General features: G+C 72.5%; 194 protein-coding genes, 3 pseudogenes and 1 riboswitch (2 of these 198 running past the window's edge). Of the genes and pseudogenes, 100 read left to right on the top strand and 97 right to left on the bottom strand.

Annotated features, from left to right (window positions below):
• Positions 1-1516, bottom strand: the 5' portion of a protein-coding gene (locus tag AB8735_RS02780) for a glycoside hydrolase family 15 protein (RefSeq protein ID WP_372405033.1). 350 nt of this gene lie to the left of the window's left edge; only the first 1516 of its 1866 coding nucleotides appear in the window; it begins with the start codon at positions 1514-1516; the stop codon falls past the left edge of the window.
• A gap of 215 nt (positions 1517-1731) precedes the next feature.
• On the opposite strand from AB8735_RS02780, the gene AB8735_RS02785 reads away from it, so the two are divergent.
• Genes AB8735_RS02785 through AB8735_RS02800 form a run of 4 tightly spaced genes read left to right on the top strand, consistent with a single transcriptional unit; the run spans position 1732 to position 5327 of the window.
• Positions 1732-2601: a MetQ/NlpA family ABC transporter substrate-binding protein gene (locus AB8735_RS02785; protein WP_372405035.1), complete on the top strand. Its 870-nt coding sequence runs from the start codon at positions 1732-1734 to the stop codon at positions 2599-2601.
• 5 nt (positions 2602-2606) lie between these two features.
• Positions 2607-3629, top strand: a complete 1023-nt coding sequence (locus tag AB8735_RS02790) for an ATP-binding cassette domain-containing protein (RefSeq protein WP_344026716.1) — start codon at positions 2607-2609, stop codon at positions 3627-3629.
• Positions 3629-4291 carry a methionine ABC transporter permease gene (locus tag AB8735_RS02795; protein WP_344027333.1) on the top strand — a complete coding sequence of 221 codons (663 nt, stop codon included), beginning with the start codon at positions 3629-3631 and terminating at the stop codon, positions 4289-4291. Before AB8735_RS02790 ends, AB8735_RS02795 begins: the two co-directional genes overlap by 1 nt.
• 55 nt (positions 4292-4346) lie before the next feature.
• On the top strand, positions 4347-5327 hold the full coding sequence (locus tag AB8735_RS02800; RefSeq protein WP_372405037.1) for a CapA family protein: 981 nt from the start codon (positions 4347-4349) through the stop codon (positions 5325-5327).
• Between the two features lie 3 nt (positions 5328-5330).
• Here AB8735_RS02800 and AB8735_RS02805 read toward each other — a convergent pair whose 3' ends face one another.
• Positions 5331-5891, bottom strand: coding sequence for a GNAT family N-acetyltransferase (locus AB8735_RS02805; protein ID WP_372405039.1), 561 nt, complete (start codon positions 5889-5891; stop codon positions 5331-5333).
• 127 nt (positions 5892-6018) lie between these two features.
• On the opposite strand from AB8735_RS02805, the gene AB8735_RS02810 reads away from it, so the two are divergent.
• Positions 6019-6615, top strand: a complete 597-nt coding sequence (locus tag AB8735_RS02810; protein WP_372405042.1) for a TetR/AcrR family transcriptional regulator — start codon at positions 6019-6021, stop codon at positions 6613-6615.
• A gap of 7 nt (positions 6616-6622) precedes the next feature.
• Here AB8735_RS02810 and AB8735_RS02815 read toward each other — a convergent pair whose 3' ends face one another.
• The 4 genes from AB8735_RS02815 to AB8735_RS02830 all read right to left on the bottom strand — a co-directional run bounded on the left by AB8735_RS02815 (position 6623) and on the right by AB8735_RS02830 (position 11952).
• Positions 6623-7435, bottom strand: a complete 813-nt coding sequence (locus tag AB8735_RS02815) for an alpha/beta fold hydrolase (RefSeq protein ID WP_372405045.1) — start codon at positions 7433-7435, stop codon at positions 6623-6625.
• 43 nt (positions 7436-7478) lie between these two features.
• Positions 7479-9053, bottom strand: coding sequence for an adenosine deaminase (locus AB8735_RS02820; RefSeq protein WP_372405047.1), 1575 nt, complete (start codon positions 9051-9053; stop codon positions 7479-7481).
• Between the two features lie 165 nt (positions 9054-9218).
• Entirely contained in the window at positions 9219-11696 is a 2478-nt protein-coding gene (locus AB8735_RS02825; RefSeq protein WP_372405050.1) for a SpoIIE family protein phosphatase, read from the bottom strand.
• Between the two features lie 79 nt (positions 11697-11775).
• The gene (locus tag AB8735_RS02830) at positions 11776-11952 is read right to left on the bottom strand and encodes a hypothetical protein (protein ID WP_344026731.1); all 177 of its coding nucleotides are present in this window, start codon (positions 11950-11952) and stop codon (positions 11776-11778) included.
• 183 nt (positions 11953-12135) lie between these two features.
• Between AB8735_RS02830 and AB8735_RS02835 the strand changes: the two genes are divergently transcribed.
• Both AB8735_RS02835 and AB8735_RS02840 read left to right on the top strand, forming a co-directional pair.
• A complete protein-coding gene (locus AB8735_RS02835; protein ID WP_344026733.1) occupies positions 12136-12423 on the top strand; it encodes a dsRBD fold-containing protein in 288 nt (95 codons plus the stop codon).
• A gap of 65 nt (positions 12424-12488) precedes the next feature.
• Entirely contained in the window at positions 12489-12797 is a 309-nt protein-coding gene (locus AB8735_RS02840) for a hypothetical protein (protein ID WP_372405053.1), read from the top strand.
• A gap of 4 nt (positions 12798-12801) precedes the next feature.
• On the opposite strand, the gene AB8735_RS02845 is transcribed toward AB8735_RS02840, so the two are convergent.
• The 8 genes from AB8735_RS02845 to ftsH form a co-directional block, all read right to left on the bottom strand.
• Entirely contained in the window at positions 12802-13623 is an 822-nt protein-coding gene (locus AB8735_RS02845) for an ABC transporter permease (protein WP_344026737.1), read from the bottom strand.
• Complete coding sequence (locus tag AB8735_RS02850; protein ID WP_372405056.1) at positions 13620-14657, bottom strand: ATP-binding cassette domain-containing protein; 1038 nt, start codon at positions 14655-14657, stop codon at positions 13620-13622. Before AB8735_RS02850 ends, AB8735_RS02845 begins: the two co-directional genes overlap by 4 nt.
• A 56-nt stretch (positions 14658-14713) precedes the next feature.
• Positions 14714-14851, bottom strand: coding sequence for a lasso RiPP family leader peptide-containing protein (locus AB8735_RS02855; protein WP_372405059.1), 138 nt, complete (start codon positions 14849-14851; stop codon positions 14714-14716).
• Between the two features lie 29 nt (positions 14852-14880).
• Positions 14881-15300, bottom strand: a complete 420-nt coding sequence (locus AB8735_RS02860; protein WP_372411762.1) for a lasso peptide biosynthesis B2 protein — start codon at positions 15298-15300, stop codon at positions 14881-14883.
• A gap of 8 nt (positions 15301-15308) precedes the next feature.
• Positions 15309-15572 carry a lasso peptide biosynthesis PqqD family chaperone gene (locus AB8735_RS02865; RefSeq protein WP_372405061.1) on the bottom strand — a complete coding sequence of 88 codons (264 nt, stop codon included), beginning with the start codon at positions 15570-15572 and terminating at the stop codon, positions 15309-15311.
• Complete coding sequence (locus tag AB8735_RS02870; RefSeq protein WP_372405063.1) at positions 15572-17401, bottom strand: asparagine synthase-related protein; 1830 nt, start codon at positions 17399-17401, stop codon at positions 15572-15574. Before AB8735_RS02870 ends, AB8735_RS02865 begins: the two co-directional genes overlap by 1 nt.
• 6 nt (positions 17402-17407) lie before the next feature.
• Entirely contained in the window at positions 17408-17539 is a 132-nt protein-coding gene (locus AB8735_RS02875) for a lasso RiPP family leader peptide-containing protein (protein WP_372405066.1), read from the bottom strand.
• 206 nt (positions 17540-17745) lie between these two features.
• Positions 17746-19647 (bottom strand): ATP-dependent zinc metalloprotease FtsH, encoded by a 1902-nt coding sequence (ftsH, locus tag AB8735_RS02880; protein WP_344026751.1) that lies wholly within the window; start codon positions 19645-19647, stop codon positions 17746-17748.
• Positions 19648-19901: 254 nt separating this feature from the next.
• Between ftsH and AB8735_RS02885 the strand changes: the two genes are divergently transcribed.
• From AB8735_RS02885 to AB8735_RS02900, 4 genes are all read left to right on the top strand, one after another.
• A complete protein-coding gene (locus AB8735_RS02885; RefSeq protein WP_344026753.1) occupies positions 19902-20306 on the top strand; it encodes a hypothetical protein in 405 nt (134 codons plus the stop codon).
• A gap of 511 nt (positions 20307-20817) precedes the next feature.
• Positions 20818-24843, top strand: coding sequence for a Pls/PosA family non-ribosomal peptide synthetase (locus AB8735_RS02890; RefSeq protein WP_372405069.1), 4026 nt, complete (start codon positions 20818-20820; stop codon positions 24841-24843).
• 55 nt (positions 24844-24898) lie between these two features.
• Positions 24899-26245 (top strand): diaminobutyrate--2-oxoglutarate transaminase family protein, encoded by a 1347-nt coding sequence (locus AB8735_RS02895; protein WP_344026757.1) that lies wholly within the window; start codon positions 24899-24901, stop codon positions 26243-26245.
• A gap of 29 nt (positions 26246-26274) precedes the next feature.
• Entirely contained in the window at positions 26275-27534 is a 1260-nt protein-coding gene (locus tag AB8735_RS02900; protein WP_344026759.1) for an aspartate kinase, read from the top strand.
• A 9-nt stretch (positions 27535-27543) separates the two neighbouring features.
• Here the strand turns inward: AB8735_RS02900 and AB8735_RS02905 are convergent, their stop codons facing one another.
• Entirely contained in the window at positions 27544-28740 is a 1197-nt protein-coding gene (locus AB8735_RS02905) for a hypothetical protein (RefSeq protein ID WP_372405072.1), read from the bottom strand.
• 186 nt (positions 28741-28926) lie between these two features.
• On the opposite strand from AB8735_RS02905, the gene htpG reads away from it, so the two are divergent.
• The 3 genes from htpG to AB8735_RS02920 all read left to right on the top strand — a co-directional run bounded on the left by htpG (position 28927) and on the right by AB8735_RS02920 (position 32208).
• Complete coding sequence (htpG, locus tag AB8735_RS02910; RefSeq protein WP_372405075.1) at positions 28927-30843, top strand: molecular chaperone HtpG; 1917 nt, start codon at positions 28927-28929, stop codon at positions 30841-30843.
• 94 nt (positions 30844-30937) lie between these two features.
• Positions 30938-31408 carry a hypothetical protein gene (locus AB8735_RS02915; protein WP_372405078.1) on the top strand — a complete coding sequence of 157 codons (471 nt, stop codon included), beginning with the start codon at positions 30938-30940 and terminating at the stop codon, positions 31406-31408.
• A gap of 230 nt (positions 31409-31638) precedes the next feature.
• Positions 31639-32208, top strand: coding sequence for a hypothetical protein (locus AB8735_RS02920; RefSeq protein WP_372405080.1), 570 nt, complete (start codon positions 31639-31641; stop codon positions 32206-32208).
• A 143-nt stretch (positions 32209-32351) separates the two neighbouring features.
• Here the strand turns inward: AB8735_RS02920 and AB8735_RS02925 are convergent, their stop codons facing one another.
• Both AB8735_RS02925 and AB8735_RS02930 read right to left on the bottom strand, forming a co-directional pair.
• A complete protein-coding gene (locus tag AB8735_RS02925) occupies positions 32352-32768 on the bottom strand; it encodes a hypothetical protein (RefSeq protein WP_372405082.1) in 417 nt (138 codons plus the stop codon).
• A 400-nt stretch (positions 32769-33168) separates the two neighbouring features.
• Complete coding sequence (locus AB8735_RS02930) at positions 33169-33933, bottom strand: alpha/beta hydrolase (RefSeq protein ID WP_372405084.1); 765 nt, start codon at positions 33931-33933, stop codon at positions 33169-33171.
• 472 nt (positions 33934-34405) lie between these two features.
• On the opposite strand from AB8735_RS02930, the gene AB8735_RS02935 reads away from it, so the two are divergent.
• On the top strand, positions 34406-34792 hold the full coding sequence (locus tag AB8735_RS02935) for a VOC family protein (protein ID WP_372405087.1): 387 nt from the start codon (positions 34406-34408) through the stop codon (positions 34790-34792).
• A 106-nt stretch (positions 34793-34898) separates the two neighbouring features.
• Positions 34899-35327, top strand: a complete 429-nt coding sequence (locus tag AB8735_RS02940; protein WP_372405090.1) for a hypothetical protein — start codon at positions 34899-34901, stop codon at positions 35325-35327.
• Between the two features lie 70 nt (positions 35328-35397).
• Here the strand turns inward: AB8735_RS02940 and AB8735_RS02945 are convergent, their stop codons facing one another.
• Positions 35398-36090: a hypothetical protein gene (locus AB8735_RS02945; RefSeq protein ID WP_344026778.1), complete on the bottom strand. Its 693-nt coding sequence runs from the start codon at positions 36088-36090 to the stop codon at positions 35398-35400.
• Between the two features lie 159 nt (positions 36091-36249).
• Between AB8735_RS02945 and AB8735_RS02950 the strand changes: the two genes are divergently transcribed.
• From AB8735_RS02950 to AB8735_RS02960, 3 genes are read left to right on the top strand one after another with little or no spacing between them, the layout of a single operon-like run.
• Positions 36250-43641, top strand: a complete 7392-nt coding sequence (locus tag AB8735_RS02950; RefSeq protein WP_372405093.1) for an SDR family NAD(P)-dependent oxidoreductase — start codon at positions 36250-36252, stop codon at positions 43639-43641.
• Positions 43638-44714 (top strand): SDR family oxidoreductase, encoded by a 1077-nt coding sequence (locus AB8735_RS02955; protein WP_344026782.1) that lies wholly within the window; start codon positions 43638-43640, stop codon positions 44712-44714. The genes AB8735_RS02950 and AB8735_RS02955 overlap by 4 nt, the downstream gene beginning before the upstream one ends.
• 12 nt (positions 44715-44726) lie before the next feature.
• Positions 44727-45230, top strand: coding sequence for a hypothetical protein (locus AB8735_RS02960; protein ID WP_372405095.1), 504 nt, complete (start codon positions 44727-44729; stop codon positions 45228-45230).
• A gap of 40 nt (positions 45231-45270) precedes the next feature.
• On the opposite strand, the gene AB8735_RS02965 is transcribed toward AB8735_RS02960, so the two are convergent.
• Together AB8735_RS02965 and AB8735_RS02970 are read right to left on the bottom strand one after the other, a co-directional pair.
• Entirely contained in the window at positions 45271-45768 is a 498-nt protein-coding gene (locus tag AB8735_RS02965; protein WP_372405098.1) for an NUDIX domain-containing protein, read from the bottom strand.
• Positions 45765-46091 carry a MazG-like family protein gene (locus AB8735_RS02970; protein WP_372405101.1) on the bottom strand — a complete coding sequence of 109 codons (327 nt, stop codon included), beginning with the start codon at positions 46089-46091 and terminating at the stop codon, positions 45765-45767. Before AB8735_RS02970 ends, AB8735_RS02965 begins: the two co-directional genes overlap by 4 nt.
• A gap of 170 nt (positions 46092-46261) precedes the next feature.
• Here AB8735_RS02970 and AB8735_RS02975 point away from each other — a divergent pair, with 170 nt between their 5' ends.
• Together AB8735_RS02975 and AB8735_RS02980 are read left to right on the top strand one after the other, a co-directional pair.
• Positions 46262-47059: an inositol monophosphatase gene (locus tag AB8735_RS02975; protein WP_372405102.1), complete on the top strand. Its 798-nt coding sequence runs from the start codon at positions 46262-46264 to the stop codon at positions 47057-47059.
• Positions 47060-47116: 57 nt separating this feature from the next.
• Positions 47117-47812: an alpha/beta hydrolase gene (locus AB8735_RS02980; RefSeq protein WP_344026791.1), complete on the top strand. Its 696-nt coding sequence runs from the start codon at positions 47117-47119 to the stop codon at positions 47810-47812.
• Positions 47813-47838: 26 nt separating this feature from the next.
• Here the strand turns inward: AB8735_RS02980 and AB8735_RS02985 are convergent, their stop codons facing one another.
• The gene (locus tag AB8735_RS02985) at positions 47839-48186 is read right to left on the bottom strand and encodes a hypothetical protein (RefSeq protein ID WP_372405105.1); all 348 of its coding nucleotides are present in this window, start codon (positions 48184-48186) and stop codon (positions 47839-47841) included.
• Positions 48187-48362: 176 nt separating this feature from the next.
• The gene (locus AB8735_RS02990) at positions 48363-49322 is read right to left on the bottom strand and encodes an ArsR/SmtB family transcription factor (protein ID WP_372405107.1); all 960 of its coding nucleotides are present in this window, start codon (positions 49320-49322) and stop codon (positions 48363-48365) included.
• Between the two features lie 86 nt (positions 49323-49408).
• On the opposite strand from AB8735_RS02990, the gene AB8735_RS02995 reads away from it, so the two are divergent.
• The 6 genes from AB8735_RS02995 to AB8735_RS03020 all read left to right on the top strand — a co-directional run bounded on the left by AB8735_RS02995 (position 49409) and on the right by AB8735_RS03020 (position 54853).
• Positions 49409-50647, top strand: a complete 1239-nt coding sequence (locus tag AB8735_RS02995) for an alpha/beta hydrolase family protein (protein ID WP_372405109.1) — start codon at positions 49409-49411, stop codon at positions 50645-50647.
• Positions 50648-50682: 35 nt separating this feature from the next.
• A complete protein-coding gene (locus tag AB8735_RS03000; RefSeq protein ID WP_344026799.1) occupies positions 50683-51663 on the top strand; it encodes a glycerophosphodiester phosphodiesterase family protein in 981 nt (326 codons plus the stop codon).
• Positions 51664-51694: 31 nt separating this feature from the next.
• A complete protein-coding gene (gene aac(6'), locus AB8735_RS03005) occupies positions 51695-52168 on the top strand; it encodes an aminoglycoside 6'-N-acetyltransferase (protein ID WP_372405112.1) in 474 nt (157 codons plus the stop codon).
• Positions 52169-52247: 79 nt separating this feature from the next.
• Complete coding sequence (locus AB8735_RS03010) at positions 52248-52841, top strand: hypothetical protein (protein ID WP_372405115.1); 594 nt, start codon at positions 52248-52250, stop codon at positions 52839-52841.
• Between the two features lie 245 nt (positions 52842-53086).
• The gene (locus AB8735_RS03015; protein WP_372405116.1) at positions 53087-54310 is read left to right on the top strand and encodes a multiprotein-bridging factor 1 family protein; all 1224 of its coding nucleotides are present in this window, start codon (positions 53087-53089) and stop codon (positions 54308-54310) included.
• Between the two features lie 243 nt (positions 54311-54553).
• Entirely contained in the window at positions 54554-54853 is a 300-nt protein-coding gene (locus tag AB8735_RS03020) for a hypothetical protein (protein WP_372405118.1), read from the top strand.
• Positions 54854-55334: 481 nt separating this feature from the next.
• Here AB8735_RS03020 and AB8735_RS03025 read toward each other — a convergent pair whose 3' ends face one another.
• The 3 genes from AB8735_RS03025 to AB8735_RS03035 all read right to left on the bottom strand — a co-directional run bounded on the left by AB8735_RS03025 (position 55335) and on the right by AB8735_RS03035 (position 65535).
• Positions 55335-55781: an SUKH-3 domain-containing protein gene (locus AB8735_RS03025; protein WP_372405119.1), complete on the bottom strand. Its 447-nt coding sequence runs from the start codon at positions 55779-55781 to the stop codon at positions 55335-55337.
• Between the two features lie 2 nt (positions 55782-55783).
• Positions 55784-62653 (bottom strand): polymorphic toxin-type HINT domain-containing protein, encoded by a 6870-nt coding sequence (locus AB8735_RS03030; RefSeq protein WP_372405122.1) that lies wholly within the window; start codon positions 62651-62653, stop codon positions 55784-55786.
• Positions 62654-62877: 224 nt separating this feature from the next.
• The gene (locus AB8735_RS03035) at positions 62878-65535 is read right to left on the bottom strand and encodes a LamG-like jellyroll fold domain-containing protein (protein WP_372405124.1); all 2658 of its coding nucleotides are present in this window, start codon (positions 65533-65535) and stop codon (positions 62878-62880) included.
• Positions 65536-65925: 390 nt separating this feature from the next.
• Here AB8735_RS03035 and AB8735_RS03040 point away from each other — a divergent pair, with 390 nt between their 5' ends.
• The 3 genes from AB8735_RS03040 (at position 65926) to AB8735_RS03050 (ending at position 68460) form a co-directional block, all read left to right on the top strand.
• Positions 65926-66468, top strand: a complete 543-nt coding sequence (locus AB8735_RS03040) for an NADPH-dependent FMN reductase (protein ID WP_372405126.1) — start codon at positions 65926-65928, stop codon at positions 66466-66468.
• Positions 66469-66740: 272 nt separating this feature from the next.
• Positions 66741-67268 (top strand): DUF4232 domain-containing protein, encoded by a 528-nt coding sequence (locus AB8735_RS03045; protein WP_372411763.1) that lies wholly within the window; start codon positions 66741-66743, stop codon positions 67266-67268.
• Positions 67269-67584: 316 nt separating this feature from the next.
• Positions 67585-68460, top strand: coding sequence for an oxaloacetate decarboxylase (locus tag AB8735_RS03050; protein WP_372405128.1), 876 nt, complete (start codon positions 67585-67587; stop codon positions 68458-68460).
• Between the two features lie 75 nt (positions 68461-68535).
• On the opposite strand, the gene AB8735_RS03055 is transcribed toward AB8735_RS03050, so the two are convergent.
• A complete protein-coding gene (locus AB8735_RS03055) occupies positions 68536-69762 on the bottom strand; it encodes an aromatic acid exporter family protein (RefSeq protein WP_372405131.1) in 1227 nt (408 codons plus the stop codon).
• 167 nt (positions 69763-69929) lie between these two features.
• Between AB8735_RS03055 and AB8735_RS03060 the strand changes: the two genes are divergently transcribed.
• Positions 69930-70346 carry a cold-shock protein gene (locus AB8735_RS03060; RefSeq protein WP_372411764.1) on the top strand — a complete coding sequence of 139 codons (417 nt, stop codon included), beginning with the start codon at positions 69930-69932 and terminating at the stop codon, positions 70344-70346.
• A 112-nt stretch (positions 70347-70458) separates the two neighbouring features.
• On the opposite strand, the gene AB8735_RS03065 is transcribed toward AB8735_RS03060, so the two are convergent.
• From AB8735_RS03065 to AB8735_RS03075, 3 genes are all read right to left on the bottom strand, one after another.
• On the bottom strand, positions 70459-71709 hold the full coding sequence (locus AB8735_RS03065) for an alpha/beta hydrolase family protein (protein WP_372405133.1): 1251 nt from the start codon (positions 71707-71709) through the stop codon (positions 70459-70461).
• A 146-nt stretch (positions 71710-71855) separates the two neighbouring features.
• On the bottom strand, positions 71856-72101 hold the full coding sequence (locus AB8735_RS03070) for a type II toxin-antitoxin system RelE/ParE family toxin (RefSeq protein WP_344026817.1): 246 nt from the start codon (positions 72099-72101) through the stop codon (positions 71856-71858).
• On the bottom strand, positions 72098-72373 hold the full coding sequence (locus AB8735_RS03075; RefSeq protein WP_344026820.1) for a hypothetical protein: 276 nt from the start codon (positions 72371-72373) through the stop codon (positions 72098-72100). The genes AB8735_RS03070 and AB8735_RS03075 overlap by 4 nt, the downstream gene beginning before the upstream one ends.
• A gap of 80 nt (positions 72374-72453) precedes the next feature.
• Here AB8735_RS03075 and AB8735_RS03080 point away from each other — a divergent pair, with 80 nt between their 5' ends.
• The 4 genes from AB8735_RS03080 (at position 72454) to AB8735_RS03095 (ending at position 76248) form a co-directional block, all read left to right on the top strand.
• Entirely contained in the window at positions 72454-73677 is a 1224-nt protein-coding gene (locus AB8735_RS03080; protein WP_372405138.1) for an MFS transporter, read from the top strand.
• A gap of 130 nt (positions 73678-73807) precedes the next feature.
• Positions 73808-74893, top strand: a complete 1086-nt coding sequence (locus AB8735_RS03085; protein WP_372405140.1) for an S-(hydroxymethyl)mycothiol dehydrogenase — start codon at positions 73808-73810, stop codon at positions 74891-74893.
• Complete coding sequence (locus AB8735_RS03090) at positions 74893-75522, top strand: MBL fold metallo-hydrolase (RefSeq protein ID WP_344026826.1); 630 nt, start codon at positions 74893-74895, stop codon at positions 75520-75522. Before AB8735_RS03085 ends, AB8735_RS03090 begins: the two co-directional genes overlap by 1 nt.
• A gap of 66 nt (positions 75523-75588) precedes the next feature.
• The gene (locus tag AB8735_RS03095) at positions 75589-76248 is read left to right on the top strand and encodes an MSMEG_1061 family FMN-dependent PPOX-type flavoprotein (RefSeq protein ID WP_372405143.1); all 660 of its coding nucleotides are present in this window, start codon (positions 75589-75591) and stop codon (positions 76246-76248) included.
• Here the strand turns inward: AB8735_RS03095 and AB8735_RS03100 are convergent.
• Together AB8735_RS03100 and AB8735_RS03105 are read right to left on the bottom strand one after the other, a co-directional pair.
• Positions 76236-77867, bottom strand: coding sequence for a long-chain-fatty-acid--CoA ligase (locus AB8735_RS03100; RefSeq protein ID WP_372405145.1), 1632 nt, complete (start codon positions 77865-77867; stop codon positions 76236-76238). The genes AB8735_RS03095 and AB8735_RS03100 overlap by 13 nt on opposite strands.
• A gap of 107 nt (positions 77868-77974) precedes the next feature.
• Positions 77975-78439 (bottom strand): annotated as a pseudogene (locus tag AB8735_RS03105) (L,D-transpeptidase); the annotation flags it as partial.
• Between the two features lie 184 nt (positions 78440-78623).
• On the opposite strand from AB8735_RS03105, the gene AB8735_RS03110 reads away from it, so the two are divergent.
• The 3 genes from AB8735_RS03110 (at position 78624) to AB8735_RS03120 (ending at position 81343) form a co-directional block, all read left to right on the top strand.
• A complete protein-coding gene (locus AB8735_RS03110; RefSeq protein WP_372405148.1) occupies positions 78624-79394 on the top strand; it encodes an NAD-dependent deacetylase in 771 nt (256 codons plus the stop codon).
• A gap of 117 nt (positions 79395-79511) precedes the next feature.
• The gene (locus AB8735_RS03115) at positions 79512-80438 is read left to right on the top strand and encodes a pseudouridine-5'-phosphate glycosidase (protein WP_344026834.1); all 927 of its coding nucleotides are present in this window, start codon (positions 79512-79514) and stop codon (positions 80436-80438) included.
• Positions 80435-81343, top strand: a complete 909-nt coding sequence (locus tag AB8735_RS03120) for a carbohydrate kinase family protein (RefSeq protein ID WP_372405150.1) — start codon at positions 80435-80437, stop codon at positions 81341-81343. The genes AB8735_RS03115 and AB8735_RS03120 overlap by 4 nt, the downstream gene beginning before the upstream one ends.
• A 406-nt stretch (positions 81344-81749) precedes the next feature.
• On the opposite strand, the gene AB8735_RS03125 is transcribed toward AB8735_RS03120, so the two are convergent.
• The 8 genes from AB8735_RS03125 to AB8735_RS03160 form a co-directional block, all read right to left on the bottom strand.
• On the bottom strand, positions 81750-82817 hold the full coding sequence (locus AB8735_RS03125; RefSeq protein WP_372405152.1) for an acyl-CoA dehydrogenase family protein: 1068 nt from the start codon (positions 82815-82817) through the stop codon (positions 81750-81752).
• On the bottom strand, positions 82814-83986 hold the full coding sequence (locus tag AB8735_RS03130) for an acyl-CoA dehydrogenase family protein (protein ID WP_372405155.1): 1173 nt from the start codon (positions 83984-83986) through the stop codon (positions 82814-82816). The genes AB8735_RS03125 and AB8735_RS03130 overlap by 4 nt, the downstream gene beginning before the upstream one ends.
• A 40-nt stretch (positions 83987-84026) precedes the next feature.
• Positions 84027-85220 (bottom strand): CaiB/BaiF CoA transferase family protein, encoded by a 1194-nt coding sequence (locus AB8735_RS03135; protein ID WP_372405158.1) that lies wholly within the window; start codon positions 85218-85220, stop codon positions 84027-84029.
• Positions 85221-85250: 30 nt separating this feature from the next.
• Positions 85251-86696, bottom strand: a complete 1446-nt coding sequence (locus tag AB8735_RS03140) for a CoA transferase (RefSeq protein ID WP_372405161.1) — start codon at positions 86694-86696, stop codon at positions 85251-85253.
• A 69-nt stretch (positions 86697-86765) separates the two neighbouring features.
• Positions 86766-87503 carry a helix-turn-helix domain-containing protein gene (locus tag AB8735_RS03145; RefSeq protein WP_344026846.1) on the bottom strand — a complete coding sequence of 246 codons (738 nt, stop codon included), beginning with the start codon at positions 87501-87503 and terminating at the stop codon, positions 86766-86768.
• Positions 87504-87530: 27 nt separating this feature from the next.
• On the bottom strand, positions 87531-88133 hold the full coding sequence (locus AB8735_RS03150) for a TetR/AcrR family transcriptional regulator (protein ID WP_372405164.1): 603 nt from the start codon (positions 88131-88133) through the stop codon (positions 87531-87533).
• 238 nt (positions 88134-88371) lie between these two features.
• Positions 88372-88923, bottom strand: coding sequence for a LysM peptidoglycan-binding domain-containing protein (locus tag AB8735_RS03155; RefSeq protein WP_372405166.1), 552 nt, complete (start codon positions 88921-88923; stop codon positions 88372-88374).
• 273 nt (positions 88924-89196) lie between these two features.
• The gene (locus AB8735_RS03160) at positions 89197-90222 is read right to left on the bottom strand and encodes an NADP-dependent oxidoreductase (RefSeq protein WP_372405169.1); all 1026 of its coding nucleotides are present in this window, start codon (positions 90220-90222) and stop codon (positions 89197-89199) included.
• A 169-nt stretch (positions 90223-90391) separates the two neighbouring features.
• Here AB8735_RS03160 and AB8735_RS03165 point away from each other — a divergent pair, with 169 nt between their 5' ends.
• Positions 90392-93589 (top strand): BTAD domain-containing putative transcriptional regulator, encoded by a 3198-nt coding sequence (locus tag AB8735_RS03165; protein ID WP_372405171.1) that lies wholly within the window; start codon positions 90392-90394, stop codon positions 93587-93589.
• Between the two features lie 22 nt (positions 93590-93611).
• Here AB8735_RS03165 and AB8735_RS03170 read toward each other — a convergent pair whose 3' ends face one another.
• The 4 genes from AB8735_RS03170 to AB8735_RS03185 form a co-directional block, all read right to left on the bottom strand.
• On the bottom strand, positions 93612-94109 hold the full coding sequence (locus tag AB8735_RS03170; protein WP_372405173.1) for a winged helix-turn-helix domain-containing protein: 498 nt from the start codon (positions 94107-94109) through the stop codon (positions 93612-93614).
• Positions 94110-94150: 41 nt separating this feature from the next.
• Positions 94151-94348: a hypothetical protein gene (locus tag AB8735_RS03175; protein WP_372405175.1), complete on the bottom strand. Its 198-nt coding sequence runs from the start codon at positions 94346-94348 to the stop codon at positions 94151-94153.
• Positions 94349-94404: 56 nt separating this feature from the next.
• Complete coding sequence (locus AB8735_RS03180; protein WP_372405178.1) at positions 94405-94800, bottom strand: hypothetical protein; 396 nt, start codon at positions 94798-94800, stop codon at positions 94405-94407.
• Between the two features lie 302 nt (positions 94801-95102).
• Positions 95103-95276, bottom strand: a riboswitch (M-box (ykoK) riboswitch).
• A gap of 76 nt (positions 95277-95352) precedes the next feature.
• Entirely contained in the window at positions 95353-95718 is a 366-nt protein-coding gene (locus AB8735_RS03185; protein ID WP_344026861.1) for a metalloregulator ArsR/SmtB family transcription factor, read from the bottom strand.
• Positions 95719-95842: 124 nt separating this feature from the next.
• Between AB8735_RS03185 and AB8735_RS03190 the strand changes: the two genes are divergently transcribed.
• The 3 genes from AB8735_RS03190 (at position 95843) to AB8735_RS03200 (ending at position 101262) form a co-directional block, all read left to right on the top strand.
• Positions 95843-97846, top strand: coding sequence for a heavy metal translocating P-type ATPase (locus AB8735_RS03190; protein WP_372405180.1), 2004 nt, complete (start codon positions 95843-95845; stop codon positions 97844-97846).
• A 591-nt stretch (positions 97847-98437) separates the two neighbouring features.
• Entirely contained in the window at positions 98438-98773 is a 336-nt protein-coding gene (locus AB8735_RS03195; protein WP_372405181.1) for a peptidase inhibitor family I36 protein, read from the top strand.
• A gap of 272 nt (positions 98774-99045) precedes the next feature.
• Positions 99046-101262 (top strand): trehalase family glycosidase, encoded by a 2217-nt coding sequence (locus tag AB8735_RS03200; protein ID WP_372405183.1) that lies wholly within the window; start codon positions 99046-99048, stop codon positions 101260-101262.
• A 60-nt stretch (positions 101263-101322) separates the two neighbouring features.
• Here the strand turns inward: AB8735_RS03200 and AB8735_RS03205 are convergent, their stop codons facing one another.
• From AB8735_RS03205 to AB8735_RS03215, 3 genes are all read right to left on the bottom strand, one after another.
• Entirely contained in the window at positions 101323-101823 is a 501-nt protein-coding gene (locus AB8735_RS03205) for an SgcJ/EcaC family oxidoreductase (protein WP_372405185.1), read from the bottom strand.
• 131 nt (positions 101824-101954) lie between these two features.
• Positions 101955-104846: a M91 family zinc metallopeptidase gene (locus tag AB8735_RS03210; protein ID WP_372405188.1), complete on the bottom strand. Its 2892-nt coding sequence runs from the start codon at positions 104844-104846 to the stop codon at positions 101955-101957.
• A gap of 27 nt (positions 104847-104873) precedes the next feature.
• Positions 104874-106616 carry a hypothetical protein gene (locus AB8735_RS03215; RefSeq protein ID WP_372405190.1) on the bottom strand — a complete coding sequence of 581 codons (1743 nt, stop codon included), beginning with the start codon at positions 106614-106616 and terminating at the stop codon, positions 104874-104876.
• Between the two features lie 626 nt (positions 106617-107242).
• Here AB8735_RS03215 and AB8735_RS03220 point away from each other — a divergent pair.
• The 12 genes from AB8735_RS03220 to AB8735_RS03275 all read left to right on the top strand — a co-directional run bounded on the left by AB8735_RS03220 (position 107243) and on the right by AB8735_RS03275 (position 127499).
• The gene (locus AB8735_RS03220) at positions 107243-109273 is read left to right on the top strand and encodes a hypothetical protein (RefSeq protein ID WP_372405193.1); all 2031 of its coding nucleotides are present in this window, start codon (positions 107243-107245) and stop codon (positions 109271-109273) included.
• Positions 109274-109292: 19 nt separating this feature from the next.
• Complete coding sequence (locus AB8735_RS03225) at positions 109293-112058, top strand: hypothetical protein (RefSeq protein ID WP_372405195.1); 2766 nt, start codon at positions 109293-109295, stop codon at positions 112056-112058.
• A gap of 60 nt (positions 112059-112118) precedes the next feature.
• The gene (locus tag AB8735_RS03230) at positions 112119-114668 is read left to right on the top strand and encodes a DUF6603 domain-containing protein (protein WP_372405197.1); all 2550 of its coding nucleotides are present in this window, start codon (positions 112119-112121) and stop codon (positions 114666-114668) included.
• Between the two features lie 7 nt (positions 114669-114675).
• Positions 114676-116904, top strand: a complete 2229-nt coding sequence (locus AB8735_RS03235) for a hypothetical protein (protein WP_372405200.1) — start codon at positions 114676-114678, stop codon at positions 116902-116904.
• The gene (locus tag AB8735_RS03240; RefSeq protein WP_372405203.1) at positions 116901-120353 is read left to right on the top strand and encodes a hypothetical protein; all 3453 of its coding nucleotides are present in this window, start codon (positions 116901-116903) and stop codon (positions 120351-120353) included. The genes AB8735_RS03235 and AB8735_RS03240 overlap by 4 nt, the downstream gene beginning before the upstream one ends.
• Before the next feature lie 30 nt (positions 120354-120383).
• Positions 120384-121520, top strand: coding sequence for a hypothetical protein (locus AB8735_RS03245; protein WP_372405206.1), 1137 nt, complete (start codon positions 120384-120386; stop codon positions 121518-121520).
• The gene (locus AB8735_RS03250; RefSeq protein ID WP_372405207.1) at positions 121517-122644 is read left to right on the top strand and encodes a hypothetical protein; all 1128 of its coding nucleotides are present in this window, start codon (positions 121517-121519) and stop codon (positions 122642-122644) included. The genes AB8735_RS03245 and AB8735_RS03250 overlap by 4 nt, the downstream gene beginning before the upstream one ends.
• A 272-nt stretch (positions 122645-122916) precedes the next feature.
• Positions 122917-123861, top strand: a complete 945-nt coding sequence (locus tag AB8735_RS03255; RefSeq protein WP_372405209.1) for an HEXXH motif-containing putative peptide modification protein — start codon at positions 122917-122919, stop codon at positions 123859-123861.
• Entirely contained in the window at positions 123858-124619 is a 762-nt protein-coding gene (locus AB8735_RS03260; RefSeq protein ID WP_372405212.1) for a class I SAM-dependent methyltransferase, read from the top strand. The genes AB8735_RS03255 and AB8735_RS03260 overlap by 4 nt, the downstream gene beginning before the upstream one ends.
• A gap of 379 nt (positions 124620-124998) precedes the next feature.
• On the top strand, positions 124999-126231 hold the full coding sequence (locus AB8735_RS03265; RefSeq protein ID WP_372405215.1) for a YcaO-like family protein: 1233 nt from the start codon (positions 124999-125001) through the stop codon (positions 126229-126231).
• Positions 126232-126267: 36 nt separating this feature from the next.
• Complete coding sequence (locus AB8735_RS03270; protein ID WP_372405218.1) at positions 126268-126663, top strand: hypothetical protein; 396 nt, start codon at positions 126268-126270, stop codon at positions 126661-126663.
• Complete coding sequence (locus AB8735_RS03275; protein WP_372405220.1) at positions 126660-127499, top strand: hypothetical protein; 840 nt, start codon at positions 126660-126662, stop codon at positions 127497-127499. The genes AB8735_RS03270 and AB8735_RS03275 overlap by 4 nt, the downstream gene beginning before the upstream one ends.
• On the opposite strand, the gene AB8735_RS03280 is transcribed toward AB8735_RS03275, so the two are convergent.
• Both AB8735_RS03280 and AB8735_RS03285 read right to left on the bottom strand, forming a co-directional pair.
• The gene (locus tag AB8735_RS03280; RefSeq protein WP_372405222.1) at positions 127459-128463 is read right to left on the bottom strand and encodes a hypothetical protein; all 1005 of its coding nucleotides are present in this window, start codon (positions 128461-128463) and stop codon (positions 127459-127461) included. The two genes, AB8735_RS03275 and AB8735_RS03280, sit on opposite strands and share 41 nt — an antisense overlap.
• Before the next feature lie 34 nt (positions 128464-128497).
• Positions 128498-129712: a cupin domain-containing protein gene (locus AB8735_RS03285; RefSeq protein WP_372405225.1), complete on the bottom strand. Its 1215-nt coding sequence runs from the start codon at positions 129710-129712 to the stop codon at positions 128498-128500.
• Between the two features lie 133 nt (positions 129713-129845).
• Here AB8735_RS03285 and AB8735_RS03290 point away from each other — a divergent pair, with 133 nt between their 5' ends.
• From AB8735_RS03290 to AB8735_RS03300, 3 genes are all read left to right on the top strand, one after another.
• A complete protein-coding gene (locus AB8735_RS03290) occupies positions 129846-130238 on the top strand; it encodes a helix-turn-helix domain-containing protein (protein WP_372405227.1) in 393 nt (130 codons plus the stop codon).
• A gap of 82 nt (positions 130239-130320) precedes the next feature.
• Positions 130321-130731: a VOC family protein gene (locus tag AB8735_RS03295; protein WP_344026902.1), complete on the top strand. Its 411-nt coding sequence runs from the start codon at positions 130321-130323 to the stop codon at positions 130729-130731.
• A gap of 330 nt (positions 130732-131061) precedes the next feature.
• Positions 131062-131730 carry a TMEM175 family protein gene (locus AB8735_RS03300; RefSeq protein ID WP_344026904.1) on the top strand — a complete coding sequence of 223 codons (669 nt, stop codon included), beginning with the start codon at positions 131062-131064 and terminating at the stop codon, positions 131728-131730.
• A 65-nt stretch (positions 131731-131795) separates the two neighbouring features.
• Here AB8735_RS03300 and AB8735_RS03305 read toward each other — a convergent pair whose 3' ends face one another.
• The 3 genes from AB8735_RS03305 to AB8735_RS03315 all read right to left on the bottom strand — a co-directional run bounded on the left by AB8735_RS03305 (position 131796) and on the right by AB8735_RS03315 (position 134634).
• Positions 131796-132437: a CatB-related O-acetyltransferase gene (locus AB8735_RS03305; RefSeq protein ID WP_372405231.1), complete on the bottom strand. Its 642-nt coding sequence runs from the start codon at positions 132435-132437 to the stop codon at positions 131796-131798.
• Positions 132438-132483: 46 nt separating this feature from the next.
• Positions 132484-133611, bottom strand: a complete 1128-nt coding sequence (locus AB8735_RS03310) for a MerR family transcriptional regulator (protein ID WP_372405234.1) — start codon at positions 133609-133611, stop codon at positions 132484-132486.
• 87 nt (positions 133612-133698) lie between these two features.
• Positions 133699-134634 carry a LysR family transcriptional regulator gene (locus AB8735_RS03315; protein WP_372405236.1) on the bottom strand — a complete coding sequence of 312 codons (936 nt, stop codon included), beginning with the start codon at positions 134632-134634 and terminating at the stop codon, positions 133699-133701.
• Between the two features lie 132 nt (positions 134635-134766).
• Between AB8735_RS03315 and AB8735_RS03320 the strand changes: the two genes are divergently transcribed.
• The 7 genes from AB8735_RS03320 to AB8735_RS03350 all read left to right on the top strand — a co-directional run bounded on the left by AB8735_RS03320 (position 134767) and on the right by AB8735_RS03350 (position 142988).
• Positions 134767-136041: an MFS transporter gene (locus AB8735_RS03320; RefSeq protein ID WP_372405239.1), complete on the top strand. Its 1275-nt coding sequence runs from the start codon at positions 134767-134769 to the stop codon at positions 136039-136041.
• 78 nt (positions 136042-136119) lie between these two features.
• Positions 136120-136695 (top strand): GNAT family N-acetyltransferase, encoded by a 576-nt coding sequence (locus AB8735_RS03325; RefSeq protein WP_372405242.1) that lies wholly within the window; start codon positions 136120-136122, stop codon positions 136693-136695.
• Between the two features lie 122 nt (positions 136696-136817).
• Positions 136818-136964, top strand: coding sequence for a hypothetical protein (locus AB8735_RS03330; RefSeq protein WP_344026916.1), 147 nt, complete (start codon positions 136818-136820; stop codon positions 136962-136964).
• 69 nt (positions 136965-137033) lie between these two features.
• Positions 137034-140147 carry a lantibiotic dehydratase gene (locus AB8735_RS03335; protein WP_372405245.1) on the top strand — a complete coding sequence of 1038 codons (3114 nt, stop codon included), beginning with the start codon at positions 137034-137036 and terminating at the stop codon, positions 140145-140147.
• Complete coding sequence (locus tag AB8735_RS03340; RefSeq protein ID WP_372405248.1) at positions 140144-141439, top strand: lanthionine synthetase C family protein; 1296 nt, start codon at positions 140144-140146, stop codon at positions 141437-141439. Before AB8735_RS03335 ends, AB8735_RS03340 begins: the two co-directional genes overlap by 4 nt.
• 123 nt (positions 141440-141562) lie before the next feature.
• Positions 141563-141706 carry a hypothetical protein gene (locus AB8735_RS03345; RefSeq protein ID WP_372405251.1) on the top strand — a complete coding sequence of 48 codons (144 nt, stop codon included), beginning with the start codon at positions 141563-141565 and terminating at the stop codon, positions 141704-141706.
• Positions 141707-141752: 46 nt separating this feature from the next.
• A complete protein-coding gene (locus AB8735_RS03350; protein ID WP_372405253.1) occupies positions 141753-142988 on the top strand; it encodes a lanthionine synthetase C family protein in 1236 nt (411 codons plus the stop codon).
• A 10-nt stretch (positions 142989-142998) separates the two neighbouring features.
• On the opposite strand, the gene AB8735_RS03355 is transcribed toward AB8735_RS03350, so the two are convergent.
• Complete coding sequence (locus tag AB8735_RS03355; RefSeq protein ID WP_344026926.1) at positions 142999-143232, bottom strand: hypothetical protein; 234 nt, start codon at positions 143230-143232, stop codon at positions 142999-143001.
• 68 nt (positions 143233-143300) lie between these two features.
• A complete protein-coding gene (locus AB8735_RS03360) occupies positions 143301-144059 on the bottom strand; it encodes a DUF72 domain-containing protein (protein WP_372405254.1) in 759 nt (252 codons plus the stop codon).
• A gap of 44 nt (positions 144060-144103) precedes the next feature.
• On the opposite strand from AB8735_RS03360, the gene AB8735_RS03365 reads away from it, so the two are divergent.
• Positions 144104-144541, top strand: coding sequence for an HIT family protein (locus AB8735_RS03365; RefSeq protein WP_344026930.1), 438 nt, complete (start codon positions 144104-144106; stop codon positions 144539-144541).
• A gap of 113 nt (positions 144542-144654) precedes the next feature.
• The gene (locus AB8735_RS03370; RefSeq protein ID WP_372405256.1) at positions 144655-145944 is read left to right on the top strand and encodes a phosphoribosyltransferase family protein; all 1290 of its coding nucleotides are present in this window, start codon (positions 144655-144657) and stop codon (positions 145942-145944) included.
• 32 nt (positions 145945-145976) lie between these two features.
• Here the strand turns inward: AB8735_RS03370 and AB8735_RS03375 are convergent, their stop codons facing one another.
• Positions 145977-146195 (bottom strand): hypothetical protein, encoded by a 219-nt coding sequence (locus AB8735_RS03375; RefSeq protein ID WP_344027337.1) that lies wholly within the window; start codon positions 146193-146195, stop codon positions 145977-145979.
• Positions 146196-146336: 141 nt separating this feature from the next.
• Here AB8735_RS03375 and AB8735_RS03380 point away from each other — a divergent pair, with 141 nt between their 5' ends.
• Complete coding sequence (locus AB8735_RS03380; RefSeq protein ID WP_344026934.1) at positions 146337-146711, top strand: hypothetical protein; 375 nt, start codon at positions 146337-146339, stop codon at positions 146709-146711.
• A 9-nt stretch (positions 146712-146720) separates the two neighbouring features.
• Here AB8735_RS03380 and AB8735_RS03385 read toward each other — a convergent pair whose 3' ends face one another.
• Positions 146721-147692 (bottom strand): NAD-dependent epimerase/dehydratase family protein, encoded by a 972-nt coding sequence (locus AB8735_RS03385; RefSeq protein WP_372405258.1) that lies wholly within the window; start codon positions 147690-147692, stop codon positions 146721-146723.
• A 183-nt stretch (positions 147693-147875) separates the two neighbouring features.
• Here AB8735_RS03385 and AB8735_RS03390 point away from each other — a divergent pair, with 183 nt between their 5' ends.
• The 3 genes from AB8735_RS03390 to AB8735_RS03400 all read left to right on the top strand — a co-directional run bounded on the left by AB8735_RS03390 (position 147876) and on the right by AB8735_RS03400 (position 150338).
• Entirely contained in the window at positions 147876-149225 is a 1350-nt protein-coding gene (locus AB8735_RS03390; RefSeq protein ID WP_344026938.1) for a deoxyribodipyrimidine photo-lyase, read from the top strand.
• Positions 149226-149381: 156 nt separating this feature from the next.
• Positions 149382-149558 (top strand): hypothetical protein, encoded by a 177-nt coding sequence (locus AB8735_RS03395; RefSeq protein ID WP_344026940.1) that lies wholly within the window; start codon positions 149382-149384, stop codon positions 149556-149558.
• A gap of 99 nt (positions 149559-149657) precedes the next feature.
• Positions 149658-150338, top strand: a complete 681-nt coding sequence (locus AB8735_RS03400; protein ID WP_344026942.1) for a response regulator transcription factor — start codon at positions 149658-149660, stop codon at positions 150336-150338.
• A gap of 60 nt (positions 150339-150398) precedes the next feature.
• Here the strand turns inward: AB8735_RS03400 and AB8735_RS03405 are convergent, their stop codons facing one another.
• A complete protein-coding gene (locus AB8735_RS03405; protein WP_372405260.1) occupies positions 150399-152513 on the bottom strand; it encodes a germacradienol/geosmin synthase in 2115 nt (704 codons plus the stop codon).
• A gap of 361 nt (positions 152514-152874) precedes the next feature.
• Positions 152875-155238 carry a phosphoketolase gene (locus AB8735_RS03410; protein ID WP_372405262.1) on the bottom strand — a complete coding sequence of 788 codons (2364 nt, stop codon included), beginning with the start codon at positions 155236-155238 and terminating at the stop codon, positions 152875-152877.
• Between the two features lie 99 nt (positions 155239-155337).
• Between AB8735_RS03410 and AB8735_RS03415 the strand changes: the two genes are divergently transcribed.
• On the top strand, positions 155338-156804 hold the full coding sequence (locus tag AB8735_RS03415; RefSeq protein WP_372405264.1) for a bifunctional phosphatase PAP2/diacylglycerol kinase family protein: 1467 nt from the start codon (positions 155338-155340) through the stop codon (positions 156802-156804).
• A 25-nt stretch (positions 156805-156829) separates the two neighbouring features.
• Here AB8735_RS03415 and AB8735_RS03420 read toward each other — a convergent pair whose 3' ends face one another.
• Positions 156830-157984, bottom strand: a complete 1155-nt coding sequence (locus AB8735_RS03420; protein ID WP_372411765.1) for a sensor histidine kinase — start codon at positions 157982-157984, stop codon at positions 156830-156832.
• A 65-nt stretch (positions 157985-158049) separates the two neighbouring features.
• Complete coding sequence (locus AB8735_RS03425) at positions 158050-158715, bottom strand: response regulator transcription factor (RefSeq protein WP_344027339.1); 666 nt, start codon at positions 158713-158715, stop codon at positions 158050-158052.
• A 125-nt stretch (positions 158716-158840) separates the two neighbouring features.
• Between AB8735_RS03425 and AB8735_RS03430 the strand changes: the two genes are divergently transcribed.
• From AB8735_RS03430 to AB8735_RS03445, 4 genes are read left to right on the top strand one after another with little or no spacing between them, the layout of a single operon-like run.
• Entirely contained in the window at positions 158841-159338 is a 498-nt protein-coding gene (locus AB8735_RS03430) for a hypothetical protein (RefSeq protein WP_372405265.1), read from the top strand.
• 25 nt (positions 159339-159363) lie between these two features.
• Complete coding sequence (locus AB8735_RS03435; RefSeq protein WP_372405266.1) at positions 159364-160431, top strand: peptidoglycan-binding protein; 1068 nt, start codon at positions 159364-159366, stop codon at positions 160429-160431.
• Positions 160428-161195, top strand: coding sequence for an ABC transporter ATP-binding protein (locus AB8735_RS03440; protein WP_344026956.1), 768 nt, complete (start codon positions 160428-160430; stop codon positions 161193-161195). The genes AB8735_RS03435 and AB8735_RS03440 overlap by 4 nt, the downstream gene beginning before the upstream one ends.
• Positions 161177-162376 carry an ABC transporter permease gene (locus tag AB8735_RS03445; protein ID WP_372405268.1) on the top strand — a complete coding sequence of 400 codons (1200 nt, stop codon included), beginning with the start codon at positions 161177-161179 and terminating at the stop codon, positions 162374-162376. The genes AB8735_RS03440 and AB8735_RS03445 overlap by 19 nt, the downstream gene beginning before the upstream one ends.
• 106 nt (positions 162377-162482) lie before the next feature.
• Here AB8735_RS03445 and AB8735_RS03450 read toward each other — a convergent pair whose 3' ends face one another.
• Both AB8735_RS03450 and lanL read right to left on the bottom strand, forming a co-directional pair.
• On the bottom strand, positions 162483-162614 hold the full coding sequence (locus AB8735_RS03450) for a hypothetical protein (protein ID WP_372405270.1): 132 nt from the start codon (positions 162612-162614) through the stop codon (positions 162483-162485).
• Positions 162611-165265 (bottom strand): class IV lanthionine synthetase LanL, encoded by a 2655-nt coding sequence (gene lanL, locus AB8735_RS03455; protein ID WP_372405272.1) that lies wholly within the window; start codon positions 165263-165265, stop codon positions 162611-162613. The genes AB8735_RS03450 and lanL overlap by 4 nt, the downstream gene beginning before the upstream one ends.
• A gap of 250 nt (positions 165266-165515) precedes the next feature.
• On the opposite strand from lanL, the gene AB8735_RS03460 reads away from it, so the two are divergent.
• Complete coding sequence (locus AB8735_RS03460; protein ID WP_344026964.1) at positions 165516-166331, top strand: C1 family peptidase; 816 nt, start codon at positions 165516-165518, stop codon at positions 166329-166331.
• A gap of 166 nt (positions 166332-166497) precedes the next feature.
• Here AB8735_RS03460 and AB8735_RS03465 read toward each other — a convergent pair whose 3' ends face one another.
• Positions 166498-167763 carry an MFS transporter gene (locus tag AB8735_RS03465; RefSeq protein WP_372405274.1) on the bottom strand — a complete coding sequence of 422 codons (1266 nt, stop codon included), beginning with the start codon at positions 167761-167763 and terminating at the stop codon, positions 166498-166500.
• Between the two features lie 187 nt (positions 167764-167950).
• Here AB8735_RS03465 and AB8735_RS03470 point away from each other — a divergent pair, with 187 nt between their 5' ends.
• The 6 genes from AB8735_RS03470 to AB8735_RS03495 all read left to right on the top strand — a co-directional run bounded on the left by AB8735_RS03470 (position 167951) and on the right by AB8735_RS03495 (position 174018).
• Positions 167951-169306 carry a DUF6002 family protein gene (locus AB8735_RS03470; protein WP_372405275.1) on the top strand — a complete coding sequence of 452 codons (1356 nt, stop codon included), beginning with the start codon at positions 167951-167953 and terminating at the stop codon, positions 169304-169306.
• 9 nt (positions 169307-169315) lie between these two features.
• Positions 169316-170254, top strand: coding sequence for an LLM class flavin-dependent oxidoreductase (locus AB8735_RS03475; protein WP_344026970.1), 939 nt, complete (start codon positions 169316-169318; stop codon positions 170252-170254).
• A complete protein-coding gene (locus AB8735_RS03480) occupies positions 170235-171008 on the top strand; it encodes a trans-aconitate 2-methyltransferase (protein ID WP_372405277.1) in 774 nt (257 codons plus the stop codon). The genes AB8735_RS03475 and AB8735_RS03480 overlap by 20 nt, the downstream gene beginning before the upstream one ends.
• Positions 171005-172108: a hypothetical protein gene (locus AB8735_RS03485; protein ID WP_372405279.1), complete on the top strand. Its 1104-nt coding sequence runs from the start codon at positions 171005-171007 to the stop codon at positions 172106-172108. The genes AB8735_RS03480 and AB8735_RS03485 overlap by 4 nt, the downstream gene beginning before the upstream one ends.
• Positions 172105-173439 carry a hypothetical protein gene (locus AB8735_RS03490; protein WP_372405280.1) on the top strand — a complete coding sequence of 445 codons (1335 nt, stop codon included), beginning with the start codon at positions 172105-172107 and terminating at the stop codon, positions 173437-173439. Before AB8735_RS03485 ends, AB8735_RS03490 begins: the two co-directional genes overlap by 4 nt.
• Before the next feature lie 207 nt (positions 173440-173646).
• Positions 173647-174018: a hypothetical protein gene (locus AB8735_RS03495; RefSeq protein WP_372405282.1), complete on the top strand. Its 372-nt coding sequence runs from the start codon at positions 173647-173649 to the stop codon at positions 174016-174018.
• Positions 174019-174050: 32 nt separating this feature from the next.
• On the opposite strand, the gene AB8735_RS03500 is transcribed toward AB8735_RS03495, so the two are convergent.
• On the bottom strand, positions 174051-175136 hold the full coding sequence (locus AB8735_RS03500; RefSeq protein ID WP_372405284.1) for a serine protease: 1086 nt from the start codon (positions 175134-175136) through the stop codon (positions 174051-174053).
• Between the two features lie 269 nt (positions 175137-175405).
• Positions 175406-176551 (bottom strand): FAD-dependent oxidoreductase, encoded by a 1146-nt coding sequence (locus tag AB8735_RS03505; RefSeq protein ID WP_372405285.1) that lies wholly within the window; start codon positions 176549-176551, stop codon positions 175406-175408.
• Between the two features lie 210 nt (positions 176552-176761).
• On the opposite strand from AB8735_RS03505, the gene AB8735_RS03510 reads away from it, so the two are divergent.
• The gene (locus AB8735_RS03510) at positions 176762-177355 is read left to right on the top strand and encodes a TetR/AcrR family transcriptional regulator (protein ID WP_372405286.1); all 594 of its coding nucleotides are present in this window, start codon (positions 176762-176764) and stop codon (positions 177353-177355) included.
• 339 nt (positions 177356-177694) lie between these two features.
• Here AB8735_RS03510 and AB8735_RS03515 read toward each other — a convergent pair whose 3' ends face one another.
• The 9 genes from AB8735_RS03515 to AB8735_RS03555 all read right to left on the bottom strand — a co-directional run bounded on the left by AB8735_RS03515 (position 177695) and on the right by AB8735_RS03555 (position 184830).
• Positions 177695-178798, bottom strand: coding sequence for a hypothetical protein (locus AB8735_RS03515; protein ID WP_372405288.1), 1104 nt, complete (start codon positions 178796-178798; stop codon positions 177695-177697).
• A 247-nt stretch (positions 178799-179045) separates the two neighbouring features.
• Positions 179046-180377, bottom strand: coding sequence for an SMI1/KNR4 family protein (locus AB8735_RS03520; protein WP_372405290.1), 1332 nt, complete (start codon positions 180375-180377; stop codon positions 179046-179048).
• Positions 180374-181330, bottom strand: coding sequence for an ISL3 family transposase (locus AB8735_RS03525; protein WP_372411766.1), 957 nt, complete (start codon positions 181328-181330; stop codon positions 180374-180376). The genes AB8735_RS03520 and AB8735_RS03525 overlap by 4 nt, the downstream gene beginning before the upstream one ends.
• 84 nt (positions 181331-181414) lie before the next feature.
• Entirely contained in the window at positions 181415-181927 is a 513-nt protein-coding gene (locus AB8735_RS03530; RefSeq protein ID WP_372405292.1) for a DUF4158 domain-containing protein, read from the bottom strand.
• Positions 181924-182472 (bottom strand): hypothetical protein, encoded by a 549-nt coding sequence (locus AB8735_RS03535; protein WP_372405293.1) that lies wholly within the window; start codon positions 182470-182472, stop codon positions 181924-181926. The genes AB8735_RS03530 and AB8735_RS03535 overlap by 4 nt, the downstream gene beginning before the upstream one ends.
• A complete protein-coding gene (locus AB8735_RS03540; protein WP_372405294.1) occupies positions 182439-182570 on the bottom strand; it encodes a hypothetical protein in 132 nt (43 codons plus the stop codon). Before AB8735_RS03540 ends, AB8735_RS03535 begins: the two co-directional genes overlap by 34 nt.
• A gap of 132 nt (positions 182571-182702) precedes the next feature.
• Positions 182703-183272 carry a hypothetical protein gene (locus tag AB8735_RS03545; RefSeq protein WP_372405295.1) on the bottom strand — a complete coding sequence of 190 codons (570 nt, stop codon included), beginning with the start codon at positions 183270-183272 and terminating at the stop codon, positions 182703-182705.
• A gap of 147 nt (positions 183273-183419) precedes the next feature.
• A complete protein-coding gene (locus AB8735_RS03550) occupies positions 183420-184469 on the bottom strand; it encodes a hypothetical protein (protein WP_372405296.1) in 1050 nt (349 codons plus the stop codon).
• Positions 184470-184566: 97 nt separating this feature from the next.
• A complete protein-coding gene (locus tag AB8735_RS03555) occupies positions 184567-184830 on the bottom strand; it encodes a hypothetical protein (protein WP_372405297.1) in 264 nt (87 codons plus the stop codon).
• 563 nt (positions 184831-185393) lie between these two features.
• Between AB8735_RS03555 and AB8735_RS03560 the strand changes: the two genes are divergently transcribed.
• Both AB8735_RS03560 and AB8735_RS03565 read left to right on the top strand, forming a co-directional pair.
• Positions 185394-186143 (top strand): hypothetical protein, encoded by a 750-nt coding sequence (locus AB8735_RS03560; protein WP_372405298.1) that lies wholly within the window; start codon positions 185394-185396, stop codon positions 186141-186143.
• Between the two features lie 76 nt (positions 186144-186219).
• A complete protein-coding gene (locus tag AB8735_RS03565; protein WP_372405299.1) occupies positions 186220-186981 on the top strand; it encodes a metallophosphoesterase in 762 nt (253 codons plus the stop codon).
• Between the two features lie 49 nt (positions 186982-187030).
• Here the strand turns inward: AB8735_RS03565 and AB8735_RS03570 are convergent, their stop codons facing one another.
• The 3 genes from AB8735_RS03570 to AB8735_RS03580 form a co-directional block, all read right to left on the bottom strand.
• Entirely contained in the window at positions 187031-187177 is a 147-nt protein-coding gene (locus AB8735_RS03570) for a hypothetical protein (RefSeq protein ID WP_372405301.1), read from the bottom strand.
• 797 nt (positions 187178-187974) lie between these two features.
• Positions 187975-188427, bottom strand: coding sequence for a nuclear transport factor 2 family protein (locus tag AB8735_RS03575; protein WP_372405302.1), 453 nt, complete (start codon positions 188425-188427; stop codon positions 187975-187977).
• A gap of 70 nt (positions 188428-188497) precedes the next feature.
• The gene (locus tag AB8735_RS03580; RefSeq protein WP_372405303.1) at positions 188498-188752 is read right to left on the bottom strand and encodes a hypothetical protein; all 255 of its coding nucleotides are present in this window, start codon (positions 188750-188752) and stop codon (positions 188498-188500) included.
• A gap of 285 nt (positions 188753-189037) precedes the next feature.
• Between AB8735_RS03580 and AB8735_RS03585 the strand changes: the two genes are divergently transcribed.
• Positions 189038-189619 (top strand): DJ-1/PfpI family protein, encoded by a 582-nt coding sequence (locus AB8735_RS03585; RefSeq protein WP_372405305.1) that lies wholly within the window; start codon positions 189038-189040, stop codon positions 189617-189619.
• Between the two features lie 162 nt (positions 189620-189781).
• On the opposite strand, the gene AB8735_RS03590 is transcribed toward AB8735_RS03585, so the two are convergent.
• On the bottom strand, positions 189782-190372 hold the full coding sequence (locus AB8735_RS03590; RefSeq protein ID WP_344027002.1) for a TetR/AcrR family transcriptional regulator: 591 nt from the start codon (positions 190370-190372) through the stop codon (positions 189782-189784).
• A 57-nt stretch (positions 190373-190429) separates the two neighbouring features.
• Here AB8735_RS03590 and AB8735_RS03595 point away from each other — a divergent pair, with 57 nt between their 5' ends.
• Entirely contained in the window at positions 190430-190993 is a 564-nt protein-coding gene (locus tag AB8735_RS03595; RefSeq protein WP_344027004.1) for a GNAT family protein, read from the top strand.
• Here the strand turns inward: AB8735_RS03595 and AB8735_RS03600 are convergent.
• From AB8735_RS03600 to AB8735_RS03630, 7 genes are all read right to left on the bottom strand, one after another.
• On the bottom strand, positions 190969-191538 hold the full coding sequence (locus AB8735_RS03600) for a ferredoxin (protein ID WP_372405307.1): 570 nt from the start codon (positions 191536-191538) through the stop codon (positions 190969-190971). The genes AB8735_RS03595 and AB8735_RS03600 overlap by 25 nt on opposite strands.
• Before the next feature lie 117 nt (positions 191539-191655).
• Positions 191656-193341 carry a GAF domain-containing protein gene (locus AB8735_RS03605; protein WP_372405309.1) on the bottom strand — a complete coding sequence of 562 codons (1686 nt, stop codon included), beginning with the start codon at positions 193339-193341 and terminating at the stop codon, positions 191656-191658.
• Between the two features lie 119 nt (positions 193342-193460).
• Positions 193461-195092, bottom strand: coding sequence for a carboxylesterase/lipase family protein (locus tag AB8735_RS03610; RefSeq protein ID WP_372405310.1), 1632 nt, complete (start codon positions 195090-195092; stop codon positions 193461-193463).
• Positions 195093-195302: 210 nt separating this feature from the next.
• On the bottom strand, positions 195303-196475 hold the full coding sequence (locus tag AB8735_RS03615; protein ID WP_372405312.1) for a type III PLP-dependent enzyme: 1173 nt from the start codon (positions 196473-196475) through the stop codon (positions 195303-195305).
• Positions 196472-196726 carry a hypothetical protein gene (locus AB8735_RS03620; protein ID WP_372405314.1) on the bottom strand — a complete coding sequence of 85 codons (255 nt, stop codon included), beginning with the start codon at positions 196724-196726 and terminating at the stop codon, positions 196472-196474. The genes AB8735_RS03615 and AB8735_RS03620 overlap by 4 nt, the downstream gene beginning before the upstream one ends.
• Positions 196723-198444: an IucA/IucC family protein gene (locus AB8735_RS03625; RefSeq protein WP_372405316.1), complete on the bottom strand. Its 1722-nt coding sequence runs from the start codon at positions 198442-198444 to the stop codon at positions 196723-196725. The genes AB8735_RS03620 and AB8735_RS03625 overlap by 4 nt, the downstream gene beginning before the upstream one ends.
• A complete protein-coding gene (locus AB8735_RS03630) occupies positions 198441-199652 on the bottom strand; it encodes an acetyl-CoA carboxylase biotin carboxylase subunit family protein (protein WP_372411767.1) in 1212 nt (403 codons plus the stop codon). The genes AB8735_RS03625 and AB8735_RS03630 overlap by 4 nt, the downstream gene beginning before the upstream one ends.
• Before the next feature lie 186 nt (positions 199653-199838).
• Between AB8735_RS03630 and AB8735_RS03635 the strand changes: the two genes are divergently transcribed.
• On the top strand, positions 199839-200261 hold the full coding sequence (locus tag AB8735_RS03635) for a hypothetical protein (protein WP_344027016.1): 423 nt from the start codon (positions 199839-199841) through the stop codon (positions 200259-200261).
• Positions 200262-200414: 153 nt separating this feature from the next.
• Positions 200415-200936 carry a hypothetical protein gene (locus AB8735_RS03640; RefSeq protein WP_372405318.1) on the top strand — a complete coding sequence of 174 codons (522 nt, stop codon included), beginning with the start codon at positions 200415-200417 and terminating at the stop codon, positions 200934-200936.
• Here AB8735_RS03640 and AB8735_RS03645 read toward each other — a convergent pair.
• Positions 200890-201336 (bottom strand): peptidase inhibitor family I36 protein, encoded by a 447-nt coding sequence (locus tag AB8735_RS03645; RefSeq protein ID WP_372405319.1) that lies wholly within the window; start codon positions 201334-201336, stop codon positions 200890-200892. The genes AB8735_RS03640 and AB8735_RS03645 overlap by 47 nt on opposite strands.
• A 115-nt stretch (positions 201337-201451) precedes the next feature.
• Here AB8735_RS03645 and AB8735_RS03650 point away from each other — a divergent pair.
• Positions 201452-201598: pseudogene (locus tag AB8735_RS03650) on the top strand (transposase); the annotation flags it as partial.
• A 118-nt stretch (positions 201599-201716) separates the two neighbouring features.
• On the opposite strand, the gene AB8735_RS03655 reads toward AB8735_RS03650, so the two are convergent.
• Positions 201717-202355, bottom strand: a complete 639-nt coding sequence (locus AB8735_RS03655) for a hypothetical protein (RefSeq protein WP_372405320.1) — start codon at positions 202353-202355, stop codon at positions 201717-201719.
• Between the two features lie 238 nt (positions 202356-202593).
• Here AB8735_RS03655 and AB8735_RS03660 point away from each other — a divergent pair, with 238 nt between their 5' ends.
• Positions 202594-203832, top strand: a complete 1239-nt coding sequence (locus tag AB8735_RS03660; RefSeq protein ID WP_372405321.1) for a HEAT repeat domain-containing protein — start codon at positions 202594-202596, stop codon at positions 203830-203832.
• A 224-nt stretch (positions 203833-204056) separates the two neighbouring features.
• Here the strand turns inward: AB8735_RS03660 and AB8735_RS03665 are convergent, their stop codons facing one another.
• On the bottom strand, positions 204057-204704 hold the full coding sequence (locus AB8735_RS03665; protein WP_372405322.1) for a TetR/AcrR family transcriptional regulator: 648 nt from the start codon (positions 204702-204704) through the stop codon (positions 204057-204059).
• 95 nt (positions 204705-204799) lie between these two features.
• On the opposite strand from AB8735_RS03665, the gene AB8735_RS03670 reads away from it, so the two are divergent.
• Genes AB8735_RS03670 through AB8735_RS03680 form a run of 3 tightly spaced genes read left to right on the top strand, consistent with a single transcriptional unit; the run spans position 204800 to position 207785 of the window.
• Positions 204800-206215 carry a flavin-containing monooxygenase gene (locus AB8735_RS03670; RefSeq protein WP_372405324.1) on the top strand — a complete coding sequence of 472 codons (1416 nt, stop codon included), beginning with the start codon at positions 204800-204802 and terminating at the stop codon, positions 206213-206215.
• Positions 206212-207012 (top strand): SDR family NAD(P)-dependent oxidoreductase, encoded by an 801-nt coding sequence (locus AB8735_RS03675; RefSeq protein ID WP_372405325.1) that lies wholly within the window; start codon positions 206212-206214, stop codon positions 207010-207012. Before AB8735_RS03670 ends, AB8735_RS03675 begins: the two co-directional genes overlap by 4 nt.
• The gene (locus AB8735_RS03680) at positions 207009-207785 is read left to right on the top strand and encodes an acetoacetate decarboxylase family protein (RefSeq protein WP_372405327.1); all 777 of its coding nucleotides are present in this window, start codon (positions 207009-207011) and stop codon (positions 207783-207785) included. The genes AB8735_RS03675 and AB8735_RS03680 overlap by 4 nt, the downstream gene beginning before the upstream one ends.
• A 35-nt stretch (positions 207786-207820) precedes the next feature.
• Here the strand turns inward: AB8735_RS03680 and AB8735_RS03685 are convergent.
• A pseudogene (locus tag AB8735_RS03685) lies at positions 207821-209026 on the bottom strand (RNA-guided endonuclease InsQ/TnpB family protein).
• A 141-nt stretch (positions 209027-209167) separates the two neighbouring features.
• Here AB8735_RS03685 and AB8735_RS03690 point away from each other — a divergent pair.
• Positions 209168-210391 (top strand): 2,4-dienoyl-CoA reductase, encoded by a 1224-nt coding sequence (locus AB8735_RS03690; protein WP_372405329.1) that lies wholly within the window; start codon positions 209168-209170, stop codon positions 210389-210391.
• 162 nt (positions 210392-210553) lie between these two features.
• Here AB8735_RS03690 and AB8735_RS03695 read toward each other — a convergent pair whose 3' ends face one another.
• Genes AB8735_RS03695 through AB8735_RS03710 form a run of 4 tightly spaced genes read right to left on the bottom strand, consistent with a single transcriptional unit; the run spans position 210554 to position 214300 of the window.
• Positions 210554-211762, bottom strand: a complete 1209-nt coding sequence (locus AB8735_RS03695) for an ABC transporter permease (RefSeq protein WP_372405330.1) — start codon at positions 211760-211762, stop codon at positions 210554-210556.
• On the bottom strand, positions 211759-212535 hold the full coding sequence (locus AB8735_RS03700; RefSeq protein WP_372405331.1) for an ABC transporter ATP-binding protein: 777 nt from the start codon (positions 212533-212535) through the stop codon (positions 211759-211761). Before AB8735_RS03700 ends, AB8735_RS03695 begins: the two co-directional genes overlap by 4 nt.
• On the bottom strand, positions 212532-213737 hold the full coding sequence (locus AB8735_RS03705) for a peptidoglycan-binding protein (RefSeq protein ID WP_372405332.1): 1206 nt from the start codon (positions 213735-213737) through the stop codon (positions 212532-212534). The genes AB8735_RS03700 and AB8735_RS03705 overlap by 4 nt, the downstream gene beginning before the upstream one ends.
• The gene (locus tag AB8735_RS03710; protein WP_372405334.1) at positions 213734-214300 is read right to left on the bottom strand and encodes a hypothetical protein; all 567 of its coding nucleotides are present in this window, start codon (positions 214298-214300) and stop codon (positions 213734-213736) included. Before AB8735_RS03710 ends, AB8735_RS03705 begins: the two co-directional genes overlap by 4 nt.
• Before the next feature lie 166 nt (positions 214301-214466).
• On the opposite strand from AB8735_RS03710, the gene AB8735_RS03715 reads away from it, so the two are divergent.
• Both AB8735_RS03715 and AB8735_RS03720 read left to right on the top strand, forming a co-directional pair.
• Positions 214467-215120: a response regulator transcription factor gene (locus AB8735_RS03715; protein ID WP_372405335.1), complete on the top strand. Its 654-nt coding sequence runs from the start codon at positions 214467-214469 to the stop codon at positions 215118-215120.
• Positions 215117-216340 carry a sensor histidine kinase gene (locus AB8735_RS03720; protein ID WP_372405336.1) on the top strand — a complete coding sequence of 408 codons (1224 nt, stop codon included), beginning with the start codon at positions 215117-215119 and terminating at the stop codon, positions 216338-216340. Before AB8735_RS03715 ends, AB8735_RS03720 begins: the two co-directional genes overlap by 4 nt.
• A 146-nt stretch (positions 216341-216486) precedes the next feature.
• On the opposite strand, the gene AB8735_RS03725 is transcribed toward AB8735_RS03720, so the two are convergent.
• Together AB8735_RS03725 and AB8735_RS03730 are read right to left on the bottom strand one after the other, a co-directional pair.
• Complete coding sequence (locus tag AB8735_RS03725; protein ID WP_372405337.1) at positions 216487-218466, bottom strand: FUSC family protein; 1980 nt, start codon at positions 218464-218466, stop codon at positions 216487-216489.
• A 735-nt stretch (positions 218467-219201) separates the two neighbouring features.
• Positions 219202-219444: a hypothetical protein gene (locus tag AB8735_RS03730; protein ID WP_372405338.1), complete on the bottom strand. Its 243-nt coding sequence runs from the start codon at positions 219442-219444 to the stop codon at positions 219202-219204.
• 178 nt (positions 219445-219622) lie between these two features.
• Here AB8735_RS03730 and AB8735_RS03735 point away from each other — a divergent pair, with 178 nt between their 5' ends.
• The 3 genes from AB8735_RS03735 to AB8735_RS03745 all read left to right on the top strand — a co-directional run bounded on the left by AB8735_RS03735 (position 219623) and on the right by AB8735_RS03745 (position 222849).
• Positions 219623-220180 (top strand): TetR/AcrR family transcriptional regulator, encoded by a 558-nt coding sequence (locus tag AB8735_RS03735; RefSeq protein WP_372411768.1) that lies wholly within the window; start codon positions 219623-219625, stop codon positions 220178-220180.
• 297 nt (positions 220181-220477) lie between these two features.
• The gene (locus AB8735_RS03740) at positions 220478-221572 is read left to right on the top strand and encodes an agmatine/peptidylarginine deiminase (protein ID WP_372405340.1); all 1095 of its coding nucleotides are present in this window, start codon (positions 220478-220480) and stop codon (positions 221570-221572) included.
• A gap of 131 nt (positions 221573-221703) precedes the next feature.
• Complete coding sequence (locus AB8735_RS03745; protein ID WP_372405341.1) at positions 221704-222849, top strand: agmatine deiminase family protein; 1146 nt, start codon at positions 221704-221706, stop codon at positions 222847-222849.
• A gap of 22 nt (positions 222850-222871) precedes the next feature.
• Here AB8735_RS03745 and AB8735_RS03750 read toward each other — a convergent pair whose 3' ends face one another.
• The 3 genes in view from AB8735_RS03750 to AB8735_RS03760 are tightly spaced (each overlapping or abutting the next) and all read right to left on the bottom strand, a layout consistent with a single transcriptional unit that may run on beyond the window.
• Positions 222872-224434, bottom strand: coding sequence for an MFS transporter (locus AB8735_RS03750; RefSeq protein ID WP_372405343.1), 1563 nt, complete (start codon positions 224432-224434; stop codon positions 222872-222874).
• Entirely contained in the window at positions 224431-225210 is a 780-nt protein-coding gene (locus AB8735_RS03755; RefSeq protein WP_372405345.1) for a thioesterase II family protein, read from the bottom strand. Before AB8735_RS03755 ends, AB8735_RS03750 begins: the two co-directional genes overlap by 4 nt.
• Positions 225207-230686: the 3' portion of an SDR family NAD(P)-dependent oxidoreductase gene (locus AB8735_RS03760; protein ID WP_372405346.1), read on the bottom strand. It continues 1954 nt past the right edge of the window; only the last 5480 of its 7434 coding nucleotides appear in the window; the start codon falls outside the window, past its right edge — the gene reads right to left on this strand; its stop codon occupies positions 225207-225209. The genes AB8735_RS03755 and AB8735_RS03760 overlap by 4 nt, the downstream gene beginning before the upstream one ends.

The raw sequence follows: 230686 nt of genomic DNA on the forward strand, positions 1-230686 counted from the left end.
GGCGCACGGTGGACAGGAAGCGCGGGTCGCGCGGGCCGGAGAACTTCACCAGCGGCATGACCAGCAGCGAGGCGTCCAGGGTCCGGCCGTCGGCGCTCTGGCAGTAGGCGCCGGCCTCCGGCGACCAGCAGCGTTCCTGGACGAAGCGGTACGCCTCGGCGGCGCTGTCGCGCCATCGCTCGACCGGGGCGGGCATGCCGCGGTGGCGGGAGATGCGCAGGGCCCGTTCGAAGGCGACCCAGGTCATCAGGGCGGAGTAGGTGAAGCGTTGGGGGCCGCCGCGGGTCTCCCAGATGCCGTCGTCCGGCTCCTCCCAGTGCTTCTCCAGCCACTCGAGCTGGCGGGCCAGCGCCTCCCACAGTTCGTAGGAGATGGGCTCCCCGTGCTTGTCGTAGAGGTAGACGGAGTCCATCAGCTCGCCGTGGATGTCGAGTTGGGTCTGGCGGGCGGCGGCGTTGCCGATGCGTACGGGCTTGGCGCCGCGGTAGCCGCTGAGGTGGCCGAGGACGGTCTCGGGGAGGTCGGCGCGGCCGTCGATGCCGTAGAGGACGTGCAGTCCGGTACCGGGCGGGGCCTCGACACAGCGCTGGTGGAGCCAGTCGATGAAGGCGGCGGCCTCCTCGGTGAAGCCCAGGCGCATCAGGGCGTAGAGGGTGAACGCGGCGTCGCGGATCCAGGTGTAGCGGTAGTCCCAGTTGCGGCCCCCGCCCGGGGATTCGGGCAGGGAGGTGGTGGGGGCGGCGACGAGGGCGCCGGTGGGCTGGTGGACGAGGAGTTTGAGGGCGAGCGCGGAGCGTTCGACGCCTTCGCGGTAGCGGCCGCGGTACTGGGACTTGCGCACCCAGCCGTCCCAGTAGGCCAGGGTGCTGTCGAGCAGGACGGCCGCCTCGTGCGCGTCGATGGGGGCGGGCGGGGCGGGGACGTCGGTCCATTGGGCGGCGAGTTCCAGGGTGCTGCCGGGGTCCAGGGTGACGGTGGCACGGACCTCCAGGCCGTCGCCGGCGGGCTCCAGGGGGACGGAGGAACGCAGGACCAGGGCGCCGCCGGGGGCGGCGAAGACGGCTCCGTGGTCGGTGACGGTCACGGAGTGCGGGGCGCGGGCGTAGTCGAAGGCCGGGCGGCAGCACACCTCCAGGACGGCGCGGCCGCGCGGCACCCGCACCTGGCGGACGATCTGCCGGACGCCCCGCTCGGGGAAGGAGGGGTGGTCGGGGACCATGAAGTCGTAGAGCTCGGCGACGGAACTTTGGCCCAGGAAGCGGGTCAGGAGCACGTTGGAGTCGGGCATGTACATCTGCCGGGTGCGCTCGGCGTCGCGGGCGGTGACGCGGAAGTGGCCGCCGAGGCGGGCGTCGAGCAGGGCGCCGAAGACGGCGGGGGCGTCGAAGCGGGGCAGGCAGCACCAGTCGATGGTGCCGTCGGCGCCGACGAGGGCGACCGTGTGCAGGTCGCCGATGATCCCGTGGTCCTCGATGGGCAGGTAGTCGCGGTGCCGCGGGCCGCTGTCGTAGGTCATCGGCCCTCCCTCCCGTCACGGGAGTTATCGCTCCCTCCGTTGTACCTCCATCGGCGGAATGTTGCCGCCGCACAAAGAGGGCCTTTGTTTTATTGCGGAGCAGTGAACCGTTCCTTTCATTGCCAGGGAGTCCGGGTTTTCGACCATACGATCACCGGACCGCCGCGGCCTTCGCGGCCCGTACCCGATCCCGTACGACCCGGAATGAGCCCCCGATGAAACTCACCCTGCGCCGCGCCGCGGCGACGTCCGTGGCCGCCGCCCTCGCCGTCCTGCTGTCGGCCTGCGGCCCGTCCGGCTCCGACGCGGACGGGGCGGTGCGCATCGGGGTCAGCGGCGCCGACCCCGAGTGGGACGTCCTGGCCGAGGAGGCGAAGAAGCAGGGCATCGACGTGAAGACGGTGACCTTCGACGACTACCAGCTGCCCAACAAGGCCCTCGCCGACGGGGACATCGAGCTGAACGCCTTCCAGCACCTGGCGTTCCTCAGCAAGTTCAACCAGGCCAACCACACCGACATCGTCCCGATCGCCTCCACCTCCGTCGCCCCGATGGGCCTGTACTCGCTCAAGCACAAGTCCCTGGCGGACCTCCCCGACGGCGCGCGCATCGCCATCCCCAACGACCCCTCCAACCAGGGGCGGGCGCTGCTGGTGCTGCAGGAGGCCGAGCTGATCCGCGTCAAGGAGAAGGCCGGCATCTACGGCACCCCCGACGACATCACCGACAACCCCAGGCACATCAAGATCACCCCGGTCGACGCCCAGCAGACGCCCCGCACCCTCAAGGACACCGCGGCCTCCGTCATCAACGACGGCGTCGCCAAGCAGGCCGGCTACGACATCGGCCAGGCGATCTTCCGCGACGACCCGCGCAGCGCCGCCACCCGCCCCTACGTCAACGTCATCGCGGCCCGGGCCGGTGACCGGGACGACGAGAGGCTCCGGAAGGTCGTCGAGATCTACCGGTCGGCCAAGGTGCAGGAGGCCGTCAAGAAGTCCTCCGGCGGCGCCCGTTACGTCGTCGACCTCCCGCGGGCCGAACTCCAGAAGGAGCTCGACCGGCTCGGCGAGCAGGAAGGCTGACCGCCGTGATCGAACTGCGCAACGTCGGCAAGACCTATCCCGGGACGGGCAGGGGCGCACGGAAGAAGCCCTTCACCGCCGTGGAGGACGTCTCCCTGACCGTGGCCGAGGGCCGTGTGCTGGGCGTCGTCGGACACAGCGGAGCGGGCAAGAGCACCCTGCTGCGCCTGGTCAACCACCTCGAAGTGCCCACCTCGGGGCAGGTGCTCGTGGACGGACAGGACCTCGGGGCCCTGAGCGGGCGGCAGTTGCGGGACGTCCGCCGCTCCATCGGCATGATCTTCCAGCAGTTCAACCTGTTCCGCTCGCGCACCGTCCTCGGCAACGTCGCCTATCCGCTGAAACTGGCGGGCACGCCCCGCGCGCAGGCCCGCGCCCGCGCCGCCGAAGTCCTGCGCTTCGTCGGCCTGGAGGACCAGGCGCGCCGCTACCCCGAGCAGCTCTCCGGCGGCCAGCGCCAGCGGGTCGGCATCGCCCGCGCGCTGGCCACCTCCCCGGGCGTGCTGCTGTGCGACGAGGCGACCTCCGCCCTCGACCCGCACACCACCGGCGAGGTCCTCGACCTGCTCCGGCGCGTCAACTCCGAACTGGGCATCACCATCGTCCTCGTCACGCACGAGATGGACGTGGTCCGGTCGCTGTGCGACGAGGTGGCGGTCATGTCCGGGGGCCGGGTCGTCGAGAGCGGCGACGTCTACGACGTCTTCTCCCGCCCGCGGCACCCGGTCACCGAGGTCTTCGTCCGCTCCGCCCTCCAGGACGTGCCCGGGGAGGCCGCGTGGGAGCGGCTGCGCGCCCGGCATCCGGGGCGGCTGGTGACCGTGCCGGTGGCCCGGGACACGGCGGAGCCGGACCGGCTGTCGCGGCTGCTGCGCGCGCACGGCGTGGACTTCACCGTCGCGCACGCGGGCGTCGGCGAGGTGCGCGACGCCCCGCTGGGCAGCGTCACCCTCGAACTGCACGGCGACGGGGCCGACATCGACGCCTTCCTCGCCGAACTGGCCGTCCCCGAGAAGGCGGGTGTGTGATGCACGCCGACTGGCACACCTTCTGGCCCAAGGTCGTCGACGCCACCGGCGAGACGGTCTACATGGTGCTGATGACCCTGGCCCTGTCCGCCGTCCTCGGCACCGGCGTGGGCCTGGCGCTCTACGCCACCCGCAAGGGCGGCGTCCTGCCCAACCGCGCGGTCCACGCCGTGCTCAACACGCTGATCAACATCATCCGCCCGGTCCCGTTCATCATCGCCATCGTCGCCCTCTCCCCCGTCACCCGCAGCGTGGTCGGCACGATGATCGGCACCGACGCGGCGGTCTTCCCGATGGTCGTCGTCGCCACCTTCGGCGTCGCCCGGATCGTCGAGACGAATCTGCTGACCGTGGAGCCCGGGGTGATCGAGGCCGCGCGGTCGATGGGCACGGGACCGCTGCGCATCGTGGTGACCGTGCTGATCCCCGAGGCCCTGGGGCCGCTGGTGCTCGGCTTCACCTTCGTGCTCGTCGCGCTCATCGACTTCTCGGCGGTCGCCGGGACGGTGGGCGGCGGGGGCGTGGGCAACCTCGCCATGACGTACGGGTATCTGCGCTTCGACACCTCGGTGATGGCCGTGTCGGTGGCCGTCCTGATCGTCCTGGTCCAGATCGCCCAGTTGCTGGGCAACTTCCTGGCGCGCAAGGTGCTCCGCCGCTGACCTTGCCCGGGGCCGTGGGGGCGCCGGAGACTGGAGGGAGGCGGGAGGTGCGGCAGTGACCGTGACCGTGGCCCTGGCCGGGGACACCATGCTGGGCCGCGGCGTCGCCGAGCGGCTGGCGGCGGCGCCGGAGCCCGGGACGCTGCTGTGCCCGGGGCTGCGGGAGACGCTCGCGGCGGCCGACCTGGTCGTCCTCAACCTGGAGTGCTGCGTCTCGGACCGCGGCGAACCCTGGCCCGCCCCCGGCAAGCCGTTCTTCTTCCGGGCGCCGCCGGAGGCCGCCCGTGTCCTGGCGGAGCTGGGCGTGGACTGTGTGACCCTGGCCAACAACCACGCCCTCGACTACGGGTACGACGCACTCGCCGACTCGCTGGAGCTGCTGGCCGGGGCCGGGATCGCGGTGGTCGGCGCGGGACGTGACGAGGGGCGGGCCCGCGCCCCGGCCGTACTGGAGGTCCCCGGCCTGCGCCTGGCGGTGGTGGGCGCCACCGACCATCCCGAGGACTTCGCGGCGGGCCCCGGCCGGCCGGGCGTCGCCCTCGCCGACCTGCGGCACGGGCTGCCCGCCTGGCTGCGCCGAGCCGTCGTGGAGGCGGCGCGCGAGGCGGACGCGGTGCTCGTCACCCCGCACTGGGGCCCCAACATGACCACCCGGCCGCCCTCCTACGTCCGCGAGGCCGCCACCGCCCTGCACGCCGCCGGGGCCTCGCTGGTCGCGGGCCACTCGGCGCACGTCTTCCACGGGGCCGGGCACCGCACCCTCTACGACATGGGCGACTTCGTCGACGACTACGCGGTGGACCCGGTCCTGCGCAACGACCTGGGCCTGCTCTTCCTCGTCGCCTTCGAGGGCGCACGCCCCGTCCGGCTGGAGGCCGTCCCGCTCTATCTGGACCACTGCCACACGGAGACGGCGGGCGAGGGCGCGTGCCGCTGGATCCGCGACCGCTTCACCCGCGCCGGCGCGGCGCTGGGCACGACGGTCACGGAGGGGGACGGAGGGCGGCTGACGGTGGACTGGGCGGCGGACCGGTAACGGTCAGGCGGCCTTCTCCCCGCGCCCGTCCCACTCGTCGGCGAGCAGGGACCACACGGCCATGTCCTGCCGGACCCCGTTCACCACGAACGACCGGCGGAGCACGCCCTCGTGGGTCATGCCCAGGCGCTCGGCCACCGCGGCGCTGCGGTGGTTGTCCACCGAGGCCCGCCACTCGACGCGGGACATGCCGCGCGCCCCGAAGGCCCAGTCGATCATCTTCCGGGCGGCGGCGGTGACCAGCCCCCGGCCCTGGGCGTCGGGGCTGAGCCACACGCCCAGTTCGCAGACGCCGGAGTGGGTGTCGAAGACGCGGAACAGCGTGCCGCCGACGAGGGCCCCGTCGAGGCGTATGGCGAAGAACCGCCCGGTGTCGGCGCGCTGGGCGTCGGCGTACCGCTGGAGGTAGGCGCGGGCCTTCTCGGCGTCGGTGATGGTGGTGGCCCACGGCAGCCAGGGGGCGAGGTGCTCGCGGTGGGCGGCGAGGCAGGCGGCGAACTCCTCGGCCTGCCAGGGCTCCAGGGGGCACAGGTCGGCGCCGGGGGCGAGGGGCGAGCTGAGCACGGGTCCTCCGATGCGGTCGTGGAACGGGCGGAACGCGGGGGCGCGGGCCCGGCGCCGGGATGCGTTCCAAACGTTTGTTACGTACTCTGGTCACCCTAGGGCCTGCCCACGGAGAAGGGAAGCGCAGATGCCTGCACGCGGTGATCACGACGCGAGGCGACGGGACGTGTCCGACGCGGTGTGGCGGGTGCTCGCGGAGCGCGGCTTCGACGGCCTGACGATCCGCGCCGTCGCCGCCGAACTGGGCTCCTCGACGGGCCTGGTGAGCCACTACTTCCCCAGCAAGAAGGCGCTCGTGGCGCACGCCCTCGCCGTCGCCGGGGAGCGCACCGCGCACCGCGCCCTGCACACCCCGCCGGCCGAGGGCCTGGCCGGCCTGCGCGCGGCCCTGCTGAACGTGCTGCCGCTGTCCGGGGAGATGACCGCCATCAACCGCGCCTGGGTCAGCTCCTGGGACGCCGCGCTCGCCGACGACGGCCTGGGCGCGGACGAGGCGGCCCGGCTCGCCGGCTGGCGGGACAAGGTCGCCGGGCACGTCCGGACTGCCCGGGAGCGCGGCGAACTCCCGCCGGGGACGGACCCGGAGGAGACCGCCGCGGGGGCGGCGGCCTTCGCGCACGGGCTCGTCGTCCACGCCCTGTTCGACCCCGGGCGGTATCCGGAGCGGCGTCAGACCGCACTGGTCGACGCCTTCCTCGACGGGCTGGCGGCACCGTCCTCCTGACGGTGCGTCAGGACGCGAACGCCCCGCGCAGGGCGACGGCGAAGTCCGCCGGGTGGGTCAGATAGCCGACGTGCCCGCCCGGGAACTCCACGATCTTGGTGCCCAGTCGCTCCGCGAGGGCCTCCGTCGTGCGGTGCAGCAGCGTCCTCGGCCGCTGCTCGCCGGTCACCAGGACGAACGGCCCCCCGCGCAGCGCCCCGGCGTCCGGCCGGAAGCGGCTGAAGGAGCGCAGCTCGTACGCCAGGACGGTCTCCCCATTGGCCCGGACGCGGGCCAGCATCTCCCGCACCGGCGCGGGCAGCCCCTCGTCCGGCTCCGGCGCGTCGTCCACGCCGACGGCCTCGGCGAACCTCCGCATCGCGGGCCGCAGTCCCTCGCGCCGGTAGAGCCCGTACACCTCCTCGAACAGGGCGTGCCAGCGGTCCGCGTCGGGCAGCAGCTCGATCACGAACGGTTCGTGGGCGACCAGCGCCCGCACCCGGCCGGGGTGGCGGGCGAGGAGGTCCATGCCGGTCATGGCGCCGTAGCTGGTGCCGAAGACATACGCCGGCTCCCCGCCGGCGACGGCGTCCAGCAGCAGGCGGGCGTCGTCGCCGCGGTCCTCGATCCACTGGGTCGCGGGCGGGCCGGTGAGGGGGCTGCGGGAGTTGCCGCGCGGGTCGAAGGTGATGACGGTGTGGTGCTCGGCCAGCAGCCGGGCCAGCGGCCCGAACAGGGCGGCGTCGCCGTCCCCGCCGTTGATCAGCAGGAGGGGCGGGCCCGCCCCGCGCACCTCGTAGTGGATCTCCGCACCGGGAACGGTCAGCGTACCTGTCTCCATAGGTCCCCCAGGGTGCCCTGCGGACCGGGCACCCGGCAACGGGTCACGGCCCCTCCGCGGCCCCGCCGTGCCCGGCCACCTGCTCCTCGAACTCCCGGAAGGCGCCCTCCTGTTTCCACTCGACCGCCGCCTTCGGGCTCCTGGCCAGGACGGCCGCGCACCCGGCCCCCGGGCGGGGGGCGCCCGGGCGTTCACCGGCGCACTCGGGGACCGCGGCGAAGCCGTCGCGGCCGCGCCACAGGCTCCGGCCGGGCAGGAAGCCGTACTCGAGCGAGGTGCGCGCCAGGTTCTTCAGGGCCCGGTAGCCGAGGCGGTGGGAGGTCGCCGCGCGCTGGTACTCGGCGGTGATGTCCGAGCGTTCGACACCGCCGTCGTCGGTGGCCAGGGCGACGGGCACCCGGTGGCGGCGGTAGAGGCCGAAGGGGTGGCGGCGGCCGGAGACGCCCAGGATCTGGGAGTTGCTCGTCAGCGGCGTCTCCACCAGGACGTGCCGCGCGGCCATCGCGGCCAGCAGGGCGGACCGGTCGTCCTCCCACAGCACGTCCACGCCGTGCCCGATCCGCTCGGCGTGCCCGGTGCGCACGGCCTGCCGGATGTGCGAGCGCAGGTCCTCCGGCCCGACCAGCCCCGGGACCAACTCCCCCGCGTGCAGCGTGATATGGACCTCCGGATACCAGCCGTGCAGCCGGTCGAGCATGCGCATGTGCAATCCGTAGTCCCGCAGGGCCACCGCTCCGTCCTCCGGGGTCACCAGGTTCACCGCGACGAACCGCGGGTCCCGGTGGGCGAGTTCGAAGCCCAGCAGCAGCTCGGTGAAGACCTGCTCCGGGGCGGCGGCGCGGTCCACCTGGGTGATGAGGCGGACCGGCAGCCCGCAGCCCGCGTGCGGCCGCGGCGTGTCGCAGCGGGAGGCGGCGCGGAACTCCGCCATCGCCCGGTCGGTCGCGGCGCGGGCCCGCCCGACGAGCCGGCCCAGCCCGTCGCCGGCCAGCAGCCTGCGCCGCAGCCGGTTCAGGTCCCGGTCGTACCCGGCCCGGGCGGCGAGCGCGGCCACCCCCGCGGTGGGATGGCTGACCATGGTCTCCAGATAGAACTGCCGCTGCTCCGCGGCCCGGTCGGCGATCTCGCCCAGCAGCCGGCCCATGTGGCCGGTCTCCACCTCCTCGAACTTCTCGAAGGTGGCGAAGAAATGGTCGTGCCCCGTCTCCCGCCCCGGCACGAAGTCCTGCATGGACCAGGCCCGTACGAGACGCCGGTGGAACGCCGCGTCGCGCCGGGCGTCCGCGGCCGGCCTGCCGCCCGCGCCGCAGGGCGGCGCCACCGCCCGCAGCGAGCCCCGCTCGACGCACAGGCCGTCGCGGGCGGCCAGCTCCACCATCAGCTCCGTGGGGGCCGCGCCGCCCAGGTGGTTGTGCAGGTCGGCCCCCTTCGGGAACGCCCGGAGGAACGCCCGCAGCGCCCGCGGGCGGCCGCGCACCTCCTCCATGTACGCGGCCGTGGCCGCCTCCGCCGCGTCCCCCTCCCGCCGGGCCCGCTCCGGCGCCCCCCAGGCGGGCAGGACGGCCGCGCAGAGGACCGCGGCCAGAGCACTGCGCAGCAGCACACGTCGATGGTTCACCGGACCTCCTGGCGGTGACCGTTGCCTGCGATGACGACACCGGTCTACCGTCTGGCCGACCCGTTCGCCATGGCAACGCTCCAGGGCACGCACAACGGGCCCGTCACCCTTGTCCAGTTGACGCGGGCCTCATGGACCGCACCGCCAAGAGAGCGGATTTCCCGGTCAGTCGCTCCGGCCGCCCGCGCCGCCCGCGCCGTCCGGACCCGTCGGGGGGACGACGGGCCGCCGCGGCAGGTGCACGTCCATCAGACAGATGTCGTCGCGCTGCTCCCTGGGCAGCAGCCGGGCCAGGAGGGCGTCCAGGGAGCCGGGGCGCACTCCCCCGAACTCGCGCCGGGCGGACTCGGCGAGCCGGCCGAGGCCCTCGTCGAGGACCTCCCCGACCCGCTCGACCAGCCCGTCGGTGTACAGGAGCAGATGGTCGCCGGGCTCGATCCGGAACTCGGCCCGGCCGTAGACGGGCCGGGCCTGTGCGCCGAGCAGGATGCCGTCCGGCGGCGTCAGGAACTCCGCCCTGCCGCGGCGCACGAGCAGCGGCGGCGGGTGTCCGGCCTGCGCCCAGGTCAGACGGCGGGCGGCGGGGTCGTAGCGGCCGAGCACCATGGTGGCGGTGGCGTGGTGCCCGTCGGAGGTGTGCAGCAGCAGGGTGTTCAGCCGCTGCAACGCGTCGGCCAGCGACGAGCCGGTGAAGACCATGCCCTTGGCCATGAAGCGCAGTTGGGCCATGGCCGCCACCGCGTCGATGCCGTGTCCGGCGACGTCGCCGACCGCGAAGAGCACGCCGCCGTCGGGCAGTTCCAGTGCGCTGTACCAGTCGCCGCCGACGTTCAGGTCGTCGTGCGAGGGCAGGTAGGCGACGTCCACGCGCAGGTCGGCGAGGTTCAGCGACTGGCCCGGCAGCGGCAGCAGCGCCTGCTGGAGGCGGGCGGCGACGGTCCGTTCGGCCCGGAGCACCGTGCGCTGGGCGAGGACGGCCTGCTGGGTCTCCATCAGGGCCAGTTCGGCGAGCCGCTGGGCGGTGATGTCCTGGACGAAGCCGTGCACCTCGACGGGCGTGTCCCGGGCGTCCAGGACCGCCTCGGCGACGACCCTCAGGTGCCGGACGCCCGAGCGCGTGGTGATCCGGAACGGGTGGTCCACGGAGGTTCCGGCGCCGAGCAGGCCGCGCATCGCCCGCTCGAAGGCGGGGAGGTCCTCGGGCACCAGGTGCCGCGGGAGCTCCTCCAGGGTCAGCGGGCCCCGTTCCGGATCGCGGTCCAGGATGGAATAGACCTGTTGCGACCAGGTGATGGTGTCCGTGACGAGGTTCCAGTCCGCCCAGCCGAGGTTGCCCAGCCGCTGCACGTCGCCCAGCAGTTCCCGCTGCCGGGCCGCGCCGTCGTGACAGGTCCAGGTGACGACGAGCCCGTCCCCCAGCTTCGTGGCGCGCACCGAGAAGGTGGACAGCCGCCGGACCCCGGGGGCGACCTCCTCGTAGGGGCAGGGGTCGCACGCGTACGGCCTCCCGGTCCGCAGGGTCTCCAGATAGCCCTGCCAGGCCGGGGTGCCGGCCACGGTCGGGTAGCACTCCAGGACGCGCAGCCCCACGAGTTGGCCGCCGCGCCGGCCGGCGACGTCGACGGAGCGCGGGGCGGCGGCGGTGATGCGGAAGTCCTCGACCTCTCCCGTCGCGGAGCGGACGGGGGCGAGCAGCACGGCCGCCCCCGGCAGGGCGTCGAGGACCGGCTGGACGAGCCGTACCGTGCGCTCGGCGGAGCGGTCCGCCCGCTCCGGGGGCGTGCCGCACGCCCGCAGGCTTCCGGCGCACAGCCGGGCCGCCTCCTCCAGCAGCTCGCGCACGGCGGGGGCGAAGGGGGCGTCGACCGTGCGCAGCACGCCCAGGGCCGCGGTGACGGCATGGCCGGTGACCACCGGGAGCCAGGCGCGGGTGGGCCACGGTCCGCCGTGCGGTCCGTCCCGTCCGGGGTCCTCCAGCCAGCTCGCTTCACCCGAACGGATGACGTCGTGGGCGGCGGTGCCGGCGACGGGCGGGACGTGGCGCCACCGGGCGGCGAGGGTGGCGCCGACGCCGGCGTGCCCGCCGAGCTCCAGTGCGCCGTCGGCGGTGCGCACGAGGATCATCACGGCGTCGGCCTCCGCGGGCGGTCCCGCGAGGTGGTCGAGCAGGCGGCCGGCCAGCTCCTGCGCGTCGGCGACACCGACGAGCCCCTCGCCGAGCTCGCGGAGGACCGTCGCGGCGGTCGTGTGGGGCCTCCCGGGCCGGGGCACCGTCCGCCGGACGTAGCGGGCCGAGTCGAACACCGAGCCGTCGCGGTGCGCCGGGACCGCCTCCGGGAGGTCCCCGGGCGCCGGGGAGGGGGCCGGACCGGGGCCGCCCGGCTCACCGAGGACCCTCCGGCACTCCTCCAGCAGGGTGCGGCCGCCGGAGGACGCGCGCCGCGTCAGCTCCTGGTACGCCGCCGGTGCCGAGCGGCCGGACCGGGCCATCAGGACGCCCTTGGCCCGCTCCAACACCGCGGCGGTGGAGGCCAGCTGCTCCAGCCGCTCGTTCTCCGCCCTCAACCTGGCGACGACCCTGGCCAGTTGGACCACATCGGGCGCAACACCGGACTCGCCGTCCCACGCAGACTCGCTCGTCACCTCCCGAGCATGACACAAACGGCCCCCGGACTTCCGCAGTTGAGCGGCCTGCCCGCAAGGTCCGGGAGCGACGGCGCGCTCACGGCCCCGTCCCGTCGTGGCACCGGCGCACGGCTTCCAGCCACCGGTCCCGGAGGATCTCGTACTGGCGCCGCTCCGCGGGGGTCAGGGGATGACCCTCGCGGTCGGCGAGGAACGCCCGGATGGCGTCGTTGATCTCCTCGGCGCAGGATCGGTCCGAGGCGGTGGGAGACATGGGGCCAGCCTAGGGAGGGCCTGCGTCCGCGGCAGCGGTTCCGGTGATTCGCCAGGGCCGTCGCGCCACGGTGCGCAACCGTTCATCACCCTCCGTGCGGACGGAGGCCGCCGATGTTCGGGATGTTTTCGATGGCGACACAATGGAATCGGGCTCGGGGACACATCGGCCGAGGAGCCAGCCATGGAACACACGACGGAGTGGCGGATCCGGGTGAACCTCACCGAGGACGGCGAGACCACCAAGGCCCGGGCGACCCTGGACACCGGGGACACCTCCCTCACCGGCCAGGGCGTCGCCCACCGCTCCCCCGCGGACACGGACGTCCGGCTCATCGGCGACGAGTTCGCGGCGGGCCGCGCACTGCGGGAGCTGGGCGACAAGCTGATCGGCACGGCGCAGCGGGACGTGGTGGCGCGCGGCGCCGGGCGGGAGGAGCGGCAGTCGCCGATGTACGGATGGGAGCTGTAAAGGACCGGTTTTGTCGGCTCGGTTACGGTTGTGCCGATCGTTCCGTCCGATGAAGTGTGGTTGTCATGCCGAAGCGCCTCCCCTGGCTGTCGGGTCTCGCGTGGACGGAGTTCCTGGCTCCCTGGTTCTTCCCAGTCCGCCTCGACGGCACCAGGGTGCGGAAGGGGTGGGATCCCCGGCGTCTCCTGCTGCTCGCCGGCAGTCCCGTGGCCGTGCTCTGGGCCCTCGCTCCGGACAACAGCGCTTCGTGGTGGGTCCGGTGCCTGACCGCGCTCGCCGGTCTGGCCGGCGCGGCCGTTCTCGTGCTCGCGTTCGTCGGTTACCGCAGGCTCGCCGGGAGCGCCGGGAAGGACCGGCGGGCGACGGCGCCGTGACCGTTCAGCGCGGCCGCGCGAAACGGTGCGCGGCCACGGCGAGGGCCGCCGCGGCGATCGCGGCGGTGATGCCGAGCTCCGCCGCGACGGGCGGCTGCCAGCCGGGGGCCGGGACCGCGACCGCGGGCGCGTGGGCCGCCACCGCCCGGCGCAGCGGGTCGACCGCGTAGGTCAGCGGGTCGGCCAGGCAGAGCGCCGTCAGCCAGCGCGGCAGACCGGTCAGCGGGAACATCGCGCCGGAGAGGAACAGCATGGGCGTCATGGCGAAGCCCAGCACCGCCTGGAAGGTCTGCATGCGGGTGATGCAGACGGCGGCGACGGCGCCGAGCGCGGTCAGGGCCAGGGCCGCCAGGGCGAGTTCGGCGGCCAGGGTGGCGAACAGGGCCGGGTCGTAGGGGACGTGGGCGGTCCGGGCCAGGGCGAGGACGAGCAGGCCCTGGCAGGTCGCCACGGTCGCGCCGCCCGCGCACTTGCCGAGGAGCAGGGCGTCGCGGCGGACGGGGGCGACGAGCATCTCGCGCAGGAAGCCGGCCTCGCGGTCCCACACGAGGGACGCGCCCGCGCCGATCGCGGGCATCTGCACGGTCATGACGAGGACGCCCGGGAAGAGGTAGGTGCGGTAGTCGCCGGCGCCCGCGGAGGCGGGGACGAGGGCGGACAGGCCCGTGCCGAGGACGAGCAGGAGGAAGACGGGCTGCATCAGGGTGAGCGCCAGCCGGCCGCGGTTGCGCAGGAAGTGCATCATCTCGCGCTGCCAGACCACCCGGACGGCGCGCAGCTCGTGCCGTACGCCCCTGGGCGCCGCCCGCAGGACGGCGGTCGTCATGGCGTGCCGCCGTCCGCGCCGCGGAGGGTGCGGCCGGTGCAGCGGAGGAAGACGTCGTCCAGGCTGGGCCGGGTGATGGCCACCGACAGCACCGGCACGCCGAGCCCGTCGCACAGGCGGGGCACGAACGACGCCCCGTCGGGGACGTGGAGCAGCAGTCCTCCGGGGTCCGCGTGGGCCCGCAGGCCGAAGCGCTCGCGCAGGGCGCCCGTCGCGGCGGTGTCATCGGCGGTGCGGAGGGCGATGCGGTCGGCGCCGACGGCGGCCTTGAGGGCGGCGGGGGTTCCCTCGGCGACGATGCGGCCCCCGTCGATGACGGCGATGCGGTCACAGTGTTCGGCCTCGTCCAGGTAGTGGGTGGTCAGGAAGAGGGTGACGGACCGCCGGTCGCGGACGTGGTGGAGGTGGTCCCAGACCTGGGCGCGGGAGCGCGGGTCGAGGCCGAGGGTGGGCTCGTCCAGGAAGAGCACCTGCGGCGCATGCAGCAGCCCGCGGGCGATCTCCAGCCGGCGTTTCATGCCGCCGGAGAAGGTGCGGACGAGGCTGTCGCGGCGGTCGTGGAGGCCGACGAGGGCGAGCATGTCCGCGACGCGGCGGCGTGCGGTGCGCCGGGGCAGGCCGTAGAGGTCGGCGTGGAAGCGGAGGTTCTCGGCGGCGGTCAGGTCGCCGTCGACGGTGAGGTCCTGGAAGACCAGCCCGATGCGGCGGCGTACGGCGGCGGGGTCGGTGCTCACGTCGGCACCGGCGACGGTCGCCCGGCCCCCTGTGGGCCGGGCGAGGGTGCAGAGCATCGCGATGGTGGTGGACTTGCCGGCGCCGTTGGGCCCGAGGAACCCGAAGGTCGTCCCGGCGGACACGGTGAGGTCGACGCCGCGGACGGCCTCCACTCCGGGGTAGGTCTTGCGCAGGCCCCGGGCGAGGACGACGGGCGCCGTGGCGTCGCGCCGCCCTCTGCCGGGAGCGGTGAGCCCGGAGCCGTGCCGTTCCTCGTGGACCGTCAATCCGGCCTCGGCCGACCGGGCTTCACCGCTCATGGGTCACCTTCCTCTTCTCCCTCCGGGGTCCGGATATCCGGTGCCGGTAAGGGACTTCAGCCGGCGCTGTAGCAGTACCAGGGGCCGGAGCCGGCGTCCTCCAGGTTGTAGCCGTAGGTGCAGCCATGGGTCAGCTCGGTGAAGTCGCCGACTTCCTGCAGTGCAGGGGGCTCGTAGGGCTCGCGTTCTTCCATGTCCGTCTCCTGCTTCCGATGTCCGTCTCCTACTTCCGTCCCGCACCGGGCGGCGCGGGCACGCTCATCAACGGGCGGTAGTAGCCGTCCGGGTGCGGTTCGCCGACCGGGCGGCCCTCGGCCTGGACCCAGGCGTGGGCGCGGAAGGGCTCGGTGCGGACGCCCGTGCACCACTCGGGCCAGACACCGCGCATCCGGCACAACAGGGCGGTGGCGATGGACCGTTGCAGGCATCCCTCCCCGGCGCACCGGGCGCTCGCCGAGACCACCGCGCGGCGGGCGGCCAGGGTCTGCTCCGCCGTGGCGGGCCGGGCGCCGCGCCGGGCGGCCGTCAGGACCCGGCGGATGCGGCGCGGGGCCAGCGCCGCCAGCGGGCGTGCGGCGGCGACCGCGAGGAGGGCCGGCAGGCGGTCGCGCACCGGCACGGTGTGCCGGGCAGCGGGGGTCATGGGGGTGCTCACGCGTCCACCGCCAGACGGGCCTCGGTGAGCGAGCGGATGAAGAACGCCACGTCGGCGGCGGCGCGTCCGGCGGTGAGGGTGGGGTGGCGCTCGCCCAGCAGCCGGGCCGTCTGTCCGGGTGTGGCACCGTCCAGCAGGGTATGGAGGATGAGGGCTCCGGTGCCGTTCAACTGCCAGTAGCGGCCGGTGGATTCGTCGAGGAGCACCATGCCGTGGTCGGTGTCGGTCGCGGAGACGTCGGGGCGCAGGGCGAAGGTCATCACGGGCCTCCTGGGGCGGGTCCCGGGCGGGAACGGAGCCAGACCTCGCAGCCGACGGTGGCGTCCAGGTCGCGCAGCGCGGTGGGGTCCGGGTGGACGCCGAGCAGCCGCTCCCGGAGAACGGTGGCGTCGATCAGTCCGGCGCGGGCGAGCCGCGAGTCCTCGAACAGCTCCAGCAGGGCGGCGCGGTTGCGGCGCAGGCCGTTGTGGAACTCGGCGCTGTACTCGCCCTTGGTGGAGCGCGCCAGTACGTCGCCGGGCACGGCGCCGCGCATCGCGGCCGCCAGGACGGGTTTGTAGCGGCCGGGGGCGAGGCGTTCGGCGACGCGGACGGCGAGGGCCGCCTCGACGACGCCGTCGTCGAGGAAGGGGGCGGCGTACTCCAGCCCGTGGCGGGCCATGACGTGCGCGAGCTGGCGGATGCCGTGCCCTCCGGCGAGGACGGAGAGAACGGCCGTGTGCTGGCCGCGCTGCGGGGCCAGCGGCGGGGTGCCGGCGGAGGCGGCGGTGCGCAGGCGGCGGCGTACGGCGTGGACGGCGGCCGGGGTCGCCCACGAGGGCATGGGCTGCCGCGTGCCCCAGTCGGTGGAGAAGGCGGCGGGCCCGCGCCGGGCGGGCGGCGGGGCGGCGGCGAGGCCGTCGGCCCAGGCGGCCAGCCACCGGTCGTAGGTGCTGCGGTCGGCGAGGCCGCGGATGACCGGCCACAACGGGGTGCGCTGGAAGGCGCGTTGTCTGCGGAGGCGGCCGAGGGCGGCGAGCGGGTCGCTGCGGAGATAGTCGTGCAGGTGGGAGGGGAAGGCGGTGAACAGTTCGTCCCCGCCGACGCCCATCATGTGCAGCCGGGAGCCGTGACCGGTCATCGACCGGGCCAGGGCCTTGAGGCGTACGGCGTCACGGACCCAGGCGCCGGGTTCCTCGGTGGGGACGACGGTGTCGGTGACGCCCTCGTACCAGGGCGGCGCGTCCGCGCGGCCGACGACGACATGCTCGGCGCCCGGGAGCCGCAGGGCCGCGTGGGCGGCCCAGGCGGGGTCGTCGTTGTCCGGGTCCCGGCTGTCCCAGCGGAAGGTGACCAGGTGCGCGGGTTCGCGTGCGGCGAGGAAGCACAGGCTGGTGGAGTCCAGGCCGCCGGAGAGGTCGGAGCTGATCGTCCCGCCGCCGGCGGTGCAGGAGCGGACGGCGGCCTCCAGCGCCCGGCGCACCGCGGCCGCCCCCTCCGCGGCCGGTACGTGCGGCTCGGGGGCCCGCCACCACTGCTGGACGCGGGCCCGTCCGTCGGCCTCGATCAGCAGGCAGTCGTGGGCGCGGAGCGCCCGGACGCCCTGCCAAACGCAGGTGTCGTCCAGCGGGTGGAGCGGCGGCGAGGCCAGCAGGTGCACCGCCAACTGCCCTTCGTCGACGGCGGCTTCGGTCAGTCGCGCGAGCGTGCCGGACCGGTCGGCCGCGATCGTGGCGCCGCCCATCCGCGTATGGAAGACGCGCCGCGTCCCCGCGGCGCTGCCCCGGACGCGGACCCGGTGGCCCACGGACGCGACCACGTGGAAGCTGCCCGCCAGGCCGTGCACGGCCCGCTCGGCCTCCTCGACGCGGCGGACCCGTCCCAGGCCCGCCGCCAGCGCGTCGGCGGTGACCGGGCAGCGCCCGATCACCGCCAGCCGCGCCGTCCCGGCCCGGGCGGTCCTCACCCATCCGTCCGGCCAGCTGCCCAGCAGCCACGGCCGGCCGGAGTCGTGCCCGACCACCCGGGCGGCGAGCGGACGCAGCGCCCGCGCCGCGGCGAGCCCGGCGTCACCGTCCGGGAGGACGGTGAACCATGCCTCGCCGGTCATGGGGTGTCAGCCCTGGGCGCCGTTTTGGTACCACCCCATCGTCTCCGCCCAGTCGCCCGTCGGAGCTCCCCGGGTCAGCTCGGTGAAGTCGCCGATCTCGGCGAGGGCGGGCGGTTCGTAAACGTCGGGTCGTTCCATGGGAGTTCCTCTTTCCGTGCCCTCGCCGCTTCCGGCTCGGGAATGGGTTACCGCAAACGGGAAATGCCCGGCGGTCAACGCGCCACGCCATTCGGCACGCATTTCCACTCGCAGGGGTGGAAAGAGGTATGGAGTTCTTGGCGGACAATCGGCCCGCCCATGGCGGCGTTCCGCAAGGAGTGCGGGAGGGCCGAGGGCCGGAGCGGCTACTCCCCCCGCAGCACCTCCTGTACCACCGCCCCGTCCACCGTTTCCTTCGCCACCAGCAGCTCCGCCAGCCGGTCCAGCGCGCCCCGGTGCTCCCGCAGCATCATCAGCGCCCGCTGCTCCGCGTGCGCGAGCAGCCGCGCCACCTCCTCGTCCACGACCCGCTGCGTCTGCTCGCTGTAGGGGCGGCGCTGGAGGTCCTCCATGCTCTCGCCGAGGAACTGCGGGCTGGTGGAGGCGTATCCGACGGGACCCAGCGCGGCCGAGAGGCCGAACTCGCGGACCATACGGGTGGCGATCATGGTCGCCCCGGCCAGGTCGTTGGCCGCCCCGGTGGACCCCTCGCCGAAGACGACGAGTTCGGCGGCCCGCCCGCCGAGCCGGACGGCGAGCAGGTCGGTCAGATAGGCCTCGCTGTACAAGTGGCGCTCCGCCTCGGGGAGTTGCTCGGTGACGCCGAGCGAGACCCCGGCCGGCAGGATGGTGACCTTGGCGACGGGGTCGGCGTGCTCGCACAGCGCGGCGACGAGCGCGTGGCCGGACTCGTGGACGGCGACGGAGCGCCGCTCCTCCGGCAGCAGCGCGTTGGAGGTCTCGCGGCGGCCGAGCAGGACGCGGTCGCGGGCGGTGTCCAGGTCCTGGGCGGTGATGACGGCGCGGTCGGCGCGGACGGCGTTGATGGCGGCCTCGTTGACGAGGTTGGCGAGGTCCGCGCCGGAGAATCCGGGGGTGCCGCGGGCGACGGTGCCGAGGTCGACGCCGGGGTCGAGGGTCTTGCCGCGGGCGTGGACGGCCAGGATGGCGGCCCGTTCGGCCTGGTTGGGCAGGGGCACGGTGACCTGCCGGTCGAAGCGGCCGGGCCGCAGCAGGGCGGGGTCGAGGGCGTCGGGCCGGTTGGTGGCGGCGAGCACGACGATCCCGCTGTGCGGGTCGAAGCCGTCCATTTCGGCGAGGAGTTGGTTGAGGGTCTGTTCGCGCTCGTCGTTGCCGCCGAGGCGGGTGCCGCCGCCGCGCCGCCCGCCGACGGCGTCGATCTCGTCGATGAAGACGATCGAGGGGGCGCGCTTGCGGGCCTCGTCGAAGAGGTCGCGCACCCGGGAGGCGCCGACGCCGACGAACATCTCGACGAAGGCGGAGCCGGTCACCGAGAGGAAGGGCACGTCGGCCTCCCCGGCGACGGCCCGGGCGAGGAGGGTCTTGCCGGTGCCGGGCGGCCCCACCATGATCACGCCGCGCGGCCCCTTGGCCCCGGCCCGTGCGTACCGCTCGGGGCTGCGCAGGAAGTCGACGACCTCGCCGATCTCCTGTTTGACGCCGTCGTAGCCGGCGACGTCGGCGAAGCCCGTGGTCGGCCGCTCGGCCTCGATGATCTTCGCTCGGGAGCGGCCGATGGCGCTGATGCCTCCGGTCAGCGAGCCGGCGGCGCGACGGGCGCCCCACAGGAAGAAGCCCCCGAGGAGCAGCAGGGGCAGGAAGGCCAGCAGGACGGAGAGCCAGGGGCTGCCGCCGCCGCTGGTCGTGGCGGTGATCTGGACGTCGTGGGACTGGAGTTGCTGCTGGAGCTGGCCGGTCCCCAGGGCGGTGGGGAGCTGGCTGGTGAACCGGGTGCCGTCCTTGAGCTTGCCGTCGACGCTCCCGTTGGAGCCGACGTCGACGCTCTGCACCTGCCCGGCGTTCACCTTGGCGACGAAGTCGGTGTACGAGACCTGCTTGCTCTTCTCCCCGGGCAGGCCGCGGGCGATGAGCAGGACGACCACGAACATCAGCAGGACGAACGCCAGGATCCACCGCCCCCAGGGGGTGGCGGGCGGCGGGGCCGGCCGGCGGGGCGGCTCGGGCGGTGGAGTGGGACGGCCCGGCGGGGCCAGGTGCCGGTGCGGCAGGCGGATGCGAGTGATCACGGGAGCGCTCCCTCTCACGGGCGACGCGGCGCCCTGTCCCCAGGATCGGGGATGCGGGCGCTTCCCGGCAGGGCCGGACGGGGCTCCGCTAGGCCACTCGGGGCATGCGCCCCAGGTCACCGGGTGCCCGGGCCTCCGGTGCGGCACCCTGCCCCGGACGGCCGCGCCCCGGGTGCCGCCCGTGCGGGCCTCCCTTACGGTCGAGCCGAACAGCGGCGCGGCAGCAGCGGCCGACGACGGCAAAGGAGTCCCGGGTGACCAGCGCCCCCGAAAGTGCGGATCACGTCAGCGTCCATCTGACCGGGTGCGACGAGCGGGCCGCGGACGCGGTCATCGCCGCTCTCGACGCCGCGTTCCCCGCCGGTCCTTCCGCCCCGGTCCGGGAGGCGGCGCCGCCGGGCCCGCCGAAGGACCGGGGGAAGCCGGTCATCTGGTGCACGGTGGTCGACACCCGGGCCCGGCGGGCCGGTCAGGAGCCGTCGCCGGTGGCCCTGGGCGGCCCGGTGACCGCCGACCTGTTCGGCGCCGCCGATCCGGTGCACCAGGTCAAGGAGGAACTCGCGGCGGCCTTCGGGGTCGAGGAGCACGGCACGGTGCCGGGCGAGCACGAGCTGGAAGTGCGGCTCGTACTGAAACCGCTCTCCGCAACCCGGGAGTAACCGCGGCGCAATATTGCGCAGTTGACGAATAGACGGCACAAGGCGGCGTGCCCGGAGGGAGAACCGAGAAAAACTCTTTGCTCCGTCAACCGCCTCATCGACGGAATCGAGCCAGGCTCCGCACCCCCCGGACGTCCTGGTTCCACCGTCGGCGGGCGGGCCGGTGGTGACGGTTCGTGACCGGGATGCGGGCATCGCCCCGGGCACTTCGCCTTCTTCCCGGGGCGAGTGCTACGCACGGTGCCCGGGAGCCCATGGAACGGGCCGACTCACCTTGGCGCGGAGAACGCTGGTCGCGTAACCGTCCTCAACCTAGGTTTCACCCCGCTTTAACACGCGACTTTCGAGGAACCGGGCAGGCGCCCACCGGCTGCCGGATCCCCCGCGATTCACCGTGGCGCCACCCCCCGATTTCCTTCCGGACAGCGCCCGGACCGTATACAGCCGAACGTCCGCCCGAACGGACCGATAAACAAAGTCGTTTCATTAACTTCCGCCCAGGGGGAAATCCATGGCCAACACGAGTTCACCCGCCAGGACCCGGCCCTCCGGGGCCGGGGACCCGCCGGACGGTCCGGGCCACGATCCGTCCGGCGTCCGCACCCTGGCGCAGTGCTTCGAGCGCTCCTGCGACCGGCACCCGGACGCCGTGGCCGTCGTCCACGAGGACGGCTTCCTGACCTACCGCGAGCTCGACCGGTGCGCCAACCGGCTGGCGCACCTGCTCGCCGGCCGCGGCGCGGGCCCCGGCCAGGCCGTGGGCATCCTGCTGGAACGATCCCTCGACCTCTACGTGGCCCTGCTGGGCGTGATCAAGTCCGGTGCGGCGTACGTCCCGCTGGACCCCTCGTTCCCCGCCGACCGGCTGGCGTTCATCGCCGAGGACGCCGGCCTGCGCGACCTGGTGACGGCCTCGGGCCTGCGCTCCCGCACCCGGGGCCTGCCCTGCCCGGTCCTGGAGCTGGACGCGGCGGGCGACGAGCGGGCCGGGCGGCCGGACGTACGGCCGCGCCCGGACGTGGAGCCGTCGTCCGTCAGCTATGTCATCTACACCTCGGGGACCACCGGCCGCCCCAAGGGCGTCGCCGTCTCCCACGCCAGCATCGTCAACTTCCTCCAGGTGGTCGCCCCCATCTACGGGGTGACCTCCGAGGACCGCGTCTACCAGGGCCTGTCGATCGCCTTCGACTTCGCGGTCGAGGAGATCTGGCCGGCCTGGACCGGCGGCGCCACCCTGGTGGCGGGCCCCACCGACGGCCGCCGCGCCGGCCACGAACTGACCGCGTTCCTGGTCGAGCAGCGCGTCACCGTGCTGTGCTGCGTCCCCACTCTCCTCGCGACCCTCGACACCGAGGTGCCGCTGCTGCGCACCCTGCTCGTCAGCGGCGAGGCGTGCCCGCCCGACCTGGTGCGCCGCTGGTCGAAGCCCGGCCGCCGGATCCTCAACGCGTACGGGCCGACGGAGGCCACCGTCACCGCCACCTGCGGCGAGCTCGAACCGCACCGACCGGTGACCATCGGCACCCCGCTGCCGACGTACACCGTCTATCTGCTGGACGACGAGCTGCGGCAGGTGGCCGACGGCGAGAGCGGCGAGATCTGCGTCGGCGGTCCGGGGGTGGCCATCGGCTATCTCAACCGCCCCGAGCTGACGGCCGAGCGGTTCCTGCCCAACCCCGTCGAGCGCGACCGCGCCGAGGTGCCGCGGATCTACCGCACCGGCGACCGCGGGCGCCTGACCCCCGCCGGGGAGATCGAGTACCTGGGCCGGGTGGACACCCAGGTCAAGATCCGCGGTTACCGCATCGAGACCGCCGAGATCGAGGCCGTGCTCCGCGAGGACCCGGCCGTCGAGAACGCGGTCGTCGTCCCGCTGGAACGCGACGGCACCATGCAGGACCTCATCGGCTATGTCACCCTCACCGGTCGACTCGATGGCGGCGAGGAGGAGTTGCGCGACCGGCTGCGCTCCCTGCTCCAGCGCCGGCTGCCCTCCTACATGATCCCGGCGTACGTCGAGGTGCTCCCCGCCTTTCCGCTGCTGGCCGCCGACAAGGTGGACAGAGCCGCCCTGCCCGCCCCCGTCTCTCCCCCGCTGGCCCGGCGCTCCCGGCCGCACGTCGCCCCCTCGACCGCGCTGGAACGCCAACTCGCCGCGGAATGGCGGGAGATCCTCGGCGGCGAGGAGATCTCGGTGGAGGACGACTTCTTCTGCGACCTGGGCGGCCACTCGATGACCGCGGCCCGGCTGATGTCCCGGCTGCGGCACCACCCCGAGCTGCGCGGCCTGGCGATGGGCGACCTGTACGCCCACCCCACCGTCCGCTCCCTCGCCGCCCGGGTCGCCGCCGCACCGGAACCCGTCGCCGAGCCCCCCGCCGCGCCGCCGCTGCGCCACTCCACCCCGCGGGTGTGGGCCTGCGGACTGGCGCAGGCCGCCGGCCTGTACGTCTGGATGCTGCTCCTCGGCCTGCCCGCCGTCGTCCTGCTGTACCGGCTCTTCGCCGCCTCCGACGCCGATGTGCGCATGCCCGCGCCCGGCGGCACCCTGGACCGCCTCATCGGCCTGCCGCTCGGCACCTTCCTCCTGCTCGACGTGGCCTGGCTGCTCGTCAGCGCCCTCGTCCTGCCCCTGCTCGGCGGGCGGCTGCTGATGGCCGGGGTGCGGCCGGGCAGCTATCCGCTGTGGGGCGTGACGTATCTGCGGTTCTGGCTGCAGGGCAAGGTGCTCGCCCTCAGCCTGCTCCCGCTGCTGGCCGGTTCACCGCTGCTGCCGCCCTGCCTGCGGCTGCTCGGGGCCCGGGTCGGCCGCCGCTGCCACCTGTCGTCCATGGTCGTCCCGCCGTCCCTGCTGGAGGTGGGCGACGACACGAGCCTCGGCTACGGCGCCCGCCTCCAGCCGTACGCGGTCGAGGGCGGCCGACTGCTCCTGGAACCGGTGCAGTTGGGCGCGCGCTGCCACGTCGGCACCAACAGCGTCCTGCTGCCCGGAGCCCGGCTCGGCGACGACGCCTCGCTGGGCGACCAGTCGCTGCTGCCGGCCGGCGGCACGGTCCCGGCGGGCGAGCACCGGTCGGGTTCCCCGGCCGTACGCCGGGACGCCGCGCCGGCGCTGCTCCGCGACCTGGCCTCCCGCGCCGACGACCGGCCCTGGTCCCCCGCCGTGCTCGCCGGGTACGCCGCGGGCGCCCTGCTGTTCGTCCTCGCCCCGCTGGCCATCGCCGCGGCCGGGTCCTCCGTGGTCGCCTGGGCGGCCTACTGGTACGGCTTCGGCTGGGGCGCCGTCGCGACCGTGGCGGCCGGGCCGCTGATGGTGCTGACGACCTGTCTGCTGGTGGTCGTCGTCAAGAAGTCCGTCATGCCCTCCGCCCGGGCGGGCATCCACCCCGAGCGCGGGTTCTTCGGCGTCCGCAAGTGGATCGCCGACGGCATGCTGACCATGAGCCTGACGGTCACCCACGCCCTGTACTCGACGCTCTACCTGGTGCCGTTCCTGCGCGCGCTGGGCGCCCGCACCGGCCGCTGGTCCGAGGTGGCCACGGTCAGCTTCGTCGACCCGGACATGCTGGTCATCGGCGAGCGCAGCTTCGTCGCCGACGTCAGTGTCGTCGGCCCGGCCGTCTTCCACCGCGGCCGCGTCGCGCTCGCCCCGGCCCAGGTCGGCCGGATGAGCTTCGTCGGCAACGGCGCGCTGGTGCCCGGCTCGTGCCGCATGGCCGACAACAGCCTGCTGGGCGTCCACTCTGTGGCCCCCGAGAAGCCCGTCGAACCCGAGACGACCTGGCTGGGCTCGCCCGCCATCTTCCTGCCCCGCCGCGAGGAAAGTCGGAAGTTCCCCGCGAAGCTCACCTACGACCCCTCCCCCGGTCTGATCACCGCCCGCCTCGCGATCGAGTTCTTCCGGGTGACCCTGCCCGCCACCTTCACCGCGCTCGGCGCCCTGGGCGCCCTGTGGGCCGCGCTGCGCCTGGCCGGCGAGAGCTCTCCGCTCGTGCTGTTCCTGCTGGGCCCGGCGCTGCTGCTGGGCGCCGGGCTCGTCGTCACCCTCGGGGCCGCGGTGCTCAAGTGGCTGGTCATCGGCCGCTACCGGCCGCGCACGGAGGCCCTGTGGAGCGTGTGGGTGCGGCGCACGGAGCTGATCACCGGCCTGTACGAGAACCTCGTCGTCCCGGCCTTCGTCAACCTGCTGACCGGCTCCCCCTGGGCGGCCCCCGTGCTGCGGCTGTTCGGCGCCCGCATCGGCCGCCGGGTGTGGCTGAACACCACGTACCTCACCGAGTTCGACCTGGTCGAGGTCGGGGACGACGCGGCGGTCGGGGAGTTCACCTCCCTGCAGACCCATCTGTTCGAGGACCGGGTGATGAAGATGTCCCGGGTCCGCGTCGGCGCCGGCGCCTCGGTGGGCATGCGCTCGGTCGTCCTCTACGACGCCGAGGTCGGCGCCGGGGCCGGTGTCGACGCCCTCTCCCTGGTCATGAAGGGCGAGCGGCTGCCCGACCGGACCCGCTGGCGCGGCATCCCCTCCCGTCCTTGCTGACCCCCGAACCCGTCCCCCGCCGACCACGAATCCCTCCAACGCCCCGGAGACGCCAATGACATCGCTCGTCCACCCCGAGACCTGGGCCGGCCCCCGCGTCACCGGACCGCTGCCCGGTCCCCTCTCCGCCGAGTACCTCGCCCGCCAGGACCGGTGGGAGTCCAACGCCCGCACCTACCCCCGCCATCTGCCGATCGCGCTGGCCGAGGGGTACGGCAGCTTCGTCCGGGACGTCGACGGCAATGTCTTCATCGACTTCCTGACCGGCGCCGGCGTGCTCTCCCTGGGCCACAACCACCCCGCGCTCGTCCGGGCCGTCACCGAACAGCTCGGGCACCTCACCCATGGCCTGGACTTCCCCACCCCGGCCAAGGAGGCCTTCCTCCAGGCCCAGTTGTCCATGCTGCCGCCGGGCATGCGGGACCGGACGAAGGTGCACTTCTGCGGCCCGACCGGGGCGAACGCCGTGGAGGCCGCGATCAAGCTCTGCAAGGTGGCCACCGGCCGCGGCGACGTGGTCTCCTTCCAGGGCGGTTTCCACGGCAGCACCCACGCCGCCATGGCCCTCAGCGGACTGCTGGGCCCCAAGCAAGCCGTCCGCAACATCATGCCCGGTGTCCACTTCTTCCCCTTCTGCTCCGAAGGCTGCGACAGCGACTGCGCCTCCTACCTCGAACGCTCCCTGCGCGACAGCAACGGCGGCGTCCCGCTGCCTGCGGCCGTGCTCCTGGAACTCGTCCAGGGCGAGGGCGGCGTCGTCCCGGCCACCGTCGACTTCGCCCGCCGCGTCCGCGAGGTGACCCGCTCCCTGGGCATCCCACTGGTCGTCGACGAGGTGCAGACCGGCTGCGGCCGCACCGGCACCTGGTTCGCCTTCGAGCAGTACGGCATCGAACCCGACGTCGTCGTCGCCTCCAAGGCGCTGAGCGGCATCGGCACCCCGGTCGCCGTCATCCTCTACGACGCCGCCCTCGACGTCTGGGACCCCGGCACCCACATCGGCACCTTCCGCGGCAACCAACTCGCCTTCGCCGCGGGCGTGGAGGCCGTCCGGATCGTGCGCGAGGAGGACATCCTCGGCAACGTCCGGCGCCGCGGCGAGCAGATCGGCGAACGCCTCGCCGAGCTGGCCGGCGAGCCCCGGGTGCGCGAGGTCCGCGGCCGCGGCCTGATGTGGGGCGTCGAACTGGCCGATCCCGCGACCGGCCGGCCCGACTCCGCGCTCGCCGCCGCCGTCCAGACCGAGGCGCTGCGCCACGGACTGATCCTCGAACTCGGCGGCCGGGACGACTGCGTCGTACGCCTCCTGCCACCGCTCAATGTGACCGCGGAGGTCGTCGACACGGCCTGCACGATCCTCGTCGCCGCTCTCGCGGCCGCCACCGCGCACCACCAGCCGTAGCACGCCCGCCTCAGGGGGAGGCCCCACCGATGGCACTCATCGTCCAGAAGTACGGCGGTTCCTCGGTGCGCGACACCGAGCGCATCCGGCGCGTCGCCGAACGGGTCGTCTCCGCCCGGCAGGACGGCCACGACGTCGTGGTCGTCGTCTCCGCCATGGGCGACACCACCGACGAACTCCTCGAACTGGCCCGGCACCTGAGCCCCGTCCCCCCGAGCCGCGAGCTCGACATGCTCCTCACGGCCGGGGAACGCATCTCCAACGCCCTCACCGCGATGGCGATCGACGCGCTGGGCACGGCCGCGTACTCCCTCTCCGGCGACCAGGCCGGGGTGTTCACCACCGCCGCCCACGGCCGGGCGCTGATCACCGAGGTGTCGCCGCACCGGGTGCGCCAGGCCCTGGACCGCGGTTCGGTCGTCCTGGTGGCCGGCTTCCAGGGGTTCAACCGCGAGACCGAGGACATCACCACCCTGGGCCGCGGCGGCTCCGACACCACCGCCATCGCGCTCGCGGCGGCGCTCAAGGCGGACGTGTGCGAGATCTACACGGACGTGGACGGGGTGTTCACCGCCGACCCGCGGATCGTCCCCGACGCCCGCCGGCTCGACCGGCTCTCCTACGAGACCATGGAGGAGATGGCGGCCAGCGGCGCCAAGGTGCTGGCACCGCGCAGCGTCGAGTTCGCCCGCCGCTACGGCGTCACCGTGCACGTCCGCCCCGCGCACGGCACGGGTCCCGGGACGGTGGTCTCCGGCGAGGGCCGGGGAGAGGGCCCGAGCGGGGACCAGCCGCCGTCCGCCGAGACCCGGTCCGCGGTCACCGCCGTCGCCCACGACCTGTCCGGCGCCGAACTCACCGTCTCCGGCGTCCCCGACGGGCCGGGCACCACCGCGGCGCTCTTCCGCGTCCTGGCCGACGCCGGCGTGGACGTCGACACGGCCGTCCAGCAGACCGTCCGCCCGCCCGGCCGGTGCGGCGACCTCACCCTCGTCCTGCCGGAGCTCGACGGGGCGGCGGCACTGGCCGCCCTGCGCGAGCACCACGCGGAGCTGGGCTTCGGCGACCTGCGCTACGACGCGTCCATCGGCAAGGTCTCGCTGATCGGCACGGGGATGCGCTCCCGGGCCGGTGTCATCGCCCGCTTCTGCGAGGCCCTGTCGGCCACGGACGTGAACATCACCGCCATCTCGACGGCGGAGAGCCGCATTTCGGTGCTCTGCCGGGCGGACCGGCTGCACGACGCGGTGCGGGCGCTGCACGCGGCGTTCCGGCTGGGGACGGAGTGAGCGCCGTGCTCAGTGCCGGTCCCCGGCCACCCGCCCGGCCAAGGCCCGGACGGACGGCCGGAGTTCGCCCAGCCGCGGCACCAGCAGGGCGACGGCCAGCCCCAGGTACACCCAGCTGAGAGTGATCCGGGCAGCGGTGCCGGGCCACGCGAACTGCACGGCGAACAGCACCAGCAGCAGACCCGCCTTCCACGGCAGGAACCGCAGGTCCAGCAGGAGCACGACGGCCAGCACCGTCTGCGCCGCCGTGAGCAGCACCTCGTCCACCTGCCGCTCCACCAGCGGCAGCGACGCGCCCCCGCCGCCCGCCAGATAGGCGAGCGGAAGGCTGCCGATCAGCAGCGTCCACTGGTTCACCTTGCTCGACAGCAGCGCCCCGAGCCCGTCGTCCCCGCGCAGCCGCCAGGCGAACACGACGGCGACGATGAGCTCGGGCGCCTCGGAGGCGAGCGGCGCGAGCCACTGCACCAGCAGGAAGCGGTCGACGCCGAGGGACGCCCCGGCGTCGACCAGCGCCGTCGCGAACGGCTCGGCACAGGCGAAGACGACCCCGGCGGCGAGGACGAACCCGGTGACGGTCGTCGCCCTGCGCGCCGGGGGCGGCAGTTGCGCGAGCCGGGCCGGGACCCCGACCAGTTCCTCCTCGTCCGTCTCGCTGCACCGCCCGACGCGGAAGAGGTAGTACGCGTACCAGGCGATGAGCACGACCGCGAGCCACCAGGCGATCTCCCGGGTCGCGGGCATGACGAAGGCCACCAGCGCGGCGGCGCCGAGGAAGGCGACGTCGATCCGCCGGTGCTCGCGCAGCGCGATGCCGGGCTCGACGCCCCTGCGCCGCGCGGCGGCCCACCCCGCGAGCGCGACGAGGGGCCACCCGACCCCGACGAGCAGCCGGTTGGCCCCGGTCATGTTGGCGGCGGCGTAGGCCGCGTACTCGGGCCGGCTGCCCGCCGTGTACGCGAAGTACAGGTCGACCGCGTACTCCGGCAGCACCGCGATGAACGCCAGCAGCGCGAGCGCCAGCGGCCCGGAGATGTCCGCCCGCGCGGTCTCGGCGGACCACATCAGCAACAGCGCGGCGGCGAGCACCCCGAGCCCGAACACGGCGATCCCCGCCACGGCCCCGGGCTCGACGCCCGTCACCCGCAGCACGACGGCGGGCAGGGCCCCGGCGAAGGCGGCCCCGACGCGGACCGCGACACTCATTCTCACCCCGTGGATGCCTGCCCGGCGGCACCGGGCGGGTACCGGGACCGGACCGACTATGACCGGCATGGCCGCGCAGTGCGGTTCCGGCCACCGTTCCCGTACCTCCCGCCACCGCCCTGACGTGGTGTTTTACAGTGACTGTCGCTAGTTCCAACGACCGGGACCTGTGAGGTATTCGCGAACATGCCGGCCACAACGTTTGAGTTCCAGGTAGAGGCCCGTCAGCTGTTGCAGCTGATGATCCACTCGATCTACTCGAACAAAGATGTCTTCTTGCGGGAGCTCGTCTCCAACGCATCCGACGCCCTGGACAAGCTGCGCCTCGAGAAGCTGCGGGACGACGCGCTCGACGCCGACGTGTCCGATCTGCACATCGGGATCGACGTCGACAAGGAGGCCCGCACCCTGACCGTGCGGGACAACGGCATCGGGATGTCGTACGACGAGGTCGGTCAGCTCATCGGCACCATCGCCAACTCGGGCACGGCGCAGTTCCTCCAGGAGCTGCGGGAGGCCAAGGACGAGGCCGGGGCGGAGGGGCTCATCGGCCGGTTCGGCGTCGGGTTCTACTCCGGCTTCATGGTGGCGGACGAGGTCACCCTCGTGACCCGGCGCGCGGGCGAGGACCGGGGCACCCGCTGGACCTCGCGCGGCGAGGGCACGTACACGCTGGAGGCGGTCGACGACGCGCCGCAGGGCACCTCGATCACACTGCACCTCAAGCCGGCCGACCCGGAGAACCAGCTCCACGACTACACCGACCCGTGGAAGATCCGGGAAATCGTCAAGCGCTACTCGGACTTCATCACCTGGCCCGTCCGGATGGTGCCCGAGTCCGCCGCCACGGACGGCGACGGCGACGGCGGTGAGGCGCCCGCGCCCGAGACCCTCAACTCCACGAAGGCGCTGTGGGCGCGGCCGCGCGACGAGGTGTCGGACGACGAGTACCACGAGCTGTACAAGCACATCGGCCACGACTGGCAGGACCCGCTGGAGACGATCCGGCTCCAGGCGGAGGGCACCTTCGAGTACCAGGCCCTGCTGTTCCTCCCCGCCCACGCCCCGCACGACCTGTTCACGCGGGACTCCAAGCGCGGCGTGCAGCTGTACGTCAAGCGCGTGTTCATCATGGACGACTGCGAGGCGCTGCTCCCGCCGTACCTGCGCTTCGTCAAGGGCGTCGTCGACGCGGCGGACCTCTCGCTCAACGTCTCCCGCGAGATCCTCCAGCAGGACCGCCACATCGAGATGATGCGGCGCCGGCTGACGAAGAAGGTCCTGTCCACCGTCAAGGACATGAAGGCCAAGGACCAGGACCGCTACGCCACGTTCTGGCGGGAGTTCGGCACGGTCCTGAAGGAGGGGCTGGTCACCGACCCGGAGACCCGCGACGCCATCCTCGCCGTCGCGTCGTTCGCGAGCACGCACGACGAGACCGAGCCGACCACGCTCAAGCAGTACGTGGAGCGGATGAAGGACGGGCAGGACGACATCTACTACCTGACCGGCGAGTCCCGGCAGGCCATCGAGAACTCCCCGCACATGGAGGCGTTCCGCTCCCGGGGCATCGAGGTGCTGCTGCTCACCGACGCGGTCGACGAGGTGTGGGCCGACGCCGTCGGCGAGTACGAGGGCAAGCGGCTGCGGTCCGTCGCCAAGGGGCAGATCGACCTCGGCGCCGAGGACGAGGACTCCTCCGACGGCGGGCGGGAGCAGCAGGCCGAGGAGTACGCCGGGCTGCTCGGCTGGATGCAGGAGCAACTGGACGAGGACATCAAGGAGGTGCGCCTGTCCTCCCGTCTGACCGTCTCCCCGGCCTGCATCGTCTCCGACGCGCACGACCTGACCCCGGCCCTGGAGAACATGTACCGCGCGATGGGCCAGGAGGTGCCCCGCGCCAAGCGGATCCTGGAACTCAACCCGGACCACCACCTGGTGAAGGGCCTCAACCGGACGTACCGGGAGCGCGAGGACCGCACGGAGCTCGCCGAGACCGCCGAACTCCTGCACGGCCTGGCGGTGCTCGCCGAGGGCGGTCAGCCCAAGGAGCCGGCCCGGTTCGTCAAGCTGATGACGGGCCGTCTGGAGCGCACCCTGTAACCCGGCCGCACCAGATGTCGGCGGCCCGCCCCGGAGCGACGGGCGGGCCGCCGGCACCGGCCGACTGTGCACACAGTGATGAGGGGTGTTCGTGATGTCCGTACGGATCGGTGACCAGCTTCCTCCGCCGGTCCTGCAGTTGTTCGGCCCCGCCGAGAGCGAGCGGCCGGAGGGGCAGTGTTTCCTGCTCGTCACCGTGGACGCGGACGGCTGTCCCCGGCCGTGCATGCTGAGCGTCGGGGACCTGTGCCCGCTCGACGACCGGCGGTTGCGCGCGGCCGTGTGGCCCGGGAGCAGGTCGGCCGCCAACCTCGACAGCAGACGGCCCGCGCTGCTGACCCTGGCCGCGCCCCCGGACGTGTTCCACGTCCGGCTCACCCCCGCCCGGCTGCCCGATGCTCCCGGCAGTCCGCTCGCCCGCTTCGAGTTCACGGTCACGGGCGTCGACCGGGACGGCCACGAGGGGATGCCGGTGACCCGGCCGATGTGGTTCGCCGCCCGTCCCGACCGCCGGGAGGACGTACTGGCCCTGTGGCGCGAACAGCGCAGGGTGCTCCTCCACTGACGGCGTCCGCCGCCGGACCCCCTTGCGGGGCGGCCTCGGGCGACCTGGGGTCCTAGTCCATTCTTCCCAGATCGCCCCAGGCCATAGGCCGATCTGGAGGATTAGGTTCCGGATTAACGTGGCGGCCATGAGGGGCGCTGAGCGGCCGGCGGGCGTCCCGCCCGTACGCCGCGGCACGACCGGGCGGGCACCGCAGTGCCCCGTGCACGGCGCCCCGGAGAGGCGAACGCATGAATTTCCAGACCCCTGTGTCGGCGCTCTTCCCCGGCGCCTCCGGCCGCATCATCAGCACGCTCACCGCCCGCCGCCGGGAGAGCTCCGAAGCGCCCCTGGCCCTGGCCGAGTTGGCCCGCGGCGCGTCCGTGGCCGCCACCCAGCTGGAGACCACCCTCTTCCGCCTCGGCCTCCTGGGCCTGATCGAGCCACGTGCGCGCGGCGAGGAGGTGCGGCCGGTTCCGGGCCACATCGTGTGGGAAGCCCTCGACGCCCTCACCGACCTGCGGGGCCGCGTGACGACGGAAGCCCGCAGGTGCGCCGCCCTGGACCTCACGCCCGCCCCCGCCCACCTCGCGCTCCGCGGGCCCGTGGCCGACGGTACGGCCGCCCACCCCGCCGACGTGCTGGAGCTGGTCGTCGTGCCGCCGCACGCGGCCCCCGAGGACTGGACCGAACAGGTCGGCCGCATGGCGGCCCGACTGTCCCGGCACCTCGGTAACGTCGTGACGGTCTGTCACATCCCCACTGTCGCCGAGGCCGTGTCCCTGGTCGGCACCACTCCCGTCATCCACCCATCCACCTGATCACCCATACCGGCGCGGTGAGCGCGCCCGGCTCGCCAACGCCGGCCCGGACCCTCTGGCCCGCACAGGGCCGGCGACGCAGCCGGCCGGTCGGCCAGGACGCCTGAACGCCTCCCGGCCGACCGCGCTGATCCGTCTACCGGTCACGCCCTGTGGGCAGGGGTACCACCGGCGGGCTTGGCGTCCGTGAAGGAAATGTTCCCCTCGCTGTCCGAAACGACGTACCGCCCCTTCGCCCCGGCATCCTGCGCAGGAGCGCCACCCGAAGGCTTCGCATCCGTACGGGATATGTTCCCCTTGCTGTCCGAGACAACGTACCGCCCCTTCGCCCCGGCATCCTGCGCGGGAACACCGCCCGCGGGCTTCGCGTCCGTGAACGACACCTTGCCCTTGCTGTCCGTCTGAACGTACTTCGTCGCGCTGGACGGCGACTTGGCGGCACCGCCGGACTCCGTCCCGGCGGCGAAAGCCGTCCCGCCCGCCGCCACGGTGCCGAGCATCACCGCTGCGCCTGCCACAAGAAGGGACTTCCGACGCGGCATTCGAATGGCCTTCATCACGGTTTTCCTCTCGTATGGGAGAAGGTCTCGTTGCGGACCTCTCCGATGCGTCCCAGTCCACCGCAATGCATGTTTCGCCGATGTCTCCGCAGCACGGCCGGGCGATTGAACGTGCCGATATCCCTGACGACCGCATCAATACCCTTTTCGTAAGCGCCGGACGCTTCCATGAATTCCACGTGATCGTGGTGCGCACCACAGCCTCCGCACAAACCTTTTCGTGCGGCAACACTCCCTGGAATTCGGATACTTGCCACGGGCACCGACGACTCCGCGCGCCCGCGCGAGCTGCAAGAAGTGCGGCAGGGACGACGGCCGACCGCATCCGGATACGCAGCCTCGCCCCGGGCCGCGGCAGCGGCGCCCGATCGGCAGACCGGACGCCGCAACCGCTCACACCTCAGGCCGGTGAAGCGGCCGCCCGGCCAAGATGCCGGGCGAGGAACCGGACCGCGCTGTCGGCCTCGAACCTGGGCATTTCCATGTGCTTGCCCGCGTTGGCGTGCAACGTCTTCTCCTTCGAGGCGAAGGCGTCGAACAGCGCGAGGCCGGCCTCGCGCGGAATGCGCTCGTCGTCCCACTGCATGGCGAACTCGACCGGGACGGTGATCTGCTTCGCCTTCTCGGCCAGGACATCGGGCCAGTGCGGACCGAAGGCCGCAGCCGTGATCCTGGGCTCGACCGCCACCAGCGAGACCCCGATCGCGGTGCCCAGGCCGATGCCGACGTAGCCCACCGGCCCATCGGAGCCGATCTCCGGAAGCTCCTGAAGGGCGTCCAGAGTCGCCTGCCACTCGGGCACGGCGAGCTCCGCCAGGCGGGCGTTGTAGCGGACGACGATCGGGCCTTCCGGCCCGCCCGCCGCCTGTGCCTTGCGCAGCTCGGCGATCTCCTGCTCGTCGTGCGCGGTGCGCGGCCGGTCGCCGTGACCGGGCGCGTCGATGACGGCGGCGTGGAAACCGCAGCCGGTCACGAGAAGGCGGGCGCGGCCCACCATCGCCGGATGCTTCTTGTGGGCGCCACCGCCGTGGCCCATCAGGACCAGGGGCGCGCGATCGGCGCCGGAGGACGGCGACCAGAGAACTCCGGGGACGCCGCCCATGGTGAAGTCGCGCTCGACCATGCCGTCCGACGACGACTCGGCGGTGAATTGCAGAGAGTGCATAGGTGTTGCCTTTCAGGAGTGCCTTGTTGTCGAGGCGCTCCCGGCGACACCTACGTCAATCGCCGGCCGTGACGGGAAGGGGGAGCACCCACGTCGATACAGCGTTCATGGGTCTCACCTCCTCGGGCGGCGTCACGGTCGACTGCAAGTTACAAGCCCGCGCGTCATCCCGTCCAATCCTTTTCCCTGCTGCGTGACGGCTCCGGACGGGCCCTGGCCCATCCGGACCGCCCAGGTCGGCGCTCGAAGGGCCCTCCCAACGGTCCTGCTCGCCCACGACGGCCTCGATCACGTCCGCTACGGACCGACGGGCGAGTCGCCACGACCGACCTGTCGGCGCATCCTGGAAGGAGCCGACCCGGTCCGGCCCCGTCTCCCGGATCGGCCGCTGCACACCCCACGGCCCGAACAGCGAAACCGCCTGCGCCCACCGTGCCCCGGTGGCCGGGCCCAATACGCCCAGGAGCACCGTTTGAGGATCCACCTGTCCAGCGTTTTCGTGGACGATCAAGAGAAGGCCCTGCGCTTCTACACCGACATGCTGGGCTTCGTGACGAAGCACGACGTACCCATGGGTACGGACCGCTGGCTGACCGTGGTCTCGCCGGAGGACCCCGACGGGACCCAGCTCCTGCTCGAGCCCTCCGGCCACCCGGCGGTGCGGCCGTACAAGGAGGCGCTGGTCGCGGACGGCATTCCGGCCACTGCCTTTGCGGTGGACGACGTGCGGGCCGAGTTCGACCGACTGCGCGGGCTCGGCGTGCGGTTCACGCAGGAGCCGGTGGAGATGGGACCGGTCACCACGGCCGTGCTGGACGACACCTGTGGCAATCTGATTCAGATCTCCCAGTACGGGTAGACCCGGAGCAGTGCCTTCCGCGGCCCGTGACCATGACTTTTGTCATCCGAAGCCGGTGGCTGCGGACACTGACGACACCTCCGGCCCCACCCATAACTTTGGGGACATGGAGATCACGAAGAACACCGCGTCCCGCACCCGCCGCACCGAGTGGTGCCTGTCCCTCCTCGGCGGCCTCAAGCACCAGGGCACCTTCACGGCCCGGGAGCGCACGGTGCACGTGGCCGCGGTGGGCGGCGCCAAGCTCGACCACACGGCCGCCGACCTGCCCGACGGCCCGACCCGCCTGGTGAAGGCCGCCCTGGTCGGCGGCGCGGAACTCGCCTACCCCGAGGGCGCGTCCGCCGAGGTCGACGCCTTCTCGCTCCTGGGCGGCGTCGACGTCACCGTCCCGGCCGGCACGGCGGTCGAGGTCCGCGGGTTCTCCCTGATCGGCGGCCGGAGCAAGGACACGGCCGGCGAGGAGGGCGGCCCGGTGGTCAAGGTCCGTTCCTACTCGCTGATCGGCGGCGTCAAGGTGCGCCAGGAGCGGTGAACAACGGGCCGGGCTCCGGAAATTACTCACATCTCGCGAGGTAACGGCGCCGGATCGGCCCGTCCAGGGATCAGGTCACCACGTTCGCCGTGCAGGAACCGAACGGCGCCCCGCTGCTCACCGTGCCCGCGCCGAACGTGGTGTTGAGCGCCTGGGCGAACTCGGGGGTGACGTCGACCTTGGCCTCCGTGACGGCGACGCTGACCTTGGGCGGGAGCAGGGAGGAGACCTGGGGCACCAGCATGGTGGGCGACTCGTAGACGTAGACGGGTATGCGGACGCCGGCCGGCCGGGACGGTGTCCGGACGACATACGAGGCGCCTCCGGTGGGGGCGGTCGCCTGACCGTCGGAGATCTGGAGCGAGCGCCCGGCCGCGTCGGTGAGCGTGAAGCCTCCGCTGAAGGAGCCTCCCATGCTGACGCTCTTGGCCAGGGCGACGGGGTCGGTGGCCTGGGCGAGGTCGATGGTGACCGTTCCGGTGCCGTTGGTCAGGGCGTACGACGATGTGCCGGTTCCCGGGGTGGCGGGGGTGAAGGTCAGCCCCGGTTTCGTCCAGGAGACGTTGCAATTGCCGTTCGACTGCGTCACGTTGAGGGTGACGGGGACCCTGGCGTGCGCGGCCCAGCCGGTCACGGCGGCCGTCGCGACGAGGACTGCCGTCCCGGTGAGTGCCAAGGTCGTGCGGGATGTGTGCATGACGTTCCCCGCCTTCTCGTGAAGCCGGTCGAGGCCGGTGACGGTTCCGCCGTCGGTCGTCTTCACTGTCCGGGGGCTGCCCGGACGCTGCAATCGAGGTCGGCCGGACGGGTGACGTGCTGCGTACCGACGGGCGGTAGCGGCGCCCGAACGCCGTGCCAGCGGATGCATGCCTGGAGCGGGTGCCGGAGGGTGTGTGCCGGGGGACGGACGAAGGGAACACTCGTGCCGGAGCCTGACGCGGTCGCCGTGGTGGGTGTGGGATGCCGGCTGCCCGGCGGCATCCGGTCGCTCGACGCCCTGTGGGAGGTGCTGGCCGCCGGGCGCGACGTGATCGGCGAGGTGCCGCCGGAGCGCTTCGACGCCCGGGAGTTCACCGATGCCCCGGGCCGGGGACGCCCCGGCCGCTCGTACACGGCGGCGGGCGGGTTCCTGGCCGACGACCCGGCCCTCTTCGACGCGGACTTCTTCGGGCTGTCCCCGAAGGAGGCCTCCCGGGTGGACCCGCAGCAGCGGCTGATGCTGGAGTGCTCCGTGGAGGCCCTGGACGATGCGGGCATCGACGCGGCGCTGCTGGCCGGCGGCGACACCGCCGTGGTGGTGGGGACCTCCACGCACGACTACTTCGACCTCCAGCAGCGGCGGCCGGCCACAGCCAACGCGTACAGCATGAGTGGTGGCGCGGCGACGAACACCGCCAATCGCGTCTCCCACTTCCTCGACCTCCGCGGACCGTCCCTGGCGGTGGACACGGCCTGTTCCTCGGCGCTCATGGCGGTGCACGAGGCGTGCGTCATGCTGCGCACCGGCCGCAGCGGCCTCGCACTGGCCGGTGGGGTGAGCCTGCTGTTGGGACCGGGCGGATTCATCGGGTTCTCCCAGGCCTCGATGCTCTCCCCCAGCGGCCGGTGCCGGCCGTTCTCCGCACGGGCGGACGGCTTCGTCCGGGCCGAGGGCGCCGCGGTGGTCGTACTCAAACCGCTGGCCGCCGCGCTCGCCGACGGCGACCGGGTGCACGCGGTCGTCGTCGCCAGCGGCGCCAACGCCGACGGCCGCACCACCGGCCTGTCGCTGCCGAACGCCCGGGCCCAGGCGGACCTGTTGCGGCAGGTGTACGCAGAAGCGGGCATCGCCCCCGACGAGGTGGCCTATGTCGAGGCGCACGGCACGGGCACGCCGACGGGCGACCCGCTGGAGTGCGAGGCCCTGGGCGTCGTGCTGGGGCGCGAGCGCACCGGCCCTGCCCTGCCCATCGGTTCGGTCAAGTCCAACCTGGGGCACCTGGAGGCGGCGGCCGGGCTGGCCGGGCTCCTCAAGGCCGTCCTGGTGCTGCGGGAGGATCGGATCCCGGCGACGCTGCACGCGCTGCCGCCGAACGAGGCCATCGACTTCTGCGGGCTGGGCCTGGCGCCGGTGGCCGAGGAGCGGCCGCTGGCCGGCACCGGACGCCGGGTGGTGGGCGTCAACTCCTTCGGATTCGGCGGGGCCAACGTCCACGCCGTGCTCGCCGCCGCTCCCCCGGCCCGGGAAGGGGACCGGCCCGGCACCAGCACACCGCTCCTGCTGTCCGCACGCACCCCCGCGGCACTGGCGGACGCGGCCCGTCGCTGGGCGGAGCACCTCGACGCCACCGCGCCGGCCGATCTCCACGACCTCGGATTCACCGCCTGCCGCCGCCGTACGCTCTGGGGCGGCCACCGCATGGCCGTGGTCGCCCGAGAACCCGGGGAAGCGGCACGCGCGCTGCGTTCGCTGGCGGACGGCGGCCCGGCCGAGGCAGGCGCCTCGGGAAAGGCGGTGGGCCGGGGCAGGGTGGCGTTCGTGTTCAGCGGCAACGGCTCGCAGTGGTACGGCATGGGGCGCCAACTGCTGGCCGAGGAGCGGCCGTTCGCGGCCGAGGTGGCGGCGGTGGACGACGAACTGACCCCGCTCCTGGGCTGGTCGGTGCTGGAGGAGATGGCCCGGCCGGGCGATCCCGGACAGTGGCGGCGCACCGAGGTGGCCCAGCCACTGCTGTTCGCCCTGCAGGCCGGGCTGGCCGGGGCGCTGGCCGCCCGGGGCGTGCGGCCCTCGGCGGTGACTGGTCACAGTGTGGGGGAAGTGGCGGCGGCCTACTGCGCGGGCGCCCTGGACCGGGCCGCCGCCTGCCGGGTCATCGCCGAGCGCAGCCGGGCCCAGGCCCGTACCGCCGGATCGGGCCGGATGGCCGCGGTCGGCCTGGGGGCCGAGGAGGCCGGGCGCCTCCTGGAGGACCCGCGCTGGTCCGGCAGGCTGGTCGTGGCAGGAATCAACAGCGACCACGACGTGACCGTGGCGGGCGAGGACTCCGCACTGGCCGCGCTCGGCGTCCACCTCACCGGGCAGGAGGTGTTCTTCCGGGACCTGGACCTGGAGTACGCCTTCCACAGCCCCGCCATGGACGGCGTCCGCACGATGCTCAAGGACGGCCTGGCCGGTCTCGTCCCGCGCGAGAACCACCTCACGATGGTGTCCACGGTCACCGGTGCCGAGGTGGCGGGCCGGGACCTGGACGCCGACCACTGGTGGCGCAACCTGCGGGAACCCATCCGGTTCTCCCGGGCCGTCGCCGCGCTGACCGATCCCGGGGGCTGCGACGTCCTCGTGGAAATCGGCCCGCATCCGGTGCTGGGCCCCTATCTGCGCTCTGCGGCGGCCGACGCGCCGGAGCCGGTCGCCGTCGTGCCCACGCTGCGCCGTACATCGGCCGGACCGGTGGCGCTGGACACTGCCCAGGCCCGGCTGCTGGCCGTCGGCGCCGCCGTCGACTGGGGCGAGGTCTTCCCCGTCCCGGGGCGGGTGATGACCGCGCCCGCCCATCCCTGGCAGCGCGAACACCACTGGAACGGCAGCCCCTCCTGGTGGCGCGAGGACACGGCCGACGAGGAGGGCCCGGCCGCCGTGCACCCCTTGCTCGGCACGCGGCAACGGGCACCGCACCCGGCCTGGCAGCGGCCGCTGGAGCCCGGCGGCCCGATCCGGCCGGACGGTCACGGGGCCGGCGCCGCCGTCGTACCGCTCGCGGCACACCTGGCCCTGGCCCTGGCCGCGGGGCGCACGGTCCTCGACGCCCCGGTCGAGGTCACCGGCCTCACCGTCTCCGGGGCGCCCACCGCACCGGCGCAGCTTCCGGTGCCGGAGTCGCTGCTGCACTGCGAGCTGTCGCGCGACGGGCAGTTCACCGTCGCGACACGCCAACGCCCGTCCGGGGAATGGGAGGAGCACGCCCGCTGCCGGATCCGCAGACTGCTGCGCGACCGCCCCCCGGCCCTCGACGCGACGGCGATCGCCGCCCGCCTGACCGGCCTCATCACCGCCGACGACCACTACGCGTCCTGCACCCGCGCGGGCCTCCACCACACCCCTGCCGTCCGCACGCTGACCGGGCTGCGCACCGGTGACGCAGAGGTGCTGGCCCACTATGCCGCACCTGCCGGCGAAGTCACCGACGAACCAGCCCTCCTGGACGGAATCCTCCGGGCGGCGGCACCGCTGGCGCGAAGCATCCCGGGTGACGAAGCGGCCCACTTGCCCGCCGAAGTCGCCGAGGTACGGTGCTGGCAGCCCCTCCCGGCGGCCGGAACCGTGCACGTACGCACCCGGACCACGGCCGACGGCCAGGCCGTCTGGGACATGACGGCGGCCGACGCCCACGGCACGGTGGCCCTGGAACTGCTCGGCGTCCGCGGCCGCACGTCCGAAGCCGGCGGCATCGCCGACGCCCCGCGCCTGACCGAGGTCCTGCGGGCCGCGCCGCTGCCCGGAACGCCCGCGCCCGGCGTACCGCTGCCCGCACCCGCGGCCGTCGTCGACCGCTGCGCCGCCGGGCTGGCCTCGCTCGGGGAACGCCAGGACATCCACCGCTATCGGCGCGTCCTTTCCTGGGCACGGTTGCTGTCCGCTCACTCCACTGTGGCGGCAGTCCGGGAACTGCTGCCCGGATGCGCGGAGTTCACCCTCGACGACCTGCTGCAGGCCGGAGCGCTGCCGCGGCACATCCGGCTGCTGCGCGCCCTGGCCGGGGTCGCCGCGTCCTGCGGGGCGCTCACCGCCACCGGCAGGGGCTGGCGACCGGCCCTGGACCCCGACCCGCGCCGGGTCTTCCAGGAGGCGGTGCGCGACGTGCCCGAGGAGATCGCCACGTTCCACGCCTTCGGAGTGGCCGGCCGGCACCTCGCCGCGGTGCTGCGCGGTACGAAGGATCCACTCGAACTCCTGCTGTCCGGACCGGACTCGGTGGCGGCCCGCTACTACGACGCCAACGGAACCGCCAGTCACAACAACCGGATCGCCCGGCTGCTGGTGCAGTCCCTGGTTTCGGATCTGCCGCCGGGCCGACCGCTGCGCGTGCTGGAGGCCGGTGCCGGCACGGGGAGCACCACCGCTCTGCTGCTCCCCGAACTGCCGCCCGCCTCGGCCCACTACACCTACACCGACGTCTCCACGGCCTTCTTCCCCCGGGCGCGCGACCGGTTCCGCGACTTCCCCTCCCTCGACTTCCGGCGTCTCGACCTGGAGGCCGACCCGGGCGAACAGGGCTTTGCCGAGGGGTCGTTCGACCTGGTGATCGCGTCCAACGTCCTGCACACCACCCGTGACCTGGCCGCGGCCCTGACCCGCGTCGGCGGACTGCTCGCCGACCACGGTCTGCTGCTCGCGCTGGAGAACCACGACAGCTCGCTGCTGACCCCCGTGTTCGGGCTGCTGGACTCCTACTGGCACGCCACCGACACCGATCTGCGCCCCGACGGTCCCCTGCTCGCCCGCGAGGCCTGGCCACCGTTGCTCGAACGCCACGGTTTCACCGGCACTGTCCAGGTGTGCCACCCGGCCGAGCCCGCCCGCAATGCCTACTCTGCGCTCCTCGCGGCCCGCCGGCCCCGGCCGGCACCTACCGCGCACCAGGTGGCGGGCGGTGGCCGGCGGTGCACGGCGCTGGTGGCGCCCCTCGATACGGCCGACCCCGCCTTCCTGCTGTCCGCCCTGCGCACCCGCATCGGCCCGGCGTCGGTCCACGACGTGGCCGACAGCACGGATCCGGAGCAGTGGGCGCGGTGGCTCGGACAGGACTCCCCCTCCCTCGAAGTGGTGCTGCTGTGCGCACCCGACGATGGTGGCCCCGACGACGGCGCCCCTGTGGAGCGCACCGGCCGCGCGGTCCACGGGACGGCCGTGCTGCGTGCCGTCGCGCTCGCCGCCCGAAGCCTGCCGCCGCACTGCCGGGTGACACTCTGGCTGGTGGTCCCGGGCGCCGCGGACGACGGACGCTGTCCGCCCACCGGCACGGGCGCGGGCGCGGCCCTGTGGGGCGCGGCCCGGACACTGGCCAACGAATGCCCCGGGATGCGGGTGCGCAGGGTGGCCATGACCGGCCCCGGCAGCACCGGAGGAGCGGGGGAACGGCTCGTGACGGAGATCCTGGCCGGATCCGACGAGGACGAGATCCTGCTCACCCCGCACGGGCGTTTCGTCCCCCGACTCGTCCCGCCCGCTCCCTCGCGGCAGCCCGCAACCGGTGGGCCCGCCACGCCCCGTACGCTGACGCTCTCCGCTCCCGGCCCGCGCTACCGGCTGGACTGGCGACCCTCCGTACCACCGGTGCCCGGACCGGGTGAAATCGTCGTCGAGGTCGGAGCGGCCGGCCTCAACTACCGCGATGTGCTGGCGGCCACCGCCCTGGTGGCCCTGCCCGCGACGGCCCCCGGTCTGGAGTACGCCGGCACAGTGACCGCCGTGGGCCCCGGGGTGGACACACCGGCCCCCGGCGACCGGGTCCTGGGACTGGCCCCGGGGAGCTTGGGCACCCATGTCCGGGGACGGGCCGACCGGGCCATCGCCGTACCCCCGCACTTGAGCCTCACCGAGGCCGCCACCGTCCCGGCCGCCTTTCTGACCGTCCAGCACGCTCTGGGGCACCTCGCCCGGCTCCGCGCCGGCGAGACCGTTCTGGTGCACGGGGGCGCAGGCGGTGTGGGCCTGGCAGCCGTCCAGTACGCCCAGCGGGTGGGCGCCCGGGTCGTCGCCACGGCCGGCACCCCCGCCAAGCGCGACCTGCTGCGCCTGCTCGGCGTCGAGCACGTCCTTCCGTCCCGCGGCCTGCGCTTCGCCGACCGTGTCCGCGACCTCACCGGGGGCGAGGGGGTCGATGTCGTCCTCAACTCCCTGGCGGGCGAGGCCCTGGTCCGCAGCCTGGAACTGCTCGGGCACGACGGCCGGTTCATCGAACTGGGCAAACGCGACTTCCTCGCCGACACCTCGCTGCCGACCGCGGCCTTCGACCGCGGCCTGTCGTTCTTCGCCTTCGACATCCTCCCCTGGTGCGACCGGGCCGACGAGGTGGCCGACGGCCACCTCGCGGCGATCGGCGAAGCCCTGCGCAACGGCGCGTACCGGCCGCTGCCGCACCGCGTCTTCCCCGCCGGCCAGGTCCACGAGGCCTTCACCTGCCTTCAGCACTCCCGGCACACCGGCAAGCTGGTCGTCTCCCTGGAGGACCCGGCGCCGCCCTCCCCGCCCTCGGCCCCACCGGCCCTGGACCCCCGCGCCACCTATCTCGTCACCGGTGGCCTCGGCGGATTCGGAGCCGCGACGGCGGCGCACCTGGCCGCCCGCGGGGCCCGGCACCTGACCCTGGTCGGCCGCCGGGGCATCCGTACTCCAGAGGCACCGGCCCTGCTGGCGGAGCTGGCCCGGCAGGGGGTGGAGGTGGCCGTGCACGCCGCCGACGCCGCGGACGCGGCGGCCATGCGCACCGTCATGGCCGGCATCGACGCCGCGCAGCGGCGCCTCGCCGGCGTGGTGCACGCCGCGATGGTGCTGGACGACGCCCCGCTGGAGGAGCTGACCGACGACCGCGTCCGGGCGGTGCTCGATGCCAAGATGACCGCCGGACTGGTCCTGGACGACCTCACCCGGCACCGCGATCTCGACTTCTTCGTCGTGCACAGCTCGGTGGCGGGTCTGCTGGGCAATATGCACCAGGCACCCTACGCAGCCGCGAACACCGCGCTGGAGGCCCTGGTCCGCGAACGCCGCCGCGCCGGGCTGCCCGGCCTCGCCGTCCAGTGGGGGACGATCGGCGGAACCGGCCATGTGCACCGCGCCCGGCGAACCGGACGGACCGTGGCACCGCTCTGCGCGGACGACCTCACGGTCGGCGAAGCGCTGTCGGCGCTGGACGCCCTGCTGGCCGACCCCGGCGCGGAGGTGGTGATGGTCGGCCGGATCGACTGGGGCCGGGCCGGGCGACTGCTGTACAGCCTGTCCGCTCCCCGCACCGGCGCCCTGCTGCCCGACGAGGCGCCACCGGACGACGCCGCCACCGCGCCCGACCGCGGAGACCGGGACGGGACGATGGAGGTCCTGACCGGGCTGCTGGCCCGCGTCCTGCAGACCACCGCCGACCGCGTCGACCCGCAACGCCCCCTCGACGACCTGGGCGTCGACTCCCTCATGGCCTCCGAATTCGCCACGCTGGTCCGACAGCGCCTGGGCTGCGCGCTCCCCACCACGGAACTGCTGGGAGGCACCAGCCTCACCACGCTCGCCGACCGGGTCCTCGCCCACCACGACGCCGTCGGCCCGCCGCCCGTCCGATGACCGTCCTGATCACCGGAGGCACCGGCTTCCTGGGCCTGCACCTGGTGCGCGAACTCCTCACCCGGCACCGGTCCTTGATCCTGCTCGTCCGCCCCGGCTCCCCGCCGGCCCTGCCCCGCATCCACCGCTTCCTGGCCCACGGCGGCACACCGGAATCCGAACTGCGCATGCTGGAAAGCCGGTTGGAATTCGTGACGGCCGACGTCACCCTGCCGCGCCTCGGCCTGGACGAAACGGCCTTCCACCGGCTCGCCGACGGCATCGGGATGCTCTGGCACTGTGCGGCCGACATCTCCCTCAACCCCGCCGATCCCGGCGTCCACACCCGCAACACCGGGGGAATGCGCCGGATCCTGGAGCTGCTGGAGGCGGCGGGGCCCGGGGCCCTGCTCGGTCATGCCAGCACCCTGGCCGTCGCGGGAGCACGGCGCGATGGGCGCGTACCCGAGGCGCCATTGGACGGCGCCTCCGGTTTCAACTCCCCCTACGAGGAGTCGAAGTTCCTGTGCGAGCTCCTGATCCAGGACTGGTGTGCCCGCCACGGCCGGGCCGCCGCCGTCTTCCGCCTGCCCGCCCTGATCACCGCCGCCCCCTCCTATCCGGGGCGCCCGGCGCACCCATTGGCCATCGCGGCGGCCCTCGGCCGCACGGTGCCGCCCGCCGCCCCCGGATCACCGGTATCCGTCGCGCGGCTCCGCCTGCCGGACACCCACGAGGACGCGCTCGTCAACTTCCTGCCCGTGGAGCACGTGGCACATGTCATGACCGAGACCCTGGAACGCGAACACCCTTCCCGGGCACGCGTCTATCAGATCGCACACCCGCGCGGCACGCCCGGCACCACGGTCACCCGCGTCCTTGCCCGTCACCTCGGCGGCGGCACGGCCCTCACCCTGGGCCCCGGCCCCGCCACCACCCCCGCCGAACAGTTGCTGCAGCGGGCCTGGGCGGGGTTCCTGCCCCTCCTGGCCACCACCCGCCGCTACGAGATCACCCGGCTGACCGCCCTGGGGCTGGCCTGGCCCGCCGATGACCTCCTCGGCGAGGCCTATCTGACGGCCTCACTGGCCTGACACCCAACGGCCTTGACCCATTGGGGTACCTGTCCGCATGTGTACGACGGGGCGAACCCCGCCGCCCGGCTCCACCGCGACGTGCGGGTGTACCGGATCTTCGAAGGAGCGACCGAGGCCCTCGTCGACTTCCTCGGCGCGCGTACGCTCGCCCGGCCGGAACGCGTTGCCGCGCTGACCGCCGGCACGGAGACGGCGGCCTGCCTCCACGAAGCCGTCGAGACCGCTCCCGCCACCGACCAGGACCGGCAACGGGCCCGGACCGGGCGGGCTTTGATGTGGTCCCTCGCCCTGGCGGCGGTACGGTCCCGCCCCTCATCCGGCAGACCGGATGCGCCACGGCACCGGCCGCCCTCCGGACGGGCGCCGGGCTACCCTGCCGCGTCCCAGCACCCGGACGAACTCGCCGCGACCGTGGCCGCGTACGGCGAGCGGATCGGGGACGTGGAGCCCTCCCTGCCCGGAGGGTGGACGGCTGCGGACCCCCTGCTGCGGAGCGAACTCCCGGCCGGCTGACGGCCGGTGGCACGGCCCACCGGGACGCTCTTCGAACGGGTCATGTCCACTCCCCCGTCTCGATGTAGGACGCGCCCTCGCCCCGCCGCGCGGCCATCACCGCCACCAGGCGGCGGAACGTCGGCGGATCGCACAACCGCTCCCAGTCCTCCACCGTCCGCACCTGCCACTCCGTGTGCTCGTCCGGATCGAGCCGGATCGACGCGAGCTGCTCATCGGTGAGGGCCCCGCCGTCGAAGATAAACCCGGCCCGGCACGCCACCCAGCCCCCGACCGACGGCATGAAGTGGACGGCCAGCAGGCGCGGCGGGCCGGTGAAGTCGAGGCCGGTCTCCTCCCGGCACTCGCGCACCGCCGTCTCCCAGGGGGATTCACCGGCGTCGGTGTTGCCCCCGGGGAACTGCCACACCCCCGTGGCGACGGACGAGAGCAGTTGCAGCGGACGTCCGGCGGTGTCGGTGAAGAGCAACGACCCGTACATCGTGACCTTCTGCAGACGCGCGCTGCACTCCTCCGGCGGCACCCATGCGTTCGTCAACGCCCGTTCCCTTCGGCGAGATCGCACCGGGCAGTGCGGTCCAGGTGCTCGGCGAAGACCGTGCGGGCGTCCGGGGTGAGCCGCTGCAACGCGACCATGGCCGTGATGATCACGTCGCACACCTCCGCCTCGACGTCGGCCCAGGTGTGGGAGAAACCCTTGCGCGGGTTCTGCCCCATGACGCCGATGACGGCCTCGGCGGCCTCACCGGCCTCTTCGCCGATCTTCAGGATCTGCAGGACGCGCCGCATGTCGCCGTCGTGCCGGCTGTGCCGGTCGAGTCTTTCGGTCAGGCCGACGATGCTGTCCCAGACGGAGTCCACGTCTTCCCCTCCTGTCAGTTCCGGCCGAGTTCACACAGTTCATGGAACATCCTGCCGGAATACGCGAGTTGCCGGAACGAACCCTGTTCGTCGCCCTCGACGCCACCTCGGAGGGCGGTGCTGCCGATCCGCCCCACGGGCGTCGACACCGTCCCGATACTGTGCGCGCCGTGATCAACTCATGGACAGGCCTTGACGACACCGAAGTGGCGATAGCCGCGGCACGTGCCGGCGCCGAGGTCGTGCACGCCAAGTACGGACAGCGGCTCACCCGTATCGACAAGGGCGCCGGAGACTTCGCCACCGACGCCGATGTGACGGCCGAGGAGGCGATCCTCGGCGTCATCCGTGCCGCGCGGCCGGATGACGCCGTACTCGGCGAGGAGGGCGGGCAGCGGGGCGCGGCCGGCTCGGCGCGTCAGTGGCTGGTGGACCCGTTGTGCGGCACGCTCAACTACGCCGTCGGCACCATGGTGGTGGCCGTCAATGTGGCCCTGCGCGACGGTCCGGCCGCGGTGGCCGATCCGTTCGCCGACGAGGTCTTCTTCACCGACGGTGCGGCGGCCCGGGTCCGGCGCGACGGGGCCGACGAGCGGCTGACGCCCACGGCGGCCTCCCGGTTGGTGGACGTGAACCTGGACCCGCCCTTTCCGAGTGCGCCCGGGTTCAAGGCGGTTGACCTGCTCGCCCACCCCGGGTTCGTCGAACGCTTCCGGCCCCGGGTCGTGTCCACGACGCTGGCCCTGGCCTGGGTCGCGGCCGGAAAGCGCGCCGCCTATGTCACCGACGGCGGTGACCTGACCGAGAGCGTGCACTTCGCCGCCGGTATTGCCCTGTGCCGGGCCGCCGGCTGCGTCGTCACCGGAATCGACGGCGCTCCGACCGGGCCGACGGGACGGGGGCTTCTCGTGGCCGCGGACGCCGGGACCCACGGGCTGCTGCTGTCGATGATCCGCAGCCGCGGATAGGCTCGTATCGCAAGTATTTCCGGGCCAGTTGTCGGACGGCTCCGCTACGGTGCGGCCATGGCGAATTTCGTACTGGTCGCAGGCGCGCGGCTCGGGGCGTGGGCGTGGGACGAGGTGGTGCCGTATCTGCGTGCGGCCGGCCATGGCGCTCACCCGTTGACGCTGTCCGGCCTCGCCGAGAAGCGGGACGTGCCGGCCGGGCAGCAGACCCACGTCCAGGACATCGTCGCCGAGGTCCAACGCCGGGATCTGCGCGATGTCGTCCTGGTGGGCCACAGTTACGCCGGCATCCCGGTCGGCCAGGCCGCGGAGCGGATCGGCGACCGGCTGGCGCGCGTCGTCTTCGTCGACTCCTGCGTTCCGGCCGACGGCGAGTCGTTCCTCTCCGCCTGGCCGGACGGCGGGGCGGAGGTGAAGGCGGCGATCGCCGAGAACGGCGGATCCTGGCCGCTCGTCCCCGCATCCTATTACGAGGGCCAGGATCTCACCGATGAGCAGATCGCCCGGATCGCGGCCGGCTCGACGCCGCACCCGGGCGCCACGCTCACCGAACCCGCCGTATTGGCGCGGCCACTCGGCGATCTTCCGGCGACCTACGTCATATGCCTGTACGCCGGAGCCGAGCCCGGCGACGACGTGGCCGAACTGCTGGCCGGTGAGCACTGGCGGCTGGTCGAGCTGGACACCGGTCACTGGCCGATGTTCTCCCGGCCGCGCGAACTCGCCGATGTATTCCTCGGCTTGGCCACGTAACGAAGCCACCGCCTGGCCCACCGTTCTCAGGGGCAGGAGTCGATGCGGACCGATCCGATACCGACGGGCGGGTTGAAGTACATGGGGCTTTGCCCCTGCCTGACGACATTGCCGGTGCAATTACGGGACTGGAAGGCCGTCATGCTCCCACTACCGGCTCGGCTGCCGACCGTGACGCTATGGATGTGGGTGGTCAGGGAGGGATTGACGCACTGCCCGACGGCGACCTGCCGGGAGCTGACGGTCGTGCCGTCGTCGATTTGCAGGGAGCAGGCGGCAAGAGGCGCGGCCGAGGCGGAGGTTGCGAGGACGAGGGCGGCCCCGAGCGATCCGATGACGCTGCTGATGCGGGCGAGCCGGGGCAAGGATGGCATGGGTGGGCCTCCAGAGGTGGTCGCTGCCGTGTGCTGCTATCCGGGGTAAATCGTCTGATCGTGGGGGTGGTTGCTGCAATCACTCACAGGGGTGGGACGATCACGAACCCGTCTTCGGACGGGCGCGGGCGGAACGAAGCACCCGACAGACGGCGTTCCGGCCCGTTGGACGGCTCTCAGGCACCTCCCCGTAGCAGCAGGCTGCCGAGCGCGGTGCGCCGGTGCAGGACCGCCTTGCCCGCACGCGAGGTGGAGATCAGCCCGGCGCCGCGCAGGGCCGCGGTGTGGGCCGAGACCGTGGCGGCGCTGACGCGGAGCCGTCGGGCGAGCTCGGTCGTGGTGTGCTCCTCGGCCAGCAGGCGCAGGAGTTCGGCACGGGTGCTCCCGATCACCTTGGCCAGTGCCTGCGGGCCGGCGGAGCCGTCCGGCCGGGGCAGCAGGCCGGTACCCGCCGGGTAGGTGACCGCGACAGGACGGTCCGGGAGATCGGATACCAGCGGCCCGCCGGTCCAGTGGAAGGTGGGCAGGAGGAGCAGACCGCGTCCGCCGAGGCGGACCTCCCGCGGCCTGCCCGGGAGTTCCCAGACGCCTCCGTGCAGACGGGCACCCGGCAGCAGCCCGGACAGCACCGAACCGACGCCGCCTTCGGCGAGTTGAACGGCCCGGCGGAGGAACTCGGCGTGATGCAGATCCTGTACCTGCGCCCAGACCGGGCCGAGCATCGCCTGGAACGCCGCATGCTGCGCACGGTGGACCACGCGCCACGCCCCGGGGTCGTCCCGGTGCAGGTCACGGATCCACGCGGGGGCGGGGGTGCGCACGGCTGCGTAGACGCGTTCCAGTTCGGCACCGGCCAGCCCGGGCGAGGCCGGACGGACGTGGTCCAGGGCGTCCGGGAGGGAATCGGTCAGGACGTCCAGGAAGCTCGGCGCCGGCCCGGCCGGGACGAGGTCGGCGAGCGGGTGGGCCGCCTTCGGCAGGGTGTGCAGCGCCCTGCGCCGCCACGGTCCGTGGAGGAGTTCCCCGTCGCGGCGGCACATCATCGTCAGTGCCACATTGAGCTCTTGGAGCGGCGCCGGTCTGGGGGCGAGGGCGACCCGGGCGAAGTCGTCCGGTGCGAAGTGGATCCGGATCATGGAAGTCCCCCCCCCGGTGGCGCCAGCCTTGAGCCTCCAACCTAAACGATCGTCCGCGACCGTACGGGCGGGCGAGCATGCGCCCCATGACCCACGACTTCTCCATCAGCCGACGTACCGTCACCGGATCCGTACTCGCGGGCTCCGCCGCGCTGTTGCTCGGTGCCGGCGGCCACGCCCATGCCGACTCCCGCACCGGCTCCCGCACCGACTCCCGAGCCGGTGACGTCGTCCTCACCCTGCCCGCGCCCACCGGCCCCCACCCCGTGGGGTGCCGACCGGTCCGTCTCACCGACCGTTCCCGGCGCGACCCGTGGGATCCCCGGATCCCCGTGCGGGAGCTCATGCTGACGGTCCACTACCCGGCCCGCGATGTGACCGGCCTCGTCCCGGCTCCGCAGTTGCCGCCGCAGGCGGCAGACGCGTTCGGAGCGATCGCTCCCCTCACTCCCCTCCATCTCCCCGCCGCGGGCGTGGACTGGGGTGCCACCCTGTCCCACGCGTACGAGGGCGCGGCTCCGTTGCCGGGCCGGTGGCCGGTGCTGGTGCACAGCCCGGGCGGCGGCGACCCGCGCGGGCTGGGTACGTCCCTGGCCGAGGACCTGGCCAGCCACGGCGCCGTCGTCGTCTCGGTCGACCACCCCGGTGACGCGGCCGCCGTCCAGTTCCCGGACGTCCGGCCGTACCGGGACGGCACCGTGCGGACGACCGTCTTCCGCGGCGACCCGCGGGACCGGCCGGCCGTGGCCCGTACGATGGTCGACGCCCGGATCGCCGACCTGCGCCACGTCATCGACCGGCTCGGGCAGGCGGCCGGTCTGCCGCTGCCGCGCGGGCTGGCGGAGACGCTCGACCTGCGCCGCCTCGGCGTGTACGGGCACTCGGCGGGTGGGAGCGCCGTGACCGAGGTGATGTACGAGGACCGCCGGGTGCGCGCCGGGATCAATCTGGAGGGCTACCTCGACTACCCGCCCTCCGCCCCCGGCGGCGCAGCCGAGCCGTTCCCTGTCGCGGCGCACGGAATCGACCGGCCGCTGCTCCTGCTCGGCAGCGAGGGCTTCGACCGGCGGCAGGAAATGGACCGTTCCTGGTCGGCCGTGACCGCGCGCTCGCGCAGCCGGGTCCGCAGCATGCGCATCGCCGACGCCAACCACTGGGTCTTCACCGACTACGCCGCGATGGTCCCCCGGCTCCAGGCCGCCGGGCTGATGACGGCGGCGGAGAGGGCCGCACTGATCGGCACCGTCGACCCGGCCGTAGCGGTCCCGGCGGTCCGCCGCGCGATCCGCGGATTCTTCGCACGGCACTTGGCGGGGGCGCGGTAGCGGCGCGGAGCCGCTGCCTCCCTATGATCACGCCTATGGCATCCCACGATCACGGAGCGGCGGCAGCGGTACGGCGCCGGTCCGTCCCGGCCCTCGCCGCTGTCGCCGTTGCTGTCGCCTGTGCCGTTCCCGCGCTCACGGCAAGCGCCCCCGCCTCCGCGCAGGCCGACCGGTCCCCGGCCGGCCAAGCGCGGACGAAGCCCTTGATCGTCGCCCATCGAGGGGGCACCGGCGACTTTCCCGAGAACACCCTGCTGGCCGTCTCCGAGTCGCTGAAGGCGGGGGCGGACGGGGAATGGCTGAGTGTCCAGGCCAGCAAGGACGGCGTTCCCGTCCTGTACCGCCCCACCGACCTGTCGGCGCTGACGGACGGCTCCGGCCCCGTGGCCGACAAGACGCTGGACGAACTGGACGAACTCAACGCCGGCTATAGCTTCAAGGGCCCTGACGGCTCCTACCCCTACCGCGCCCGCCCCCTCCGCATCCCCACGCTGGAGGCGGCTCTGGCGGCCGTGCCCGCGGGCAAGCAGATCTACCTGGATCTCAAGCAGACGCCCGCCCGGCATGTCGTCGACGCGGTGACCCGCGTCCTCGACGAGCAGCAGGCGTGGGGCCGCGTCAAGCTGTACTCGACCGATGCCGAGGTCACCGGTCTGCTCTCCCGCGTCCCCGGGGCGCAGGTGGCCGAGTCGCGCGACGCCACGCGGCAGCGGCTGGCCGAAGTGGCCCTCGAACACGCCTGCAAGAGCGCGCCTCCGGCCGGCTCGTGGGCGGGGTTCGAGCTCGAGCGCCGGATGACGCTGCAGGAGAAGTTCACGCTGGGCACCGGAGAAGCCGCGGTCACCGCGCAGTTGTGGACCCCTGAATCCGTCGGCTGCTTCCGTTCCCGCTCCGCCCGGACACCGATCGTCATGATCGGCATCAACACGGCGGCCGACCTGCGTACCGCTGCACGTCTCGGCGCCACCGCCGTGCTCGTCGACTCGCCCCGTTCCCTGAAGCAGGCCGCAAGTTGATCGGCGCTGGTCATGGGCGACAATGTCCGCCATGGAGTTGCGTGGGGAGAGGGTCGTCCTGCGGCCCGTGGCGGACGACGAGGCCGCGGTGCTCGACCGGATCGTGCGGGAACCGGCGGTGGCGGCGTGGTGGTCGCCCCCGGAGGACTACGCCGACATGCTCGCCGTCGTCCTGGACGGGGAGGTGATCGGCGCCATCCAGTTCGCGGAGGAGCCGGACCCCGAGTTCCGTCATGCGGGCATCGACGTCTTCCTGGCAACGGCCCACCAGGGGAAGGGCCTCGGCACCGACGCGATCCGTACCCTCGCCCGCTGGCTGATCGGCACCCGGGGGCACCACCGCCTGACGATCGACCCGGCGGCGGCCAACACGGCGGCGATCCGCAGCTACGCGAAGGTCGGCTTCAAGCCGGTGGGGGTGATGCGCGCGTACTCCCTGGACCCGCTGACGGGCAAGTGGCAGGACGGCCTCCTGATGGACCTGTTGGCGGACGAACTGTCCTGATGGGCCCGTTGACGCCCTCCCATCCCTCCCCCAGGCTGTCTCCCGTCCCAGTACGGAACCCGGCCCTCAGGAGGACGTCATGCGAGCACGTGTCACAGCCGCTGCCCTGGCTCTCGCCACCGGCTCGACACTCCTGCTCACCGCCCAGGCCACGGCCGACGAGCCCGCCGCCGCATCATCGTGGTGCACCCGACAGGACGGCCACCCGGCGGCATACCGCGCCTACTACGACAACGGCGCCGAACTGACCCCCCTCGGCACGATCCGCGAACTCTGCCACTTCCAATCGTCCAAGGACCACACCCAACTCGTCCTTCCTACCGATACCTTGGCCGCCGACGCCCCGACCCTCGCCTCCCTCGCCTACACCCGCAAACCCGCCCTCCCCGCCCACCCGGTGGGCAACCCCTCCGCCGCCTATTGCGCCAAGCTCGGTGGCACGACCCAGTTCGGCGAACGCAAGTCGGAGACGGGCGGCTGGATCAAGAAGGGCGACCCGGTCGACCGCGATCACCTGCACAACATGTGCATGTTCGCGGACGGTTCGGCCATCGATGCATGGGGCCTGACGTACCACACGGCAGGCGTCATCCGCGGCGCCGACCTGAAGAACAAGTTCCGGGCACACGTGCCGCCGATAGTGGCTGCGCGTGGGGGGAACCAAGCAGAGTAAACGGCAGTGGCCAGGGCCTCGCCCTCGGCTGCTCCATTACTGGGCCTTCCTCGGGTTATACCCCATGGCCACACACCGCCTTCGGCCCACCCGGTGGTCACCCCTGCATGGGGTGACTGTCGGGGGTCTTCCGCGTTGCCGGATTCATGCATACGAACGTCAACTAGGCGACGAACTCGACTCGTTCGCACAGTCCGCACGGCGTACGCTCGTCAGAAGGGCTTGGCCTCGTACAGGGAGCGGAAATGACAAACCCGGCCGGGATGACCACTGGGGAGCGGATTAGATTCTACAGGGAACGACGCGGAATGACACGACCCGTGCTCGCAGGGCTGGTTGGGCGCGGCCCCGACTGGCTGAAGAAGATCGAAGCCGGTGAGCGTCAGCTTCGTGACCACACCCTCCTTGTCAGGCTCGCAACTGCCCTGAAGATCAGTGACTTGAGCGCCTTGACAGGTGACGCCGCGCCTGCCCCGGTCGCCCCATCCGCGCGGTTGATGCTGCCGGGTATTGCCGAGATCCGTGAGGCCCTACGGGGGCCGCTGTTCGCTGTTCCCGACGAGCCGCCAAGCGTGGACATGCTTCAGGGGCGTGTGGCCGAGGCGTGGCAGTTGTGGCACTCGTCCCGCTTCCAGCGGTCGGAGGTCTCCGCCCTCTTGCCCGCCCTCATTCGCGACGCGTCCGCGCTCCCCCGCCGTCTCGACGGGCCGGAGCGCCGGAAGGCGTACGCCGTCCTCGCCGATGTCTACCACCTCGCCCAGCAGGCAGCCGCGTTCGCAGTCGAGCCAGAGCTGTACTGGTTGATCGCCGACCGGGGCAGGAACGCCGCACAGGAAGCCGACAGCCCCTTGTGCCTCGCCGGGGCATCCTGGACATGGGCCAACGGGCTGCGTGAATCCGGCTACGCGGAAGAGGCAATCCGTGTCGTCACCGAAGCCGCCGACGCCATCAAGCCATACCTTGAGACAGGCCCTGACGACATCCGGGGAGTCTACGGGGCCCTGCACCTCCACGCGGCTATCACACATGCGCGGGAGGGTTCTGAGGGCGTTGCATGGCGGCACTGGGACGAGGCCGACCGCACCGCACGCCGACTCCCCGCTGGCTACGCCCATTCGTGGACGGTGTTCGGCCGGGGTAACGCTGACATCCACGCCGTCAGCGTGGCAACAGACCTGCGGACGCCTGGGACCGCGATGAGCCGGGCCGAAACGGTGGACCTGGACACAGTCCCGAGCGTAGAGCGCCGTTCACGGGTGTTGATCGAGCTTGGGCGCGCGCAGAAGCAGCGCAAGGACCAGGCCGGGGCGCTGCACTGGATGAGGCGCGCCGTGGAGGCGTCACCGGAGACCGTGAGGTTCACCCCGGTTGCTCGGACCCTGGTCTACGACTTGGTGAAGGAGGCCCGTGGGCCGCTGAAGCCAGACGCAGTAGCCCTCGCCGAGGACGTACAGGTACTGGCCGGCTGAGGGGGACATCCTGTCCCTGTTGGTGACCCCGCTTCTGCATAGCGTCCGGCAGATGACAACGACTACGTCAAGGTCGGTGACGCTGGCTATGCCGAATGTGGAGCCCCGCCCTGTGAATGGCTGTGACGTCTGCTCAGCGCTGGCGAAGGAGCGGGATACGGCCCGCAGGCAGGGCGACCACTCGAAGGTGACAGACACGAACGTGGAGATCGCCCGGCACCCGCATGCAAAGGGGCGGTCCAGGTGAGGCGTCTCCAGCGGTTCGCCGACTGGACGACGGCGCAGGACCCGAGCGTGTGTGCCGAGTACGCGGTCGAGTGCCGGGCCGACGGGTGTGGGGCTGCGTTCGACGTCAAGGAGGACTGCAGTGCCGTGCAGTCGTGGCAACACGAGCATATGAAGAAGACGGGGCACCGGGAGTTCTGGGAGCACGCCAGTCACCCGACGATCGTCACAGCCCCTCCGGGGTCGATCGTCGCCAGCCGAGTCGCTGAGTACTCCAGGACTGCTGCAGAGACCGGTCCGAAGCAGGTTCGGGCCTAGAGTCTGCCCCGAGAGCGCCCCGCCTGCGCTTCTCCCCCGAGACGTGCGGTCGGGGCCTTTCTTCGGCCGTCGGTCCGGGTCAGCTCGGGGCACCTGGAGGCACAGGAAGGGGCAAGGGCTACGCGGGATGGGTTGGTGTCAGGCGAAGGACGCCTCCTCCCGTCAATGGCGTTTCTTCTTCCGCTGTCCCGGCACAGGCCCAGCATCGTTAACTCGGCATCACCCGGCAAGGCAATTGATCAGGGGCACGGGACAGCCCGAAGGTGCTCATGTGCCAGGCAGGGCCCAGCACGCTAATAGATTCCGCGACGCCCAAAGCTTGGACCCCACTGGATTTTAGGTCCAGTGGGGTCCAAGTAAACATCACATCTCTACGATTCCCCTGATAGGGAAGCGCACTTGAGTGGCCACGCCGGCCTTGCCCTCACCTAACTCAAGAAAAGCAGGACTTGCACAAAAAGCCAGCAGAGCACCTCGCGAATCAGCCAGTCATGTCAGTTACATTGACCGGCTGCACACCGAGAACCAGATTTTCCATCGCTTCCGGCATGGGACCGAAGGAGGCCACCCAAGTTTCCACCAGGTAGAGCTCGCTACGCTCGTCGACCCCTAGAAAGAAACGGCCCATATCATGCTCACCGACGGGGAAAATCGACCTTCCGATCTCCTCGCTCCATTCCAGGAACCTGTCTCCCTCGCCGATGCACAACATCGGGTCGAGCTCGAATGGCTCACGAGCACGGCTGATTCCGGATCCCGAGATGTTCACCGCAACCCCCCCGAACTCGGCCAGGAAATCGCTGACCGCCTTGTGCCTGCTGAGTCCTTCAGCTTCAAGGGCTGACAGCCACGGTTCTGGGTCCACACACCTTCCAGGCACCCAGCCCGCCTCGCGGAGCACGCGGTCGACTTCGTCAGAGAATCTCACCTTCAGGATCCCTCCAAATTGCGGAAGTGGAGGCTGAAGGCATCCTCCAGCGCCACGCAGCTGTCACAGGGACCAACAGGAAGTCCGTGCTTCGGGTGATCTTTCGATCCTCGCACGATCACCGCGGCGGCTGATCCTCCTGTTGGATTATGGCCATCGGACAGTGCTTGGGAGACACACACGGCCAAACCGCAACTCCCGTGCCCGACGCCACGATCCAGTACTGGAATGTCGTCCAGAATCTCCTGAACGATCGGATGCAGGGCTGGCGGTTCACCTCTCACACTTGGACTCGAGTAGATCTTACCGTTGGGCAGCTGAAGCGCTTCCGCGACAGCCGGGCGCATCTTGCTCGGAGTGGTAGAGGATGCCGCGTCAGCTTCCGCTCGAGCGGCTGCAGTTACTTTACAGTTGTGAACCAGGACCGGCGTCGACCCTGTCCGCACATAGTACGTGTGGATCCCGTCCACCGTGAGGTTGCGGACAGTCGCCTGCTGCGTCCACGCCTGGACCGCCGTGACCTGGACCCACGTCCCGGACGAAGTCCGCAGCCACTGGCCTGGCTTGAGCTCTTCGGCGTTCACCCACTTCTTCAGCTCGGGGAGCCAGAAGGGGTGGTTGGCAGTCGCGGTGATGGTGTCCGTCGCCGTACCGCGGTCGCCGTCCGTGTCGACGGTCAGCTTCACCAACTGCTTGGTGCCATGGCCCTCGATCGTGGCGGACACCGGCTTGGGCTCGGTGATGCCCTTCTCCGGGTCGGTGGCAAGAACCTTGTCGCCGATCTCCAGCTTCTCGATCGGTCTGGCCGTGCCGTCCGCCAGGACGACCTCGGTTCCGGGAACGAAACTGTTGTCGCTACAGGACGACTTACCGCCGCCCTCGCTCTTCCCGCCTCTGTCGGGTGCCTTGCCACTCGAGACGGGATCGGCTTTCTCCGCCGCCGGAGCCGGCTTCGGCTTGGGCTCGGCCGGGGCCTCGGGCTTCGGTTCGGGCTTGGGCTTGGGGGCGGGCGGCGGGGTCGCCTCCTCGGCGGCCTTGGCCACGTCCTTCGAGGCTTCCTCGGTCTTGGCGGCCGTCTTCGCCGTATCCTCGACCGCAGCTTCGGTCTTCTCGACCGCCTTGGCCGCGTCAGCACCTTCCTCGACATACTTCGCGCCCTTGGCCGCCGTCGCGGCATAGCCGGCGATCGGAACCGCCGACGCGAAGGAGAGCGACGCGTTGAGGTAGTCGCCTTCGCCCAAGTACCACAGGCCGTTGACGCCGTCGGCCCACTCGCCGACCACCGGCACCATGCCGATCACGTCGAGTGTCTCGTGGCCATAGTCCTCGACGAAGTCCGTGACGTCGTCCCAGCTGATCCCGAAGAGCTTTCCGGACGGGTCCGGGAATCCCAGCGGGTTGTTGCGGCCGTACGCGTAGGCGTGCAGCTGCTGGGGATCGGAGAGATCTGCGACAGGGTCGACCGAGATGAAACGACCGGAGTTGGGGTCGTACTCCCGGGCCCCCAGATGTGTCAGGCCCGTGGAGGAGTCCATCGTGCCGCCCAAGAAGCCCTTGTCGTTCGGCCACGCGACCGGCTTGGCATCGCGCGGACCGCCGAAGGGCAGCGTCCGCCGCTGGGTGAGCTCCTGTGTCTTGGCGTTCACGGCGAGTTCAGCCGTGCCGTTCTGGCCACCGCCGAGCCAGTGGACGCCCTTGGGCGTACGGACCGCGATCTGCTGACCGCCGTGGGCGTAGTAACGCGTGCCCGTGACGGACTGCTTGGCCGGGTCGGACTCCTTCGTGTCGAGGGCGAGTTCCATCGAACCCAGGTACAGGGTGGTGGTGTTGCTCGTGGGATCCCGGCGCAGCAGCCGGTTGCCGCCGGCGTCGTAGACGAACGACGTCGCTTTGCCGTCCTCCGGGGTCAGCTGGCTCAGACGTCCTTCGACGTCCCAGACCAGGTTCTGCTTCGGGCTGGTGCCCAGCTTCCGTGAGGTCGTGTTGCCGACCGCGTCGTACTCGTAGGTGTCCTTCGTCTGGACGGTCTTGCCGCCGGTGGTCTCCGTGACGTCGACCGACTCGAGGGCGTGCGAGGGCGTATTGCCCTTGCCCCGCGGATGGTAGACCCGGGTGGTCTGTGTACCGTCCGGCGTCGTGGCGTAGTTGACCTCCTTGGTCCGGTTGCCCGCGACGTCGTACTCGAAGGACTGCCGGTAGGGGGCCGGGCTGCCCAGGACTGCTTTCGCCGGGTCCGTCGCGCAGTCGCTCGTGCCCTGGGCCCACGCGTCCGTCAGGCGGCGCAGGTAGTCGTAGCGGAAGCACTGTACGTCGACGGAGCGGTTGGGCGGCGTGTCAGCGATCTTCGTGGTGTTGCCGGCCGGGTCGTAGGTGTAGTTGACGTCGGAGTCGGCGTCCTTGACGGACTCCCGGTCCAGTCGGACGCGTTGAAGCCGCCGGGTGCCCTCCTCGTAGTTGTTGGTCCGCCAGGTGTACTTGTCGCCGCTCGACAGGCCCATCCCCAACTGCAGCGTCTCGCCGTAGTTGGAGTACTTGGTCTCCCGGACGTAGTCACTCAGCCCGAGCATGTGCAGCGGCAGGCCGACCAGGTTGTATCCGATGTTGATCGTCTCGGCGGGCAGGCCGCCACCACCCGGCAGGGCCGCGGACTTGATCGAGCCGTCCGGGTTGTACGTCGTGCTCGTCGTGTAGTCGCCGGCGAGTTTGCCCTCCACCTTGGGGATCTTGATCGTGCTCTTCGTCGGATGGCCCGCGGTGTCGTAGGCATCGACCACCGTGGTGTACGCCTGAGGTTCGGCCGCGCGCGGATCCTTCACGAAACGCGTGGTGGTGGCGGGCCGTCCGATGCCGTTGGGCGCGGTGTCGTACGTCCAGCCCGTCAGCTGCGTCTTGCCGTCGTACACGGCCGTCGGCCGGCCCATCAGGTCGTACTGGTAGTTCAGGGTCTTCTTGCGGGCGTCGGTGGAGGACACGACCTGGTCGAGGTCGTTGTAGGAGAGCTCCGTGCGGCCCTTGTCGGGGTCGTCGGAGGCGACCTTCCGGCCCCGCACGTCGTACTCGAACGACCAGCGGTCGCCGCTCGGGCTCTGGGCGGAGGTCATCTGCCCAGTGCGGTCATAGGTGTAGGAGGTGGTGTCCGCCTCCCCGGTGGGAGTCGACCCCTTGTACTCCAGGAGCTTGGTGGTCAGCCCCTGGGCGTTGGTGTACGTGGTGCGGGGTGTCTCGCCGGACGGCGGGGTGACGTCGGTGTGGTCACCGTGGTATGTCGTGGTGGTGCGCCACTTCTCCTTGTCCTTGACCTTGAGGATCGCGTCGGTCTTGCGCCCTGCGGCGTCGTAAACGGTCTCGTTCTCCGTCGGGGCACCGTCCTCCGAGACCTCCGGGTTCACTACCGAGGTGTCGGGGTTCTTGGCGTTGAAGTACGGGCCGACGGCCTTTACGGCCAGGCCGCGCGAGTCGTACATCGTGTCCGAGATGACCCGGCCGCCGTTCGGGCTGGGGCCCTGGGTCTGTACGGGCCTCAGCAGACCGTCATGCAGCTGATAGCTGATCTTGATGTCACCGTTGGGCAGCAGCGACTTGGTGGTGATGACGTTCGGTGCGTCGTCCCGGATGAGGTAGACATACTCGGAGTTGGGCAGATCGCTGCTCTTGCTGCGGCCCGGCAGCCAGACCTTGAGGCGGCGCCCCAGGCTGTCGTAGACCATGTCGGTGCGCAGCCGGTTGGCGTCGACACTGCCGGTGACCAGGCCCCAAGCGGGGTCGACGGTGGAGGTGACCTTGCGCTTGAGCGCGTCGGTCACCGTCATGCCAGTGACCGGACCGCCCGTCGCGGGGGTGTATTCGGTGGTCGTCGTGCGCTTTCCGACATCCGTCGTGGAGACGACCCGGCCATGGGCGTCGTAGTCGCTCTCGTTGACGGTGATGAACTGCGGGGTGTCGCCGTCGAATCCCTTGAGCTCCTCGGTACGGGTGACGTCGCCCTTCGACGGTGCCACACCGTAGGGGCCGTGGTCGTAGCTCGTGCGGACTTCGGATATCGCGTCGGATGAGCTGGTGGACCGGCCGCACGCCTTCGAGTAGGTCGCGGTCCGTTTGACGAGCGTCAGCAGGTTCGCGTCGGTGTTGCGAGCGTATTCATAGACTGTGCAGGTGTCATCCTTGGCGTCATCACCGTCGTTCTTCCCGTCGGTGCCCATGTCGCCGAGGTCGTGGGAGGCGGCGAGCATGCCGTAGGAGTCGTATGTGTGCTCGATGCCCGTGCGGCGTACGCCCTTGTCCAGCGCCGTCCGGTTGACCGTCCTGGCGGTGCCGGCCAGGGTGGCCTTGTCGTCGCCTTCGACGGCGGTGGGCTCGGAAACCCAGGGGGTGTTGACCTTCCCGGCGACCTCGGCGGAGTCGTCGTACGAGCCGTTGAACTGCCGCTGTTCCAGCACGAAGGTCTGGGTGCGGTCCAGATCCTTGACCTCGGTTCCGTCACTCGCCCGAACCGTGACGGACTGCGTGCCGCCGTCCTTGTTCTTGCGGTCGCCGTCCATGCCCCGCAAGTACGTGGTCTCGGTGCGGAGCTGCTTGGTCCCGGTGTCGCCGACGGTCACGCGGATCTTCTGGAAGCCTCTCCACTGGCTCCAGGTCTTGTTCTTCGCCTTGACGATTTCGCTCTCGTCGTAGTGCCAGGCCGCGCCGCCGAGGTAGTCGTAGCGGGTCTCCTTGTTGGCACGCTTGGTCAGTCGGCCGTCCTCGACGACGTTGTCGACGACGTACTTGTGGAACCAGTCCTCTTTCTCACCGATCGAGCCGGACTTGGACCAGAAGGACGGGAAGCAGCGCTTGGTGTTGTTGGCGGGATCCGGCAGGTTGGACGGAGTGCACTCCGGGGCCTTGTAGTTCACCGAGACGGTGCCGCCGGACTCCGACTGGATGGCCCGTACGCGCCACTTCACCATGGCAGGACGGTCGTCGAACGACTTGTCCACCCGGCCGGTGAGCTGGGTGCCGTAGAAGATGGTCTTCGGCAGGGAGATCGTGGATCCCTGTGCCTTGCCGTTGTGCGCGATGGACTTCAGCCAGAGCCCGCCCGTGAGGCCGTCACCGGGTACGGGGAAGTAGTGGTCGAGCAGCCACTCGTCCACGTCCTGGTAGCTGTTGCCCTTGAGTACCTGAGTGGTGATGGACGACAGGCGCTTGCGGGTGAAGAAGGTGGGCGCCCACTGATCCTTGCAGTGCTTGTCGTCGGTGCAGATCTGGTCGTAGGGGACGTCCGGCCAGCGCTTGGCCGTCTCCTCCTTCAGATCGCCCGGTTCGCAGTCGGCGGCCGCGCCGGTGCACCGCTCGGCCACGTTGAAGACCACCTGCGCCGGGGCCTTGCCGGAGCGCTCGGTGCCCTCACGCGTGCCGTATTCGATGCGCTTGAGGTAGCCGCCGCGGTCGTAAGAGACGGAGGTGTCGTCGCGGTCGACGCCGTACCGGTTCTTCTCCGTATCCCAGTAGTACGTCATGGAGTTGCCGTGCACGTCCACGACGTAGTCGAGGTTCCAGCGCCACGCCTGCTGACACCGGGAGTCCTTGAAGGTGTCGCCGTGGCACGGCTCGCCCTTGTCGTCACCGTAGACCGGCGTGGTCCAGGCGGACTTGGTGTTCTCCTTGTCGTCGGATGTCCGCTTGCCCTTACCGAAGTAGTAACGGGTGCCGTCGGTGGTGGTGACGACCCAGTACTCGCCGTCGTTGTCGTCGTTGGAGCCGCCGGTCTTGCGCTCGATCCTGGTGCCGTCATCGGACTTCAGACGCCAGGTGCCGTCGGACTTCTTGACCAACTCCCCGTTACGGCCTCCGAAGTTCATTGTGGCGTTGTCGGAGTGCCAGCACTGGTCGTACTTCTCCTCGCCCTCCGTGTCGTGCCCGTCCTCCTTGCACGACTGGTAGGAGCGCTCAATGAACCCCACGGAGAGGTCGAAGCCCTCGCCGACCCAGGACGGCTGATTGTTCGTCGAGCCGACGCGTCCGTCGATGCTGCCGGAGTTGTAGTTGATCGCCAGCTTGGGCGACGGACCGGCCACGGCCGGCGGCACCCGCAGCGGGTACTGCCAGGAGAAGCTGCCGGTGTTGCCCGCCATCTGCCAGCTGCCGGACGGCGCGAGGGATGTCGCTCCGTAGCTGCCCGCCGAGCCTGCGGCGCCGGCGGTGACCGCCAGCAGTTGGGGTGCCGCGGCCGCTGCGGCGTTCTTCGGTGCCGCCGGCTGCGCCGCGACATCCGCGGTCAGCGTTCCGCCGCGGACGCTGTTGTGGGTCTTGAGAGCCTTACGGTCGCGGCACGCTGCCGCCGACCCGTCGACGGCACAGCCAGGGAGGGCGGCAAGAGTCAGACGTGATGCCCAGTCGCCGCCGTAGGCCCCGGCGAACTTCGCGTAGTCGACCTCCAGGTTGACCGGCGCGGCGGCCTTGCCGCCGTCCGCCCGGGTCACCTTCAGCAGGATGCCGTCGACTCCCGCCTTGCGGGCGGCCGAGCGGTCCAGGATGTCGACGCGCACCTTGCCGGGTCCGGCCGCCTGCTTGTCGGGCGCGGCGCCGAAGGCCCGTGCCGAGCGCTCCAGTTGGCCCGAGGCGGGCGCGCCTACGCGTACGGGCAGCGATCCGACGCGTACCTTCTTCGCACCCGCCTTCGGGGCCACCGACCGTGCCGCTCCCGAGTCCGCCAACTGCGCCTCGGCAGAGGCGGCGGCCGGCCACTGGACGGTGGGCAGCGGCTTCTTGGCGGCCGCCGCCGTCTCGTCCTCCGGGAGCGGCTTCATGCCGACGTCGGTGACGGGTATGGACGGCGTGGTCTGTGTCTCGGGCCGTCGTTCGTCCCGGGACTGTTCGTCGGCCCAGGCCATCGGTGCTCCTTGCAGGAGCGTGACGATCAGGGCGGCGGCGGTCGTGGCGGACAGGGATGTCCGCAATCTTCGGTTGCGTTGTCTCCGTCGTTCGAATCGGCCTGGCAGGCCGAATGAGCCGTGTTGCACGGCTGATCCCTTCTTGGTCCTGTGTCGGGGCATGCCGGGATGGCGCGCCGGAGGCGGGGTGCCTCCGGCGCGGTCCGGATGTGAGGGGGGTGTGATCAGCGGTTGGCGAGATGGGCGATGTCGCTGCTGTTCAGCAGACCGGCATGCACGCGCACATCGTCGATGTCACCGGCGAAGTAGCCGTCGAAGCGGTTGTCCCAGAGGGAACGGCCCACTTCGAGGCCCTTGGTGGCGTTCCAGTTCGCCGTGGACGTGGCCTCGCCCTCAAGGACACCGTTCACGTACAGGCGGATTTTCTTGGCCAGCGGGTCGTACGTTCCCGTGAGATGCGTCCACTCGCCCACGCGAGGCTGCTGCTCGGTCTTGGGCATGGCCCGCGCCAGATCGTCGGTGCTGGCGGGCGTCTTGTCCTCACCGAGACGGCCGAACACCCAGCGCTTGAAGGTGGACGAGTAGTACAGCGCGTAGTTGTATGCGTGGTCGCCGGACTGGCTCATCACCATGAGGTTGCGGTCGAGGGCCGTGGGACGGACCCAGGCACTGACCGTGAAAGCCTGTCGGGTGTCCACCGGCGAGGCAGCGGACGCGTGGTCGCTGGTGCCGTTGAACCGCAGGGCCTTGTCGGATGCTTGGCCCGGTGCCTTGTGCCCGGCCACGGTGTCGGCTCCGGAGACGGTCAGCGTGCGGTTCTTGCCGCTGCTGTCCGGGCTGGTGCCGGAGGTCACCTGGTCGAGATGGTAGGTGGCGGCCGAGCAGGCGTCGGTGAGGTCATCCGGGCAGGGGCGAACGGCCTTGAAGATGTACTGGGTCATGGGGCCGCGGTTGCCCGCGCGGTCGACACTGCGTGCGTACAGGACGTTGGGACCGAAGGTCGTCGGCGTGATCTTGATGGTCACGTCGCCGCCCAGGTGGTCCGGAGTCGCGCGGTTGCCCGGCGTGTCATCACCAATGGCCCACTCGTAGAAGGCGATGTCGTTGCCGTACACCGAGTCCTTGGCACCGTTGGCCCGGAAGGTGAAACTGCCGGGCTGGCCCGCCGCCTTGCCTTCCTGCTCGGCCGGGAAGTCGGGCGAGGAGACAGCCGGCTTGGCGCCCGGCCCTTCGGTGTCCACGCCGAATTCGCAGTAGTCCGACCACTCCGCGCTGTCGTCGATCCCGTCAGTGGTGCCGGCGTGCCACTTGTATGCCTGGCCGTGCTTGAGCTTCCCGTCCGGGATGGATTCCTTGAAGTCGCCTTGTGCGTGGTAGCCATCGGTGCCCTCGTAAACCATGGGCTTTTCGGGAATGGCGTTCCACACCCGGAAGGTGGCCTTCAGGTTCTGTTGGTCGTCGTCCCTGGCGTTGACCACCATGGTCGGGTTGTCGGTGCGGATCCACGGACGGTCGCCGCCGCGCTTGCAGGACGTTTCCGGGTTGTCCGTGCGCTCGTCGGTGGGCTTCTCCGGCGGGGTGTTGTACTCAATGGACAGCTTGGCATCGCTGCCCCGGAAGCGCTTCCACGAGTACGGGTCACTCTCGTCCTTCGCCGTCAGGGAGAAGGCGATGGGGTTGCCGGAGGCGGCGAACTTCTTGACCGTGGGGGTAAGGTTCTCGTTCTTCTCGTCGGGGTTGTCGTAGAACTCGACCCTGGCCGCCGGGCAGCGGTCGCCCCGGCCATAGGCCACCTTGCGGTCCACCATCAGGTCGCCGTCAACGGGCTTGTTGTTCCAGGTCGTTCCCTTGCCCACCTTGTTCGCGTCGACGAGGGCCAGGTCCACCCAGGTCGGGGTGCAGGAGAAGGCGAAGGTCTCCTGGGCCGAGAACGTGGCCTTCCGGATCTTGCGCTTCTTCCAGCCGCTGGTGTTGAACTTGAAGTACATCCGGTCGGTGTAGGAAGAGCTGCTGCAGACGGCATAGCCCTCACCGGTTTCGGCGTACGAGCAGCGCCCGACGCCCCGGCCGTTCCGGTCGTCCTTGAGGAAGGTGGTGTCCGGGTAACTGCTGCTGGCGTAGAGCCACTCGACCTGCGTCATGTCGTCGGTAGGCGGGTCGATGTACACGGGATAGGTCGTGGCGCTCCCGGTGAGGAGGGCCGGGTCGGGGGTGACGGCCACGGCTCCGTCCTCGACCGTCATGGTCATCCTGGCAAGCTTGTCACCAGGTGAAGGGGTGTCGACGGATTCCTCTCCACCGGCCCCGGGCTCCGGCTTTCCCGAGGAGTCCCACATCTGGGCACCGGGTCCGGAGAAGACCTCGGCGCCCGAGTCGTCCAGGGCACGCAGACCACCGGCGTCGTTCGTCGCCAGGCGCAGCCCTTTGGTCTCCGTCTTCAGCTCGACGCGTCGGAGAGCGGGGTTCTTGGCGGCGTCGGCGTTCTTGACAACCAAGGCGTAGGAATAACCTGTTACGGATGCGTTGACGCGCAGGTCAACATCGGGCAGAACATCGGGGTAGACGGCCGACGAACCGCTCAGGCGGGGCTCCGGCAGCTTCTGCGGCCACTTCAGCGAAAGAGAGCTGTCGCCCTTGGCCATCGTGATCAGAGGCTGGTCCGAACCGCCTCCGGAGAAGGTGAGCCGGACGACTCCGGCGCGAGGGCCGATGGCCCCGTCCGGGCGTTTGACCAGCGTGGCATCCACAGGTAACCACGAGCCGTCGGGCTGTTGGACCCGCTGCGGCTGAGCGGTCTGTTCGGCCGTGAACGTGCCGTCCGGGTTGGCGAAGACCTCCTCGACCTCGGTCCGTTCCTCCACCACCTCCACTCGCTCACCCAAGGCCTTGGCCTGCTCGGAAGCGAGCCTCTGAGGCGTCTGCGCGACAGGAGAGGAATCCCTCTCCGCTGCCGCGCTCGCCTGGGTCGACGGTGTCACGCCGACAGCCAGCGCCATCACGAGGACGGCGCCCGCACTCCGCGCAAACCTTCTGCCATCCAGTGGTCTTCGGCGTCTCAAGTCCCCACCCACTCAGGAAAATTAAGGAAAAACTCAGCGTAGGGATCCTAGAGACGGGAAATAGCGCCAGTCGATGCACACAAAGGTGGCGCTTCTGGGCGCATGCTCCATACAACAAGCCCGGAGCTCATGGTGATCGTCACATCACTGACCGGCATGAAGTGCCTTCGTCGCGGGAAACGGGAACGCCGTTGACCGCTGTAGGTTGACCGGATGCCTACATCACCTGTGATCCTTCTGCTCTCCGGAAGCCTCCGCGGCGGTTCCTCCAACGAGGCCGTACTGCGCACCGCCCACGCCGTGGCCCCCGAGGGCATACGCACCGTCCGCTACGCGGGGCTCGCCGCGCTGCCGCATTTCAATCCCGACGACGACATCGATCCGCTGCCCGCCCCCGTGGCGGAGCTGCGCGCGGCGATCGACGCCGCCTCGGCGCTGCTGATCTGTACGCCGGAGTACGCGGGGACGCTGCCGGGCTCCTTCAAGAACCTGCTCGACTGGACGGTCGGCGGGACCGAGATCTGTGACAAGCCCAGCGCCTGGGTGAGCGCGGCGGCGCCCGGCCGGGGGCAGGGGGCGGAGGCCACCTTGCGGACGGTGCTGGGGTACACCGGCGGGGCCGTCGTGGAGGAGGCCTGCGTCCGTGTTCCGGTGGGCCGGGAACTCATCGGGGCGGACGGCGTCATCGCCGATCCGGGGGTCCAGGACCGGCTGCGCGAGGCGCTCCGGGTGCTGGCCGCGGCGGCGGGCGCCTGACGGGCCGGCGGGACGGGCTCGTCCCGCCGTACGGAAGGGGCACACGCCGCGTCGCGGGCTGAGAGCCTAGCGTTCGGGACGGCGCCCTCGGAAGAGGCATGTCCGTTTCGGGCCGTCCGGCGGGGCGTCCCGGTGACCGGAGAGTCAACTCGGTGTGTCCGCAAGGGAAAACCCGGGGGCGCCCGGCGTGTTCACCGGCGCGTGGAGGCGGGTAGGCGCAACATGCACTGAACGCACGGGAATTCTGGGGAAAGGATGGATTCGTGACACGCATGACCGTCAAGTCCGCCCTGCGGATCGCGGGCGCCGCCGCGGCCGTGGGGATCGCGCTCACCGCCGCCGCGCCGGGGACCGTCCAGGCCGCCGCCGGGCGCGGGACGCCCACCTGCGGCACGGACGATCTGCGGATCTCGTTCGCCGAACGCCTCGGCGGCGGGATGAACCACGCGGGCGGGACGCTGGAGTTGAAGAACGCCACGGGGCACACCTGCGCGCTGCGCGGCTACCCCGGGCTGGGGCTGGAGGACGGGGGGCACCGGGCGCTGTCCACCCGCACGGTACGGGGCAGCACCTGGTACGCGGACGACCCCGGCAACCATCTCGTCCTGCTGGAGCCGGGGCAGGCCGCGCAGGCCAACGTCGCCTGGACGCACACGGGGACGGAGGCGCGGGCGGGGTCGTACCTGCGGGTGACGCCGCCGGCCGCGCGCTCGTACCGGGTGATCCCGCTCAACGACGCCGTCGACTTCGGGGAGTTGCACGTCACGGCGGTGGCGCACCGGGTGCCGGTGCGCGGCTGACGGACGGAGCTCCCGCCAAGCCCCGGGTGGTGCGGCCGCATTCGGCGGAAAAGCATCGCATCACCCGGGGCTTTACCTTTTGGTCATTGCTTCATGACCAAGCCTTGACTAACCTCTCGTTCGCGTAAGCGATTCCGCACCATCCGTCACCACGCACGCTCACCGCACACACAAAGAACCCGGCCGTACAAAGAACCCGGGGCCGCCGTCGCCACGGCGGACACCCGGGTCCTCAACAGATCGGCGCGCCCCGGCCGTTCACGAGCTTGGCGGCAGTGTTGGCCGGCGCGTCATCCAACTCACCCCGGAGGGTACCGTGAACCACCCGAATCGGCTACGTGACGCGATAGCGGCGGACGGCACGACCCCGCTCATCGGCGTCTTCGACATGTTCTCCGCCTCCGTCGCGGCGCAGCACTACGACGGCATGTTCGTCTCCGGCTTCGGCTTCGCCGCGTCGCACTACGGCCTGCCGGACATCGGGTTCATCGCCTGGCCCGACCTCGTCCACTTCGTGCAGCGGCTGCGCCAGGCGTTCCCGCAGCAGCACCTGCTGGTGGACATCGACGACGGGTACGTGGACCCGGAGACCGCCTGCCACGTGGTGCGTTCGCTGGAACAGGTCGGAGCGTCCGGGGTGATCCTGGAGGACCAGAAGCGGCCGCGCCGGTGCGGGCACGTGGACGGCAAGCAGGTGCTGCCGCTGGAGGAGTACCTGGAGAAGCTCACCATGGTGCTGGAGGCGCGGCGCGACATGGTGGTCGTCGCGCGGACCGACGCCACGGAGGAGCCCGAAATCCTGCGCCGCGCCAAGGCGTTGGCGGCCACCGACTGCGATGTGGTCCTGGTGGACGGGGTGCGCAGCGTGGACTGGATCCGCAAGGTGCGCGACGTCATCGGGGACAAGCCGCTGCTGTTCAACCAGATCGCCGGCGGCAAGTCGCCCCGGCTGTCGCTGCCGGAGCTCGGGGAGCTGGGCGTGGACGTGGCGATCTACAGCACGCCGTGCCTGTTCGCGGCGCAGAGCGCGATGGACGAGGCGCTGGCGGTGCTGAAGCGGGACGACGGCCGGCTGCCGGAGTTCACGTCGTCGAGCATCGGGGTGGCACAGTCGCTGGAGCTGCTGGAGAAGAACATCTCGCGGCACCACGACCGTCCCCCCGTGACCGCCCCTGTGACCGCCGGCCGGTAGGCCGGCCCGGGGGTCCCGCCGCGCCGCGGCATCGGCGCGGCGGGACCGCCCCATCCGCGCGCCGCCGTCGGCTCGTCAGCCCCGGCTGCTGCGGCTGCCGAAGCGGCTGCGGATCAGCCGGCGGCGGATGCGGTGGAAGAGCGGGAAGCGCTCGCGGAACTCCCGGGCGGCGCGGTCGAGTTCGTCGGTGAGCCGCTCGGTGCGCTTCTCCACGTCGAGTTCGTCGAGGATCCGGTCGATCTCGGCCAGCAGGGAGCCGTGGAGCTGCCATTGACGGGGGTGTTCACGGACCTTGCCGAGCAGGAGACGGGCGGCGCGGTCGCGGCTGCGCCGGCCGTCGGCGAGGTCCTCGACCAGGCGCGACTCGGCCGCCTCGGCGTTGGCGCTGACCTGGGTGGTGATCAGGACGGCGAAGCTGCGGACGGCACGGGCGAGGTGCTCGAAGACCTCGCCCAGGGCGTCGGCGACCTCCTCGGGGAAGAGCGGTTCGTCGGTGCGCTCGCGGGCGAGGTCGGTCAGCGAGCGGCACATCACGCGCACGACGACGGCGGAGATCTCCAGGGCGTCCAGTCCGGTGCGCAGCACGATCCGGGAGAGCAGGCCCTCCCGGACGCGGGGGTTGAGCCGCAGGCTGTCCTCGGCCTGCCGCAGCGAGGCGTCGACCTCGGCGATGTCGTGGTCGAGCCGACGGGCCTCGTGCAGCCGGGCCGCCGCCTCGGCGACGGCGACGGGGCGGCCGATCTCGGCGCCGACGTGCCGCATCAGGGTGCTCATCCGGCGTGCCAGGTCCTGGATGGCGTTGCCGGCGGGCTCGACCCAGACGGGCGGGACGAACAGCACGTTGAACAGCAGTCCGACCACGGCGCCGATGAGCGTCTCCAGCACCCGGTCCCAGGCGGTGTCGGCCACCCGGGTGACGCCGAGGACGAGCATGGCGCTGATCGCCACCTCGGGGACGAATTCCCCCACGCGGACGAAGCGGCCGATGACCAGGGACGCGAGGATGATCAGTCCGAGGCTCCACCAGGTGAGGCCGACCAGCCAGCTGAAGGCGATGGCGATCAGGACGCCCGCGACGACGGAGTTGACCCGGCGGATGCTGGTGGTCAGCGTGGAGTAGAGGGTCACCTGAACGACGAGCAGGGCCGTCAGCGGCGCGGTCAGCGGGGCGGGTTCGCTGCTCAGCGAGAGGGCCACCACGTACGAGATGACGGCGGCGGCCGTGGAACGGACCGTCTGCGCGACCGCGGGTTCCCGGCCGCGGCGGACCAGGGTCGTCAGGGGTTCGGGGAGATCACGCACCGTAGACCCCTTCCCGGCCCGGTGGGAACTCCCGTTCCGGGGTCCGCCATTAGGGGGAATGGCAGGGGGTTGACAGGGGGATTGTGCCCGCCTGCGGCGCTGGGTATGGTCCGGACGGGCCTGGTCAAAGGGCCGTGATGTCACGTGGTGTAGGTGGGGAATTGTCTGTGGTTACGGGAAAAATAATCCGGTTCGACGAGTTCCGCGGGTACGGTTTCGTCGCCCCGGACACCGGCGGCGAGGATGTCTTCATGCACGTCAACGATGTGCACGCGGACAAACGCCTGATCGTCCCGGGCGCGTTCGTGGAGTTCGTCGTGGAGGAGGGCGACCGGGGGCTGAAAGCCTCCCAGGTGCGTCTGGTCGACCGGGGTGTGCGGGCGGTGGATTCACCGGTGCAGGCTTTCGGCGGGCATGTGTCGGGTGACGACGGCGACTGCGATGTGCTGTCCGGCAAGGAATTCCTGGACGAGGTCACCGAATTGCTGCTCAGTGCGGCGCCGGGGATGACCGGTGAGCAGATCGTCCTCGTGCGCCAGCGCATGGTGCGGCTGGCCGCCAACCACGGCTGGGTCGAGGCGTAGGGATTACGTCCCGCCGGGCGTCAACGGGCCGACAGGGAACGGCAGTACACGGCCATCCCGTCGGCCCTTTCGCCGGCCCTTTCGTCTGCCCTTTTGCCGGCATCGCCGACCGTCAGCCGAACGGTGCGCAGGGGACCGCCGGCCGTCCCCCGTGCTCGCCGAAGAAGGCGAGCACATCGCATACGGACCGGCCGAGCACGTCGTCGTGCCCGCCGCCCGGGTACGTCCGCTCCACCACCGCCGGGGAGCCCAGCGCCCGGAGGTTCCGGGCGACCTGGGCGGTCCACTGGGCCGGTACGTCCTGGTCGTCGCCGCCCTGGACGATCAGGACGGGGGACGGGACGGCGGCCCGGTCCGGGTTGCCGTAGGCGGCCATGGTCCGGCCGAGGACCGCGAGCCGGGCCGCGTCGAGGGGAAGGGCCTGCTCCGTGGTGACGCCGGACAGTGCCGGGTGCCGGTCCTTGAGGCACTCCCCGAAGACCTGGTCGGCGGTCCGGGCCGCGGCCGGGCCGAGGAGGCGGGGCAGGCTCACCGACGGGTCGGTGGTGGCCAGTCCGGCCAGTGAGTAGAGCGCGAAGGCGAGTTGGCCGGGCTGGTGCGCGGCGATCACCCCGGGGAGCATCGTGTCGAGGTGGCTGGCGGGGGCGACGGCCACGGCCCCTCCGAAGCGCAGTCCGGGCGCCCGCTGTGCCGCGCGGGCGGCGAACAGGGCCGCCTGCCCGCCCTGGGAGTGCCCGGCGGCGAACCAGGTCGCCGAGGTCCCGGGCAGGATCCGCCGGGCGGCGAGGACGCTGTCGACCACCGCGTTCCCCTCGTCCGCCCCGACGAGGTAGGTGTGCATGCCCGGGGTCCCCAGCCCCGGGTAGTCCGTCGCCGCGACGGCGTACCCGGCCCGGAGGAAGGCACGGATCTCCTGGACGTAGACGGCGTCCCCCAGGTCCGCTGCGCGCGACGGCGCGCAGGCGTCGGCGACCCCGGTGGTGCCGTGCGCCCATGCCACGACGGGGCGGCCGCCGTCCGGCGGGGGCCCGTCGGGGACGAGCAGGGTGGCGCTGACGGCGATGTCGGCGCCGTGGGCGTCGGCCGAGTGGTACAGCACGGTCCAGCGCCGGGCCGGGCCGAACGCCGCGTCCGTTCCCCGGTCGCTGGCTGCGATCGGCGTCCCGCCGGGCGCGGGGGCGAGCGGCTGCGGTATCCGGTAGGTGGAACCGGTCGTCTCGACCGCGGGAAGCCTCCCGCCGCCTCCCGCTTCCCGGTCGGGGGAACCGCCGTCCCCGGAGCACCCCTGCGCCGCGGCGAGCACCAGTGCGGTGCCGAGGGCTCCGCGAACGGCCTTGGTCCGGCAGGTGCTCGCTATGCCCATGGCAGCTGTCCCTTCCGCGACGTCCCCGGGGCCGGACCCAGCGTCCCAACGGCCCGGGGCGGACGCAGGGCGTGTACCGCCGGACGGGTGACACGGACCGCCGTGACCTGCGGCGGATCCTCGGAGGAGCCGGAGGAGCCGGAGGCTCAGAGGTAGACGACGCGGACGATCGTGAGGGTCAGCACGCTGCGGCTGACGTAGTAGCGGATCAGGACGTCGGCAACAGTGGCCTCGCGCCGGTCGGTCTCCCGGCCGATGGGGGTGGAGCCACAGCCGTAGGGATGGTCGGCCACGAGCCGCATGGCCCGGTCGAAGCGGGCCCGCAGGGCGGTGTCCATACCGGTGCACGCCTGGTCGGCCGGAGGCGCATACTGGATCCGGAACCCGCTCACACCGCCCCCGGGCGGCCGGCCCCGGCGGGGACGGCACCGACGTCCTCGCCCCGCGCCAGGCGGTCGAAGAGCTCCTCGTCCTCCCGGTCCGCGTCCGTGGCCACCAGGGCCCAGCGGACGAGTGCGGCCGGGAGCTCGGCGGTCGGCAGGTGCGGGATCTCCTTGTCGAAGTCGCGCAGTTGTTCCTCGTCGAGTGCCGAACGGATCCCGGCGATGGTGCCGGGGAGCTCCACCAGTTCCCCGCCGATCACGGTCTTCATCGTCACGTCCACGGCATCCTCCTCGGGCCCGCGGGACACCGTAACGGCAGTCGGCCTCCGGGGCCACGCATCCGCGGCGAAGGGAGTGTCCCGTGGCCGATCCGCCCCTCCGTCCCACCGGCCGGCCGCAGGCGTCCGTGCGCGGACGCGGCGGCCGCCCCGCCGCCGTGAGCGTCACCTTCGCCTTCTGGATCACCATGGCCGGCACCACGGCGCCGACACCGCTGTACCCGCTCTACGGCGCGGAGTTCGGCTTCACGCCCTTCACCGTCACCGTGGTCTTCGCCGTCTACGCCCTCGGGGTCGTGCTCGGCCTGCTCGTCCTCGGCCGGCTCTCCGACCAGATCGGACGGCGCCCGGTGCTCGTCCTGTCCACCCTGCTCTCCGCGGCCGCCGCGCTGGTGTTCCTCCTCGCCCACGACCTGGGCGTCATGCTCGTCGGCCGAGTCCTCTCCGGCTTCTCCGCCGCCCTGGTCACCGGCGCGGCGACGGCGGCGCTCACCGAAGTCCTCGGCAACCGCGGCCGGATCAGGCCGGCCACGCTGGCGCTCTTCGCCAACATGAGCGGCCTGGGCTGCGGAACGCTGCTGGCCGGCATCCTCGCCGACACCGCGCCGGACCCGCTGCGCACCCCCTGGGCGGTGCTGCTGGTCCTCGCCGTCACCGCTCTGACGGGCGTCGCCCTCATCCCCGAGAGCTCCGCGCACCGCTCCGGGCTCGTCCTCCGCCTCCAGCCGCTGCACGTCCCCGGCGAGATCCGGCCGGACTTCCTGCGCTCGGCGACGGCGGCCGGGGCGGGCTTCGCCGTGCTCGGCGTCCTCACCGCCGTGACCGGCCTGTTCCTGGGCACGGTGCTGCACGGGACGAGCTGCGCACTCACCGGGCTCGTCGTCTTCACGGCCTTCGCCGGCACCGCCCTGGGCCAGTTCCTGGTGCGCTTCCTGCGGCCCGCCGCCGCCCTGCCCGCCGCGTGCCTCGGGCTCGTCCTGGCGGCGGGGCTCATCGCGACCGCGATGGCCACCCGTACGCTCGCGCCCCTGGTCGTGGGCGCCGTCGTCAACGGCCTGGCCACCGGCGTCTCCATGGGCCACGGCCTGGGCAGCATCACCACCCGCAGCGCCCCCGAGCACCGCGGCGCCTCCGTCTCGACCTTCTTCGCCATCCTCTACACGATGCTGGCGCTGCCGGCCATCGGCGTGGGCGTGCTGATCCGGGAATCGGGCCTGCGTCCGGCGGGCGAGGTCTTCAGTGCGGTGGTCGCCGCGCTGGCTGTGGCGGTCCTGGTGAGCCTGGTGCGCACCGGGCGAGACGCATGAACCAGCCACCGGCCCGTCGTCGAGTGCAGGCAGTGGGTGGGCTGTGCCCACCCGTTCCGCCCTGCGGAACGACTGCCCACAGCAACGTAGAGTGGCCCGTACACGTAGTGATCAAGAGAAGGGCAATGCCGTGGCACAGGAAGTCCGTGGCGTGGTGGCACCGGGAAAGAACCGGCCGGTGCGGGTGGAGACCATCGTCGTGCCGGACCCGGGGCCCGGCGAGGCCGTGGTCAAGGTGCAGGCGTGCGGCGTGTGCCACACGGACCTGCACTACAAGCAGGGCGGCATCAACGACGACTTCCCCTTCCTCCTGGGCCACGAGGCCGCAGGTGTCGTGGAGTCCGTCGGCGAGGGCGTGACCGAGGTCGCGCCCGGCGACTTCGTCGTCCTCAACTGGCGTGCCGTGTGCGGCCAGTGCCGGGCCTGCCGGCGCGGACGTCCGCAGTACTGCTTCGCCACGCACAACGCGAAGCAGAAGATGACGCTCACCGACGGCACCGAGCTCGCCCCGGCCCTGGGCATCGGCGCGTTCGCCGAGAAGACCCTCGTCGCCGCCGGCCAGTGCACCAAGGTGGACCCGGCCGTCTCCCCCGCCGTCGCCGGGCTGCTGGGCTGCGGCGTCATGGCGGGCATCGGCGCCGCCATCAACACCGGCGGCGTGACCCGCGGCGACTCGGTCGCGGTCATCGGCTGCGGCGGCGTCGGCGATGCCGCGATCGCCGGCTCCCGCCTCGCGGGCGCGGGCCGGATCATCGCGGTCGACATCGACGACCGCAAGCTGGCGACGGCCCTGCGCATGGGCGCCACCCACACCGTCAACTCCCGCTCCACGGACCCCGTCGAGGCCATCCGCGAGCTGACCGGCGGCTTCGGCGCGGACGTCGTCATCGAGGCGGTCGGCCGCCCCGAGACGTACGAACAGGCCTTCTACGCCCGCGACTTGGCCGGCACCGTCGTCCTGGTCGGCGTCCCCACCCCCGACATGCGCATCGACCTGCCGCTGCTGGACGTCTTCGGCCGCGGCGGCGCGCTGAAGTCCTCCTGGTACGGCGACTGCCTGCCCTCCCGGGACTTCCCCATGCTGATCGACCTGCACCTCCAGGGGCGCCTGGACCTGGACTCGTTCGTCACCGAGACCATCGGCCTGGACGACATCGAGGCCGCCTTCGACCGCATGCACGGCGGCGACGTGCTGCGCTCGGTGGTGGTCCTCTGATGGCCGCGCGCATCGACCACCTCGTCACGTCCGGCACGTTCTCCCTCGACGGGGGCGTCTGGGACGTCGACAACAACGTCTGGATCGTGGGCGACGACCACGAGGCGATCGTCGTCGACGCGGCGCACGACGCGGACGCGATCGCGGCGGCGGTCGGCGACCGCCGACTGCTCGCCGTGGTGTGCACCCATGCCCATGACGACCACGTCAACGCCGCACCGGCGCTCGCCGACCGCACCGGCGCGCCCGTCCTCCTCCACCCCGCCGACCGCCCCCTGTGGGAGCGCACCCACCCCGACCGGGCGCCGGACGGCGAGTTGACGGACGGTCAGGTCCTTCGGGTGGCGGGGATCGAGCTGACCGTGCTGCACACCCCGGGCCACGCGCCGGGCGCCGTCTGCCTGTACGCGCCCGCCCTGGGCACGGTGTTCAGCGGGGACACCCTCTTCAAGGGCGGCCCGGGGGCCACCGGCCGGTCGTTCTCCGACTTCCCCACGATCGTCGCCTCGATCCGGGACCGGCTGCTGTCCCTGGACCCGGCGACCGTGGTCCGCACCGGGCACGGGGACTCCACGACCGTCGGCGAAGAGGCCCCGCACCTGGAGGAATGGATCGCCCGCGGGCACTGACCGCGGCGCCCCCCGGGGCGTAGGATCGAACGTCCGGACGATCAACGCGAGGGCAGGGGAGGCGCCATGGACACGGCCGAGCTGGTCGAGGTGACCGATGCGGGCGAGCTGAGGGAGCTGCTCGGGGAGCCGCAGCGGCGGGTGCTGGAGAAGGTCCGCCCGCGGCTCCTCGACCTCGACCGGGAGTGGCTGGAGCAGTCGCCGTTCTGTCTGGTGGCCACCTCGGACGCGGACGGCAACTGCGACGTCTCCCCCAAGGGCGACCCGGCCGGCCAACTCGCCCTCGTCCTGGACGACACGACGATCGCCCTCCCCGAACGCCCGGGCAACCGGCGGGCGGACGGGTTCCTCAACATCCTGGCCAACCCGCACGTCGGGCTGGTCTTCCTGATCCCCGGCATCGGGGAGACCCTGCGCATCAACGGCCGGGCCCGGGTGGTGCGCGAAGCGCCGTTCTTCGACCGGATGGTGGTCAAGGGCCACCGTCCGGTCCTCGCGCTCGTCGTCGAGATCGACGAGGTCTTCCACCACTGCCCGAAGGCGTTCCTGCGCTCCAAGCTGTGGAAGCCGGAGACCTGGACCCCCGAGGTGATGACGGCGAAGGCCCGGGCCGCCGAGGGACGTGCGGTCCCGGAGAAGCCGCGGGAGGAGCTGAGGACGGAGCTGCGGACGGAGCTGGAGGAGCGCTACCGCACCGAGTACGCCGACCGCCTCTACCGCGGCTGACGGGGCAGTTGCCGGGGCACCCGCTCCACTGCCCCGTGCGCCGCCCGCAGCGCGTTCTTGTCCACCTTGCCCGCCGCGTTGCGCGGCAGCCCGTCCACCACCGCGACGCCGCGCGGGCACTTGTAGCCCGCGAGGTGCGTACGGCAGAACGCGTCGAGGCCGGACTCCTCGATCCGCGCGCCGTCCCGCACCGCCACGACGGCCAGGACGGATTCGCCCCACTTCTCGTCGGGGACGCCGATGACGGCGGCCTCGGCGACGGCGGGGTGCTCGACCAGGACGCGCTCGACCTCCGCCGAGTAGACGTTCTCGCCGCCGCTGATGATGAGGTCCTTGAGCCGGTCCTCGACGAAGACGAAGCCCCCGTCGTCGACGCGGACCACGTCGCCGGTGCGCAGCCAGCCGTCCTCGGTGACGGTCTCCGCGGTGGCCTCCGGCCGGCCGAGGTAGCCCTTCATGCGCTGGTGGGTGCGCACCCACAGCTCGCCGGTGCGGCCGGGCGGCACGGCCGCGCCCGTGGCGGGATCGGCGACGCGGGTCTCCACGCCGGGCAGGGGGCGGCCGGCGGAGGCCAGCAGGTGGGACCGGCGGGGGTCGCGGTGGGTGGCGTGGTCCAACGCCGTGACGGCGCCGGAGAGTTCGGTCATGCCGTAGACCTGGACGAAGCGGACGTCGGGGAAGCGGCCGAGCGCTTCTCTCAGCAGGGGGAGGGGCATGGGCGAGGCGCCGTACAGGCAGTGGCGCAGGCGCGCGAAGGCCGCCGTGTGCTCCGTACCGGCGCGGAGGACGCCCGGCAGCATGGCGGGGACGAGCAGCAGGTGCGTCGCGCCCTCGTCGACGGCGCGGCAGATCGCCTCGGGGGCCGGGGCGCGCAGCAGTTCCGTCGGCCTGCCGGTGAACAGGCCGCCCAGGGCGTAGCCTATGCCGCCGACGTGGAAGAGCGGGAGGGCCACGAGGTTGCGGTCCTCCGGTCCGAAGGGCACCTGGGACAGCAGTGCGGCGCAGGAGGACAGCAGGCTGCGGTGGGTGAGTTCGGCGCCTTTGGGGAAGCCCGTGGTGCCGGAGGTGTAGAGGACGAGGCAGGTGTCGTCGGGCGCGGTGTCGGGGGCGGGCGGGAGGGGTTCGGCCCGGGCGAGCAACGGCTCGTACGCGGTGCCGGGTTCGTCCGCGGTGCTGTCCGTGTCGTCCGCTCCCCCGGTCACCACCAGGCGCGGCGGGTCGGGCAGGGCGGCGAGCGCCGTGCGTGCGGCGGCGGCCCGGCCGGTGTCGGCGAGGAGCACCCGGGCGCCGGAGTCGGCGACGACGTAGGCGAGTTCGGCGGGTGCCAGGCGCCAGTTGAGGACGGCGGTGGCCGCGCCGGCGCCGGCGGCCGCGAGGAAGGTCTCCAGACAGGCCGGGTCGTTGCGGCCGAGGTAGGCGACGCGGTCGCCGCGGCGGACGCCGAGGGTGCGCAGTGCTCCGCGCAACCGGTCGGTGCGGTCGGTGAGTTGCCGCCAGCTCCACCGGTGCCCCTCGAAGGCGAGGGCCTCGCCGTCGGGCGTGCGGGCGGCCCAGTGGGCGGGCAGCCGGTGGATCAGGCCGGGCTGTGGTTCGGGCTGTCGTGCGGACGGGCTGGGCATCGGTTTCCCTCCCGGTCGTCCCTCCCGGTCATCGCTGCCGCGGCAGCCTAACGCCCGGGACCGGGCGGTGCCATACCGCCCGGCCCTCGGCCATGGGGCGGCGTCCGTCAGGTGCCGGGCTTGCGGCCGTAGACGAAGACCGGGTCGCCCTGGCGCAGCAGCTTCCAGTACGCCTGGGCGTCCTTCATCCGCATGTTGACGCAACCGTGGGAGCCGGGCGGCGAGTAGACGCTGCCGCCGATGGCGTGGAACGCCTGTCCTTTGTCGAAGAACTGGCTGTAGGGCATGCTCACGTCGTAGAGCGAGGAGCGGTGGTTCTTGTCCCGCCAGTAGACGTGCTTGAGGCCGGTGCGGGTCGCGAAGCCCTTCCTGCCGGACCGTATGTGCACCGGGCCGTAGGTGACCTTCTTGCCGTTCTGGATCCAACTGACCTGCCGGGTGAGGTCGACGCAGGCGATCCGGCCCTTGTCCGTCGGGCAGGATGCCTTGGCCGGGGTCTTCGCGGGGGCCTTGGCCGAGGCCGCGTCCGCGGCGCCGCCGGTGGCCACCACGAGGGGGACCGTCACGCCGGCGGCGGCGAGGAGGACGCCGAGGCGCGTCCTCAGGGTGCTGCGTGGGGTTGTCATGAACGGTAAGACCAACGAAATCCGGATCTGGTTGCACATGACATGCCATCTCGTGCGCCCCATGCGGTGCGTTATGCGGTGCGTTCCGAAATGGTTCGCGGCGCGCACGGCCTCCGCATACCCTCCCCGCATGAGCAGCGAGCAGACCGACCGCCCCGGCCGCCCCGGCAGGGCCAAGAGACCCCTCGTGGCCGTCCTCAGCGGTGCCGGGATCTCCACGGACTCCGGCATCCCGGACTACCGCGGACCCAACGGTCTGTGGCGGCGCGACCCCGAGACCCAGAAGCTCGTCACCTACGACGCGTACATGTCCGACCCGGAGGTCCGCCGCCGGTCCTGGCGGATGCGCCGGGACGCGCCCACCCTCCGCGCCCGGCCGAACGCCGCCCACGAGGCCGTGGTGCGGCTCGAACGCTCGGGCACACCGGTCCGGGTGATCACCCAGAACGTGGACGGGCTCCATCAGCTCGCCGGGCTGCCGGAGCGCAAGGTGCTCGAACTGCACGGCACCGCCCGGTCGGTGGTGTGCACCGGGTGCGCGGCGCGTTCGGGCATGGCGGAGGCGCTGGCCCGGGTGGAAGCCGGCGATCCGGATCCGGCGTGCGAGCGCTGCGGCGGGATCCTCAAGTCGGCGACGGTGATGTTCGGCGAGGCGCTGGACCCCGTGGTGCTGGGCGAGGCGGTGGCGGTCACCAAGGCGTGCGAGGTGTTCGTCGCGGTGGGCACCAGCCTCACCGTCCACCCGGCGGCGGCCCTGGCCGGGCTCGCCGCCGACCACGGCGCCCGGCTGGTCGTCGTCAACGCGGAGCCGACCCCGTACGACGACCGCGCCGACGAGGTGATCAGGGAGCCGATCGGCACGGCCCTGCCCGCGCTGCTGGACGGACTGGCCACCGCATGACCGGAAAGGCACCCAGGGGGTGTCCATAGGCTTCCGGCACCACGGGCCGGGGAACGGTTCTCCCCACCGGAAAGCCCGTGGGCAGCACCCCGCGGGGCGCGACGGAAGGGACCCGGGATGCCGAAGGTGTCGGGCGAGCGGCTGCCGGCCGTGTCGGACGAAGTGCGGGAGGCGCTGGACCGCGGCCGTCCGGTCGTCGCCCTGGAGTCGACGATCATCGCGCATGGTCTGCCGCGGCCGCGCAACGCCCGGGTGGCGTGCGAGCTGGAGGAGCTCGTACGGGCCGGAGGCGCCGTCCCCGCGACCGTTGCCGTGCTGGACGGAAGACCCCATGTCGGTCTGGACGCGGAGCAGTTGGCGCGGGTGGCGGAGGAGAAGGACATCCGCAAGCTCGGGCACCGGGACCTGGCACCGGCCGTGGCGGCGGGCGCGACCGGGGCGACGACCGTGTCCGCGACCGCGTTCCTCGCGGCGCGGGCCGGGATCCGGGTCTTCGCCACGGGCGGCCTGGGCGGAGTGCACCGCGAATGGTCCGACACCCAGGACGAGTCGGCGGACCTGCGGCTGCTGGCCCGGGTGCGGATCGCGGTGGTGTGCGCGGGGGTGAAGTCGGTCCTGGACGTCCCGGCGACGCTGCAGCGGCTGGAGACGCTGGGGATCGGCGTCCTGGGCTTCGGGACCACGGAGTTCCCGGGCTTCTACCTCAGCGGTTCCGGCCTGCCCGTCGACTGGACGGCCTCTTCAGCGGCGGAGGTGGCCGATGTGCTCCGCGCCCAGGACGCGCTCGGCGGCCCGCCGTCCGCCCTGATCGTCGCCAACCCCGTACCCGAGGAGGAGCAGTTGGACCCCGCCCTGCACGACCGGGTGCTGGCCGGGGCGCTGGCCGCGTGCGCGCGGGAGGGGGTGACCGGCCAGGCGGTCACCCCGTTCCTCCTGGACCACTTCGTGCGGCACACGGACGGCGCGGCGCTGGAGGCCAACGTGGCCGCGGTGCGCGGCAATGTGCGGCTGGCCGCCGGGATCGCCGGGGCCTACGCCTCATGACGGGCGCCGGGAAAGGGGCGCTGCTCGTCGTCGGCGACGTGGTGACCGACATCATCGCCCGCCACCGCACCCCGCTCGCCGCCGGCACGGACACGGCCGCCCGCATCACCACGCTCCCGGGCGGCGCGGGCGCCAACGTGGCCTGCTGGGCGGCCCGTTCGGGCACCGCGGACGTACGCCTCCTGGGCCGGGTGGGCGCGGACTCGGCGGCCTGGCACGAGCGCGCGCTCCGCGCCGCCGGGGTCCGCCCGCACCTGGTGACCGACCGCCGGGCCGCCACCGGCACGGTCATCTCCCTGGTCGGCGCGGACGGCGAGCGGACGTTCCTCACCGACGGCGGAGCCGTGCTGGGGCTGTCGACCGCCGACTGGAGCGACGGCCTCCTCAACGGGGTCGGCCACATGCACATATCCGGCTACCTCTTCTTCGCCGCGACGAGCCGTGCCCTCGCCCGGGCGGCCATCGTGGCGGCCCGCTCCCGCGCGATACCGGTGAGCGTGGACCCGGCGTCCGCGGGATTCATCCGCCGCTTCGGGGTGGACCGGTCCCTCGCGGCCCTCGCCGGGACGGACGTCCTCCTGCCCAGCCACGACGAGGCGGCGCTCCTCGCCGGACTGCCGGACCCGGCCGACGCGGCGGCCGGACTGAGCCGCCTCTTCCCTCTCGTGGTCGCCAAGCAGGGCGCACGGGGCGCCCTGGTGGCGGCCTCCGGCAGGATCGTGGCCCGCGTTCCGGCCGAGCCCGTCACCGCCGTGGACGCCACGGGCGCGGGCGACGCCTTCACGGGTGCCTTCCTCGCGGCCCGCCTGGCGGGCCGCGATCCGGTCGCGGCCGCCCGGCGGGGCTGCCGCGCGGGGGCCCGGGCGGTCGCCCAGGTCGGCGGCCGTCCCCAGGGGCCCTGGTAGTCCCGGGCAGTCCGGCGGCTTCCCGCCCCCGGCACCGCCCTCCACCCGGACCCCGGACTCGCTCCCCACCTGGCCGCCCCGGGCCGGCAACTCCTGGACGCCGCCCGGGCCGTCGAGGAGCGGGAGCCCCCGGCCCCTCGACCGGCGCCTCTCGGCCAACAGGGCTAAATTGGTCGAAAGCGCATGTGAGAGGAGGGACGACATGTCCTCGAAGCGGCGCCGCAAGAAGAAGAAACTCCGCATGAAGGGCGCCAACCACGGAAGGCGGCCCCAGTCCTGAGCAGTCGCGGCCGGATGAGCCCCGGGCTCCGCCTCCCTGCGTGACCTGCTGGTCACCAGGTGTGGCGGAGCCTGCTGTGTGTCGGTGGCGGACGGTGGCGTTCTCGTGCGGCGCCTCCGGAGCGGGTCAGGGTGTGGCGGTGAGGGTGGGCCAGAGGGTGGCGGCGGTGAGGGGGCGGGCCAGGTGGCGCGCCCAGTGGGTTTCGTCGCCGTCCTCGTCGCGCCAGGACCACAGGCGGGTGGTGGCGAGATGGAGCGGGCTGAGCCGGGTGATGCCGATGGCGCCGTGGAGCTGGTGCGCGATGCGGGCGATCTCGGCGGCGGAGGCGGATGCCTGGGTCTTGGCGGCGGCGACGGCGAACCGGGCGGCCGGGCCGCCGTCGTCCAGCGGCGCGGCGGCGGCCCGGACCGCGGCGCGGACCAGCGCGGCCTCCTCGATCAGCCGCGCTTCCTCCTGCTTGACGGCCTGGAAGCGGCTGAGCGGACGGCCGAACTGGGTGCGGGCGGTGGTGTGGGCGACGGTCAGCTCGACGCAGCGTTCGGCGGCACCGGCGATCAGGGCGGAGCGGGCCAGGGCCGCGCGGAGCCGGGCCTCGTCGAGCAGTTCGGGAGGGATCCGGCGGACCTGCGGGGCGGGGATCTGGAGAGCGGCGAGGTACAGGTCGTCGCGGGGTTCCTCCGCGAGGTTGCCGCCGGGGGCGAGAACGGCCCGGTCGGGGGTGAGGGTGAACAGGACGGGGCCGGAGGGGGCGGTGGCCAGGACGACCACGGCGGTGGCGGCGCGGGCCCAGGGGACACGGCGCAGGGTACCGGTGACCAGGAGGGTGTCGTCGTCACCGGAGCAGCCGGCCGAGCCGACGGCGGAGGCGGCCGGGTGGGCGTGACGGATCGTCAGTTCGGGGGCGATGGCGTAGCTGAGCGGGCCGTCCGGGACGGGGAGGCCGACGCGGCGCAGCAACGGGCGGGCGACCAGGGCGGTTTCGGCGAACGGGGCGGGGACGGCGCGGCGTCCCGCCTCCTGGGCGGCGGTGAGGAGTTCGGCGGTGGAGGCGTCCGGGGACGGGAGGGGAACGGCGTCGGGGGCGGTGGTGTTGGTGACGGTGGCGATGACGTCCGGTTCGCCGAAGAAGGCGGTGGTGTCGTAGTCGTCCGCGGGGATGGCGGGGGTGTCGGTGTCGATCGTGTGGGTGTTCATCGGTTCTGCTCCAGATGACGGGTGATGATGCCGCGGAGGATTTCGTTGGTGCCGCCGCGCAGGGTGTAGCCGGGGCTGTGCAGCAGGGCGAAGGCGAGCAGTTCGGGGTGGCTGCCGGGGGTGGCGTGCGGATCGGCCGGGCCCGGCAGGATGCTGCGGACGGTGTCGACCAGCGTGCCCTCCAGCCGGGTGCCGAGGTCCTTGACCAGGGCGGCCCGGGTGTCGGGGGAGGCTCCGGCGTCCAGGGCCGCGGCCACTCCGAGGGACAGTCGGCGGATGCTGTGCAGACGTGCCGTCAGGATGCCGATTTGGGTGAGCTGTTCGGCCGTGGCCGGGCGCTGCTCCAGTTCGCGGAGCAGGGAGACCAGCAGGGGGAAGGTGGACAGGTAGCGTTCGGGGCCGCTGCGTTCGAAGGCGAGTTCGCCGGTGACCTGCTTCCATCCGTCGCCCTGCTGTCCGAGCAGCATGCCGTCGGGTACGTCGACGCCTTCGAGGTGGAGGGCGTTGAAGCGGTGCTCGCCGCTCATCAGATGGATCGGCTCGACCCGTACGCCCGGGGCGCGCAGGTCGACGAGGAACTGGCTGAGGCCGGCGTGCCGGTCCTCGGTGTCGTCGGTGCGGGCCAGCACGATGGCGTAGTCGTTGGCGTGGGCGCCGCCGGTCCACATCTTGGTGCCGGTCAACCGCCAGCCGTGGGCGGTGCGTTCGGCGCGGGTGGCGACCGAGGCGAGGTCGGAGCCGCTGCCCTTCTCGCTCATGCCGATGGAGAAGAAGCACTGCCCGGCGGCGATCCGGGGCAGGAAGAAACGGCGCTGGGACTCGGTGCCGTGCTGGAGGACGGACGGTCCGGCCTGCCGGTCGGAGACCCAGTGGGCGCTGACCGGGGCGCCGGCGGCGAGCAGTTCCTCGATCACCACATAGCGTTCCAGGAAGCCGCGCCCCGCGCCGCCGTACTCGGTGGGCAGGGCCATGCCGACCCAGCCGCGCTCGGCGAGGCGGCGGCTGAAGCCGGGGTCCCAGCCAGCCAGCCAGGAGTCGGGGCGGCCGAGCACGGTGCCGCGGGCCCGCTCCTCGTCGAGAAAGGCACGGACCTCGGCACGGAGCCGACGGGCCGAGTCGGGCAGGGTGACATCGGAGAAGGCGATCGGTGAGAGTGTCGAAGGAGACATGGCGTGTTCGCTCCCGGGTTGGTGGATCGACTGATGCGTCTCAGTCCGTGGGGTGCAGCAGGGCAGGGTCGAAGCCGGCTTCGCGGAGCACCTCGTCGGTGTGCTGGCCGATGCCCGGGCAGGGCCGCAACTCCGGCTCCGGGTCGGCCGAGTAGCGCACCGGGCGGCCGATGACCCGGTAGCGGCCCTCGGTGGGGTGTTCGGCCTCGCGCAGCAGGCCGCCCTCGCGGGCGTAGGCGGTGGTGGCGGCGGACTCCAGGTCGAGCACGGGGGCGGCGGCGATGCCCGCCCGGTCGCAGAACTCCTGCCATTCGGCGCTGGTGTGACGTGGCGTCAGCTCGGCGAGCAGCGGATAGAACGCGTCGGCGTTGCGGGCCCGGTCGGGGCCGGTGGAGAAGCGCGGGTCGGCGGCCAGGTCCGGGCGGCCCACGAAGGCGGTGAAGTCCCGCCAGTTGCGGTCGCTGTGCGGCAGGATGCACATCCAGCCGTCGGCGGTGCGCAGGGCCCGGCGCCGCGGGCTGAGCGAACGGGCCGAGCCGAACTCCCCGTCGGCCTCCAGGGCTGCCGCTCCCAGGTGCTCGACCAGGTTGAAGGCGAGCATCGTATCGGCCATCGGGACCTCGACGTGCTGCCCGGTGCCACCGTGCTCCCGGTAGTGCAGCGCGGCCAGGACCGACTGGGCGATCTGCATGCCGCAGATCTTGTCGGCCAACACCGTGGGAACGTAGTGCGGTTGGCCGGAGACCTTGTGGTTGAGCCAGACCAGGCCGGTGGCCGCCTGGATGATGTCGTCGTAGGCGGCGTGCGTACCGTGGCGGCTGTCGCTGCGGAAGCCCTGGGCATTGGCATAGATCAGGCCGGGGTTGACGGCCGCGACCTCGTCGTAGCCGAGGCGGAGCTTCTTCAGTGCCTGCGGGCGCAGGTTGGTGATGAAGACGTCGGCGGTGCGCAGCAGGGCGAGCAGGGCGTCGCGGCCGTGCGGGGCCTTGAGGTCGATGGCGGCGCTGCGCTTGTTGCGGTTCAGGTTGAGTGCCGGGCCGCCCATGCCGGGGTGGCGTCGCGGCGGGTAGTGGCGGGTCATGTCGCCCGTGGGCGGCTCGACCTTGATCACGTCCGCGCCCAGGTCGCCGAGTTGCTGGGCGGCGTACGGGGCCATGATCACGCCGGCCAGTTCGATGACGCGGACTCCGGCGAGGAGTCCTCGGCCGGACGGGCCGCTCGGTTTCTCGGACATCTTCCGGTGCCTCCTGGGAGTGGAAATGGTCTAACGCCACTGGAGCGAGGCGGACCCGAGCGGGGAACGCCGGCCGGGCTGGGGGACCGTGCGCCCGCTGTACGCGAACGGTGTCGCCGGTTCGGTGAGCGGGCCGAAGTCGGTCCCGGTGGTCGACAGCGCGGCGAGCGGCGCGCGCCCGGGCCGGGGCAGGCCGATGACGTCCTCCCGTGCCAGCAGCCCGAGTTCCTGCACCCAGTGGCACACCCCGGCCAGGGTCACACGGATCCGCCAGGAGCCGCCCTCCGCCGCGCGCCGACGCAGGACCGTGGCCACGGCAGCGGCCCCGAGATAGGCGGCGAGGTAGTCGTTGAGCAGGTACGTCGGCGGCAGCGACGGCCGGTCGGTCCATTCCTCGACGGCGAATCCGGTTGCCGAGCAGGCGAGTTGGTCGAAGCCGCCGCGTTCGCCCCAGGGGCCCTCGGCGCCCCAGGCATGGAGTTCGAGGGTGATGAGTCCGGGGCGGCGCCGGACGAGTTCCTCGGTCGACGCCCCGTGCCGGGCGAGTCCCCGGTAGGAGTGCACGAAGACGTCCGCGTCCCGGAGCGCGTCGTGGAAGGCCGCACGGTCGTGATCGTCGCGCAGGTCGCAGTAGGCGTTGCGCTTGCCGCCGCCGGTCATCGCGATCATCGGGATCGGGTCGGGGCGGTCGGGACGCGACAGGTGCAGCACGTCGGCGCCGAACTGGGCGAGGAGTCGCGCCGCGACGGGGCCCGCGATGACATGGGTGAGGTCGAGCACCCGTACGCCCGTGAGCGCCTCATCGGCCTCGCCGACCGGCTCCAGGGGCCGGACCGGTCCGTCACCGACGCGTTCGATCTCGACGACCGGGCGCTGCGCGACGTACCGCCCCGCGGGGTGCGCGAGCCACTCGTCCCGGCTGCGCACCGCGCAGGCGACGCCGCCCCGCGCGCAGATGGCCTCCTCCAGCGTGAAGGCGTCCCAGTCGGCCGCGGCCCGCGCGATCCCGGCCTTGTCGGGCCCGCACCCCAGCACGGAGTGGACGGCGTCCCGCAGATGGGGATAGGTGGTGATGATGAAGATCCACCGGCCGTCGCGCGCCCGGTAGAAGTCGTTGTTGCCGAGCAGCGCCGGATCGTCGAGCAGGACGCCGATCGGGCGCCCCGACAGCGTCGTGTGATACGTCGCCATGAGCTGGTCGATCGCGGCCCCGGCCCGCACCTCCACCTTCTGGTGCCGGTGACCGCGCTGTTCGCCGACCGCCGCCGTCTGCCGTCCGAAGACACCGATCGCGGCGGACATGGCATCGGCGAGGCGGTGCACCGAGGGCACCAGGGGATCGGCCCCGACGACGGTGATGTCCTCGGCGCCCCGGGCCGGGTCGGGGTCGCCGAGGGTGTGCAGCAGTTGGGAGACGATCTCGCCGGTGGGCGTCGGCGTCGTCGGCTCGGTGGTGGTCGGCGTGTTCGAAGTCATGCCGGGATGCTCGTTCCCGGTACCGCTCAAGCGCCCACGTTCACGGATATCCGTGAATCGATGCGGACGTCACGTCCGCCTCTCCTGGATGTGCGCGAGGAGCCGGGCCGCCGCCCGGTCCAGGAACAGCCGCTCCGAGCGGCCGCGACGCCGGCGTACCAGGGCGAGGGCTCCCGTGACGACGGGGCCGTCGGTGACAGGGATCGCGAGTGCGCCGGCCTCGGGATCGGCCAGACCCTCGCTGCGGCTGATCCGCGACGCGCGGATCGCCGGGAGAGCGCGGCGGAACTCGGCCACCGCCTCGGGGTCGTGGCGGGCGAGCTCGTCGAGCAGCCCCTGGCGCTCCGCCTCGTCGGTGAAGGCCAGCAGCAGACGGCCCGCGGCGGTGCGCAGCAGCGGCCGGGCCACATGCCGGTCGGCGAGCGGCACGAGGCGGGGGATCTCGTCCTCGCCGCCGCGCGCGAGGTACACGGCGTCGAGCCCGACCCGCACCGTCAGCAGCACCGGGGTGCCCGCGACGCGGCTCAGTCCGTCGAGCTCGTCCTGGCTGATCCGCGGGACGACCCGGCCGGCGATGAGGTTGAGGACGTGCGGGGCGGGCCCGAGCCTGAAGCGCCGGTGCTGTTCCAGCAGAAAGCCGGTCGCGACAAGGCCGTTGACCAGATCCTGCACCGAACTCGCCGGCGCCTCGACCGTCCGTGCCAGCTCGGCCACGGTCACCCCGCCGGGCGCCCGCGCGGCGGCCTCCAGGATCCACGCGACCCGGTCCACCGTACGGTGCCGTCGCCGTTGTCCGTGCTCGCTCATCCCGCCCCACCTTCTCCCATCGAGGGTCTACGGCCGCCGCGCGATCGCCCGGGCCGTGCGCGCCGCCTTCTCCTCCGTGTCCGCGAGGGCCCCGCTTCCCGCTCCGAAAAGGCCCTGACGGAGGAATACGGCGAGGCCGTGCGCGGCGCCGGCGACGCGGAGCAGCAGATCGGACGCGCCGTCCGCGTCCGGGGCCAGCCGGCGGGCGACGGGCAGCAGGAGGCCGGCCACCTCGTCGCCGGCCGAAGCCAGCTCGGCGAAGCGGGATTTGTCGAGGCCCGCGTGAAAGGCGATGTCGAAGAGCGCCGGCTCCTCGGCGGCGAACCGGACGTAGGAGGAGGCGAAGGAGGCCAGTTGCTCCACGGGGTCCTCGCTGCCGCCCACTGCGTCGGCGAAGCGGTTGCGTTGCTCGCGGTATCCCCTTGTGGCGAGTTCGGCCAGCAGGGTCTCGCGGTCGGCGAAGTGCTTGTAGGGCGCCGCGACGCTCACTCCCGCCCGGCGGCTCGCCTCGGCCAGGGTGAAGCCGTACGGCCCCCGCTCGCCGACCAGTTCGAGGGCCGCGCGCAGCAGGGCGTTGCGCAGGTCGCCGTGATGGCGGCCGGTGGGGCGCCGCTCGGCGGGCTGGCTCATGCCGCCGAGGTTAACACCACTTACCAGGTAGGCGGCGTCAACCGTGGGAGCGGCCATGACCTCCGCCCGCCGCGGTGCAGACCCTCACCCACCTCGGTCTTCAAGTCCCGTACCTCGACGCCGCGTCCGCCCGTCCGACCGGCCCCGCCCCGCGGCGGAAGCGGCCCGCCGGGAGCCGGGCGGGGCCGAGCCCCGCGGGGAAGCGGGGCTCGGCCGGGGGCGGACCGGCGGGCCGGGGTCACGGAATCGTCAGCACCTGGCCGACGTCGATCACGTCCGGGTCGTCGATGCCGCTGGCGGCGGCGATGTCGCCGTAGCGGTTGCCGTCGCCGTAGAAGCGCTCGGCGATGTCCCACAGGGTGTCGCCGGGTTCGACGGTGTAGGTGCGCGACTCGGGGGCGGACGGAGCATCGTCCTCCGGTTCATCGACGGCGATCGGGTCATCGACGGCGATCGGGTCGTCGGTGTTGGTGTCCGACGCCCACAGCGGGCCGCCGTCCTTGCCGTACAGCACCACGTTGCGGTCGTTCTGCACGACCAGCCGGTCGACGTCCTCACCGTTGGTGTCGGTGGCCCACACCGCGCCGTCGTCGGCGTAGAGCACGAAGTTGCCGTCGTCCTGGAGCACGGCCCGCTGAACGCCCTGGTCGTGGGTGTCGGTCGCCCACACGACGCCGCCCGGCTCGGAGAGCACCAGGTTGCCGTCGTCCTGCAGCGTCAGTGTGTAGGCACCGCCCTGCAGGGATTGTCCGAGACCGAGTTCATCGCCCACGTACAGCGTGTCACCCATGGATGTTCCTTTCGGAATAAGGGGATTCGCTTCGCCGGATTCGCTTCGCCGTGCAATGTCGCTTCGTGCATCGACGGCGGGGACCGCACCCGCCGTCGCCCTCGAACGCTACCGCCCGCTCCGGGGCGATCCGCAGGCCGTCACACACAGTTCACCGATTAGTGGACTGCAGTCACCACCGGCCGCCACACCCACCACCATGGCCGCACAACGAGGAGATCCGATCTCCCGCCGGACTGAGGGCAGTTGAGGCTGACCGGCTCGTCGGCGCGGTCAGCCCAGCCGGACCAGCATCTTGCCGGTGTTGGCCCCGTCGAGGACGCCGAGCAGTGCCTCCGGGGCGCGCTCGATGCCGTCCAGCACGGTCTCGCGGGTGCGCAGGGTGCCGTCGGCGAGCCATTCGGACGCGCGGTCGAGGTACTCGGGGAAGCGGTGGTAGTGATCGCTGACGAGCACGCCGCGCAGCGACAGCCGCTTGGTCACGATCTCGTAGAGGTTGCGCGGTCCGGGCGCCGGCTCGGTGGCGTTGTAGCCGCTGATCGCCCCGACAGCCGCCACGCGGCCGCCGACGCGCAGCGCGTCGATCGCCGCCTCCAGATGGTCGCCTCCGACGCCATCGATGTAGACGTCAATGCCTTCGGGGGCGGCCTCGGCCAACTGCTCTCCGATCGGGGCGGCCTTGTAGTCGAGGGCGATGTCGAAGCCGAAGTCCTCCGTGAGCGCACGTGCCTTGACGGGGCCGCCCGCCGAACCGATGACGGTCGCGGCGCCGAGCCGCCGGGCGATCTGGCCGGCCACGCTGCCGACCGCTCCGGCGGCGGCGGAGACGTAGACGGTGTCGCCCGGCTTCACCGGGGCGGTGTCCGTGAGCGCGACGTAGGCCGTCAGGCCCGGCGTGCCCAGGACACCGAGGTGGGCCCGGGCGGGCACCCGCCGGGTGTCGACGACCGTGGCCCGGTCGGCGTCCAGCACGGCGTACTCGCGCCACCCCAGGAAGTGCGAGACGGTGGCGCCCACCGGGACGGCGTCGGCCCTCGAGGCCACGACCTCGCCGACGGCGCTGCCCTCCAGCGGGGCGTCCAGCGCGAACGGCGGGATGTACGACGCGGCGTCGTCCATGCGGCCGCGCATGTACGGGTCCACGGTCATCCAGGTGTTGCGCACCAGGATCTGCCCCGGCCCGGGCTCGGGCACCTCGGCCTGTACGAGGCGGAAGTTCCCGGCGGTGGGGGTGCCGGTGGGGCGGGAGGCGAGGTGGATCTCACGAGACGTACGGAGGGCGTGGGACACGGTGGTCATCGGGGCTCCTTGGGGCTCCAGTTGTCGATGGCTCCACTGTGGTGGGCGGGTGTTCGGGGATGGTTCGGATGGTGTTCGGGGACGGTCCGGGCGGGCCGGAACGCCGTCCGGCGGTCCGGGCGAACGGCGCAGCGAAAGCGCGACCTCGCAGGCCAGTTAGGGTTGACGCATGCGATTCGGGGTGCTCGGTCCACTTGAGGTGACATCCGCCCAGGGGGAGCCGGTGCCGGTCCCCGAGGCCAAGGTGCGCACCCTGCTCGCCGTGCTGCTCGCCGACGCGGGCGGCGTCGTCGGCGCCGACCGGCTCGTCGACGCGCTCTGGGACGGTGTGCCGCTCCCCTCCGCCCCGCACCGCGCGCTCCAGGCCAAGGTGTCCCAACTGCGGGCCGCCCTGGACCGGGCGCGGCCCGGCGCCCGGTCGTGGGTCGTCGGCCGACCGCCCGGCTACGCGCTGCGTACCGGGGACGACGAGGCGGTGGACATGCACCGGTTCGCCGCCCTCGTGGGCCGGGCCCGCGCCACACCCGACGCCCGCACCAGGGCCGCCCTCCTGACGGACGCCCTCGCCCTCTGGCGCGGGCCGGCCTTCGCCGGGTTCACCGGGATACCGGCCGTCCGGGCCACGGCCGAACGCCTGGAGGAGGACCGGCTCACCGCCGTCGAGGACCGCGCCGAGGCGCTCCTCGCGGCAGGCGGACACCGTGACCTCCTCGGAGAGCTGGCGGACCTCACCGCCCGCCACCCCCTCCGTGAACGGCTCCGCGCCACGCACATCCGGGCCCTGTACGGCGCCGGGCGCCAGGGCGAGGCGCTCGCCGCGTTCGAGGACCTGCGCACCGCACTGGCCGGGGAACTGGGACTGGACCCCGGTCCCGAGCTCGTCGCGCTCCACCGCGCCGTCCTGCGCCAGGACCCCGGCCTCGTGCCGTCGGCTCCCCCGCCCACCAACCTGCCCGCCCCGCTCGACGAGGTGATCGGCCGCGGCGACGACACCGAGGCCGTCCTGGCCCTGCTCCGCGAGCACCGTCTCGTCACGCTGACCGGCCCCGGCGGCGTGGGCAAGACGCGCCTGGCCCTGGAGGCGGCCGCCCGGCTGGCCGACGCGTACGCCGGGGGCGTCTGGCTCGTCGAACTGGCCGGGCTGCGGCCCCGGTCGGACGCCGCCGCCCTCGCCGAGGAGATAGCGGCCGCCCTGGGCGTGCGGGACGACGGCGCCTGGGGCCCGCGCTCCGCCGTCCCCGACCGGCTGGCCGAGGCGCTGCGCGGCCGGGAGTTGCTGCTCGTCCTCGACAACTGCGAGCACGTCGTGGCCCCGGCGGCCGAGACGGCCGGGCGGCTGCTGCGGGGCGTGCCGGGGCTGCGCATCCTGATGACCGGTCAGGAGCCGCTGGCCCTGCCGGGCGAACGGCTGTGGGAGGTACGGCCGTTGGACGGCGAGGCCGCCGTCCGGCTGTTCGCCGCACGGGCGGCCGCCACGGCCCCCGGGTTCGTCCTGGGCCCGGGCAACGCCCCGGCCGTCGCCGAACTCGTCCGCCGCCTGGACGGCATCCCGCTCGCCCTCGAACTGGCCGCGGGCCGGGTCCGGACGCTGGGTCTGCCCGGCCTGCTCGCCCGGCTCGACGACCGGCTGCGGCTGCTGTCGGGAGCGCGACGGGGCACTCCCGAGCGGCAGCGGACGCTGAAGGCGACGATCGACTGGAGCTGGGATCTGCTGACGGAGGATCAGCGCACGGTGCTGCGCCGCCTGTCGGTGCACGCCGACGGCTGGGACCTGGGGTGGGCCGAGGCCGTGGCGGGCTGGGGCGCCGTCGCGCCGGAGGACGTCTGGGAGGTGCTGGCCCGCCTGGTCGAGCGCTCGCTGGTGTCGGCCGGTGAGGCCCACGGCGAGCCGCGCTACCGGATGCTGGAGTCGGTCGCCGCGTACGGTGCGGACCGGCTGGCCGAGGCGGGCGAGTCGGACGCCGCGCGGGCCCGGCACGCGGCGTACGCCGTCCGGTTCGCGGTCCGCGCCGCCCGGGGACTGCGAGGGCCGGAGCAAGGGACGCTGCTGGCGCGGCTGGACACCGAGTCCGCGAATCTGCGGGAGGCCCTCGACGTACTGGTGGACGCGGGGCGGGGTGCCGAGGCACTGCGTCTGGCGGGCGCCCTCGCCCCGTACTGGGTACTGCGCGGCCGGCTCGGCCAGGCCCGCCGGTCGCTCATGTCCGCCCTGTCCGCGGCCGACGGCACCGAGGGCGCGCCGCGCGCCCGGGCCGAGGCCTGGCACACGGCTGTGACGATCATGGAGGGGGACGGCACGGACCGGGCGGGACGGATCGACCGGGCGCTGCGACGCTTCGACCCCCGGGACACCGCCGGCGTGGCCGAGGCCCAGTACGTCCTCGGCCACGCCCTGTCCCTGATCGGCGACATGCCGGGCGCCCGCGACCTGTCCGACGCGGCCCTCGCCGCCTTCCGTGCCCTGGGCGACCGCTGGGGCGAGGCGGCCGCCCTCGCCGACCGGGCGGTCCAGGCCCTGTCGTTCGGCGAGCTGGAGCGGGTGGCGCACGAGGGCGCGACGAGTGTGGCGATGTTCGCGGAGCTGGGCGACCGGTGGGGGCGGGCGCGGACCGCCGGGGTGCGCGCGGCCCATGCCGAGATCTTCGGCGACTACCCGTCCGCCGCCCGCCTCCTGCGTGAAGGGCTGGAAGCGGCCGAGGAGTTGGGCCTGTCCACCATGGCGTCCGATCTGACGGCGGGCCTGGGCCGGGTCGCCCTTCTGGAGGGCGACCCGGCCGCCGCCCGGCAACTCCACCGGCGTGCCCACGACTTGGCTGGCCTGCAGGGCTTCCGGGCCGGCCAGGTCAACGCGGACCTCGGCCTCGCCCTGACCGCCCGCCGCTCCGGCGACCTCGCCACGGCCGAGGCCCTCCTGCTCGACGTCCTCGCCTGGCACCGCCGTGTCGGCCTGGACAGCGCCAACGCCCTGGTCCTGGCCGAGCTGGGCTTCGTCGCCGAACTCCGCGGCGACGCGGCGGCCGCTCTCGCCCGCCAGGAGGAAGGCCTCGCCGTCGCCCGCACCACCGGCGACCCGCGCGCCGTGGCCCTGGCCCTGGAGGGCCTGGCGGGCGCCCTCGCCCTGCACGGGGACGCACGCCCGGCGGCACTGCTGCTGGGCGCGGCGGACGCGGCCCGGCGGGGCGCGGGGGCACCGCTGCCGACGGCGGAACGCGGTGACGTGGACCGGATCATGTCGGCGCTGCGGACGTCCCTCGGGAACGGCCCCTTCGAGGAACTCCTCGCGTCGGGAGGGACGTTGGGACCGCGGGACGCATACGCGGCGGCGCGGGCCGACGGCGCGGGAGCGCCCCTTCGAGCGGGGTGGTGAAGGCGGTCGGCCACGCCTGCGGCTAGTCGCTTTCCGGCGAGTCGGGCACCGGTGCGGAACAGCGGGTCCACCGTGCCGCCTTCGTCGGGTCGAGGAGGTACCCGGCCTGTCCCGCGCTCGTGATGACGGCGCCGTGGCGGGGGCCGAGTTTGTTCCTGAGCCGTGCGATGTGGACATCGACCGTGTGCTGCACGCCCGTTGCGGACTGCTGCCATACGAGCTCCATCAGGCGGTCGGGGGTGAAGGCACGCCGGGGATGGGCGAGGAAGTGGGCGAGCAGCTCGAGCTCCATGCAGGTCAGCTCGACCGGCCGGCCGAGGACGGAGACGGTGCGGTGTCCGACGTCGGCTACGAGGCCGTGCACGCGGTACACAGGGGCTCGCGGCAGATCCGTACCGCCGGAGTCGGCGCGCGGCTCCTCGGTCACATCGCACAGGACGTGCGCGACGGTGGTGGTGTGCGGGGCGGTGTCGATGAGCCGCTCGACGGTGTCCAGCAGCAGGACGGCCGGGAAGGTCATGCGGAACCTCCTTTCCGTTGCGGGGTGTTCGCGAAGTGTCGTCAGTGGGTCGGGCGCCAGACGGCCTCGAGGCGCCGGCGCCCGTCGGGGCCGGTGACCGTGCGCCAATGGGCGTGGAGGCATACGGCCCTCTCGTTCGCAGCAGGCTGGGGAACCGGTGACGTGCTGTCGAGGGGGCTGTCGGCGGTCCGGCGACGGGTCGGGGTGAAGCGGGTGTGGACTGTGGTGAGGACGGACATGCTCGGTCACCTCTGTTGGGCGGCGCGTCGGGGGGGGAGGGCAGGCGCGACCGCCGTCAGACGTCTGCGGTGGTCAGGGCCGCGGCTTCGGCGATGCGCTGCGCGGCGGGCAGCGGCAGGTCGACGAAGCGGGCGAGCCAGTCGGCGTCGCGTCCCTGCCGGGCGAGGATGTAGGCCAGGTGCACGTACGGGTCGTAGGCGACGTACGGGGCCTCGGGCCGGGGGCAGCCGCCGGGGTCGTCGAGCAGGTAGTCCCGCTCGGTGCCGTCGCGCAGGGTCAGTTGGAGGCGCGGGCAGTCGTGCCCGGCACGATACGACGGGTCGTGCGGCCGGGCGGCGGCGTGGAGGCACCGTCGGGTCGGTGCGGTGAGCTTGGTGAGGTGCGGGAGAAGGCGCATGGTGAGGGCCCTCCCTTCTGCGTGATCCGGGCTGGTGATCGTCGTGTCGGTCATGGCAGCCCTCTCGAACCCCTCACCGGGGGCGGTCCGGAGCGCACGCGGCAGCGATCCCCTTGTGAGCGCGCAGCCTCCAGCGCCCCGGGGCGGCATCGGGCCGCACGGATGCCAGGGCGGTCGGGCGCAGGAGCGCGGGGAAAGGCGGTTACCGCGTGCCGTGCAGGAGCGAGGGCAGACGGAGGCGGGGCCGATGACGGCCCGGGCTACTGTGACTGCGATCCATCTCTCTCGCCTCCTCCCGGCCGGGGCGCTCGCGGGCGCGGTACGGACTCGGTGGAGCGGACCGGCCCGCTGCGGCCGGTTCACCCCCACTCGTCAGAGCTTTGGCACTGCACGGCGTAATCCCCGTTCGGGGGCAGCCACTTGGGGTCACCCCTTAGGCCGGGGAGACCTGTCCTGAACCTGGGCGTCTCTCGACGTCGTGGGGTCAGTGGCCTGTGTCCGTACAGACGCCTCACCGAACGAGGTGCCTTTTCCAAACGCCTAGGAGTCTGCACCTTATTTGCGCATCGACGCAACTAGTTGACTCAATCTTGACGCCGCCGGGCGTCAGGAGCCGGCGGGGGCGTCGGCGAGGCCGAGTTGCAGGTGCTCGACGTGGTAGAGGGCCTGGTCGAGGAGTTCGGCGACGTGGTTGTCGTAGAGGGCGTAGACCACCGAGCGGCCCTTGCGGGTGCCGGTGACCAGGCCGAGGTTGCGCAGGAGGCGGAGCTGATGGGAGCAGGCGGACTGCTCCATGCCGACCTCGGCGGCCAACTCGGTCGCCGGGAGGGGGCCTTCGCGGAGGCGGGCGAGGATCAACAGCCGGGACGGGGTCGCCAGGGCCTGCAGGGTGGTGGCGACCTTCGCGGCAGCGGCCGCGTCCAGGCGCGTGCGCGGGGCGGCGTTGTTCGCGGGAGCTGCTCCATGACCCATGGGCCCATCGTACCGGCCGGAATGAATGGATGAATTGATGTTCATGTATTCCTGTACGGTGGGAGCCGGACCCGCTCCCTCCCCCGCACGCGACCCCGCACGCGAACGAAGGATCACCGCTGCGATGACCTCCGCCCCGCCCCTCCCCCACCCTCCGGCCGGAGGGACCTCCACGTCCCCGGCGGCCGACGCCGTCCGTGACGTGCCGGCACCCCGGCGCCGCACCCGGATCTTCGCCCTGCCCGAAGCGCGGTGGGCCGCCGCCGCCCTGGCGCTGTTCCTGGCCGCCCTGCCGCTGCACCTGCTCGGCGCCCCCGCGTGGGCGTGGGGCCCGTTGTACGCGGCGGCCTACGTCACCGGCGGCTGGGAGCCCGGCTGGGCCGGCTTGCAGGCCCTGCGCGGGAGAACGCTCGACGTGGACCTGCTGATGGTGGTCGCCGCCATCGGCGCCGCCGCGATCGGGCAGGTGCTGGACGGCGCGCTGCTGATCGTCATCTTCGCCACCTCCGGCGCGCTGGAGGCGATCGCCACCGCCCGCACCGCCGACTCCGTACGGGGTCTGCTCGACCTCGCCCCCGCCACGGCGACCCGCATCGCGGACGACGGCGGCGAGGAGACCGTGCCGGGAGCCGCCCTGAAGGCGGGCGACACGATCCTGGTCCGGCCCGGTGAACGCGTCGGCGCCGACGGGCGCGTGCTGGACGGGGCGAGCGAGGTGGACCAGGCCACCATCACCGGCGAGCCCCTGCCCGTGGCCAAGGAGGCCGGGGACGAGGTCTTCGCCGGCACGCTCAACGGCACCGGCGCCCTGCGGGTGAAGGTCGAGCGCGATCCGTCAGACTCGGTGATCGCCCGGATCGTGGCCATGGTCGAGGAGGCCTCCCGGACCAAGGCGCCCACCCAGTTGTTCGTCGAGAAGATCGAGCAGCGGTACTCGATCGGCATGGTCGCCGCCACGATCGCGCTGTTCGCCCTGCCGCTGCTCCTCGGCGCCGCCCTGCAGCCGACCCTGCTACGGGCGATGACCTTCATGATCGTCGCCTCCCCGTGCGCGGTCGTACTCGCGACGATGCCGCCGCTGCTGTCGGCCATCGCCAACGCCGGACGCCACGGCGTCCTGGTCAAGTCCGCCGTCGTCATGGAGCGGCTCGGGCAGGTCGACCGGGCGGCGCTGGACAAGACCGGCACCCTCACCGAGGGCACGCCCCGTGTGACCGACATCCGTCCCCTGCCCGCTTCCGGCATGGACGAGAACGCGCTGCTGACCCTCGCGGCGGCCGCCGAGCACCCCAGCGAGCACCCCCTCGCCCGCGCGATCGTGGACGGCGCCCGCACCCGGGGACTGGCCGTCCCGCCGGTGACCGGCTTCGCCTCCGCGCCCGGCACGGGCGTGACCGCGACCGTCGGCGGCAGGGCCGTCGCGGTGGGCAGCCCCGCACGCCTGCTCGGCGGACGGGACGACCACCCGGCCGCCGCCGCGGCGGAGCTGGAGCGGGAGGGACGTACCGCGGTGCTCGTCGGGGTCGACGGCACCCCGGTCGGGGTGCTCGGCATCGCCGACCGTCTGCGCACCGACGCCGCCGCCACCGTCACCGCGCTCTCCGCGCTGACGGGCAGCGCGCCGGTGCTGGTCACCGGCGACAACCCGCGCGCCGCCGCACGCCTCGCCGAAGAGGTCGGCATCGACGACGTCCGTGCCGGACTCCTGCCCCAGGACAAGGTCGCCGCCGTGCGGGAGATGGAACAGGCGGGCCGGAAGGTGCTGGTGGTCGGCGACGGCGTCAACGACGCCCCCGCCCTGGCCGCCGCCCACACCGGCATCGCCATGGGCCGCGCCGGTTCCGACCTCGCCCTGGAGACCGCCGACGCCGTTGTCGTCCGCGACGAACTGGCCGCCGTCCCCACCGTCGTCGGCCTCTCGCGCCGGGCTCGCCGGCTGGTGGTGCAGAACCTGGTCATCGCCGGAACCTTCATCACCGGCCTGGTGGTCTGGGACCTCGTCGGCACGCTGCCCCTGCCTCTCGGCGTCGCCGGACACGAGGGCTCCACCGTGATCGTCGGCCTCAACGGCCTGCGCCTGCTGGCGGATTCCGCCTGGCGCCGCGCCCGCGACAGGAACGGCCGGTGAGCGCGGCGCGTCGGAGGACGTCACCGCCCGGCTGCCCGCCCGCGGACCCCGGAGGCGTTGTCCGGAGAATCCCCCTTGTTGTCCCGGTCAGTCGGATGGGACCGCGCGTGCCGGGGAATGGCCGCTTCTCATCCACGGGGCACCGGTGCAGAGAGATTCACAGGATGCACGGGAGGTGATAGAGCCGCGCTGCGATGACCGCACGGGGACAACACCCGTGAGAGGACGCCTTCTTCGGGAGGGCTGCTCCTGCCGACTTGCGGGAGGTGCAGGAATTGCCTGGTGGGAACGGGCATGCGGAGTGCGGCCCTGCCGGCTGCCCACGCTCCCCGGACGCGGGCGAGGCGGGCCGAGCGGGCGCACCGGCCCGCAGCGGGTCGGCAGGGGGCGGGGGGACTCGATGCGAGGTCAACCGGACAGCCATATATGCCTCTGGCACCCGCCTCCCGGCCGGTCCACTCTTGGCTCACGGATCAGCTACCGCAGTGATCACCGTTCGGCCGGCGGAACCCGTCCGTCGGCAGGAGACGAATCGAGGTTCGCATGAGGGTGGGTTTCGCTCGGCTCGCGACCTGTGCCGGCGCTGTCGCCTTGCTGGCAGGGCTGTCGGCCACCTCCGCCACGGCGACGGCACGGGTCACCCCGGACTCGGGGGACTGCCGGCAGGGAGAGTTCTGTCTCTGGGACGACGCGGATTACCAGGGGCGCTTCGGCTTCTTCACCTCCCAGGTGGCCAACCTGAGACAGAACGGCCTGAACGACAACGTCAGTTCGGTGATCAACAAGACCGATCACTCCTGGTGCCTCTACAGGGACGCCGACTTCTCGGGCGAGTACCGCGTGATCAGGCCCGGCCAGTGGGTCCCGAACCTGCGGAACTCCACGTGGGGCTTCAACGACATGGCCAGCTCCGCCAGGCCCTGCTGAACAGACGTCCTGAGGTAGCAGGGCATTCCGCTCGACGTCGGCAGACGAGGAGCGGCATGCCCTGCTCCGGCGCTCCGTGGGGATGAACCAGTCCGCAGAGACTCACGGGCGGCCCGGTCCGGCGAGCCGGGCGGCCGTGGAGTGGGCCGCGTGACCGGTCCGCGCACCCGTCGCCGGGGACGAGTTCCGGCCGGAGGCGGCGAATCGCGTGATGCGGATGTCGCGCTTGTCCCATGCTGCCGAACACCCCGTCGAAGACCCGGAGTTCACCGATGCGCCCACACCCACGCACCCTGTTCGCCTTCGCCCTTCTCCTCGCCGTGGCCACCGCCTGCGGACTGCCGGCGGCCGCCGCCCCACCCCTGCGGACGGCCTCCCTCCACCACGACGACAGCCATGGCGGCAACGGCTACGACGGCACCGGCTACGACGACGTACTCGATCTACGGGGCACCCCGACGGCGGCGCTTCCCGGACGCGAGAAGGACACCAACCCGGTCAACGTCTTCGCCGACCGGGGGGCTTGGCACGCCTACGCCCTGCCGAAGGCGGACGCCCCGGGCGGCTACGGCGGATTCACCGGCCCCCTCTACATCGCGCAGGAATACCCCTGGTGGTTGAGCACCTCCTTCAGCCGCATCCGGCTGAGCGAGAACGGCCGCGCACTCGACCTCGCCGGCGGCGGCCCGCCGCGCTTCATCTCCCGGCCCGGGTCCCTGCTCCAGACCTACGACCTCGGCGGCGGCCTCCGGCTCACCCTCGACCTGCGCTACGCCACACACCGCACCGCCCTGGTGAGGACCGTGGTGCGCAACACCGGCCGCACCCCGCGCACCCTCGGCGCCGACTGGACCGGAAGCCTGCTGCGGCCCGCCGAGGCACCCATGAGACAGGCGCCCTCGCTGGCCGTCGCGCCCCGGGGCGTCGCCGTCGACTTCGCCAGGGTGCGTGCGGCGGACGATTTCCTCACCGACGGCACCGAACGGTTCGAGGTCCGGCACGCGGATCCGGTACGTACAACCGTGGCCGGGGACTCCTACCGTACGGAACTGTCCGCACCGTTCACCCTCGCGCCCGGCGCGACGCGTTCCCTGGACCGGACCGAGAGCTACACCTTCACGGAGGCCGAGCGCACCGCGGAAGCCGGTGGGCTGCGGCGGGTGCTCGCCGACCCGGCGCGGACCGTGCGGGCGGCCGACGCCCGCTGGCGCGGATACGTCGACGGCGCGACCGCCGGGGTGCCGGCCGGCCGGCGGCGGCTCGCCGTCAAGGCGCTGGAGACGCTGGTGACCAACTGGCGCAGCGCCGCCGGGAGTCTGGCCCACGACGGGATCACACCGTCCCTCTCGTACAAGTGGTTCGCGGGCGGCTTCTGGGCCTGGGACACCTGGAAGCAGGCGGTCGGCACGGCACGCTTCGACGCGGGGCTCGCCGAGGCGCAGATCCGCTCGGTGCTCGACCACCAGATACGCCCCGGCTCCACGACCCGCCCGCAGGACGCGGGGATGATCCCGGACGCCGTCTTCTACAACGACCCGCGGCGGGGCGGGACCAACTGGAACGAGCGCAACAGCAAGCCGCCGCTGGGCGCCTGGTCGGTGTGGCAGGTCTACGGGCGGAGCGGGGACAGGGACTTCCTGCGGGAGGTGTACCCGAAGCTGGCCGCGTACGAGGAGTGGTGGTACCGCAACCGGGACCACGACCGCGATGGGCTCGCGGAGTACGGCGCGACCGTGGACCCCGCCAACGGCTCGCCCGCGGCGCGGCGGCTGGCCGCGGCCTGGGAGAGCGGCATGGACGACGCGCCCCGGTTCGACGCCGCGTCGGGCACCTCGGTCGTGCCGAACCGGGACGGCTCGGGGCGGGTGACCGGCTACTCGCTGACCCAGGAGTCCGTGGACCTCAACGCCTATCTCGCCGCCGACCAGGAGCATCTGGGCCGGATCGCCGCGGAGTTGGGGATGCGGGCGGCCGCCCGCGGCTGGCGGGCCAGGGCGGCCGCCACCGGCCGGGCCGTACGGGAGAGGATGTACGACCCGGCGACCGGCTGGTTCCACGACACCACGCTCGGCTCCGGCGCCCGGCTGACGGGGCGGGGCAGGGGGATCGAGGGCGTGATCCCGCTGTGGAGCGGCGTCGCGACCCGCCCCCAGGCTGCCGCCGTACGCGAACGCCTCCTGGATCCCGCCGAGTTCGCCACCGCGCTGCCCCTGCCGACGGTCTCCAGGAGCTCGCCGTACTTCGCCGCGCGGCAGTACTGGCGCGGCCCCGTCTGGCTCGACCAGGCGTACTTCGCGATCGGCGGGATGCGCCGTTACGGATTCGGCCGCGACGCGGACGCGCTGACCGCGAGGCTGATCGGGAAAGCGGCCGGTCTGACCGGCAACGGACCGATCATGGAGAACTACGACCCGCTGACCGGGGCCGCCCTCAACTCCCCCAATTTCAGCTGGTCCGCGGCGCTGCTGCTGCCGCTGGTCGCAGGGTGACGGCCGGGGCGGGAGCGGCAGGGCTCCGCCCGGCGTCGTGGACCGTGCGCACGCGGTTCCTCACCCCGCAGGCACCGCCGAGGAATGGTGGTTGACGATGAGCCATGCGCTCCCGCGCCGCTCGTAGACGAACGTGTAGCGGGCGTCGACCTTGGACTTGCTGCCGTCCTTGTTGGTCAGTGTGAACTGGTAGAGGCCGGTGTCGATGGCATCGTCGCGGCTCAGGATCTTGATGTGGCGCTGCTGGATGCGGCCGACCGGTTTGCTTTCCAGGAAATGTTTGAAGTAGTCGACTCTCCCGGCCCGCGTGGTGCGGATCTTGGAGGAGACCGTCGGGAGCAGCACGGCATCACGGGCGTAGAGGTCGGCGACGCGTTGCGCATTGCCCGTGGCCAGAGCCGCGTTCCAGCGGTCGAACAGGGCCTCGATCCGGGCCTTGGAGACGGCCGAACGGCGGCCGCCGGATTCGACGGCTTGCGCCGTTCCGGCGACGGTCCCGGTCCCGGTGACCAGAACGGCCGCCCCGGCGATGGCGACCCCGGCCAAGCGCGTACGCCTCATGGAATACCTCCTGCGGTGTCGGCGACAGGCCGAGTCTCCCTCCGGGGCGGGTGACCCGCATGTCGAAAGGACCGGGCGGAGCGACGCGGGACGGCGCGCCGCAGGGCCCGTGCCGGCCCATCGGACACGCCCTAGCGTGCGAGGCGGCGGTACGCGTCGACATAGCCGCGCAGCAGGGCTTCATGGGTCTGGACGGCGATGGCGCCGATGGCGCGCAGATGTTCCGCCGGGAGGGCTTCGCCGATCTTCTTCTCCTTGACGGCTGCCTTGAAGGCATTCCTTCTGCTCTCGGTGATGTCCTTCTCGAAGGACTCCCGGTCCAGTTCGGAGAGCCTCCGGAGTTCGCCGTCGTCCGGGACCGCGAACACAAGATCCGAGAGGTCCTTCGCCGGCCTGGGCGCGACGTCGTAGAAGTCGAGGGCGCGCTTGCCCCACTCCTCCTTGCGGGCGTGGCTCTGGGTGTAGGACTGGCGGAGCGTCTTGATGTGCGCGCTGATCGACGTGGCCGGCGGCAGGTCCTTGATGCGCTGTACGAGCCTGGTGCCGTCGGTGGCCACGGAGCACTCGGGGTCGAACAGCCTCCTGCTGGCCGCCCGCACGTCCGCGAGGGTTTTTGCCAGGTGCTCCCCTTCCTGGTCGTGGATGCCGAAGGTGACACCGGGCTCCAGTTCGTGGGCGCCCTCCTCCAGCTTGATGAAGGTGTTGGGTTCGGGGAAGTAGACGGTCCTGGGCTCGGTCTTCGCCATCGCGACCCGGACGGCCCGGTCCAGGCCGGTGGCGATGTCCACCCGTGGATCGCCGCCCGCCGGAAGGCGGTAGCCCCCGCTGAACAGGTCGGGCCACGTGCCCTTCTCCCTCAGCGCGGCCGCCTCCAGCAAGGTCGCCGCCGCGTCGAAGAGCGGGGTGTTCCCGGGGGTCTTGAGGGAGAGCACATCGGCGTCGCCGGTGTGGAGGTAGACCCGCTCGCATCCCTTGCCGTCGGCGTACAGCGCCTCGACGAACGCCCGTGTCCGTTCGCTCGCCGCGATGGTCTGCCGTATCGCGCCGTAGGGGATGGTCTTCTGATCGTTGAGCTTCGCGCCTTGGGGTGCGCGCCAGAGGAAGGAGAGGACGGCGACCGGGATGCTGTCCCTCTCCTGCTGCCAGGCTTCGACGAACTTGTCGATGATCTTCTGCTGCCGGGCGGCGCGTGTGGCGCGCTCGGCCTCTTTCTCGCCGTGGTGGTAGCCCTCGTTGAGCCCGATGACCAAGGCGCATCCCTGTCGGGTCCCCGTCGCCTCGTCGCGGTAGCGGCGTGCCAGGGCGAGCAGTTTGTCGTGGTCGTCGACCTTGGCCGGGACCATGGCGACGAAGCCCGGGCGCCCCTGCCCGGGCCGGGGGGTGCCGACCGCCCGTCCCTCGTACACATCGGTGATCATGTCCCGGGACGCCTTGCCCTTGGCGGAGGTGCCGGAGCGGGCCCGGTGGATGATCACCCCTATCTGCTCCCGCAGTTCCGCGGGGACGCTGTCGGGGTTCACCCAGTGGGTCCGGGAGGTTTCGGCCGGCTGGTCGGGGCCGCGTCGGCACCCCCGCTGCTCGAGCACGGATCCGTGCTCGGGGCGGGCGGCCCCGAGTTCGTCCCGGTGCGCCCGCACGCTGTCCGCCGTGGCCGGGTCCGCCGTGCTCAGGGCCGCCGCCAGCGCGTCCAGGGAGGTGGTGTCGTGTGCGTAGACGAAGCTGCTCGCGCCGGCGAAGACGCGGTGGGGGATGCGGTCGCGCGGGACGGCCAGGTGGCACACGTTCTGCACCTTCGTCAGCGCGACGTAGGCGATGCGGTGCCGGAATCCCAGGTCGCGGGCGATGGCGACCTCGCTGACCCCGCGTACCCGCTTGCGCTGGTACCAGGTGGCGGCGGCGTCGCGCAGCGCGGCGAGCGCGTCCTCGTCGCGGCGGCCCGCGCGTACGACCGCGCGGGCGTGGTGGTCGAAGGCCAGCCGCTCGGCCCGTACTTCGGCCGGGGAGGGCGAGATCCGCCGGCCCTCGTGGATCTGTACGATGCCGTCGATCCACTCCAGGGCCACGTCGCTGCCGTGGGTGCGGATCTCCTCCCAGAACACGTCCCGCAGCACGACCAGTCCCTGGGCCGTCTCCGCGACCGGAAGCGGATGGAGACGGCGCAGGAACAGCTCGTCGAACGTCTTGTCGTAGAACGCCATGCGCTCCGCGTGCGTCTCGGTCTTCCCGGTGCGGGGCACCTTCGCGGGGTTCGGGTTCCTCTTACTCTGCTGGTATCCGGTGCCGTACTTCTCGCGGAACAGCCCCACGGCCTCGTTGGTCGCTTCCTGCCGGATCCGCCGGCGCTCGGCGGTGTCCTTGCCCGTCTCGTCCGTGGTGCCGGCCAGGGCGTGGGCGCAGTGCACCAGTTCATGGGCCAGGGTGACTTCGGGAGCCATGGGGACGTCGTCGACGAGGAGCATCACCCGTGGGTGGAAGGCGACGGCGGAGAACGCGCCCCGGCCGTCGTACTGCGGTCCGGTGCCGCCGTGTTGCAGGGACCACTGGGCGGGATCGCCGTCGGTCGCCTGCATGATGATGACGTTGATGCCGGCGAGGTCCCGCTGCGTCAGCGTGCGGTCGTTCTTGCGGGAGCCGCGAGGGCCGCACAGGACCCGTCTGTTGAGGCCCGACACCCAGTCGTCCGGACCGCCGTAGGAGCCGTCGGGGTCGGGCAACGGCCGGGCGTGGCCCAGGAATTCGACGAGGCGTTGTCCGGCTTCGGAGGACTCGATCCGCCGCAGCAGGAAGTCGATCTCGCGTATGTACTCCTCGGCGCGCAGCGCGAGGTCGGGCCGGGGGTTGGCGGTGGGGAGCACCGTGGTGACCGTGGCCGGGTCGGGGCACACGGCGATGCCGGGCCGTATCACGGTGACGGGGAGCGGTTCGCCGTCGATCCAGGTGACGGCAGTGGGGGGCTCCGCGGCGGCGCGGACCGGCCGCGGCGGTGCCAGGCGGGCGGGGTCGATCCCGGTGGGGCGGGGCATGGTGGGGTGTTTCCTTTCCACGGGGAGTCAGTCCGTCACGACCAGGACGGCCCGGGCCTGCTGCCGGGTGTCGGTGGTCAGGACCAGGGAGCCGGAACCGCCGTCCGCCGTCGGCGCGGTGCAGCGCAGTGAGATCTTCTCGACGGTGGGCAGCAGGTTCGGCAGCCCTGCCGTCGGGGAGCCCGTCGCGGGCAGCAGGGGGGCGAGTGCTTCCCCGAGTGCGATGCCTTCCTGGGCGGTCCAGGTCGCGGTCCAGCTCAGTGCGTCGGGGTCCTTGTCGGCCACGAGTTCCAGCTCCATCGGCGATGCCTGCGGGCCGCCGAGGAGGAGGGTGCCGGTGGCCTCGATCTCGGGCGGTCCGTCCCCGGTAGTGATTCGTGCGCCGAGCTGGAGGCCGGCGCACAGCCCGGCCGGCAGGGGGAACTCGGCGGATCCTTCGAGGGCGAACAGCCGCCCGGACGGCGTCGGTACGACCTCGAAGTACAGGTTCTGCAGGGTCAGGTCCGCCAGGGAGGCGGGCAGGCCGCTGCCCAGGGTCCGTTCGGTCCACGCGCCGATCTCGCGGAAGGCGATGCGGTCCGCCTCCACGGTCAGTCCCCACCCCTGGGCGGTCCTGCCGCCCCGTACCCCGATCCGGGTTCCCCCCAGGACGAGCGTGCCCGTCAGGGTGGCCTCCAGTGCCCGGCCGCCGCCCCCGGCCAGCATGACCGCCTGGTCCTCGATCCGTACCCCTGCGATCTCCCAGGGGCTCAGGAGTTCCCCCGCGACGACGAAGGTTCCGTCCCTCAGGTCGCACAGGAAGGAGAGCCGTCCCGTGCCGGTGCGGCCGAGGTCGGGTGCGGCGCTGTCGAAGAGCCCCTTGGCGTCGGCGATTTCGCCGTGGGCCGTCAGGGCGGGCAGTTCGACGGTGACGGCGCTCTCCAGTCCGCCGACGGCCAGGTGCGCGCTCAGCTCGACCGACAGTCCGCCCCGGCCGTCGTGCCGGGCGGCGGAGTCCAGGGCGATCCGCGCGGCGACCCGGCCGAGCGTCAGGCCGTCCAGCAGCGGCCACTCGTGCGCCAGATCGACCTGGACCTCCCCGGTCACGCGCCCGTCCTCGGGGTTGCAGGAGACGGTGACCTCGCGGAGCGCGGGCAGCGCGGACGCGAGGAGCCCCTGCCACTCCCCGGGGAAGTGCTCGGTGACGGCGTCGGCCCCCGTACAGCCCGGCAGGTCCGCCAGGTGCCGCAAGGAGGGCAGGGAGAGCCCGTCGGGGAAGCGGGCGGACAGGGTGTACGTGCCCTCGTGCAGGGAGGCCAGGAACAGTACCGGCTCGTCGAGGCCGGGCAGTTCCCAGCCGGCCCCCGCGAGGGCCGCCGGCTGCTCCCGTCCCGCCTCCTCGTCCGGCCGGGGGGTGGCGTCGAGGACGACGACCGGGGTCCGGGCGCCCAGGGCCTCCAGCGGGCCGAGGTCGTGCGCGGGGAAGGGCTCGGGCAGCCGCCACTGCGGCGCGTCCACGACGAGCACGAATCCCTCGACCTCCCTGCCCAATGCGCCGGACAGGAACTGCGCCGTCACCGGGCAGGGGTCCGGTCCGAGCGAGGGGATGGTGCAGTGTCCTCGCGCCGTCATGCTCCCCGCGTCGAATTCGACGTCCGAGAGGGTCAGTTCGGGGCCGCCGAGAAAGGTGGCGAACACCTTCCGGACTGCGGGGGTGCCGAACTCGTCGGCCCGGAGCGGCAGGGTGCGGCTCCGGGCCCTCTCGGCAAGTTCCTCAACGGACAGTGGCATTGCCGATTCCCGTCCTCGGTAATTCGTCGGTCATTTACAGCCGTCCCTCCCGGGGAACGGAGGATGGTCGTCACGGACATGCGATGCGATGCGATTCGGCACGCCGGCCGGGACGTATTCCCCATTGCGTTCAACGCTCAACAGAATGGTGTTCAACGCTCAACCGACCGGATGGCGGCCTGCTTTGCACACGGAGCGGCAACGGCATGGCGCCCCAACCTACAATGGACTCGAACCGCAGGCCACTTGGCGGTGCGTGGTGTAACTCACAGCAAAACCGGGGAGCTCGGCATGCGATTGACGCGTTGTCACTTGCACCCCGTCCGCGATGTCACGGAAATTCACGTGCAACACGGTTCCTGGGCTATCGTCTTCACGATCCGGGCAGGCCTCCGCAGCGGAGTTCCGCTGCGCCTTCCGAGAGACCCGTGCCCCGACCCACCATCAGGACCATACGAACCATGCACATCACTGCCCATGACCTCAGGGCAACCCTTCAGGAAGCAATTGACGGCAGGAATCCGTTCATACTCCCGTTACGTCGGCTCGGGATTTTCGAACAGCCTGATTCGCGCCATCGCCACCTGTATTCCGACCGTCCCGTCGACCTCTCCTCCGTGGACTCCATGGACTCCGTGGACTCCGTGGACTCCGTCGACCTGGAGGGACTGGAGATCACCGGCCGGGCCGTGCTCTTCGAAGCCTGCGCCCCCATGCCGGTCCATATCCGCTTCACCGAGGACCCCGACGGAAGCATCTCGGCCGTGACACTGGCCGCCGCGTACGACGACGCCGGCTCCCCGCCGGCCGTGCGCCATCCCGCACTGGACGAGGCCCTGCACGCCCTGCCCGGGCTCGGGGAATACCGCACCACGCGGCTGACCGTGTTCTACGACATCCGCCGGCAGACCAACACCGTTTCCTACGGGATCGTCGCGGACCTCGACGGGCCCGCCGCGGGCTGTCGGGCCCGGGCCACCGTCCGGTGCACGGAAGAAACCGGGAGCGCGGAGAGGGTGACCGCGACCGCGGACATCGCGCTTCCCGGGGCCGGGTCCGAACCGGGCCACGGTTTCTCCGAGTTCGCAGGCTGGGCAGGTGCGGATACGGCCCGCTTCGGTGGTTCGCTGGACGCGTTCGCCGTCCGGTCGTTCGCCTTCGGCTATTCCTCGCACCCCGACAGCTTCACGTTCACGCTGTCGGGAGAACTCCTCCTCTTCGGCGTCTCCGGCACGGCGACGGTCGAGATCCGGTCGGCCGCGTCGGACGACGGCACGGAACGCGACATATCCGTCTCCGGTGCACTGAGCGTTCCCGTCCGGGCGGGTGGGGACGCACGGAATCTCGTCCTCGGTCTCACCTACGCGCACGAGGAGACCGACACCCTCACGGTCGCGGGACGATTCGCCGACGCCCCGGCATTCGACGGTCTCGACGGCGTCGCACAGCTGCCTTTCGTACCCTCCGAACCGAAGCTCATGGCCGAGCTCCCGGACGGGCTGGCCGACATCGTCCGGCACATTTCGGTGAACGGGCTGTCGGCCTGCTTCGACCTGTCCACCATGTCCTTGGCCGGCATCGGACTCGACATCGCCGTCAAGGGCGAATGGACCCTGGTTCCCGGTCTGCTCACCCTCGAAGAAATCGACCTGTGGTTCCTGCTCGGATTCGGGAAGGGCGCCCGGCGGGCCCAGGGCGGCCTGACGGCCCGCGGCCGCCTGCCCGGCGGCCTGGAGGCCGTCGCCTCGGCCTCCTTCCCCGACCCCGTGGTCCGCCTCGTGGTGGAACCGCAGGTGCTCCGCGACCGCGAGGTCGGCGAATTCGGGCCGGTCCGCCTCGACGGCGGAGGCGTCCGGCTGCGCGAGGCGCAGGCGGAGTACACGGTGCGCGACGGCTCCTTCCTCGCCGCCTTCGCGCTGGAGTCGGAGATCCACATACCCGACCCACGGCCGGGAGCCGACCGCTCCCCGGTCGTCCTGACCGGGGCGGAACTACGGCTTTCGGGCAGCCCGGGGGAGCCCGTGCAGGCCCTCGTCGCCGCCCGCATGGACATCGGGAGCGCCCACGCGGAGGTAAGCGCCCGCCACGACCGGGACCGCTGGATCCTCGACGCACGGCTCACGCATGCGGACTTCGGCGAGCTCAGCGGCTGGCTGCACGACGAATTCGGCATCACGGCCCCCGAGGCTCTCGCCGGACTCCGTCTCGACCGCGCGGAGTTGTCCTACGAGCCGGGCCCGGAGCGCAGGATCAGTCTCGAATGCGACGGCTCCATGAGCCTCTTCGGCCACGAGGCGGTGTTCTCCACGGCCGTCGATCTCGCGGACCGGGAGGCGTCGTTCGACGGAACCCTGCGCATCGGGATCGTCTCCCCCGAAGGGGAACCGCACCCGATGGAGCTGCGCGCCCACTTCCGCAAGGGAGACAGCACCTGGGAAATCCAGGCGAGTTGGCGCGATCCCGGCGGGATTCCCCTGACCTGGCTCCTGCCCGACGCCCTGGATTCCGGCATTCCCTCGGCGAGCCGCATGCGCGTCGACGAGATCGCGCTCACCTACGACGCCGCCACGGGCTCCTGCGTACTGGGGCTGAACGCGGGCGGCTTCTCGCTCGTGGCGGTCGACCAGCGCGTGCGCGACCGGAACCCCCAGCACTGACCCCCTTTGAGGACGATCCATGCCCCATCAGGAAAAGGACCCCACGGGCGCGCCGCCCCGCCCCGCCGGCTGTTACCAGATACCCGGCTGGCAGGACTGGACCGCCGATTACGAAGCCAAGGTCGGGGCCGCGCTGGCGCGGTCGCCCCAGGCCGTGGGAGCGGCCCGCAAGACCCTCTCGCGGCTTTTCGAAGTTCTCTGGCAGGACTGCTCCCTGAGCAACCCCGAGTCGACCGGGGACGAGATCGCCCGGAAGGTCGTCGGCGCCTTCTATCTCGACGACCTCACATCCGCCGGGCAGACCGGCATAGAGGACTACGAGCAGCGCATGGAGCGGATCACCTTCCTGCGCAGCGAACCGTCACAGCGGGATGTGGAGCGCGGTGACTGGAGCCTGCGCGAGGTGATGACGGCCATCTACAACGCCGCGTACTTCCGCTCCGGAATCCTTGCCAAACGCGGCAAGGGGAATGCCGCGGACGTCTCGTTCAAGGCGCTGGTCCACAGGCTCTGGCTCTCCTCGGAGACGCCCCGCCGTGAGCGCGTGCAAAGAGCCCGTGAACTCGGTCTCAACACCCGCCATCTGGATCCGTACGCGCACTTCCTCGCCACGGACACCCATCTCCTGGTGCAGCGAGCCGCCACCGCGCTGACCCCCGTCGGCTACAACTTCGCCCGGGACGTCTACGCCCTGGGCTGCCTGTCCTTCTACTCCGGTGCGGGCGACACGTACGAGATCGCGCAGAGCCAACGGGCCCGGCAGGCCCGCGTGGACCTCGACTCGGTGGAGCGCAAGCAGAACAGGGCGCACTGGGAGCGGCTGGGGCTGCCGCTCTCCGCCGCGGAACGGGCGTTCCTCGCCACCGACGAGGACTCCTTCCTGACACTCGAAGGCTTCGACGTCGAGGAGTTCCCGGTCGACCAGGTGCTCAAGGACCCCTTCGGCAACCCCGACGAACACGCGACGCGCAAAAAGCTGAAGGAGGAGAAGGGCGTCCTTGACGTCCAGTTCCACCACGGCAGCGTGCGCGACCCGGAGACGGACGAGTTCCCCCTCGTGAAGGTCGTGAAGGTGGTCGCCCGACAGGTCGTCGCACACCGCTACCGGAGGAGCGACCTGGGCAGCACCACCCTCTCCGGTCCCGAGTTCCCACTCCCCTGGATGTCCGGCTGGGCCTACTACGACATCGACCCCGGTAGCCACTGGTACCGGTCCGTGACCGCCAAGGGATTCCCGGTGGCCACGGGCGTGTCCGGCACCACCGCCCGGATGCTGGCCACCTTCGGCTGGCTGGACGTCCCGGGGTGCCGGGCGCGCGACTTCCTGTACGCCCTCATGGGCTGGATGCTGCCCGCCCGGGACCACTCCCTGTACGAGATCCTGCGCGGCGCCGGGATGGCGCTGCTGACCCCGGGACACGAGCGGAACAAGGTGGGGCCGGAGGGATCCACCCTGCGCCAGCGGACGCTGCTGGGGCAGGAACACCGTGCGGAACAGGAGTTCCTCGCGGGCCTGATGGCCACGGACGACGTCCGGCGGACCTACCGCACCTTCCACGATGCATGTCTGAAGGAGGTCCTTCAGCCGGCCGACGCGGCGCGACTGGACCCCGACTCCGTACCGCACGAGTTCTACGCCGACCGTGTGCAGGCGAACGCACTCCAGGAAGCCGATCCGGCGCAGCTGAAAGAAGCGCGGAACATCATCGAGACGTTCCGCAAGGTCGTCGAGGATTACCGGTCCATGGCCGAGGTCGCCCTGCAAGGAGACCGGGAGACCGCCAGGAGCATCAGATGGATCCTTGCCTCCGACGCCCGCATCGGCCAGGAACGGAACCTCGCGGCGCACTGGAAGCTCGTCCAGGACGCGGCACGGCAGTTGGTCGACCGGGTACACCCCGCTCATCTGGTCGCACTGGGCGTCTACACCACCCACAGCCATCAGGCCATGAACTACCTGCTGGAATTCGATCAGCGTATGCCCGGTCCCATCACGAGCTGGGTGGACGCACCCACTCAGATGGCCATGCGCAAATGGTTCAAGGCCCTGGTAAAGGCTTATGCAGATGCCAGGCTGGGTGACGGTGTGATACCGGATCTGCCGTATGTCCTGACCAAGAGCAGCACCTGCCGTACCGCATACGCGGCACTCAACGGCGCGCTCTGGAACTACCATCCGGCCACGACCGACGAGGAAAAGGCCGAGAAACTGCGCGCGGTCCACGAGCGCACGGAGGATTTCCGGCGGGCCATCGATCGCCTCCCCATGGACACCGTGGTCGCCGAGTTGAGGACCCATGTCGACCTGGCGCACGAGGCCCTGGAGAGGCTGCCCGGCTATACCGGGAAGACCCATCGCGGAGACTGGGCGCTGTCCGGCGGGATGGGGTTCCTCGATGCCATCGGCGCCGCCTTCGGAACGTACGGACGTCTGGGGTCGAAGGTCACCTTCACCACGTTGACGAGTTCCACGCTGGACCGCGGGACAGCGGTCAAGTTCGCACAGAAGAACGCGTCATGGAACGCCACGCACGGCAAACCGGTGCTGCTCAACTTCGACCTCACCGAGGGCGAGGGGTGTCTCATCGAGCGGTTCAGTCTGGCCGAGGACGAAAAAGAGGTGCTGATCAAGCCGGGCACCAGACTCCGGGTGGCCGCCCGGGAGATGCGTCTGGCGCATCCGGAGAATCCGGAGAACGACGAGCTCATCGAGGAGATCGATCTCGTCCCGGACGACTCCCGGGCCGGTTCCTGGAGCCTGCTGGATTTCGTGCGCGCGAAGTAACCCCCTCCCCTTGTCGATCCCCTAGGCCAGCGATCCCTGGCCCGGCCCGAAAGGCGCCCTTTGTTCGCCCTCCTCGTCGATGCGCAACTCGCCGCCAGACTCAGCGACCTCCCCCTGGTCGGCGACCGCATCTCCCCCGACCACGACCTCGGCATCACCGGCGTCAGAGCCGTCATCGCCTCCGAGGCCCTCACCGCCGAGCAGGTGAAGGCGCTCAACGAACAGATCTCCCGCCTGGACGGCACCCACCCCAGGTTTCCCGAGAAGACCCGCGGGCGCGCCCTGGTGGCCCTGGACTACGAGTGGGGCGGGGAGAAGCGCACCCCTCTGATGTTCCGCCTCGGCGGCGCGAAGCCCACCGAGGGCCACGAGAACGGCGCCCCCGTTCCGAAGCCACTCAACGCCTCCCCGACCGCTGGGACTTGGGCGCCGCCGACCGCGCCCGACGACCCGTCGGCACCGGCCGTCGCCTGGGTCACCGTCGACCGCTCCTTCGGCCCGCTGCTCCTGCGGCGGCTGGGCGCGAGCTACCAGGACGAGAAGGTCTGGGTCCTCTGCGACGCCGGGATACACGCCGGCCCCCTGGAGATCGGCGTGGACGGGCTGGGGCTCGGAATCCCCCTGAACGGCGGGGACTTCACGCCCTCCGGCCGGCTCGACGGGCTGAGCCTGGCCTTCCGCAAGCCGCCGCTGGAGATATCCGGCGCGTTCGTGAACAAGCCGGTCGCCGAGGACTCGCCCTACGACCGCCTGATCGAGGGCAGCGCCCTGATCAAGACCCCCAGTGCGAGCTTCACGGCGATCGGCGCGTACGAGAGCCTGAAGAACGGCACCCAATCACTCTTCCTCTACGCCGAGTTGGGGACGGAGTTCGGGGGCCCGCCGGCCTTCCGGGTCACCGGCGTCAAGGCCGGCTTCGGCTACAACAGCAGCCTGCGCGTGCCCGCCATCGACCAGGTCGCCGGATTCCCCCTGCTGCGCGGGATCGACGGAGCGGGCCGGGACACGCCGCCCGAGCCGCTGGACGTGCTCAAGGAGCTGACCGAGGGGACCGACGAGGCCCCCGCCTGGGTCACCCCGCGCGAGGGCAGCATCTGGCTGGCCCTCGGAGTGAACGCGGACGTCTTCGAGATCGTCCACTGCAAGGCCCTGGCGTTCGCCGAATTCGGCCCCGACGACCTGGTGGTGGGGCTGCTGGGCTCGGCGAAGGCCCAGTTCCCCGACCCCGGGAAGAAGATGGGCGAGCCGTACGCGAGCGTCGAGCTGGACATCTCCGCGGTCTACCGGCGCTCCGCCGACATGCTCGCCGTCGACGCCCGCCTCGCCCCGGACAGCTTCCTGCTCGACCGGGCCGTCCACCTGACCGGTGGGGCAGCGCTCCGCCTGTGGTTCGGGAACAGCGACCACCCCGGCGACTTCGTCTTCACCATCGGCGGCTACCACCCGCGTTACGCCCCGCCCGCCCACTATCCGCGGGCGGACCCGGTCGGCGTCGACTGGACCTCCGGCTCCGAGCTGACGGTGAAGGGCACCAGTTACTTCGCGCTGACCCCTTCGGCCGTCATGGCCGGCGGCCGGCTGGACCTGCGGTACGACGGCTCGTGGGCCAAGGCCCGGGTCGACGTCGGGTTCGACGCCCTGGTCGAGTGGGCGCCGTTCCACTACGAGGTGGACGTGTGGGCGGAGATCACCGCCCAGGTGTGGCTGCTGTTCGGCTGGAGCGGCGAGGCGTCGCTGGGCGCGCGACTGTCGGTGTGGGGGCCGCCGTTCGGCGGCACCGCTCATGTGAAGGTGCTCGGCATCTCCATCCCGATCGACTTCGGCGAGGCCAGGTCCGGCCCCGCGCCCATCGGTTGGGAGCAGTTCCGCACGCTGCTGCCGCAGCAGCCGCTGACGCTCACTCCCGTCGACGGGCTCCACCCCGACCACGCCGCGCAGGCGGCACCGGGCGGTCGGGACACCTGGACCGCCACCGCCGACGGCTTCGCCTTCACCGTCGGCAGCGCGTTCCCCGCCTCCGCGCTGAAGGTCAACGGCGTGGACGAGACGGGGGACGGTCCCGCCAAGGTCGGTATCCGCCCGATGGCCAGGACCGGTCTCGACGTCACGCTCTCGGTCACGGTCGAGGAGGAGACCGAGGACGGCCACTGGCGGCAACTGCCCGCCGACCACTGGCAGGACTGGAGTGTCGACGTCCACAGCACGCCGCAGCCGGCCGCGCTGTGGGGAGCCGGGAAGGCCGACGACGCGCTCGGCGCGGACCCCTTCGTCCACGGCCTGGTCAGCGGGGCACGGATCGCCGTACCGGCCCCGCGCCTGCCCGAGTCGGCCGCGTCCGGCCGGAGCGGCCGACTCGCCCACGCCCCGCTGCCCGGAGGGACGCTGCCGCTCGACCCGGGCGCCGCCCCCACCGGGGTCCGCGGCGAGCGGGACGAGGCCGCCGGCACCGGCGCGCTGCGGGTCGACGCGCCCGAGCAGACCGCGGCACGGCGGTCCGCGCTCGCCGCCCTGTCCGCCGCCGGATACGCGCTCGACGCCGACGCGGCGCTCGACCGCTACGCCCGCGAAGCGGCCTTCTCCTCCCCGCCCCTGCGACTCGCCCACTCGTGAGGACCTCATGACCACGCAACCGACCGAGCAGTCCGCACCGGCGGACGACACCCCCGTCGCCTTCTACGACCATCTGCTGCCCGGCATCGCGGCGGGCCGCTACCGGATCACCGTCGGCCAGCAGTTGCCCGCCGAGCAGCTGCCGGGAGCCCGGCTCGACCCGGTGGAACAGATCGTCGACGTACGGGCCGCGCAGTTCCGTCTCGACCCCTCATGGGTGCACGCCGTATACCCGGCCGCGCACAGCCAGGGACCCTTCCACGGTCTGCTCCCGCACATCACGCTCGACCCGGCGGCCCTGCCGTGGGAGCGCGAGCCCTTCACCGGCAGCGTCCCGAATCCGGCCCGCGCCCCCTGGCTGGCGCTGCTGCTGTTCGGCGAGGGCGAGCTGCCCGGCGACCCCAACGCCCTCGGCACCACCGTCCCGTTGACCGTCCGCGCGCTCCTCGACGGCGACGCCGCGGTCTCCGGGCCCGCCCTGGACCGGGACGCCGTCGACCCCGCCCTGCTCGACACCCCCTGCCGGGTCGTCGACGTACCGCGGGACCTGCTGGCGCAGCTCCTCCCGGAGCCGTCCGATCTCGCGCTCCTCGCCCACGTCCGCACGGGAGGCCCGGAAGGCGCGGGAGGCTCGGAAGGCGCGGACGCCGCGCCCGCCGACGGCCAGGGCGGCCGCCTGAGCCGGGACGCGCACGCGGTCATCACCACCGCCCGCTTCCCGGACGCCGCCCAGGGGCGGTACGTGGCCCACCTGGTCTCGCTGGAGGGCCACACGCCGCCCGGGCCGGAGGCCGACGGCAGGCCCGTACGCCTGGTGTCCCTGCACAGCTGGACGTTCACCTCCTGCCCCGAATCCGGGGGCGGATTCGGCCCGTTGGCCCGGCGTTTCGCCCCGGGGCACGGCGAGCACAGCGCCGCACCGCTGCGCCCGTCCCCTGCTGCCGGTGCCGGGCTGCCGGACGAGCTGGGAACCCTGCTGGAGCAGGGCATGGTCCCGATGACCCACATCACCGAGTCCGGCGAACGCGCCCTCGCGTGGTACAGCGGCCCGTTCCTCCCCCGCATCGCACCCGAGCTGCCCCGGCCGGCGGACGGCCATTTCCCCGACGCCGACGGGCTGTTGCTCCACGAACCGCACACCGGCACCTTCGCCACCGGCTACGCCTGCGCCTGGAACACGGGCCGCGCCCTGGCCCTGGCCGACCCCGGTTTCGCCACGACCCTGGTCCGGCTGCGCCACCGGGGCCGGCTGCGCCGAGCGACCGAGCGCCAGTACGTGACGTACAGTCAGCAGCTCTTCCACAGTGCCCCGTCGGCCGGACCGGCTCCTCGCGCGGCCGCCCGCACGACCGTCCCGACGCCGCGCGAGCGGTTCGAGGAGCTGCTGCGCGGCGACGCCCTCGGCGCGCTGGCCGCGTCCTTCGCCCACCCCGACGACCCCGGGCCGGACCCCCGGCCCGTACCCACGGCCCCCGCCACATACCGCCTCAACACCCCGCAGCGCTCCTCCGCGCCGCAGCCGCCGTCCTCGGACGCGCGGGAGACGGCGGCGTGGCTGGCCAGGCTGCGCACGCTCAGCGGTGTGCCGTTCGACTGCCTCGTGCCGGACCGGCGGATGCTCCCGCCCGAGAGCCTGCGCCTGTTCCATGTCGACCGCGGCTGGCTCGACGCCCTGCTCGACGGCGCGCGCAGCCTGGACCGGCACCCCGGTGCCGACACCGCGACCGACTCCGAACTGGACCAACTGCTCAACGCCCAGGGCTCCGTACCCACCGCCGGTCTGCTGCTGCGCTCGGCTCTCGTCCCGGGCTGGCCGACGCTGCGCTTCGAGGCCCGCGCCGCGTCCGGGACCGTCCCGGTTGAGGTGATCCGCCGCGAAGTCCTGGGCGGCGACGTCCTGTTGATGCTCTTCGACCGGATGCCCGACCGCCTGACGATCGGCGAGCCGCACCAGGGGCTGCACTTCGGCGTGGACGACCGGGGGGACGTGGCGCTGCGCAGCCTGGCCCCCGGCGAGGTCGGCCGGCCGCTGGGGCGCTCGGTGCCCGTCGGCACGGACCCGGCCCTGACCGTCACCACGCCCGCCGGGGCGCGGGTGCTGGACGTCGGCAGGCTCGCGGCCCGCCTCGCCGAGGACGTCAAGTCCGGATCCCCGCTCTCCCCCGCCGAGTTCGCCGTTCAGCTGGTGCGCGCCCCCGAGCAGCTGACCCTCTCCTTCGAAGGAACCACCCGATGAACACCGACATCCCGGACCTCCTGGTCCCCGTCAGGCTCCGGGCCCTGGTCGTCAACGACCAGGTGCGCGCCCGGGACTCCTTCCTGCGCTGGCTGCCCAACTACCACCTGCTGGGCGTCCACCGCTCCCCGGAGCCGTCGCCCTACGCGAGCACGGACACGAAGTTCTCCCAGGACCCGGACCACGACGGCGTGTACCTGCACTGGGAGCTCCCGGCGGCACTGCGCCGGGCGACCACGCCCGGTGGCGAAGTCACACTGCCGCCCGCGCCGAACCGCTGGCTGGTCGTCCGGCACGCCTACGCGGCCGACGGCGAGTACGCCACCGCCGCGTGGGTCGTCGAGAGCGACTTCCTCGACAAGCGCAAGGGCAGCGTGCCTTATCTGCGCCCCGGCCGGGGCCATGTCACCCCGACCCGCATCGGACGCCACACCGAGGCCGCGAAGTGGGCGGAATCCGCGGCGGACCGGCCCACCTTCCTGACCGCGACCGGCCCGGGGACCCTGTCCTTCGCCGCGTTCCAGCCGCACTGCCAGGACGTCTTCTCCTTCCACGACTCCCTGGCCCAACTGCCCCACCGGTTCGACCGCTTGGGCTACCAGGTCATCGGCTGGCACGCGGCGGGCTCCGACGACCCGCTCGCCGACCCGCGGGTACGCGAAGCCCTGGAGGGCTCCCTGGGGTGGCAGACGGACGGCACCCCGCCCCCGGGCACCCGGACCGTCTACACCGGCCGCGTCCACAGTGTGCTGCCCCACTACGACCCCTCCGGCGAGCGGCGGCCCGAACCGACGGCGGCCGTCGCCGACAGCGCCCGTTCCGCGTTCACCGCCCTGACCGAGCACAGGGCGGCCACCGCCCCGTCCCTCGCCCTCGTGCCCGCGCTGTTCGACCAGCTCCAGTCCAACACCCTCACCCGGGCCGACGATCCGGACAATACGCACCACCTCGCCGACATCCTGCACGGTGCCGGCTTCGGTCAGGGCTCGGTGTCGTACGCCTGGCACGCGGTGCCGCCCAGCACCGCGGAGGAGCCCGCCTCCCCCGAGGACGAACGCCGGGCCCGGTCCGTCGAGGCCGCCCTGAACGCCGCGCAGCACGCCTACGACCGGGCGGACCGCGAACTGGCCGGGCTGCGCCGGCGGCTGTACGGCATGTGGCGCCTCCAGGGCCTGCCCGTACTGCCGCGCGGCTATCACCACCAGCAGCTGACGCAGGAGCTCGACGCCGGGCGCGAGGGCAGCCTCGCCGCGCGCGTCCGCGCCGAACGGGAGGCGGTCGACCGCCTCCGGTCCGCCCTCCCCGACGGGGACACGCCCGCTCAACTGGCGGAAGCGGTGCGCCAGTACACCCGCGCGCATGGCCTGCCCGTCGGCTGGGACCTCAAGCGCGTGGCCCCGGCCCCGTTCCACCGGGCCCTGGACCCCGCCGTCGTTCTGCAGGGCGCCGGCTCCCTGCCCGTATCGGACGACACGACGCTGCGCTGCCGGTTCGGCGACCGGACCGTGACCGCCGTACAACTCCCGGACTCGACGGACGAGTTCACCGCCGAGCGGCCGGGCCTCGCGTGCGACGCACTCGACCTCGGCACCGGCGAACACACGGCCATGCCGGGCTCGACCCGTGCCCTGCTGCGCGAGGCGTTCCTGCTCGATCCCAACAGCCGGGCGGACAGGGGGGCGGCGGCGACGGTGCGCACCGGCACCTCCCCGGCCTTCGGCGGCGACCCCTGGGAACAGCCCTGGCACCCCCTCCACCTGCTCTGGGAGGTCGAGTACCACCCCCTCCCCCACGACCAATGGGAGTTCGACGGCGACCGCCACTCCTGCCCGCAGCCCCGCCCCGAGGCCGCGCGCACCTACACCGGCCGTACGCTGCTGAGCGACCATCTGCCCCGGAGCCTGGCCGACCAGCTCCGGCAGTACGCTCCCGACGACCCCGAACTCTCCGCCCACTGCGACGCGTTGGCCGACCAGGTGGTCCGCGGGGACGTGCTGTCCACCTCGCTGGCGGGGCTGCGCGACATGCTCATCGGGCAGGACCCCGGCCAGGGCGTCCCGCCGCTGGGCGCGCCGCCGGAGCTGGTGGAGCTGATCGGCGACGCCTACCGCACCAGCCCCGACCCGGGCCCCCTGCCCGTGCCCTTCGAAGGCTGGCCGGACTCCGGCTTCCAGCAGCTGCGCGCAGGCCAGTTCCGCTTCCTGCGGCTGACGCTGGTGGACTCCTTCGGGCGCTCCCTGGACGTCATCACCCCGGCGGGCACCGGCGGGGCGAGCGGCCTCCGGCATCCCGTGGTCGCCGGCGAACTGCGCCCGCAGCACGTCCCCGAGACCCTGGGCACGACCCCCGAGCACGTCGTCCAACTGCCGCCGCGCCTGCCGCAGGCCGCGCGCCTGGGTCTGGACCTCATGGACGCCGACCGCGGCACGCACCCGGCCACCCACCTGGACGACGGCAGTCCGCTCGCCGGCTGGATCGTCCCCAACCCGGTCGACGGCACACTCGCGGTGTACGCGCCCGACGGCACCGCCCTCGGCCTGCTGCGCTGGGCGTACCGGATCGGCCGGCCGGCGGGGGAAGCGGTATGGACGCCGCTGCCCGGCGCCGCCCCCGCCGAACTCGCCGCCCTGCACACCGCCTTCCCCCACCTCCACGCCCTCATCACCTGGCTCCAGGGCACCGGTACGAACGGCAGCCCGCTGCCCGCCGCCATGGATCTCCTGGAGACCTCGCTGGTGGACATCGTGCCCACCGCGGGCGCCGCCTCGGCCGCACTCGCCGGGCGGCCGCTGGCCCTCGTCCGCTGCCGCCTCCACCTGGACCTGGACGGACCGCCGCCCACCGACCCGGGCTGGCAGCACATCTTCGACCACGAGCCGCCGCGACCGGAGTTCACGGACTACTCCTGGCCGGTGCGCCTGGGCGAGCACCTGCGCATCGGCGACGGCCTGGTGGGCTACTTCGCCGACACCGACCCCGACGTACTGCGCACCGTGGTCGCGCCGGGCGACGCGCATCCGCGCATCGCCGCCATCGGCGACGGAAACCGTCTGCGCGTCACGGCCGGGACGCCCCAGCACCTGACCCTGCTGGTCGACCCGCACGCCCCCGTGCACGCCACCACCGATCTGCTGCCCACCACGACACTGGAGATCCCCCACCGCTTCACCGACGGACCGCTGAACCGCATGCGCACCGTCCTGCGCACTGGGCCACTGCTCACCCCGGCAACCGTCCTTCCCGAGGACACCGTCGCACTGCCGGTACGCACCGTGGACGACCGGACATGGACCTGGGCGGAGCGCGCCCCCGACGGCACTTGGGCCCACTTCCCCACCTCGGCCGCGAGCACCACCCCGCGCTGGGACGACCGGGCCCCCGTGCTCCGCTCCGGCCTGCTCACCTCCCACGGCCCGCTCCCGCAGGCCGAAGCCACCGCATCCGAGTAACTCCCTCAAGTACCGAAGGAAGAGCCCCACATGAGCGTCAATATCGGCGGCACCAGCCGCCTGACCTACGGCCTGGCCACGGTTCCGGCCCCGCTGGCCACCGGCCGGCCGGCCCACATCGACATCGTCGCGTCGAACTCGGGCACCGAGCCCGTCCTGTGCAAGCAGATCCTCGTCGAGATCCCCACCGGCGACCTCGCCCAGGACCTCGTGCCCGCGGGCCGCCACATCGCCCCCACCGTCGAACCGAGCGACCAGTGGACCGTCGACGAGATCGAGAGCGGCGTCCTCCTCACCCTGCCCCAGGACGAAACCGCGGTCTTCACGCCCGGCAGCACGCCGGTCACGGTCCGCCCTGCCGCCGGCGAGTCCATCTCCCTCACCACGCACGGACTCCTCCTGCGCTTCAAGGACTTGAAGGCCAACGACCTCGCGGGCACCGCCCTGCTGCGCATCCGGGAGACCGTCAGCGTCGACAACGGCGAGACCTGGGAGACCCACCAGGTCACCGTCCGGCTCACCAAGTACCCGCCGGCCGAAGCCCTCACGGCCGATGTGGTCGGCGATCTCGTCCTCCGCGAGGCCGACGCCGACGGCAACCCGGGCTCCACCCCCGTCACTCTGCTCAAGCCGGCCCAGAAGGCCGTCCTCACCTGGACCGCGCCGTCCGACGCGACCTGTGACGTCTACTACGACGGCAAGCACGCCGAACCGCTCCGCAGCCAGGACAAGTGGCAGCTCCCCGTCACCGGCCTCACCCGCGACACCCACTTCCAGGTCCGGGTGACGCTGCAGCGCTCCGGCGACACGGTCACGCACCACCTCTCGACGGCCGTCGCCGTCGCGGAGCCGGCCTTCCCGCGTCTGACGGTCGCCGAGATCACCGCAAGCGGCGGGAAAAACTACCTCGGAACCCCGTTCCTCACCGTCAACGGAGCCCTGAAGGTGGAGAAGGAGAGCCACCTCTTCGGAGCCCTCCACGGGGTGGGGGGCACGCTCACCGTGCAGGACGCCGTGGTCGCGAAGGCGAAGGTCACCGTGGAAGGCGACCTCACCGTCGGCAAGGACATGAACGTCACTGGTGCCGTCGAGGCGACCGGCGACATCACGACCGACGCGCAGTTCCTCGACCCCAAGCGCACGCCGCTGCGGGGGAAGCTGTCATGACGGTCAGAGTCACCGTCGGCGGACGCCTCAAGGCCACGGGAAACATCAGGTCCGACGGTCGTTTGAGGATCCACAACAGCCCTGCAGGCAGCCAGAGCTTCTCCTACGACGACAGCAACGACAGGCGGCCGTTCACCGTCCCCGACCACGTCACCATCCTCTCGCTGCACCTCCAAGGCGCCGCAGGCAAAGACAGCGACGGGGTGAGCGGGGGCAAGGGTGCCAATATCCAAGCCCTTCTCCACGTCACGCCCGGGGACGTCATCGACGTCCGCGTCACCGGCCACGGGATCGCGGCGCCCTCGGCGAAGGTCTACCGCGGCGACATGCTGATCGCGGGCGCGGGCAGCGGAGGGGACGCAGGCAAGGCGGGCGAGCGGGGCAGTGACGGAGCCGAGGGGGACGTCGGCGGCAACAGCTCCGCGTCAGGGGGCCCCAAAGGCTCCGGCGGCACCGGCGGCAGCGGGGGGCGGGGAGGATCCGGAGGCGATGCCGGACTCGTCGAAGCCGTCGGCGGAACGTTCGCGGGCACCCCGGGCGGCAGCCCGTCCGACGGAGGCAGCGGCACCGACGGGAAAAGCGGCGACGGAGGCGATGGCTGGGGTGCCTACAACGGTGGCGGCGGCGGAGGAGGAGGCCGGGGCGGGGCACTGTGGACGGCCGGTTCCGGTGGGAACGGCGGCCGCCAAGGCGGGAAGCGCGGCGGCGACGGCTCCGGACAAGGCGGTGGCTCGCGGGGCGGGACCGTCGACGACGACGGTTCCAACCGCGGCGGCGAGGGCGGCCGGGGTGGCCGGGGCGGCGATGGCGGACAAGGCGGCCGGGGCGGTGGGAACGGCAGCGACGTTTGGGCCGCAGGCGGCGGCGTAAACGGCGCGAATGGCCAAGGTGGCGGAGGAGGCGGAGGAGGCGGCTCCGGGCAAGGGTGGCTTGGCGTGTACGCCGGCGGAGGCGGAGGCGGAGGTGGCGGAGGCGGTGCCGGCGGCCAGGGCGGCCACGGTGGCACCGGCGGCGACAGCTACTTCGACGCCGGCAAGGCCACTCTCGTCTCCGCCGACGTGAGCAACACCGTCGACGCAGCGAAGGTCACCATCGCGTGGGGGAATCACGTGTTCCCCGCGTGAACTCAAAAGAGAGGCCCGGCGTTGCCCCGCGCCGGGCCTCGGGAGCATCAATAGCTTCGACTTCGGCCCCGCCGAGACGGACGACAACCTGCGCCAGGACTTCCAGCCGCTGATCAGCACCTCCGACAGTCTCTGCGTGGCCTGACCGACCGCCTGCCGCGCCGGGCGGCCGTGGTGGCTTTCGGTCAATCGAGTCGGCCGACTGGCGTTGCCACAAGGGGACTTCATAGCGTTTGGCCGCCCAAGTCGGGCCGAGCGAGGAGGTACCCAGCATGCATGGCGATCCCGACCGTGACGAAGCACTGGACGACCAGTCCGCGATCTTCCGCGTCGTCGACGCGCTGCTCGCCCGGCAGGGGGGAGGAATCCTCTGCGAGCAGTCGGGCATGGGTCTGCGGGACCGGGTCCGCTGGACGTATCCGGGCCGGGTGGCGGCGGCCTTCGCCGTGCAGCGGCTGGGGCGGGAAGCAGCCGCCGATGCCGAGGCGTCGGCGCTGGTGCGCACCGCCGAGGCGCAGGCGGCCGGTTGTGCGGCGCGCGGTGCGACCCCGGACTGGCCCGTGGACCTGGCGTCGCCGTACCCGCACCTCGTGGACAGCATCCGCAGGGCCGTGCGGCAGCTTCCTGATCCGGACCGGACGTCACGGCCGGCGCTGTGGGAGGAGAGCGACCGAGCGGTGTTCAGGGCGGCTGCCGGGCTGCTCGGCGCGTACTGGCCCGCCATGCGGGACGAGTTGGCGGTGACGGTGCGTCAGATCGCCTTGTTGTCCGGTCCGGGGATCAACGGCTACACGGATTTCACTGTGCACGGCGCGATTTTCGTCTCCCGCGCCCGCCTCACCGATGCCGACGGCCTGCCCGCGCACGTCCGGCTTGCCGAGTCCCTCGTGCACGAGGGCACGCACACCCGGTGCAACGCCGCGGCCGCGCGCGAGCCGTTCCTCCTCGACGGCGAGGACGTGGCACGGCTGCGCGTCGCCACGCCGCTGCGCGCCGACGCCCGTCCGCTGGCGGGGCTCTTCCAGCAACTGGTCGTTCTCGTGCGCTGCACGCGGCTCTACGACCGGGTGCGGGACGTGCCCGGCCTGGACGACAACGCGGTCCGCCGACGCCGGGAACGGCTGGCCGCCCAGTCGCGGCAGGCGGCCGACGCTCTGGAGTCCCACCGGTCCCTGCTGTCCCCGCATGGCACGGCCGTCCTGGACGCGCTGTCGTGACGGCCGCATCGCCCCGTCCCGAGCCCGGCGGCTATGCCGAGACCTTCGCCGCCTTCTACGACGTCTGGTTCGGCAAGCCCGCCGTCACGGGCCCCACCGTGGACACGCTGGCCGGCCTCGCGAACGGGTGCGGCAGAACGGCCCCCGTACTGGAACTGGGAGTGGGGACCGGCCGCGTCGCCCTCCCGCTGCGCGCACGCGGGATCGATGTGCACGGTGTCGACGGTTCCCCCGGGATGGTGGAACGCCTGCGGGAGAAGCCGGGAGGCGCCGATGTACCGGTCACCATCGGCGACTTCGCGGACGTCCCGGTCGAAGGCGTCTTCTCGGTGATCTATCTTGCCGGCGGAACCTTCGCCGAACTCCCCTCCCAGCGGCGGCAGTCGGACTGCTTCGCCGCGGCCGCCCGGCACCTGCACCCGGGCGGACTCCTCGTCCTCGACGCACACGTCCCCGAGGCGTTGGCCCTCGCGGCGGAGCGCGGCCCGCAGGTGACGCACGGCGCCGGCGGGAGCCTCGTCGTCCGCCACCGGACCGTGGACCCCTCCGCGCAGCGCTGCACCTCGGACTACGTGATCACTTCCGGGGGACGCACCCACCACGTGCACGTGACGTTCCGGTACGCGGGCCCCGGCGAACTCGACCTGATGGCCACCGCGGCCGGATTGAGGCTCCGTCACCGATGGGGAACATGGTCGGGCACGCCTTTCGCCCGGGACAGTGCGTACCACGTGTCGGTCTACGAGCGACCCGCCTGAACCCGCACGGCGCGGTCGTGGCGGGGACGCGGCGCGAACGACTCCCATCTGACCGGAATCCGCTCTGGCACAGCGGAATCCGCGGTCCCAGGCTGGTCGACGGATGCGCGTGCATTCGTGCTTCCGCACCGGAAGCACGCAGTCCTCAACGCGTGGAGGCCGCATGGAAGAGACGTACGACTTCGAGGTCGACGCCCTGGAACCCGTGGAAGACAAGGAACTTCCCGAGTTCGCGCTGATGGTCGACGTACCCGACTGAGCCGGGACCGAAAGCGCCGTGATGCGCGGTGGGCGGGGCCGGGCGATGTCTCCCGGCCCCGCCGCTACGGAGGCGAACGGCACGAGGTTGCGCGACCGGCCGACACGGAAGGGGCGTCCGATGGCCACCGGCGAGGCCGGTCACGGAGTACGGAGAGGCGGGCCCTGGCCCGTACAGCTCTTCACGCCCTATCCGGCCTTCCCACGCCTGGTGTTCGGCCGGACCGCCGTGCGCTCCGCCGCCTTCCCGGCGAACGACGCGGCGGGCGGGCAGTCCGTGCTGATCGGCTCCGCGGCCGGTACGTGCGAGGCCGACGTGGCGGCGCGGGCCCTGGGCGAGCTCACCGAACGCGTGCACAACGTGCTCGCGGGGCGGGCCGCCGCGTCGGACCCCTCCCGCGTCGTCGCGACCCACACCGCGCTGCGCCGCAAAGGCGTACCGGCGCTCGATCCGCTGTCCTGGCCCGAACTCGCCGACCGGGCCGAACCGGTGCGGGAGACCGAGCTCCTCTGGGTCCCGGGCGAATCCCTCACCGACGGCGGGCAGGTGCTCGTACCGGCATGCGCGGTCCATCTCGCGCACCGCCCGCCACCCGGCTGCGCCGCGCCGCTGCGCCCCGGCTCCGTCGGGCTCGCCGCACACCGCACGCGGGACGAGGCGACGACCCACGCGGCGCTGGAGATCCTCGAACGCGACCTGGTGTGGCGGGCCTGGTACGGCGAGGGCCGCCGGGCCGCCGCCGTGGCATCCGGCGGCGGGCACGGCGTCCCGCTGCGCGACGGGCTCGCCGCCCTCGGGCTGTCGGCCGTACCTCTGCTGCTGCCGGGCCCCGGGGGGACGGTGTGTGCGGTCGTCTGCCTGCACGGGGACGAGGGGGCCGGGCAGAGCTTCGGAGCGCGGGCGGCATTCGTGTCCGACGAAGGGACGGCACCGCCGACTGCCGTACGGGCAGCGGTACTTGAGGCGTTGATGGTGCGGTGGAGCCTGGACACGCCGGCCGCCCGCGCGGCCCGGCGCCGCCTGGAGCGGTGCGGATGGCAGGAGGTCGACGGCCCGCTGGAACACGCGCTGTACGCCTTCGGCCGGCAGGACGCGCTCGCCCGCCTCCTCTCCGGTGACCGCGGCCCGGCGCGGGGGTGCTCGACCGGGGAGCCGGCTGTGGGCAGGCTGCTCGCCGAGCACACCGGCGAGGACGTGGTCCTGGTCGACACCGGTGCCCCGGGTGTTCCGGGCGGCGATGCGGCCGTCGTACGCGTCGTCGCTCCCGGCGCGCGCCGCCTGCCCGCCCGCGAACGGCCGCGCCCGCCCTCGCCGGGAAGCACGCACGGTCCCCCACCGCACCCCCTCGGTTAGTCGGCATCCAGGAATCCTCCGTAGCGAAGGACGCCCATGCACCTGGCACTTGTGGGAGTGGCCGTCGCCCTGTTGGCATGCTTCGTGGTGTGGGGCGCCCGGACCGATCCGCACCGGCCGTTCTCCTGGGGGATGTACTCCGGCTCGTCCAAGGGCTTCCTGTGGACGTGGGACGGAGCCGACGGCGGACGGCCGCGCCTCGTGCACCACCGCGAGCTGGGGCTCTCGCCGGAAGCGCACTTCCTGAACATCCCGGAGCTGCGCCGCCTGCTGGCGGCCACTCACCCGCCACTGGCCTTCGAAGGGCTGATCATCGGCTCCCAGGGCGACTGGTGGGTGCGCTACGACGGCAACGGGCGCCTCCGAGTCGCCCGCGTGCCCGAGGGCACCGGAACCGGGCGGCTCGTGAGCGCTCTGCGGCGGCTGGGGTGAGCGGCCGGCCGGTCGAGTTCGGGGTCTGCTGTCTGGCTCTCGCCCTCGTCTGGCGGGCGGGGCTCGTCCTGCTCGACGCGCGGACCATACGCCGCGGCTACCCGCGTGCCGGGGCCTACCGCCCCGGCCGGGGCTGGACGGGCCCCGCCGCGCTCGCCGTCGAGCGCCGTCGTGCGGTACCCGGCCTCGTCCTGGGGGCGCTGCTGCCCTTCGCCGCGCTCCTGCCGACCGTGCGCGGGGCGGCCGCGGCGACCTCGGTGTGCTGTGCGGCGGCCGCATGGCCGGCCCGCGGAGACCGGCGCCTGCGGCAGGCCCGCTACACCACGGTGTGCCTGCTCGTCCTCACCGCCGTCCTGGCTCTCCACGGCGTACTGGTCCTGCTGCGCGTTCCCGCCTCGTCGGCGGTGACGGGCTCGGCCGCGTCCTTCTTCGCGGCACAGTTGTATCTGGTCGCGGGTGTACGCAAGTTGACCTCCCGTCACTTCATGTCGGGGCGGGTGCTCCTCGACAACGCCGCCTACAACACCTGCCAGGCGGCTGCGGGCAGCCACGAATTCCTTCCGCTGCCGAGCGTGCCCCGGCTGGCCGTACTGCTGAGCGGCCCCGTCCTCCCGGCGCTCTGCCGGGCGTCGGCCGTCCTCGCCGTTGCGGGCGAACTCGCCCTGGGAATCGGCGCATTGGGCGTGATACCGGCCTTTCCCACAGTGGCTCTGGCCGGATGCGTACACCTGGCGTTCACCCTGATCAGCCCGCGCCGCATCGTCCCGTTCTCGGCCGTCGCATTCGGGCTGTTGGTCATCGCGGTCTCCCACCCTCTGTTGCAGCCTCTGCGGTGACCAGCGGGGTCCCCGTGCGCACCAGGGCCAGCGCGGGATCGGTGATGCGGCGTACGGCCGCTCGTCCGGCCGGCGTGAGAGCCGGGCGACGATGGGTGCCGGCCGGGTCGAAGGGCTCGCCGTCGGCGGACTTGGCGTAACGGCCGCACGCGGCGGCGAATCCCCCGGGAAGATCGGCGGTCCCGGCGAGGCCGAGCCAGCGTTCGGCGGCGAGCAGGGCTCCTGCGGGGTCGGCGGCCAGCGTCACATAATCCAGGAGCCGTACCGGTGCGTCCCTCACGGCGCCCACGAACGGCTCGACCAGCGCCCGCCACAGACCGGCGTGGAAGGCGATGTCCCCCTCACCACCCGGATCGGCCGCCAGACCCAGCGCGGCCCGGAGTGCCGGGTCGTCCCGCAGTCCGCGCCAGCTCGGCGGGGAGGCCCCGAGCGACGCCACGACCTCGGCCGGTTCCCGCCAGACCAGCAGCCAGCGCGCGGGACCGCCGATGCCGCCGAGCGCGTCGAGCACCACGAGCGACGTCCAGCTGGTCAGCTTGACGACCAGACGGCGGCCGTGGGCCTCGGCCGTCGCGTCGCAGCAGGCGAGGAGCGCGCGCAGCAGACGGTGCGCGGCCCGCCGCTCGGTGGCGTCCCGGGCGCGCAGGGCGTGCAGAGCGGCGTCCAGCAGGAAGACCGGCTCCTTGAGGACGAGCGTGTCCGGCCGCAGGGAAAGGTGGTTGGCCAGCAGGGTCGAGCCGCAGCGCGTGGTGTGGGCGATCAGCCGGAAGAGGCGGGAGGGCTGCCCTTCCGCCCAGTCGAGCAGGTCCTCCAACGGCCTGTGCACAGCAGGTTGTTCGCCCTCGTTCCGGTAGGCGTAGTCGAACCAGGGCTCGTGGAAGTCGCTCCGGGCCAGCGGGCGCAGGGCGATGCGCCGGGCGGGCAGGTCGAGTGCCACAGGCAGGTGGCCGCCGGTCACGTCCATGTCTCCTGTCCCTTCCGATCGACGCGGTGGTGCCTCAGGCGGTCTCCACGGTGAGCAGACCGGCCGCGAGCAGGTCGAGGACTGCGCGACGGACCGCGGCCCGGTCGCCGTCCAGATGTGCGGCCAGGTCGGCCAGCGCGACCGTCCGTCCGGTGAGCAGCGTGGACAGGACGGGGCGCAACGCCGGGTCGAAGCGCCGTGCCGCACCGCCCGCCCGCAGCACGACCCCGTGCGGCGACTCCTCGATCACCGCTCTGGTGGCCGTCAGACGAACGCCCGCGTCCAGGTCCGGTTCCGGGTCCGGCGATGCGACCGGGCCGTCCGCCGCCGCGTACGGGAAGGCGAAGGCGGTACGGGCGGGGTGGGCGGCGTCCCGCTCCGCGAAGAACGTCTCCAACACCGCCGGATCCGCGAGCCGTTCGTCAAGGGCGGCACGCAACCTCGACAGCACGCCGGCCCGCGCCCCGGGCCCTTTGTCGCGTACCGCCGTCACGTCCAGTTCCGGGTCGTCGGGCAGCACCGAGCCGAGCCAGCCCAGCAGATCCGCCGCCGTGGGGCGCCACACCCCGAGCGTCAGATGGAGCGACGGACCCTCCTCGGCGCAGGCACTGTGCCACCAGCCGCGCGGCAGGTACAGCACCTGCCCGGGCTCCAGCACCACGTCCGCCACCGCGGGTCCGGCCGTCCCGTCGGCGGCCAGCGCCGCCCCCGCAGGCCCCGCCGCGCGGCCGTGGAGCCGCCACCGTTTGCGGCCGCCGAGCTGGAGCACGAGGACGTCGTGGTCGTCGCGATGCGTCCCGTACCCCTTCGCTCCCGGCCACGCGGCGTACGCGGTCACCTCGACACGTTCGCGGAGCTCGTGCTCGACGGCCGCGGCCAGGCGCCCGACTCCGGCATGGAAGGCGTCCACTTCGCTCAGTACGAGCGTCGCCCCGGAGCGCGCTTCGGCGGCCAGCGCGCCCGGGTCCAGGCGGTGCCAGGGCACCTGCCGCCGGGTCAGCTCCGGAACCATGTACTCGTCGGAGGCGATCAGCTTGCCGTCGCGCACCACCCGTAGCTGACGAGGAGTCAATCTGTGGTGAGACAAGAGGGAGTTGAGGTCCTGCCAGCCGAAGAGCGCGTCGAACCGGTCCCCCGGCTCGCCGGTGAACAGATGGAACGTCCGGCCGTGAACGTCACGCCGGAACGCCACCGCACCCAGCGGAGCCGTCAGATCGTGAAGGCCGTACGCGCGCACCGGTGAAGACACGCCCACCACCCCGAATCGCGAGCACACGAAGAGCGCCGTTGACCGCAACAGCGTACGGGGTCGGCACCGGCACCGCAGCCACCCGTCCCACGGCGACGGAGAGCCGTACGGAGAGCCGTGATGTGATGGCGCCGTGAGTCGCACTGCAGAAGAGACCAACCGCCGCATGCTCCGGGCCCGGGATGCTATGGACCGCGCCTACGCGCAGCCGCTGGACGTGGCGGCCCTGGCCCGGATCGCCCATGTGTCGGAGGCACATTTCACGCGCACCTTCCGTGCCACGTTCGGCGAGACGCCACATCGTTATCTGCAGCGCCGCCGGGTCGAGCGTGCCATGTTCCTGCTGCGGGAGACCGACCGCAGTGTGACGGACATCTGCTTCCAGGTCGGCTTCGGCAGTCCTGGAACCTTCAGCCGCACGTTCCGCGGCATCGTCGGGCGGTCGCCGAGGACGTACCGCAGGGAAGCAGTGGCCGCGGGCGTGCCGACGTGCTTCACGATGGCGTGGACGCGGCCGAGCGACTGAGTGTCCGCCCTGCCCGGGGGCATCCGTCGACCGAGCAGTTTTGGATAAGTTTTCGTCTCGTTCGCACAGTAAATTGATGCACATGTTCAACGCCATCACGCAATCGCAGATATACGTCCTGGACCAGGACGAGGCCCTCGACTTCTACGTCGGCAAGCTCGGCCTGGAGGTGACCGCCGACGTCGACATGGGATTCATGCGCTGGCTGACCGTCGGCGTTCCCGGTCATCCGGAGCGCCAGATCCTGCTGGAGAAGCCGGGCGCTCCGGCGATGTCCCCGGAGACCGCGGAGCAGGTCCGCGAGTTGGTGACCAAGGGTGCGATGGGTGGGTGGCTCATCTTCACCACGGACGACTGCCGCAAGACGTACGAGACGCTGCTGGGCCGGGGCGTGGAGTTCACCGAGGAACCCACCGACCGCCCGTACGGTACCGACTGCGGACTTCGCGACCCCTTCGGCAACCGGATCCGCTTCACCCAGCCCAGGGCCTGAGGTCCGCTGCCGACGGTGCCCCCGTCGCCGGCGCCCGGACCGTCATCTGCCCACGGCCCGGGCGCCGACGGCAAGCAGGCGTACCGAAGCACGATGACTGCCGCCAAGGCGGGGTTGTTGTCATCACGACCATCGGAAAGAATGGGCTGAATTGGCTGCCGGGCCACGCAGCCTCGGGCACCAACCCACCACGCTTCAGAGAGCTTTGAAAGGCCTTTCCGTCCCCACCCATTGCCGATCCCTTTCACACCAGGATCGGCAATGATCTGCTCCCCCTCGCAACCAGCACTCCCCAAGGCCACAAACACATACTGATGTCCGGGAGTTCGAATGAGCGGGCCTGCTCGGCCGGAGCCAGGGCTCTCGCCCGAGAGGCTGGCCTTTTTCACGGACGCGATCTTCGCGATCGCGATGACATTGCTGGCTGTCGAACTGGGGCGCCCGGACGAGAAGGAACTGGTGTCGGTTCGTGCGCTGGGGAGCTTCCTGGTGGACCGGCGGAACTCCTACCTGGCGTTCGCGCTGGCGTTCGTCCTTCTCTGGTCGGTGTGGCGCCGCCACCATGAACTGATGGACCGGATCGGCGGGTTGTCGAGGGCCTTCACGGCCTGGCACGCGCCGTTCCTGCTGCTGGTCGCGTTCCTTCCGTTCCCGACAGCGGTCATCGGCACATCGATCGGCAATCCGCTGGCGCAGACTCTGTTCGCCGGCACAATGGCGGCCATGGTCTTCTGCGAGGCCGTCATCAAGGACATCGCCGGCAACAGCGGACTGGTCACCGGCGATCCCGCAGAAATCCACCGGCACGCCGGTGCCTCCTGGGGAGTCGGCCTCTGGTTCGTCCTCAGCATCGGCGCCGCCTGGCTGTTCCCCTACGCCTTTGTCCTATGGTTCGTCGCCCCGTTGGCCGCCACGTATGGCGGAGCGCTGATTTCCCGCCTGCGCACCTCCCCCGCGGGCCACCCGGACCTGCGCAACGGGGACAGACCGCGGACCTGAGGCCCTCGGGCCGCCGCTCGAACCGACCGTGGCAAGGAACGTGGCCCGCCCGAGCCGAACACCCCCTACGGCGCCGCCGCTTCCAGCTCCTCGACGCTGCCCGCCATGATCGTGCGGACGTGCCGGGTGATGTGCTCGGCCGGCCAGTCCCACCAGGCGACGGCCAGCAGGCGCGCGATGTCCTCCGCGGGGTACCGGTGACGGATGACGCGGGCGGGGTTGCCGCCGACGATCGCGTAGTCGGGGACGTCGTCCACGACGACGGAGCCGGTGGCGACGACCGCCCCGTGTCCGATGCGGACACCGGGCATCACCGTCACCCCGTTCCCCATCCACACGTCGTTGCCGACCACGGTGTCGCCCCGCCCGGGCAGTCCGGTGATCAGGTCCATGTGGTCGGCCCACGAGCCGCCCATGATGGGGAACGGGAACGTCGAGGGGCCGTCCATGCGGTGGTTGGCGCCGTTCATGATGAAGCGGACGCCGGTGCCCAGCGCACCGTACTTCCCGATGACCAGCCGCTCGGGCCCGTAGTGGTAGAGCACGTTGCGGGTCTCGAAGGCCGTCGGATCGTCGGGGTCGTCGTAGTAGGTGAACTCGCCGACGTCGATCAGCGGCGACGTGACCAGGGGCTTGAGCAGCACCACCCGCTCCTGGCCGGGCACCGGGTGCAGGACGGTCGGGTCGGCGGGAACGGGCTGTTGCACGGCTGGAGGGCTCCCCTGGCGAGGCGGCGGTCGGACCGGACCATGATCACATCCGACGGCCGCGAAGAGCGAGCCGTTTTCCCTTCGCCGGGGGTCGGGCTGCCTCGGGGACGAGGACCGGCATCGCCAGCGTGGTGAAACTGCCCTGGTCCGCGGAGCGGATCACGACCGGCCGGTCCGGCGCCTCGATCTCCATCAGGACGTCCGGGCCGACTCCCGCGTCCAGGGCGGCGATCAACAGCTCGGGGTCGAAGGCGAGACACGGCGGCTCGCCGACGCATACGGCGGGCAGCCCGGTCCCTTCGGCGTCGCGGCGGTCGAGCGCGAGGTGCCGGCCGGCCGTACGCAGGGTGACGGGTCCGGTGCCGCCGGACTCGGCGAGGGCCGTGCGCAGGGCGGACCGGTCCGTGATGACGCGGTGCCGGAGGGCCGGCCGGTCGTCGAGGGCGAGCCGGTAGTCGGGGAACGTTCCCCCGACGGCCGCCACGGCTCGTTCCTCTCCTCCGCCGCGCAGCCGCGCGCCCTGCTCGTCGGCCTCGATGACGACCTCGGGCAGACGGAGGGCCCAGGCGGCGATCTCCCTCATCTCATGGGCGTCCACGACGATCCGGCGGGAAGGGCCGCAGGCCGCGTCGGGCCACAGGGCGCGGACGGCCAGCCGGTAGCGGTCGGTGGCGACCAACCGCACTTCCTGGCCTCCGAGTTCGAGCAGAATACCGCCGAGGACGGGGAACTCCTCGCGCGCGGCCCCGGTCGCCGCCGCGGACGCCACCTGCCGTACGGCGCCTGCCAGTTCGGCACCGTCGACGCGGGCGGTGGTCGTGGTGGCGGCGCCCGGCAGGCCGTCGAGGATCCCGCCGATCACGGAGCGGGCCGCGTCCGCGGTCTCTCCGGCCCGCCGGGCGTGCTCCTCCAGAACGGCGCGGGCCTCCTCGGGAGCTCCGTCGAGGACGACGGCGGCGTCCGTGAGCGGCAGGCCAGCTTCGCGGAGCCGCCGGACCAGGACGGCGCGGGCCTCCTGCGCCGGGGCGTACGAACGGTAGCCGGTCGCGCCGTCGACGGCCGCGGGGCGCAGCACTCCGCAGTCGTCGTAGAAGCGCAGCGCGCTCGGGGTGAGTCCGACGCAGCGCGCGAAGGCGCCGATGCTCATGAGTTCTTGGGCGGTGTCGTTCATGAGCGAGATTGTCGGGTTTCAAGTGGCTTGAAGGTCAACTCGGTGGACGGTGCCGTACGCGATGGACGGGTTCGTACACGGCGGCGTTCAGCGCGGCAGCACCCAGTCCGGCGTCCATGTCCCGACAGCATCGCGGCCGGCCGCCGTGGCGGCGAGGTGGGCGCGGAGGGTGGCCAGCGCCGGGTGGGGGTTGTCGCGGTGCCAGAGGAGCGAGTGCGGGTAGACGGGCGTCGGGTCGGTGACCGGGATGCGGCGCAGGCCGTGGCCGGCGGGCCAGACGAGGCGGGAATCCGCACCCATGAAGGTGGCCAGGGCCGGGGTGTCGGCGATGGTGTCGAGGAGGGCGTCGGAGCCGAAGTTGGGGCCGGTCGCCTCGATGGTGAGGCCGAACTCGGCGACGAGGTCGTCGTAGTAGGCGGTCCACTCGGTACCGGGGACGACGCCGGGCATCCAGATCCGGTGCCCGACGAGCCGGGCGAGGGTCACCGACCGGGCGCCCGCCAGCGCGTGGGCGGGTCCGGTGAGGAGCTGGAGCGGCTCGTCGAGGACCCGGACGGACGCGATGTCCTCGGGAAGGGGCCGGCCGGGCGCGGCGACGGCGCGGAAGGAGGCGTCGATCTCACCGGACCGGATGGCGCCGACGGCCTTCTCGATGTCGAACAGCATCACCACGTCGAGGTCGATCTCGGGGTGCGCGCCGTGGAAGCCGCGCAGCAGGCCCGACTGCGCGCTGCGCGAGGTGAGCACGTCGACGCGCAGCGGGCGGTCGGCAGGGCGTACGGAGGCGACCGCGCGCTCGGCGGCCCGCAGCAGCTCGCGTGCGTGGGGCAGGAACGCCTGCCCGTCGATGGTGAGCCCGGCGCCGCGCGCGGTGCGGGTGAACAGCCGCACGCCGAGCTTGCGCTCCAGTGCGGCGATGCGCTTGGAGACGGCCTGCTGGGTGACCGCCAGCTCGGCGGCGGCTTCCTGGAACTGCCCCGCGTCGGCGGCGGCGACGAAGGTCCGTACGGCGTCGAGGTCCATGCCGACACCCTACGGGCACAACCGTTGGTTGTGGCTGGGCGGCCTGTGGTTGTTTGATCCCCGGGCTTGGCGCCCTCTTTGATGCTTCCGATCACGGATCGGTTGTGCGGGTGAGCGGGGAGGGCGTCGGGGATGCGGAGCGGGCACCGGCTGGGGAGACGGTTCGGGTGGCTGTGGGGGGCGTACGGGACCAGCGCGCTCGGCACCTGGCTCGCCTTCGGCGCGTTCCCACTGATCGCCGTCCGGGTGCTGCACGCCGGACCGGCCGAGGTCGCCGCGCTCTCCTCCGTGGGGGCCGCGGTGGGCGCCGCCGCGGCGGTGCCGCTCGGCCCGTGGGTGGAGTTCCGCCGCAAGCGGCCGGTGCTGATCGCGGCGGACCTGGTGCGGTGCGCGGCGCTGCTGACGATCCCCGCCGCGTTCGCGCTCGGCGTGCTCACCTTCCTCCAGCTCCTGCTCGTCTCGGCCGTCGTCGCGGCGGCCGACATCACCTTCCGCGCCGCCTCCGGCGCGTATCTGAAGACGCTGCTGCCGGCCGAGGACCTGCTCGTCGCCAACGCCCGGTTCGAGTCCACGGCCTGGACGACCACGATCGTCGGACCGCCGCTGGGCGGCGCGGCGATCGGGCTCCTCGGCCCGGTGGCGACGGTGGTGGCCGACGCGGCCAGCTATCTGCTCTCGGCCCTGGGCATCCGCGCGACGGGCGGGCACGAGCCGCCGCCCGGGCGCCGGGAGGCGGTGCGCATGCGGGCCGGGGACCTGCTCGACGGCTGGCGGTACGTCCTCGCCGACGCGAGGCTGCGTCCGCTGTTCTTCAACACCGCTTTGTTCAACGGCCTGGTGATGGCCGCCGAGCCGCTGCTCGCCGTCCTGATGCTCGGGCGGCTCGGCTTCGCGCCCTGGGAATACGGCCTCGCCTTCGCCGCGCCCTCGATCGGCGGGCTGCTCGGTTCCCGCCTGGCCCGGCCGCTCGTCACCCGGTTCGGCCGGCACCGGGTCCTGGTCGCCTCCGGGACGCTGCGCGCGCTCTGGCCCATCGGCCTGGCCTTCCCGGGTCCGGGCACCGGAGGGCTGCTGCTGGTGACGGCCGTCGAACTCGGGCTCATCTTCTGCTGCGGGGTCTTCAACCCCGTCTGCGCCACCTACCGCCTTGAGCGCACCGCCCCCGATCGGGTCACCCGCACGCTGTCCGCCTGGTCGGTGACGACCAAGGCCTCGACCGCCCTTCTGACGGCCGTCTGGGGTGTGCTGGGCACCGTGCTCGGCCCGCGTACGGCCATCGGCCTGGCCGGTGTGCTCCTGCTGGCGACTCCGCTGCTGCTCCCCCGCCGCGCGGCAGCGCGTCCCTCCGGGCCGGGGGCCCGTGCGACAGCGGAACGCTCCGCCGTCCCACCGCAACCCCCTGCGTAAACGACGGAAGCGATCGGCAGGACCTCCCCCGCACCGTCCCGTAGGAGGTGGGCGGACCCGCCCGGATACAGTCGCCCGATGCTGCGCATCGACACCCCCGTCGCCACTGCCCGCCTGCTGCTCCGGCCCTTCACTCCCGAGGACGCCGACGACGTCTGGGCCTACCAGCACCGGCCCGACGTCGCACGCTTCATGCGGTGGGAGCCGCGCGGACCGGAGCGGATACGGACGGTCGTGGGGCAGATGGCCCGGGAGACGGAGCTGGCCGCGGACGGGGACTGTCTCAGTCTGGCGGTGGTCGAGCCGGGTGCGGGGGCGATCATCGGGCAGGTGGAGCTGGTCCTGCTGAGCGCCGAGCACCGGCAGGGCGAGCTCGGCTATGTCTTCCATCCCGCCCACCAGGGCAGGGGTTTCGCCGGCGAGGCCGCGCTCGCCGTCCTGCGGCTGGGCTTCGACGTGCTGGGACTGCACCGGGTGATCGGCCGCTGCCATGCGGACAACGCCGCCTCGGCCCGGCTCCTCGAACGCCTGGGCATGCGCCGCGAGGCCCACCTCCTGGGGACCGAGTTCTTCAAGGGCGCATGGCGGGACGACCTGGTCTACGCGATGCTCCGGCGGGAGTGGCGAGCCCTCGGCCGCCCGGCGGGGGAATGAACGGAGCGATAAATTCCGCCGATTGACGGCGCGTTGATCGACTGTTGATCGAACGTCCCTAGCGTCCCTCCCATGACCGGCCGACACAGCGGACCGGTCCATCGGCAACAGGAGGAATTCCCATGGAAGACCTGTTCGACCTCGACGTGGAAGAGATCGCCGCTCCGTCCTTCGACGAGACCGGCGCGGCCGACGCGCTCGGCTTCTTCACCGCCCACAACCCCGTCACCGGCCGCATCTGCAACCCCGAGACCGGCTGCATCTGCTAGGTGACGGAACGGCCGCCGACGGGGCTGCCCGCCCCGTCGGCGGCACGGGGGAACGAGAGGGGCCAGACGGTGCGACAGGACACGAACGACCGAACAGGCAGCGCATCCACGGTGTTCGCCTGCGCCGAACCCGTACTGCTGCGGGCGGCCGTACGGCCGGCCCCGGCCGCCGACCCGGCGCCCACCGGCCTCGCCGCGCTCGAACAGGCCGTCGCCGACCCCCTCCTGTACGAAGCGGTCACCCTGGCCAGCCCCTCCCTCACGGCCGTCCTCGACGCCGTGGCCGCGGGCCGGACCCCGCGGGACAGGGAAGTCCGGCGCGCCGCCCGGGCGGTGACCCGCTACCGGTTGCGCATGGGAGGACGGGCCACCCCCTTCGGCCTGATGGCGGGCGTGGCCGCGGCCGGCTTCGCCGACGGGCCCTCCGCCCACTGGGGCACCGGCCACACCCCGTACGCCCGGGCGGACATGGGCTGGATGTCCGGCGTCGTCGACCGCCTGGAAGCCGACCCCACCGTCCTGGCCCTGCTCCGCGTCACCGCCGACGACCTGTGCACGGTCCGGGGCGACCGGCTCGTCCTGCCCTTCGTCCCCACGGCGGACGACGGGCAACAGCCGCTGCACGAGGTGTCGGTGCGGCACACCGAGGCCGTGCGCCGCACCCTCGAACTGACCGCGACGCCCCTCCCCTGGACCGAGCTGCAGGACCGGCTGCGCGCCGCCTACCCCGACGCACCCGCGCGGACGGTGGAGCGCATGCCCGCCGAACTCGTCCGTCGCGGACTGCTGCTCACCGAGTTGCGCCCGCCGCTGGACGGAACCGACCCCCTCGACCACGTCCTCGGTCTGCTCTCCGGCCACGAGGCCGCGCTCTCCCCCGGCAGCCGCGCCGTCGTCACCGAACTCGCCGCCGTACGGCGTGATTTGGCTGCCTACGCAAGCCTCCCACCCGGGCAGGGGCGGACCGCGCTCGCCGCCGTCACCGCACGGATGCGCCAACTCCGGCCCGGCGAGCGCACGGTGCAGGTGGACCTCGCGCTGGACGCGCGCATACGCCTGCCCGAGTCCGTACGGGCCGAGGCCGAACGCGCGGCACGGACGCTGACGGCCCTGGCCGCCGGCCGCCCCGGGGCCCCTCATCTGCGCGCCTTCCACGCGGACTTCCTGGAGCGGTACGGGACGGACCGGGCCGTTCCGCTGCTGGAACTCCTCGACCCCGAGCGCGGCTTGGGCCTCCCCTCCGGCTACGGGCCGGGGCCCGCGTCCGCCGCCCCCGCGCACGGAGACGGCCCGGACGCCCGCGACCGGCTGCTGCTCGCCCTGGCCCAGGAGGCGTCCCTCGCCGGCGAGCGCGAACTCGTCCTCGACGAGGAGCTGCTGACCGCCCTGTGCGCCGGCGAAGCACCGGCCGACGCCCCTGGTCCGCCGCCGTCCTTCGACCTCCTCACCGAGCTGCTGGCCGACTCCGTCGAGGCCCTGGCGGCCGGCGAATTCCGTCTGGTCGTCAGCGGGGTGTCGGGCGTCGCGGGGGCGGTCGCCGGGCGCTTCGGTCATCTGCTCGGCGAGGACGCCGAGCGCCTGGGCCGCGTCGTACGCGCCGCCCCCACCCGCAACCCGCGGGCGGTACGCGCCCAGTTGGCCTTCCGTACCCGCACCGGCAGGGCCGCGAACGTCTCCACCACGCCCCGGTGGTTCGACCGCACCATCACCGTCTCGTCCTTCACCGACCGCTCCGCACCGCACAGCCTCGCGCTCACCGACCTGGCCGTCGTCGCCGATCCCCGGCGGCTCGCCCTGGTGTCGGTCTCCCTGGGCCGCGAGGTCGTGCCCACCTTCCCCAGCATGCTGCTGCCGCGCGGCAACGCCCCCGGCCTCGCCCGCTTCCTGGAGGAGATCGCCCGCAGCGGAGAGGGCGCGTGGCCCGGCTGGGACTGGGGGGCCGTGGCCGCCCTGCCCTTCCTCCCCCGTGTACGGCACGGGCGGACCGTCCTCTCCCCCGCCCGCTGGCGCCCGGCCGACCCCGCCCTGCAGGCACCGGCCACCGAACCGGAGCTGTGGAAGCGGAAGTTCGCCCGCTGGCGGACGCGGGCGGGAGTGCCCCGCCACGTCTCCTCCGTGTACGCGGACCACCGCATCCCCCTCGACCTGGACGACCCGGCCCATCTGGAGCTCCTGCGGCACGAGTGGCAGCGGCGCCCGGGCGCGCACCTCCAGGAGCCGCCCGCGGCGAACGGCCACGGCCACGGCTGGGCCGGCGGACGGCCCACCGAGATCGCCTTCCCCCTCGTGCGGACCACCGCCGGCACCGCGGCGGCACCCGTCTTCGGCCCGGCCCGGCCGCGTATCGCGCACGGGCCCGGCTCCTCCTGGCTCCACGCCAAGCTGTACTGCTCCCCGGAGCGCCAGGACGCCCTGCTGGTCCGCGAACTCCCCGGGCTGCTGGGCCGGTTGCCGGAATCCGTCGACCGATGGTTCTTCCTGCGCTACCGCGACCCCGCACCCCACCTGCGGCTGCGCTTCCACGGCACACCGGCCGACCTCGGCGGCACGCTCCTGCCGCGCCTGGGGGCGTGGCACCGCGAGCTCGAACGGCAGGGCCTGTGCGGCCGGTTGGCCATCGACGGCTACGACCCCGAGTGGGAGCGGTACGGCGGGCCGGAGGCCATGGCCGCCGCCGAAGCCGCCTTCGAGGCCGACAGCCGTGCCTGCCTGGAGCAGCTGGCCCTCACCCGCTCCGGCGCCCTCGCCCTGGACCCGCGCCTCCTCGCGGCGGCGAACTACGTCGACCTCCTGCACCGCTTCCACGCCGGCGAGGACGGCGTGCACCGCCTCCTGGACGGCGAAGGCCCCGAGGGCCGCCGCGCCGCGCCGACCGCCCTGCGGCGCGAGGCCCGCCGGCTCGTCGACCCCGGCGGCGACTGGCACGGTCTGGGCCAACTCCCGGGCGGAGCCGAGCTGCTGCGCGTCTGGGAACGGCGCGGGCCGGCCGTCACCGCCTACGGAGCCCTCCTGCGCCGGCTCGGCGACTCCGCGTGGGGCAGCGAGGCCACCGCCACCGCGTCCCTGCTGCACCTGCATCACAACCGTCTGGCGGGCACCGACCGCAAGGCCGAGACGGAGTCGCTCGCGCTGGCGCGTACGGCCGTCCGTTCCCATCTCGACAGGAAGCGGGCCGGGGCATGACCGTACGGCAGAGAGCGGCCGCCCTGTCGGCGGAGCTCGCCCAGCGGCTCGCCGAGCCCTCGCAGGTGGCCGGAGAGCGGGGCCCCGCACTGGACCTGACCCTCAGCGACGGCGCTCCGGGCATCGCCCTGCTCCACCTCGAACGGGGCGCCCTCCGCACCGCCCACCGGTGGCTGGGCGAGGCCGTGGCCCTCGCCCGGACCGCCCCGGCCGAGGCCCCCAGGCTCTACGAGGGTGTCCCGGCGCTGTCCTTCGCCCTGACCCGGGCCGCCCTGGCCGCCGGCCGTCCGCTGCGGGCCGCCGAGCATCTCGCCGGGCAGGTCCGGGACTTCGCCCAGGGGCTGGCACGCTGGGAGCGGCAGCGGCGCCCGCAGGACGGCGCGTGCGTGACGATCGGCACCTACGACGTCATCTCGGGCCTGGCGGGACTCGGCGCCCATCTCCTCGACGCCCATCTCCTCGACTCCCCCGGCCGGTCCGAGGCATTGTCCGAGGTCCTGACCGCGCTCACCGGGCTGACCGTGCCGCTGCGGGTCGACGGCCGGAGTCTGCCGGGCTGGTGGACCGCGCAGCTCCAGGAGGGCCTGGCACCGGCGACGGCGGAGACCGGGCACGCCAACGTCGGTCTGGCGCACGGCGCTCCGGGCCCCTTGGCGCTGCTGGCCCTGGCGCGGGAGGCGGGTGCGACCGTCCCGGGCCAGGACACCGCCGTCCGCGTCCTCGCCGGTTGGCTGATGGACATCCGGCAGCAGGGCGACGACGGACCCTGGTGGCCCCGGACCGTGGTCCTCGGCCCCGATGGCGGGACCGTCGCCAACGAGGCCGCCCCCGGCCGCCCGTCCTGGTGCTACGGGACGCCCGGCATCGCCCGGGCCCTGTACCTGGCGGGCCGCGCCCTGGACGTCCCCGAATGGCGCGACACCGCCGTCGCCGCCTGGCGCGCCGCCCTCGCCGGCGCGCGGCGGGCCCACGCGGAGCAGGCCGCCGGGCGGCTCACGGACGCGGGGCTGTGCCACGGCTGGGGCGGTCTGCTCCAGGCCACCTGGCGCATGGCGCACGACACCGGGGATCCCGTCCTGCGCGCCGGACTTCCCTGGCTGGCCGAGCGCGTCCTCGAACTGGCCGATCCCGGTGCCCCGTTCGGCCTGACCCCGCCCCTCGTCCACGACGGGCTCACCAGCGACCCGGCCGGCTTCCTCACCGGCGCGGCGGGTGCGGCGCTCGCCCTGCACACCTTCGCCACCGACTCCGCCCCGGCGACCGGCTGGGACCGCGCGCTCCTCCTCGCCTGACCGGGCCGCACCTCTGGCACTTGGCTCCGGGGAACCTCTCCCCTACGGCGAACACCCGTGCAATTCTGTGCCCGTGGCATGGTGACGCCTCCATGCCATGCCGACCCGAGAGGTGAGTGAACCATGGAGACCCAGGTCCTCGAACTCCAGGAACTCCCGGAGAGCGACGAGCAGTTGGGGGACCCGTCGATGCACTGCGGCGCCGGGCTCGCCGACTCCGATTTCACGTGCCAGCACTGCACGACGTACCACACGCGCTTCTGCTGACACCGTCGCCCGGCCGACCCTCCATCCGCCCCCGGGAGTCGAAGCGTTGAGCGACGGGAAGTGGACACCGGTCCTGCCGGGGGAGACGGCCGAAGCCGTCCTGCGCCTGGCCGTCGCGCTGGCCGGCCGGCCGCGCGCCACACCCACCCGTGTACGGCCCGGCCTCGCGGACGGCGGCGCCGGAATGGCCCTGGTGTACCACCAGTTGGACAGGTGCGACCCCGACGCGGGCTGGAGGGCGATGGCCGACGGGTATCTCGCCGCGGCGGCCAGGGGTGCCGCGCGCCTCGGTACGGCGGACCCCGGACTCCACAGCGGGTTGTCGGGCCTGGCGTTCGCGGCCCGGTTGCTGCCGGGCCGGCACCCGGAGGTGCCGGCGGCCCTGGACGCACGGGTCGTCGACGCGGCGGTCCGTGAGGCCGGACGGCTCGCCGCCGGCGTCCACGGCGTGGCCTGCCGCGCCTACGACGTGATCTCGGGCCTCGCCGGGACGGGCGCCCACCTGCTGTGCCGTGCCGGGGACGTCCCGGCGGCGGACGCAGCGCTGCGCGCCGTGCTCGCCGCCCTGGTGGAGCTGGGCGAGGAACGTGCGGGAGTGCCGCACTGGTTCACCCCGGCGGGGGCGCTGCACGATCCGCAGCTGCGCGATCGCTTCCCCGACGGCGCACTCAACTGCGGTCTCTCGCACGGCATCGCGGGTCCCCTCGGGCTCATGTCCCTGTCCTTGACGGCCGGTGTGCGGGTGCCGGGCCAGGAAAGGGCCGTCCGCCGGGCGGCGGACTTCCTCCTGGAGCACCGGACCGACGACGCGTGGGGGGCCGACTGGCCGGGGATCACCGCGCTTCCCGGATCGTCCGCCGGTTCCGTCGGCGCCCGGCACGGCTCGTGGTGCTACGGCGCTCCCGGAATCGCGCGCTCCCTGTGGCTGGCGGGTACGGCCCTCGGCGACGCGTCCTTGCGCGAGGTCGCGGTGGAGGCCATGAAGGCCGTCCACCGCCGTCCGGCCGGACTCCTCGGTCTCGACGGCACGCCCGGTCTGTGCCACGGACTGGCCGGTCTGCTGCAGATCACCCTGCGGTTCGCCCATGACACCGGGGATCCGGACTTCGCACGCGCCGCCGCCGGGCTGGCCGTTCGGCTGCTGCGCCTCCCCGACCGGGGCGGCAGTCCCGCACAGGACGGCCCCGGGTTCCTGGAGGGGGCCGCGGGCGTGGTGCTCGCCCTCCTCTCCGCGGCCACCGATGCCGTCCCTTCCTGGGACCGGGTGCTGCTCCTGGCGTGAACGGCGGGCCCTACGGACGCCGCTCGCCCAGCCGCGGGCAGATGCACCGCACCTCCCCGCACAGGTGGTGGCGGAGCGGATCCCTGCGCGGGGCCGTCCCGTTGACGAGCTGGGCGGCGTACGGGGCGGGCGGCTCGGTGTACGGGGAGCTGGTGTTGCACGCGGTGCAGGCCCAGCGTCCGAATATCCCTTTCACCGACTTGCCGCAGTTGGTGCACTCATGCTCGGTGATCTCAGGCAGCACCCTCGTACTGTAGCGGCCGCCCGGGCCCCAACAGCAGCTCCTGGCAGCCTCTTCGGCCCTGGCCCGCCTCAATCCCCGGGCGTGCGGCTCACGTCGCGTCCCGCGCGCCGCGCGGCCCGGGCGAAGACGACGGCGTCGGCCACGGCCGCCCCGCCCGGGTCGTTGTTGAAGTACGCGTACACCGTGGCCGTACCGGGCCAGGTGTCGGCGACCCGCCCGGCCCAGGTGGCGAGCGCCTGCCGCCCGTAGCGGGGCCAGGGCGTGGCCCGGCCGTGGTGGAAGCGGAGGTATCCCCAGTCGGCCGTGCGCCAGAGCGGGGTCACGGGCCGGGACTCCGCGTCCGCCCAGCACAGCGCGGCGCCGCGGCGTTCGAGGACGGTGCGCACCTCGTCGGTCCACCAGGACGGGTGGCGGGGTTCGACGGCCACGCGGGTGCCGGCCGGGAAGCACGCGAGCGCCGCGTCCAGGACGGCGGCGTCGGCGCGCAGGGTGGGCGGCAGTTGCAGGAGGACGGGGCCGAGCCGGTCGCCGAGGCCGGAGGCGTGGCGCATCAGCCGTTCGACGGGTTCGGCGGGGTCGTGGAGACGCTTGATGTGCGTGAGGTAGCGGCTGGCCTTGACGGCCATCACAAAGCCGGCGGGGGTGCGCTCGCGCCAGGCGGCGAAGTTCTCCGGGGAGGGCAGCCGGTAGAAGGCGTTGTTGTTCTCCACGGTGGCGAAGTGGCGGGCGTACTCCTCCAGCCACAGCCGCTGCGGCAGGTCCTGGGAGTACAGGCCGCCGCGCCAGTCGGCGTACTGCCAACCCGAGGTTCCGACGAGCAGGGGCATGGACGATCTGTGCCCCGCCGGGGCGGCTGCCTCACCATGGGGGCGTGGAATGCGTCTTCTGTGCGATCGCGGCGGGCGAGCTGCCCGGCCACCGGGTGCTCGCGGATCCGGTGGCGGTGGCCTTCCTGGACGCCCGGCCGCTCTTCCCGGGGCATGTGCTGGTGGTGCCGCGCCGGCACGTGGAGACCCTGACCGATCTGCCGGAGGCGGACGTGGGGCCGTTCTTCGCCCGGGTGCGGCGGGTGGCCGGGGCCGTGGAGCGGGGGATGGCGGCGGCCGGCTCGTTCGTCGCGGCGAACAACCGCGTCAGCCAGTCCGTGCCCCACTTCCACGTCCACGTCGTGCCGCGCAACCGCAAGGACGGACTCCGGGGCTTCTTCTGGCCGCGCGGTCGCTACCCCTCCGAGGAGGCCGCGGCCGAGGCGGCGGCCCGGATCCGGGCGGCGCTGGAGGACGGCCGGGCCGACGACGGACCCGGCTGAGGACGGACCGGACCGAGGACCGCCCCGGCTGGAGCCGTCCGGCCGGGCTCGGCATAGTGGAAGACGGGGACTTTCCCGTCTTCCGGACCGGGTCCGGGGGCCGGAGGTGGATCATGCGATTCGACGACCGAGTGGATGCCGGCCGGCGCCTGGCCGCGCGGCTGGAGCACCTGCGCAGCGCACACCCCGTCGTGCTCGGCCTCCCTCGCGGCGGCGTCCCCGTCGCCTTCCAGGTCGCCCATGCGCTGGGCGCGCCCCTGGACGTGATCATCGTCCGCAAGCTCGGCGTGCCCTACCACCGCGAGCTGGGCTTCGGCGCCCTCGGCGAGGGCGGGGTGCGGGTGGTGCGCGACGACATCATGCGCATGAGCCGGGTGGACGAGGACGACCTGGCCGAGGTCCAGCGGGACGAGCAGGTCCAGCTGGAGCGGCAGGCCGAACGCTTCCGCGGCGGACGGGAGCGGATCCCGCTGGAGGGCCGGACGGTGATCGTCGTGGACGACGGCATCGCGACGGGCTCCACCGCCTCCGCCGCCTGCAAGGTGGCCCGGGCCCAGGGCGCGGACCGCGTCGTCCTGGCCGTGCCGGTGGCGTCGCCGGACGCGGTCGAAGCACTGCGCGGCGAGGCGGACGAGCTGGTGTACCTCTCGGCCCCGGCGCTCTTCTCCGCCGTGGGCGAGTGGTACCGGGACTTCTCCCAGACCGAGGACGACGAGGTCGTCGCACTGCTGGGCCGCGACACCACGGGGGCGGCGCACCCCGCGCACCACATCCACGCCGCCACCCCGGTCAGCCTGCCGGTGGACGGGCGCCGGGTCACGCTGGACGGCGATCTGACGATGCCGCCCGGCGCCCCCGCCGTCGTGATCTTCGCCCATGGCAGCGGCAGCAGCCGGCACAGCCCGCGCAACCGCGCGGTGGCCGCCACCCTCAACCGCGCCGGGCTCGGCACCCTGCTCTTCGACCTGCTGACGGACGCGGAGGCGGAGGACCGGGCGAAGGTCTTCGCGGTGGAGTTCCTCGCCGGCCGGCTCGGCGAAGTGACGGACTTCCTGCGCCGGGAGTCCGTACCGCTGTGCTACTTCGGTGCGAGCACGGGCGCCGCGGCCGCGCTGTGGGCCGCGGCGGAGGCGGGCGAGGGCGGCATCTCCTCGGTCGTCTCGCGCGGCGGCCGCCCCGACCTGGCCGCGGACCGCCTGGAGCGGGTGACCTCGCCCACGCTCCTGCTCGTCGGCGGGCTCGACCAGACCGTCCTCGACCTCAACCGCCGGGCGGCCGAGCGGCTCGGCTGCGAGAACCGGCTGGTCGTGGTGGACGGCGCCACCCACCTCTTCGAGGAGCCGGGGGCGCTGGAGACGGTGGCGGAGCTGGCCTGCGAGTGGTTCACCGAGCACCTGCCATGACCCCGCCCCCGTACCTCAGGTCTCGAAGTACCTCAGGTCTCGAAGAACTCCCGCACCACCCTCTCCGCCGCCTCGTCCGCGGCGGCCGCGGGCGACAGCTCGCTGAGCGTGTCCAGGTCGGTGTCCTCGCTGAGCTCCGCCTCCCAGGCGGCGGCCAGTTGCTCCTGCCGCTCGCGCGGCTGCGCCTGCACCTTCTCCCGGGCGGCCGGGCCGAGGGCGGCGAGGAAGCGGGTGAGTTCGTCGTCGGGCATGAGAGCCTTCCGGGGGTGGGGGGTCCGGGGTCACCGGTAGGTGTTCCAGCCGGAGGGCCGGGGTGTGCGGGGCGGGCCCGGGCGTCACCCGGACGGAGGCGGCCCGGCGAGCCGGAACGGTCACCGCGTTACCGTGGCCGTGTGGACGAGAACCGGGCGCTCCACGTCGTGGACGCCCTGCGCGAACGCGGCATCGACGCCCATCTGGCCCGCGAGGGCGTCTACCGGATCGGCGTGCGCGTCGTCCTGCACGACGGCCGCGAGGCGGTCTGGGACACCGACGGCACCGCCGGCCTCGAAGCACAGGTCATGCGGGACGGGGTTCTGGTCGGCTACGTCCCGTCCATCGAGGGCTCCGAGGACTTCGGCCACGACCTGACCGTCGACGCGATCGCCCGCGCCGACTACGACCGGCCGGTCGCCGTCGAACGGCCCGTCGCTCCGCCCCCGTCCACCGCGCTCCCCCGGGAGGGCGGCCTCTTCCGCCGTTTCCTCGGCGGCTTCCGCGAGCGCTAGCGGACACCTCTAGCTGCAGGCCCGTACGGTCTCGGCCAGGGCCTGCGTCACGGAGTCGGCGGAGCCGGTGGAGCCGGGCTCTTCGGTCAGCGCCCGGCAGGGGCCGGGGTCGAGGAAGAGTTCGCGGGTCAGCAGGGTCGCCAGGGACCGGGGGTCGAGTCCGGCTTCCCGGCGGCGTGCGGCGTGGAGGACGCCGGTCGCGCGCAGGCCCGCCCGCAGCAGTGACGGCGGCAGCCGGTGGACGGGGCGGGAGTGCCCCGCCGCCTGTGCGAGGCGGCCCAGCAGGGCTGCCCAGGCGAGGTTCTCGTCGACCATCGGGTGCGGGCCCGCCGCCCTCCGTTCGAGCGCTCCCGCAGTCGCCCGGGCCACGGTACGGGCGGTGACCACCGCCGTTCCGCCCGGTGGTGCCACCAGGGGCCGGCGCGAGCGCAGCCACGGGACCAGCGGTGCCCACAGCGGAGTACGGCCCGGCGCGCACCCGAAGACGAAGGGGATTTCGAGGACGGCGGTTGCCACCGCGGCTCCGCCGGCCTCCTGTGCCGCACGGGCCTGCTCGACCCTGCTGCGGATGTAGGGATGTACGGCGGCCAGCCCCAGTCCGGGCCACTGCCGGTGCAGGGCCGTGAAGTAGGAGCCGAGGACGACGGCCCGGGTGCAGCCCGCCCGCGCGGCCGCGGTCACCAGCCGGGTCACCGGTGTGACGTTGCCGGCCTCGAAGTACGGGTACGCGGGGGCGGGCGGGACGGCGCGGTCGTCGGCACCCGCCGCGAAGACCACCCCGTCATGGCCCCGGAGCAGGCCCGGCAGGTCGCCGTGGGTGCGGATGTCCGCGGTGCGGATCGCGACGCGGCCGTCGTGGCCGGCGCCGGAACCGGGCCGGCGGGCGAGTGCGGTCACCTGGTGTCCGCGCGCGAGCAGTTCCGTCACCACGTGGTGGCCCAGCAGTCCCGTTCCGCCGACGACGAGAATCCGTAACGCCATGCTCTCCCTGCCCTTCTCCTGGTGGACAGGTCCAGCGTCCCATCGCCGACGGCCCCGTCGAAGGGCGTCGTCCGGCCATCCACGCCGTCCCCCTCGACGCCGATGCAGACGCCGACGCGGACGCCGACGCACCGGCGCCCCGGCACAGCCCCACCGGGCCCGGCGCGCCCTACCCTCGGCCCCATGCGCACCGCCCTCGCCCTCTTCACCTCCGACCTGCGCCTCCACGACAACCCCGTCCTCCACACCGCCCTCCGCACCTCCGACCGTGTCGTCCCCCTCTTCGTCCTCGACACGGGCATCGCCCGGGCCGGTTTCGCCGCTCCGCGCCGCGCCGCGTTCCTGGCCGGCTGCCTCGCCGATCTGGACGAGGGGCTGCGCGCCCGTGGCGGGCGGCTGGTGCTACGCGAGGGCGACGTGGTCGAGGAGGTCTGCCGGGTCGCCGCCGAGGCCGGTGCCGGGGAGGTGCACGTCGCCGCCGGGGCCAGCGGTTACGCACAACTCCGCGAGGCACGGCTGCGGTCCGCGCTCGGGGCGGGGGGCCGGCGGCTGACCGTGCACGACGCCGTGGTGACCGTGGTCGCCCCGGGCGGCGTCGTCCCCGCGGGGAAGGACCACTTCGCGGTGTTCACCCCGTACTTCCGCCGCTGGTCCGCCCAGCGGCCCCGCTCGATGCCGGCCGCGCCCCGCCGCGTCGACGTGCCCGGGGTGCCCGGCCTGCCGCCGCCGGTCGTGACGGCGCCGCCCGGCCTGCCGAAGGGCGGCGAGCGCGAGGGCCGCCGTCGGCTCGCCGCCTGGCTGCGCGGCGGCCTCGCGCGCTACGCCGAGTTGCACGACGATCTCGCCGCCGACGCCACGTCGCGCCTCTCCCCGTATCTGCACTTCGGCTGCCTGTCCCCCGCCGAGGTCGTCGCCCGGGCCCGGGGCGCGGGCGGCCCCGGGGCGGACGCGTTCGTCCGCCAGCTGGCCTGGCGCGACTTCCACCACCAGGTGCTGGCCGCGGTCCCCGGCGCGGCGGGACGCGACTACCGTGCGCGGGGCGACCGTTGGCGGCGGGACGCGGACGAGGCCGGTGCCTGGCGGGAGGGACGCACGGGCTACCCGGTGATCGACGCGGCCATGCGCCAGCTCGCGCACGAGGGGTGGATGCACAACCGTGCCCGGCTGCTGACCGCCTCGTTCCTCACCAAGACGCTCGGCCACGACTGGCGGGAGGGCGCCCGGCACTTCCTGGACCTGCTGGTGGACGGGGACGTGGCCGACAACCAGCTGAACTGGCAGTGGGTGGCGGGCACCGGCACCGACACCCGCCCCAACCGGATCCTCAACCCCCTCGTCCAGGCCCGCCGCTTCGACCCCGACGGCGCGTACGTCCGCCGCTGGGTGCCCGAGCTCGCCGGTGTGCCCGGCCGGGCGGTCCATGAGCCGTGGCGGCTCGACGGCGCACGGCGCCCCCGCTACCCGGCTCCCGTGGTGGACCTCGCGGAGGCGGCGGCCCGGTTCCGCGCGGCACGCGGCCTCGGCGGCGGCTGACGTACTCCCCTCACACCCGGGTCCGGTTGCCGGTCGTCAAGTCGACTCCCTTTCCCCGGCGTTGACGGCCTGCGTATGATGCGGACGCAGAACGCGAACCCGGCCCCGGTGTCGGCCGGGCGCACCCGAGTGGGGGGGAAGAAAGGTGCGTGCCCGATGAACATCGGGCTGCTGTCCGCCGTCGGTGTCGCCCTGTATTCGGGGACGGTCTCGATCCTCGCGCTGACCGCGACGTTCGCGCGGCGGAGGGTATTGCGGCGGGAGGCGCGGAGCACGCTCGCGGTCCTCGTGCCCTCACGGAGGGTGGGGTCACCGGAAGCCTCTGATCGTTGAACCGCCCCGAGGGGGGCCGTTCGGCCCATGGTGCCGCCCCGTACGATCGATCACGATCGACGCAGCGCCGCAGAGGCGCCGACCGTGACAGGAGGGGCAGTGCAACAGACGAGGGTCTTCTCCCGGGAGGAGCCGGTCAGGGTGTTCCTCCTGGACGACCACGAGGTCGTCCGGCGCGGCATCCAGGACCTCCTGGACGCGGAGGACGACATCTCGGTCGTCGGCGAGGCGGGCACCATCGCGCAGGCCCTCGCCCGGGGTCCGGCCCTGCGCCCCGACGTGGCCGTACTGGACGTGCGGCTGCCCGACGGGGACGGCATCACGGTCTGCCGGGAGCTGCGGTCGTCCATGCCGGGCCTCGCCTGCCTGATGCTCACCTCGTTCGACGACGACGATGCGCTGCTCGACGCGATCATGGCCGGGGCCGCGGGGTACGTGCTCAAGCAGATCAAGGGCTCCGACCTGGTCGCGGCCATCCGTACGGTCGCCTCGGGCCAGTCCATGCTCGACCCGGCCACGACGGCGCGCCTGATGAACAGTCTGCGCGGGGACGAGGACGAGCACCCGGCCGACGAACGGCTGGCCAATCTGTCGCCCCGGGAGCGGGACATCCTGGCGTTGATCGGCGAGGGCATGACGAACCGTCAGATCGGGCACCGTCTCTACCTGTCCGAGAAGACGGTCAAGAACCACATCTCCCGGCTGCTGGCCAAGCTGGGCGTCGAGCGCCGCATCCAGGCGGCGGTCATCGCCTCGGAGGCGTCCCGCGCCGGCGGCTGAGCCGCCTGCGGGACGCCGGCCCCAGTGCGCCCCGGCCCCGACGCGGGGCATCCCGGCGGTTCAGGGCCGGAAGATCTCGCGGGGGGCCGGGGAAAGCACCGGCGCGCGCAGCCGGGCGGCCGAGGTGCCCAGCCCGCGGGGTCCGCCGAGCAACGCACGCGCCGAACCGGCCGTGCGACGGAGGTCGCGCTCGCCGTAACGGCCGCAGCTGTGATGCCAGTTCAGGATTCCGGCCATCCAGTTCTCGAGCTCGTGCACATAGCCGCGCAAGGCCCCACGGGCCTCGGGGCCGAGGTGGAAATCCTCGCAGAGGACGGGCAGTTCATGGGTGATCATGTGCTGGAACTGCCGCATCCGGGAGGTCGTCACCTGATGGATGGCCGAGAGCGCTGTCGGGTAGTCGCAGTTCAAGAAATTCTGGACGACCAGGACGCCATTGTGGATGTCGCCTTCGTACTCGATCTCCCGCTGGTAGGAAAAGACGTCGTTGACCAATGCCCCGTAATCGGCTGCCGTGTTCTCCAGCGAACGCATCGTCTCGCTCCGGAAGATCTCGGGCGGCAGCCGGCTCTCGTACCTCGCGCGGCCCGGGACCATCGTGAGTTCCGAGCCGAAGGTCGCCCGCCGCATTTCGATGTAGTCGACGGGATCGGGGATGTGGTTCTTCGCCCGGTTCTCCAGTTCCCACAGCCATCCGGCGAGCATCGCATCGAGCGCGGCGCGGAAGGCGCGCCGGGTGCCGGCGGCCATGGTCCGTGTCGTGCGGGTCCAGAGGTCGGCCAGCCCGCGTTCAAGGGCGTTGACGGGGGCGGGCGGGGCCTCCGGGCCGAGGGACGTAAGGCTCAGCAGGCGCCCACGGCATGCCTTGCCGCCGATCAGGTCGCGGCGCGGGCCGAAGACGCACTGGTAGTAGTCGTCCGCGTAGGTGCCCCAGATCAGCCATTCGGAGAGGAGGTCGAGTTCGTCGGGGGTCGCGTGCGGATGCATGCCCGCGGCGCACAGCGCGATGTCGAACCGGCCGAGCGCGTCCTCGTCCCAGATACCGGGGAGGGGGACGCCCTGCTGCGGTCCCACCAGGCCCATACGGTGCGACCACTCGGCGGAGTTCTTCCGCGCGGAATCCACGTGCGGGCTGATCCGGACCGTGAACGGCATGGAGAATTCGGGGATCCGTGAAGGACCGACTCTCCGGAACGGCAGGTGCGTGAAGCTGCGCAGACCGGTCGCCACCGCCTTGGCGTTCGCCGCCGTCGTGCCCAGCCCCCCGAAGGGAAAGAACCACCGGCCGCCGGTGCCCCCTCCGTTCATGTAGCGGCTGGAGCGCAGATGCCACTCGTGACCGCCCGCCTGCCAGTCCTGCAGTCCCTTGACATAGGCGAGGACGTCCGCGCGCTGCTCCGGGCCGAGCCCCTTCTCCGTGGAGAGCGGCTCCAGTTCGGTGAGAACGGTGTGCTCGAACTGCTGGAGACGCGAGGTGAGGAGGTCGTTCACCGTCTCCGCCGCCTCCTGGACCGTGGAGTCGAAGAAGGTCTGCATGACGAGGACGCCATTGCTTAGCTCTCCCTCCTCCTCGACCTCCCGCTGGTAGGAGAAGATGTCGTTGCGGAGGTGCACCGCATCGGAAAAGGTCTCCCCGAGAACGCGCAGCGGGCGGGAATCCACGACCGCCTCCGGCACTTCGGCCCCGACCGCGTGCTCGACGAGGCACGCCGACCACAGGGCGCCTCCGACCTGACGACGACCCTCGATGTACTCGACGGGATTGGCGACCCGGCCGGCATTGATGTTCGAGACCTCCCAGAGGGATCCGTTGAGCGCATGCAGGGTGGTCTTCGCATAACGTCTGCGCCACTCCATGGACATGGCCGGCACCGTCCGGGCCCAGAGATCCGCCAGCCCCGCTTCGACGGGGTTGACCGGCTCGGGTGTGCCTTCGGCCGGGTCCATCGGCATGAAGGCGGGCAGCCGGTCCAGGTGCGCCTTGCCGCCCCTGCGGTCCTGCGAGCGCTTGAAGGTCTCCAGGAAATAGTCGTCGAAGAAGAAGACCCACACATACCAGTCGGTCACCAGCGAAAGGGTCGGCCCGTCGCAGTCCGGGTGCGCATAGGCGCAGAGCAGGGCGTAGTCGTGGGCGTCGAGGTCACGGGATTCCCAGATACCCGAGCCCTCCAGCATCCCGAACTCCCGGGCCCATTCCCTGGAATGGGCCCGCGCCTCCTCAAGATGGGGGTTCAGCCGTGCCGGGTACGGTGTGTAGAACTCCGGCAGTTCAAAAGGCTGTGGCGTCGAAGATCGCGTCGCCGGCGTCCGAACCGCACCGAAGCGCCCCAGGCCGTCAATCAGTTCAACCACCGTTCCCAGAAGCTCCGTCGGGAGTACTGGGCCCCACACGATGCGCTCCGCACATCGGGACCGCGCTCCCCGTGGCCAGTCAGTGCTACCCAGCACACCAGGAGCCGATCCCCATCGCGGGGAGAAAAACACGTAAGAGTACCGCCATGGACTGGCGTACGAGTCTCCCCGGACCGGGCGGGGCCTATGCCCCGTCCCAGCTCCAGTCCGCCACCTCCGGCAGGTCCGTGCCGTGTTCGCGGATCCACGCGTGGTGGCGGGTGCGGGCGTCGGCCATCGTCTGCCGCACCCGCGCCGCGCCGACGGCGAGGCCGGGGACGCGGTCGATGACATCCATGACGAGCCGGTAGCGGTCGAGGTCGTTGCGTACGACCATGTCGAACGGTGTGGTCGTGGTGCCCGACTCCTTGTAGCCGCGGACGTGCAGGTTGGCGTGGCCGGCCCGCCGGTAGGCGAGGCGGTGGATCAGCCAGGGGTAGCCGTGGTAGGCGAAGACGACCGGACGGTCCCGGGTGAACAGCGCGTCGAACTCGTGGTCCGGCATGCCGTGCGGGTGCTCCTCGCGCGGCATCAGGCGTGTCATGTCGACGACGTTGACCACCCGGAGGGACAGCTCCGGAAGGTGCCGGCGGATCAACTGCGCCGCGGCCAGCACCTCTTGGGTCGGCACGTCCCCGGCGCAGGCGAGGACCGCGTCGGGCTCGCGCGTGCCCTGCTCCGTCCCGGCCCACTCCCAGATGCCGGCGCCGCGGGCGCAGTGGGCGCGGGCCTCCTCCAGCCCCAGCCAGTCGAAGCAGGGCTGTTTGCCGGCCACGATCACATTGACGTAGTCGCGGCTGCGCAGGACGTGGTCGGCTACGGACAGGAGGGTGTTGGCGTCCGGGGGGAGGTAGACGCGGACGACTTCGGGGCTTTTGTTGAGGACGTGGTCGACGAAGCCGGGGTCCTGGTGGGAGAAGCCGTTGTGGTCCTGGCGCCAGACGTGGGAGGTGAGGAGGTAGTTGAGGGAGGCGACGGGGCGGCGCCAGGGCAGGGTGCGGGAGACCTTCAGCCATTTGATGTGCTGGTTGACCATGGAGTCGACGATGTGGACGAAGGCCTCGTAGCAGGAGAACAGGCCGTGCCGGCCGGTGAGGAGGTAGCCCTCCAGCCAGCCCTGGCAGGTGTGTTCGGAGAGGATCTCCATCACCCGGCCGTGCCGGTCCAGGTGTTCGTCGACGGGCAGGATACCGGCCTGCCAGGCCTTGCCGGTGGCCCGGTAGACCGCCTGGAGCCGGTTGGAGGCGGTCTCGTCGGGGCCGACGATACGGAAGTCCCGCCGCTCGCCGGTGGCGGCCATGAGATCCGCGAGCAGGTCGCCCAGGACCCGGGTGGGCTCGTGGAGGGTCGCGCCGGGCTTGTCCACGGCGACCGCGAAGCGTTCGAGGGGCGGCATGGGCAGCTCCCGGAGCAGGAGTCCGCCGTTGGCGTGCGGGGTGGTGCCCAGCCTGCGGGTTCCCTGAGGCACGCAGGCCAGGACCTGCGGGCGGGGTCCGCCGTGTTCGTCGAAGAGCTCGTCCGGGCGGTACGAGCGCAGCCACTGCTCCAGTTGGCGCAGGTGCTCGGGGTTGTCGCGGACTCCGGCGAGGGGGACCTGATGCGAGCGCCAGGTGCCCTCGACGGGCAGGCCGTCGACCTCGGCCGGGCCGGTCCAGCCCTTCGGGGTGCGCAGCACGATGACCGGCCAGGAGGGCCGGTCGGTGATGCCTTCGGTGCGGGCGGTGCGGTGGATGGCGTCGATGTGGTCGAGGGCGGTGTCCAGGGCGGCGGCCAGGGCCCGGTGCACCTGCTCCGGGTCGTCGCCGGTGACGTGCAGGGGGTGGTGGCCGTAGCCGTGCAGCAGCCGGTCGAGTTCGGGTTCGGGGAGGCGGGCGAGGACGGTGGGGTTGGCGATCTTGTATCCGTTGAGGTGGAGGATGGGCAGGACGGCGCCGTCGTGGACGGGGTCGAGGAACTTGTTCGAGTGCCAGGACGCGGCCAGCGGCCCGGTCTCCGCCTCGCCGTCCCCGATGACACACGCCACGAGCAGGTCGGGGTTGTCGAGCGCGGCGCCGTAGGCGTGCGAGAGCGAGTAGCCCAGTTCGCCGCCCTCGTGGATGGATCCGGGGGTCTCGGGCGCGACATGGCTGGGCACCCCGCCGGGGAAGGAGAACTGCCGGAACAGCCGCGCCATCCCCTCCGCGTCCCGCGACACATCCGGATACGTCTCGCTGTAGCTGCCCTCCAGCCAGGCATTGGCCAGCACCGCGGGACCACCGTGCCCCGGCCCCCACACGCACAGCGCATCCAGACCCCGCCCCCGGATCACCCGGTTCAGATGCGTGTACACCAGGTTCAGCCCCGGCGACGTACCCCAGTGCCCCAGCAGCCGCGGCTTGATGTGCTCCGCACGCAACGGCTCCCGCAGCAAGGGATTGCCCATCAGATAGATCTGCCCGACGGACAGATAGTTCGCGGCACGCCAGTGAGCGTCCAGGGCGGACAGTTCCTCGGTGGTGAGGTCGGCCATGGGATCCACGGTTCCACGGGTGGGGAGTGCTCGCCAGGGGGCGGTGCGGTTCGGGCGAAGGCCGTGCGTCCCCTTCCCCGGACCGGGTATCCGTGCTTCATGCGCGACAGACTGATCTCCTGGCTGAGCTCCTGGGACCGTTCCTTGTTCGAACAGGTTGCCGTGCGGCACTGGCCCGGCGGGGACCGGGTGCTGCCCCGGCTGTCGCGCAGTGCCGACCACGGGCTGCTGTGGTTCGCGGTGGCCGGCGGTGCCGCGCTGGCGGGCGGGCCGGGCGGCGGGCGGGCGGCGCTGCGCGGGGTGGCCTCGCTGGCGCTGGCGTCCGCGACGGTCAACACGCTGGGCAAGCGGACGGTGCGGCGCAGGCGTCCGGTACGGGACGCGGTGCCGCTGATCCGGCAGTTGGGCAAGCAGCCGTTCACCACGTCCTTCCCCTCGGGCCATTCCGCCTCGGCGGTGGCCTTCGTCACCGGGATGGCGCTGGAGAAGCCGTCCCTGGGGGGGCTGCTGGCTCCGCTCGCCTTCTCCGTCTGCTTCTCCCGCGTCTACACCGGGGTGCACTACCCGGGCGACGTGCTGGCCGGTGCGGCGCTGGGCGCGGGTGCCGCCCTGGTCCTGCGCGGTCTGGCGCCCGTCCGGGCCTGGCATGCCCCGCCGGCCCGGCCGCGCGCGGACGCCCCCGCGCTGCCGGACGGCCTGGGCCTGGTCGTGGTGGCCAGCGCCACCGCGGGGCAGCGGCTGACGGCCCGCGACGACCCCGGGGCCGCGGTGCGCGCCGAACTGCCGCTGGCCGAGGTGGTCGTCTGCGCGCCGGAGGACTCCCTCCCGGACGTCCTGGAGGAGGCCGCCCGGCGGGCTGCCGAACTGGGCGGCGCGCTGGGTGTGTTCGGCGGTGACGGGACCGCCAACGCCGCCGCGGGCGTCGCCGTACGGCACCGGGTGCCGCTCGCGGTGCTGCCCGGCGGCACGTACAACCACTTCGCCCACGACCTGGGCATCGGGACGGTGGCGGACGCCGCCCGGGCGGTGCGGGCGGGCCAGGCGGTCACGGTGGACCTGGGCCGCTTCGGCGACGACGGTCTCTTCATCAACACGTTCAGCATCGGCGCGTACCCGGAGCTGGTACGCGTCCGGGAGCGCTGGGCCCCTCGTCTCGGCGCCTTTCCCGCCGGGGTGGCCGCCGCCGTGCACGTCCTGCGCACCGCCGAACCGGTACGGCTGCGGGTCGACGGCCGGCGCCGGCGGGTGTGGATGCTGTTCGCCGGGAACTGCGCCTATCGCGGCCCCGGCCCCGCCCCGGTGGGCCGTCACGGCCTGGCGGACGGCGTCCTGGACGTACGGATGATCCTCTCCGGCCGTCCGGCCCGTACCCGGCTGCTGGCCGCCGCCCTCACGGGAGTGGTCAAGCACTCCCCCGTCCTGCGGGCCTCCCGGGTGCACCGTCTGCGCATCGACGGCATCGCCCCCGGTACGCATCTGGCGTTCGACGGCGAGATCGCCCCGGCACCGCCGTCGGTGACGCTCACCAAGGAGAGGGGTGCGCTGGTCGTCTACCGTCCGCGATGAGGCATGCGCGATGAGGCTGCGGCGTTCATCGCCCCTCCTCGGGGCCGGGGAAGACGACCCGGATGGTCAGCCCGCCGCCCGGGTTCGCCTCGGCGTCGGTCCGGGCGTGGTGGGCGTGGGCGATGGAGGCGACGATGGACAGGCCGAGGCCGGCGCCCTCGCCGCGGGCGTGCCGGCGTTCCTCCAGGCGGCGGAAGGGCTCGAAGAGGTACGGGACGGTCTCCGGCGGCACGTGGGGGCCGCTGTTGTCGACCTCCAGGGCCCGGCCGTGCACGCCGACGGTGACGTGGCCGCCGTCGTGGTTGTAGCGCAGGGCGTTGCCGACGAGGTTGCGCACGAGATGCGTCAGCAGCACCGGGTCGCCCCGCACGGTCATGGGTGCGGTCCGGGCTTGGACGGTGATGCCGTGGTCGCGGGCCTGCCGCGAGGCGGCGTACTCGGCGGTCACGGTGCGGACGAGTTCGTCCAGGGCGACCGGTTCGCGGTGGTCCAGGCCCTGGTCGGAGACGGAGAGCAGCAGCAGGCCCTCGATGAGCCGTTCACTGCTGTCGGCGACCTCGATCAGCTTGCGGCGGATGCGTGCGACGGCCTCCGGGTCGGAGGTGGCCAGGCCGATCTCCGCCGCGGCCCGTTGCACGGCCAGCGACGTGCGCAGCTCGTGCGCGGCGTTGGCGGCGAACCGCTTCTGCGCGCCGACGAGATGCTCCATGCGGTCGAGCATGTCGTCGAAGGTGTCGGCGAGTTGCTTGAGCTCGCCCGCGGGGGCGTCGAGGGCGATGCGCTCGTGGAGGTTCTCCCCGGACAGCCGCCGGGCGGTGCGGGTGATCACCCCGACGGGGCGCAGCACCCGCCCGGCCATCCACCAGGCGAGCGCGACCGAAATGATCGCGAAGGCGGCCAGAGTGACCAGGGAGATGGTCAACAGCCGGTTCTGGGTGGCCTGTTCGGCGGCTCGCGTGAACACCTTGACGGCCGCCAGTGCCTCTTGGTCGCGCTGGACGGGGACGGGGCCCGGAGAGGCGGGGCCAGCGGTGGGGAGGGGGCTGGAGTGCCCGGGGGCGACGTCCGGGTTCCGTGCCACCGCCGAGGTGATGGTGGTGTACAGGCCCTGGGACACAAGGAAGTTGATCAGGCCGATGAGCATGGCTCCGGCCAGGACCAGCAGTCCGCCGTAGAGCATCGTCAGCCGGGCGCGCTCGCCGCCGGGCAGCCTCACGCGTCGTGCGCGGGGTGCGGAGGGCCGGTTCACGCGGCTCCGCCGATGCGGTATCCGTGGCCCGGCACGGTGTCGATGACCGGGGGTTCGCCGAGTTTGGTGCGGAGTTTGCTGAGGGTGACCCGGACGGCGTTGGTGCGGTAGCTGGTGTTCTCCTCCCAGACCTGCTCGATCAGGTCGTCGCCGCTGACGACGGCGCCCTCGGCGCGCATCAGCACTTCCAGCACCCCGAACTCCTTGCGCGACAGTGCGAGGTAGCGGCCGTCCCGGAAGGCCTGCCGACGGGCCGTGTCCAGGGCGATGCCGGCCCGTTCGATGACGGGTGGCAGGGCGGGCCGGGCACGGCGGCCCAGGGCCAGTACGCGGGCGAGCAGTTCCTCGTAGGCGAAGGGCTTGGAGAGGTAGTCGTCCGCCCCCAGGCCGAGGCCCTCGACCCGCTCGCGCACGGAGTCGGCGGCGGTGAGCATCAGCACCCTCGTCAGCAGGCGTGCCTCGACCACGCGGCGGCACACCTCGTCGCCGTGCAGGCCGGGGAGGTCGCGGTCGAGGACGAGGACGTCGTAGTCGCCCAGGCGCAGCCGTTCCAGCGCTTGCAGGCCGTCGTGCGCGACATCGACGGCCAGGGCGTCGCGCCGCAGCCCTTCGGCGATCATCTCCGCCAGGAATTCCTCGTCCTCCACGACCAGCACGCGCATGGCATCCACGTATACCCGAGAGCCGCCTTTCGTCGGTGTAAACGTCTTCCTTGAGAGAAACGAAACACGGGCGTGTACCAGCCTCCGTGCCGTCGGCCACCGGCTCTCGGATACGGAGGAATTCCATGGGGAACGTCAGGTACGGCGTGACGGCTGCGCTCGTCACGGGAATGGCGTTGTTCGCCGTCGGCTGCACCGGAGATGGTGCGGATTCCGGCAAGGGTGGCAGCGCGCAGGGCTCGGACGTGTCCGGCAAGGGAAAGGAGGAGGACGACGCCTACAAATACCGTCAGTGCCTGCGGGACAACGGGGTGAAGGTGGACGAGCCCAAGGAGGGCCAGGCCGCGGGCATCCAGGTGAGGGACGAGAAGGCGTTCAAGAAGGCGAAGGAAGCCTGCAAGGACCTGCCCGGTGCCGGCAAGGAATTGAGCGCGGAAGAGCAGCAGAAGGCCCTCGACAAGTCCATCAAGTTCGCCCGGTGCATGCGCGAGCAGGGTGTCGACATGCCGGACCCGGAGCTCAAGGACGGCAACCTGACCGCGAAGGCGGGAGGCGGCCCCGACATGCCCAAGGGGAAGATGGAGAAGGCTATGAAGGCGTGCAATGACAAGCTCGGGGAGTGAGCGCAGGCGCCCTGCCAGGAAGCTCGTGATTGCCTCGCTGGTCGTGGCGGGTGCACTGGTGGGCGGGGCGGCCGTCGTCTCGGTGAGCGGTGACGACGGCAAGAGCCAGGAGCGACGCACGGACGGGCTGCCGCAGAAGACCGACACGGTCAGGCACCAGGACCTGAGCAGCCGCACCCAGGTGGACGGAACCCTCGGTTATTCCAAGGAGCGCAAGCTCAACGGCGGGGCACAGGGTACGGTCACCTGGCTCCCGGACACCGGCGCGGTGATCGGGCAGAACGAGGCGCTCTACGAGGCCGACGGCAGCAAGGTCTGGCTGCTGTACGGCGAGCGGCCCATGTACCGGAAGCTGAAGACCGGGGACAAGGGGCCGGACGTCCGGCAGCTGAAGCAGAATCTGCGCGACCTCGGCCACGGCTCGGCCCTGACCGTGGACGAGAAGTTCACCTCCGGTACGGCACAGGCGCTCAAGCGCTGGCAGAAGTCCCACGGTCTGAAGCAGACCGGTGAGACGGGCCCGGACCAGATCGCCTTCGCGTCGGGTTCGGTGCGGGTCAAGAAGAAGGACGCGGCCGTCGGCGACCAGGCGGCTCCCGGTCGCCCGGTGCTGACGGTCACCGGGGCCGAGCGCGAGGTGCAGATCAGGCTCGACGTCGCCGATGCCGGGCTGGCCGAGCCCGGCACCCGGGTGGAGATCACCCTCCCCGGCGGCGGCAAGGCCGCGGGAAAGGTCGCCTCCGTCGACCGCAGCGGCGGTTCGGACGAGAAGGACAAGGACCAGGGCGGCGGCGGGAAGGACGACTCCGCCAAGGTCACCGCACGAGTGACCTTCGCCGACCCGGCCGAGGCCAAGGGCATCGACCAGGCCCCGGTCACCGTGGACCTCAAGGGCGAGACGCACGAGAACGTGCTGACCGTCCCCGTCAACGCGCTGCTCGCCCTGCCCTCCGGCGGCTTCGGCATCCAGGTCGTGGAGAACGGCAGGGCCCGTGAAATCCCCGTCAAGCTCGGCCTCTTCGGGCAGGGGCGGGTCGAGGTCGGCGGGTCCGGCCTCAAGGAAGGCATGAAGGTCGGAGTGCCCAGGACATGACAGCCGTCGTCGAACTGAACCAGGTCACCAAGGAGTACCCGGGCGGGGTCGCGGCGCTGCGCGGGGTGGACCTGCGCATCGAGCGCGGGGAGCTGCTCGCGATCGTGGGTCCGTCCGGATCGGGCAAGTCCACCCTCCTGCATATCGTGGGCACGCTGGACCGGCCGACCGCCGGCACCGTCGCCATCGCGGGCCACGACGTCGCGGCCCTCTCCGACCGCCGGCTGTCCGCCCTGCGCGCCCGGCACATCGGCTTCGTCTTCCAGTCCTTCCACCTCGTGTCCGGAGTCAGCGCCCGGGACAACGTCGCCGAGGGCCTGCTCTACTCCGGCCTCGCACGGGCCGAGCGGCGCAGGCGCGCGGCCGCGGCCCTGGAGCGCGTCGGGCTCGGCGACCGGATGCACCACCGCCCGCACGAACTGTCCGGCGGACAGCGACAGCGGGTGGCCATCGCCAGGGCGGTGGTGGGCGAGCCGGACCTGCTGCTGGCGGACGAGCCCACCGGCGCCCTGGACTCCGCCTCCGGAGAGGCCGTCCTGCAGTTGCTGCACGACCTCAACGCCGACGGCGCCACCATCGCGGTGATCACCCACGACGGGGAGATCGCCGGCGCCCTGCCGCGCCAGGTACGCATCCGCGACGGCCACATCGTCGAGGACACCCGCACGAAGCCGGGGGACGTACGGGCGGAGCCCGCGGAGGACATGGACACCGGATCGCCGGAGCCGGAAGGGGGCGAGGCACCGTGCCGAACGACCGACTGACCCCGGCCCGTCTCGGCCCCCGTGACGTGGCGCACGTCGGCTCGGCGGGACTGCGCTCCCGGCCGGTGCGGGTCGTGCTGTCCGCGCTGGGCATCGCCATCGGCATCGCCACGATGATCGCGGTGGTCGGCATCTCGGCCTCCAGCAAGGCCCAACTGCTCCAGCAGCTCGACGAGCTGGGCACCAACATGCTCAAGGTCGCCCCCGGCCAGGACATGTTCAGCGGCGAGAAGGCCAAACTGCCCAAGGAATCACCGGGCATGATCGGCCGCATCCCCGGCGTCGAGCACGTCGGTGCGACCGGAGATCTGAAACCGACGGTCCGGCGCAGCGAGAAGATCCCCGAGGGCGACACCGGCGGTCTCTCCGTGAAGGCCGCCGACGAGGGTCTGCTGAAGGCGCTGCGCGGTACGGTCGCCGCGGGCACCTGGTTCAACGGCGCGACCGGACGCTACCCCTCGGTGGTGCTCGGGAGCGTTGCCGCCGAACGCCTGGGCATCACCGCACCCGGTCAGCAAGTACTCATCGGCAAGCGGTACTTCACGGTCATCGGCGTCCTCGGCCCGCTGCCACTGGCGCCCGAGATCGAGCGGGCCGCACTGGTGGGGTGGCAGGCCGCGGGCACGCTGCTGGGCTTCGACGGCCACCCCACCCAGATCTACGAACGCTCCACGGACGCCTCCGTCGAGTCGGTCCGCACGCTCCTCGCGCGCACCGCCGACCCGCAGAACCCGCAGAACGTCCAGGTCTCCAACCCCTCCTCGGCCCTTCAGGCCAAGGTCGCGACCGAGGGCGCGTTCGACAGCCTGCTGCTCGGGCTGGGTGGTGTGGCGCTGCTGGTCGGCGGTGTCGGAGTGGCCAACACCATGATCATCTCGGTGCTGGAGCGCCGTCACGAGATCGGTCTGCGCCGTTCCCTGGGCGCCACCCGCGGACAGATCCGCATCCAGTTCGTCACCGAATCGCTGCTGCTGTCCGGGCTCGGCGGGCTGGCCGGCGTGGTGCTGGGCTCGGCGGCCACCTATGTGTTCGCCGTCTCGGGCGGCATGCCCTGGGTCGTCCCCCTGTGGGCCGTCGGCGGCGGCTTCGCCGCCACGCTGCTGATCGGGTCGGTGGCGGGACTGTACCCCGCGGTCCGCGCCGCCCGGCTCTCGCCGACCCTCGCCCTCCAGGCGGGCTAGAAAGCGGTCGCGGTCATGTCGTCCTGCTGGAGAGGAGTGCACCGGTCGCGACGAGGCACAGCCGCCTCCGGCCCGTCGGGCCGGGGGCGGCACGCGCGCTCTCCGGTCAGCTGTCGCCCCGCGGCGGTTCGTACATGAGACCGCTCGTGCGCAGGGTGTCGCAACACATCGCGGGCTCCAGCAAGTCCCCGTCCATCTCGGGGAGTTCCTGCAGTCCCAGGACCTGGTTCTCCATCATCCGTTTCCCTTCTCCTCGTCGACCATCCAGGAACGCGGGCCGCCGTGCCGGAGCCGCAGCAGGAAGTCCAATGCCCCGGCCAGCCCGACGCCGTAACTCGCGTGGAATTCGCGCAGGGTGTCGTCCGGGACCAGCAGCCGGCCGTCACGCCGGGCGGCCCGGACGAGCAGACAGGTGGCGGTGTCCGCCGCCCAGTGCCGATAGTGCTCCTCGCAGGTCGCCTCCGCCAGATCCAGCAGCAACTGGGCGTTCCCGGAGACGCCGTGGCAGTTCCCCGGGCCGAGCCGCCACCGGTCGTGGTGGACGGCGAGGGCGGCCCCTTCGGCGTATGTGCGGAAGAGCTGCTCGCCGGTCTCGCGCCACAGGCGTACCAGGAAGGTGCCGACGCCGGATGTGCCGTTGCACCAGAAGTTCATCGGGCGGTCGGCCTGCTCCGGACCCTTGGCCCAGCGGACCGTGCCGTCGGCCTCGCGGCGGGCCGCGCCGCACAGGGCGCGCCCGATCCCGGCCGCGATGTCGACGAGGTCCGGGCGGCGCAGGCAGCGGCCGGCGGCGAGCAGGAAGGCGGCGTGCCCGGCGGCTCCGTGGCCGAAGCCGTACAGGGACGGGCCGGTGAGGTCTACGCCCCGGGCCGTCCGCAGCAGCGCCGGCAGTCCGTCGGCGCACCGGGCCGCCCGCTCGGCGAACCGTTCGTCGGCGGTGACGCGCCACAGGTGCAGCTGGGCCAGGCCGGCGCCGGCCAGGCCGTGGCAGATGTCGTGCTGTTTCCCGTCGAGGGGGATGCGCAGCGCGAACTCCCGTGCCCGGTCGCCCAGGGCGGGGTCGTCGAGCGTGCGCGCCGCGTCGTGAAGGGCCCAGGCGGCGCCGGACCGGCCGAAGTACAGTCCGGGCAGGGCCCGTTCGGGTCCGGTGAGGCGCCGGTCCAGCCAGTCGGCGGCGGTGCGGAGCACTGGAAGGAGCTCCTTCCGCCCGGATCGCACCGCCCGGTCGAGGACGACGAGGACGCCGGCCGCGCCCAGTTGGACGTTGCAGGGGTCGCCTTCGGGGAGGCTGCGCGGCCGGGGCCACAGGTGGGTGGCGTCGGGATCGAGGGTGTCCGCGAGGAAGGCCAGTCCGTCGTCGGTCAGCCGCTCGGCGCCGTCGGGCACGGTCGCGGGCGGGACGAGGACGGACGTCGGCGGGACGGGGACGAGCACGGCCGCCGGCAGATCCTGCAGGAAGGCGGTGGCCTCGGCCGTCGTCCAGCGGCGGCCGGGCTCCGCGGTGAGGCCGAGGACGAGCGGGGCGAGGGCCCTCAAGGCGGGGCTCGCCGGGGCGGCGGCCGCGACGAGGGCGGCGATCCGGTCACCGGCCGGGCGCGGGGCGTCCGGCGAGTCGGGGGCGAGGACGGGGTTGATGCCGGTGACGGCATACAGCAGGGTGGCGCCCAAGCTGTAGTGGTCCACGTGGGGGCCGGGCGCGGGCGGGGGGTCGTCGGCGTCCCGCACGGGGGCGTCGAGGTACGCGGGGTCGGTGAAGCCCCGGGTGCCGGCGGGGTGGGCCCGTTCGTCCCGGTCGAGCGCGCACTCCAGATCGACGAGCACGGGCCGGGAGTCCGGCGTCATCATGACGTTGCCGGGCTTGAGGTCCCGGAGCACGAGTCCGGCGGCGTGCACCTCGTGGACGAGGCGGGTCAGGTCCCGGGCCAGCCGTCGGGCGGTGGCGGCCGGGATCCCGTCGCCCGCGGTGCGCGCGGGGTCGAGGGCCCAGCGCTGGAGGCTCGTGCCGTCGATGTGGTCCTCCACGAGGAAGAGGTGCCCGCCGGCCTCGACGATGCCGTGCACGGCCGGGGCGACCCCGCGCGGGGCGAGCCTGCGCAGGACGGCCTCCTCGTGGCGCAGCCAGTCCCTGGCGTCCCTCCCCTGTTCGTCGGCCGCGACGTGCGGTCTGGCCTCCTTGAGGACGACGTCCGTGCCGGCGCGGGTGTTCTGGGCCCGGTAGACGCCGCCGCGGTTGGAGTGGCGGATCGCCTCCCGGACGGCGTACCGGCCGCCGAGGAGCAACTGCCCCTCCGCCGCCCCTCGTTCGTCCGGAGGGAACGGCGGGACGGCCCATGGGGGCGGGGAGAACCAGGGGTTGCGCCGGTCGGGCACCAGACTCCCGTCGGGTGCCCGCAACCGGCCCTCGTAGAAGCCCTCTTCGTTGAGTTCGCGGGGCTGGGCGAAGCAGCCGTAGCGGTAGTGCACGAGGCTGCCCGGACGGTAGCGCCGGTCGGAGAGGATCGCCGGGCCCGCGAGCCCGAGGGTGGCCCGGTGCAGCTCTTCCGCGAGGGCCCGCAGCCGTTCGTCGTCGTCGGGGTAGGCGGTGAGGAACTTGCCCGACCGCGCCCGGTCGGCCCGTACGGCGACGAGTTCGGCCGTGATGCGCGGACCGGCGGCGAACTTGAAGGCGCAACCGTGCGCCACGAGCACGGCGGCCGCCCGTTCCAGCACCCGGCGGGCCGAGGCCGGCGTCGCCGACACGTGCAGCTTCCACCCCTGGTCCCGGAGCGTGCAGCGGGGCGGGGTGACCTCGCACCAGAACTCGCCGGTCCGTACCCGCCATGGGGGGTCGGCCGGTGCCGCCGCCCGTTCGAGAACCGTCTCGAGGATGCGCTGGTAGATGTGCGCCACGCGGACAGGATGACAGCGGGGAGTCCGGGGTGACAGATGCCGGCGTCGGGTACGTGGTGACCCACCGGGACGTCGGCGACCCGGCCGCCGGAGGAACGACGTCGGAACGCACCCGTCCGAACACATGCGGTGACTCCCGTGTTCCCGTTGAACGCGCGCACCGGTACCCCCGTTGCGATACTGAAAACATGCTCCAGTTGGGCCTGGAACCCCCCTCACGGTCATTCCCTCCACCTGGAAGGAGCCCGCCATGACGTCCCCATCCCAACCCCGCAGAGTCGGCCGTTACGGCTGGGTACGCGATCTCCCCGACGCCCGCGACCACCTCTACTCCGCCCCCCGTCTGGCGCTCGTCAACCCGCCGGTCAAAACCGACCTGCGCGACGCGCTCCCGCCCGTCTACGACCAGGGCCAGATCGGCAGCTGCACCGCCAACGCCATCAGCGGTGCCTTCCAGTTCGAGCTGATGCGGCAGGCCCTGCCGTCCTTCAACCCCTCCCGTCTGTTCGTCTACTACAACGAGCGGGCGATGGAAGGCCATGTGCACTCGGACTCCGGTGCCCAGATCCGTGACGGGGTCAAGAGCGTCGCGACGCTCGGCGTCTGCCCGGAGGACGAGTGGCCCTACGACGACACTCCGGCGCTCACGGACGGCGGGCCCTTCCCGCCAGGATCACGTGCCGGTGAGAAGCCCTCGCCCGCCTGTTACACGGACGCGCTGAAGAGCAGGGCCACCGCCTACCTGCGGGTCATGCAGGACATCGATCACCTCAAGGGCTGTCTGGCCAGCGGCTTCCCGTTCGTCTTCGGCTTCACGGTCTATGCCAGCTTCGAGAGCCAGCAGGTCGCCCAGACCGGCAACGCCGACCTGCCCACCCCGAGCGACGAGGTCGTCGGCGGACACGCCGTCATGGCCGCAGGTTACGACGACGGCACCCAGCGCTTCCTGGTGCGCAATTCCTGGGGCAGCGGCTGGGGTCAGGGCGGCTACTTCACGCTCCCCTACGCGTATGTGACCGAGCCGGGTCTCGCGAACGACTTCTGGACCATCCGCCTGGTCACCTGATCCGCGGCCGCCTGCGCGGGGAACCTCGGCCGGACCGCCCGGCCGGCCGGACCGCCTTGTCCGGCCGGCCGTCGTCGCTGCATGGCAACTCCGCCCGCCGGGATGCCGCCCCCTCGGCGCAAGGCCGAGGCGGGTGACCGGGCCCGGCCGGGCAAGCACGCCCGTCTCACCCGCCACCCCTCCCCGCCCCCAACCGCCGTACCCCCGGCGCCAGCAGCGCCGCCGCCGTCGCCAGGACGACCACGTCCGCGCACGCCAGCAGGGCGACGTCCGCCCCGGCCGCCGCGGCGAGCGGACCGGCCGCGTAGAGCCCCACCGGCGCGAACGCCAGTGAGCCGAACCAGTCGTAGGAGCTCACCCGCGACAAGGCGGCCGCCGGCACCTCCCGTTGGAGGGTGGTCGCCCACAGCACCCCGAACACGTCCCCCGACACCCCGGCGAGGAACGCCGCCGCGACGGTCTGCCAGAGGGGCGCGTGCAGGCCCAGCAGCAGCATCGGTGCCGCCGCCGGGAAGGTGGCCAGTACCGCGACGAGCATCGGGCGCCGTGGGCGCAGCCGTGCCGCCAGGGCCGCCCCCACGATCGTGCCCACCGCCTGTGCCGCCACCACCGTGGACCAGGCCCGGGCCCCGCCCGGGCCGTGTCCGCTCATCAGCGGGCCGAGCACGCCGGTCTCCGCGCTCACCGCCGCCACGACGAACGTGTACTGCAGCACCACCACCCACAGCCACTGGCGTGACGCGAACTCCCGCCAGCCGTCCCGCATGTCGCTCCATCCCGAGCCTCCGCCTGTCCGTGGCGGACGCGGTGTGCGGATGCGGATGCCCGCGATCAGTCCGGCTCCGGCGAGGAACGAGAGCGCGTTGATCGCCAGTGCCCACCCCGCGCCCACCAGGGAGACCACCACGCCCGACAGCGCCAGCCCCAGCAGCATGGCGGTGTTCATGCCCATGCGCAGCACCGCGTTCGCCTCCGTCAGCCGGCCCGCGGGCACGATCTCGGGGACCACGGCCGTCATCGCCGGGGCGAACAGCGCGGTCGCCAGCCCCGCCACCGTGGCCAGTCCGGCGAGTGCGGCCACGGGTGCGTGCCCGGTCAGCGTCATCGCCGCGAGCCCCGCGTAGGCGGCGGCGCCGGTCAGCTCCGCGGCGGCCAGCAGCCGGACGCGGGGGATCCGGTCGGCTATCACCCCGCCCACGAGGACGAACAGCAGTTGGGGGAGCGCCTGGCAGGCCAGGACCAGGGACAGTTCACCGGGCGTCGTCCCGGGCAGCCCCAGGACGGCGAAGGACAGTGCGACGCGCGCGAAGCCGTTGCCCAGCACGGAGACGGTGCGGGCCCAGGAGAGGAGGACGAAGTTGCGGTCCCGCAGCAGCGACGGGGGACCCGTGGGGGCCGCGGAGGGCAGGGACCGGAGGGAGGAGCCGTTCACGCCGTCAAGTGTCCGGTGGGGCAAGGGGAATGCCGCATCGAATACCGCCGCCGGAGGACCCTTTCAAGGTGGCCGGTAAATACCTGCAGGAACCGGATTTTCCGGAGATACACTCGACCACCGCATGCCCTCGGAGGACGGCTGCTCTCGGCGACGCCGAGCCTGCCGGAAGGACGGAAGCGGGCCCATGACGCCACACAGGCGAGCTGTTCTGGACAACGCGATCGCCCACTACTACGACCGGATCCAGTCGGCGCTCGACCACGTCCGCGAGCACGGCACGGGCGGCGACGGCACGCCGGAGCAGCGTCTTCCGCAACTCGACGGTGCCACACGGGAGTTCTTCTCCGTCTCCGGTCTCTCCTCCACCCTCCTCGGCACGCACCACGGCGTGCGGCTCGTCCTCCTCGATCTCATGCGCAACCCGGGCACCCGCACCACCAAGACCTTCGCCTCCCTGGTCATCGTGGCGCGCGCCGTGCGCCACATCCGCGGGACGGGGGAACGGCTGATGCTCCTCACCCCGTCGTCGGCGAACAAGGCCACCGCCCTGCGCGACGCGGTGCTGCGCGCCGTCGACGCCGGTCTCGTCACCCGGGACCAGCTGCGCATCGCCTGCGTCGTCCCCGAGGAGTCCGTCGCCAAGGTGTGGCACTCCCGCCTGGCCGCCGATCCCGGGCTGCGCGAGCGCAACCCCGTCGTCGTGCACGACGGCCCCGGCGCCGCCGTGAAGGCCCTGGCGCAGGAGGGCGCCGAAACCTGTGCGGAGGAGCTCCGGCGGGTGGCCGGAGTGCGTATCTGGCATACGCTCGACCTCGACAACTACCGTGCCGCGGACACCGTACGGGCCTTCTACGAGGCCGAGTTCCTCCCCGCTCCCGACGGGAGGGTCCGCTGGCACGCGCACGCCGTCTCCAGCGCCTTCGGGCTGTTCGGCCATCACCTGGGCGTCCGGCTCCTCGCCGCGGAGCCGGGCGCACGGGACGACCCGCCCGGCTATCTCCTCGTCCAGCACCTGAGGACCCCGGACATGGTGCAGGACCTGCGCTCCGGCAGCGCATCGCCGCCCTACCGCCGGCACCCGGTGAGCGGCCTGTTCGTCCAGAGCGCCGACCCGGCGTTCCCCGCGGCCGCCTTCGACCCCCGCGAGAGCATCGACCCCACCTTCTATACGGAGCGGCCGGCCACGGCGCCGCGGATGAGCGCGCTGATCCGGGAGCAGGGGGGCGGCGGCATCGTGGTCTCCCTCCACGAGTGCCTCGTCCGCTACGCACAGGTCCGCGCCCTGGTGGCGCGGGCGGATGTGCAACTGCCCGCAGATCCCAGGACGTTGCGGGAATGGTCGCTGGTGATGGTGGTGACCGGCACGCTGCTCGCCGTCGAGCGCGGGCTGGTCCGCGCCGACGAGGTCGTCCTGCACGGCTCCGGCTCGTACGACGCCGACGACTACACCCCGCTGCCCTCCGAGGCCCTCCGGCCCGCCGGGCAGTTGGCCACTCTGGCCGACGTGCTGCACAAGGCCGCGGGCGTCCAGGACACGTGAGGCGGCCGGATGCGCACGGGAGTCGTCATCCTTCCCGAACACCCGTGGCCCGAGGCCCGGGAGATCTGGCAGGGCGCCGAGGAGGCGGGCTTCGACCACGCCTGGACCTACGACCACCTGACCTGGCGGTCGCTGCGCGACGCACCGTGGTTCGGCTCGGTCCCGCTGCTGGCCGCCGTCGCCGCGGTCACCCGCCGGATCCGCATCGGCCCCCTGGTGGCCACCCCGAACTTCCGCCATCCGGCCGTCCTGGCCAAGGAGTTGATGACGCTCGACCACATCGCGGGCGGCCGTGTCACCGCGGGGATCGGCGCGGGCGCCGAGGGCTTCGACGCGCGGGCGCTGGGCGGTCCCGCGCTGCCGCCGGGCGCACGCACCCGCCGCTTCGAGGAGTTCGTCACGCTCCTCGACCGCCTGCTCCGGCACCCCGCCACCGACCACGAGGGCCCGTTCTACACCGCCCGCGCCGCCCGCACGGTGCCCGGCTGTGTGCAGCGGCCGCGGATCCCCTTCGCGGTCGCGGCGACCGGGCCGCGCGGCATGCGGCTGGCGGCGCGGTACGGGCGGGCCTGGGTCACCGCGGGCGATCCGGCCCGGCCGGGAGAACTGTCCGACCCCGAGGCGCTGTTGGCCCGGCAGACCCGCGCCCTGGACGAGGCCTGCGCGCGGGCGGTCCGGGACCCCGCGAGCCTGGACCGCATCGTCCTCGGCAGCCGCCTGGTCCCCGGCCTGACCGAATCGGCCGACCGTCTGACCGCCTTCGCCGCCGACTGCGCGGCGCTGGGCTTCACCGACCTCGTCCTCCACCGCCCCCGCCCGTCCGGGGTGTTCGCCGGACGGGCCAGGACGTTCGACGCGGTCGTCGCGGCCGCCCTGCCGCACCTCGCACGGCTCCGGCCGGCGCACGACGGGAACGGAGGCACCGCCGATGGCGACGGACCCCGATGACGGCCCCGATGACGGCCCCGACGACGACTACGGCGGGACGTTCGGCGACGTCTACGACGACTGGTACTCCCTGGACTTCGACGACGGCGCGACGGCCGTCGAGGTCCTGGCCCGCTACGGGCGTGACGGCGGCGCCCTCGAACTGGGCGTCGGCACCGGCCGCATCGCCATCCCCCTCGCCGCGCGCGGCGTCGCCGTCCACGGCGTCGACACCTCGCCGGACATGCTGCGACGGCTGCGCGCCAAACCCGGCGCGGAGCTCGTCCGCACCGAGCTCGCCGACATGGCCGACTGCGACCTCGGCCGCCGCTTCGCGCTCGTCTACTCCGTCTTCAACAGCCTCTTCTGCGTGCCCGACCAGCGGCGCCAGACCGCCTGCTTCGCCGTCGCCGCCCGCCATCTGGCCGGACCCGGCGGGCGCTTCGTCGTCGACCACCAGATCCCCGACGCCGTGGGCAGCGGCTCCTCCGTCCGCCATCTGCACACCGGGCCGGACCGCTTCCGCTTCTCCCTGGTCCACTGCGACCCGGTGTCCCAGATCATGGAACGGCAGACCATGGTCGTCGAGAACGGCGGCGTCACCCCGTACCGGTCGGTCATCCGCTACCTGTGGCCGTCCGAGATGGATCTGATGGCCGCGGCCGCCGGACTGACCCTGGAGGACCGCTGGCCGGGCTGGCGGGGCGGCACCGTACGCCCCGATACCCGGCGCTGCGTCTCCGTCTACCGGCCCGTCGCCCCGGGGACGCCGTGAACTCCCCGGCGCCGCCCCGCGCCCCGCTGCCCTTCCGCCCCGCCCTGCACGCCCGGTACGCCTGGGACACCGACCCCCGCCTGGCCCCCGTCCGCTGCCGCTGGGACGGCGCCCGCAGCCGCCACCGCCCCGTGCGCGCCCGCTCGTTGCCCGCCGGTCCCGTGCGGCTGAGCTATGCGGGGCTGCACGAAGGCCCGCGCCACATCCTGGAGTTCCTGCGGCAGCGGGGCGTCCCCACCACGGCGGCCGGCACCGGCGACGCGCCCGCCGACATCCTGCTGCGCGGCACGACGGCCCGGTCCGTGCCCGCGCTGCCCCCGGCCACGCTCCTCCTGCCCTTCCGGGTGCGCCTCGTCGTCCCGGTCGGCGAGGGCGCCGAGGCGCTGCGCGCGCGGATCTCCCGGCGGGAGCGGCGCGGCTTCGCCGCCCGCCGCGGGGAGCGGGGCTGGACCTGGGAACAGGCCACCGACCCCGGGGCGTTCGACCACTTCTACGAGCGGATGCACCTGCCGACCATGCGCCGCCGGCACGGCGGCGCGACCCGCAGCCTCCCGCCCGGTCTCGCCTACGAATGCCTCTTCCGGCGCGGGGCGCTGTTCTTCGTCGTCGAGAACGGCACCCGGGTCGCCGGGGTGCTGTGCGCCCGCCCGGCCCGCTCCCGGACCCTGACCATGCGGCTGCTCGGCGTCCTCGACGGGGCCGAGGAGCACTACGCGAGCGGCGCCGCCAGGGCGCTCACGCACTTCGCCCTGGAGTGGGCCCGCACCCACGGGATGACGCACGTCGATCTCTCGGGCTGCGAGCCGTTCCTCAGCAAGGGCATCTTCCAGTTCAAGCAGCGCTTCCACCCCGAATGCCGGCTGCCCGCCGACCACTTCGGCGGCAAGCGGCTCGTCCTGCGCGTCGTGCGCGACACCCCGGGCGTGCGGGACTTCCTCGTGGCCAACCCCGTCGTCTCCCTCGCGGCGGGCGGCTTCGAGGCCCTGTACTTCCACGACGCGGACCGGCCGCCCCGCACCGACCTGGCCTGGCAGTGCCCCGGCATCCTGCGCGCCCGGCAGCTCGGCCTGGACGCCTTCCTGCACACGGTTCCCCGATGACGATCCATCACCCATGGTTCGGCACCGACGAGTTGCCGCCCCCCGCCCGGATCGGACCCGAGGAGCTCCGGCGGACCTTCGTGCACGCGATGCGCGACGTGGGCTTCGACGGCGGACAGGTCGCCACTCGTCCGCTGACCGTGCCGGCCGCCTCGGCCGCCGAACTCTACTCCGCCTCGGCCCGGTTGCTGGCCCTCCTGCGCAAGGCGCTCCTCGCCGCCGGACCCGGCCGCGCGGAGCGCATGGCCGCACTGGCGGTGGACGAGACCCTGCACCCGCTGTTCACCGACGACTTCACCGAGGAGCGCCACTGCGCCTGCATGGCCCGCCCGGACGCGGTGATCGGCCCCGACGGGCCGCGGTTCCTGGAGGTCAACGTGGGCGGCGCGGTCGGCGGCGCCGTGCACACCCACGTCCTCACCCGCACCTGGCGCCGTCTGCACGCCGACGGCGGGCGGGTCCCCTTTCGCGGCCACTCCCTCTTCGCCGAGCGCAGGCGGCTCTTCGAGGCCGTCTGCGCCGAGCTGGGTGCCGAGCGCGGCGTCGCGCTGCTCGGCACCGTCCGCGACCTGCCGGGCGTGCAGGGCACCCGCTACTTCGACCTGGAGGTGGAGCACCTGCGCCGGCACGGCTTCGCCGCCGAGTTCTTCGAACCCGAGGACCTGCACCACGGCCACGGCCCCGACGGCCGCTTCCGGTACCCCGTCGGCCTGCGGCACTTCACCGTCGCCGAGTGGCGGCACCACGGCATCGACCTCGCCCCGGTGCGCCGCGCCCTCGACTCCGGATGCCTCCTCCTCGCCCCGCAGACCGCCTATCTCGTCTCCAACAAGAAGGTCCTCGGCTGGGTTTCGGAGAGACGGCCCTGGATGACCGGTGCGGAACGGGAGTTCGTCCACCGGTATCTGCCGTGGACCCGGGTCACCGGGGACCGCGCGGTCGTCTGGCGCGGCCGCCGGTACGGCCTGGGCGAACTGCTGCTGCGCAGGCGGGAGTCGTTCGTACTGAAGAAGGCCGTGGGGATGTGCGGCGACGGCGTGCTCCTGGGTCCGTTCACCGACCCCGCCGTCTGGGCCGACGCCGTCGGGCGGGCGGTGCGGGAGGAGGACAGCGTCGCACAGGAATACGTCGAACCCGGCCGCTGTGCGTCCGGGCTCACGGACGGCACGGAGGCGGGAACGCGCTCCACGACCATCGCCCCGCTCCTCGGCCCGTACATCGTCGCCGGACGGCCCGCCGGCTGCCTCGTGCGCTACTTCGCCTCCGGCGAGAGCGGGATCGTCAGCATGTACGGGCACGGGGCGCTGATCAATGTGCTGGTCGGTTCCTGAAAAGGAACGGTCTTTGCCCTGATATTGCGTGCATTTCAAGGTATTCACAGGTTTGTATTCATACAACCGCTCCTACGTCTCATCCTACCGGGGGGCTCAGAGGCGATCTCCTGTCAATCAGCGGGATTCCTGCACCAGGATCCTCCACGTACCGATCGGCGCTTCCGGGCGGAACAGCCCGGAGCGCCCCGAACAAGGAGGAATGACATGGGACAGGACATGATGCGCCGTCTCGCCGCTGTCGCCGCTTCGGCGGTGCTGCTGTCGGGGGCCGCCGCGATGGCCGGGGGGCAGGCGTTCGCCGCCCCGGCCGGCGGGCACCCGGTGAAGGCCGACCACGTCCACGTCGTCGAGAAGCACGATCACAAGAAGGCCGATCCCAAGAAGGCCGAACGCCGGGAGTGGGACCGGGGCATGGACAAGAAGAAGGACAAGTGGGACCACAAGCACCACTGTTGGACCCGCTGGGACGCCCAGTCCCGCGGCTACGCCAAGTGGGACGAGGCGCGCCACTGCTGGACCCGTGCGTACCACGGCCACCTGCAGAAGTGGGACACCAAGCACCACTGCTGGAAGTGACACCCGGCTGAGGGGCCACTGACCACGGCCCCTCACAGGCCCGTTGGCGTCCGCCTTTCGGGGCGGGCGCGGGCGGGCCACACGACGGGAAGGGCCGTGACCGGGGAACCCGTGACGTCCGGGGCGCAGCGACGGGCCACGGGGGCGGGCCGGTACGCGGCCGGGCGGCGCACGGCCCGGTCGGCGTCGGCGTCGCGGTAGAGGTCCTGGGCGTCCTTGCCGTAGAAGGGGGAAAAGGAGACCCCGTCGGAATTGGCGTCGTTCCCACCGCCGTTGTAGCCGCCGATGTTGCCGATGATCCTCCCGGTGCGGGTGGCGGGGTCGTAGCCGGAGATCCAGGGCCCGCCGGAGACGCCTCCGTAGAAGCCGCCGCAGAACATCCGCATCTGGTGGAAGCCCTTGAGGCGGCTGGTGCGCACATCGCAACGGACGGGCCGGCGGCGGGCGGTGGGGCTCCCCGTCGCGGGATAGCCGACGACGGTGACGTCGTTGTCGTAGCGCGGGGTGCGGCCGAAGGTCAGGGCGCCGGTGCGGCTCTCGACGGCGCTCCCGCCGTTCGGTGCGACTCTCACGAAGGCGAGGTCCAGATCGGACGCCGCCCCTTTGGTGTTGGCCCGGTAGCGGGGGTCGACGTAGAGGGCGGTCACCGGGAAGACCCCGTACGGCTGGCCCCCGGCGGCCGCGCCGTCGTGGTACTCGGGGACGAAGACCGCGTGCCGCGCCCCGGACAGCCCGATGGCGCAGTGTCCCGCGGTGAGGACCAGGTTCCGTCCGGCGCTGTGGACCACGCTCCCCGAGCAGTAGGTCGTCCGCCCGCCCAGGTGCGCGCCGTCGAAGAAGAACGTACCGACCATGGGCAGTCCGTCGAAGCGCCGGGCCGGCCGGGGCGGTGCGGCGACCGGGGTCAGGGCGGTCCCCGGCGCGGGCCGGGCCGCCGGGTCGCGGAGGAGGGCGGTGACGGGGACGGCCTCGGCCATCCGCCGTGCCGTCCAGTACGCCTGTTCCTGTCGCCTGCGGTCCTGCTCCGGCCCGGTGGCGGAGGCCGTGTTCCCGGCTCCGAGCAGCGCGGCGCACAGGGCCAGCGCCAGGGCTATGACCGATCGCGGACGAACCCGCACAATGCCTCCCGATGAAGAGGAAAGCCCAACTCCTGCGGATGTAGGGCCTGTTGTCCGACACGCACCGACTTCAACGCGTGGCGGCCACCGGAGGACACGGAAGGGGAGCGTTCCTCTTGCCGTCGCGGATGCGCCGTTCCGTCCCGCTCCCGGCGGGGGCGCGTCGGAGCGGGCGCCCCGGCCCACCTGTTTCTCCCGTCGCACGGCGGCCGTCGGGCCGGGTGAGCAGGTCGCGAGCTGCTGGCGACCCTGAAGTCCTCAGTCAGTCCTCAGCACTCGGCGTCGTGGTTGCTCCCGAAGTCGGGCACGTCGGCGGACAGCAGGTGTTCGGCGCCGCCTTCGAGAGCCTTGGCCGTCTCGGTGGAGCGGGGAAGCATGGTCCTCTCGTAGGCGCGGATCGCGTCGGCGACGGTGGCGGCGTTCGCGAGAGCGAGGGCGATTTCGCCGGCGTCGAGCATGGCGAGGTTGACGCCGACGCCGAGCGGGGGCATGAGGTGGGCGGCATCTCCGAGCAGGGTCACCGTCGGGTTGTGTTCCCAGGTGTGCGGGACCGGGAGGGCGAAGATCGGGCGGTTGACGTAGGGGCCGTCGTTTTCGGTGATCATCCGGCGCATGCGGGGCGACCAGTGGGCGTACTCGCCCAGGAGCAGGGCGCGGATGCCGTCCGTGTCCTCGGCTGTCAGGCCGCTCGTGCTGATCCAGTCGACCGGGACCCGTTGGATGATGTAGACGCGGATATGGTCTCCGCTGTTGCGCTGGGCGAACAGGCCGCGCTCGCCGTCGGCTGCGTGGGCGCTGCCCTGGCCGACCAGCTCGGCCAGGTCCGGGTGCCGGTTCTCGACGTCCGAGAACCATGCTTCCAGGACGCCCACCCCGGTGTACTCGGGGACGGCGGGGGACACGGCCGGGCGGACGCGGGAGGAGGCACCGTCGGCGCCGATGACCAGATCGGTGTGGATGGTCGTGCCGTCGGTGAAGTGCAACTGCCGCGGACCGTCGTCGGGTCCACCGATCGTGTCGATGGCGCGGCCCCAGTGCACGGTTCCCGGCTGCAGGGAGTCGAGTAGCAGGTTGCGCAGCTGGCCACGGTCGATTTCCGGCTTGAAGAGTTCGTCGGGCGCCGGGACTTCATGGGACGTGATCGTGCCGGTCGGGTCCATCCGGCGCATTTCCTGCCCTTCGGGGCGGGCGAGCCGGAAGAACTCGTCGAGCAGCCCGGCTTCGCGCAGGGCGATCTGGCCGTTGTCGGCGTGCAGGTCGAGGGTGCCGCCCTGGTTGCGAGCGTCGGGGCCCCGGTCGCGGTCGTAGACGGTGACCGCTATGCCGTGCTGCTGAAGGATGCGGGCGCAAGTCAGTCCGCCGGGGCCGGCGCCGATGATGCTGATGCGTGCCCGGGCAGGTTCTGGGGAGTTCATGGTTTTCCCATTCAGTCGGCGAAGGGCGAAGAGGGGCGAGCAGGTCGGGCGTTGCCGATCTCGGCACCGGATATGCCACGCAGAGAGGCCTCTTGGATGAACAGGTCGGCGCGGTGCAGACGATGGCCAGGTGTCCATAAAATCAGAGCGAGTAGAAAAGTGCAACGACTCTACTTAGCGACTGACTCGACTATCGAGTACGCTCCAGCCATGACCATGCCCTCTGCCGGCCGCCGCGACCGCAAGAAGGCGGCCACCCGGCAGGCGATCGCCGACGCCGCGCTGCAACTCTTCCTGGAGCGCGGCTACGACCAGGTGAGCATCCGCGACATCGCCGACGCCGCCGACGTGTCGACCGCTACGGTGTTCAAGCACTTCAGCGGCAAGGAAGCGCTGGTATTCGACCAGGACGAAGACCGGGAGTCACAGTTGATCGCCGCGGTGCGGCAGCGCCCCTCCGGTCAGAGCATCCTCGACGCCCTTCGACACCACATCCTGGACACCTGGCCGTCGATCGAGGCACACCCCCAGGCGGCGGAGTTCACCAACCTGGTGAACTCCACGCCGGTGCTGAGCGCCTACGCCGAACGCATGTGGACCCGGCACACCGACAGCCTCGGCGCAGCCATCGCCGACGAGTTCGGCGTGGACCACGACAACCTCACATGTGTGGCTCTGGCCCGATTCGTACTCGAGATCCCGGTGCTCGCTCGCGGCCGACAGGACCGCCGGGCCGCCATCGAGGCAGTCTTCGACATCCTCACCCACGGCTGGGAACCGCCGAGCAAGCCGCCCGCACCGTAGCACCTGGGCCGTTTCCTGGGGCTGCCTTCGACCAGCCTCGGCTTGCCCCGCTACGCGTTTCGGTCGCACCCACCCCCTGCCCGGCAAAGGAGAACTGACGCCACGTCACTCCTGCGCGGCAAGCACCTCATTCTGATCCCAGCCTTTAGCCACCGCTCCAGCAGCTTCACCACGCCCGGCCGCACCACCCGCGAGGACGCCAGATGCTCACAGGTCAGGCGGATGACTTTGTCCACGAGAACGGACGGCAGATGTTCACCACTTCGGGAGGCGTCACTGCCCGCCTCTGTTCGATTGCGGCCGCGCCGAAGAGCGAGGACCGGCACCTTTGCCAGTCGGCTAGAAGAGACCCGTGCGCATGTGGTGCATGAGGTTCTCCAGGATCTCGCGCAGCCACGGGCTGCGGACGGTCGGCAACCGGACCAGCGTGTGCTGAAAAGTTCCCGGGTCGGCCCGGAACAGGTGGTGGGGACTCGGCGCGGGCGGGTCGTCGCGGAGCACGCCGTCCGGCATGGTTCCTGACATGGGGAGGTGGAGGTGTTGCTCGGGGAAGGCCATCCACATCCACACCCCGAACGGCAGCGGCACCGGGTACGCCGATGCCGTCGGGCCGGCCGGGCTCCAGAGTTCCCCCGTCTGTGGGTGGGTCGGCACGATGACTATGTCGACGTCCGTATCGGGGGCTGGCAGTCCGGGTCCGGCCAGGATGGCGCGCCGCGCCGGCTGGACCGCGGGCAGCAGGGCGTTGAGGGTGCGTTGGAACACTTCCGCGACCAGGCCGTGCGGGACAGTCACCGGCCGACCGCCCGAGGCGGCCAGCAGGTGGGCCAGGGCCCGGCCGGCTGCCGCCTCCCATTGCGGGCTCCATGACCACCAGTGGTCCAGTCCGAGCAGCGAACCCCATCTGGTGATCGGCACGCTCGGGGGCGTGGCCTGCCCCTCCGCCAGGAGTTCCGCCCAGGAGAGGATTGCGGTGTCGGCGTCGACGCGGAGACGGTGCACGGCGTCCGGCGCGAGCCAGACCGCCTGCCAGAGTGAGCAGTCGTCGATGCGGTTCGCCACGGGCAGGCCGCACGCCTCGCAAGCCATGTTGGGGCCGTCACCCCAGTCGAGGCCGCAGCAGTAGCCGCCGGCTCGCTCAGGAACGAGCACGGTGCCTCGGGTGTCCCCGGGGGCGATGACGACGGTGCCGGGTGGGCCGTCGGACAGGGCGTGGACCGGAGCGTGGATGCCTCGGGCTGCCGCCTCGTCCGGATCGATCTCCTCCCACCTCCGCCACGGGTGCCCCCAGGGCTCTGGTTCGACGGCGAACGTGCCCGACTCCATGAGAACCGGGAGCTGAATCCCGTTCCCGTACTCCTGATGGGCGTGGGCCGGGAGCTCTACCTGGGACAGCGGAGTGGTCAGCCGGGCGCCACACCCAGCACACACGAAAACGAACAAATATCCTCCGATAGGGAAACGAAGGGCATCCTCGCAGCTCCGCGGCGGACCGGCCAACGTGTTTTTCTTCCGCCGCGCGGGACCGTGCACCGTCACGATGGGAAGCGCCACCGTTCGAATCATCGATGTGCCGAGTGCCTCCCGAAGTGGTGAACATCTGCCGCCCGTTCTCGGGTTCTGGCTCAACTCCTGTGGTCCGCGCACGTTGAGTGACGAATTCGGCTCCTCGGCCTGACGGGGAAGCTGCTCAAGGTCGGGTTTCCCAGTCGATGCAGTGCTGCCCGGAAGGGTGCTCGTATGTCCCGGGCCAGTAGTGCTTGAACGGTGTGCCTGCTTCGAGGGAGCTGGCCAGGCGGTCGAACAGCTCGGTGAGGCTGGAGGCCCACTCGGTGCCGTCGATGTCGCCCGAGCCGATGCCCATCTCGTAGACGCGGCCGTATGTCAGGCCTGGGCGGTGGTCGATGAACGCGACCCCGCCGTCGTTGGGGTGTGCGAACGGCACCCACTGGTGGGCGTGACCGTTGAGTTCATCCTCCTCCCACAGCCCCGATGCGGTGTTCTCCTCCCCGAAGTCCGCAAGAATCCTGTGTTCTGAGGCGATGCGATCCGTGTGGTTGAGCCGATGCCCCAGCGGTAGAAAAGCCCCGGCCTGGAACAAGTTCACTTCCCGGGTGGGTTGTTGCTCGGTGACACCATTGTGGCGCTCCAGCAGTGCTCTCAGCTCCGGGTGCAGAGGAAATCCGAGCTGTGCTTCGAGCCTCGTGAGCTCCTCGGCAGTGGCGGGCGATTGCAAGGCGGCGTGGTCGGCGGGTGAGTGGGCGGACAGCCAGGACGCGAAACGGTTCCACGTCGTATCGAACGCGGTGAGGTCTATGCGAGTCATGCCGTGACCGTAGAGTGAGGCACTGACAAAGCCCTTCGCCGCAACTGTGCGCCATGCCAGCAGGACTCGTTTCCGGAGGAGTTGGAAGCCTGCTCGGCCGAACATCTGGCGCTTGAGCATCTTGATCCGGTTGACGTGTCCTTCGACGACGCCGGAGTTCCAGGGCAGGGTCAGGCCGGCGATGACGGCGTCGCGGTCGCGGTCGATGCCGGCGGCGAGGGTGTGGAGGCTGGGCAGGTCGTCCTGCCGGACGGCGTCGAGCCAGTCGGGCAGATGCTGGCCCTGGCGGTCGGTGAGCATGGTCGTGAAGGACCGGACGTGCCGGGTGAGCGCGTCGAGTTCGGGGCAGTGAGCCCGGACGACCTTGAGCTGGAGTGTCTCCGTCTCGGCGAGGCTCTCCGGGCGGCGGAGGACCCACCCGGCGACGGCCCGGGACGAGGGTGGCCGGGCCGTCACGGGTCGCGGTGAGGTCCGCTTCTTGTGCAGGTAGGCGCGAACGCGCTGGTAGCTGCCCTTGTAGCCGAGCGGCACGATCTCTTCCCACAGTGTCCAGGCGTTGGTGCAGCCGTCGTTCCAGCGGTCATCGAGGTAGGGCTTGTACTCATCGAGGACGGAGGGCCGGTTCTGCCATTGGCCAGTGAAGAGCTCCTCCGGTGTGGTGACGTCGGCGAAGCGTTTGACAGTGCGCCATGTCATGCCGAGTTGGCGGCCGATCGCGCGTCGGCTGTGCCCGGCCTCCAGCGGTGGGTGAACGGCAGCATGCCGGGCCCGGGTGCGGTCGGCGAACCTGTGCCCGGTCGGCCACGGTGAGCCGGACGAATCATCGGCCGGGGCAGCCTCGCCCACCGGTTTCGGCCCTCGGGGACGAGGACGCTCAGGCAGCGGCGGTGCTGGGCGACGGTCCGCTCGGCGGCTTCGCTCAGGTTGTGCCACAGATGCCACCGGTCCGCGACCTGCACAGCCTGCGGAGCCCCTGCAGCGGCATCCTCCGCGAATATCGGAGCCCGGTCGCGGCAGACCACCTCGATGCCCGGACGCTTGGTCAGCCACGCGGCCAGCGTCGAGGCCTCCCGGTCGGGCAGCAGATCGACCGGCCGACGTGTCTCGACGTCGACCAGCACCGTGCCGTAGTTGCGGCCCTTGCGCATGGCGTACTCGTCGACGCCGACCACCCGCGGGGCCGGGACCTCGGGCTCGGGCAGGGCCTCGATCAGCCGCAGGACTGTGCTCCGGCTGACGGGCACCCCGAAAACGCAGGCCAGGCGGGCACCGGCGCGACCGGCGAGCGCGAGACCGACGTTCGCCAGCGTGGACCGCAGCCCCTCGGTCCGCTGAGCGTGCCGCCGGGTCAGCCCCGGTATCTGCTCGACGAAGGTCCGCCGCCCGCACAACACGTTGCGACAGCCGAACCGGCGGACACACAGGGACAGCACCACCCGTCGCCCTCCACTCGGCACATCTGCGGGAAACCGCAGATAGGAGCCATGAACCCGGTTCGATGGGTCACCACAGCCAGAGCACTCGGCCCCTCCCGCCGCGGACTTCGCGTCGACCCGAACAACGTCTTTGTCCACGACGACCGACAGCACCACGACATCCGCGATCGACGGGAACAGCAACTCCTCCAGCCGGAGCACGACCTCTTGCACGGCCCTGAACTTCGGCCACAACCACAGGGTTGACGATCACTTTCGGGCAACTTCCCGGCGGCCGCTCCAGCCGTCAGCGATCACTCAGCGTGCGCGGACCACAGGAGTTGAGCCAGAACCCGTTCTCGTGCACAAAGCCAGGCGGAACAGCAGCGACGGGGAATCATGCTCCGTCGCACGCGCGAGCAGGAACTCGTCCGGCTCTTTCCACTCCAGCGTCTTCGCCAGCTTCCAGTTCAGATACCGGGCCACCTCGCGCAGGCGCCCGGTGCGGGTCCGCTTCCGCTCACCGTAGAACCGCAGCTCACCCACAGGAATCCGAAGGCGCTCGGAGAGCCGGGCCACCGCCGCCGGGGGCGCCGAAGCGACGTCGTCCGGAACGAACCCGATCCGCGGGAGAGTACACAGCTGAACCGCCAGCCCCAGCCAGTCCTTCGGACTACGGCCCCGGCCCGGATCGACGAACCCCACGTCCGCCGGTGTCAGAGTGAAGAACCGGATCAACTCTTCCCTCTTGACCTCCGGAAACCCACGCAGCTGCGCCAGCTCGTCATCTGTGAACACCCGCGTCGCCACAAGGCCCTCACCATCGCTCACGCGCGAACGCCCAGTCGTATCGACCGCTTACCGCACTGCGCGATGGACGATCCGGCGACCGCACACAACACGCGGAGATCACAGCAGATCAGGGGTGGTCGGAGCCACCACGAACGACAACTCGCCGGGTCCCCCGCCGGTCTGCCACACGGTGATGTCGGTCTCGTGGTCGTCCCCCTCGACGACGCGCAGGATGCGCTCGGCGGTGAGGAGGCGGTCGGAGAGGTCGTGGGGGCCGTGACGGTGATGCGGACGGCCAAGTGGTGGGAGATGCCGACGACGGCCTCGCCGGATTCCTCGCCGAGCGGGCCGGTGGGGTCGGCGGGATCGTCGTGGATCACGATGCCCTCGCCGGGGACGATGCGTGGGTCGGCGGTGTGGACGCGGCCGACGTCGGCGCGGATCTCGCAGAGTCCGGCGCCGAGGGCGGCGGCCAGGGCGACGGTGGTGGTGACGATGCCGGCCTGTCCCCCGGTGAGCGAACGGGCCGGGACGCCCTGGGAGTCGATGGTCAGGGCGAGGAGGGCGTCGGTGAAAGCGCCCACCACGACGACGTGGCGCTGTTGCGGATGGCGGCGACGCGGTGTATGCAGCCGGGGTCGGCCACGGAACTCCCGCCGTACTTCTGGACGATGAGCGTCATCGGGCCGCCTCCCCGGCGGTCGCGGCCGCGGCGAGCGGCGTGCAGGATCTCTCGACGGCCTCCACGAGGATCGAGCAGGCAGTGTCCAGGACGTCCTCGGTGATGTTGAAATCGCTGTCGCAGCACGCGAGCTCACGCAGTCCGGTCGGAGCCGGGCGAGCGGGATGGCAAGGCCCGGACGTGGTCGGGTGAGAGGTGCAGCTCATACGGCAGGCAGCAGTCGGAGCAGAGGGTCGCGACCAGTGTTCCGCAGGCGCAGACCTGGTTCAGTCCCCCATAGGGAGTCGCCCCGCAGCATGCGGTGGAGGCGTGCCGCGTCGTCAACCCGCGACAGTCGTCCGGGTTCATGACGATATTGCCTCGCGGCCCCTGCGAGACCAGCGGCTGCCCGTCGATGTTGCAGCGAGTTCCGTGGCGTGGCATCACCGGGCCGGGCGCCCCGGCAACGACGAGAGGCGCGCCGTACGGTTCCGTCTCGATCGCGTAGCAGCCCGACGGCACAGTGGCCGGCGACGGCCCCATTTCCTCCGCCTCCCACCAGGCGTAGTCGGGAGCCTCGGGCACCGCCGGCAGACGCTTCAGCGGCCCCGTCAGCGCAGCGCCGCAGGCGGCGCACGCAAACACGGTCATCTCCGGCCCGGTCTCCTCGACCATGGCGGAGTCGGGCACACCGGCCTCACCCCGATGACGCTGACCTTCCATGAAGGAACCGTACTGAGACGCGCCGATCGCCTCGCACCGCCTCCGCCCCGAAACCAGACGAACGCCGCCGTCCGGCCTCGGACAACCGTTTTCCGGGCGCGTCAGGGCCTGCGTCGGCCCGGGACGCGCCTGGAACGGCAGGCCGGCCTACCAGGCGATGACGACGAGCCCGTCACCGCCCTTGATACCGGCCGGGCCCGTCTCTCCCTTTGAACCAGGCTTCGAGTTCTGGTTCTCGGCAGTGGAGGAGATGGTGATGCCTACGATCCCGCCCATACCTCCACAGCCCACGTTTTTGCCCGCTGCGTACTTCCCTCCTCCGTTGCCGCCCTTGCCCACGCCCTCCGGCCGGTTGTAGGTCTTTCCGCCCGGCAGGGTGATGCTCGGAGCCGAGGCGGCAGGTCCAGTGCCGCCGGCGGCGTATTTCGCCGGACAGGACCTGGCCGGCGAACCCTCGGGGACCCCCCTGCCGGCCCGGCCGACCTTGCCCGCGCTTCCGGCTCCGCCAGTTGCGCCGACGGTGCACGAGCCGCCTCGCCACGTGGACACGTAGGGGAGCTTTTCGGCTCCCCCGGCAGCAGTGGTGGTTGCTCCGGGCCCGCCCGTGGAGCCCTTCGCGGTGCCGCGTCCGCCGCCTCCGCCACCTCCCCCTCCGGCTCCGCCGGCGGCGGGGCCGGACTGTCCGTAAATGCGGCTGTTCGGCGCGATCACCTCGGTGGACCCGCTGCTGGAGCCCTTGTTGCCGTTGGCGCCGCCGCTGCCGTTCTGGCCCCAGCCCCAGGTGCCGTTCCTGCCCGGGCTTCCGCCGCCACCGCCGGCACCGCCCTTCCCGCCGGCGCCGCCCTTGCCGACCCTGACGACGTACTCGCGGGCCGGCTCCGTCTGACAGCGGACGAAGGCACCGGCCGTGCCTGCGCCGCCTCCGCCGCCGCCACCTCCGGCCGCCCCGCCGCCACCGGGGCCTCCGGCGAAACCGAATCCCTGACCGCCGCCGCCACCTCCCCCGCCGCCTCCCCCGCCGGCGCCCCAGATGTAGAAGCGGAGCTGGGTGACGCCCTTCGGGGGCTGCCAGGGGTGCACGCCCGCGTTGAAGACCTTGTATCCGTGAGCGGGAGCCGAAGAGGCCGTCGGCGCCAGGTACCCGCCCAGTAGGCATGCTCCCGCCATCGCGCCGACCCACAGCCTGCGATGCACCATGCAATGGTCCTTTCCGCCCGGCCCGAAGCCGGGCAGCCTATGACTCGTGTGCGTCCCGGGGCCGCCCGAGTGGCACGGCCCGGTACGAGGGGGACGGTCAGGAACCGCTGGGCTCGTCCGCGCCGTTGAGGCCGGTGTTGAACTGCCGCGTCGAGCACGTGGCCGTGTCCACGAAGGTCCCGAACAGCTTGTTGAGCTGCTGCGGCCCGTCGTTGAACGCATTGCCGTTCGTGTGAGCCGACAGCGTGTCGGAACACGTGATCGTGTCCGCAGCGGCGGTCCCGGCCCCGGCCAGGCCCATGGCCCCGGCGAGCAGCGCTCCACCCGCAACGAGTGCCGCCGCGCTCTTGAGCTTCCTCATGTGTCCTCGTTTCCTTCCGCTCAGGTCACCGGCCCGATACGCACCGACCCGGCCAACCCGAACCACCGGGCCGGACACGGGCCCGTCACGGCCGACCATCCGAACGACGGATGATCATTTTTTGGCTGACCGTCACCATCTCCCCGAGGCACTACGGGCATTGACCTCGCGCACGCGCGCACGCAGCGCCTCGGAGTCGGCAGCGTGCGGCGACTTGGTCGAGCAGGTGCAGGCAAGAAGCGGGGTCGTGGGACGCAGATCGATCCCATGGGCAGTGGCCCACACGTAGATGCCGCCGTGCGGGCCGAGAAGCTGGAGCGGCGGGCGCCTCCGGCGGGGCCGGAGGAGTCGGCGGGGCCGGGGGCCGCGTGACGGCGACTTCGGGCGCCGCGCGGTGACCGAAGAGAGCCCTCGTGCGGGCGAAGAGGCGGGAGATGAAGTCCTTCACGTCATCAGCTCCACTTAGCTGGTGGCCGTGCCCCCCCCCGGGCCGTTAGCGCGGTCGCGGGGGTCTGTCGGAGCGCCACAATGGAGCGGGTCTGATCCCCGCCGATGCCGCGGCGGTGTGCCTGGTCGGCGGCTGGTGGCCCCACAAGGACATTGCCACCATCGACGCCGTCCTCTCCCAACTCACCCGGCCGCTGCACCTGGTGATCACCGGCACCCCGCTCGACCAGGAGACGCCGGCCCGTCGGCACCAGCTCCCGCAGGTCCGCCTGCACACCGTGCCCGGACCGGTCGGCGAGCAGGTCCTCCGCCTTGGCCACGCCGCCGCCGGCGCGGCCCTGGTCACCCGCCGCCCCGGAGTCGGCAAGGAATCCGGGCTGGTCATGGACGCCGCCCGCCTCGGCGTCCCCCTTCTCGTCTCCGACCACGACCCCGCCCTCGGCGTCCCGGCTGCCGGCATGGGGCTGTACGACTTCACCTCCCGTACGGCCAAGCGGCACCGCACCGAGATCCGGGAGCTGACCGGCCGGCACGAGTGCTCGGTCACCGACCAGATCAAGCTCGCCTCCCACCTGGTCGACGCAATCTGGCACGCCGAACGCCGCGAGGATCAAGTCCGCAGCGAGCTCTACCAGCGCATGCACCACGACCGGACCGAGCCGCCGACCCCGGACCAGGTCGCGTCGATCATTCCGCTCCGCGCTCCGCCAGGCCGACGAGCGGGCCGTCGCCGAAGTCGCCGCCCGCCTCGCGCAGGTCGAGGGCTGCCCGCGGCGCCTGGACTCTGGTCTTCACCGGCCTCACCGGGGCCCCGCGCCGACGCGGAACCCGGGGCGGCCCAGGCTCCCGGCGACCACGCGCGCTGAAGCACTTATCTCCTTGGAACTACGCGTCAGGCGAACGGCCCCTCCTCCAAGGAGACCCCATCCCACAGTGGTGACCATGCTGAACCGAGTAGCCGTACTGTCCGACATTCACGGAGTCCTGCCCGCCCTGGAGGCCGTGCTCGCCGAACCAGACGTGAGCACCGCCGATCGCATTGTGCTCACCGGCGACATCACCGCCGGTCCGCAACCGACGCAGGTTCTCGACCGGCTGACCTCTCTCGGCGACCGCGTTGTCTGGATCAGCGGCAACGCCGACCGTGAACTCCTCGAATACCGCCGCGGCCAACGCGACTCGATCCCCGATCCGATCGCTCCCTGGGCCGCCGAACAACTACGCGAAGACCATATCGACCTTCTCGGCCGACTGCCGCAATCACGCTCTCTGCCAGTACACGGCCTGGGGAAGGTGCTGTTCTGTCACGCCACCCCTCGGGACGATGAAGAGGTCGTCCTGGTCGACTCACGCCTCGACCGCTGGCGAGAAGTCCTCAGCGGGCTCGACACCGATATCCGCACGGTGGTCTGCGGGCACACACACATGCCGTTCGTCCGCCTTGCCCACGGCCGACTCGTGATCAACCCCGGCAGCATCGGCATGCCCTACGGACGGGCCGGGGCCCACTGGGCGCTCCTGGGCCCCGGCGTCGAACTACGCTCCACAGCCTTCGACGTCGAGGCAGCCATCACCCAGGTCACCGAGGACTCCTCTTACCCCGAAATCGCCGAGTGGGCCGACTACTTCCTCCACACGCGAGCGACTGACGCAGACGCTCTCGAAGCCTTCGCCCCTCGGGACGGACGCAGCCACGCACCGTGACATCGCGCGCCCATCAATGGCCGCACACCCCGGAATTCCGACTACTCGATCAACGACTCCTACCAGTACCGGACCCCTGGTTGTTCTCATAGAACGTCACCATCGGGGCCAGGAACGGCATTTCGCGCCGCAGCCGCTCGGCCACCGACGGCGTCAGCCGCTCACCGTTCGCCAGGGCCTGCCCGCTCTTGCCCACCGCGACCCTTCCCGTCCGAGGTGAAGTGGTACTTCGTCTCCGCCCCGTCCTCCATCAGCCCGGCCACGACCGCCCGGTTCCAGGCGTGCCAGATCCGTTCGGTCTCCGCCTCCGGGAACGGCAGTACCCCCGACGCTGTCGCCGACCGCGCGCTTCCACTTGTCCCTCCGGGCCTGCTTCGCGTTCCGGCCCAAGGCGGTTCCTCCTCGCCGCGATCCGACTATGGGTCCGTTGATGATCTACCCGGGGGCCGAGCCGAAGCGGACGCCCAGGGCTTGGACGCCTGTGGGCGCGTCCCATGTGGCGCCGACACCGACAAGTTCGCCCCATTGCCCGCTGCATGATCCGCTGGCGTAGAGGAAGGCAGTGTCGGTCGTGTCGTTGGAGAACCTCACCGCGCCCCCGGTGAGCGGAACGCAGGTGTCGCTGGGCGGGTCCTGGCCCTGGACAGTCTGCCCTGACGGTGTGACGTAGGTGTAGGTGCCGGACGCCGCCTGCGCGCTGCCTGCCGTTGCGTCAGCAGCGCGAGCACCGACGCTCCCGCCAGGACGGCTTTCCTGAGCTCTCACCGCCCCCATAGTGACCTCATAAGTCCTCCTCTGTCGGGCCGAATCCGGCACCTCAGTGGACGAAGCCAACACAGCGCAGCACGTCAGCCTTGGACAGAGCCCGGACAACGCTTCACCCAGAACAGGGAGGGCGGGCTTTTACGTTCAAAACGACAGCAAATACGCGGATCGGTGCTGACCCGTCGGACAGGCCCTGGCGGCCCCCGATCCGGCAGGCCGCATTCGCCCTTACGAGCGTCCGCCCTGCGGCCATCCCTGTGCGTCGAATACGGCGATGGGGTCCAGGTAGTCGCGCCAGTGCGTCACCTTGCGGTCCTTGATGGTCACGACGGAGACGAAGCGGTTGTCGTAGGGCTGCCCGGTCCGGACCGACTCACCGTGTACTTCGTATTCCAGGACGACCACCGAGGTCTTGGGGTCGTGGTGAACGCGGAGGTTGTCCGCACTGTGCAGCGTCATGTAGTCGCCGTAGTCGCTGTACAGGTCGACGATCCCCTGCCGTCCCTCGACCCGCCGGGGGTACCCCGGCACAGTGATCACGTACTCGAAGACCACGTCCTCGGCCAGCAGATCGTAGTAGTCCTCCCCGTCGACCAGGCCGTCCAGTCCTTCCTTGATGATGCGGAAGAACGGGCTGTTCGCCCCGACCAGGGGGGTGTCGTCGCCGACGGTCTTGGTCACTTCGCCTCCGAGGTCCAGGAAGGGGTGTTGCGCTCGGCGAACTCATGGAAGGTGGTGGCCGGTCGGCCGCTCACGAAGGCGATGGTATCGGCGACTTCACCGAAGGTGAGGGCGTGCGGGCCGCGACCGCCGCGGTGTCGGCTTCCGCCGGTGCCCGGTCGGCGTTGTGGATGCTCAGGTGGGTGAGGTGGTCCACCCCCACAACGACCGCACTCCCTCCGCCGAGTTCGGCGTCAAGGATGCCGGTGGCGCCACGACCGTGCTCGCCCTCAGCCGCTGACCACAGCGTCACGAGCACACGCTCCGGCAGCAAGGTATGCGTCAAGGACGGGAACTCCTCCCCCGTCGCAGCCGACCAACAGAACAAGTCGGCGCAGTCGAGCTCCTCAAGGCCCGTACGTTTGCGGCCCGCCGGGAATGTCCCGGTGTGCCGTCCCACTCTGCAGGACAGCGCCGGCTTGCCAAGAGCTCGAACGAGCGTCAGGAAAGGGGCCGATGGAGCGCGGTGACCTGCTGAAATTGCGCCCTGACCGGCGGTCTCGTACCGGTCGGGACCTTTGTGGCGCCCACGGCATCCGCGGATGCTTCGCCAGGCAAGGAGATATAGCCGATGCCCTTACGCGTTCAGATCCTCGTGTACGACGGGGTCGAGGAGCAGGACTTCATCGGGCCGCGTGACGTGTTCGGGCACGCTGTGCATGCGGGTGCCCAGGTGGAAACGACATTGGTACGGCCATCGGCTCCCGGCGAGGTGACGTGCTTCTTCGGCACCAAAGTCACGGTGCCGAACGCGTGGGAGCCCACCGATACCGATCTCCTGGTCGTGCCGGGCGGCGGTGACCAGCTGATCAAGGATCCGGATGTCCACCGGAACCTTGTACGGGCCCAGCAGGCGGGAGTCGTCGTCGCCGGTGTCTGCACGGGAGTGCTGGTCCTGTCCGCGGCAGGCTTGACCAAAGACCGTCCGTGTACGACACACCATCTCGCCAAGGCCGAACTGGCCGCCCAGGGAGGCAAGGTGGTCGACGCACGCGTCGTCGACGACGGGAACTTGGTGACCGCGGGCGGTGTCACCAGTGGAATCGATCTGGCGCTCTGGATGATCACCCGCGAGTGCGGATCGTCCATCGCCCTCGGCGTCGAGTCCCTCATGGAGTACGAACAGCGCGGCGTCGTCCGGCGCAGCTCCTGACCGTCGTCATGGGAACGTCCTCGCCGAACTCGGCGTGGCTCGGCGGCAGTCCGCAGGGGCTTCGCCGGTGGCCCGCGCCGATTCGTCGGGATGGTGCGGGGCACCGGCGTGCGCATGGGGTTCGTCGGCCGGTCCAAGCGGTCTCTCTCCGAGCGCGGCCCGTCAGCCGCCGAGCGTGCCGACGAACGCGTCCACCATCGCGGTCTGCGTCTCCTCGGGGAAGCACTGCGGGTCGAACAGGGCCTGGAGCACCAGGCCGTGGGCGAACGCGACGGCCGTCGCCGCGAGGCGGTCGGGGTCGGCGTCGGCCGGGAGTTCGCCGAGGTCGCGCGCGGCCTCCAGGTGGGGGCGGAGCGCGGCGCGCATGCGGGCGTAGCGCTCGCCCTGCCCGGCGCGGAGGCCCTCGTCGGCGAGGGCCTGGTCCCAGGAGCCGACCCAGACGCGGTTGCGGGCGGCGTTGTCCTCGCCGATCGGCAGGAGGTCGAGGAGCATCGCGCGGACGGTGGCGAGGCCGTCCTGGGGGCGGGGGCGGCGGGGGCGTTCGGCGCTGCTCCTCTCCAGGACGTCCAGCGCGTGGGCGACCAGGGCGCGTTTGGTCGGGAAATAGTGCATGAGCAGGCCCGTGGAGACGTTCATCTCGGTGGCCACGGCGCGCAGCGTCAGGCCGCCGAAGCCCTTGGCGGCCAGGACGCGCCACACCGCCTGCGAGACGTCCTCGCGGCGGGATTCGTGATCGACAGGAGCGGGAGGCATGGGGCTAGAGTACGTACCGAACGCTCGTTACGCACACTGACCGCCAATGGAGGACCCGTGTTCGCCCTGCCGCTCGACGACCACGCCCAGCTGCGCCCCCTGGAGCCCTGGCAGGCACAGGAGTTCCTCGACCACATCGAGCGCGCCCGGCCGACGGTGGATCCCTGGATCCCGTGGGCGACGCGCAGCACCGACCTGGAGTCCGCGACCGCCGTCCTCCAGCGCTACGCCGACGACCAGGCCAGGGACGCCGGCCGCATCTACGGCATCTGGCTGGACGGTGTGCTGGTCGGCGGCGTCATGTTCAGGCTCTTCGACGCCGCCGTGGGCGTCTGCGAGATCGGCTGCTGGCTGGAGGCGGCCGGGGAGGGACGCGGTCTGGTGCACCGGGCGAGCCGGGTGCTGATCGACTGGGCCTTCCGGGAGCGCGGGATGAGCCGCGTGGAGTGGCGGACCACCCCGGCCAACGAGCGCAGCCGCGAGGCGGCGCGCCGCCTGGGGATGAGCCTCGACGGCGTCCTGCGCCAGACGTATCCGTACCGGGGCGTCCGGCAGGACAGCGAGGTCTGGTCCGTCCTCGCCGGGGAGTGGCTCGGTCAGGAGGCCCCGGCGGCGGGCTGAGCCCGGCTCCGGCGGCGGGACGGCGGCCGGAGCGCGGGCAGCAGGCGGTCGTCCGGTGTCGGGGAGCGGCCCTCTTCGAGCCGGAAGAGGAAGGCGCGCAGGTCCGCCTCCAGTCCGCCGGCGAGGTGGGACTCGAAGTCGCGGACCGCGATGTCCTCGCCCTGCCCGCTCCGGGCGGCCAACTCCTCCCAGGTCCGGCGGTGTCCGGCCAGGTACTCCACGATCCGCCCCCGGTCCCGCCACCACTCCCGGACCGTTCGCGGAGTCCATCGTCGGTCGCCGTCGCAGCCGTAGCCGAGGAACGGGTCGGCCGCCGCCGCCTCCACCACGAGGGCGACCTCCGCGGGCGTCCGGGGCTGGCGGTACACGTACTCCGTGAAGTGCTCACCGCCGTACAGCACATGGCCGGGCGCCGACAGCCGTCCGGTCGCGCAGGTGTCGGTCCCGGCGCCGTAGAAGGGGCCCGGGACGTTGAGCCACAGCCGGTCCTCCCAGCGCCCCCGGAAGGCGTCCCGCGGTATCGGGCCGGCGGAGGACGGCGTCATGTGACGATCGTGGGCTCTCATACGCGGGCCCGGATCGCCGGTGCCGGGCGAGGCGGCCCTGCCCGGCGAGGCGCCCCGGCCCGCGGGCCGCATCCTCCGCTCACCGCCGCGCCCCGCTCACCGGCGCGCCGCCGCCAGCGGGATCCGCCACACCAGCTCCGTCCCGCCGCCGCCCCGCGTCTCCACGCGGAGCGCTCCCCCGTGGCGTTCCGCCCGCTCGGCGAGGTTGCGCAGGCCGCTGCGGCGTCCGGCGCCGGCCGGCATGCCCACGCCGTCGTCGGCGACGGTCAGGACCAGGTCCCGGCCGTCGTTGACCACGGCGACGTCCACCGCCCCGGCCTCCGCGTGCCGGGCCGCGTTCGTCAGCGCCTCGCCCAGGACGGCCACCGCGTCGTCCACCGCCTCGCGCGGCACCTGGGTGTCCAGCAGACCCTCCATGCGCAGGCTGGGGGCGAAGCCGAGGGCGGTGCCGGCCTCGGAGACGGCGCGGACGACGCGGGTGCGCAGGCCGTGCTGGGGGGCGGTCTCGCGGGAGCGGAGGCCGAAGATGGTGGAGCGGATGATCTTGATGGTCTCGTCGAGGTCGTCGACGGCGCGCTGGACGCGCTCGGCGGCCTCGGGGTGGTCGATGAAGCGGTCGGCGCTCTGCAGGGTCATGCCGGTGGCGAAGAGCCGCTGGATGGCGAGGTCATGGAGGTCGCGGGCGATGCGGTCGCGGTCCTCCAGCAGGGCCAGCTGCTCGGTGTCCGAGCGCCGTTCGGCGAGCTCCATGGCCAGGCCGGTCTGTCCGGCGAAGGCGAACAGCGGCTCGGTCTCGCGCTCGGAGAACTCCGCCCCGCCGGCCGCGCGGGCGAGCAGCAGCACCCCGTGGACCGCGTCGCCGGAGGTGACGGGCACGGCCACCGCGGGGCCGGCGGGCGCCTCGCCCGCGGTACGGGCCCGGGCCGGGCGGCCCTCGCTGAAGGCCTCGCCGCTCAGGGTGCCCTCCAGCGGCAGCATGCTGCCCCGCGGGGGCTCGTCCCCGGTCGCCGCCTCGACGGCCAGCGCCGTGCCGTCGGCCTCCGGCAGGGTGAAGACGGCCCGTTCGGCACCGGCGATCTCCCGGGCCAGCCGGGCGATGCGGGCGGTCACCTCGGCGCGCGGGCTGCCGGACATCAGGGCGGTGGTCACCTCCGCGCTCGCCCGCAGCCAGCGCTCGCGGCGCACGGCCTCCTCGTAGAGGCGCGCGTTGTCGATGGCGACGCCGGCCGCGACGGCGAGGGTGGCGAGCACCTCCTCGTCCTCGTCCTCGAAGTCCGCTCCCCCGCGCTTCTCGGTCAGGTAGAGGTTGCCGAAGATGTGGTCGCGGACGCGGATCGGCACCCCGAGGAAGGTGTTCATCGGCGGGTGGCCGGGCGGGAAGCCGTACGAGGCGGCGTGCTCGCAGATCTTCGGCAGCCGCAACGGCTCTGGGTGGTGGATCAGTTCGCCGAGGATGCCGTGGCCGGACGGATACGGGCCGATCGCCTCGATCTGATCCTCCGTCAGACCGACGGTGAGGAACTGCGACAGCGTCCGCCCGTCCGGCCCGATCACGCCCAGGGCGCCGTACCGGGCGTCGACGAGCACGACGGCCGCCTCGGTGATGCCGCGCAGCACCTGCTCCAGCTCCAGGCCGCGCCCGACCGACAGGACGGCCTCCAGCAGGTTGTGCACCCGGTCGCGGGTGCCGCGGGCGGTCTCGAGCCGGGCCTGGACCTCGTCCAGCAGTTCGTCCAGCCTGAGTTGCGGCAGCCGTACCGCCCTGGCCCCGGTGTTCTCCACGCCGCTCCTTGCCCCTCGCGCCCGGCCCCCGGGGGCGGTCGTTCCGCCCCACGACACCGTATCGCCGCCGGTCAGGGCGGTCCGCGCCGGGGGCGTCCGACGCCGCGGGACCCGGACGGTCAGGGCCGTTCCGGCAGCGCCCTCCCGGTCACCGACGCCGACCGCGGCTCCGGGCGCGGGATCCCGGCCCAGAAGCCGCACTGGTGGCCCGTCTCGAAGTCGTCCCGGAGGACGACCGCGTCGGGGGCGAGCGAGAGCGGCCGGTACGGGGCCGGGGCCGTCGCCGGCCAGCCGCCGCCGGGGTCGCCGGTGGCGGCGAAGCGGGACCAGGAGGCCATCATCGCGGCGGACAGCCGCCGTTGGGCCGGGTCGAGACGGAGGTTCCCGGCCGGGCGGTAGTCGAACAGGTAGGGAGTGTCGGATCCGTGGTAGGCGCCCAGGGGGAAGTCCGGTGTCCGGGCGTAGAGGTTGGGCGCGGCCCGGTCGGCGAACTCGTAGGCGAAGGTACGGGCGGGCTCCGCGGTGGCGAACCGGCGCGCCGCTTCCCGCGTGGGGCAGGCGACCAGGTAGTCCCCGTACGCGGCGGCGAACGCGAGGCGGTGGTCGCCGCCGTACGCCGAGGCCGGATAGTGCGCGGCGACCTGCGGGGCGTCCGTCCCGAACAGGGCGGCGAGGACGACCGGATAGGTCACCGCGTCGAGCGGAGTGCCCTGGGCCTCCACGGCGGCGGCGCCGATGGTCCCCTCGTCCAGCGCGCTGCCCGTCAGCACCGGCACCCTGGCGTGCCCGCCCGCGGCGATGACCTCTCCCGGCGGCCGGGGAAGGACGGGTGTGCCCGAGACCTGCCACCAGGGGGCGGCGCCGGTCGTGGGCACCTTCAGCAGTTGGGCGGCCGTCCTGCTCCGCAGGCATGCCAGGACAGCGCCGGAGGAACCGAGGCAGCCCGCGCCGGCCGCGAACGCCCGGCCGGCGGACTCGGCTTCGGCGACCGGGCGGGAGGCAAGGCCGCAGGGGGCGCTGTGGACGAGGGCGCGTGCGAAGAGGCCGCGCGATCCGGGGGCCACCAGGTGGGCGCAGACGCTCAGTCCGCCGGACGAGAGGCCGCCCGCGGTGACGTTCGCCGGGTCCCCGCCGAAGGCCGCCGCGTTGGCCCGGGTCCAACGGAGCGCGGCCTGCTGGTCCATGAGACCGTAGTCGCCGGATCCGGTGTCCGGGGCCTCGGCGGCCAGGGCGGGGTGGGCCAGGTAACCGAAGGCGCCCAGGCGGTAGTTGGCGACGACCACGACCATGTCACCGGCGCGGGCGAGGCGGGAGGCGTCGTAGTTCGCCCCGCTCCCGTACATGAACGCCCCGCCGTGGAACCACACCAGCACCGGCTTCCCGCCGCCGCCCTCCGGCGGGGTGAAGACGTCGAGGTACAGGCAGTCCTCGTTGGTGCTCTCCACGCTCCCCAGCTCGGCACCGGCCGGCTGTGCGCACGCCCCCGCGTAGGCGGTGGCGTCCCGGACCCCGGACCAGGAGCCCACGGGCCCCGGCGGCCGCCACCGCCGCTCCCCCACCGGCGGCGCGGCGAACGGCACCCCGAGGAACGCCCGGCCCCGGTCGGTGACCAGTCCGCGCACCGTCCCCGCGTCCGTGGTGACGACCGCGGAATCGCGCGGCGCCCGCGCTCCCGCCGGGGCCGGAGCCCCGCCGAGGAGGGCGAGCAGGGCGAGGAGGAAAGGGAGGAGCAGCCTGCGCGAGGTGGCCATGGGACATGTGTACCCACGATGCGGACGGGGATCTTCCGCACGGGGCGGGGTACATGCGGTCGGCCGTTCACCGGTGGTGGCAGCCGTGCTCGTCAGGGCGTGCAGCCGCGGCTCGGCCCGGACCCGGCCGGGCAGCCCTTGCCCGACGCACCTGGCGTACCTGGCGTACCGGCCGCCGTGCACCGGTGGTCTCGAATCCGAGCGCACGTCTCACTCCAGGTAGTGAAAGGTCGGCGGCGGATGCATCAGGAAGTCGTGATGCGAGATGTTCCATGCGTAGGCCCCGGCCATCGCGAAGGCCACCCGGTCGCCTGCCCGTAGCGCGGTCACCTCGATCCGGCGGGCGAAGACATCCCTGGGTGTGCAGAGCTGCCCGACCAGCGTCACCGGTTCCCGGTGGACTGCCGGGCGGGGCCGGGCACGTGGCCACCCCTCCATCGGCAGGACGGTGAAGGGGTGGTCGTGTCCCCTGGCTGCCGGGGTGCGCATGTGGTGCGTGCCACCGCGGAGGACTGCGAACGCCTCGCCATGGCTGTGCTTGATGTCGAGCACATCGGTGACGTACCACCCGCCATAGGCGGTCACCGACCGCCCCGGTTCGGCACGGAGCGTCAAACCCTCGTGGCCCGAGAGGAGACCGCGCAGGCCACGGCCGTAGGCCTGCCAGTCGAACCGCGCGTGGGGGCGTGCGTAGTCGACGGCCATGCCTCCGCCGACGTTGACCTCGGCGAGGTCGAAGCCGTGCCGTCCGGCGAATTCCCCTGCCCAGGTGGTGATGTGGCGGGCCACGGCCACCTGCGCCCGGGCGTCGAGCCCGCTGGCCAGGTGTACATGGATGCCGCGCAACCGCACCCGGCCGCCGCCCGGGAGCGGCAGGCAGGATGCCGCGCCGTCCGGGTCGAGTCCGAACGGCGTGGGGCGACCGCCCATGGCCAGCGCGGCGCGGTCCATGTGGCCGTCCGGTACCGGCAGGTTGACGCGGAGGAGCAGGTCCAAGGGGGCGCGGGCGAGAGCGCCGAGCAGCCGGAGCTCGTGCGCGCTCTCCACGTGGACGCGTTCGACGCCGAGTTCCAGGGCGAGTCGCAGTTCCTCCTCCGTCTTGCCGGGGCCGCCGAAGGCCATGGGCGATCCCGGCACGACGCGCCGGACATGGGTCAGCTCACCACCGGAGGACACCTCGTAGCCGTGCACATGGGGAGCGAGGGCGCGCAGGATCTCGGGGGCCGGGTTGGCCTTGACCGCGTAGTACAGCTCGACCCGTTCGGGGAGGGCCGCGCGGATCACGCGGGCGTCCCGGTCGAGGGCGGCGAGATCGTGGACGTAGGCGGGGAGTTGCCCGGGTGCCAGCCGTCCGGCGTGGGCGGCGACGCGGGGCTCGATCACCGTACGGCACCTTTCCGGGGGTGGGGCAGGGGCTCGCGCGCGGCAGATGCGGCCAGGGCGTCCCGGAGCGGCCCGGCCCAGGCTCCGTCGCGCCACTGGGCGGTGGGGCCGTGGAAGCGGTGCGCACCGATCGGCGAGTGCCGCCGCGGGCGGACGCGGAGCAGGACACCGGAGCGGGGCAGCCGCACCGGCACACGCCCGTCGGCCGCCGGTACGTCGGGGACTGCCGGTACGTCGGGGACCGCGGTCATCCCTCCGCCCCCGGGCCCCGTCGCAGCAGATAGTTGGGCCCGTCGACATAGTGCTTGTTGATGTCCGCCGCGCCCGAGCGGGCCTTGGTGAACAGCGTGCCGGCGGTGACCATCGCCTTGACCGGCAGCCGCGGCGCCTCCAGCACCCGGGCGCGCAGCACCGCGGCCGGGCCCGGGGGAAGCCGGCCCGTGGCCGCGGCGAGCCGGGCCCGCAGCAGCGCCAGATGGTCGTCGAGCGAGCCCCGGCCGAGCTCGGCGAGTTCGAAGGCGAGGGCGGCCGCGCAGAGATGGACGGTCACGGTGGTGAACAGATCGGCCAGCGGACCGTCGTCGGCGGCGAAGGCCCGCGGGTCGGTGAAGCCCAGCAGGGCATCGTCGGCGGCCGCCTCGCCGAGCCGCTCGGCAAGGCGGGCGCGGTGCACACGCGGCCCGTCGTTGTCCTTGAACAGCAGCCGCAACCGGGGGCGGCCGCCCTGCTCGTCGAGGACGATCGAGGTGTTCTGCTGATGCGATTCGAGCGCGACGCCGTAGGAGAAGAGGGTGGTGTGCCAGTCCAGCAGCAGCCGGAGGTAGGCGTCGAGCAGTGCGGCCGTCGAGCCGCCGTAGTAGCGCTCGGCGAGCACGTCCACGACGAGACGGCCCCGGGGGTCGGTGGCGAGCAGGGCGGCGACGGGAAGGACATGGGCGTCCTCGAGGCCGTCCGGGTAGCGGCGGACGAGTGCGGCGAGCAGTTCGTGACCGGCGCCGAGGTGGGTGCCCTCGTCGGTGAGGAGCACGGTGCCGGCGAAGCGGGGCTCGCGGGCCGCGATCTCCGCCAGCAGCCGCTGCCCGCACTCCCCCTGGGCCAGCACGCCGGGTTTGATGGTGCGCCGGTTGAGCAGTCCCAAGGTGGCTGTGGGCAGCGGCAGTTTGAGGTGGAGGCCGGGGTCGTCGACGGCGGCGACCGTCCGCATGGAGAGTGTGGGCACCACCTCCAGCCACGACTTCTCGGCGAACCGTGCGCGGCCTGCCGGGCCGGCGGCGTCCGCCGCCCCGGTGAGCACGTCATCGGCCGTGAGCGGGTGGACGGGCAGCGGCAGGCTCCCCTCACCGGCCCCGGTCAGGCCGAGGAAGGCCGGTGTCGGCCACCAGTCCGGCAGCCGGGCGTGCCGCCCGAGGGTCACCGCATCACCTGGCAGCACCAGCCAGCGCAGTCGGAAGCTCTCCCGGAACTCCGGTGCGTAGGAGAGGAGTTGGGATTCGGAAAGCCCTCTGCGCACCCGGCCGGTCGGGTAGACGGGATGGTCCCGGAAGGCCGCCAGCGCCTCGAAGGCGAGCGCGCCCCGCATTCCCGTCCACTCCCCCGCGGGCCCGAGTTCCTCGGCGAGCCGTGCCGTCACGCGCGGTCGTTCCCGTCGCTGGAGCCGCGCCGTGGCGACCGCCTGGTCGCACTCGGCCCGGAAGGCGTCGAATCCCGGCAGGTCCGGCTCGGGTACGGCCGCGCGCAGCCGGTCCAGCACGGCGCCGAGGCCGGGCGTCGGACGGACCCGGATCTCGCACTGGAAGCCGTCGGGGCGGACGGGGATCTCGGCCATGGGGAGCCGGAGCCAGTCGCCGTCGGACCGCCGCTCGACGACCGCTCCGGGGCGCAGGCCGTAGGGATCCTCCCGCAACAGGGCGCCCAGGGCCCGGGCGAAGACGTCGCTCTCCTCCACCCCCTCCGCCACCTCCGCCGTCATACGAGCTCCCAGTGATGCTCTGCGCGGAATGCCGCCACGACACGGCCGATCCGGTCCTGGTCGGGGCCGGTTGCCCGCACGATGCCGAGCTGGTCGCGGTCCGAGTGGTGGAGGAGACGCTCCTCGCCGACCTCGCGCATCGGCCGGTAGACCAGCCGTACCTCGTCCCGTTCATACTCCACAGGCCCGGGCGCCGCCTTGAGCCTTCCGCCGCGTTCGGCGAGCACGGCCTCGATGCGGAGCGCTCTTCGTGCGGTCCGGGCACCGAGGCAGGCCGGGAGCGGTCGGCCGAGGTGGGTGCGGAGGATGTGCTCGAACAACGGAATGGACAGTGCGTCGGCGAGGCCGAGATCGGCGTGGTCCCCGATGGAGCGGTAGTTGACCTCGATGACGCGGGCGCGGTCACCCTGGATCACAAACTCGGTGTGGCAGGACCCGAATCCGACACCGAGGGCCCGCAGCCGCTCGACGACCTGCTCCGTGTGCGGCCGGGGCGTCTCGGGCAGCAGATCCCCGCGCAGCAGGACGAAGTGCGGTGGTGCGACGCCGACTTCGTGGAAGGATCCGAGGATGTGCAGGGCGTGCCCGTCGCCCAGGGTCTCCAGGGTGTGCACGGGCCCGGGCAGATACTCCTCGACGACCAGGGGCAGACCGGGCCGCCGGGCCCACACCTCCCGGCAGTGCCGGAGCAGCCGCCCGCCGTCCTCGACGAGCCCGACGTCCTCACCGGCCACGCCCTCACGGGGTTTGACCACACAGGGGAACGGCGGCCGGATGCTCTCCGCCTCTCCGGGACTGCTCAACTCCGCACTCCATAGGGCCTCCAGGCCCGACTCGGCCAGAGCGCGACGCATGTGCGCCTTGTTCTTGGTCCGCAGGGCGGCCCGCCAGTCCTTGCCCGGCAGCCCGAACCAGTCGGCGGCCAAGGCGGCTTGCACCTGGAGGTGGTCGCTGTTGGTGAACACGGCCTCGGGCCGGCGGTCGTGCGCCGCTATGCGGGCGATCACCTCACGGAAGTCACGCACCTCGCAGGGGACGATGTCGATCCGGGGCCAGGCGTTCCCGGCATTCCCACCGCACCGCTCGTAGGCCCGCCGGTGGGCGTCGGGCGCGTCGGTGAGCAGCATGACATCCAGCCCCAGCCGGGCGGCGGCGGGGAGGTAGCCCTCGGTGACGGAATCGGTGGGAGTCAGCGCGAGCAGATGCATCACGGGGGAGACACTAGGACTGCCGTCGGCGACCCTGTCAATCACCCTGTGGAGGCGCCTGGTTGTCATGGGTGCACGCCGAACGCCGCAAGCCGGTTGCCCCGTAACCTCCGCCCTGCCGCAGCGTTAGCCGACCGGTATGAGGAGCAGATCATTCTGCTTCCGGCTCGCATCGAAGGAGACTGCATGTCCGTACGGTCCTGGTTCGGCGCCGCGATCCTTGCCACCACCACGGTTCTGTCCTGTGCACAAGCCGCGTCGGCCCACGGGGAGCACGGCCCCGGCGAACCGCACGCGACGCGGATCTCCGCCGCGAACGCGGGCGCCAACGTCTTCCCGCCGTCCGTCGGCGTCAGGGCCTTTCTGAACGACGCCGAGACCGGCAAGCCCCTGGCGGGCAAGCACATCGACTTCACCACGCCCGACGGCAGCGACATCTGCCGGGGCGTGACCAACGCCGAGGGCGAGGCCGCGTGCACCGGCCCGCTCCGCCTCGGCACGGCCAGCGTCGGCACGCTGACCAATGGCTATGTCGCCACTTTCCGGGGCGACGAACACTACGGCTCCTCCTATTCGTTCGGCACGGTGGGTGTGCTGGTCCGCCCCTGACCGTCGGCCGCATCGGGGTACCGCCGGGGATCCGCGCAGACCTCGCCCGGCAGGGCCGGAGGCAGCCCTGCCGGGTCCGTCCGGGACCGCGGAGACTACGGGCTGCCTTGCCCGTGGTAGCGTCGCTCTCTTCTCCGGGGCCTGTACCGCCGGTTGACGCCCCGGATCGTCCGTCTCCTCGTCGCCGACAAGCTCATCCACGACACGGTCGCCTCGTGGCTGCTCGCCGCCGGCTGGCGCAACTGGTCGGCGCCGGAGCGAACAGCCTCGGTCACCACGGGCACCCTCACCCCCTGGTTGTCCGCATGGGCCCGGACCCGTACCGATCCGGCGGGCCTGCACCTCGGTGACGCGCTCGACCGGTGGCTCTTCGAGGGCAAACTCGCCGACCTCCGCCTCGGGTTCTACGACGAGGTGCACGCCACACCGGAACTGCTGCCCTGGCTCCTGTCCTTGGAAAAGGGCCGCATCGAAGCCGCTCAACTGACGGAAGTCGAGCGCATCTCAGCCCCGTATCTCCACGATGCCCGGTTGTCCCGGCCCCAGCGGCTTCGCCAGGGCGGGACAACCGGTGTCAGGCGAGAGGCCGCAGCGGCACGATGTTGTCCGGGACCGCCCGCACGGGGCCTCAGCGCCAGGACCGCACCGTGGGATCGGATGAGTCCAAAGCAATGAAGTCGCTGACGCCGACCCCCGGCGAGATGTCCACACCCCACCCGGTGCACCCATCGCCGTGGTACACCGTCCACGACTGGTCGTCATTGTTGAAGACCGAACGCGCCACGATCGGTGTGCTGCCGCAGCTGTGATCCGTGGGGTTCGGATACAGCGACGGTGCGCCCCCGTAGTCGTAGTTGGGGTAGAAGCAGACATTCCCTGAGGGACAGTTCCCGGGGGCTGCGAGGACTCCCGCGGTGGCCGGTGGCGCAGTGATGAACATGCCGGCCAGCCCGAGCCCGATGGCGGCCGCCGCGGTGACCACCCGGTGCGCGAAGTATCCGAAGGCCGACCTGTCTCCTCGGCCGGTGGGTGCTTGCCGTGTCCTGGTGGAGTCCGAGCTTCGCGTGAGTGGCATGAGATGCCTCCTTGCCGGACGTCGCCGTCCCTACGGGGCACGGCGTGCGTCCAGGACAGCGGCGGCCGTCAACACCAGCTATCGCTTTCTGCATAATTCACCCGAGAGGGTGTAGCAGCGCAAGCCCTGGGAGAAGACCACACGCCCCGGCACCGCGCTCACCCCGAACCGCGTCCGGCGGGGGTCCAGGAACATCCGCCCCCGCCCGGGCAGTCCGGCCCGTGCACCCAAACCCACCCGGCCCGGGCCAGGACGGCCACCCAGTGCCTGTTTCTGAACCCCCTGGAGCGTGGGCGGTAGCCGGCCAGCAGGTGGACCGAGGGGGAAGGTGCTGACCGTCACCTTCAGATCGATCAAGCCGCCGGGCTTCTCGGAAGGCTCTAGGTAGCGGCGGTTCCGGTTGACACCACGGCTTTGGTAGAGGCATTCTCCACCGCCTCGGCGACACGGCCGGCCAGGTCCTCCCACGGACGTGGAGCAACGACCGGCACGTCGGCCGCCCGCGCCTGTGCGGCGAGCCATCGGCCGTACAGCACGCTGACGCATGCGCGATGGCGCTGTGGTCCGGCCTCCGGCTCCCGGCGCAGGTAGTTGGCCGTCACCTGCCCCTCGTCGTCCTCGTGGAGGAAGACGGCACGGACCGGGCCTTCGGGCGTCGCCGGTCCGGGCAGGACGTAGTCCCCTTCCAGGATCACCGGGGTGTCGGTGCCCACATGGTTGGCCACCACCGCCTCGATCGCCGGCGCCAGCGTCTCGGCGATCGCGATCTGCCGCTCGACCACCGACTCGGGCGTCCGGCGGGCGGCCTCCGGGTGAGTGCGCCAGAAGTGGACCTCCGGCAGGTGCTCGGGCAGTGTCACCGCAAGAAGGGCCTCGACGATGTCGTCGACCTCCACGACGGGGACGTCGTACCGTCGTGCCAATGCCCGCCCGACACCGGTCTTCCCCATCCCCGACGCGCCCCCGACGATGAGCACCCGCCAGTCGGGAAGACTCCTCACCTCATCCGTACCGTTCACGCGGGCAGAGTACTGTAGCCGCTTCTTTCACTTGGGCCACACCAGCCGCAGCGGTTCCCGTTCGGGGAACGGTCGCGCTCTTGACCTGCTGATACGAGGTACAGAAACAGGCACTCATACAGCTGACAACCCGGTACGGGGATACGGCCGGTGCCGTCGCCCGCCCGTGCCCCCGCTGCCGCGGGAACAGCCGCACCCCATCTCCCGCCCCCGAAAGGATCCTTCACCTCCTGTGCACATGCCCCACCCCGAACACCCGCTCCTCACCGCCGTCCGCAACAGCGACACCGAGGCAGTGGCCACCCTGCTCCTGGACGCGTACGGCACCCCTCAGGCGCACGGCCCGCACGTCGCCGCCGCCCTGCGCCTGGCCGCGGACGCCCTCGACCACCGGGTCCTCGATGCCCTGCTGAAGCAGGCCGACCTCGACGCGCTGGATCTGAACGGCATCGACGCCGACGGCCGCACGCCCCTGCTGCGCGCCGTCGACCGCGGCGCCCACGACATCGCCACCGCACTGCACTTCGCCGGGGCCGACCCCCGGGTCGCGGACCGGGAGGGCCGCGACGCCCTCGCGCTGGCCCGCCACTGGCATACGACCGGCACCGGAGCGGGGGTCCACCGGCGGACCGTGCGCGACGGCGACGGCGCGATCTGCCGCGAGCTGGTGATCGGCGGGCAGACCGTCCGCGACGGCCACACCGCGATCCTCACCCACCTGGAATGGTGCTGCGGAATCGTCACGCCCTTCGCCGAACTGCTGGACCGCGCCATGGCCGAACCCGAGGTCGACCACCCGGTGTGGGGAGCGGCCGTCGTCGCGGCCGCCGGACGCGAGGGCCGTGCGCTGCCGCCCATCTGGGACGCCGCAGCCGCTCTTCGGCACCACCCCGACCCGTTGGCACGCTACTTCGGCGCGGAAGTGCTGCGCTGCATCAACCTCTACGACGAAAGCGGCGAGGACGAGGAGTCCCCCTTCGACACCCCGCTCATCGACCTCTTCCTCCCCTGGGCCGAACAGGAGGAGGATCCCCGCGTGATGCGGCCCCTGACCGCCGGCCTGACCGGTGCCATGGACCCCCGCGCCGAGAAGCCGCTGCCCGCCCTGACCCGTCACCCCGACGCCCAGGTCCGGTCCTGGGCGGTCGGCGGCCTGCATTGGCAGGTCCAGCAGGGGAACGCCGACGCCCTGGCCGCCGTCCTCGCCTGCACCCGGGACGCGAACGCCGGAGTCCGGGAAGGCGCCTGCCGGGCCCTCCTCCGGGCCCGGGCCGACGATCCCGCCCCTTGCGACGCCCTGGCCGCTTGCCTCTCCGACTCCGAGGAGGCCGTACGGGTCACCGCCGCGGTGCAACTGGCCCTGCGCGACGACCCCCGCGGTGACGCACTGCTGGACTCCCTCGACAACACCGTCGACCGGACGTCGCCGTATTACTGGCCGCTGCGCGACGTATGGCGGCACCGCCGGGACTGGTGAGCCGGGACCGGTGGAGAGTCACCACTGCCCCTATGACGGGGCCCTGGCAGTGATGGGCCCGACCAGGTCGAAGGTCTCCCGGGCACGGCGAAGGACGCCTCACCGCGCAGGCGCTCCGGGTTGTCCCCCTCGGTGATCAGCAACGTGACGTCGTGTCCGGGCCGATACCCACCGGGGCGAGCAGCTGCGGGGCACTCGCTCTCCCAGAGGGATGGCCGCCCGCCTCAACGGTCGTCCGGATAACGCTCGGAGAAGGTTTCGACCATGAACCGGGCCATGGCGGTGAGCCGTCGGGGCGGATAGCCGTCGGGGTCGCGCAGGGTGAGTCGGCCGCCCTCTTCCATGGCGGTGAGCAGGAGGTGGGCGAGGAGGTCGACGTCGACGGCCTCGGTGCCGGGGCGGCCGGTGAGGAAGTGGCGGGTGATGTCGGCGAATTGTGTGCGGATGGCAGCTTCGGCCTGCTGACGGTAGGCGCGTACGGGCGGGGGCGCGGCGTCGACGGGAAGGAGGATGGCGCGCCAGCGTTCCGGATGGGTGGTGACGGCGGCGAAGAAGCTCTCGGCGACGTGGGTGAAGACGGCGACGGGGTCGGCGTCGGCGAGGTCGGCCGGGAGGGTGTCGGCGATCTGGGCGAGGGCGCGTTCGCCCTCGCGGCGCAGCAGGTCGCGCAGGATGTGGTTGCTGTCGGTGAACTGGCCGTAGACGACCGGCCTGGTGACACCGGCCGCTCTGGCCACCGCGTCGACGGAGACACCGACCACCCCCTCGGTGTTGATGATCCGCAGTGCGGTGTCCAGCAGTTGCTCGCGTCGTTCGGCCGGGGCCATGCGTGGGGCGTACGGGCGCTTGCGGGCGGTGCCGGGGGGTGTCATGGCCTCAATCCTACCCTTGTGAAGCTACACAGCTGTAGCTACAGTCGCGCAGCAATGAAGGCTACAGCCGTACAGCAATGACGGAGGGAGGGCCGATGACGAGGACCGGCATGCCGGGGCGCCTGTGCATCATCGGTGCGGGCTACGTCGGCAACGGGCTGGCGCGCGCCCTGCGGCAGGCGGGCATCCCGTACGACCAGTTCGAGGCCACCGGCGAGATCGGCGGGAACTGGGCGCACGGGGTGTACGACTCGACGCACCTGATCAGTTCGAAGAAGTCCACCCAGTACGTCGAGTACCCGATGCCGGCCGACTACCCGACGTTTCCCGGCCGGGCGCAGATGCTGCGGTACCTGAACGACTACGTGGACCACTTCGGGCTGCGCGAGCACATCGAGTTCGACACCGAGGTCGTCGAGGTGCGGCCGCTGGACCGCACCGGCATGGCCGGCTGGGCCGTGACGCTGTCGACCGGCGAACGGCGCGAGTACGCCGGGGTTGTCGTGGCCAACGGTCACTACTGGGAGCGCAACACCCCCTCGTATCCAGGTACGTTCAGCGGCCGTCAGCTGCACTCCAAGGACTACAAGCGCCCCGCCGACTTCGGCACCGGCGACCGGGTGCTCGTGGTCGGCGGCGGCAACTCGGCCAGCGACCTCGCGGTCGAGGCGGCGGCCGCGTTCGGCGGCGCCGACCTGTCCATGCGCTCCGGGTACTGGTTCATCCCGAAGACGATCTTCGGGATACCGGCCTCGGAATGGGACCGGGTATGGCTGCCGATGCCCTTGCAACGGCTCGGCTTCAAGGCGCTGTTGCGGCTGTCCTACGGCCGTTACGAGCGGTACGGGCTCCAGAAGCCCGACCACGAGCTGTTCAGCAAGGACGTCACGGTCAATTCCTCGCTGATGTACGCGCTGCTGCACGGCAAGGTCCGGCCGCGCAAGGAGATCGCCCGCTTCGACGGATCCACCGTGCACTTCGCCGACGGCACCAGCGGCGAGTACGACACCATCGTGTGGGCCACCGGCTTCCGCACCCGCTTCCCGTTCCTGGACGAGTCGATGTTCGTGTGGGAGAACGGGCAGCCACTGCTGATCGAGCACGTGCTCGTCCCCCGCTACGCCAACCTCTACATCTGGGGCCTGGTCGCGCCCCGCTCCGGAGCCGGGAAGATCATCTCGCACGGCTCGGACTTCCTCGCCGAAGCGGCCGTCGCGCAGCGGCTGTTCCCGGTCCCGCTGTCCGACCTGGTCGCCCGCCGCATGCCGGCGCGCAGCTCGATCCTGGCCGGGTCGGCGGAGATCCTCACCCGGATCCGCCTGCTGCGTCGCGTCCTTCACGGCCATTGCCGCCGGGCCCGGATGCTCGGCGACGTGGCGTCGTGGGGCGCACGCCGTGGCCCCACCCCCGAACTCGCGCACCGCGGACCTGCCCGCGAACTCCCTTCCCCCGCCGAGGCTTCGGAGACCGTACGCCCCACCGGTGTCGTCGAAACGGAGGTGCCCGTATGAGCCTGCCCGCCCCCACGCCACGGAACCGGGCCGTGGTCACCGGCGCCTCGTCCGGCATCGGCGCCGCGCTCGCCGAGGGCCTGGCGGCCCGGGGCCACTCACTGGTCCTGGTGGCCCGTCGCCAGGAGCGGCTGCGCGAACTCTCCGAGCGGCTGGCCGAGCGATACCGCGTCCAGGCCGAAGTACGCCCCTGCGACCTCGCCGACCGGGAAGAACGGGCCGAGCTGGCCGCCGACTTGGCGTCCCGGGACATCACGGTGCTGTGCAACAACGCCGGCTTCGCCACCTACGGACCGCTGTCCGCCCTCGCGCCGGACCGGGAGCGGCTGCAGGTCGAGCTGGACGTGGTGGCCGTGCACGAGCTGACCCTGGCCGTGCTGCCCGGCATGCTGGAGCGCAGAGCCGGCGCGATCCTCATCACCGGATCCACGGCCGGCAACCAGCCCGGCCCGAACAACACGACCTACGCCGCCTCGAAGGCGTTCGCGAACACCTTCGCCGAGTCCCTGCACGCCGAACTCGCCGGCACCGGGGTGAGCTGCACCCTCCTCGCCCCCGGCCCGGTACGCACCGAGTTCACCCGGGTCGCCGGCGTACCGGCGGTGGACCGCCTGGTCCCGGCGGGGCTCTGGGTGTCGGCCGAGCAGGCCGCACAGCAGGCCATCACCGGCATGACCCGGGGCAAACGGCGCGTCGTACCGGGCCCCTTCGCCAAGGTCCAGACGGTCGGCGGGCAGTACACCCCCCGGTGGTTCACCGGCCGGCTGCTGCGCGCGGCGTACGGGAGGCTGACGTGAGCGACTGGGAACCCACCACCCGCACGCAGGGCCGCGGCCTGGTCTCCGACCTGCGACGCCTGCTCGCCCTGGGCAACCCGCGCCGCACCCTGTACCGCGACGCGCACTACTTCACCGCAACCGTCGAGGTCGACCCCGAACGGATGCGGCCCTGGCTGCCGTTCGGGGTCCGGCTCGCCGAGCCCGCCCGGGCGGACGTGTTCACCGCGTTCTTCCCCGACTGCACCTACGGCTCCGTCTACCACGAGGCCGGGGTGTTCGTGCACATCCAGGTCGGCCGCCGCACCGGCATCCACTGTCCCTGGATGATCCTCGACGACGACGTCGCGCTCATCCTCGGCCGCGAACTGCTCGGCTACCCCAAGAAGCTGGGCGAGATCGACTGGCACCTCGACGGCGACACCATCCGCGCCGGGGCGCGCAGGCGAGGCAGCACGCTGATCACCATGGGCGGCACCCTCGGCGCGAGGATCGACGACCCGCCGCCGATCCTCGGCCGTCCGCACCGCAACGCCATGGGGCTCCTCGGGGCGGCCCTGCCCCGCATGGTCGGCTTCACACCCGGCGAACACCCCCTCGAAGTACGGGAAGTCACCGGCTTCGAGCTCACCATCGGCGGCTCCGAACGCGACCCGCTCGACCAGATGGGGTTCGGCCCGGTCCTTCAGGCCCGCCTCCACCGCGTCGACCTGACCGCCGGCCGCCCGCCGATCCCGCTCCGTCCGCTCTCGCCGCTGTTCACGGCGAGCCGACTCCGACCGAGGGTGCTCTGAGTTGACTTCCTCCCCCTCCTAAAGGAGGGGGATTCCTACGGCTCGCGCCGTGGGAGTTTCTGCTTCCTCGCCGACTGCCCGCCCGGAGTTCTCCGTTGAGGTCTTACACCAGCTCCACAGACTGTCACCGCCAGCCCGGCGGCCTTGAGATTGCATGCCGCGTTCACGTCCCGATCGTGAGTCGTGCCGCAGTTGCCGCACGTCCACTCACGGACATGCAGGGGCATGGTCCCGGCGAGGGTGCCTCAGCGGGAGCACAGCTTGGACGAGGGGAAGAAGCGGTCCACCGCGATCACTTCCCGCCCGTACCAGGCAGCCTTGTACTCCAGCATGCTCCGGAACCCCGCCCACGCGGCATCGCTGATGGCGCGGGCCAGGCTCCGGTTCTTGACCATGTTGCGAACGGTCAGGTCCTCGATCACGATCGTTTGGTTCTCACGAACGAGACGAGTGGTCAGCTTGTGCAGGTGGTTCCGGCGCCGGTCGGCGATCCGGGCGTGGATCCTGGCGACTTTCAACCGGGCTTTGCGACGGTTGGCCCCATCTCCCTTGGCCTTCTTCGCCAGGACCCGCTGGGCCTTGGCAAAGCGGGCGCGGTCGCGGCGTTCGTGCCGGGGGTTGGTGATCTTCTCCCCGGTGGAGAGGGTCAGGAGGTGGTCCAGGCCGACATCCACTCCGACCGCCGCATCCGTGGAGGGGAGCGGATTCACGGACGGGTCGTCGCACAGCATGGAGACAAACCAGCGTCCCGCGCTGTCGCGGGACACGGTCACCGTGGTCGGCTCGATTCCATCAGGCAGGGGCCGGGACCAGGCGATGTCCAGCGGTTCCGCCATCTTGGCAAGAGTGATCCGGCCGTCGCGGAACTTGAACGCCGACCGAGTGTATTCCGCCGATGCCCGGGACTTCTTCCGCGACTTGAAACGCGGGTACCTGGCCCGCTTCGCGAAGAAGCTGGTGAACGCCCCCTGCAAGTGGCGGAGCGTCTGCTGGAGCGGGACCGAGGACACCTCGGACAGGTAGGCCAGCTCCTCGGTCTTCTTCCATACGGTCAGCATCGCCGACGTCTGGTTGTAATTGACCCGCTCCTGCCGCGCCCACGCTTCCGTACGGGCCGCGAGCGCCATGTTGTAGACCTTCCGCACGCATCCGAACGTGCGCGACAGCTCGGCTGCCTGCGCATCGGTCGGATAGAAGCGGTACTTGAACGCCCGCTTCACGTAGGCCGTAGTCACACTCACAAACTAGTAGGACAACAGGTAGAACTCAACTGCGGGCCAGAGCACTGTGATCCGCCCTGACGCCGAACCACAGCCCGCTGCACCGCAGGAGTTTCGATTCCTCCCCCGGCTGAAGCCGGGGGGATCCACGAAGGGAATCCGATGACCGACACCACGACCACCGTGCTCGCCGAACCGCTGCTCCTTCCCTGCGGGGCGGTCCTGGCCAACCGCATCGCCAAGGCCGGCACGAGCGAGCAACTCGCCACCCGTTCCGGAGCGCCCACCGCCGGCCTGCACCGTCTCTACGCCACCTGGGCCCGCTCCGGCGCCGGACTGCTCATCACCGGCAACGTCATGATCAACCGGGACGGGCTCGTCGAACCCCGCAACGCCGTCCTCGACGACGACCGCGCCCTGCCCGCCTTCACCGCCTGGGCCGATGCCGCACATGCCGGCGGCACGGCGGTGTGGATGCAGATCAACCACCCCGGCCGGGTCGCCACCGTCCCCTTCACCCGCAGGCCCGTCGGTCCCTCGGCCGCCCGCGAACCCGTCCCCGGCCTCAACCTTCGCACCCCGCGCGAACTGACCGCCCCGCGCATCCAGGCACTCACCCGCCAGTTCGCCCGCACCGCTCAACTCGCCGTCGCTGCGGGCTTCGACGGCATCCAGATCCACGCCGCACACGGCTACCTGCTCTCCCAGTTCCTCTCCCCACTCGCCAACACCCGCGACGACCACTACGGCCGCGACGCGGCGGGCCGCCGCCGAGCCCTGCTGGAAACCGTGACCGCCGTACGCGAGGCAGTCGGCCCCTCCGTGCCCATCGCGGTCAAGCTCAACTCCAAGGACTTCCAGCACGGCGGCCTGAGCGAGACCGAATCCCTCGACGTCGCCGCCGTGCTCGCCGACACCGGCATCGACCTCCTGGAGATCACTGGGGGCAACTACGCCGAACCCGCCATGGAAGGCGTGCACCACGGCCCCCACCAGGGCCCCTACTTCGCCGACTACGCCGCCAAGGTCCGCGACCGCGTCAACGTGCCCCTCATGCTCACCGGCGGTCTGCGCACCCGCGCCACCATGGAGCGCCTCGTACGCGACGGCGCCGTCGACGCCGTCGGAATCGCCCGCCCGATGGCGTTCGTCCCCGACTACCCGGCCCGCATCCTCGCGGGCGAGCCCGAACCCCTCCTGCCTACACCACCGCGCCCCACCGGCTACCGTCCCCTCGACGGATTCGTCCAACTCGCCTCGCACAACCTGCAGTTCCACCGCATCGCCGCCGGACGCACCCCACAGCCCCGGGCCGGCCTCGGCACCGTGCTGCACGCCGTCGGCAAGCTCACCGCAGCCGCGGCCGGCCAGGCCGTACTGCCCTGATGAGCTCCCGCTCGGCGACCACGCAACCCTGATGCCCATAACCGCGCCGCTCCCCGCGCCCTCATCAGGGCGCGGGGAGCGATCTCACCACAGCGGGCCGACCAGCGCAGTTGACTCTATTTTCGCGCCGGACGCCGTTTCGGACCAGACCCGCTCAAAGCGTCATGCGGCGCGCAGCGCGGTGGTGGGGGGCATGCGGGCGGCGCGCAGGGCGGGGTAGATGCCTGCGGCGGTGGCGACGAGCACGGCGGTGAGGGGGCCTGCGGCAAGGGTGTAGAGGGGGACGCTCGCGGGCCAGCCCTGGGCAGCGGCGTAGGTGTACACCGTGAGGGCGCCGCCGGCGGCTCCGGCGAGTCCTCCGCCGAATCCCAGCAGGACGGCTTCGATGAGGAATTGGGCGGCCACCTGTCCGCTGCGGGCGCCCAGGGCCCGGCGCAGGCCGATCTCGCCACGGCGTTCCATGACGCCGACGACCATGGTGTTGGCGATGCCGACGCCGCCGACGAGGAGGGCGACCGCGGCGAGCGTGAGGACGAGGCCGGTCATGGTGTTCCGGGTCTCGGTGCGGGCCTTGAGGAGGTCGGAGGGGCGGGTGACGGCGACGTCGGTGGGGTGGGCGGGGTTGGCGGTGGCTCCGGCCACGGACTGCACGACGTCGACCCGCTCGGGGTGGGCCTGTACGTATACGGCGGAGGCGGTGCCGTCGGCGCCCAGGTGGGCGGTGGCCTGGGGCCAGCCGACGAGGGCGGAGGTGTCGAGGTCGGGGATGAGTTCGTTGGGTTCCAGGATGCCGATGACGGCGTACCACTGGCCGCCGAGCCAGACCTTCCGGCCGGGTGCGCTGACGCCGAGGCGGCCGGCGGCCTGGTCGCCGAGCACGGTGACGGGGAGGTGCTGGCTGGCGGTGTCCAGCCAGCGGCCGGAGCGCAGTCGGGCGTGCAGGACGTCCGGGAGGTTGAGCCGGGCCGCCTCGACGGCGATGCTGCCGTTCAGCTCGGTGGGCACCAGGTCGCTGCGGTAGACGTGGGCGGTGGTGTCGCCGGTCGCGGTGACCCGCTGGACGGGGGTGATGTTGGCGAGCATCTTCTCGGCCTCGGGGGGCAGGGGCACCTTCTTCTGGTCGGCGTCCTTGCCGGGGCCCACGGTGATCACGTTCGAGCCGAGCCGGTCCAGGCGTTCCAGGAGGTGCGCCTGGTTGGAGGAGGAGATCCCGGTGACCGCGACGGCGGCGGCGATGCCGAGGGAGATGCCGAGCGCCGACAGGGCCGAGCGCAGGCGGCGGGTGCGCGGGCCGAGCAGACCCAGGCGCAGCAGGTCGGCGGGGCTCAGCCGAGTGGGACGCGGTGTGGTGGTGGTGCTGCGACGTTTCAACGGGCCGCCTCCTCAGGGGCGTTGCTCCCACCGGATTCCGGGAGCGTGCTGGTCTCGTCGAAGGCGATACGGCCGTCCTGGATGCCGACACGGCGGGGGAAGGAGGCGGCCAGGTCACGGTCGTGGGTGATGACCATCACGGTGGTACCGGCCGTGTTCAGGCGGCGCAGCAGTTCGACGACCGCTGCCCCGGAGGCGATGTCCAGGGCTCCGGTCGGCTCATCGGCGAGCAGCAGGGCGGGGCGGCCGACGAGGGCGCGGGCGATGGCGACTCGTTGCTGTTCGCCGCCGGACAGCTGGCTGGGGTCATGGTCGAGCCGGTGGCCGAGGCCGACCTCGCGCAGTGCCTCGATGGCGCGTGAGCGGCGCAGCGAGGGGCTGGTGCCGCTGTAGAGCAGGCCGGTGGCGACGTTCTCGACGGTGGTGAGGCCGGGCAGGAGGAAGAACTGCTGGAAGACGAAGCCGATGCGGTGGGCGCGCAGGGCGGCCACCTCCGGCTCCGTGAGGGTGGTCAGGTCGTCTCCCTCGAAGAGGAGTTGACCATCGGTGGGCCGGTCGAGGGAGCCGAGCAGGGCGAGCAGGGTGGATTTGCCGGAGCCGGACGGGCCGACGACGGCGACGAGTTCGCCCGGCGTCACGGTCAGGTCGATGTCGTGCAGGATGCGCAAGGGGGGCGTGCCGGGATGCTTGCCGGGATACTCCTTGACGATGCCGCGCAGTTCCAGCACCGGTGGCGCACCTGTCCGATCGGATGCGTCGAAGAGTGTGCTCATGACGGGATCACCACCTGGTCGCCGGCCTTGATCTCGCCGGTGATCTGGGCCTTGGCATTGGCGACGAGTCCGAGCTGGACGCGGACGAGCCGGGTCCGGCCGCCGCCGGCCACCTGGACGCCGTAGCCGCCGCCGTCCAGCGCGAGCAGGGCGGTGACGGGGACGACGAGGGCGTCGTCGACGCTCCGGCCGGTGACGGTCACGGTCACCGAGGAAGGGCCTGCCTTCGCCGCCTGCTTCTGGCCGTCGAGGGCGACGGTCACGGTCGTCTTGCTCGTGTCGCCCCCTCCGCCGCTGTCGCCGCCACCGCCACCGCCGTTGCCCTGCTGGTTGCCCGGGCCGCCCAGGTTCAGGGTGCGGATGGTGCCGGGAACCTGGGTGCCGTCGGACAGTCGGACGGTCACCTTGCCGCCGGGCTGGAACTGGGAGACCTGGTCGTCGGACGGCTGGAGCCGGGCCACCAGGTCGGTGCCGGTGACCTTGAGCACCGCCGAGGCTCCGACGGCCGCGCCCAATCGGGCGGGCACCTGCTGCACCCGTACCGTTGCCGAGGGCAGGGCCACGACCGAGCCGAGTGTGATCTTGCCGGTCTGCTTGAGCCCGGCGGCCTTCTGCCAGCGCTTGACGGCGGTGACGGTCGCCTTCGTGAACTTCTCGTCCACGCTCAGCCCCAGGCCGTCCGCGTGGCCGAGGTCGACGAGGTTGCGCTTGAGCTCCCGTACGTCCTCGCCGTCGGACACGCCCTCGGCGAGGTCGCGCCAGAAGGGGCGGTCGCCGGTGAACAGGACGACGGGGGCGCCGTCGACCTCGTACAGCCGCTGCCCGGCTTTGATCCGGTCGCCCTCCTTGGGGAGCGCGGTGAGGACGCCGTGCCCTTGGGCGACCACGTCGGTCGGGGTGCCGTAGGAGAGCTGTCCTGCCAGTTTCAGGCCGTCGGCGAGCGAGGTGCGCCGGACCTCGGCGGTGGTGTGGCGGACTGCCGGGTGCCCGGTCTGCGCGGAGCCGCCGTGCCAGGGCTGGAGGACGGCCAGGGTCCCCGCGGCCAGGGCGGCCACCAGGACCGCGGAGACGATCACGGGCCTGCGACGGAGCCGGCTCCGCCGCGGGCCGGCGGAGTCGGCGTCCCCGTCCCCGTCCGGCGCGGGATCCTGCGCGGTCGGTTCGCTGTCGGCGGTCACATCGTTGTCGGTGGCCACAGTCACGACCCCACCTGGATGCCGGGGCCGGGAATCTTGGTGCAGGCCTTCGCGGCCACGCCGAACTTCGCCTTGTCCCACTTCTTGGGGTCGACCACGATCACGCCGGTCTTGGGGTCGGGGTCGGGGGCGTCCGCATAGCCGTTCCCGCGCAGGCAGGCGACGTACTTGCGCGCCTGGTCCACCGCCTTCTGCTTGTCCTGCTCCTGAACCTGCTGCATGCCCGGCACCTTGGCGTTGCAGGTCTTCTCCGCCTGGTCGTAGGCGCTGTTGTCGGCGCCGCCGCCGCTCTTGCCCACGGCCCCACCCGCAGGGATCTGGACCTCGCCCTTGGGGCCCATGATCACTCCGGTCTGCCCCTCCTGGTGCATGCAGTCGACCCACTGCTGCCGGACGGCCCGCTGATCCTTCGGCTTCCCGCTCGCGCTCGCCCCACCGCCTCCGGCGACGTCGGGCGCCTTCTGCTCCGCCGTACAGCCGCTCACGGACACCACGGCCGCGACGGCCAGCGCCGTCATCGTGCTCCACGTGGCCAGAACGGTCCCGGTGCCGTACCCCTTGAAACGCATGACACGCCCCTCCTGTGGTCTGCCGGCCCGCTACGTCCGGACCGGTCACCACAAGAAGTACGGGGCGGGCGGTGAGCCACCGGTGAGAATCCGGCTAACCCGCGGCTAACCCGCGTCAAGGCATCCTGGAGGGGACAGAGCAGGACATGAGGGGCCGGAGTGATGGATGCGCATACTGATCGTCGAGGACGAGGCGGAGCTGGCGGCGATGCTCGCCGACGGCCTCAAGGGCGAGGGCACGGCGTGCGACATCGCCCCTGACGGGGCGCGCGCCCTGGAGATGACGGCCGCCAGGACGTACGACGTCGTCATCCTGGACCGCGACCTGCCGCAGGTGAGCGGTGACACCGTGTGCCGCACCCTGAACGCCACCGGGTACCCGGCCCGCATCCTCATGCTCACCGCCGCGGGCACGCTGGCCGACCTCGTCGACGGGCTCGGCCACGGCGCCGACGACTACCTCGCCAAGCCCTTCTCCTACATCGAACTCGTCGCCCGGCTACGGGCGTTGGGCCGCCGTGCGCCCGCCCCCGCCGCCACCGTCCTGACCCGGCGCGGCATCAGTCTGGACACCGTCCGGCGCACCGCCGAACGCGACGGCACCCCGCTCCGCCTCACGCCCCGCGAACTGGGCGTCCTGGAGATCCTTCTCGCCGCCGACGGCGCCCCCGTGCACCCCGGCGAGCTCTTCGAGCAGCTGTGGGACTCCGCCCTCGACCCGAACACCACCGCGGTCAAGGTCGCCGTCCACCAACTGCGCCGCAAACTCGGCGACCCCCCGGTCATCGCGACCGACCCCGGCTTCGGATACCGCCTGTGAACCCGGCCCCCTCCCCCGCGCCACGCCCGCACCGCGGCCTGACCCTGCGCACCCGGCTCACCTGCACGACGGTCGCCACCTTCGCGCTCCTCGGCGGCGGCCTGCTCCTGCTGAACTGGCTGGGCGTGCGCCGGCTGATCGCCATCCACCGCGACCTGCTCACGCCCGGCGCCATCCCGTCGTCGGTCCCCCGCCCGACCTCGGCACCGGTGATCCCATCCCCTGCACCGACCGGCCCCGCCCACCCGCCGCCGGGCGCCGTCCGCTCCGAGGCCATTGCCGCCAACAGCTTCGAGGACTTCAAACGCTCCGTTCTGACCGGCCTGTTCACCCACTCCCTCGTCCTGCTGGCCGTCTTCACCGCCCTGGCCGCCCTCGTCGCCTGGTGGTTCAGCCGCCGCTCCCTGCGCCGCCTCGGTCACGTCGCCGAAGCCGCCGCCCGCATCAACAACGGCAACCACCTCGGCGAACGGCTCACCCTGACCGGCCCCCACGACGAGGTGGGCCGACTCGGCGACACCATCGACGCCATGCTCGAACGCCTGGAGGCGAGCTTCACCGCCCAGCGCCGCTTCACCGCCCAGGCCTCCCACGAACTGCGCACCCCCCTCACCATCCAACGCACCGCCCTGGAGATCCCCCTCTCCCAGGGCCGCGTCCCCGCCGACCTGGAACCCGCCCTGCGCACCGCACTCGACGCCACCACCCGCAGCGAGAACCTCCTCACCTCCCTCCTCGCCCTGGCCCGCGGCGAGAGCGGCCTGACCACCGCCCGCCCCTCCGACCTCGCCGACACCGCCCGCACGGCCCTCGCCGACCTGCGTACGGAGATCACCGAACGCGACATCCTCGTACGCACCCAACTGAACCCGGCACCCGTCACCGGTGACCCCGCGCTCCTCGCCCAACTCGCCCTCAACCTCCTCACCAACGCCGTCCGCCACAACCACCCAGGCGGCCACGTCCACCTCACCACCGGCGAGACACGATCCGGCGCCTGGATCGAGGTCACCAACACCGGCACACTCATCGACCCGGCCCACATCCCCGCCCTCTTCGAACCGTTCCACCGCGCAGCGGCCACCGGCACCAAGGGCGCCGGCCTCGGCCTGGCCGTCGTACGCGCCATCACCAGCGCCCACCACGGCGGCGTACACGCCCATCCCAACCCCGAGGGCGGCCTCACCATCCGCGCCGAACTCGGCTCCGGGGACCTGTAGATGGAATGTTTTGACGGACCCCCGCCGGAGCAAGCCGACAGGGGTCCGGGGCGAGTAACCGCTTCGTCCACGACATGCCGCACACACCGGGAGTACTCCCGGTCCGACGTCGGCCCGCACCCCGGACAGACCACGGATCGACAACGTCATCGAGAGTCGCCGGCAGGCTCAAGGGCGGCGATGACCCGGTAACTAGTCTCTGCTTCTTGGGTGATGGCGTGGAGCAGTCCGTAGCGCGGCAGGTTGGGCAGGTTGGGCGTGCGGTGGCGTTCAAGGGCGGTTGCCAGTTCGTCCAGTGCCCGGGAGAGCTGGTGGAGGGCGTGGCGGTCGGCGGCGCAGCCTCCGGCGCAGTGTGCGGTGGTGACGGTGATGGCGTCGGCGGTGCGTTCCAGCTGTACGACGACGGGCCACCAGGTGGCGGCCCTGGTGGACATGGGGGGTGGCTCGGAGAAGGTGCGCTGGAGGGCGATGCGCAGGTCGGCGAGGGTGTTGTAGGCGTGCCGGCGGGCGGCGGGGCCGCGTGCGGGGTTGGTTCCCAGTGCGTCGTCGAGGTAGCGGTGCAGGGCTCGGGCGGCTTTGCCGGTGTGGGTGCCGAGGCGGGGGCGCCAGGTGGTGGGCCACAGGAGGTAGCCGGGGACGAGGGCGATCGCGCATCCGATCGTGGTGTCGAGGATGCGGGCGGCGAAGAGGCTTTCCCCGGTTCTGGTGCCGATGTCGATGATGGTGACGACGAGGGGGGTGAGGAAGATGGCGAACATGCCGAAGCTGCGGGCCATGGCGATGGGCAGCATGGCCGCGTAGAGCGTGATGAAGGGCAGCAGCAGTGGGCCGGTGGGGACCAGGTCCAGGACCATGGCGCCGATACCGGTGCCCACGATGGTGCCGAGACAGCGTTGCACGCTGCGGGCGAAGACCGAGCCGGCGTCGGGCTTGAGCACGATCGCGGTGGTCAGCAGGACCCAGTACGAGCGGTACAGGTCTGTGACGGAGCCCACCATTTGGGCCACGGCCATGCACAGGGCCATCCGGGCCACGTGTTCCCATGTCTGGCGTCCGCCCAGCACCCGATCGGCGAGGGCGGTGAGCCGTTGCCCCAGCGGGGGCGGCACCGTGGGGAGGAAGTCCGCGGAGCCGGGTTCTCCCGTCGGCCGGCCCGGCCGGTCCGCGACGGCGGTGCAGGCGTACTGCAGCTGTTGTACGGCGGTGTCCTGGGCTGCCTCGGGTGGTGGCGCGGGTGGAGCTGCGGGTGTCAGCCCGCGCAGGACGGCGTCGGCCGCGCTGTCGGCCCACGCCTGGTAGCCGGGTGGTGCCGAGCTGCGCGTCCGGGCGACGCGCACGGCCGCGTCGGTCAGCACAACGGCGGCGTTGAGCAGGGCGGCCAGGCGGCGGAACTCGACGTCGCGGCCGCCGCTGCGGGCACGCGCCCCCGTCAGGGTGTCCCACGCCGCGCGGCCCGCGTCGACCAGCTCGGACCTGGCCCGCGGCACCCGGTCGGTGCCGGTGGCGCCGACCAGGCGGCCGACGGCCCGGTACACCTCGGCCACCCCTTGCCGTTCCGGCACGCGCCGGCCGTCGACCAGGCACACCAGCACCGACACGGCGGTGGCCCAGGCACCGCCGCCCGCAAAGAGCAGCAGCGCAGGGACCTGCACGAGCGTCAAGTTGCTCGTCCCCATACCGATACAGGCGAAGACCAACAGCAGGAAGCCGCTGGCCGACAGCAGCCCGTTGACCACACTGATCAGCGCACCCACCCCGCCGACCGCCGCGAAGACGACAACGGGGAGCCATCCGGCGGCAGCCGAGACGCGCAGCCCCACAACCCATCCGGCCAGCCCGAAACAGCAGCCCAGGACGTTGTACGTCACCCGCTTGCGCAGCGGCCCCTTCCGGTCGGCGATGTACCCGGCCAAGGCGCCCAAAAACGCCACCGAGCCCTCGGCCACGCTGCCCGCGAACATCCCCGCCGCGAGCGGGAAGACCAAGGCCACCACGACGTGTACCGCTTCCGCCCAACGGATCGGCGCCGACCGCGGCCACACCACGCGCACCAGCCACTCCGGCGCCCACGCCCCCACACCGGCCGTCCCCCCGGGCAGACGCGGCAGCCGACGACGTGAGCCCAACGCACCCTCCACCACCACAACGACCGGAGTCTGTCCCTTGCCCCGCACGCACGGCGGCCCGGCCATCCTGACAGCGCAATGCCGGGCCTCACGGCAGCCGTGACAGTCACGGTGGCACCGGCACCCGAACGGCGCCATCAGCCGATGGCGCACTGCCCCGGCTCGATTGGAGACTCGATTTCGTCCAAGGGGCAGAGTCACAGCACGACCCGCCCTCTGCCTACGTGAACCGCGTCGCCGTGCGGTGCGGTGCGGTGCGGTGCGCATGGTCGCCGAGGTCCTGGGCGATTGCCCGAACGAGTCCGCCGCGCTGAAGGTGGTCGCGGAGAAACTGGTCATCGGCTCGACCGAAACGCCGTACGAAGCGGGTGCGCCAAGACCAGATCGATTCGGGCATGCGGTGGGGGGGACAGGCCAAGGCCCTGGCCGGACCGGACTTCAAGCCCACCTGGTCCGCGACTGGCCGGCCCGCCCAGACGATCGCGACTTCTACGTCGAGGCTGCCGGAACCTGCGCGCTCCACCCGCGCCACCCACAGCAATCGGCAGTGCTCAGCGTGGACGAGAAGACCGCGATGCAGGCTCGCTCCCGCCGCCACCCGACCGCCCGGGTGAAGCCGGGCCGGGCCCTGCGGACCGCCGTCCGCCGCCAACTCCCCTTGACTATCGCCGTCCTCGGCAACACCGAGTACGGCGCCAGAGTTCACCACCCTTTGCAACGTCGACGCCTTCCCCTTCACCGCCGCAGCGCTTCCGCAATGCCCGCCATGAGCAGAAGCACGGTCGGCACCGGCAGAGGACCGTGCCGACGGAGCACCTCGTGCAGCGAGGGAGCCGGCACACAGGCCGTCGCCGGCCGTGGCATCACGGCATCGGCGCCCGCGTCGACGACCTCGGCGGTGTACAGGCCGCGGATCCGCCGGGCGTCGGCGGCCAGAGCCGCCGAGGTACGCGGCGCGCCGGGTCGGTCGGTGATCATGCTGTGATTCCTTCGGGAGGGAACGACGGGGTCGGGCCCGCGGTGGACCGTCCAGGGCGGCCGGATGGGCTGCCGAGCATCAGCGATGCTGACTGAATTTTCAGTCAATGGCCAAAAAGATCGCGAGGCGGGACGGCAGATAAGGTGAGTAACCGTGAGTGACCGTAAAACAGCGATCATGGAGGCAGCCGCGCGGGTCATCGCCCGTCGCGGGGTCCGCGGGCTGCGGGTGGAGGAGCTGGCCGCCGAGGCCGGTGTGTCCACCGCGCTCCTCTACTACCACTTCAAGGACCGGGCCGGCATTCTGCGCCGGACCTTGGAGTTCATCAACGACCGCGCCGCGGACTACACCACCGGCCGCGATCCGGACGCCGCCCCCCTGGAGCCCCGGCAGGAGCTGGAGCAGGCCCTGCTCCTGGAACTGCAGGACGACGAGATGGTCCGGGAGAACAGCACGGCGTGGGGGGAGCTGCGCGCCAGCGCCATCTTCGAACCCCACCTGCAGGAGGACCTGGCCAGGGCCACGCTGATCTGGGTCCAGGAGATCGCCGCACTGCTCGGCCGGATATGCCCCATGGCCACCGCCTCCGGCCTGACCGTCGCCGCGGAGCGGCTGACGGGACTGGTGGAAGGGCTCAGCATGCGTTGGCTCAGCGGCATCCTGCCCCTGGAGCACGCCCGTGAACTGGTACTGGACGCCGTCGACGCCGAGTTGGAGCGGCTGGGGCACCGGTAGGAGCGCACTTCCGCCGTGATGCGTGCCGGCCGCCGCGACGTTCGAGGCCGGAGCGCGAGCCCTGTCGGAGCCCGCAGAGCTTGAGCCCCGGCAGGGCGAGGGGGACGCCACGACAGAGGTTGACTGAAAATCCAGTCAGTGTCACAGTGAGGTGGCCTGACGAGTCTGGGCATGACGCCCCCTCGACCGCTTCGAACGTCTCCGGACGACAGCGACGGGACCACTGCGCCAGCCGGTCCGACCAGGGGCCCGACGGTCGGCGACCGCCCGAAATCATGGATTCGATGTGGAGCCCCCATGAACGACCTCCCCGCAGGCAAGCGGCTGCTCGCCGCCCTCCTCGGTCCGCGTCGGTCGCCGGGGGCCCTGCCCGACGGCCCGCGAGGTGCCGGTTGGCGCGTGCCGGCCGACGATGTTCCGCATGCCCGGACCTGGATGTCATGGCCGTCGCGAAGGTCCGTCTGGGGCCGCCGGCTGGGCGGCGTCCAACAGGACATTGCCCTCATCGCCCGCACCGTCGCGGCATACGAGCCCGTGATCATGTGCGCGCCCGACGGAACCACCGCCGAGGCCGCGAGGGCCGCTTGCGGACCTGGAGTCACCGTCATCGACTCGATCCCCACGGACGACCTCTGGATGCGTGACACCTGCGCCGTCTTCCGGCGCGACGGCCGCGGGAACCTCGATGCCGTCGGTCTCAACTTCAACGGGTGGGGACGCAAGCAGATACATCACGACGACGCCGAAGTGGCCCGGTCCGTCGTCGACTTGAACGGAATCGGCTTCACCGAGGCGGACTTCGTCGGGGAAGGCGGCTCCGTCGAAACCGATGGGGACGGCACGGTGATGGCCACCGAGAGCAGCCTGGTGAACAAGAACCGTAATCGCGGGATGAGCCGGGACGATGTCGAAAAGGCCGTCCTGGCGGCATACGGTGCCGAGAAGATGATCTGGGTTCCCGGTGTGCGCGGCCGGGACATCACCGACGACCACATCGACGTCACCTCCCGTTTCGTCGGCCCCGGCGTCGTCATGGTGCAGGTTCCTCCGCGCGACCGGAACGACGTCTGGGCCGAGGACGCACGCGAGCAGTTCGCCGTCCTGTCCGCCGCGACCGACGCGAAGGGGCGGCGCCTCCAGGTGATCCGGGTGGACGGGCCGGACACCGTACGGTCGCGGAGCTCGGCCTTCGTGGACTCCTATCTCAACTTCCATCTCGTCAACGGCGGCGTGATCACTGCGCAGTTCGGCGACGCGAGGACGGATTCAGCGGCCCGCCGGGCCCTGGCCGCGGCGTTTCCCGGACGCGAGGTCGTCCAACTGGACGTCGACCGCCTCATGGACGGCGGCGGTGGAATCCACTGCTCCACCATGCACCAACCCGTTCCTTAGGCAACTGCACACCCGCACCTGCCCGCACACGTCATATGTCATCACCGCCGGATCCCCTTCATCCTCAGTGGCCACGATTCAGGACCGGTTCCCCCTGGATACGGGCCGTCAGCCGAATTCCGGAGTTCTCCGTGCCCCGTCCCCCCGCATCCCGCCGCAACGTCCTGCGCTCTCTCGCCGGCATTGGCGCTCTTGCCCTCGGCGCAGCGGCTTGCGGTCCGCGCGACACCCCGGACGCCTCCCCCTCCGCCTCGCAGAAGACGACAGGCCGACGGTTCGGCGCCGAATGGGACAGCCACACCCGCACCTTCATGTCCTGGCCGGCCCTGGAGTCGGTCTGGCGTGATCAACTGCCGTCCGTCCGGGAGGACATCGCGCGCGTGGCCCGCGCAATCGCGGAGTACGAGGCCGTGGTGATGATGGCCCGCCCCGGACAACAGGCCGCGGCCCAGCGGGTCTGCGGCTCCCGGGTCGAGGTCATCCCCCTCATGGTGGACGACCTGTGGGCACGCGACACCGTGCCCGTGTTCGTCGAGGACTCCGGCGGCATCCTGGGCGTCGACCTCGACTTCAACGGCTGGGGCAACAAGCAGGAGCACCGCAACGACGCCCGGGTCGGCCGTACCCTCCTCGCGAAGTACGACATCCGGCGCACCCGGGCCCCGCTGGTCGCCGAAGGCGGCTCCTTCGAGACGGACGGCAAGGGCACCCTGCTGGTCACCGAGTCCTCGGTGGTCAACAAGAACCGCAACCGGGGGAAGAGCCGCGACCAGGTCGAGGCCGATATCAAGAGCAGCCTCGGCGTCGAGAAGGTGATCTGGCCGGCCGGGGTGCGCGGCAAGGACATCACCGACGCGCATGTCGACAGCATCGCCCGGTTCACCGCGCCGGGAGTCGTCCTCGTGGACCGCGCCTTTCCCGACAGTCCTCCGGACGTCTGGTCACGCGCGGCCGACCAGGCCAGGTCCGTGCTCAAGGACGCGACGGACGCCCGCGGCAAGCGCCTGGAGGTCGTCGACCTGCCCCAGCCCGACCTCGACAGGATCACCGGCAGGGGCGACGCCTTCGTCTCCACCTACGCGAACTTCTACATCGCCAACGGCGCGGTGTTCATGCCCCGCTTCGGCGACGCCAGGGCCGACGATCGCGCGAAGGGCATCCTGCAGGACCAGTTCCCCCAACGCGACGTCGTACAGGTGAAGATCGACACCATCGCCTCGGGCGGCGGCGGCATCCACTGTTCGACCCACGACCAACCGGGCAAGCCGGCCAAGTAGCCCGGCCAAGTAACGGGGAGCACTACCGCGCCCGGGGCGTCGGCCGCCTCTGCCGCCGGCGTCCCGGCAGCCACCAGGCGGCCGCCACCGCGGTGACCAGGACGACGGCCGCCACGACGGCCGCGGTGGTGGTCATGCCGTCGACGAAGGACCGCCGTGCGGCATCGGCCAGCGCCGTACGCGCGGTCGGTGGCAGGGTGCCGCCGCCCGGATCGAAGGCCCCGGGCAGTCCGGCCGCCCCGGGCCGGTGGGCGCCCGGCACGGACGCGAGAGCGCCCAGCCGGGCGGTGAGGCGGTCGGTGTACACGGTGGCCAGCAGGGAACCCTGGACGGCCACCCCGAGCGCGGCGCCCACCTGTCGGGTGGCGTCGTTGATGGCCGAGCCGAGGGCGGCCCGTTGGGGAGTGATGGCGCTCATCACGGATTCCGTACCGGCGGTCGCAGCCAGCCCGGCCCCGAATCCGGCGACGAACTGGACGACGGCCAGCCGGGAGTACGTCGAGTCGGTGGTGGTGCCGGTCAGATAGGCGAAGGCCGCCGCGATGGCCAACAGGCCCAGGACGACGGGGAGTTTCTCCGCGTACCTGCTCAGCAGCACCGGCGCCACCATGGCGCCGGCGGACATCGCGACGGCCTGCGGCAGGGTGCGCAGGCCGGCCTGCCAGGGAGTGAAGCCCAGAACGCCCTGCAGATAGAGGGTCTGGACGAAGAGGGAGCCGAAGAGGGAGAAGGCCATCAGCGCCAGGGCGGTGGTGCCGCCGCCGATGCGCCGGTCGCGCAGCAGGGAGAGTGGGAGCAGCGGGGCGGGGCCGCGGTGCTGCCACAGGACGAAGGCCCCGAGCAGGACGGCCGCGACGCCGAAGGCGGCGAGCACCCAGGGGCCGGTCCAGCCGAGGGTGGGTGCCTCGATGATGGCCCAGACGAGGGTGGTGAGCGCGGCGGCGGACAGCAGGGTGCCGGCCACGTCGATGCGGTCGGTACGGGGCGCGCGGCTCTCGGGGACGAGCAGGAGGGCCAGCACGACGGCGGGGAGGGCGACCGGCAGGTTGATCCAGAACCCGGCGCGCCAGGTGTGCTGTTCGACCAGGGCGCCGCCGACCACGGGCCCGGTGAGGATGCCCAGTCCGGCCACGGCCGTCCACAGGGCGATGGCCCGCCGTCTGAGGGCCGGTTCGGGAAAAAGGTTGGTGAGGATGGAGAGGGTGGCGGGCATGAGGAGGGCCGCTCCCGCGCCCATGCCCGCGCGGGCGGCGATGACCTGTCCCGGGGTGCCCGCGCAGGCGCCCAGGGCGGAGGCCGCCGCGCACACGGTGGTTCCGGTGACGTAGGCGAGGCGGCGGCCGATGCGGTCGGTGACGCCGCCGGTGGCCAGGACGAGGCCGCCGAGGACGAGGGCATACCCGTCGACGATCCACTGCACCTGGGCGGTGGTCGGGTGCAGGCGGCGCTCCAGGTCGGGGACGGCGACGTTGAGCACGGTGAGGTCCATGCCCAGGAGGAACAGTCCGAGGCAGACGGTGCCGGCGGCGGCCCACCGCCGGGCGGGGGCGGGTGGCCGTCCTGTCATGAGGAGTCGTTCTGTCATGAGGAGTTGTTCCGCCGTGGCGGCAGGGCGGCGCTCAGATCGCGGGCGAGTCGCGCGGTCAGCGACTGGGGCTGTTCGACGGGGTACATGTGGCGTCCGGGAAAGAGGACGGGAGTGGCGGGGGTGACGACCAGATCGTTCCACTCCGGTAGTTGATCGGACGGGACGAGGGGGTCGGCGTCGCCTCCGTACAGGGCCAGCGGGACCGGCAGGGGTTCTTCGTCGCAGTGGCGGTGGTGCCAGATGAGCAGCACATCGGCGAGCAAGGGCGGGAGGAACCGGGCGAGTTGGTCGGGTGGACCGGCAACCGACGCGGCCGGAAGGCCGGTCAGACCGAGCAGGTGGGGGACGCTGTGCCCGGCGTCGAGCAGGATCCTGCTGAAGGTGCCCACATAGCTGCCGAGATGGGGGGCGGGCAGGGCGGACACGGCGACCAGGGCCGGTGGGCGGTGCCCGGTGCGGTGCAGGCGGCGTGCGGTCTCCCAGGCCAGCAGGGCACCGATGGAGTGGCCGAACAGGGCGTACGGCCGCCCGTCGTCCTGCCCGGCGACCAGGCCGGCCACCGCCGCGGTCACCCGGTTCGGGTCGGTCCACGAGGGCTGCCCGGCCAGGGTTGCCCGGCCCGGCAGTTCCACGGCGCGCAGGTCCGGTCCGGGCAGATGCCGGGTCCAGGGCGCGTAGAAGCCGGGGCCGTGTCCGCCGGGCGGAAAGCAGTACAGGCGCAGGGCGGCGTCGGGCCGGGAGGCCAGGGGGACGAGTCGGGGGCCGGAATTCATGGGGCTTCCGCGGACCGTTGGGCGCTGACGGCCAGGCGGGTGAGCATGCGGGTGCCGAGGGAGGCGGGGGTGGTGGCTCCGGTGAGTTCGACGGCGGAGATCTCACAGCCCAGGTACTCCCGCAGCCGCCCGGCGAGTTCGGAGGCCATGAGGGAGTCCACGCCCTGCTGGGACAAGGGGCGGTGGAGCTCGACGCGTTCGGGGGTGGTCTGGAGGACCTGCGCGACCAGGCCGGTGAGCGCCTCGTGGAGGAGAGCGGTCGCTTTTTCCGGAGGGGCGTGCCGCAGGCTCTCCCTCAGTTGCACGGTGCCGGTGCCGCTGTCGGCCGGTGCCAGGGTCGCGGTACGCGGCGCGGTCAGGGTGGGCAGCAGGCGGATCCGGGCGCCGAAGTCGAAGCGGCCGACGGCCACCACGTCCGCGTCCGGGCGGGCGAGCAGGAGGTCCAGCTCCGTCAGGGCCTCCCCCGCGGTCATCCCGCCCATGCCCAGTTCGGGCCGTACCAGGCCGGCGCGCCGGGCGTAGCCGGTGTCGCTGATGACGCCCCATTCGACGGCCAGGGCCGGGAGCCCGGCCCGCCGGCGCTCGCGCACCATCGCCTCCAGCGCGAGGTTGGCGGCGGCGTAGGGGGCCTGGCGGACATTGCCCAGCATCGCGGCGGCGGAACTGTAGACGACGAAGAAGTCGAGGTCCCGGTCGCGGGTGAGGTCGTCCAGCAGATGGCCGGCGGTCATCTTGGGGGTGAGGACGGTACGCAGAAGTTCGTCGTCGCACTCGGGGAGTTCGGTGTCCCGCAGGTCCAGGGCCGCGTGGACGACTCCGGCCAGCCGTCGGCCCGAGGCGTCGACGGCCGCGAACACGGCCCGCAGGGCGCGTTCGTCGGACGCGTCCATGGCGTGGACGGTGACCTCCGCCCCCTGCTGTTCGAGGTCGGCCAGCAGGGCGGGGGCCTCGGGTGCCCGGCGTCCGCGGCGGCTCAGCAGGGTCAGATGGCGGGCGCCGCGGTCCGCGAGGTGCCGGGCGGTGGCCGCGCCGAGCCCGCCGAGCCCGCCGGTGATCAGATAGGTGGCCTCCGGGTCGGGTGCGACGTGCTCGGACGGGACGGGCAGGGGCGACGGCCCGTCGAAGGTGATCACGATCTTGCCGGTGTGCCGGGAGTGCTGGAGCCGGTCGAACGCCTCGTGGACCGCGTCGGCGGGATAGGTGCGGTGCATCAGGGGGCGGATGCTGCCGCTGTGCAGGGCTTTGCGGAGTGCTTCGAGGCAGGGACGCGAGCGGAGGGGGTCGGTCAGCACGGCGGTGAGGTCGACGCCGAAGAAGGCGAGGTTCCTGCGGAAGGCGGCCAGCGGGAGGGCGTTGTCGGCCAGGAAGTCCCGCATGCCCAGCTCCACGAAGCGGCCGTGCGGTGCGAGGACGTCCAGGCCACGGATCATGGCCTCGCCTGCCAGGGAGTTGAGTACGACGTCGACGCCCGCGCCGTCGGTGAGGTCCATGATCTGGTCGGCGAAGCGCAGGCTGCGCGAGTCGAGGACGTCGTCGACGCCCAGCAGGTGGAGCAGGTCCCGTTTGGCCGCGCTGCCCGCGGTGGCGATCACCCGGGCTCCGATGTTCCGTGCGTACTGGAGGGCGGCCAGCCCGACCCCGCCGGCGGCGCCGTGCACCAGGACGGTCTCGCCCGCCGCGAGCCGGGCCAGTTGCCCCAGGCCATGGTGCACCGTCAGGAAGGCCACGGGCAGGGTGACGGCCTCGGCGAGGCCCATGTGCCCGGGCACGGGGACGAGGAGGTGGGCGTCGGCGAGGGTGCGCGAGGCCAGGCCGCCGCCGAGGACCGGTCCGCAGACGCGGTCGCCGGGAGCGAGGTGGGTGACGCCGGGGCCCACGGCACGTACCGTGCCGGCGCATTCCCCGCCCGGGGAGGGGCGGTTCGCGTAGGGGGCGGGCGTCATGCCCGTCGCAGTGGTGATGTCGCGGTAGTTCAGGGCGGCCGCGGCCACGTCGAGGACGACCTGCCCCGGGCCGGGCGGGGTGAGGACGGCGGGCCGCCAGGCGAGGCGGTAGCGCAGTCCGGGGTTGCTCAGGGTCAGGGCGTAGGGGGCGTCCGCCGTGTTCCCCTGCGCGGGGAGCGGTGCGGGCCGGGGGCCGACCCGGGGGACGAACCTTCCGTCGGCGGTGAGGAACACCTCGTCGTCCGCCGGGACATGACGCATTTCCCGGAGCAGGTGACCGGCGACGGCCGCGGCCTCCTCCGGGGCGCCCGCCAGGGTCAGGGCGACCCTGCGGATCGTCAGGTCGGAACGCTCGTTGCCCCAGGTCCTCGCCGCACCCCACACCGCCGCGGGGGCGCCGGCCGCCGGGAAGAGGCTCGGGTCCGGGCCTTGGGCGCGGGTGAGGAGCCAGACCGTGCGCCGGGGCGCGGCGTCGTCCACCGGGAGGGCCCGGGCGAGGTCGCGTACCGCTCCCAGGCGTCCGACGGCGTCCTCGGTGAGCCGGAGCGGACCGTCGGACGGCACCGCGGACCCGTCGACCGGGACGACGATGTCCGTGGCCCCGGCGAGTGCGCCCGCGCCGTTCCCGGCCGGTACGAGGCGCACCCTGTCCTCGCCGTGTTCCGCGCGGAGCGCGGCGACCGTCGCCGCCAGCACCTCCCTCAACTCCGGTGCAGCGGGCTCGCCGACGACCGACCAGCGCCGGGTGCCCTCGCCCTGCCCCGGCCCGGTGGCCGCCGGGGCCCGGCCGGAGGTGCCGGTGCGCGGGGAGCGGGCGGCGAGGAACACCGAGGCGAAGTCCCCGTGTTCACGCAGGGCCGACGGCGCGACGATGTCGTGGAAGCCGCAGCTCTTCATGACGGTGCGCCACTGCGCCGGGTCGAGGAAAGGGCCGTCGGGGCGGAGAGCGGGGTCGGCACGTTCCCAGAAGGACGGCAGGAGGCCGAAGATCGGTGCCATGAGCGGCAGATCGTGCTGTTCCAGTGCCAGCAGGTGGCCGCCGTCGGCCAGGAGCCCGGCCAGCCGACGCAGCGCCGACGTGACGTCCCGGGTGGCGTGCAGGACGTTCGCGGCGATGACGATGTCGAACGAAGAGGGCGGGAAGCCCTGTTCGGTGGGGTCCTCGTTCAGGTCCAGGCGTTCGTAGCGGACGAAGTCGAAGGCGGCGAAGCGGTCCCGGGCCGCGGGGAAGAAGGCCGGACTGATGTCGGTGAAGGTGTAGTGCGCCGTCCCGGCCGGCAGGAGGGGAAGGAGTGAGGCTGTCAGCCCGCCCGTCCCCGCACCGACCTCCAGCACGCGCAGCGGCCGGCCACCGGGCCAGCCGCACGTGGCGGCGCGCAGCAGTCGGCGTGCGGCGAGGTTGGAGACGCGCGACTCGGCCGCGGCGTCGTACACCCGGGCCACCAGCGGATCGGCCTCGCCGAACAGCAGGGAGAGCGGATCCGTCGTACCGCGCAGGACGTCGGCCAGGTGGCGCCCGCACACCCCGCTCAGGTACGCGAATGCCGCGTCGCCGGGCGAGTCACGCAGGAACTCCCGGAACAGCTGCCGGGGGCGCGGCTCGCGGGTCCGCCGCCAGCATCCTGGCCCGGTCGCCTCCAGCGGGCCCGTCCGGGCGGCGGTGTCCAGCAGCGTGCGCAGCAACAGGGCGTACCCGCGGTCGACGCCGGCGGCGTACAGGTGGTCGAGGGTGAACTTCCCGGTGCTGGGGAGCAGTTCACCCACTGCCTCGGCGGTGAAGTGCGCCGTGATCTCCAGCAGTCGCCGGCGCCGGTGCGAAAAGTCCGGCCTGCTCCGGCCGTGCGGGGCCGGCTCCTCGCAGGCTTCGAGGACCGCGCTGGGGACGGGCAGCGGGGAGGGTGTCGCGGGGGTACCCGGCAGGGGCGCTGCCCGTACGGCCTCGGTCAGGGAGAAGGGCCGGGTCGGGCGGGCGGCGGTGTAGCGGCGGGCGCGGCAGCCCAGCAGTTCGAGCGCCACCGCTCCCGCGTCGTCGGTCACCTGGACGTCCCAGAGCGCTTCGTGGTCCGTCAGGGCGTGCAGGCGGGCGTGCATCCAGCCGGTCGCGGGCAGGGGCTGCCAGCAGCGGACGGTGGCGATGGCCGCCGGCAGCAGCGGCTCCGGCAGGGACGCGGCGTCTCCCCGGAAGAGGATGGGCATCTGCATCGCGCCGTCGAGCACGGCGGGGTGCGCCAAGTGGCCGTCCTCCCCCGACAGATCGGAGCCGTAGCGGGCCAGGGCCTCGCGGTCGCCGGTGTACAGGTCCGTCAGCACGCGGAATGCCGGGCCGTAGGGGATGCCGAACCGTGCGCACCGGGCGTAGTGCTCGGCGCCGTCGTGGCGGCCGGTCATGCGGGTGGCCAGGGCAGCGGGGTCGAGGGCGGCCGGCCGGTCGCGTTCCAGTCGGCGCACCCGGCCGCGGGCGTGCTCGATCCAGGTCTCCCCGCCCTCCCCGCTGCGGCTGGAGACGGTGATCCGGCCTGCCTCGCCGACGGCGGTCTGGACGCGTACGTCCATGGTCAGGTCGTCCACCGGCACGGTCATCGCCCGGGGGATGACCAGTCCGGTCAACTCGACGGGGCCGTCGAGGATTTCCCTCCCTGCACCCAGGGCCATGTCCACATAGCCGGTGGCGGGCCACACCACTGCGGTGCCGATCCTGTGGTCGGCCAGCCACTTCTGCCGGTGCGGCTCGACCTCCAGTTCCCAGAGCGGGGCGGCGGTCGGCTGCCGGCCGCCCAGCAGCGGGTGGGAGCTCGCCTCCGGGCCGGGCCACCAGCCGGGTTCGCCGTGGAAGTGCCGCTCGCGCTGCCAGGGGTAGGGCGGCAGCTCCGTCACCCGCCCGGGGTCGGGGAAGCACACGTCCCAGTCGATGCGCGCGCCGGCCGCCAGGAGATGGGCCTGGGCGGTGTCCAGCGCTCCGGGGCCGGCAGTGGCCCGACTCATCGTGGGCACGACGGCCCGCCGCAGCCCTCCGTCGGCCGTCATCCGGCGCAGATACGTGCCCAGCACGGGGTGCGGGCCGATCTCCACCAGGATGTCGCAGTCCACGCCCTCGCCGGTCAGTGTGTCGATCGCGGCGGAGAACCGTACGGGTTCACGGACGTTGCGCCACCAGTGCCCGGCGTCCGTGCTCCGCGGCCCGGCCACGTCGCCGGTGACGGTGGACACCAGCGGCAGTCGCCCGTCCTCCGTCTCCAGGTCCCCCAGGGCCGCCTTCAGCGGCTGTTCGCAACCGTCCATGACGGGGCTGTGGAAGGCGTAATCCAGTCCCAGGTCGCGGACGAACACCCCGCGGGCGGCCAGCACTTCGCCGACGCGTTGCAGCGCCTTGGCGTCCCCCGCGAGCGTCACGTCCCGCGCTCCGTTGATGCCGGCGACGACCACCAGGTCCGCCAGCCCTTCGTCGCGCAGGAGTCCGTCGGCCTCGTCGGCACCCAGGCCGACGGCGGCCATCCGGCCCGCTCCGGCCGTCGGGGCCTGGACGCGGCTCCGCG

This window comes from Streptomyces luteireticuli, from assembly GCF_041519305.1.
GTDB lineage: Bacteria > Actinomycetota > Actinomycetes > Streptomycetales > Streptomycetaceae > Streptomyces > Streptomyces luteireticuli.

What these genes read in the sequence shown, in the direction of transcription:
- AB8735_RS03255 (WP_372405209.1), top strand. Translation starts at nt 122,917, where the DNA reads ATGCATGGCGATCCCGACCGTGACGAAGCACTGGACGACCAGTCCGCG.
- AB8735_RS03405 (WP_372405260.1), bottom strand. Translation starts at nt 152,513, where the DNA reads ATGCTGGAGGGCTCGGGTATCTGGGAATCCCGTGACCTCGACGCCCAC.
- AB8735_RS03315 (WP_372405236.1), bottom strand. Translation starts at nt 134,634, where the DNA reads ATGGACCTCGACGCCGTACGGACCTTCGTCGCCGCCGCCGACGCGGGG.
- AB8735_RS03125 (WP_372405152.1), bottom strand. Translation starts at nt 82,817, where the DNA reads ATGAACACCCACACGATCGACACCGACACCCCCGCCATCCCCGCGGAC.
- AB8735_RS02815 (WP_372405045.1), bottom strand. Translation starts at nt 7,435, where the DNA reads ATGGAGACAGGTACGCTGACCGTTCCCGGTGCGGAGATCCACTACGAG.
- AB8735_RS03430 (WP_372405265.1), top strand. Translation starts at nt 158,841, where the DNA reads ATGGGGAACGTCAGGTACGGCGTGACGGCTGCGCTCGTCACGGGAATG.
- AB8735_RS03155 (WP_372405166.1), bottom strand. Translation starts at nt 88,923, where the DNA reads ATGGGTGACACGCTGTACGTGGGCGATGAACTCGGTCTCGGACAATCC.
- AB8735_RS03150 (WP_372405164.1), bottom strand. Translation starts at nt 88,133, where the DNA reads ATGAGCCAGCCCGCCGAGCGGCGCCCCACCGGCCGCCATCACGGCGAC.
- AB8735_RS03310 (WP_372405234.1), bottom strand. Translation starts at nt 133,611, where the DNA reads ATGAACGACACCGCCCAAGAACTCATGAGCATCGGCGCCTTCGCGCGC.
- AB8735_RS03090 (WP_344026826.1), top strand. Translation starts at nt 74,893, where the DNA reads ATGGCCGCGCGCATCGACCACCTCGTCACGTCCGGCACGTTCTCCCTC.
- AB8735_RS03180 (WP_372405178.1), bottom strand. Translation starts at nt 94,800, where the DNA reads ATGACCGACACGACGATCACCAGCCCGGATCACGCAGAAGGGAGGGCC.
- AB8735_RS03165 (WP_372405171.1), top strand. Translation starts at nt 90,392, where the DNA reads ATGCGATTCGGGGTGCTCGGTCCACTTGAGGTGACATCCGCCCAGGGG.
- AB8735_RS03750 (WP_372405343.1), bottom strand. Translation starts at nt 224,434, where the DNA reads ATGACAGAACGACTCCTCATGACAGGACGGCCACCCGCCCCCGCCCGG.
- AB8735_RS02835 (WP_344026733.1), top strand. Translation starts at nt 12,136, where the DNA reads ATGGAACACACGACGGAGTGGCGGATCCGGGTGAACCTCACCGAGGAC.
- AB8735_RS02890 (WP_372405069.1), top strand. Translation starts at nt 20,818, where the DNA reads ATGGCCAACACGAGTTCACCCGCCAGGACCCGGCCCTCCGGGGCCGGG.
- AB8735_RS03235 (WP_372405200.1), top strand. Translation starts at nt 114,676, where the DNA reads ATGACCACGCAACCGACCGAGCAGTCCGCACCGGCGGACGACACCCCC.
- AB8735_RS02900 (WP_344026759.1), top strand. Translation starts at nt 26,275, where the DNA reads ATGGCACTCATCGTCCAGAAGTACGGCGGTTCCTCGGTGCGCGACACC.
- AB8735_RS02875 (WP_372405066.1), bottom strand. Translation starts at nt 17,539, where the DNA reads ATGGAACGACCCGACGTTTACGAACCGCCCGCCCTCGCCGAGATCGGC.
- AB8735_RS03490 (WP_372405280.1), top strand. Translation starts at nt 172,105, where the DNA reads ATGACGATCCATCACCCATGGTTCGGCACCGACGAGTTGCCGCCCCCC.
- AB8735_RS03390 (WP_344026938.1), top strand. Translation starts at nt 147,876, where the DNA reads ATGCGCACCGCCCTCGCCCTCTTCACCTCCGACCTGCGCCTCCACGAC.
- AB8735_RS03065 (WP_372405133.1), bottom strand. Translation starts at nt 71,709, where the DNA reads ATGGGCATAGCGAGCACCTGCCGGACCAAGGCCGTTCGCGGAGCCCTC.
- AB8735_RS03185 (WP_344026861.1), bottom strand. Translation starts at nt 95,718, where the DNA reads ATGGGTCATGGAGCAGCTCCCGCGAACAACGCCGCCCCGCGCACGCGC.
- AB8735_RS03135 (WP_372405158.1), bottom strand. Translation starts at nt 85,220, where the DNA reads ATGTCCGAGAAACCGAGCGGCCCGTCCGGCCGAGGACTCCTCGCCGGA.
- AB8735_RS03540 (WP_372405294.1), bottom strand. Translation starts at nt 182,570, where the DNA reads ATGACGCTCATCGTCCAGAAGTACGGCGGGAGTTCCGTGGCCGACCCC.
- AB8735_RS03565 (WP_372405299.1), top strand. Translation starts at nt 186,220, where the DNA reads ATGCTGAACCGAGTAGCCGTACTGTCCGACATTCACGGAGTCCTGCCC.
- AB8735_RS03330 (WP_344026916.1), top strand. Translation starts at nt 136,818, where the DNA reads ATGGAAGACCTGTTCGACCTCGACGTGGAAGAGATCGCCGCTCCGTCC.
- AB8735_RS03190 (WP_372405180.1), top strand. Translation starts at nt 95,843, where the DNA reads ATGACCTCCGCCCCGCCCCTCCCCCACCCTCCGGCCGGAGGGACCTCC.
- htpG (WP_372405075.1), top strand. Translation starts at nt 28,927, where the DNA reads ATGCCGGCCACAACGTTTGAGTTCCAGGTAGAGGCCCGTCAGCTGTTG.
- AB8735_RS03360 (WP_372405254.1), bottom strand. Translation starts at nt 144,059, where the DNA reads ATGCCCCTGCTCGTCGGAACCTCGGGTTGGCAGTACGCCGACTGGCGC.
- AB8735_RS03675 (WP_372405325.1), top strand. Translation starts at nt 206,212, where the DNA reads ATGAGCCTGCCCGCCCCCACGCCACGGAACCGGGCCGTGGTCACCGGC.
- AB8735_RS03425 (WP_344027339.1), bottom strand. Translation starts at nt 158,715, where the DNA reads ATGCGCGTGCTGGTCGTGGAGGACGAGGAATTCCTGGCGGAGATGATC.
- AB8735_RS03340 (WP_372405248.1), top strand. Translation starts at nt 140,144, where the DNA reads ATGACCGTACGGCAGAGAGCGGCCGCCCTGTCGGCGGAGCTCGCCCAG.
- AB8735_RS03040 (WP_372405126.1), top strand. Translation starts at nt 65,926, where the DNA reads ATGCCTACATCACCTGTGATCCTTCTGCTCTCCGGAAGCCTCCGCGGC.
- AB8735_RS03220 (WP_372405193.1), top strand. Translation starts at nt 107,243, where the DNA reads ATGGACTCCGTGGACTCCGTGGACTCCGTCGACCTGGAGGGACTGGAG.
- AB8735_RS03715 (WP_372405335.1), top strand. Translation starts at nt 214,467, where the DNA reads ATGCGCATACTGATCGTCGAGGACGAGGCGGAGCTGGCGGCGATGCTC.
- AB8735_RS03115 (WP_344026834.1), top strand. Translation starts at nt 79,512, where the DNA reads ATGCCGAAGGTGTCGGGCGAGCGGCTGCCGGCCGTGTCGGACGAAGTG.
- AB8735_RS03210 (WP_372405188.1), bottom strand. Translation starts at nt 104,846, where the DNA reads ATGCCCCGCCCCACCGGGATCGACCCCGCCCGCCTGGCACCGCCGCGG.
- AB8735_RS03010 (WP_372405115.1), top strand. Translation starts at nt 52,248, where the DNA reads ATGCGAGCACGTGTCACAGCCGCTGCCCTGGCTCTCGCCACCGGCTCG.
- AB8735_RS03475 (WP_344026970.1), top strand. Translation starts at nt 169,316, where the DNA reads ATGCGCACGGGAGTCGTCATCCTTCCCGAACACCCGTGGCCCGAGGCC.
- AB8735_RS03110 (WP_372405148.1), top strand. Translation starts at nt 78,624, where the DNA reads ATGAGCAGCGAGCAGACCGACCGCCCCGGCCGCCCCGGCAGGGCCAAG.
- AB8735_RS03245 (WP_372405206.1), top strand. Translation starts at nt 120,384, where the DNA reads ATGAGCGTCAATATCGGCGGCACCAGCCGCCTGACCTACGGCCTGGCC.
- AB8735_RS03385 (WP_372405258.1), bottom strand. Translation starts at nt 147,692, where the DNA reads ATGGCGTTACGGATTCTCGTCGTCGGCGGAACGGGACTGCTGGGCCAC.
- AB8735_RS02895 (WP_344026757.1), top strand. Translation starts at nt 24,899, where the DNA reads ATGACATCGCTCGTCCACCCCGAGACCTGGGCCGGCCCCCGCGTCACC.
- AB8735_RS02990 (WP_372405107.1), bottom strand. Translation starts at nt 49,322, where the DNA reads ATGATCCGGATCCACTTCGCACCGGACGACTTCGCCCGGGTCGCCCTC.
- AB8735_RS03120 (WP_372405150.1), top strand. Translation starts at nt 80,435, where the DNA reads ATGACGGGCGCCGGGAAAGGGGCGCTGCTCGTCGTCGGCGACGTGGTG.
- AB8735_RS03325 (WP_372405242.1), top strand. Translation starts at nt 136,120, where the DNA reads ATGCTGCGCATCGACACCCCCGTCGCCACTGCCCGCCTGCTGCTCCGG.
- AB8735_RS03030 (WP_372405122.1), bottom strand. Translation starts at nt 62,653, where the DNA reads ATGGCCTGGGCCGACGAACAGTCCCGGGACGAACGACGGCCCGAGACA.
- AB8735_RS03250 (WP_372405207.1), top strand. Translation starts at nt 121,517, where the DNA reads ATGACGGTCAGAGTCACCGTCGGCGGACGCCTCAAGGCCACGGGAAAC.
- AB8735_RS03480 (WP_372405277.1), top strand. Translation starts at nt 170,235, where the DNA reads ATGGCGACGGACCCCGATGACGGCCCCGATGACGGCCCCGACGACGAC.
- AB8735_RS03015 (WP_372405116.1), top strand. Translation starts at nt 53,087, where the DNA reads ATGACAAACCCGGCCGGGATGACCACTGGGGAGCGGATTAGATTCTAC.
- AB8735_RS02860 (WP_372411762.1), bottom strand. Translation starts at nt 15,300, where the DNA reads ATGACCCCCGCTGCCCGGCACACCGTGCCGGTGCGCGACCGCCTGCCG.
- AB8735_RS03345 (WP_372405251.1), top strand. Translation starts at nt 141,563, where the DNA reads ATGGAGACCCAGGTCCTCGAACTCCAGGAACTCCCGGAGAGCGACGAG.
- AB8735_RS03420 (WP_372411765.1), bottom strand. Translation starts at nt 157,984, where the DNA reads ATGCTCTACGGCGGACTGCTGGTCCTGGCCGGAGCCATGCTCATCGGC.
- AB8735_RS03160 (WP_372405169.1), bottom strand. Translation starts at nt 90,222, where the DNA reads ATGACCACCGTGTCCCACGCCCTCCGTACGTCTCGTGAGATCCACCTC.
- AB8735_RS03625 (WP_372405316.1), bottom strand. Translation starts at nt 198,444, where the DNA reads ATGACGGCGGAGGTGGCGGAGGGGGTGGAGGAGAGCGACGTCTTCGCC.
- AB8735_RS03585 (WP_372405305.1), top strand. Translation starts at nt 189,038, where the DNA reads ATGCCCTTACGCGTTCAGATCCTCGTGTACGACGGGGTCGAGGAGCAG.
- AB8735_RS03620 (WP_372405314.1), bottom strand. Translation starts at nt 196,726, where the DNA reads ATGACCGCGGTCCCCGACGTACCGGCAGTCCCCGACGTACCGGCGGCC.
- AB8735_RS03590 (WP_344027002.1), bottom strand. Translation starts at nt 190,372, where the DNA reads ATGCCTCCCGCTCCTGTCGATCACGAATCCCGCCGCGAGGACGTCTCG.
- AB8735_RS02845 (WP_344026737.1), bottom strand. Translation starts at nt 13,623, where the DNA reads ATGACGACCGCCGTCCTGCGGGCGGCGCCCAGGGGCGTACGGCACGAG.
- AB8735_RS03470 (WP_372405275.1), top strand. Translation starts at nt 167,951, where the DNA reads ATGACGCCACACAGGCGAGCTGTTCTGGACAACGCGATCGCCCACTAC.
- AB8735_RS03140 (WP_372405161.1), bottom strand. Translation starts at nt 86,696, where the DNA reads ATGACTTCGAACACGCCGACCACCACCGAGCCGACGACGCCGACGCCC.
- AB8735_RS03280 (WP_372405222.1), bottom strand. Translation starts at nt 128,463, where the DNA reads ATGGACGTGACCGGCGGCCACCTGCCTGTGGCACTCGACCTGCCCGCC.
- AB8735_RS02870 (WP_372405063.1), bottom strand. Translation starts at nt 17,401, where the DNA reads ATGACCGGCGAGGCATGGTTCACCGTCCTCCCGGACGGTGACGCCGGG.
- AB8735_RS03130 (WP_372405155.1), bottom strand. Translation starts at nt 83,986, where the DNA reads ATGTCTCCTTCGACACTCTCACCGATCGCCTTCTCCGATGTCACCCTG.
- AB8735_RS03240 (WP_372405203.1), top strand. Translation starts at nt 116,901, where the DNA reads ATGAACACCGACATCCCGGACCTCCTGGTCCCCGTCAGGCTCCGGGCC.
- AB8735_RS03510 (WP_372405286.1), top strand. Translation starts at nt 176,762, where the DNA reads ATGACCATGCCCTCTGCCGGCCGCCGCGACCGCAAGAAGGCGGCCACC.
- AB8735_RS02905 (WP_372405072.1), bottom strand. Translation starts at nt 28,740, where the DNA reads ATGAGTGTCGCGGTCCGCGTCGGGGCCGCCTTCGCCGGGGCCCTGCCC.
- AB8735_RS03270 (WP_372405218.1), top strand. Translation starts at nt 126,268, where the DNA reads ATGCACCTGGCACTTGTGGGAGTGGCCGTCGCCCTGTTGGCATGCTTC.
- AB8735_RS03395 (WP_344026940.1), top strand. Translation starts at nt 149,382, where the DNA reads ATGAACATCGGGCTGCTGTCCGCCGTCGGTGTCGCCCTGTATTCGGGG.
- AB8735_RS03440 (WP_344026956.1), top strand. Translation starts at nt 160,428, where the DNA reads ATGACAGCCGTCGTCGAACTGAACCAGGTCACCAAGGAGTACCCGGGC.
- AB8735_RS03700 (WP_372405331.1), bottom strand. Translation starts at nt 212,535, where the DNA reads ATGAGCACACTCTTCGACGCATCCGATCGGACAGGTGCGCCACCGGTG.
- AB8735_RS02850 (WP_372405056.1), bottom strand. Translation starts at nt 14,657, where the DNA reads ATGAGCGGTGAAGCCCGGTCGGCCGAGGCCGGATTGACGGTCCACGAG.
- AB8735_RS02785 (WP_372405035.1), top strand. Translation starts at nt 1,732, where the DNA reads ATGAAACTCACCCTGCGCCGCGCCGCGGCGACGTCCGTGGCCGCCGCC.
- AB8735_RS02865 (WP_372405061.1), bottom strand. Translation starts at nt 15,572, where the DNA reads ATGACCTTCGCCCTGCGCCCCGACGTCTCCGCGACCGACACCGACCAC.
- AB8735_RS02940 (WP_372405090.1), top strand. Translation starts at nt 34,899, where the DNA reads ATGGAGATCACGAAGAACACCGCGTCCCGCACCCGCCGCACCGAGTGG.
- AB8735_RS03375 (WP_344027337.1), bottom strand. Translation starts at nt 146,195, where the DNA reads ATGCCCGACGACGAACTCACCCGCTTCCTCGCCGCCCTCGGCCCGGCC.
- AB8735_RS03000 (WP_344026799.1), top strand. Translation starts at nt 50,683, where the DNA reads ATGGCATCCCACGATCACGGAGCGGCGGCAGCGGTACGGCGCCGGTCC.
- AB8735_RS03545 (WP_372405295.1), bottom strand. Translation starts at nt 183,272, where the DNA reads ATGGAAGGTCAGCGTCATCGGGGTGAGGCCGGTGTGCCCGACTCCGCC.
- AB8735_RS03645 (WP_372405319.1), bottom strand. Translation starts at nt 201,336, where the DNA reads ATGCCACTCACGCGAAGCTCGGACTCCACCAGGACACGGCAAGCACCC.
- AB8735_RS03415 (WP_372405264.1), top strand. Translation starts at nt 155,338, where the DNA reads ATGCGCGACAGACTGATCTCCTGGCTGAGCTCCTGGGACCGTTCCTTG.
- AB8735_RS02980 (WP_344026791.1), top strand. Translation starts at nt 47,117, where the DNA reads ATGGCGAATTTCGTACTGGTCGCAGGCGCGCGGCTCGGGGCGTGGGCG.
- AB8735_RS02995 (WP_372405109.1), top strand. Translation starts at nt 49,409, where the DNA reads ATGACCCACGACTTCTCCATCAGCCGACGTACCGTCACCGGATCCGTA.
- AB8735_RS02855 (WP_372405059.1), bottom strand. Translation starts at nt 14,851, where the DNA reads ATGGAAGAACGCGAGCCCTACGAGCCCCCTGCACTGCAGGAAGTCGGC.
- AB8735_RS02920 (WP_372405080.1), top strand. Translation starts at nt 31,639, where the DNA reads ATGAATTTCCAGACCCCTGTGTCGGCGCTCTTCCCCGGCGCCTCCGGC.
- AB8735_RS03145 (WP_344026846.1), bottom strand. Translation starts at nt 87,503, where the DNA reads ATGAGCGAGCACGGACAACGGCGACGGCACCGTACGGTGGACCGGGTC.
- AB8735_RS03735 (WP_372411768.1), top strand. Translation starts at nt 219,623, where the DNA reads ATGGAGGCAGCCGCGCGGGTCATCGCCCGTCGCGGGGTCCGCGGGCTG.
- AB8735_RS02810 (WP_372405042.1), top strand. Translation starts at nt 6,019, where the DNA reads ATGCCTGCACGCGGTGATCACGACGCGAGGCGACGGGACGTGTCCGAC.
- AB8735_RS02985 (WP_372405105.1), bottom strand. Translation starts at nt 48,186, where the DNA reads ATGCCATCCTTGCCCCGGCTCGCCCGCATCAGCAGCGTCATCGGATCG.
- AB8735_RS02795 (WP_344027333.1), top strand. Translation starts at nt 3,629, where the DNA reads ATGCACGCCGACTGGCACACCTTCTGGCCCAAGGTCGTCGACGCCACC.
- AB8735_RS03460 (WP_344026964.1), top strand. Translation starts at nt 165,516, where the DNA reads ATGACGTCCCCATCCCAACCCCGCAGAGTCGGCCGTTACGGCTGGGTA.
- AB8735_RS03740 (WP_372405340.1), top strand. Translation starts at nt 220,478, where the DNA reads ATGAACGACCTCCCCGCAGGCAAGCGGCTGCTCGCCGCCCTCCTCGGT.
- AB8735_RS03690 (WP_372405329.1), top strand. Translation starts at nt 209,168, where the DNA reads ATGACCGACACCACGACCACCGTGCTCGCCGAACCGCTGCTCCTTCCC.
- AB8735_RS03730 (WP_372405338.1), bottom strand. Translation starts at nt 219,444, where the DNA reads ATGATCACCGACCGACCCGGCGCGCCGCGTACCTCGGCGGCTCTGGCC.
- AB8735_RS03095 (WP_372405143.1), top strand. Translation starts at nt 75,589, where the DNA reads ATGGACACGGCCGAGCTGGTCGAGGTGACCGATGCGGGCGAGCTGAGG.
- AB8735_RS03205 (WP_372405185.1), bottom strand. Translation starts at nt 101,823, where the DNA reads ATGAGGCGTACGCGCTTGGCCGGGGTCGCCATCGCCGGGGCGGCCGTT.
- AB8735_RS03755 (WP_372405345.1), bottom strand. Translation starts at nt 225,210, where the DNA reads ATGAATTCCGGCCCCCGACTCGTCCCCCTGGCCTCCCGGCCCGACGCC.
- AB8735_RS03370 (WP_372405256.1), top strand. Translation starts at nt 144,655, where the DNA reads ATGCGATTCGACGACCGAGTGGATGCCGGCCGGCGCCTGGCCGCGCGG.
- AB8735_RS03505 (WP_372405285.1), bottom strand. Translation starts at nt 176,551, where the DNA reads ATGAACTCCCCAGAACCTGCCCGGGCACGCATCAGCATCATCGGCGCC.
- AB8735_RS03300 (WP_344026904.1), top strand. Translation starts at nt 131,062, where the DNA reads ATGAGCGGGCCTGCTCGGCCGGAGCCAGGGCTCTCGCCCGAGAGGCTG.
- AB8735_RS03660 (WP_372405321.1), top strand. Translation starts at nt 202,594, where the DNA reads ATGCCCCACCCCGAACACCCGCTCCTCACCGCCGTCCGCAACAGCGAC.
- AB8735_RS02915 (WP_372405078.1), top strand. Translation starts at nt 30,938, where the DNA reads ATGTCCGTACGGATCGGTGACCAGCTTCCTCCGCCGGTCCTGCAGTTG.
- AB8735_RS03600 (WP_372405307.1), bottom strand. Translation starts at nt 191,538, where the DNA reads ATGACGCCGTCCTCCGCCGGCCCGATACCGCGGGACGCCTTCCGGGGG.
- AB8735_RS02955 (WP_344026782.1), top strand. Translation starts at nt 43,638, where the DNA reads ATGACCGTCCTGATCACCGGAGGCACCGGCTTCCTGGGCCTGCACCTG.
- AB8735_RS03665 (WP_372405322.1), bottom strand. Translation starts at nt 204,704, where the DNA reads ATGACACCCCCCGGCACCGCCCGCAAGCGCCCGTACGCCCCACGCATG.
- AB8735_RS03265 (WP_372405215.1), top strand. Translation starts at nt 124,999, where the DNA reads ATGGCCACCGGCGAGGCCGGTCACGGAGTACGGAGAGGCGGGCCCTGG.
- AB8735_RS03200 (WP_372405183.1), top strand. Translation starts at nt 99,046, where the DNA reads ATGCGCCCACACCCACGCACCCTGTTCGCCTTCGCCCTTCTCCTCGCC.
- AB8735_RS03555 (WP_372405297.1), bottom strand. Translation starts at nt 184,830, where the DNA reads ATGAGGAAGCTCAAGAGCGCGGCGGCACTCGTTGCGGGTGGAGCGCTG.
- AB8735_RS03295 (WP_344026902.1), top strand. Translation starts at nt 130,321, where the DNA reads ATGTTCAACGCCATCACGCAATCGCAGATATACGTCCTGGACCAGGAC.
- AB8735_RS03045 (WP_372411763.1), top strand. Translation starts at nt 66,741, where the DNA reads ATGACCGTCAAGTCCGCCCTGCGGATCGCGGGCGCCGCCGCGGCCGTG.
- AB8735_RS03320 (WP_372405239.1), top strand. Translation starts at nt 134,767, where the DNA reads ATGCGGAGCGGGCACCGGCTGGGGAGACGGTTCGGGTGGCTGTGGGGG.
- AB8735_RS02830 (WP_344026731.1), bottom strand. Translation starts at nt 11,952, where the DNA reads ATGTCTCCCACCGCCTCGGACCGATCCTGCGCCGAGGAGATCAACGAC.
- AB8735_RS02840 (WP_372405053.1), top strand. Translation starts at nt 12,489, where the DNA reads ATGCCGAAGCGCCTCCCCTGGCTGTCGGGTCTCGCGTGGACGGAGTTC.
- AB8735_RS03175 (WP_372405175.1), bottom strand. Translation starts at nt 94,348, where the DNA reads ATGTCCGTCCTCACCACAGTCCACACCCGCTTCACCCCGACCCGTCGC.
- AB8735_RS03100 (WP_372405145.1), bottom strand. Translation starts at nt 77,867, where the DNA reads ATGCCCAGCCCGTCCGCACGACAGCCCGAACCACAGCCCGGCCTGATC.
- AB8735_RS03550 (WP_372405296.1), bottom strand. Translation starts at nt 184,469, where the DNA reads ATGGTGCATCGCAGGCTGTGGGTCGGCGCGATGGCGGGAGCATGCCTA.
- AB8735_RS02930 (WP_372405084.1), bottom strand. Translation starts at nt 33,933, where the DNA reads ATGCACTCTCTGCAATTCACCGCCGAGTCGTCGTCGGACGGCATGGTC.
- AB8735_RS03635 (WP_344027016.1), top strand. Translation starts at nt 199,839, where the DNA reads ATGTCCGTACGGTCCTGGTTCGGCGCCGCGATCCTTGCCACCACCACG.
- AB8735_RS03630 (WP_372411767.1), bottom strand. Translation starts at nt 199,652, where the DNA reads ATGCATCTGCTCGCGCTGACTCCCACCGATTCCGTCACCGAGGGCTAC.
- AB8735_RS03670 (WP_372405324.1), top strand. Translation starts at nt 204,800, where the DNA reads ATGACGAGGACCGGCATGCCGGGGCGCCTGTGCATCATCGGTGCGGGC.
- AB8735_RS03610 (WP_372405310.1), bottom strand. Translation starts at nt 195,092, where the DNA reads ATGGCCACCTCGCGCAGGCTGCTCCTCCCTTTCCTCCTCGCCCTGCTC.
- AB8735_RS03710 (WP_372405334.1), bottom strand. Translation starts at nt 214,300, where the DNA reads ATGCGTTTCAAGGGGTACGGCACCGGGACCGTTCTGGCCACGTGGAGC.
- AB8735_RS03170 (WP_372405173.1), bottom strand. Translation starts at nt 94,109, where the DNA reads ATGACCTTCCCGGCCGTCCTGCTGCTGGACACCGTCGAGCGGCTCATC.
- AB8735_RS03495 (WP_372405282.1), top strand. Translation starts at nt 173,647, where the DNA reads ATGGGACAGGACATGATGCGCCGTCTCGCCGCTGTCGCCGCTTCGGCG.
- AB8735_RS03450 (WP_372405270.1), bottom strand. Translation starts at nt 162,614, where the DNA reads ATGATGGAGAACCAGGTCCTGGGACTGCAGGAACTCCCCGAGATGGAC.
- AB8735_RS03215 (WP_372405190.1), bottom strand. Translation starts at nt 106,616, where the DNA reads ATGCCACTGTCCGTTGAGGAACTTGCCGAGAGGGCCCGGAGCCGCACC.
- AB8735_RS03225 (WP_372405195.1), top strand. Translation starts at nt 109,293, where the DNA reads ATGCCCCATCAGGAAAAGGACCCCACGGGCGCGCCGCCCCGCCCCGCC.
- AB8735_RS03410 (WP_372405262.1), bottom strand. Translation starts at nt 155,238, where the DNA reads ATGGCCGACCTCACCACCGAGGAACTGTCCGCCCTGGACGCTCACTGG.
- AB8735_RS03520 (WP_372405290.1), bottom strand. Translation starts at nt 180,377, where the DNA reads ATGACATGGCGCACTGTCAAACGCTTCGCCGACGTCACCACACCGGAG.